Below are 227,508 nucleotides of genomic sequence, written 5' to 3'. Positions count from 1 at the left end.
CGTGATCGGCGCACGGTCGGCGACGACCTTGTCGATCATCGCCTTCAGATTTTCACGCGCTTCGGAATAACTGACGGTTTGCATCATCGGAACATGGACAATCTTTTGTCCAATGTCAACGATCGCGCCACTTTCAATGAAAACCCGGTTTCGTGAAAAGTGACCCGCGCAGTTTGTACATCCGTGCAATCTCCATCTGACCCAGTGGACTCCGCGCTCCCCACGCGTCACCCTCCACCCATCGCGCCCGCCGGAGCCCCATCATGCCCCTAGCCAACGCCACCCCCGTCACCTCCGTCATCACCCGCGACCGCGGCGCCGCGGAAGCATTCTACGCCGAGACGCTCGGCCTTCCCCGCCTGCCCGGCGACGATTTCGCCGCGGTGTTCGACCTCGCGGGCGTGCCGCTGCGCGTCACCGAAGTACCCGGACACACCCCCTCGGCACACCCGATCCTCGGCTGGCAGGTCGCCGATATCGCCGCCACCGTCCGCGCGCTCACCGGCCGCGGCGTCGCCTTCACGATCTACGACGGCATGGGGCAGGACGCCCTCGGCATCTGGACCGCGCCCGGCGGCGTCACGAAGGTCGCGTTCTTCCCCGACCCCGACGGCAACGTTCTCAGCCTGACGCAGGCGTAGCGCATGACAAAGTCCGCTATGCCGCGACGCCACAACTGAATGTCGTCGAAGTAACGCTGCTGCTTTAGAGCAACCCGGAAATCGCCCGTGCCCAGCGTACAACGCGGACAATATCGACGCTGCCCGGCCTAAGCCGATACTGCACGGGATAGTTCCCGGCCGACGCGCTGCGCGCTCCATAACCGATATCTGCGCCTCCTGATGGATGCCCCCACGCCACACCGCTCGCGCAAAGCATCCAACAAGGCCCGGCGAAACCTTCCAAAGTTGGAAAACCTTTGCTCCACACTGGTCGATGGCAAACAAACCGAACCGCAACCGCGCGCTCGCCGACACCGGCCAGCGCGACCCCGAAACCGCCCTGGAGCTGGACGATAACGGCGATCCCCCGCCCGAGCCGTTCGACATCACCAGCTTCGACCCGAACGATTACGAATGGCGTCCCGTCGTTCGCCGCCCGCGCGCCGATGGCTGGACGCCCGAGGTGCAGCGCACCTTCATCGAGGCGCTCGCCGACACGGGCCTCGTCTCCACGGCGTGCGAAGCGGTCGATATGTCGGTGCAGAGCGCCTATCGCCTGCGTCGCGCGCCGGGTGCGGAGGGCTTCGCACACGCATGGGAGGCGGCGACCGCGGCGGCGGCGACGCGGCTGATCGACGTCGCCTTCACCCGCGCGATCCAGGGCGTCGACGTGCCGGTGTTCGACCGCGACGGCTGCCGGATCGGTGCGAAATGGCAGTATAACGATCGCCTGTTGATGTTCCTGTTGCGCGCCTATCGCCCCGACCAGTTCCGCCACGCGCAGGACGATACGCGCCGTCCGAACGAACCTGCGCCGGCCGCGCTCCCGGTCGATGATGCGCTCGCCGCGCTCGGGCCGGCCACGCCCGCCGATCCGCACCGCCTGATGCCGCCGGACCGGCTCGCCGACGCAGTCGACATCGCCCACTCCATGGGCGAGCTTTACGAGGCTCATCCCGATCTCGACCGCGAACGCTACGTCCGCCCGCGCATCGAGGCGAACCATCCCCGCGCCAACGAACGCGCCCGCCTCCGCCACAAACGCGAGTATGAGAAATTGCGGCGCGAGGATGAAGAGGGGGAAGGCGAATGACGCGCCGATGCGTTCCAGAGCGGGTTGTGACCTTACGGAGGCGTCATTGATTGCCCGTGCGTGTTCGTCCGGCAAGGAACGTCGTGCCGCGGGTAGCAGCGCTACCCGCAAGCGGCGTGACGCAGCCGACGGGCGCGCCCGGGCAACCGCTGCGCGGCGGGCGGCTTTTGCCCCAGGGCGGCGTCGCTCGTCGGTCACGATGCAAAAGCATCGCTCCGCTCCTCACTTCTTGCCCTGAACCAAAAGCCGCTCCGTCACGATGCCTCCGTAAGGTCACAACCCGCTCTAGGCCTAACCTTAGCCTAACCTTCCGCGCCGCGCCGTCGGGCAATCCCGCGCCAGTGGACACGCTTCGCATTCCGGCACATCCCACCGGCAGACGGTCTGCCCCAGCCGCTTCATCGCAATGTGAAATCCCAAAAAAACATCGCCCGACCAGCGCGGCCTGGCCGCGGTGACGGCCTCGCTCGCTGCGCGATAATCGGCGCCCGGCCCGACGAAGCCCAGCCGCTGCAGGACGCGCAGCACGTGCGTGTCGACGATCAGCACCGGCCGCCCCAACGTGCTGGCGTTGAGCGTCGAGGCCGACACCTTGCGCGCCACGCCCGGCAGCCGTTCGAGCCATCCGAGCGCCTCCTCCAGTGGACGATCACCCAGATGCCCCAGCACGAAACCGCCATCCTCGTGGGCGATCCGGCGCAACGCGGCGACCAGATGGTCGGCCTTGGCCTCGGCGAAGGTCACGTCGTGGATCACCCCAGCCACTGCTTCCGGCGTCGCCTGCGCGAGCGTCGCAACACTGCCATACCGCGCGCCCAGCCGGCGATAGGCCGCTAGCGACACCGCATCACGCGTCCGCGCGCTGATCAGCGATTTGACGAGCTGGCCGATCGGCTTACGCCGCGTCGCAGGCAACGAAACCGGCGTGGCCGCGAACAGCCGGTCACGCCACGCGGACAGATCGGATGTGACGAAGGCGAACGCGTCCTGCACTCCGTGAGTATAGAACATATAAGGAACGAATGGAAGCGTTCAGGCGGGCTGGATCGGCAACGCCCAGTCGATCGGCGTCAGCCCCCTGCTCTCCAGAAAAGCGTTGGCCTTCGAAAAATGTCCGCTCCCGAACCACCCCGCGTGCGCCGACAGCGGCGACGGATGCGGCGCGGTCAGCACCAGATGCCGCCCCTCACTCCCGACGAACGCCGCCTTCTTCTGCGCATAGCTGCCCCACAGCATGAACACGACCGGCTCCTCACGCGCCGCAACCAATCGCACGATCGCGTCGGTAAACCGCTCCCACCCGCGCCCGCGATGCGACGCCGCCAGCCCGCTCTCGACCGTCAGCACGCTGTTCAGCAGCAGCACCCCCTGCCGCGCCCAGCTTTCCAGAAACCCGTGGTCCGGCGGCACGATGCCGAGGTCGGAACGCAGCTCCTTGTAGATGTTGACCAGGCTCGGCGGCGGTCGGACACCCGGCCGCACCGAAAAGCACAGGCCATGCGCCTGCCCTTCGCCATGATAAGGATCCTGCCCCAGGATCACGACGCGCACCTGCGGCAAAGGCGTCAGCTCCAGCGCCCGGAACCAGTCGCGCGAATGCGGAAAGATGCGCTTCCCCGCCGCCTTCTCCGCCACCAGAAACGCACGCAGATCGGCCATATAGCCGCTTGCGAACTCCGGTTGCAGCGGCTCCGCCCAGCTCGGGTCCAGCGACGCCTGCGGCATCAGCGCACGCCCGCATCGAACAGGAAGCTGTTGATGCTCAGCCGCCCGCTCACCGGATCGGCGGGCAGCGCGACCCCCGCCGGGATGTTCGCGCAGTGCAGCGCGTGACTGCGATAGATCAGCCCGCGATTGGGCGCCGCGTCATACGCCGCAATCTGTTCATACAGCGGCGTATCCCCCGCGATATACGCCGCGGGTGGCATCCCGTGTTCGGCCACCCCCGCCGACAGCGCTGCGTCGAACGCCGGAAAGCGCGCCACATCGACCGTCTCGAACCCCGTGCCGCGCTGGCGATAGAAGGCCGTGCCGCCCTGCTCGGCCCCCGACAGATAGATCAGGATCGCCAGCCGGTCCGGCTCCAGCCCGTCGACATGCGGCAACCGCTGGATCGGCGCGAGCGCGGCGGGCTGCGTCGTGACGATCGAAAAGAAGCATTCCAGCACCGGCGGCGCGACCCCGAACACCTCACCAATCACGTCCGCCAGATCGTCGCGCATCGCCCCCGCCGCGGCGGGCGGGACGGGCGCGCGCACGCCCGGATAATATTCGCCCATCCGCCCGTAATCGGCCCGCGCCGCCGCGGCGCGCCAAGAATCGGGCGCGGCGAGCATGTCGTCGATCACGATCACCGGCTGCTGTTCATGCCCCTGCCGCACGACGCGGATTCTGGCCGCAGGATTGAGCACGTTCAGCGTCATCGCGCCCGTCTGCCACCGCATCGCACTCTCGCGCAACCAATGCGCGGATCAGCGGACCTCGACGCCCCTCCAGAATGCGATCCGGTCCTTGATTTCGGCCGCGGCGGATTTCGGCTCGGGATAGTACCACGCCGCGTCGCGGTTCTCCGCGCCGTCGACGACGATCGAATGATAATGCGCGGTGCCCTTCCACGGGCACATGCTGGTCGTCACGCTCGGCCGCAGCAATTCCGCGTCGACCGCGTCGGCCGGGAAATAGTGATTGCCCTCGACCACGACGGTATCGTCGCTCGCCGCGATCCGCGCGCCGTTCCAATACGCCTCGACCATCCCGTCCTCCTATCGCTTGCGCAGCTTCACCGAGTTCGCGTCGCTCAACTCTTCAGCGTCACCATGTTGACCGCATTCTTGCTCGACGGGTTGGAGGCGTTGGCTTTGGGTGGCTTTTCCGCCTTGGGCTTGCGGATTTCCTTGCTCGACTTCTTCTGGCTCTTTGCCATCATCGCTTCCGATCGGGGCGGAAGGCCCCGCCGCCACCTTACGCCCCTCACACAGCGGTGGCGCGGCAAATCGTGTTCGGCGCGTCGAACTGCGCTACAGCCCCGTCATGGACTCCCGCTCGTTCCGCCGCCGCCTGCGCGCCTTTCAGGACATTCACGCAGGGACGCCCGATCCGGGCTTCGTCGCGGACCTCGAATTTCTCGAAAATCGCGACCTCGATCTCTCGGTGCGGCTGGGCGCGATGCTGGCGTTCAACGCGTTGCTCATCACGATCGGCACGCATCCCGTCTCCGCCTCGCCCGGCGCGCCGCTCAGCCTGGACGCCGCGACCCATCCGGCACAGACGATCGCCAGCCTGATCGGCGTCGCACCCTTCGTCGCGGCGAGCTACCTGTGCCTTCGCGCGTTGTTGATCGGCGAGGATTTCGATCCCGACCACAGCGACGCCGACGCGCTCCGCCGCAGCCTGCTCGCCGCCTTCGTCCGGTCGATCGACGCGCAGGGTCGGCTGCTCGGCCGAGCGATCTACGCGACGCTGACCGGCGGCGTCGCCACGCTCCTGGTCTGGGCGTGGATCATCGGGCAGAAGATCGCGGGCTGACGCCTCAGAACGATCCCGGCGCCTCGCGCTGCGGCGTCGTGGGCCGCGCTGGCGTCAACAACTCACGCGCATTGGCCGATGCTGCACGCGTCGCGCTGGTCGATGCGGCGCGCGCATTCGCCGCCACGCCCGAGATGCGCGTACATGGCACGCCCGCCAGGAAGTCGATCGCCGCCCGCGTCGACGCCTCTTCGGGATCGCCCATCTGCCGCGTGATGTCGTCATTCGCCTGACAGCTCGCCTCGACCTTCGTCGCCAGGCCATCGTAATAGTCGCCCTGCCGCGCCGCGTTCTGCGTCGCAAACGCCACCACGCGCAGCCGGTCGTCGCACGCCGCCCGGTCCAGCGCGATCTGCCCGACCGGCTTGCCGAACGTGTTGCCGCCGATCAGTCCCGCATTACTACGCAGATACGGAATGAAGGCGTTGATGACGAGTTCGCTCGCCGACGCCGTCCCCCCGGTGCCGATGAACGCGACCCGCATCGGCGCGATCGATTGCGGCTGCGGCGCGAACTGCCTGGTGTCGTTGTTCGACGATTTCTCCGGCCGGAACGTGGTGTAGCTGAACACGTCGCTGGTCGACCGTCCGCCGCCAAGCAGGTCGCCCATCAGCTCGGCGATCGACACCAGCCCGCCGCCGTTATAGCGAAAATCGACCACCACGTCGGTCACGCCCTGCGCGCGGAAATTGGCGAACGCGCTGCGCAGCGCGGGTTCCGCGGTGTCGATGAAGGTGCGCAGGTTGACGTACCCGTATTTCTTGCCGTTCCGCTCGATGATCTTCGCGCCGTACCGCGACGATACCGGGGTCAGCGTGTAATCGGTCTTGGTCAGCGTCACGTCTTTTACGCCCGATGCATCGGCGATGCGCAGCACCCGCGTCATCGACGCGCTCGATTCGCCCAGCGCGTTGCTCACCGCCTGCGGTCCGCCCGCCGCGATCAGCGAATCGACCGTCTGCAGCGTCGCGGCGCTGGTCCCGATCGCGACGATCTCGGTCCCGCGGTCGATCCCCGCGGAGAGCGCCGCGGTGCCCTCGAACGCCTCGATCACCACCACGCGCCGCGCCGCGGTGTCATATCCCAGCCGGAACCCGAACCCGGCGCTCGACCCCTGCTGGTAATAGGCGTTCTCTTCCGCGATCGAGGTCAGATAGGTGAAATACCGGTCCTTGCGCTGCGCCCGCGCGGTGGCGGTCAGCGCGTCGATATAATCGTCGACCGTCGTAAAGCCAGCCGGGCTCAGGCTGGTGGGCAAGGTGTCGGGAAACAGATACCATTCGCGCAACTGCGCTTCAGCCCATTGCTGCCGATTGAGCAACGAGCACGCGGATGTCGCGGTCGGCGTGGGGGTGGGCGCAGGCCCCGCCGTCGCTCCGGCCCCGGATGTAGACGCGCCACCGCCATCGCCGCCGCATCCGGCCAGCAACGCGCATGCCGCGATCGCCGCCGTCAGCCGATGTCCCACACCCATGATTCGCCCCAACGCTACAATGGCTTGCAGCAATCACACGCCCGGCGTCAACGCAATCGAAATCGCTTCGCGGCTGGTGCTTCAGACGACGATCTCGCCCTCGTCTTCGCCATCCCAATAATGCACGCGCTTCGCCTTGACGTGGATCATCACGACGCCCGGCGTATCGACGCCCTGCTTGAACCAGCGATCGAGATCCTTGGTCCAATGCTCGGCGAATTGCGCCTTGTCGCGCACTACGTCGGCGACGCCCTCCACCGCGACGAAGAACGGGCGCATCCCGAGCAGCCCCGACGATCCCTGCAGCGACAGTCCCACGTGCGGATCGCGCGCAATGTCGGCGACCATCAACGCATCCTCCCACGTGAAATACCAGCTGTCGCCGTCGTAATCGACCTCGCGGTTGTTGCTCATCGGCCGCGCGCCGATCGCCCCGCCCTCGGCGTGCGTCGACAGCATCGTGAAATCGATGTCCTTCATCTTCTCCGCAATGTCGGAAAGGGTGCGGGTCATGGGGAATCCTCCTGTGAAGCTGATGGCGACAACGCCGCGCGGCCACGTTCGGGCTCACAACAATCGCAGGGCTTCCGGATCGTCGTGACCGTCCCAGAACCGGTCCAACACCGCGCGGAACGGCGCTGGATCGTCGGCGACCGCGGCGAACAGCGTCATCGACGACCGCAGCTTCACCGCATCGATCGCGCCCATGATCGCCTCCGCCGTTCCGGCTGCGCCGCATACAGCCGCGCTCGCCTCCACCAGGCGCAGCCCCAGTACCGGATGCGCCAGATAGGCCCGCGCCTCATCCCGCCCCGATATCGCATAGGTCTGCGCCATCGCGCTGCGCCCAAGGCCCGCGATCTGCGGAAAGACGAACCACATCCAATGCGTCGCCTTGCGCCCGCGCCGCAGTTCGGCCAGCGCGGCCGGATACACGCCCTGTTGCGCCGCGACGAAGCGATCGAGGTCGAAGCCGGTCATCGCGGCGAAACGCGCCGGTGCGACGATCGTGCCGCCTTATGCGTTTTCCCATTTCGCGAAGGAGGACAAGGATGCTGGAACATATCCCCGCCTGGCTCGGCAAGGCATTGACCGGCGTCCGCGCCGGAGCCGACAAGCTGGCGATAGCGCATCCCGATCTCGGCGGCCGCTTCGATGCGGTTGACCTGAAAAGTCCCGCGTTCGCGCACGGCGCACGGTTGCCGGAACGCTTCACCGCGGACGGCGCGGGCGTATCGCCGCCGCTCGTGTGGGGCGTGGTGCCCGCCGGAGCGGCCCGGCTGGCGCTGCTGGTCGAGGACGCCGACGCGCCGACGCCGCAGCCGCTGGTTCATGCGGTCGTGTGGGATTTGCCGCCCGATGCGGGACGGCTGGAGGAGGGCGCGATCGTCGCCGACGGGTCTGGAAACGCCGAACGAGACGTCGGACGCAATTCCTATTTCGCCGAGGGCTGGCTGCCGCCCGATCCACCGACCGGGCATGGCGCGCATCGCTACGCGTTCCAGTTGTTCGTGTTGGGAGAGGGGGCGGGCGATCCGGGCGATACGCCCGGTCGCGCGGCATTGGTAAGGGCGATGGCGGGGCACGTGCTCGCCGCCGGACTCCTCATCGGCACCTACAGCCGGGGAGAGGAGGCTTTGGTGGGCACAGCTCAGATGACGGTGGCGGCAGCCTCGACATAGAGCAGCAGCGCCGTGGTCGCGAAGGCGGCGAAGCCGAGCATGGTGGAGCGGATCATCGGTCTGGTCCTTGGTAGAGGAAGGTGGCGGGTTCCGGTCAGACGACCGGAACCACGGGAACGGCGGCGCTGATCATCAGCGCGGCGAAGACGACGGCACCGACGAAGCTGACGGCGTAGCGTTGGACGTTTTCGAAACGAGCGGTCATTTCAGGTCTCCTGCGGTGGCGGCCGGACCATCCGGCGGCCGATGCCAAGAGCTTTGCAGAAGCCGTGCCAATTCTAGAAACGGCGCTTTTCAACGGATTTTCGTCAGCGCCCGTTCAGCATGGGGTTCAGCACTGGCGAAATTCGCCAATCGGCGACGGGATTATACGCCAACATCCGGCGCGCAGACCACGCGGTCGCGGCCATCGGCCTTCGCCCGGTACAAAGCGGCGTCGGCGCGCGTGATCAGATCGACCTTCGGCGCGCCTGCGACGCCGCTCGCCAAGCCCGCCGAAACGGTCACCGATCCGATCAGTTCGTTCGTGTCGCGCGACCGGAACCTGCGCGCGGCGACCGCGCGCAGCGCGACATCGAGGAACTCGGCGACCGCAGCGCAATCGCCGTTCTCGAACAGCAGCGCGAATTCCTCCCCGCCATAGCGGGTGACCAGATGCCCCTCGCACGCCTCCGCCAGCGTCTGGCCGATCGCCTTCAGCACACGATCGCCCACGGTATGCCCGAAGACGTCGTTGACGCGCTTGAAATGATCGATGTCGCAGATCGCGATCGTCACCGGCGTTCCGACGGGCAAGGCGTCGAACGTCTCGTCGAAGGCGCGACGGTTGGGCAGACCGGTCAAGGGATCCTGCCGCGCCGATCCGCGCGCCTCGTCCAGCGCGATGCGCAGGTCGTCGGCCTCACGCGTGGCGTTGGCCAGCCGCACCTCGGCCGAATGGACCCGCGCGATCATCGCCCCGGTCAGCCGTGCAATCTCGTCGATGCCCGCGGCCGGTCCGGCGCGGCGCATCGCCGCCGCGCTTTCCGCCAGATCGCGCCCGAACCCCGTCGCCTCGACCTGCATCGTCCGCATCGTGTCGACGAATCCTTCGACCTGCATCTGCGTGCGGGCGATCAGGCCGTCAGCGGTCGGGTCCGGGGTCGCGGTGATGGCGGCGCTCGATCGCACGACCGCGTCGAATGCGACCGGCGCACCCGCCACCGCCTCGCCGCCCATCGCTTCGATATCCATCCTCGACAGCCGGATGCCGCCGTCGGTGATCGACGTGACTGCCTGCGCAAGCGGCCCTTCCGGGTCGCTCAGCACCAGATACGCGAAACTATAGTGCGCCGGTTCGGGGCTCAGCCGGTGCTCGGCCAGGAACGCGCCGATGCGGCCGAACAGGTCGTCGACCTGCCCCCCGTCCATCACCATGCGCATCGCGCTCCCCGTCACCCGCCAGCCCTCGTCAACTTCGGAGCCGCGTTCTACGGGCCAACCGCTAAAATCTGGTGACCGGAGTCTAGACTTTAAGACGTTTCACCGCGTCCAGCGTCAGCTTGACGTGCTGCGCCGCGTCCAGGTCGCTGTGGACATAGGCGATCTTTCCGTCGCGCCCGATGACATAACTGGTGCGGTTCGTCACATCGCGGCCCTGCACCTGCCGCCCGAGCGCCACGTCATAGCCCTTGACCACCGCCGGACCGGCGCTCGCCACCGCGAATTTCCCTGCGCATTCCTTGGCGGAGAATTTTACCAACGCGTCGACCGGATCGGCCGACATCCCGACGACGGTCGCGCCCGCCTTGCGGAACGCGTCGACATTCTGCGCGAATGCTTGCGCCTCGGCGTTACAGCCCGGCGTGAACGCGGCCGGGAAGAAATACAGCACCACCGGTCCGCGCTTCAGCAACGCCGCCAGATTGACCGTCGTCACCTTCCCCGCAATCGCGCCGCGCGTCGTGAAGTCGGGGGCCTTCGCGCCCGGCGCGAGCGCCGCGCTGGCGGACCCGGCGAATGCGAAGGCGGCGGCGAGGGCGAGGATCGGGCGCATCGGGATTCTCCAGCGGATGTGGCGCGACCCTAGACCCGCTACAGCGCGACGCAAGCACTGGGTCAGACTTTGGCGAACGGATCGTAGCTGCCGAAACTCCAGACATTTCCTTCCGGATCGCGCGCCGAATAATGCCGCCCGCCATAATTGGCATCGTGCGGGGCCATGAAGATGTCCGCGCCCGCCGCCTTCGCGCGTCCGGCGTGCGCATCGACGTCGTCGATCGTGACGTACGGGGCCTGCGTGTTCCCGCGCGCGTCGGCCACCGTCACCATCGGCGCGGCGAGCGCATAATCGCTGCGCGCGACACTGCTCAGCATGATCATCTGCCCCTCGCGCACCAGCTGGGCGTGCTGGACGATGCTCGCGTCGTCGGCGTCGCGGTGATCGGCATGGACCGTGAACCCGAACGCCTCGCACAGAAACGCGATCGCGGCGGGCGCGTCGCGATAGCGCAGGCAGGGGATGATCGCGGGCTTGATCGGCATGATTCGTCTCCTTCGCGCGCGATCATGATCCTCAACCGGCGCAGCGGTCTTGAACATTTGCGCCTAGTCATGCCGCACCCCGCCCGCCGCGGGGATCAGCCGCGCGCGCAGGTCGGCCGGAGTCGTCGCCGCCAGCCGCCGCACGTCGCGCGTCAGATGCGCCTGATCGGCGTAACCAGCCGCCGCCGCATGTTCCGCCAGAGTCTCGTCAGGCTGCGTCGCTAGACCTTCAGCGAACCGCTCGAACCGCGCCAGCCGCACCACCGCGCGCGGCAGCAGACCGGTCGCGTCGCGCACCCGCCGCGCCAGCCGCTTGCGGCTCCACCCCAGCGCATCCGCCGCGCGTTCCACCGGCCGCGGCCCGGCGCGTCCCAGCATTCCCAACGCGGCGTGCACCCCGGCATCCACCGCCATCCCGCCCGCCCGCCCCGTCACGAACCGGTCGAGCAGACCGAACCGCGCGTCGTCGTCCGCCGCCTCGGCCAACCGCTCGCCCAGCACGCGCACCGCGCCCGGCAGGTCGCTCAGCCGCACGACGCGATCGCCAAGGTCGGCGATCGAGACGCCCAGCAAGGCCGCCAGCCGCGGGACCGGCAGGTGGATATGCACCCCCGCCATGTCGCCGGTCGATCGCGACAGCGACGTCGCCTCCGCCATCCCCCCGGCGAACCCCTCGCCCGCCGCGAACAGATGCGACTGCCCAAGCGCGTCGACGATCTCCAGCGGCGCGCCAAGGTTGACGATGAACACGCCCCCGGTCGACGCCAGCTCGCGCCGCGTGCTGAAGCTCTGCGTCCGCTCGGTCCACGCTGCATAACGATCGACGATTCCCGCCAGCGCGGGCGCAGGCCGGACCTCCGCGATCCGCCACCGGTCGCGCCCGTCGTCATGCGATCGCACACGGATCGGACGAATCGTCATGGACACGGATGGTAGCGCCGCGTGCCCACGCACGATAGGGCGTGCCCCATGCCGATCCGCCAGTCCGACATCGATCTCGCCCACCGCCTCGCCGACGCTGCGGGCGACGCGATCCGCCCGTATTTCCGCACCCCCCACGGCCTGGAGATGAAGGCCGACAGCTCTCCCGTCACGCTAGCCGACCGCGCCGCCGAATCCGCCATGCGCCGCATCCTCGACGCCGAACGCTCGGGCGACGGCATCGTGGGCGAGGAATTCGGCGTGAAGGACGGCGTCACCGGCCGGCAATGGGTGCTTGATCCGATCGACGGCACCCACAGCTTCATTGCGGGCCGCGCGATCTTCGGCACGCTGATCGCGCTGGTCGAGGACGGCTGGCCGATGCTCGGCGTGATCGACCAGCCGGTGCAGCGCGAACGCTGGATCGGCGCGGCGGGGCGACCCACGACGCTGAACGGCGCGCCCGTCCGGACCCGCGCATGCGCAGACCTGAGCGGCGCGGCGCTCGCCACCACCAGCCCGCACCTCTTCGCCGACGACGACGTGCAGCACTATATGGCGCTCGCCGCCGCGGTCACGCGCGGACGGCATGGCCCGCTCTACGGCGGCGATTGCTACAATTATGCCTTGCTCGCGAGCGGCCACCTCGATCTGGTCTGCGAATCCGGCCTGAAGCTCCACGACTTCGCGGCGCTCGTGCCCGTCGTCGAAGGCGCAGGCGGACGAATGTGCGACTGGGACGGCGAACCGCTGACCGCCACCAGCGCCGGCCATGTCCTCGCGATCGGCGACCCCGCCCGCACCGACGACGTGCTCGAGGCGCTGCGCAGCGTGCCGCACCCACACTGAGCCATTAAGTCGACCGCAGGATCAATCGTACCGTTTCCTCGGGCTGGTCCCACATCGGAAAATGCCCGCATCGATCGAACCAGTGCAGCGTCGCCGCCGGGAACGCGGCCATCGCGCGTTCGGCCTGACGCGGCAGGCACAACCGATCCTGGCGTCCCCAGCCGATCGTCACTCGTCCGGATGCGGATGCCGCGGGGCCGGTCTGTTCCGGTCCATCGCCCAGATCGCGCACCAGCGCATCGAGCGTCGGCGTCGTCGCAAAGCTCTGCAACTCGGTCGCGACCATCTTGCCATCAAGCGCCCACGGCCGCGCCGACAATTGCGCCAGCAATGCGGTACGGCCAACGCCGCTGGAGGCAATCGTCGGCAACGCGAGCCGCAACGCACGCAGCAGTTTCCCCGACGCGCCGATCGTCGTCTTGAAGAAATTGCGTTCCCACCCGCGCCAGAACCCGCCGGGATCGAGCGCGACGACATCGCCCGCCCGCCCGCGCCGCGCGAGTTCGAGCACGATCCGCGCGCCCATCGAGCTGCCGACCATATCGACGCCGTCCAGCCCGGCCGCGGTCAGATATTCCTCGACGCTGCGGACGAGGCCCGCGAACGTTCCGCTATCGCGCTCGGCCGCAACCCCGCCGTGCCCCGGAAGATCGATCACGATCACCTCGCGCTGCGCGGCCAGATCGCTACGGATCGTATCCCATCCGCGCGCGCTGCTGCCCAGACCGTGGATCAGCAGCAGTTTTTCGCCGCTTCCGCTGCGGGTGTCCTGAATCATTCTATCATCCTGATGGTGGCGAAGCCGCAACGCAGCGACGGCGCAAAGGCTGCGATCAGAAAATCCCGAGGAATTTTTTCTTCTGATCCTTCTTCTGCCCCTTTGGCCGCGATCCGTCCTCGCTCGTCGCGGTCGTGCCCTTCCCCACGTCGTCGCGCGCCGCGCCCTTCGTCGTGCGCTGCGCCTTCGCGGTCGCGCCCGCCAGCACCGGGCCGCACGCCGCCGATTTCGCATCCCCCACATCGACGAACGCCAGCACGCCTGCGACCGGCGTCGCCACCAGCATCAGGCCAAGCCCAGCCCCCGCCCGCGCGATCAGATCGGGGCTGATCACGTTCAGCCTGGGGCTGGCGAAATATCCCCCCACCCCGACCGGCGACTGGCCCGAGAACAGGCTGAACTTCTTCCCGTCCGCACGGAACGCCAGATCGACTGCCTCGGTGCGGAAGCTGAAACCGCCGCGTCCGACGATCACGTTTTTGGTCGTGTCGATCAGGATCGGATCGGCCGCCGCGACCCCGTTCCGCACCGTGAACCCGACCAGCCCGCAATTGAGCTGCACCGGTTTCTCCAGCTTGTTCTCGAACATCTTCTGCACGAACGTGCCGAGATCGAGCTCGGCCAACTGCACGTTGCGCGTCCACAGGCTGCCGGCCGGCATCACGAACGCGATCCGCCCGCGCGCGGTGCTGAGCGAATCATGGATCGTGTCGCCGCGCCCGTTCAGCTGGATGCGCCCGCGGATCGTGCCCGTCGTCCCCGATTCGGAGACGCCCCATCCGGCCAGTAACCGCCCCATCGGCGTCGGCGCCAGCCGAATGTCGTAACTCACCGCGCTCGGCCGCGGCCGCGTGTCGAAGATCACATCGCTCGCCACATTCCCACGCGCCATCGCAAACGTCAGCGGCGACAACGCCAGCCGACCGCGCTCCAGATCGAGCGTCAGGTCCACGTTGGAGATCGGCACCTTGCGCGATTTCACCAACCCGACCGTCCACTTCAAATCGGCGTCGAACCGCTGCATCGTCGCGACCGGCCATGCCGCATCGGGCATCAGCCGCATCGGCCCCGCGCCGGTCGCCGCCGCCGCCGCGACCGCGCCCTTCGCCTCCACGATGTCGGGGTTGAAACCGATGAACGGCGCAGCGTCGACGATATCCAGCGCCCTAGTCGCCATCACCGCATCCATGTGGATACGCGGGCCAACCGTCACCGTCAGCCGCCCCGCGAGATCGCTCGCGCCCGCCACGCCGGTTATCCGCGTGAAGCGATATTCGTCGCCCGACTTCACCATTTGACCACGCAGACGATAGTCGCGCGTCTGCGGGATGACGACGCCGATGATCTGCATCAGCTCCGCCATGTTCCGCCCGCGCGCCGCGGTGCGCAGCGGCGCGTCCTCTATATCGGCAATCGACGGCAACGTGCCCGCCACATCGATCACGTTGTTCGCCGCCCGCGCGCGCAGCACCAGTTCATTCTTCCCGCGATTGGCCGTCGCATCGGGCGATAGCAGCCGCGCGACCACGGTGAACGGCGTCGCGCGGATCGTCCCGCCGCCCGTCACCCCGACAGCTCGCCCGATCCGCGCATCGACCGACCGGATCGGATCGATCTTCAGGTCCGCCAGCACCTGCAATCGCGGATCGCGATACCGCACCGTCGTGCCCGTCACGTTCGCCACGTCGATACGTGGAAATTCCAGCGGCTTGCCGCCCTTCTTCTCGCTGAACGTCCACGTATTGCGGTCGTGCGCCCCATTCCACTCCAGATCCGCCGCGCCGTTCGTCAGGTCGAGCGCGTAGATACGCCGCTTCCCGAACAGCAACGACAAGGGCGCGATTCGCGCGTCGATCTTCTCCGCCGCGAAAAGATCCGGCCGCGTCGCCCACGCCGGATTCGAAAGCGTCAGTCCCTCGGCATAAAATTTGATCCTCAGCGGCGCGAAATAGAGCTGGAAATCGCCCTTCACCGTCACCGTTCTGTCGGTCATCCGCCCGACGATCGATTCGAACGGCCCCTTCAGGAATCGCCCCTTGGTGATATACAGCACCAGCCAGATCAGCGCGGGGATCGCGATAATGGCGATGACGGTATTACGGACGATCCGCCGCCGCCGGGCGTGCGGGTCTTGCGGGTCTTGCGGGGGCGTCGCGGGCGCCTCGATACGCTGGGCGGCCATTTCCATTCTCCCCAAGCGCATGAATGTCGTGACGGTTCCGCATCGGTTGCATTCCGCGCGACCCCTCGCTAAGGGGCGCGCTTCGCAAAAGCGATGCGTGAAAGGACTGCCCGGCCATCAAGGGCTGCCGCGGCTGTCCGTTGCATTGCGTACGTAAGGAGTGAAAATGCCCAAGCTGAAGACCAAGAGCGGCGTCAAGAAACGCTTCAAGCTCACCGCCACCGGCCTGCTCAAGCACGGCGTCGCCGGAAAGCGCCACCGTCTGGCGCACCATAATGGCAAATACATCCGTCAGAACCGCGGCACCAAGTTGCTGTCGAAGGCGGATACCGCGGCTGTAAAGTCGTGGGCGCCCTACGGCCTCGGTTGAGCGGAAGGAATTAGACAATGGCACGCGTCAAACGGGGTGTAACCACCCGCGCCAAGCACAAGAACATCCTGGAACTGGCCAAGGGCTACCGGGGTCGTCGCAAGAACACCATCCGCGTCGCGCGGCAGGCGGTCGAAAAGGCCGGCCAATACGCCTACCGCGACCGCAAGGTGAAGAAGCGCACCTTCCGCGGCCTGTGGATCCAGCGCATCAACGCCGGCGTCCGCGCCGAGGGTCTGACCTATTCGCAGTTCATGCACGGGCTGAAGCTCGCCGGCATCGAACTCGACCGGAAGGTCCTGGCCGACATCGCAATGCACGAGGAAGCGGCCTTCACCGCCATCATCGCGCAGGCGAAGGCGGCGCTTCCAGCCGCAGCCTGAATTAGCGCAGCTAATTCAGGACTCGGCCAAGCCGGGCAGCGGAGCCGCGAAGCGGTTCCGTCTGACGGGTTGGCCGGTTGTGAAATGCGGGGCGTCGGTGGCAACACCGGCGCCCTTTTCGTTTGCCATCGGCGTCGTTAGAGCGAAGCCACGCCAACTAGTCCTCCCCCGTTCGTCCTGAGTAGGGACTGAGCGAAGGCGAAGGCCCGTATCGAAGGACACGCCCGGACGACTGTCCTTCGATACGCCGCTTCGACTTCGCTCAGCGGCTACTCAGGACGAACGGGTTTTGAGAGAACCGCATGACCGACCTGAACGACCTCCGCCAGCATATGATCGCCTCGATCGACGCCTGTTCGGGTCTCGACGCGCTCGAAACCGCGCGGGTCGAGGCGCTCGGCAAGCAAGGCCGCATCACGCAATTGCTGAAGACGCTGGGCGGGATGACCCCCGACGAACGCCAGGCGCAAGGCCCGGCGATCCACGCTTTGCGCGAATCGGTCACCGCCGCGCTCGCTGCGCGCAAGGCGACGCTGGAACAGGCCGCCCTCGACGCGCGGCTCGCCGACGAACACATCGACATGACGCTCCCGGTCGACGCGCCGCTTGGCGGCACGATCCATCCCGTCTCGCAGGTGATGGACGAACTCGCCGAAATCTTCGCCGACCTGGGCTTCGCGGTCGCCACCGGCCCGGAGATCGAGGACGATTGGCATAACTTCACGGCATTGAATATCCCGGAGACGCACCCGGCGCGCGCGATGCACGACACCTTCTATCTCGCGGGCGAACATGAGCGGCCGATGGTGTTGCGTACGCACACCTCCCCCGTCCAGATCCGCGCCATGAAAGCGGCAGGCGGGAACCAGCCGATCCGCATCATCGCCCCCGGCCGCACATATCGCAGCGACAGCGACGCCACGCACACGCCGATGTTCCATCAGGTCGAAGGGTTGGTGATCGACAAGGGCATCACGCTCGGCCACCTCAAATGGACGCTGGAGACGTTCCTGCGCGCCTTCTTCGAACGCGACGACGTGGTCCTCCGCCTGCGCCCCAGCTACTTCCCGTTCACCGAACCCTCGGCCGAGGTCGACGTCGGTTATTCGGTGGTGAAGGGCAAACGCGTCATCGGCGGGTCCGAAGGCTGGATGGAGGTGCTCGGCAGCGGCATGGTCCACCGGACCGTGCTGGAGGCGGGCGGCTACGACCCCGCCGAATGGCAGGGCTTCGCGTTCGGCTGCGGGATCGACCGGCTCGCGATGCTGAAATACGGCATGGACGACCTGCGCGCCTTCTTCGACGGCGATATCCGCTGGCTGAAACACTATGGCTTCTCGTCGCTCGACGTGCCCACGCTGTCGGGGGGAGTCGGCGCATGAAATTCACCCTATCCTGGCTCCACGACCACCTCGACACGACTGCCTCGCTCGACGAGATCGTCACCGGCCTGACCCGCATCGGGCTGGAGGTCGAAGGCGTCGACAATCCCGGCGCAAAACTAGCCGCCTTCAAGGTCGCGCGCGTGCTGACCGCCGAACGCCACCCGCAGGCCGACAAGCTGCAGGTGCTGTCGGTCGACGCCGGCGACGGGCCGCTACAGGTCGTCTGCGGCGCACCCAACGCGCGCGCGGGGATGATCGGCGTCTTCGGCCCGCCCGGCGCCTATGTCCCCGGCAGCGGGTTCGAACTGAAGGTCGCCGCGATCCGCGGGGTCGAATCGAACGGCATGATGTGTTCGACGCGCGAGCTGGAGCTGGGCGACGAGCATGACGGCATCATCGAACTCCCCGCCGACGCGCCCGTTGGCACGCCCTATCCCGACTACGCCGGGCTGAACGACGCGGTCATCGACGTGGCGATCACGCCCAATCGCCAGGACTGCATGGGCGTCCGCGGCATCGCGCGCGACCTCGCCGCGGCGGGACTCGGCACGCTGAAGGCGTTGAACGTCGAACTGGTTTCGGGTGAAGGCCCCGGCCCCAACGTCCGCACCGACGACCCCGAAGGCTGCCCCGCCTTCTACGCCCAATCCGTCACCGGCGTCGCGAACGGCCCCGCGCCCGAACGGATGCGCCGCCGCCTCACCGCGATCGGGCAGAAGCCGATCTCGGCGCTGGTCGACATCACCAACTACGTCTCGGTCGACCTCGGCCGCCCGCTGCACGTCTATGACAGGGCCAAACTCGTCGGCGGGCTGGTAGCTCGGAAGGCGAAGCAAACTGACAATGAACCGCCGTTCACCGCGCTCAACAACAAAGACTACATCCTAAGTCCAGATATGACCGTCATCTCCGATGAAGTGCGAGTCCACGACATCGGCGGCATCATGGGCGGCGAGCATTCGGGCGTGTCCGACACGACCACCGAAGTCATCATCGAATGCGCGTATTTCGATCCAGAGAGCATCGCGCGGACGGGTCAGAAACTCATGCTGACCAGCGACGCGCGCCAGCGCTTCGAACGCGGCGTCGACCCCGCCTTCCTCGACGACGGGTTAGCGATCGCCACGCGCCTCGTCCTCGACCTGTGCGGCGGAACGCCCAGCGAAGTCACCCGCGCAGGCGAACCCCCGCTCGGCATGCGCAGCTACGCCTACGAGCCCACGCTCGCTGAAACGCTCGGCGGCCTCGCCATTTCTGCCAACCGGCAGCGGGCGATCCTCGAATCGCTCGGCTTCACGGTCACTGATGAATGGCAGGTCACGCCCCCCAGCTGGCGGCGCGACGTGGACGGCCCCGCCGACCTGGTCGAGGAAGTGATCCGCATCGAGGGGATCGACAACGTCCCCTCCGTGCCGCTGCCGCGCGTCCCCGGCGTCGCCAAGCCCACCGCCACGCCCGAACAAAAACTCGAACGCCGCGTCCGCCGCGCCGCTGCCGCCCGCGGCCTCGACGAGGCGGTGACGTGGAGCTTCCTGTCCGATGCTGACGCCGCACCGTTCGGCGGTGGCGCGTGGACCGTCGCGAACCCGATCAGCGAAGACCTGAAAGTCATGCGTCCGTCGTTGCTGCCAGGGCTTCTCTCGGCCGCCGCGCGCAATCAGAAGCGTGGCGCGGGAACCGCCCGCCTGCTCGAGATCGGCCGCCGCTACCTCGCCGACGCAGAACGCGCCACCCTCGGCCTCGTCCTGGCGGGCGACCGCCGCCACCGCGGCTGGCAATCCGGCAAGGCCCAACCCTTCGACGCGTTCGACGCCAAGGCCGAGGCGCTCGCCCTCCTCGCCGCCGCCGGCGCCCCGCTCGAAAACCTGCAGGTCATGGGGGACGCCGGCGACGCCTGGCACCCCGGCCAGTCAGGCACGCTCCGCCTCGGCCCGAAAACCATCCTCGCCGCCTTCGGCATGGTTCACCCCAACGTGCTGAAAACGTTCGACCTCGATGGCGCGGTAGCGGCAGTCGAACTTTACCTCGACGCCATCCCCCCGAAACGCGCCACAGGCTTCATGCGCCCGGCCTACAGCCCGCCAACGCTCCAGCCCGTCCGACGCGACTTCGCCTTCACCGTCCCCGCCGACCTCGCCGCCGACACCCTCTTCCGCGCGGTGAAGGGCGCTGACAAGGCGACGATCACCGCCGCCCGCGTCTTCGACGTGTTCGAACGAGACGGCGACAAATCCATGGCGATAGAGGTCATCCTCCAGCCCGGCGACAAGGCCTTCGTCGAGGCCGAACTGAAGGCGATCGCCGACCGGATCGTCGCCGCCGCCGCCAAGCAGGGAGCGACGTTACGTGGCTGAGTGGATCACCATCGCCTCAGATCACCTGTCCGCCGCGATCAACCCGGTCGGCGCGGAGCTGTCGTCGCTAAAGGACGCCGACGGCCGCGAACTGATGACCGACGCGAACCCGGCCTTCTGGGGCGGTCGTGCGCCGTTGCTGTTTCCCGTCGTCGGCCAGCCATCGCACGACACGATCCGCATCGACGGCCGCGAATACCCGATGAAGAAGCACGGTTTTGCCCGCCGCTCGCTCTTCGACCTGACCGACCACACGGCCGACAACGCAACCTTCACGCTGTCCGACAGCGACGAAACGCGCACGCACTATCCCTTCGCGTTCCAGTTAGAGGTCACGTTCCACATCGACGCCGCGACGCTCCACATCGACGTGACGATCCACAACCCCGGCAACGCCCCGCTCCCGGCCAGTTTCGGCTTCCACCCCGCCTTCGCCTGGCCCTTGCCCTATGGCCGCGCGCGGGAAGATCACCGCACCATCTTCGTCGCGGACGAACCCGACGCGCTGAAGATACTCGCTGCCGATGGCACGATATCCCCCGGCGACCGCCCCTCGCCGCTCGAAAACCGAACGCTGCGCCTGGCCGACGACCTGTTCGCCGACGATGCGCTGATCTGGAGCAACGTCCGTTCCGATCGCGTGACCTATGGCGCGAGCAGCGGCCCGCAACTCGACATCGCCTTCCCCGACACGCCCAAGCTGGGCATCTGGACGAAGCCCGGCGCACATTTCGTCTGCGTCGAGCCGTGGCACGGCATCGCCGACCCTGAAGGTTACACCGGCGAGTACCGCGACAAGCCCGGCGTGTTCGAGATCGCACCGGGCGGTGCGAAGCGAATCGGCATGAGCGTTATGTTGGTGCCGTAGCGATCCACCACAAATCCGCTCATCCTGAGGAGCGGCTGAGCCTGTCGAAGACGCGTCTCGAAGGACGGTGCTTCGAGACGGCATTTCGACAAGCTCAATGCCTCCTCAGCATGAGCGGTTCTGGATTACAGTCATGACCACCTTCCCCCGCCGCACCTTCGCGATCATCTCGCACCCCGACGCCGGCAAGACCACGCTCACCGAAAAGCTGCTCTACTTCGGCGGCGCGATCCATCTCGCGGGCGAAGTGAAAGCGCGCGGCCAGAACCGCCGCGCCCGGTCCGACTGGATGAAGATTGAACAGCAGCGCGGCATCTCGGTCACCTCATCGGTGATGACGTTCGAGCGCGAAGGGATCACCTTCAACCTGCTCGACACGCCGGGTCACGAGGACTTCTCCGAAGACACCTACCGCACCCTAACCGCAGTCGATTCTGCCGTGATGGTGATCGACGCCGCGAAGGGCATCGAGCCGCAGACGCGCAAATTGTTCGAGGTCTGCCGCCTACGCTCGGTCCCGATCATCACCTTCGTCAACAAGGTCGATCGCGAAGGCCGCCCGATCTTCGAACTGCTCGACGAAATCGCGGATATGCTCGCGCTCGACGTGTGCCCGATGAACTGGCCGATCGGCATGGGCGGCGAATTTGAAGGCGTAATGGACCTGAAGACGCGCCGCATCAGCCGCCCCGATGGCGACAGCCGCACGTTTCTGGGCACGACCGACGACGCGCCGCTGTCAGAGCGCTTCGCCGAGGAAGTGGAACTGGCCGAAATGGGCTATGCTGCGTTCGACGCAGAAGCGTACCGTCACGGCGACCTGACGCCGGTCTATTTCGGCTCCGCGCTGAAAGATTTCGGCGTCGCCGAATTGATCGGCGCGCTCGCCGACTACGCCCCGCCCCCGCGCCCGCAACCCGCCGAACCCGCCCCCGTCTCGCCCGACAATCCCGAAGTCACCGGTTTCGTGTTCAAGGTACAGGCGAACATGGACCCCAACCACCGCGACCGCATCGCCTTCATGCGACTGTGTTCGGGCGTGTTCAAACGTGGCATGAAGCTGACGCCATCGGGATCGGGCAAGCCACTAGCGGTGCATTCGCCGATCCTGTTCTTCGCGCAGAATCGCGAGGTCGCGGACGAGGCGTTGCCAGGCGACATCATCGGTATCCCCAACCACGGCACCTTGCGGGTCGGCGACACCCTGTCCGAACGCAACGACGTACGCTTCACCGGCCTGCCGAATTTCGCGCCTGAAATCCTGCGCCGCGTCCAGTTGAAAGATCCGACCAAGACCAAGCAACTCCGCAAGGCGCTCGACGACATGGCCGAGGAAGGCGTGACGCAAGTTTTTTATCCAGAGATCGGATCGAACTGGATCATCGGTGTCGTCGGCCAACTCCAGCTAGAAGTGTTGCTCTCGCGGCTCGACGCGGAATACAAGGTCGCCGCAGGGCTCGAACCCGCGCCGTTCGAAACCGCGCGCTGGGTCTCGGCAGCGGATGCGGCGGACCTGAAGGCGTTTACCGACCTCAACCGCTCCGCGATGGCCAAGGATCGCGACGGCAACCCGGTGTTCCTCGCCAAAAGCGCGTGGGAGGTCGGCTACATCGCCGATCGCTACCCCAAGGTGACCTTCGCGGCGACGCGCGAACGATAGGCGGTCCGCCAATCCCGTCGGCCCCACGACGGCTGGGCGGAGAGGCGCTGCAAATTAGTCCGCGTCGAGGGCAGTCTTCAGGCGGTCGCGGATCGTGCGCAACGGATCGCGGGCTGTCGGCGCAACAATTGGCTCGCTGCCGCCCCCGCCTTTGCCTTCGCTGGCCAGCAATTTCTGGACGCCCTTTACGGTATACCCGTCGCTATTCAGCAACCGGTCGATCCGCGCGATCAACGCGACATCCTCGGGCCGATAATATCGCCGGTTACCGGCCCGCGTCAGCGGCTTCAGCTGCGGAAATCGGGTTTCCCAGTAACGCAGGACGTGCTGCGGCAGCCCCGTCGATTTCGAGACCTCGCCGATGGTCCGGAACGCGCCGGCGGCTTTGGTCTCGGCGTCGGTCACTGCCCTGCGTTGACGATGCGTTCGCGCATCATCTGGCTGGCGCGGAACGTCAGCACGCGTCGCGGCGCGATCGGCACTTCGACACCCGTCTTGGGGTTGCGCCCGACGCGTTCGCCCTTGTCGCGCAGCACGAAGGTGCCGAACCCCGACACCTTGACGTTCTCGCCGTTGGCGAGCGCGTGACACAATTTCTCCAGGATTTGTTCGACGATCCGGCCCGAATCGGCGCGCGACAGCCCCACCTGACGGTGCAGCGCCTCGGCCAGATCGGCCCGCGTCAATGTTCCTGCCTCGCTCATCGATAAGCTCCCCCGAAGCGCGTTGAACTCATTGAAGTCTATCACTTCAATCGAGTCGTAAAAAGAGCCTTCGCCCCAAACTCGTTGCGTATCAGAAACGGATCACCGACGCACCCCAGGTGAAGCCGCCGCCCATCGCCTCCAGCACGACGATGTGCCCCGGCTTGATGCGGCCATCACGCACGGCGGTGTCGAGCGCCAGCGGTACCGATGCGGCGGACGTGTTGGCGTGCTGGTCGACCGTAACGACGACCTTTCCCGGCGCGAGACCCAGCTTGCGCGCCGTCGCATCCAGGATGCGCGCGTTCGCCTGATGCGGAACGACCCAGTCGACGTCATCCGACGTCAGACCTGCCAGCGCGAGCGATTCGCCCATCACCGCGGCCAGATTGACGACCGCATGGCGAAAGACCTCGCGCCCCTTCATCCGTAATTTCCCAACGGTACCCGTCGTGGAAGGCCCGCCGTCGACGTAAAGCAAATCGTTGTGCCGCCCGTCGGCGTGCAGCTTCGTAGCCAGAATCCCCCGCGCGCCGGGATCGGTCACGTCGTCGACGCTCTCGCGCGCCTCCAGCACGATCGCGCCCGCGCCATCGCCGAACAATACGCAGGTGGTGCGATCTTCCCAGTCGAGAATACGGCTGAAGGTTTCCGCACCGATCACCAGCGCGCGCTCCGCGGCGCCAGCGCGGATCATGCTGTCGGCGACCTGCACCGCATACAGGAACCCGGAACACACCGCCGCCACATCGAACGCGACGCAATCGTCGATGCCCAGCATCGCCTGCACCTTGGTCGCCGTGGCGGGAAAGGTCTGATCCGGCGTCGCCGTCGCCAGCACGATCAGGTCGATATCGGCCGGTGCCAGCGACGCCGCGGTCAGCGCCGCGCGGCACGCATCGACCGCCAACGTCGCGGTCGTCTCACCCTCGCCTGCAATGTGGCGAAAACGGATGCCGGTGCGCTCGACGATCCATTCGTCGGTGGTGTCGACCTGTTCCGCCAGTTCGGCGTTCGACACGCGACGCGCCGGCAGCGCCGAGCCTGTTCCCGTCAGGACCGCGCGGATCATGCCGCCTGCTTCTCGAAATTGCCGAGATCTTCAGCGATACGCCGCGCCAGATCGGCCTTCACCATCTTCGCCGCATTACCGATCGCGGTCGCCACCCCGCGCTCGTTCGCGCCGCCGTGGCTCTTCACCACAAGCCCGTTGAGCCCCAGGAAAACCGCGCCGTTGTGATTGTTGGGATCGAGGTGGTCGCGCAGCAATTCGGTGGCCGGACGCGAGATCAGAAATCCGATCTTGGACCGCACCGAACTGCGGAACGCGCGCTTCAGCAGATCGGCGACAAAGCGCGCGGTGCCCTCGGCCGTCTTCAGCGCAATATTGCCCGAAAAGCCGTCGCATACGATCACGTCATGTTCGCCGCGCGACAGCCGGTCGCCCTCGACGAAGCCCTCGAACCGCATCGGCAGGTGCGTCGCCAAACGCAGCGCCTGCGCCGCGTCGCGGATCACCTCGGTGCCCTTCTGATCCTCGCTGCCGATGTTCAGCAACGCGACGCGGGGGGAGGCGAGGTCCATCGTAGTGCGCGCATAGGCCGCGCCCATGACCGCGAACTGAACGAGGTTCTTCGCCTCGACCTCGGTATTCGCACCTAGGTCCAGCACGACGACATCGTTATCGCCCAGCGTCGGCAGCATCGCGGCGAGCGCAGGACGGTCGATTCCCGGCATCGTGCGCAGCGATAGTTTCGCCATCGCCATCAGCGCGCCGGTATTGCCCGCGGACACTGCGGCCCCGGCGCGACCCTTTTTCACGCAATCGATCGCGATGCCCATCGAGGTCGTTTTTGCGCGGCGCATCGCCTGACCGGCCTTCTCGCTCGATCCGACCACGCCGGGGGCATGGACGATCTCGCTGTTCTGCAGCAGGTTCGGATGCGCCTTCAGCCCCTCGCTGATCGCGGTTTCGTCGCCGACCAGCAGGAAATGCATTCCCTCATGCCGCCGCCGCGCCAGCGCAACGCCGGCGAGCATGACCGCAAGCCCGACATCGCCGCCCATCGCATCGACGGCGATCCAGGAACTGTCGGCCATTGCGGTACGCACTCCTGTCAGGCTTGAGGGTCTTAACCCTCGACCGAGACGACCTCACGGCCGTTATAATGGCCGCACGCCGAACACAGATTGTGCGGGCGCTTCAATTCGCCGCAGTTCGGGCACTCCTGAAACGCGTCGATCGACAGCGCATCGTGCGAGCGGCGCATGCCGCGGCGGGAGGGGGAAGTCTTTCGCTTGGGGACGGCCATTGCGGCACCTTGATATCTGTTCGCGGGTGCGATGGACCCTAATGACCGCGGACGCAACCGGCGGACACCGGCCGCGCCGGGCAGTCGGGCGCATCGCGAAGTGACGCGCCTATAGCGAGAATCGCCCGCGTTGCAACCCGCGCCAGCCAGTGCCACGTTCGCGGATCAACGCCAGGGGGATCAATACTCATGCTGCTGCCCGTCACGCTCGTCATCGCAGGCGCCTGCGCGATCATCAACCTGTGGCTCGCGATTCGACTGGTCCGCGGCCGCGTGACGGGAAAGGTCATGATGGGCGACGGCGGTGTGCCGACGATGGTGTCGGGGATGCGCGCGCACGCCAACTTCACCGAATATGCGCCGATCTTGCTGATCCTGATCGCGCTCATCGAACTGGCGCGCGGGCCCTCGCCGTATTTGTGGGCGCTGGGATTCGTCTTCGTGCTCGCGCGAATCGCCCACCCGTTCGGCATGGACCGTGAAGGCCCGAACCCGTTCCGCGCTGGCGGTGCGATGGGAACCTGGGCGGTGACGGCGATCCTCGCGGGCTGGGCGCTGGTGATCGCTTATCAGGCCGAGGTGAAACAGCCCACGATCGAGGAAGTGCCGGTCGAGGTCGTGCCGAGCGCGTAATTTGCGGTTCGGCTGAGGCCGAACCGAGACGATGCCAGCCCGCTGCCCCGCCCCGCCTCTCAAAACAGTATTTTGAATCGGAGGCGGGGCGGGGCAACGGGCTGGCGCCGCCTCACGCGTGAGCGCGTCAAGGAATTACGCCGACAATGCCTTGTCACTCACAAACATATTCCACTGCCGCTCATGCGCAAAAGTACTGGGCTTGCCATGACCGGGGATAAAGGCGGTTTCGTCGCCCAGCGGCCACAGCTTGGTCACGATCGATTCGATCAACTGCTTGTGGTTGCCCTGCGGCAGATCGGTCCGCCCGACGGAACCCTGGAACAGCACGTCGCCCACCTGCGCGAATTTCGACGGCGCATGATGGAAGATCACGTGCCCTGCGGTGTGCCCCGGCGTATGATAGACATTGAGCGTCAGGTCGCCGACCGTGACGGTATCGCCGTCGACCAGCCACCGATCGGGCTCGAACACCACCCCACGGATTCCCCAATTCTTGCCGTCCTCGTCCAGCCGCGCGAGCCAGAACCGGTCATCTTCATGCGGCCCCTCGATCTCTACGCCGAGCTCGTCGGCCAGCGGCTTCGCCTCCCCCGCATGATCGATATGCCCGTGCGTCAGCAGCACCTTCTCGACCGTAACCCCGGCCTGCGCGATCGCCGATTTGATCCGCGGGATGTCGCCGCCCGGATCGATCACCGCCGCCTTCATCGTGCGCGTACACCATAGCAAGGTGCAATTCTGCTCGATCGGGGTGACGGTTACGATCATTACGCCGATCGGCGACGGTGCGGCGCTCACTTCGTTTTCCCGCTGAGCAGATTGTTCTGCCAGAACGTCAACCCGACCAGCGTCGAATAATCCCGGTTTTCCTTCTTGGCATAGCCATGCCCCTCATCCGCCGCGACCAGATGCCAGGCCGCGCCGCCGTTCGCGCGCACCGCCGCGACCATCTGGTCCGCCTCCGATTTCGGCACGCGCGGATCGTTCGCGCCCGTCACGACCAGCAGCGGGATCTTCAGTTCCTTCACGCGCGTGATCGGCGAAATCTCGATCAGCTTCGCCTTTTGCTGCGCGTCGCGTTCATCGCCATATTCGACCCGCCGCAGGTCGCGGCGATAGCTTTGCGTATTCTCCAGGAACGTCACGAAATTGGAGATCGCGACAGTGCACAGCGCCCCCCTCAGCTCCGCCCCATAACGGATCGCCGACGCGTAGCACATATAGCCGCCGTAACTGCCGCCCTGCACCCCGATCTTCGCGGCATCGATCCCGCGATCCTTCTTCAGCGCCGTCAGATACGCGCCGATATCCTTCAACGAATCCTCGCGCTTGAACGGCCCGTTGTCGAGGCTGACGAAGCGCTTGCCGTAACCGGTCGACCCACGAACGTTCGGGTAAAACAGGGCGATGCCGAGTTCGTTGAGATAGTAATTGGCCGCCCCGCGGAAACTCGGCCGCGTCTGCCCCTCCGGCCCGCCGTGGATGTCGATCAGCAGCGGACGCTTGCCGCGAAACTTCTTCGGATCGGGCCGATAGAGGAATCCCGACACCATCTGCCCGTCGAAACTCTTCACCTGCACCAGTTCGGCGGCGACGTTGATCGCGGGGTCCAGTCCCCCGGTTTCGCTCTCGGTCCAGCGCGTCACGGCCAGCGTCGCGGGATCGACCGAATAGGCATCGCCCGGCACCGTTGCCGAGCTGACGCTCAGCCCGATCGCGCCCCACGGTGCGATCTCCAGCCCGCCCGCGACACCCACCGGCAATCCGGTCACATCGCGCGACTGCCCGTTCTTCGGATCAAGCAGCTTCAGCCGCCCGACGCCGTCTTCGTTCACGACATAGGCGATGAACCCGCCGTCCTCGGCGATCGCGAATTCATCGACATCCCATTTCGCCGCCGGCGTCACGGCGGTGAATTTCCGGGTCTTCGGATCTAGCGTCCCCAGTCGCTGCACGTCCGACCCCTCGTCCGACAGCACCCAGAGCGTGCCATCGGGCGCAAAATGTGCGTCGCCATACGCCACGTCCGCCGCCGGATCGGTGATCGGCGTCATCTTTCCCGACGCCAGATCGAGGTAGTACAGCACCGATTTCTGCACCGACAGATATTGCGCGACCACGGCGCGCTTCCCGTCCGGCGCAAAGTCCGCGATGCCCCAACCCCCACCCTTCACCTGTGCGACCAGCCGGTCGGTCTTGGGATTGCGTGGATCGACAACGTACAGGTCGCTGTCGGTACCGTTACGCCGCGTCGAACTGTAGCCGACCAGCTTCCCATCCTTGCTGAACGCGCCGAACTGATTGCGGCTCTTGCCGTCGGTGATCAGCGTCAGCCGTCCGTCCTTCAGCGTGTAGAGCTGAAAGAACTCGCCGCCGCCGACGTCCTTACTGACGACCAGCACGTCGCCCGTTTTCGAATAGCGCGCGCCGCCGATCCGGTCGGCCTCGAACGTGATCTGGCGGCGATCGGCCAGCGGCTGCCGCACGCTATGCAATTGCGCGACATTGGCGAAACGGGTCGAGATCAGGAGCGACCGGTCGACCGGATTCCACGCCACCGCGCTGGCGGATCGCGCCTCCAGATACGGGCGGACCTGCTCGGCGAGCGTCACGGGGATCGCAGGCACGCCGTCGGCAGTGATCGCGGCGGGCTTTGCAACCTGAGCGTGAGCGGGGAGCGCAGTGGCCGCGAGCAATGCGGCGGCAATCGGAAATCGCATGGTTTCTCCACAGATCGGGGGAATGCGGCGACGCTAGCTTGGGCAAGCGCCGCGGGCAACGCGCTTGCCGCACGCGGCGCGGGCGGGCATCAGGCGAGGCAATGCCGTTTCCCGCCCCCTTCGTCCTGCTCGACGACGCGCGCACCGATGGCGCGGCGGCACGGCTCTATCGCAACCCGCACGAGGTGATCGCGGCTGACGATCCAGGCGCAGTAGAGGACGTGCTGGCGCGTATTCGCGCGGCGACGCGTGACGGCCTGCACGCCGCGGGATTTCTGTCCTACGAAGCAGGCCTCGTACTCGAACCGACCGCGCGAGTCGCCGACAACCCGCCCACCCCGCTCGCATGGTTCGGCCTGTTCGACGGCTATGAGGAAATCGCCAGCGCCGACGTTGCGGCGCGGCTTCCCGATCCCGCGGGCGCGTGGGTCGGCGCGCCCAACCCGCTCGTCAGCCGCGACGACTATGACACGATGCTCGCGCGTGTCCTCGCGCTGATCGAGGCGGGCGATGTCTATCAGGCCAACCTCACCTTCCGCGCGTCCGTCCGCTTCGCGGCCGATCCGCTCACGCTCTACGCGGCGATCCGCGGGCGTGCGCAGGCCGGATGGGGCGCGGTGGTCGCGACCGGCGCGCAGACCCTTCTGTCGTTCTCGCCCGAACTGTTCTTCGCCATCGACGGGGGCACGATCACCTGCCGCCCGATGAAGGGTACCGCACGCCGCGAGACCGATCCGGCGCGCGACGCCGCCGCGGCGCTCGCACTGGCAGCCGACGAAAAGCAACGCGCCGAAAATCTCATGATCGTCGATCTGATGCGTAACGATCTGTCGCGCGTCGCTGCGGCGGGTAGCGTCGCGGTGCCCGAACTGTTCGCGGTCGAACATTACCCCACGGTTCATCAAATGACCTCGGTCGTCACAGCCACGCTTTTATTCGGCAAGGACGCGATCGACGCGATCAGTGCGCTGTTCCCCTGCGGCTCGATCACCGGCGCGCCGAAAGTCCGTGCGATGCAGGTGATCGCCGAGATCGAGGGCACGCCACGCGGGCTCTACACCGGCGCGATCGGCCGCTTCGATCCATCAGGCGATGCGCAATTCAACGTCGCGATCCGCACACTGACGATCCCCGCTGGAGCGACGCACGCGACGATCGGCCTCGGCGGCGGGATCGTCGCCGATTCGCAACCCGATTCGGAATGGGACGAAGCGCTGGCGAAGGGCGCGTTTCTGACCCACGGCCAGCGAGTTTTCGATCTGATCGAGACGATGGCGTTCGATCCCGAGGACGGCATCCTGCGGCTGGAACGCCATCTCGCGCGGATGAAGGCCAGCGCCGACACGTTCGGATTCATCTTCGATCGCCACGCCGCACGCAACGAATTGCAGGCGGCGACCTTCCGCTTGCGCGGCGCGGCGCGCGTGCGGTTGCTGCTCGCGCGATCGGGCGCGATCGCGATCCAGACCGCTCCTGCCCCCACCCCACGCACCGAACCGCTGCGCGTCGCGATCGTGCCGCTGCCGGTCGCGTCCGAAGACTTCCGCCTGCGCCACAAGACCAGCGACCGCGCCTTCTACGACGCCGCGCGGATCGCCGCCGGAACGGATGAGGCGCTGTTCGTCGACGCGCACGGATTCCTGACCGAAGGCAGCTTCACCAATATCTTCGTCGAGCGCGACGGCACGCTCGTCACGCCGCCGCTGACCCGCGGTCTGCTCCCCGGAATTCTGCGCAGCGAGTTGACCGACAGCGGCGGCGCGATCGAGGGCGACCTGACGCCCGCCGACCTGACGGATGGCTTCTTCGTCGGCAATGCGCTCCGCGGCCTGATCCCGGCGATTGTTGCGGTTGCGAAATCGGACGCGCCGCGCCTATAGCCGCCCCGCCTCCAAGGCCGAAGGGACACGTCCGATGAAGACCTCCGCCGCGCTCGACCGCATCAGCCCCTCGCCCACGCTGGCGATCACCACCAAGGTGCTGGAGCTGAAACGCGCGGGCGTCGACGTGATCGGTCTCGGCGCGGGCGAACCCGATTTCGACACCCCCGATTTCGTCAAGGATGCCGCGATCAAGGCGATCCTCGACGGCAAGACCAAATACACCAACGTCGACGGCACACCCGAGCTGAAGGCCGCGATCCAGGCCAAGTTCAAACGCGACAACGCGCTCGACTACACGCCCGCGCAGATCAGCGTGAACGTCGGCGGCAAGCATACCCTGTTCAACGCGCTGGTCGCGACGCTCGGGCCGGGCGACGAGGTCATCATCCCTGCGCCATATTGGGTAAGCTATCCCGATGTCGTGCAGTTCGCGGGCGCGACCCCGGTGATCGTCGCGGCGGGGCCGGAACACGGCTACAAGATCACGCCCGCGATGCTCGACGCCGCGATCACGCCGCAGACGAAATGGCTGATTCTCAACTCGCCGTCGAACCCCACGGGCGCGGCCTATACCGTCGCCGAGCTGAAGGCGCTGGGCGAGGTGCTGTTGCGCCACCCCCACGTCTGGGTCTTCGCCGACGATATGTACGAACACATCGTCTATGACGATTTCGAATTCGCGACGATCGCGCAGGTAGTGCCCGAACTCTACGATCGCACGCTGACCGTGAACGGCTGTTCGAAGGCCTATGCAATGACCGGCTGGCGGATCGGCTTCGCGGGCGGTGCGGAATGGCTGATCAAGGCGATGTCGAAACTGCAGTCGCAGTCGACCAGCAACCCGTGTTCGATCGCGCAGGCCGCTGCGGTCGCGGCCCTGAATGGCGACCAGTCGTTCCTCGCACAGCGCAACGAAGCCTTCAGATCGCGCCGCGACCTGGTCGTCGCGATGTTGAACGACACGCCCGGAATCACCTGCCCCAAGCCGGAAGGCGCGTTTTACGTCTATCCCGAGGTGTCGGGTCTGATCGGCAAATCCACGCCGACGGGCAGGAAGATCGAAACCGACAGCGATTTCGTCGGCTATCTGCTCGACGAAGCGAAGGTCGCCGCGGTGCAAGGTGTCGCATTCGGCCTCTCGCCGGCGATGCGAATCAGCTATGCGACATCGGAGGAGTTGCTCCGCGAAGCGTGCACCCGCATCCAGACCGCGAGCGCCGCGCTCACCTGACGGTTCGTTTTCCGAAACGATCGCTTTCGCTCTTCGATCTTTCGCCTAAGCGGCGGCGCGCCTAAATCCGTCTCCAGGATGAACGGGCAAACCAGCTTCGGTTCATTCGCCCCGCCTATAACTCATATTCATCGCAGGTCGGTCGCGCGCCGGTTTGTGCATCCGTCAACGCATCGCGCCCGTAACTGCGGGCGACACGAGAGATCCGAAAAGGACGATTTTATGCCCCGCATCCTCAAGTCCAGCTTTCTCTGGCAGTTCACCGGTGGTTTCGTGCTCGGCGCGCTCGGCCTGTTCGCGCTGAACCCCGCCGAAGCCGCGACGCTCATCGATCGCGCACCGATTCACGCGGCCCCAAATCTACGCTAACTGTAACCGAACGCTTCGCTCGCGCGTATAATGGCCATGAAGCATCTTCCCCTAATCGCCGCGGCGACCGGCATCGCCGCGCTGCTCGCGCTCCCGGCCAGCCTGGCGCAGGCCGAGCGCGCCGTACCGATCCCCGCGGTCGCGCGCGACGTCCCCGCTGCCCCGGGGATGCAGACTGCCGTGCTCGCGGGTGGCTGCTTCTGGGGCATGGAGGCGGTGTTCGAGCGCGTGAACGGCGTGAAGTCGGTCACCTCGGGCTATGCGGGCGGCGACGCCGCAAGCGCGAACTACGACAAGGTATCGACCGAAACGACACGCCATGCAGAGGCGATCAGGATCAGCTACGATCCCCGCCAGGTCAGCTACGGCACCCTCTTGCGCGTCTATTTCTCGATCGCGCACGATCCGACGCAATTGAACCGCCAAGGCCCCGACACCGGCCCCAGCTATCGTTCGGCGATCTTCCCTCAGACGCCCGCGCAGCGCGCGGTGGCGGCGGCCTATATCGCGCAACTCGGACAGGCGAAGGCGTACCCGCGCGCGATCGTGACGAAGCTGGAAAGCGGGCGGTTCTTTCCTGCCGAGGCCTATCACCAGGACTTCTTCGACCGGAACCCGACGCACCCCTATATCGTGCGCTTCGACAAGCCGAAGGTCGCGGCATTCCGCGCGGCTTTCCCGAAACTCGCCCGTCAGGGCTGAGGAGCGATCCGCCGCGCCTGATCGATCAGCAAGACGGGCACGCCGTCCCTGATCGGATAGGCGAGCCCCGCCGCATCCGACACCAACTCCCCGGCAGCTTCGTCGTGCCGTAATGGCGTGCGCGTCAGCGGACACACCAGGCGCTCCATCAGCCACGGGTCCAGCATCACTGAAGCGTCACCCGGTCCTCGCCGTCATGGCGTCCAAAGAACTGCAGCAACTGAACGATCAATTCGGCGCGATCGGCGATGTCGGGCGATTCGAGCAACGCCTGCTTCGCGGCGACGTCGAACGGCGCGATCTGCGCGATGCCGTTCACCAGGCTCTGGTCGTCGAGCCGCGTCACCGCCTCCCAATCGACCGCATAGCCCTGCGCGTCCGCAAACCGCCTCGACTCCATCTCCAGAGACGCACGCGCACCCAGCGACAGCGTTTCGTCTCCCGGCGTAGGCAGCAATTCGGCTTCGACCTGACGGAATTGCGTCGTCACATCCAATTCTTCGATCACGCGGAACAGCGAAACGCCCTCCAGGATCAAATTATAGCGCCCATCCTCCAGCGCCTCGACCTCCAATATCCGCCCCACGCATCCCACGTCAAACAGCGCCGGATTCTGCTCCTTCGGCGCATCCGGACGCGGCTGGATCATGCCGATCCGCCGGTCGCGCGCCATCGCATCGCTCACCATCGCGCGATATCGCGGCTCGAAGATGTGCAGCGGCAGATGCATTCCCGGAAAGAGCAGCGCGCCCGCCAGCGGAAAGATGGAGAGCCGGGTCATCCGAAGAGGATGGCCGAAAGCCTGCGGCGCTGCGCCGAAACCCACGGGTCTTCCAACCCAACCACCTCGAACAACTTCAGCAATTGCGCGCGCGCCGCGCCCTCGTTCCAGTCGCGCTCCTGCGCGATGATCGACAGGAACGCGTCCGCCGCGCCGTCGCGATCGGACGCCATCCGCGCATTGGCGAGGTCGTAACGCGCCTGCAGGTCGTGCGGGTCAGCCGCCACCGCCGCCTCGAACGGCGCCAGATCCTCGACCGGTGGGGCTGATTTCGCCAGATCGAGCGCCGCCTTCGCACGTTCGATATCGGGCATCTTAGCCACCTCCGGCGGCAATGCTGCAAGCGCAGCCTCTGCCTCCTCGATGGCACCCGTCGCGATCAGCGCACGCACCCGCCCCGACAGCACCGCGTGATGATCGGGGTCCATCTCGATAAGCTGGTCGAATACCGCCAGCGCGCGCGTCGCGTCGCCCTCTGCCAGTATCTGCTCGCCCATCGCGATCAGCGGCTCCAGCTCGGCCGCCGCCGTCTTCGCCTCGCTCTCGACCGGCAATTGCTTCAGCAGTTGGTCGAGCATCGTCTTCAGCTGCGATTCGGTGCGCGCGCTCGTCAGATCGGCGACCAGCTGCCCTTGGAACATCGCATAAACGGTCGGGATCGACTTTATCTGGAATTGCGCGGCGATGAACTGGTTCTTGTCGGTATCGACCTTCGCCAGCACGACGCCCTGATCGGCATATTCGGCGGCGACCTTTTCCAGCAGCGGGGTCAGCGCCTTGCACGGCCCGCACCATTCAGCCCAGAAATCGATGATGACGAGGTTCGTCATCGACGGTTCGACGACGTCCGTGCGGAACGCCTGGACGGCATCCTTTTCCGCGGCGGTCATTCCAAGCGTGGCCAAGGGCGGCTCCTAATTATCAGTCGCCCTTATGTGGGGGCGGGCCGGGGGAAGCAAACCCCCCGGCCCGTCGCCATAGCTATCAACCGGTCGATCAGAACGCGGCGGTCACCGAAAAGACGATCTGCGCATCGGCGATCGAACCCACGCCATCCTGCCCCTTGCTGAAGCTGGGCTGGAGATACGCCGATTCGTTGCTGTCGATGTCGGTGTCGACATACGCGACGCCAACCGTCAGCGGGGTGCCCGGGATGGTGTAGTCGGCCCCCACCAGCCAATCGAGATATTCGCCGGTAGGCGATACGCTGGTGGCGAACGGACCAAGTCCCTTGTTGCCGGTCGAATAACCGAGATGGCCCTTAAGGGTCAGGCCGGTATTCGGCACGCCACTGCTGATGTCGCCCCAGACGTAAAGGTTGTCATCCTTGGCGCCCGGATCGTCATAGACGCCGTTCGCCGCCGACGTGCCATTGAAATACCACGGGCCGAGCGCCTCCTGCTTCGGGGCATAAGCAACGCCTGCGGTCAGGTTCACCGGGCCAGCGGTGCCGGACAACTTCGCGTAAGGTTCGATGAAGTCGGTGTTGTCGAAGCCGCCCGGGTACATATACCACGTCGCGCCGACATCGAGCGTCCCGCCGCCGACCGGGAATTTCACTCCCGCGATCAGGTCGAGTTCCATATTGGCGCCGCCGAACGTACCCCAACCCGAAAGGTTCGAGCCCCACGTGCCGATGTAGACGCCGCTTTCGTGCGCGATCGTGAAGCCGCCCTGTACGGCGAGTTGCTCATCGGACTGCGATACGCCGCGAAAGCGATAGTCGGACACAAGGCCGACGCTGCCGGTGACCGTCACGGCCTTGGGCGGATCGGTGTCCTGCGCATACGCAGGGGCGGCAACCGATACCGCGGTGAAACCGAGCGCAAGCGCCGGGATGATACGGGACAATTTCATGGAACCTCCTTGTTGGCAGAGGCTCCTCCTGCGTCCGGCCGCCGCACTCTCACCCTGACGGGCGGGCGCGGGCTCACCGGACGCATTGTGCTACCGCAGCAATGCGTCCGGATTATTTCTAGTTCGCGTCAAAATGTGTCCGGCTGATCCGTCATGCGCCGAGTGTGGCTATACGGCCACGCTCGCCCTTCAGTTCCACCGGCGATCCCGCCTTCTTGCGGCGCTGGAACCAGTCACGCAACATCTCCGCACTGGTATGATCGACCGACGACAGGTTGGTGACGTCCAGCTTCACCTTCGTACCCATCGGCACCGCATCCAGCATGTCGGACAGCTTCGGCAAGGTGAAGAAGGTCGCCGTGCCGTCCAGTTTGATCGCGTGTGCGTCGCCATCCGTATGCTCGACCACCTTTAACCGCAGGCGGCGCAGGTTCGGGATCAACTCCAGCAGGGTCAGCGCGATGCCGACCAGCACGCCGGTCAACAGATCGGTCGCCACCACCATGATCAGCGTCGCGGCCCAGATCGCGACCGGCAGCACGCCATAATCACGATACAGATGCCGTGCATGCGTCAGGCTGACCAGCCGCCATCCGGTGATGACCAGGATCGCGCCCAGCGCCGCCATCGGAATCTCGCGCAGCAGCCACGGCAACAACGCGACGAAGCCGAGGATCCATGCGCCGTGCAGGATCGTCGACAGCCGGGTGATCGCACCCGCCTGCACGTTCGCCGAACTGCGCACGATGACGCCGGTCATCGGCAGCGCGCCGGCCGCGCCGCACAACAGATTGCCCACGCCCTGCGCGCGCAACTCCTTGTTGTAATCGGTGCGCACACCGTCGTGCATCTTGTCGACCGCGGCGGCCGACAGCAATGTCTCGGCCGAGGCGATGAACGCAATCGCAAGCGCCGCGGCGATCACCGACGGATCGAGCCATTTCATCCAGAACCCGCCCTCGGGCGGCGCGATCGCGGCGATGATCGACGCCGGAACCTCAACCTTTGCCACCGCCAGGCCGAAACCGACCGCGACGAACGTCCCCGCCAGCACGCCGACAAGCGCACCGGGAACCAGCTTCATCGACTGCGGACGCCATTTCTCCCACCCCAGCATCGCGCCGATCGTGGTCAGCGCAATCAGGAAGGCCAATTCGGCCGCCTGAATATTGCCCCACGACAGGCCGAGCAGACGCCCGGGCATCGCGGCCAGGTTTTCCGGCCCGCTCGATAACGGCTTTGCATCGAACAGGACGTGAAACTGGCCGACAACGATCAGCACGCCAATACCGGCAAGCATCCCGTGGACCACCGCAGGAGAGATCGCGCGGAACCAGCCGCCCAAGCGGAAGATGCCAGCCGCGACCTGAATCGCGCCGGCAAGGATCAGGATCGGCCCCAATGCCGACAGGCCTTGGTCGCGCACAAGTTCGAATACGATGACGGCAAGACCGGCGGCGGGGCCGCTGACCTGCAGCGGCGAACCCGCCAGGCTGCCGACGACGATGCCGCCGATGATGCCGGTGATCAGGCCTTTTTCGGGCGGTACGCCGGATGCGATCGCGATGCCCATGCAGAGTGGCATCGCGACCAGAAACACGACGATCGACGCGGTGAAATCCCGGCCGAAGAACTTCAGCGACGGCATCGAAATGCCGGGCCGCGCGATCACTTCATGTTTCATTCCGCAGCGTCCTGCATGATGAAGTCGGCCGCCAGCCGCTGCGCGGCGGGATGCGCGACGGGCACGGGCGCACCGTCATGGATCTGCATGAACCGGCCCGTTTCGCCGTCGAGACCAAGGACATGGCCCGAATGAATGTCGACGAACCAGCCGTGGAGCGAGATGTCGCCGCGCGCCATGCCCGCCGCAACCGACGGATGCGTGCGCAGATGCGCCAGCTGGACGACGACATTCTCCAGGCTGACCGCGCGCACTGCATCCGGTCCGTCCATCTCGGGATAGGAACCGTCGACGACGCACTTGGCGGCATGACTGTGCCGCAACCAGGCGACAACGTTGGGCATCTTCGCGGTCGACGCAGGGTTCATCAGCCCCTTCATCGCGCCGCAATCCGAATGGCCGCATACGATGATGTCGCGCACACCCAATGCTTCGACCGCATATTCGACCGTCGACGACACGCCGCCGTTCATGTTCGAATACGGCGGCACGATGTTGCCAGCGTTGCGGCACACGAACAGATCGCCCGCCTCGGCCTGCATGATATGTTCGGGGACGATGCGTGAATCAGCGCAGGAGATCATCAGCGCCTTCGGGCTTTGACCGTCGGTGGTCAGCTTGGCGTACAGCGCGCGCGCGTCCGGGAAGACCTGCTTCTCGAAGCTCACGACACGTCCGATCAGTTCGTTCACGGTTGCTGCTCCTGTGGATTAGAGCAGCGTAAATAGGTGCCTGTGTTTTCCGCGGTGCAGCGGATATGTTATGTTTTGTGTCCAGGCGTCGCCGGACTGTTGTGCCGCGGCGGTAGGACGATCTCGGCGCACAATCCACCCGCGGCGCGATTCGCCAGTGTCAGCGTGCCGCCTTCGGCCGCCACCGCCTGCACGACGATCGGCAGCCCCAGTCCGAATCCGATCGTGTCGCGCCGCCGCGCCGGATCGAGCCGCACGAAGGGCTGAAGCACCGCGGTCAGCTGATCGTCGGGAATGCCGGGGCCGTCGTCATCGATGCGAATCCCGATCGATCCGTCGCCACGCACCGCCAATGTCAGCACGACGCGCTCACCATAATGCAGCGCATTGTCGACCAGATTGGTCAGCGCGCGTTTCATCCCCGATCGCCGCAACCGCAACTCCAGATGATCCGGTCCGACATATTCCGCATCGCGCCCCAGATCGCTCGCATCGTCGATCAGGGTCGCGCACATCACCGCCAGATCGACCGGCACCGGCGTCTCGGGATCGGAGTCTCCGCCCAGGAACGCGAGCAGCGATGTGACCATCGCCTCCATCTCGGTCACGTCATGCGCGATCGCATCGCGCACCTCGGGGTCGGCCACTCCCTCCGACCGCAGTCGTAATCGCGCGAGCGGCGTGCGCAAATCATGCCCGACCGCGGCCAGCGCCTGCGTCCTGCCCTCAATCAGCGCTTGAATACGCGCCTGCATTCGATTGAACGCAGACACCACCCGCCGCACTTCGCCCGGCCCGTCCTCGGCCACCGGCGCTACGACATCGTGGCCCACGCGATCGGCGGCCACCGCCAGCCGTCGTAGCGGCAGCAACGCGCGCCGGATCATCATGCCGCCCAGGATCATCAGCGCGATGGCCGGGATCAGCGCCAGTGCGATCCGCTCATACGCCAGGTTCAGATTGGCGACCGGCTCCAGCGTCTTGAAATGCAGCCACGACCCGTCCTCCAGCCGCAACCCGCCATTCACCATCGAACTGCGCCCCGGCGAGGTTAGCCGGATGCGCAGATCGTCGGGCTGCAGCGTCGGTTCCCAATCGACGATCTGACGCTGCATCTCGGTCAATTCGGGCGCGATCGGCGGCGGCGGCGCGAGCTTCTTGTCCCAGTGGATCTCGTATCGATCGGTGGTCAGGTCGGTCGCCATCGCCGGCCGCGATCCCGCGGCGCGCTCCTCGACCAGCCGGCGGCTGATGACGAGATGCTCGGCCAGCCGCCGCGCCTCGTCGTCGCGCACCGAAAACTGGCTCGCGCGTTCGTACAGCACCGTGCTGACGCCGAATTCGATCAGCAGCGTCAGTAACAGGATCGCGACGACGCGGCCGAGCAGCCCGATCGACGGCGCGACCAGCCGCTTCACGTCCGTTCGACGGGCACGTTCAGCATATACCCTACGCCACGCACCGTCACGATCGGCGCGGCATGGCCCGCGCTCGACAGCTTACGCCTGAGCCGGCTGACCAGCACGTCGATGCTGCGGTCCGAACTGTCGCCCAGCCGCGTGCGCGATAGTTCGATCAGGCGTTCGCGCGCGATGACGCGCTGCGCGTGATCGCACAGCACGACCAGCAGGTCGAACTCCGCCCCCGTCAGATCGACCGACGCTCCGGTTGGCGAGGTCAACTCTCGCCGCGGCATATTCACGGTCCAGCCGTCGAACTTCAGCAACCCCGAATCGCCCTCGCCCGATCGACGATCGAGCGCGGGGCGGCGCAGCACCGCCCGCACCCGCGCGACCAGTTCACGCACGCCGAACGGCTTGGCGATGTAATCGTCCGCGCCCAACTCCAGCCCCACGACCCGGTCCGTCTCGCTGTTGCGCGCCGACATGAAGATGATCGGCACGTCGCTCTTCTGGCGCAGCGACCGGCACAGATCGATCCCGCTGGTGCCCGGCAGCATGATGTCGAGCAGCACCAGATCGACCGGCCCGGCATCGAGCGCCAGCCACATTTCGGGCGCGGCGGAGGCCGGGCGCACCGTGAAGCCGTTTTCCTGTAGCGCGCGCGCTGTCAGCATCCGGAGCGCAGGGTCGTCCTCGACGAGCAGGATGGTGGGTGCGGTCATTCCCCTTTCGGTTAGTCGCGAAACGCCCCGCTGGTCAACGCGGTCGCGCACGCCGAAGGATCGCGAATAGATGGGGCTTGGCAATGCCGGAACCCGGTGCTAGTGGCCGCGCCTCACCCAGCCCGGACCGTCCGGGCACAGGCGCCAGAGCGGGCGTAGCTCAGGGGTAGAGCACAACCTTGCCAAGGTTGGGGTCGAGGGTTCGAATCCCTTCGCCCGCTCCAGTTTTTCATAACACAGCACCCTTCGGGGTTACGGGCGGGGTTACGAGACGCCGTTCGTCTAATGGCGCGTCGGCGCGAGATTGCTTGGGCTAGCCCCGGTTTGTATCCCATTGCTTCCCAGCACCGCTAGCCCGTTGTATCAGAGCGCAATAACGATAACGGGGTTTTGCATGACAGCGCGATGGCTGGGGCTCACAGCCTCCAAGGAGGCGGTGGTCGTGGTCGATGCTACGATACCCGATGACGACGGACCGATTGTAATCAACGCCGACGACACTTGGCGAGTACAGAAGGGCGACCGCTCGGAGGCGTACAACGTGCTGCACCAGCAGTGCGCCGACTACGTCAAGGAGAACGGCATCGACGGGGTTGTGGTGAAGGCGAGCGCCGTGGCGGGCAAGGGGCCCGCCACCCTCGGTTTCTTGCTCAGCGCGGAGGTTCGCGGCGTGGTGATAGCAGCAGCGGCCTCCCATTGCCCGGTCAAGGCGCAGTCCAAGGCAGTCATCAGCCGCACTTATGGCGATCGGAAGGTGGACGAGTACTTGGCCGATGACGCTTTTTGGGCGGACAAGACGGAAGGCGGAGCGCTGCGGAAACTCAGCCGAGAGGCGGCGATGCTGCTGATTGCGGCCAGGAACGCCTGATGGCAGACTACGTTTCCGACCTGAAGCTGGGAGCGAAGCTAGGCAACGGGGCCTTTGGCGAGGTATACATTGGCGAAGACCCGGCGCACGGCGAAGTCGCGATCAAGGTCATCAAGAGAGAGCTGTACCACGATGACGCTCGATGGGCTGAATACAAGGCGGGATGCTCTAACGAGGCACGCAACTTAGCCAAGGCCACCCATCGTAACGTCGTTCAGGTCCATTATGTAGCTGAAGCCCCGGGCGGGGACAGCATCGTCATCTGCATGGCCTTTTGCCCGGGCGGGTCGCTGCAATCGGCCTTCGAGAACGGGCCAATGACCCTCTCGGCCGTGCGCAAGGTCGGCAATGACGTCCTGATGGGCCTTAGCGCCATGCATACACGCGGGATGGTCCACCGCGACATCAAGCCCGCCAACATCCTGCTGAACGGCAAAGGCGAGGCCCAGATCAGCGACTTTGGCCTCGTAACCGACGATCTTGTGCTCGGCTACGCCTCGCAGGCGGGGTATAGCGACCACATCGCCTACGAGGTGTGGAACGGTAAGGGGACCAGCGCCAAGTCGGACGTATGGGCGTTGGGCATGACGCTATGCCGGCTGCTGCACGGGCAGGTCTGGTACGAAGAGGGACCGGACCCCCGAGACATTGTCAGGCATGGCGGGTTTGCGGAGACGCTGCGATGGCTTCCGCACATTCCAAAGGCTTGGCGCCGCGCTATCCGCAAGATGCTCAACGATGACGATACGGCCCGCTACCAAAACGCAGCCCAAGCACTAAAGGCGCTCGCTAACGTCCCGACGCTGCCGTTGTGGGAGACGACGGTAGCGAAGGACTTGATCCGTTGGGAGCAGATTAAGGGCAAGCGCCGGATTGTGGCTGAGTGGAAGCGACTGTCTCCCCGCAAACATGAGTGGCAGGCCTGGAGTGAGCCGACCGGGGCAGGCCAGAACAAGACGCTGGCCAATTCGGGCGGAGTGGAGAGCCGCGCAGATGCGGTGAGGGGGCTGGAGGCGTTCTTCGGTGTCTAGCTCGCCCTGAGGCGTCTTGGCAGAAGGAAGCGGCCCGACAGGTCCGCTGGCGTGATCCGCTTGAGACCGAGGCTAGAAGCCGCGACCGACTGCCGATCGTCCGCGCACTTCTTGCAGTGTGATTGATCCGCGACGACTCCCTCAGCGGGCCGCCAGTGACGGCCGCAGTGGCAGCACTTGGGCAGACTCAGGGTCAGGTTGGGCGAATTGCGGCTCATTGGCTCGTCGCCTTCATGTGGACCAATCTGTGAACAAAAAGTGAATCATCGTCGTGCAAATGTCAAGGGTGCGGCCTTCACACCGCGTACGGGCTCGCGTCCGCCAGCTTCATCCGGCAGGGCGCGCACAGGCGGTTGCCGACGCCGTGGCTGTCGAAGGCGGAGCGGCAGCGTAGGCAGGAACGGCGCGTCAACTCGCCCTGCCCGCCGCCCGCGCCTAGAAAAATGCGGTAGGCACCGTGGGTCAAGCCCTGCCCTCGGTGTGAAACAGTTCGACGAATGCGCACTGGAAGCCGAACGCTTTCGCTTGCTCGCGCGTCGCGAGCTGATGGCGCCTTTTTCGGTGTTGGCTCGGTCGTAGCGGCCAGCCTGGCGCCGGCCGAGCGCCGCGCAGGCGCGGTGGCGGCGAGGTTCATGGGCCTGACAATCGCGAATGTGATCGGTGTGCCGATTGCGACCTGGGCGGGCGAACATCTCGGTTGGCGTGCGTCCTTCTGGGGCGTCTCCGCGCTGGCGTCGCGACGATGCTGGACGTCGGGAGCATCATATCGGCATCTCAACTTCGGACCCTTGTTCATCACTGCCTCGGCGTGAATGCCGACGTGCGCGGCGACTTCGGCGGGGCTCCCGAGAAACGGCCCCGGCGCCAAGCGCAGCGTTACGGCGTGTGCGCCGACATGGGTCTTATTCCCCTTGCGGACCTGATGGACGATTGCGAATTTCTCGACTGAGCCGCGCTGGACCGGCTCATGCACTACGGTGACTGGCGATCCAAGTTCTCCCAGCGCCGCGTTGGTGAAGCACCATCCGCGACGGGCCGGACCCGATCCACCCCCGCCCTCCGGGCAAAGCAGCCGCACTTTTCTGTCACCACGATGCCAATAATGGTCGCCGACCGAGAAGCCGAGCACGCCCAAGCTGATGAGGCCAGGAGCCGGACATTCTGAACGAGCAAGGCTGGCAGCTAGCCGTTCAACAATTCACGGGAACGATCTGCGCGCAGCTAGAGCAGGCTGTTTGTTTGTGTAGCAGCTTTCTCTTTAAATCGCGCCTTTTTTAGGCTACGCACATAATGAACGCGCATAGCTTTGCGTACGTCCAAGCCGACGAATCAATTTAGACCCACCTAAGTTCCTTGTCTCTTTCTCGGAGACGTCGTCATGGAAGCACTCGATCTGGTCGGGCTGCGCAATCTCATGCGGCGCGGTGTGGGAAGCCCGGTTGTCAAGATCGGGCTGATTGATGGACCCGTACATCAAGGGCATCCCGATCTTGCCGACGCTCAGCTAAGAGAATTGTCCGGTCCGACGGGGATGATTTGTGCACCGGGGAGCGGTGCGGCCTGTCTGCACGGAACCTTCATCGCCAGCATTTTATGCGCAAAGCGTGGATCGGTCGCGCCCGCAATTTGTCCGGGATGCACCGTCCTGACGCGACCGATATTCGCAACGTCACCAAGCAGCGGCAACAATGCGGCCGCTGGGACGCTGCTTGATCTCTCATTAGCGATCATCACTTGCGTCGATGCCGGTGCTCGCGTGCTGAATTTGAGCGCCAGCTTTGACAGGTCTTCCGTCGAGGGGGAGAATGCGTTGCGCGATGCGCTCGACTTCGCGGTCCGTCATGACGTGATCGTGGTCGCCGCCGCCGGCAATCGAATGACATTGGGCAGTACGGCTTTGACGCGCCATCTAGGCGTCATCCCTGTAGTCGCATGCGACAAGAACGGCCTTCCGACAATCGAGTCGAACTTTGGAAATTCGGTCGGCCGGAGAGGTTTGCGGGCACCGGGCGAAGGCGTCCTCGGTCTTGGGGTTGAGAAGTCCGCTATTGAGCTTCAAGGGACGAGCGTGGCGGTTCCATTCGTCGTCGGAACCATTGCATTGCTGTGGTCCGAATTCCCGATGGCGACTGCGACCGAAATCCGATCAGCTCTGCTCGGCGTGCCCCATGCACGGCGCTCTTCAGTCGTCCCCCCCTTACTCGACGCCTCGGCCGCATATCGCCGTCTGTCGGCGACTTTTTTGGAAGGGCGGACGGCATGACCAAGAATAGCGACGATCAGTCGGACCCTTTCGTGACGGCCGCGAAATCAGGCCGCGTTCGATTGCCGGGTTTTCTCATTGACGAAGAGGTTGGCCTTGGCGACGTTATTAAGCGCGCCAGTTCATACATCGGCGTGAAGCCTTGCGGGGGGTGCAGCCGCCGTGCGGAATCTCTCAATCGGTGGCTGTCTTTCTCTCCAAAACGGTAAAGCGTCAGTTCAAGCCCTTCGTGAAGAGGAACGGGATCATGAACGAGCAACTCGATGCTGGAACGCCCTTGGACGAACTATCCTTAGTTGGCAGCCAGACCATGCCGCCGCCTGGGATGTCGCAGGCATCCGGTACTGTCACCCCGCAGGCGGGCTGCGCGGCATGTGGCGACCCGGACGCTGCCGCGGAGCAATCCGCGACGCGGAGTTCCGCTCCCCACGTATATGCCATTGGACGGATCGAAGCGCGATTTCCGAATTTAGCTGTCGAGAAGGAATTCGCTCAGGCTGCGGGACGTGCTGAAACGGCAGGCAGATCCGATCACCAGGTTCTTCATGAAACGTTGAGCCGACGCGAAAACCGGTACCTGTTGCGTCAATTGTGTTGGGTGCTCGATATCCAGGGGCTCGAAAGCTATCTTGTGCTTCCCCGCGACCCGGTTGACCTCGAAGTTCTTATGGACGCCGTTCGTCCCGCCAAAAGTGCGAATGATATTGATGTTGTCATCGGCGTCCGCGGGCCAATCGCTCCCGTTTCTATTTGCAACGGATTAATGGTGCCTGTCCTGGTATTTGACCAGATTTATTCATTCGATCGGACCGCGCTTATAGCGGCAATTCCCAAGCCTGACCGAATGAATGAGAAGCAGTTCGGCCCGGCGGCTGATGAGCTCTTCACGCGCATCATGCAAATGACAGACAACATGGGCGCAACAGACGAACATCGTGCATTGAATTATCTGGCGATGCGCTATCCGGTGATCTATCACCGAGCAGCTGAGCAATTTGCGAACGACTATTCTTTATCATCAGTCGGAACGCGGCCGGTCGCAGCTAGCCAAATGCGCCATATGGTCGATGTCATTTTCAGCTACGCCAATCGGAAAACAGACTTCCGGGAGCAATTCTATGTGCGCGTGGATGTCACGGAGGAGTTTCCGTTTCTCGTCACTAAAATGGCGCCCTTTTACGAATATGGGGGCAGATCATGAGCACTCCCTCCTTCACGGCCGAAGCATCATTCTACAGGAGCCAGAGGACATACCGTGTGGCCGCTTCGACGTTGTCGATATCGACGGGAGTCGATGCCATCGTCCCCGCCTTTATCCCAAGCGAGGCGTCGCAAGACGCATGTCGCGGCTGTACCGACCGTTGCGACAATCTGCGCAACATCTGCCTGGGTAAGGTCGCGATCGAAGCTGCGGAAGCGTGCCTGTTCAGCTTTGGTACCGGGTGTGCGGGTGCTGCGGCTTGGGCGCTGATCGAGACTGGCGGCTGTTACGCAAATTATGCGGAATGCTTCGGCATTTGCCAGATTCCCGACAACCCGGTGTGGAAAAGCAAATGCTGCCCAAAGGTGTGCGGTATTCCTACACCCGGGGTTTCAGGCTCCGGCTGTTGCGATCATGGCGAGACGTGCAAAGGACTGGGCGCGCACGAAAACACCCGTGACGGATGCTGCCCGGTGGGACGGGATTGCGGCCAAGTTTGCTGTGCTGAAGGCGAAAAATGCTGCGGCGAAATCTGTTGTCCGGCCGACTATTACTGTCTGGACGGTCGCACGTGCAATCAGTTTCCGGGCACCTTCCAAAACACGCCTCCGCCTCCGAGCCCTGATAGCAACTGCTATTTCTTCGAAGGGGGTTCACCGTGCGGAAACAAATGTTGTTACGGAGGCCAGCAGTGTTGCGGCGTTGACAGCATGGGAGGGCCGATCTGCAAAGACAGTTGCTTGAGGTAGATACGGCGACGATGCCGGATTTTTTCATCTTGGACGGCTTCACGCCCACCCGCTAAACGTTTTTTGGTCGTTCATGGCGCGTGTAATCCGACATCGGATCAGCGCACGCGCAATTGGCATCGACGGACTAATATCGGCGTTTAGGAAGTGCCCGCGCGTTGCCAATCGGCAGGAACTAGGGTGCGTAGCTGCGGCTCCACGTCTGTTTTATGGAACGTCGGCGTCGATACGGTGAACTAGACCAGAATCAAACGCTCAAGTCCGGCCTTTCAATTTCTCAATCGCGGCCATTCATTCATGCTGTTGACGAGGCCATTTGGCTAACCGGGAATTACCGTGCTTCCGTAACGTGATGCTGTCGCCGTCTGCGCACGCAACGACCGATCCGATATGGTCCGGCCCGTGTCACGAGTTTCCGCCCCTTCCAGCTCAGCCGCACCAGTCCCTCGTCCACTAACTGGTCAACTGCGGCATGAACCGCCGGCATCGTGTTGCGCCACCCCCCCGGCCGATGACTTCCCGCTAGCCATGGTAGCCAATGACCGAGCTACCTCGCTCGGACAGATCGTTGCCTCGGCGGCGCGGTCGGCGAGTAGCGCCAGTATGGTCTCGCTCGCTTCCATGGTCGCCAGCGTTTGCTGCTAGCGCTTCTGGCGCTGTGCCGCTTGGTCGGCCGCTGCCACCTGTACCAGCTCCCGGAATGCGTCGGGGTCAACCGTCTCTCCCTTCCGCAAATCGATCGCGCGCATGGCGTTCCCGTTCAAGCCAGCATTGAATACGCCATCTGGATCGGACAGCATGGCGCCACGGCCGAAGGTGAACTTGACCTTGTCTTTGAAAGCGTCGCCGGTGCAGAGAATACCGCCTCCCGCACGTTCCCATACCGGAACGCCGGCCGGGTTGGACGGCTTCTTCCACTTCATCGTTTCAACTACGTCCGGCAGCGCCTCTCGAATCAACGCACGCATCCGCGCCAGCGTCTCACCGCGCCAATCACCTACGCCGGCGATCCGCGCGTCCATCGCCGCCACGTCCGCTGGTGCCGATCGCTCCGCCATCTTACCTATCCTCGAGCTTGCGCGATCAAGGTATGCCGAAAAACCAGAGTTGGAAATTGCGTTGCGTCCACGGCGGCCCACATAGGGTCACTCCGGCCACCTTGGCTCTTTGCTGCAACCAGACGCTCACTAAGTTTCTTTTTCAACTCGTATTTAGCGCTAAATTCCCGTTGGTTACGTCGATTTTTGCGAGGTCTCGGACCTGCCGCGAGAATGTCGAAGTCAGAGCGCCGCCGGTAAAGCATGCAAGTTTGTTAAGTATAATCTGCCAAGATGATCCTATGGCCAGTTCCGCAGTCCCCGCCTTGTTCGCTGCAATCGAGTCGATCGTTGGTTACGACGGCAACGGCACGCCCCCTGGAGCGATGAGCCGGGTGCAGCGTATCGCCGATTTGCTCAAATATGAGCATGCTCCGCTAGCGGCATTCGCGGAGCAGACGGCAATCGATCTCCACTTATTTCGTAACGCCACCTTGCAAGGCGACGCTCGAGTCCAAGGCATGAAAAGCAAATTAGCTTCCGCGTGGTGGCAGCACGTGAGCAGCACACCGATTACGATGGCGGGTTCGTCCTAAGCCCAACGCCGTCTACTTGCGTCAGCCTTGACCCACAACCAGACGTTCGCAGGCCCATCAGCCTTCCCCAACTTCGGACCTTCGTTCAGCTTGTTGCCACGCACATGACGAAGCCATCCACCGCCTGTTCCGTACTCACCGAATTCATTAAAATCGATGTAGCATCGCAAGGGATCGGCAAGTGGCGTCCTAGCTGCGGGTAAAGTCAAGAAAGGCGCGCAGCGGCGGCGGAACGAGGCGGCGTCCCGAATAGTAGAGGAAGGGGCCGGAGAAGGATTGCCACCAGTCCGGCAGCACCGCTTCCAGCGCGCCGCAGCCGAGCGCCGGCCTCAGCCAGTCCTCAAACAGCGAAACGATCCCGCCGCCCGCGATCGCTACGTCGACCAGCAGGTCCGCGGCCCCGGCGACGCTGGCGATCAGCGGCCCCTGCGGCTCGATCCGCACGACCTCGCCGTCGCGCTCGAACTCCCACGGGCTGGTCAGCGCGCCGCTGGTGAACCGACCGCGCAGGCACGCATGGTCCAGAAGGTCGCGCGGGTGGGTGGGTCGGCCTCGTGCGTCCAGATACGCGGGTGCCGCCGCCGTCGCGAACCGCTGGACGCGCGGGCCGATCGGCACGGCGATCATGTCCTGCTCCAGCCGCTCGTCGTAGCGGATACCGGCATCGCAGCCCGACGCCACCATGTCGACGAAGCCGTCCTCAGCGACGATCTCGACCTGGATGTCAGGATAGGCGGCGAGGAAGCCCGGCAGGATCGTCGGCAGCACTAGTCGCGCCGTGCTGACAGGTACATTGAGCCGCAGAGTGCCCGCAGGACGGTCGCGGAACAGGTTCACGACGTCGAGCGCTGCCTCCACCTCGCCGAGTGCCGGCGCCAGCCGCTCGATCAACCGCGTTCCCGCTTCGGTCGGCACGACGCTGCGAGTGGTGCGGTGGAGTAGGCGCACGCCCAGCCGCGCTTCCAGCCGCCTCACCGCCTCGCTGAGGGTCGAGGCGCTGGATCCCACCACGCGCGCCGCGTCGCGAAAGCCGCGCGCCCGCGCGACCGCGAGGAAGGCGTTGAGATCGGCGAGGTCGGCCTTCATCGTTCGGTTTTCCGCACAGCCCGTGCGGATCACTCCCGCTTATCGCAGTGATCCGCAAGCCGTATCTCCGCGCCAGCACAGGAGAATGACGATGACGATGACGATGACGATGACGATCGATCATGCAGGCACCTATTCCTTCGCGGGACGCACCGTAAAGCGGCTCGGCTATGGCGCGATGCAGCTCGCGGGGCCGGGCGTATTCGGCCCGCCGCACGACTACGATCAGGCGCTCGCCGTCCTCCGCGCCGCCGTGGAGGCTGGCGTCGATCATATCGACACCAGCGACTTCTACGGCCCGCACGTCACCAACCGTCTGATCCGCGAGGCGCTGTCCCCATATTGCGACGACCTTCTGATCGTCACCAAGATCGGCGCGCGGCGCGGCGAGGATGCTTCGTGGCTGCCCGCGTTCGCACCGGACGAACTGGCGCGCGCCGTCGAAGACAATCTGAAGAACCTGGGCCTGGAGGCGCTCGACGTCGTCAACCTGCGGCTGATGTTCGACGTCCACGGCCCGACGGAAGGATCGCTCGCCGCACCGCTCAAGGCGCTTGCTGACCTGCAGCGGCAGGGGCTGGTGCGCCACATCGGTCTCAGCAACGTGACGCCGACGCAATTCGAGGAAGCCCGCGACATCGCCCAGATCGCGTGCGTCCAGAACCAGTACAACCTCGCTCATCGCGACGACGACGCCTTCATCGACGCGCTGGCGGCGGAGGGCGTCGCCTACGTCCCATTCTTCCCGCTCGGGGGCTTCAGCCCGCTGCAATCGGCGGCGCTGTCGGACGTGGCGGCGCAGCTTGAGGCAACGCCGATGCAGGTGGCGCTCGCCTGGCTGCTCCAGCGATCGCCCAATATCTTGCTGATCCCCGGCACCTCGTCGGTGGCCCACCTCCGCGAGAACCTCGCCGCGGCATCGCTGACGCTGCCGAAGGACGCCGTAGCCGAACTCGACGCGATCGGCCGATAATCAGGCAGGCCGGTTGGCGAGCACCGCGTCGAGCAGGCCGGGAAAGCGCCGGTCGAAGTCGACGCGGCGCAGCGTGTTGATCATCTCGCGCCCGGCCTGCGTCGTCTCGATCAACCCCGCAGACCGCAGCAGCTTGAGGTGGTTCGACAGCGTACTCTTCGGAATCGTCTCGCACGGCGCCGCATCGGTGCAGCTCAGCCGCGCGGTCGCGGCCAGCCGCGCAACCATGCCCAGCCGGTTAGGATCGGCGAGCGCGTGGAGCGCCAGGTCGAGCGGCACGTCCTCCAGCCGGGGATGGGTGAAGCGGGGCATAGGCCGAAATATAGAACGCGGCTGCCAATTTAATAGTTCGGTAATATTGAACTATTAAAGCGAGGCTCCATCTTTCTGCCTGCCAACAGCGCACGCCACCGTGATCGCGGGCCACATTTTGGAGGAATCACATGTCACTTGCACACAAGAAGGCGCTCGTCACCGGTGGATCGCGCGGCATCGGTGCGGCCATCGCCAGGCGACTGGCGGCCGATGGCGCAACGGTGGCGATCACCTATGCCGGCAACAAGGCGGCGGCGGACGCGACCGTGGCGGCAATCGAGGGTGCGGGCGGCTCCGCCTTCGCCTTTCAGGCCGATGCCGCCGATCCCGCGTCGCAGCGGGCCGGCGTCGAACAGGCCGCCGCCGCCCTCGGCGGGATCGACATCCTGGTCCACAATGCCGGCGTCGCGGAGTTCGCCGCCATCGCCGATGACAGCGACGAAATCTACGACCGCCAGTTCGGCGTCAACGTGAAAGGCCTGCACGTCGGCACGCGCGCGGCCCTGCCGCACCTGAACGATGGTGGTCGCATTATCCTGATCGGCAGCGTCTCGGGCGAGATGGCCTTTCCTGCGACCGCGGCTTATAGCGCGACCAAAGCAGCCGTGGCGGCGCTGGGACGCGGGTGGGCGAAGGATCTCGCCCCACGCAACATCCTGGTCAACACCGTGCAGCCGGGACCGATCGACACCGACATGAACCCCGCCAACAGCGAGTTCGCCGGGCAAATGATCGGCTTCATCCCACTCGGCCGCTACGGCAAAGTCGAGGAGATTGCAGGCGCGGTATCGTTCCTCGCTGGACCGGATGCGAGCTACATAACCGGCACCACGCTCAACATCGATGGCGGAGCAGCCGCGTAAGACACGTGATCGGCTCCTCTATAATGTCTGGAGGAGCCGACGCATTTGGCCGCAGAAGGCGGAGAAGACATTCACGAAGCAATAAACGGTCCTGATATCAGACATTCATTCAGCAGCCGTTCTTGGCGAACCCGCGCTCCCTGGTCGGCGCTCCCTCGACGTTTGGGTGCAAGCAGCACTGGCCGAAGGTAATTACACCTAGCGCGCAATCACTCTGACGGATGCGGCTCCCTAAAGAATTGACTATTTGATTGCAGCGACGAAACTTACCGAAAAAGTGGAGCTGGCGGCCATCGTCCCGCTCGGCGCGATGCGGATGGCGTTGACTGCCGGATCGTAGCCGACGACCGGGGCGTAGCCGAAGGTCGATCCGCCAGTGTTGGAAAATACCCCTGATCCGTTGGTCATCGTCATGCCGCTGTTGCCCGGCGCGATGTCAAACGGAGCGCCCGTCCCCGGGTCCAATGGGATATTGCGGAAGGTGATCGCGGCCGGGAGGACGTCGGTCAGCACGATGGTCCCCGCATCGACCGGGCTGCCGCCGGTGTTGGTGACAGTAAAGGTGTAACGGACGTCGCCGCCGGGCAGCGCGTGAGTCCCGACCGGAGCAGACGTCTTTGTCACGCTCACCTGCGGCATGGGACAGAAACTGATGCCCTCTATCCCGATCGCCTGCTGCCCGGTTGCGGTTTCGCCCGACGTGAACGGCGCGTTGCCATAGCGGACGGTGATCGTCGTGACGGGCTGCGCGAAGGTGGCGGTGACGGTCCCAGTGTCCGAATTGTTGCCGGACGCGCCCGATCCGGCACCCTGCGCCGCGGTCAGCGCGATTGGCGTGGACGACGCGCCCACCGTCACGCTGGAACTGGCGTTTGTGCGCGCGCCCCCGGCCGCGTTGCTGTTTCCCCACGGCGTCGTCATCGCAGGCGTATAGGTCACCCCGGCGCCAACCCCCGTCACCATCAGCCAGTCGCGATACTGGTTCGCGGTGAAATCGACGTCATGCACCTTGATGGCGAAGTCTCGGATCGGCTGCGCGAAGGTGAACGTGACCGACACCACCCGCGTGCCGCTCGCGATATCGGCGGTTCGTCCCGCAAAAGTGCCGCCCAGCACCAGATCGCGCTTCGTCGCGTCCGGACCGGTGACCAGCGTGGTTATCGCCGGCATCTGCGCTCCACCCGCCTGCGTCGAACTCAGGCCGTTCTGTGTCGGTGTCATCGAGAATGCGCGGGTGGCGCCGCCCGTCGTGCTGGCGGTGTAATTGTAGGTCGAACCATAGGTCAACGTCGCCGCCGCCTGATTGGCGAAAAGGAAGCCGTAGCGGTTGGCCGCATCGCAATCCGCCGCCGCCGCAACCGGGGTCAGCGCCAACGCGATAGCCGAAATGAGAAAAGCCTTCTTCACTTGGTCAATCCCAGAAACGCGAGGCTGCCCTCGTCGAACTTCATTCGCGCGGTGACGTACGGTCCCTGCCGGGTCTGCCGAGCGGCGGCGAAATCGCGGTCGGCGAAACCGTGAACGTTCCACCCGCCTCCGATCAGCACGTCGCGCGCCGGACGAAACCCGACCGACGGACCGAAGGCGTATCCGAAGCTGCCGCGCGCCAGGTCGCCGCGCAGCGTGCCGGTCAGCCCGAACTCGAACCGGTCGCCGAGACCGACGCGCGCGTCACAGCCGATCAGCGTCGACAACCCCGCCACGTCCAGCCCGTCGATCCGGTCGAAAACGTAGCGCGTGCCGATGAACAGGCCGAATTCGTCACGTTGGTAAAGGCCGTCGGCGTCGCGACCATAGGGCGCCCAGTCGAGCGACATGCTCGCAACCAGGCGTCGCGACACAGCATCGCCGGTGATCGACAGCGGGATGCTGCCGATCGGTCCGGCCACGCCCGCAACCGCACCGGTCACGCTGTCCGCGATCCACGCAACCTTGCCGAGCGCGGCGAGCCGGCTGCTGGCGGGACGATATGCGCCGGACACTGCTATATCGAGCGTCGTCGACTGCGCGCCGCCGTCGCGGGCGGCCTGCGTCCAGGTCGCGAGCGCACCGAACACGCCTTCGCCCAATTGGCGGATCACGCCCAGCGTTGCGCCCGCGCGGTCCTCGTCCGCTGCAAACCGCCGCTCGACCCGCGCAGTCGCGCTCCACAATGTCGCGCGATACGTGCCGCCCAGCGTGATCGCGGTGAAATCCTCGGTCAGCGTCGATCCGCCGCCGACGAACCCGCCCGATGCGACCGGATGCGCAGGGTTGACGACATCCGCCACTGAAATTCCGTTTAGCGTGCGATTGCCGTCCAGCGTCGCGTCGACCGTCCAGTGCGCATCGAGCTGCAGAGACTGCGCGAGGCCATAGGCGGCAAAGGCGCGGCGACCGTATTCGGCGATCTGCTGATCGCCGACACTGCTGGTCAGCCGCGCACCGTTCCACGGCTTAACGTCGAACCCGATCCGCGCGGTGCGGGCGTCGACCGCGCCGCCGCTGGCGATCTCATATCCGCCGATCAGCGTGACGTCGGGGGTTACCGCGAAGCGTGCGCCGACGCGGTGCTGCGCGGGAAAATCGGCGCTGTCCGCGCTGCCCAGCGCGATGCTGGTCGATGCATCGAGCGTCACGCGGCCGTCGAGCACGGCGCGCGACGCGCCCGCCTCCAGCAAAGTGGAAGTGTTCGTGGCCTCCGTGGTGCGGTCCTCGGCATGGACCACGCCCAGCCGCAGGTTGGTCGATCCGTGGCGATACTCCGCCCGTGCGCGCACCGCCCGCCGCTGCGCATCGCCGCTCAGGTCGTCGTCGATCCACGCGCTGCCCGATGCCGACAATGCATCGGTAATGCGCACCCGCGCGTCCACGCCCATCTTGCGGCGACCGCGCTCCGCGGCGTTCTGTTGCGCCACGCCGTATGCCGCGTCCTGCTGTCGGGCATAAGCCAGCAAGTCGACGCGCGCATCGTGATGTTCGGCCTCGACCAGCCAGGCGGCATCGGTCGCGCCGCGCGCGCGGCTCGCGGCGATCTCGGCGCGGACCTCGGTTCCCGCACCGACGCGCAGCCGCACGTCGGCCGCGGCGATCGAGGTCCGGCGATCCTCGCCCGCGTCGCTCAGTACGGTCGCGCCGATGCGGAGCGCCCGATCCTTGCTGCTCCACGTCGCGCGCGCACCACCGCTGACCGCGCCGCCCGCCGCGGCATACAGTTCATAATCGACGATGATGAATTGCGGGTCGAGCGCGCTGGTGCGGGTCAGCACGGGCGCGGAGAAGCGGACCGTGCCCGCGGCATAATCCATGTCGTAGTCGACGAAGCGGGTCAGCGTGCGGCGCTCGACGATCCGTTCCGACCGCGTGCGATCACGCACCTCGATCGCCACCTGTTCGCTGTTCGCCGCCACGCCGCTGGCGGACAGCGCATACGGGCCGGACAACCCGTTGCCCTGGATTTCGTCACGGCGGTGGTGCGTCTCGAACCGCGCGCCGAACGCGCTGGCGGTGATCTGGCCGTGGCGCAGTTCGGTCTTCGCGCCGGTCCCAGCGCGGACGTACCGGCCGAGCACCGTGTCGCCGAAGCCGGTGACGAAATCGCCGAACAGCGCATAGAATTGCCGTTGCTCCAGCTTCAGGTACAGTTTGCGCGTGGAGGCGGCGTCGTAGCGGCGTTCGCTCCGATCGGCATAGACGGTGTAATAGGCGTTCGGGTCGATCGCGCCGGTCAGCCCTTGCTCCGCACGCCGCTTCGCGCTGTCATAGGCGAAGGTCAGCAGCCAGTCGCCGCGGACCCGCCCCTTGGCGTACAGCGCGACGCGACCAGACGCTTCCAGATCGCCGGCCGCGGCGGCGAGCGGTTCGACCTTGTCGGCCAGCGCATGATGTCCGATCCGCCCCTCGGCCAGGCCGACGATCGTCCACGGCTGGTTGCCCGGCGACAGCCAGGTGTCAATCGTCTGGACGCGCGTCTGATCGCCGTCGCGGAACTGCAATTGCAGCGTCAGCGCACCGCTGATCGTTGTCGGCGAAAGTGCGATCAGCGCGACGCCGTCGTCGCCATCGACCCGCCACGACGGCGCAGCGCGATCGACCCCCGACAACATCCGCGCCTGTTCGGCGTCGACCGCGACCGCGGCTTCATAGGGTGCGGGTAGCGCAAACTCACCCACGACGCCGTGATGCACCGGGCGACCCGCGCGATCCAGCATCCGCACCGCGATCACCGGCCGCTGCACGCCGTCGGCGACCAGCACCGACCGTGCGGCGACGAATTCCGCCCGTGCCGCCGAGGCGATGAACGCCACGCGCCGGGTGAGCGTCTCCACGATCTTGCCGTCCGCACCGACCACCTCGGCGATCAGCGTCGTCGCCGCGCCGGTCAGCGGCACGCCGCGCCACAGCGTCACCGCAAAGCTGTTGGTCGGATCGTTCCGCGTGCCGTCCAGCGTGATTGGATCGACCGCGCGACCGTTCGCCAACAGCCGAATCTTCTGGTTCGGCAGATGCCGGATCGCGACGCGGATCGCGGGCGACCGCGGGTTGTGATCGGCTTCCGGAAACAGCCAGGCGATGTTCGGCCCGCCGCCTGCGAACCAGTCGCGCTCGGCCCCCGCGGCGTCGCGGTCGGACAAGGCGACCGTGACCGCGTCCTGAATCACGGCCCTGCCGCTTGGCACGGCATGGAAGTCGGCTGCGGCCAGCGTGCCGCCCTGCCCCTCCACGAAGCGCGACGTCGCGCTGCCCGCCGACCGGGTGCTGCGCGCGCAATCGACGAAAGACCATGCCGGGCTGCCCGCGGCATCGATCTTGACCACATGCGTGCCCGGCACGACGCCTTCGAAATGATAGCGTCCGTCGCGGTCGGTGACTGCGTAGCTGCCATCCTCCAGCAGCACGCGCACACCCGCCACACCGCGCAGGAAAGGCGCGCGCGCCTCACAGGCGGCGTCGACGATGCGGCCGACGATGGTCATCCGCGCCGCGATCGTTTCGCGCGTGATCCGCACGGCCACGCTCGCCACGCTTTCGCGACCGCGCGCGTCCACTGCGGTCGCGCGATTCATCGCCTCGCCCTCGCGCGCGTCGGGACGGACCTCCAGCGCGTAGGTGACGGTGCGCGTGGCCGCCGGGGCGAGCGTGCCGAGCGCGATCGTGATCCGCCGCCCGTCGGTCGCAACCGTCACCGCCTGCGAATCGGGCTGCCCGTCGACGCGGATCGTGCCGCTGCGCAGCCGCATCGCGGGGGGCAGGATGTCGGTCAGCGTCACGCCGCGCTTTGCGTGCGCGCCGTCGGGATTGTGCGCGGTCACGGTGTAGAGCACGGCGTCGCCGGGCGACGCCGTCCCGCGCGACGCTGTCTTGCTGACGCTGACCGCCACCGCCGGGCGATCGAGCGGCACGTCGATCCGCACCGGGGCGGGATCGGACAGCAGGAAGCTGCCGCCATAGGACGCGGGATCGATCGTCAGCGGCTCGCCATCGGGACGCGTCAGGCCAACGAGCTGCGCCGCGGTCGCCTTCGACGGCGCGCTATAGGGCGCGGGCGGCGCGACCTGCAGCCGGTAGTTGCCACGCGCGGCCAGCGGGAAGCGGTACTCGCCCGGCGGCAACGGATATCGGTTACCCGCACCGTCGATCACGGTTTCGCCGGTGACGACGGTCGATGGCCAGGGCGTGGTCCCGTCGGGGGCGAAAACGCGCGCGGGTTGCCCGGTCGCCGCATCGATCATCGTCACGCGAGCGCCCGACACCGGCGTCCCGTCCTCGCTGTCGAACACTAGGCCGTAGGGATCGATCAGCACGTCGAGCGAGGTGCTGACGATCGGATGCTGGTCACCGGTCTTCTGGCATTCGATCGAAACCTGATCGTCGGGCAGCAGGCTTAGCGCGCAGTCGCCAGGAACGACCGCGGGCGGCACCGCGCGGGTTGGGATCGCACCGACGAATTCGCCGGTGTCGACGCCGGTCTCGAAGATCGTCAGCACCTCGCGGTCGCCGTGCGTCGTCACGATCACCGCGTTGAAGCTGTCTACGGCGGCGGCATCGCGATTGGCGAAGCGCGCCACCAGCTTGAACAGCAACGTCTCGCCCGCGCGGATGGCGGTGGCGGGGGCGGGATCGATCGGGGTCGTCCCCGGCGGGGCGGGGAGCAAAATCGGGAGGCTGCCGCCGTCCGCCCGGTGGCAGACCGGGGCACGCGGCGACGTAATGCCGCCGGGGTGATAGGCCGTCAGCGTCGCGGTCGGCGCTTGCTCGACCGGCAGCACGACAACGTTCGAGGGCAGGCTGGTCGTTCCACCCGCAACATCCCACGTCGCCTGCGCGACGTTCACCACCTGCGACGACGCCAGCGCCGGTTGCCCGACGGCAATGCACGACAGGATCAGCAGCGCCAGCAGGCGGTGAAGGATCGGGCGGATCATAAGGAGTTCCAGGTCTTCGCCGGTGCGTCCGTCGGGGATTTCACGGACGCGCTGGCGAAAGCTCAGTTGACGGTGACGCGGAAGACGAGCGTGCGCGCATCGCCTGCCGTCAGGCTGGGCAGCGTGCCGCTGACCGTGCCCGATCCGTAACTGCCGCCCGACGCGCCATCCAGGTTGCACGTCGATCCGGTCATCGTGCCGTTCAGCAAAATGCCGTACGCGGACGAATAGGTCGTCGTGGTGGGCAGGACGTCCGACAGCGCGACGTTCGTGGCGCTCGCACCGCCCGCGGCGTTCCTGACCGCGATGCAATATTCGACCACCGATCCGGGGATCATCTTGGGATTGGTGGTGCCGTTGAACGGATCGCTGACGATCCGGCTCACCTTCGTTAGCGTCAGCGCGGCGGCCAGCACGGTATAGTCGTCCTTGGCCGAATAGGATGCGTCGCGCGACGCGTCGGTCGATCCCGCCCCGTCGGCGAAGACGGTGTCCATGCCGCTGGTATTCGCGCCTGCGGTCTGCACCAGTGCGGCGCCGGTGGCCCCTGCCGCGCCACCTTCGCGCCCGGTTGCGGTCAGCGTCACCGCCGCCACGTCGCCGGTCGCACGGCCGAGCGGCACGTCGGCCAGCACGAACACGGTCCGCGTCGTGTCGGCGGCGATCTCGTCCAGGTACGTCACCTGCGTATCGGTGCCCGCGTCATAGACGCCGTTGCCGTTGGTATCGACGAAGATGCGCACGTTCGACACGTCGAACGTATCGGTGTTGGCGTGCGCGCCCGCGCCGCCCGCCTGCTGCGTGACGACGAGCGCGAAGTCGAGCGTAGCGTTCGAGGTGTTGGTGACCTGGAACGTGGTCACCACTGCGGTCTGCCCCGGCGACACCTGCGTCGTCGTGGTGCCGAGTTCGGCCACGGTCAGGTTGACCTTGCGATCGACCGTGAAGGTGTCGGACGCGGTCTGCGTGGTCTGCGTGACCCCGCCGACCTGATAGTTCATCGAAACGGTGTTAGTGATGCTGCTGCCCGCCGCGGTCTGCGTGGATTGGGCGGAAGCAGGCGTGGCGGCCAGCGCAGAGAGCGCGCACAGGCTCACCGCGCCCAGCCATATGCTGGTACGTGTCATCGTCATTTCCTTCGTCTGGTTGTTCGACGCGCTATCGGTCCGCCGCGCGCCGGGGCGGTCGAATGACTAGCGGACGATCCCGCGATAGCTGAGCGTGCCCGATGCGCCGGGCGCGATCGTCGCCACGGTCCAGCGGATCGTGGTGACGTCGGCGACGGTAGCGGCGCGGGTGGCGCCCAATACGTCGCGCACCTTCAGCGCGCCGAACGCCCCGAACGTGCGCCCGCCATCGACCGAGAAGTCGCTGCCAGGCGATGCCTGTCCGGCGAAGGCGACGCCTGCGGGCAGCGGGTTGGACACCACGACTTTCGTCGCCGGGGCCTTGCCCTCGTTACGATACCGCGTGCGGAACACCAGCTTGTCGCCCGGAAGAACGGTGCCCGGCGTCGTCAGCACGGTCTGCGGCTTGCCGTTCACGACGCCGAGCTGTTCGGAGAGCACGACGCTGTCGAGCAGCACCGACGGCGCGGCAGCGGCAACCAGCGCGGGGAGAAGGACGAGAAGGGGAAGGGTCGGTTTCATGGCAGGTTCCTTTCGAGCGATTAGTTGATCTTGACCTTGAAGGCGGTGACGCGCGCGGCGCCCGCGGCGACATCGCCCAGCACGACGTCGATGCGCGTGGCCGAGCCCGCGCCTTCGTCGGAATCGGCAGCGTCAGTCAGGCTGCGGCCGTCCAGCGACAGGCTGCCCGCGACGTAGCTGGTGCCGTCCGGGATCGTGTCGGCGATACGCAATCCGGGCGCCGTGCCGCTGCCGTCTACCGTGGCTGACAGGCGGTAGGTGACGATCGATCCCGGCACGACGCGCGTGCCGCCGAAGGGATCGAGCACGACCGCCGCCTTTTCGAACCGCACGCTCGCGCGCGAAACGATCAGCCCGCCGGTCGCCCGCGCGTCGGCGGTCGTGGCGCCGATCAGCGCATCACCGCCGTCTGCGCCCTGGCCCGCAAAGACGGTGCCCGCAGGTCCGCTGCCCGTTTCCGCCACTGCGCGCAGCAGCACCGCGCCGCGCTGGGCGTCGCTGGCCCCGGCCGGAATGGAGGACAGGACGAACACGGTGATGGAGGCGTCCGGGGCGATCGCAGCCGTGGCCGATCCCGCGACAAACGGCGCATCGACGCCCTCTTCGTACACGCCGTTGCCATTCGTATCGATCGCCAGCCCGGTGATCGTCGCATCGAACGCCGTCCCGTCGACGTGCCCGTCGGCGGTCAGGACATATGCCTCCATGCCGTTGCCTGGGTTGGATACGGTGAAGCTGCGCACATTGCCGCTCGATCCGGCGGCGACGCGAAGGTCGGCGGAATCGCGTGACGCGACCGCAACGTCCACGATCTCGTCGACCTTGAGCGTTACCGTGTTGGAGCTTACCGTCGCGGTCGTCGCGCCATCGTCATAGGTGGCGGTCGCGGTGTTCGCGATCAGCGATCCGGCGCGAACACCGGCTGCCTGAGCGGAGCTGGGCAACAGCGCCGCGAACGAGCTTGTGATGAAGAACGCGACCGCCGCGTGACGGCGTTGGCGTTGGCGAAGGGGTGGATGCTGCGTGTCCATGCCCACCATCCACGCCCGACACCGTTAACGATACCTTCCCGCCGGCGCGCACTCATTCAAAGGGATGAGCGGCCGTTTTCCGGGCATCATCCTTTCAGTGGAAACGCGCGTTTCACACGCTTAGATGTCTTACCTAATCCTTTGCGATCGGCCCCGATTGGGAGCGCGATTCGTCGAGATTCCTGACGGAGAGACAAGTCGTGCAGCGTATCCTGATCGCCGACGACCATCCGATGTTCGCGACCGCGCTGACCATGGCGGCGCATTCGGCCGATCCGACCATTCTGGTCGATGCTGCGGCGACGCTGGCCGATGCGGAGGCGACAGCGCGCGCGCATAGCCACGATCTGATCCTGCTCGATCTGATGCTGCCAGACGTTCAGGGTTTCGCGGGGCTGGCGATGCTGCGTGCTATGCGGCCCGCCACGCCGATCGCAATCGTCACCAGCCGCGACGAACCCGCTATCGTCCATCAGGCCGTTAAGCTGGGCGCGCGCGGGTTCCTGTCGAAGGCGACGCCGATCGAGGGTATGGTCGGCGCGATCCGCGTCCTGCTGGCCGGCGGACAATGGCTGCCCGACGGCGCGATGGCCGATCCCGTCGACAGCGATCCGCGCGCCGCCCGGATCGGCGAGCTGTCGGTGGCGCAACTGAAGGTGCTGCGCGCGATCGCCAGCGGGCGTCAGAACAAGCAGATCGCCTACGACCTGGGCATCGCCGAGCCGACCGTGAAGTCGCACCTGGCAGCGATCTTTCGCAAGATCGGGGTCAGCAACCGGACGCAGGCGGTGCTGCTGCTGAAAAGCTTCGATCCGGTGCCGACCGATCAGCCCGGTAGCGTCTGACGCAATTCGCTCGCCTGGACTGACACCGCGTCCGCCGCCGCCTCCACCGCGATGACCGCGGCGGCCTCGACCTGTTTCGTATCGATCGCCTGTTCCAGACGACGAAGCGTCCCGACCAGCGTCTCCGCGCCGACGATCGCCGCCGCACCGCGCAGGCTGTGCGCCTCCATCGCCATCTGGTCGTAACGGCCCTGTTCGAAACATGCCCGGATCGCGCGGGGCCGACGTTGTGCGTCGTCGATCAGCAATGCGAGCAATTTGTCACGTCCCGCGACGCCGACCGTCGCGGTCAATGCCGCCACCCGGTCGGCGTCGATCGCAGTCGCGGATTCGAGAAAGCGCGATTCGTCGGCGTCACGGGGCGGAGCGGCGCGATCGAAGGCGCCTAGCACGCGTTCCAGCGCGTCGCGCCTGATCGGTTTGGCCAGGACGTCGTTCAGCCCGGCCGCCAGCAGCTGCACCCGGCGCTGACGAATATCGTCCGCGGTAACGGCGCAGATCGGGGTCGATCCTGCGGGACCGGGCAGCGCGCGGATCGCCTGCGTCGCCGCGATCCCGTCCATCACCGGCATCTGCACATCCATCAGGATCAGATCGAACGGGCGCGCGCCCCGCGTGCGCGCCGCCTCGACCGCCAACGCGCCATTCTCGACCGTCGCGACCGAGTGGCCCAGGCGTTCGAGCAGCGCGACGATCAGATAGCGATTGGTGTCATTGTCTTCGGCGACCAGCACGTCCAGCGATCGACTAGACACGACCGGCTCCGAAACCGGCGCGGCTGCGGTGCTTGGCGCGGCATCCGGCAGCGGCAAGGTGAAGGCGAATTCCGATCCGGCGGCATCGCTGCGCACACAAATCTGTCCCCCCATCGCGTCGACCAGCATGCGGCATATCGCCAGGCCCAGCCCGGTGCCACCGCGACTGCGCGTGATCGACGCATCCGCCTGCACGAAAGGATCGAAGATGTCGTCGATACGCATAGGCGGTATGCCGATCCCGGTATCGGCGACGGTGAAGCGCCATATTTGCAGACCTTCATCAACAATATGCTCGACCCGCAGCACGATCCCGCCGCGGTCGGTGAACTTGACCGCGTTCGACAGCAAATTGGCCAGCACGCGCTGAATGCGCGTCGGATCGCCGACCACTCGGCGCGTCGGTATGTCGCCATCCACGACCAGTGAAATCTGCTTTTGCGCAGCGCTGGCGGTGAAGGCGACGACGACGACACGGCACAGCGCACCGAGATCAAAATCGATGTGTTCGGTTTCGAGTTGCCCTTCGTCCAGCTTGGAGAAAATCAGCACGTCGTCGATGATCGACGACAGCAGTTCGGCCGAGCGGTGCAGCGCATCGAGATGACGGCGCTGGTCGTCTGCTCCGCTACCGCTACGCAACAGTTCGGCCGCAGCCAGCAACCCGGTCAGCGGCGTACGGATTTCGTGCGTCAGCGTGGACGTAAAGACCGATCGCGCCTCCAGCGCCTCTTCGGCCGCCACCCGCGCGGCGATCAACTCCTGTTCTGCGACGACGCGCTCGGTAATGTCGCAGAACACGCCAAATACCCCGACGATCTCGCCATTCGGCGCGCTTTCTGTCTGGCCGCTCGCCGCGACCCAGCGGATTTCACCGCCGGGACGAACGATGCGTGCCTCGAAACTGAAAGGATCGCCTTGCCCGATCGCCACTTCCAGCAGCCCCGCGACGCGCGCGCGGTCACCCGGATGATAGGCATCGATCCCGCTTGCCAGTGTCGGAACGTGGTCCACCGACCGGCCGTGAATGGCATATACCTCGCTCGACCAGAACAATGCTTGTGTTACGGTATCCAGCCGCCAGTGGCCGACGTGCGCCATCTTCTCGGCCATCGTCAGGAGGCGGTTGCTCTCCTTCAACTGTCCTGCCGCAGTGGTCGCAGCACGTTCCGCCGCGCGTCTGCTGGTCACGTCGCGCACGCTGGCGACGAATTCCACAGGCGCGTCGGTCAGGGGATCGCGCACAAGCCGATACACCGCCTCCAGCCAGACGTAGTGGCCGTCGCGGTGGCGCTGGCGGTAGGTCGCGAGCGGATCGATCGCGCCGTCCAGCAGCGACCGGATCGTCTGCTCGACACGCGCACGGTCGTCGGCGTGGATCGCCGCAATCGGCGTTTCGCCGAGCAATTCGTCGGCGGTGTAGCCCAGCAACCGCTCGCAAGCCGGGGAGATATAGCGACGCACGCCGTCGATGCCGATCCGCACGACCATGTCGTGGCTGTTGTCCGCCAGCAGCCGATGCAGCCGCTCGCTCGCCTCGATCCGGCGCAGCGCGTCGCGCCGTTCGTCGATATCGAACAGCAGGACGATCCACTCGTTCGCATCGTCCTGATCGCCATGTTGCGGCGTCGCCGACAAGGCGACGTAGCGGCTCGTCCCATCGGCGCGCAGCAGCGGCACTTCATCGGCATGGACCGGTGCGCCGGGACGGCTCGTCCAGTCCAACGGCGGGGCGCCATCCGCCAGCATTTCGTCGAACGGCTTTTCGTTAACAGCCTCTACTGCACGGCCGGTAAGCGTCGCGAAGCCGGGGTTCGCGTAACTGATCCTGCCGTTGCGGACGGCGATCACGGCCGCGGGAATATTCTCGGCGAGCTGCCGCGCGCGTCGTTCGTTATCCCGCAGCGTCGCGGTCAGATAGCGGCTCTGCTTCAACAGCGCCGCCACCGGGAACGTGACCAGCGCGTTTATTGCCAGGAACAGCTGCAGCAACAATGTCCGCGCGTAAGGGTCGGCAAGCCGATATGCGATCGGCCCCTGACCCAGCGACGTCATCGCGACGGCCACCAGCACCGCGACCGTATTGGCCAACGCCGCCCCGAGATAGCCGAGCGTGAACGTGCTGAGGATCAGGCACGGCAGCACCAGGAACAGGAGCGGATAGGGTTGCTGTGAGAAGACAGCGAAGGTGATGAAGCCGGTTAACCCCGACAGCGTGGCGGCCAGCGCCATCTGCCGCAGCTCGTGCAGCCTATTCACGTCGCGCCAGCGCAGGCCGGCCAAGGGCGGCACGATGATCAAAAGGCCGAGTAGGTCGGAGGTGAGCCATATCTCCAAAACGGTGGCGAAGGCGGCCCCCGTAATGACGTGCAGCATCGCGGCCGCGATCAGCGCGCTAAGCAATGCCGCGACCACCGCCAGCGCGATGAAGCGCACGAGCCCGGCGGGCCGCCCGGTCGACACGCTCGACGAGCGCAGCATGGTAAGCAGGCCCGCGATCTCGGCGACGTTGATCGCGGTCATCGCAGCGGCGAGCGCCAGCGGCGTTCCGGTTGCAAGATTGGCTGCGAAGATTGCGACCGCACTGAGGCCGGACCATCTCACAAGCTGCGGCGATCGGCCGGCCAAGATGCCGACCACCAGTCCATTGGCCAACCAGATCGGCGAAACGCCGACCATGCGCGCAGACAGCGTCATGCTTAACCACGCCGCAGCAAAGACCGCACCGGTGAAGACAATCGCGATGAGCAGATTGCCACCGGGCCACGGATCACGAACTGGGCGCGTCTGGAGGTTCCGGGCGGTCATGATCGTCAAGTGTAGGTGATGCCTCGAGGGTGGGTATAGGGGCAAACTTCCACCCCCGAGGCATGCTGAGCGGGCGCGGCCTGAGGGAGTGGCGGCCGGTCGCTATAGTCCGATGCGTATTCGCTTTTCGGTCCGCGTCATCTGCCGATGAATCGAAACCGCGGCAATCATCCCTATGGATCACTGACTTAGCGCTCCGTTGACGATAGCGCTCGCTTCCGACCACGCGGCCGACGGACCATTGCGTCAGCGCGGCGGACGGCCTGGGATCGAAGAATGACGACGCCGCCGAACACCGTTCTCTATATCGACGCCGATGAAATGAACCGTCAGGTCGTCAGCGATATGCTCGCGGTCGATGGCGTGACCGTCAGGTGTGTTGCAACGCGCCGTGATGCGCTCGCGCTCGCGGAGCAACACCGGCCTGAAATCACGCTGGTCGACTATCGCGCTGGCGAGGGCGACGATCTGCGTTCCCTGATCGATTTCAGATCGCGATTGGCCGCGCTGCATTCGACGAAATTGGTGGTCATGATTGCGCTGTTCGACGATCACATAAACACCATTCTGGCGAGTCTCGGATTTGGCCACGTTCTACGCCGGCCGGTTGCTATGGATACTCTATTAGACACGGTGAGGCTTCTACAACCGCGGTAAGCGCTTAAGCTACGTTCGACAATGTGCGGAGCCCGCTTTGCCTCACAACAAATTTACCTAAAAGTTATCAATGATGAACTTCGGATCATTTTCCTATATTGGCCAAAGCACTGCATGCTTTGAACCAAAAGAAAATGAGGCCACTTTGGCCCAATTTCAGACGTTCGCATCTGGCTGAAGCATTTTAGGAGCGGACGTTCATTCAGATATCTTCGACTGTCAGGCGGCGTCGGCGATCGCCTTCGCCGCCAGTCCCGTAACGTCGACACGCGCCTTCAATCGCGCGCCGAGCAGCGCGGTGCCGCTGATCTTGCGCTGGACGAACAGCGTTTCGATGTCGGGGACGTGCCAGGTCGATCGGTCGCCCACCAGATTAGGCGCTTCTTCCCGCATTGTGGGGACGAACGCGCGGTCGCCGAAATCGAATAGTCCGGGTAGCGCCAGGGTGTCGTCGATCGCGGCGATCATCCGGTCGACCGTGGCGCGGTGCGCGGCGACAGCGTTGCCACCCAGAAAGCCGGTTTCCACCGCGATCTCGCGGATGCGGTCGCGATCATGGGCGAGACCCGCCGCCAGCAGCGTACGATACGATTGGGCGGTGCCTGTCGGCACTTCGCGGGTCGCGCCGAAGTCGAGCAGGACCAGCGTCCCCGTCGCTTCCTGCCAGCGATAGTTGGCGAAATTGGGATCGGTCTGCATCACGCCGAACTCGAACAACTCGCGTAACACCAGCTCGATCAGCGTCGTCATCGCACGGTCGCGCACCTCTTGGGGGGCGTCGACCAGAGCCTCGATCGGGCGACCCTCGACGAACGTCATCGCCAACACGTCCGTCGTGGTCAGTTCGCCGTGCAATGCAGGCACGACATAGCGTTCGTCATCCGCAAGGCGTTCGCCATAAGCGCGCATCTGCGCACCCTCGCGAAGATAGTCGGCCTCGTCGGCAAGTTGCCGTTTCGCCTCCGCCAACAGCGGCGCGAGATCCAGGGTCGGGGGGAGCAGATTGGAAAGACGGAGCAGCGTCGCGACATTGTCGACGTCGGCGCCGATGCTGGCCCGCACGCCCGGATACTGGACCTTTACCGCAAGGATCCGGCCATCAGGAAGGACCGCACGGTGGACTTGCCCGATCGAGGCGGCGGCGATCGGCGTGGCGTCGAAGCGCGAAAAACGTCGCCGCCAGTCCGCACCCCATTCGCGCTTCAGCACGCCGTCCAATTGCTGCGGCGGCATACGATATGCCTGATTGCGGACGGTGGCTAGGATCGTGGACAGTTCGGGCGGCAGCAAATCACCCGCATCCATCGAGATCATCTGGCCGAGCTTGAGCGCGGCGCCGCGCAAGTGCGAAAGCCGGTCGGCGATGCGCTTCGCATTGCCCGGGGTCAGGATCATGTCGCCAAGCCGCGGCCGCTCACCTGCGGCCAGTCTCCGCATGCCCTCAACCGCCATGCCGCCCGCCACCCCGCCGGCGAGCCGGCCGAAATGGCCGAACCGCGACAGTCGGCCGCGCGGGATCGACCGGTCGGGCCGGCGGGCGCCCTCGTCGCTCACCGCCTCACCAGCCCATGCTGCCGGGGACGCCCTTGAACGGACCGGCGAGGTTGGCGGTGATCCAGCCGCCATAGAAGCCGCCCGACTGCGGCGTCACCACCTCGCCATCGACCGTGCAACGGTCGAATGGGGCGGCATAGAAGGCGACGTGATCGCGCAGCGATACGAAGGACGGGGTTGGGCTTGAGTAGCTCCAGCCGACCCGCGGCAGCGTCACGTCGCCGATGACGACGTCCCAATAGGTCGCCGACCCCTTCCATTCGCAGAACGAGCCGCCGCCCGCGCATCGCAGGACGCCACCGCTGATGTCGTCGGGCGGAATGTAATAGCTCGGCGGGTGGCTCGTCTCGAGCGTTCGGATCGCGCGGATCGTGTCCGCGACGATCGCGCCGCGATGCTGAATAACGATGCGCGCGTCTGTCGACTCGGCGACGGCGGGACGCGGATACTTCCACACGCTTTCTTGGCCCGGGCCGATCTGGTCGGGACGCGGCCTCATATGGAAACTCTGCCGCCGGCAAGCCGCTTCAGACCGGGACGAACCCGCAAAAAGCCCAGGTAGAGCCGCTCGATCAACGCGAGCACGAGGCGCGATCGGGCCAGCAGCCCCAGCGGCCGCAGGACCGGGATCGCCCGCCACATCGCCGCGAACGCCGCGGCTCCGGACAGGAGTACGCCATCCTCGCTCGCGTGGAACCGGGCCAACAGCTGGCGCCGGTCGATCGGGCATGTCGCAGCGGCGTCGGCCACGTCGACAAACCGGATCGCGCCTCGAATATCGAGCCGGCGCATCAGCGCTATCTCGCGGCGACAAAGCGAGCAGCCGCCATCGTGCCAGACAATGAGCTTGGTCATGCCGTGAATATGGGGGCGGTCACTGGATTCAACCACTTGAAGCTGAAGACCCAATCTCAGCCGTTCAGGGCGCTTTACCTGTCGCTGAAACCTGCCATTCATTCACTGAAACCGAAAGTTAGGTATCAGCGCTGCTTCTTCGGAATCGTTGCGGTAAAGTCCGGATCCTTCTTGGCCACCCAATCCACAAATTTGCGTACGTTCGGATGATCCAGAAGGCCCGCCACCTCCGTGCCATGCCGCTGCAATTCGGAATTGGTGAAATTGGCGATCAGGGTCTGCTGGCAGATCGAATGCATCGGCACGACATCACGGCCACCGCGGCTCTTGGGCACGGGATGGTGCCAGACAATGATCTTGCCGGTCGGCCGGCCGCAGAGCCAGCATGGCGCCAGCGCGGACGGGGCGTCTTCTTCCTGCGGAAGATGATCGTAGGGATCATGTTTTGAACGTCTGGCCATAGCTCGATCCAACTGCTTTGATTGCCCTCGCCTGTAGCGAAGCGATCTGCTGCAGCATATGGAAAGCTGACGACAGGGTTCTATCGCGGTGGGCCGATCGAGAAGGAAGGATGACGGATCCGTTGAAATCTTGGAATGCGGCAGTGGTCCGCAAATGGCTGGAGCGCCGTTACGAAGCGTCGCGGCTGGACCAGGCTGCTGCGGACAGACGCGGCTATGACGCTCGGGATGATTTCGACAAGGCCGCGGCCGAGGAATGGGCTTGCGGCGCGCTGAAGAGCGCCGACTGCACGAACGACCAGGCTGCGCTCACCGCCCGCCTCAAAGAACTGATCGGCCAGGACGAGTATCCTGCGACCGGTCTCCATGACGATATTCGGTTCGAACGGCATGTTCGGACCTATCTGCGGAAGCTAGCCAAAATGACGAAGGCGAATGAAGGCTTCGAGAAGACCCTCCGCCATCAGTAAGGGCGGCGGTGCGCCAAACCACCTGACCCAGAGTCGGTCATTTGGCGTGGTCTGAGCCATTCCTGTAACCTGCCGTTCGTTCATACTCCCAAGAATCCGTTCTTGGACCGCGCAGTTGCGCGCGGATGTGGGCGACGGCGTGGGATGGCTATCGCCACCGTCGGAACCGCGCTCTCTTACATCGGCATCACGCTGGCGACATCATCTTCGACAATTATTCTGTCCGCGGTGATCTTCCAACTCGCGGTCAACGCGTTGCTTGCGCCGCTGCTGACGATCCTGGCGGACGAGATTCCCGATGAAGAAAAGGGCGTTGCGGGTGGCCTGCTGTCGCTCGGCGCGCCGAGCGCGTCGGGCGTGTCGGCGTTGTTGATCGGGGCGACGATGCTGGGCGACGGCGCGCGCTTCGCGATCGTGCCGCTCGCCATGGCGGCGTGTCTTGCGCCACTGCTGACACTCGGCGGCGGTATTTCGATCCTAGCAGTGCGCGGCCGACACTAACGCCTTTAGTAGCGGACGTAGTCAACCGTCCTACGTTGTTGAATCCGCGCTCATCGATCACTTCCTGACCGGCCCAGCCGCCACCGGCCCGCAATATGGAGAGTCAACTCATACGATCGCGTCAACAACTACACTGCGGGTCCGCCCGACTGATCGTTCGCCACGCGCATATGAGCGCGCCCGTGATGCCCACCGTAATCTCTTCGTGGCTGGCGCAGCTTGTTGTGGGATTTCGGTTTCCGAGTACGGCCAGCAAAAATTGTTGCAGCCCTGACCAGTTCTGCTACGCGTTGGAAGCGCTTCCGGTTTGGACGCCAGTGAATTTGATCGAGTATTTCGGACGCTAGTCGGATCGAACCGACCGCATCCGCGGGGAGGACGTATGGGGCTCTACAACACGCGCAACGTCGCGGTCGGATATACTGCTTCCAAGGCGTTGTACTTGACGGCGTCGGCGCTTGCGATCGCCGCTGCAATTCCCGCGACGGCGCAGGAGGCGAGCGCGCCCGCGCAACCGCCGGGGCAGGCCGCCGACGATCAGGCCGCCGACGGCGACATCGTCGTCACCGGCATCCGCCGCGGCATCGCGGATTCGATCGACCTGAAGAAGAACCAGACGTCGATAGTCGAGGCAATCTCGGCCGAGGATATCGGCAAGCTGCCCGACGTGTCGATCGCGGAATCGATCGCGCGCCTGCCGGGTCTGGCAGCGCAGCGCGTCAACGGCCGCGCGCAGGTGATCTCGATCCGCGGCCTCGCCCCCGATTTCACGACCACGCTGCTGAACGGCCGCCAGCAGGCGAGTTCGGGCGACAACCGCGCGGTCGAATTCGACCAATATCCCTCCGAACTGCTCTCCAGCGTCGTCATCTACAAGACGCCCGATGCACAGATCGCCGGTTTCGGCCTGTCGGGCACCGCCGACCTGCGCACCGTCCGTCCGCTCGAATTCGGCAAGCAGGCATTCGCGGTCAACGTCCGCGGGGAGAAGACCGAGGGAAAGCGCCTCAATCAGGATCTGCGCAACTGGGGCGGCCGCGCGAGCGTCAGCTATATCGACCAGTTCGCCGACGGCACGCTGGGCGTAGCGTTCGGCTATGCGCACCTCGATTCACCGTCGCAGACCAAGCATTACAAGGCCTATGGATACGAAGCGTTCGGCGACCAGACCGACGCCAACGGCAATCCGATCAACGTGGTTCAGCCCGACAGCGCCGACGGCGCGCTGCTGTTGAACGGCCAGGAAGCTTTCCTGACGTCGCGCCTCAACAAGCGCGACGCGTTCATCGGCATCCTCGAATGGCAGCCGAGCGACAATTTCCATTCGACGATCGACGCTTATTATTCGACGTTCGCCCAACGGGAGATCACGCGCGGCGCGCAGTGGTTCTCCAATCCGTTCAGCAGTGCGCCGGTCGGCCCCATTTCGATCTCGGATAATATGGTCTTCACGAACGTGCAGGCCGAGGATCGCGACGGTTCGAAGTTTGCAGCTTCGGGCACGCAGAACAACGTCGTGCCGATCATCCGCAACGATTATAACAAGCGGCAGGACAACCTGGTCTCGATCGGCTGGAACAACGAATTCAAGCTCGACGAGCGGACGAAGTTCTTCACCGACCTCTCCTATTCGCGCAATCATCGCACCGAACAGATTGCGGAGACCTATGCGGGCTACGGCTTGGGTGTGGGCGGCGTGTCCCCGGACAACGGCACGATCGGGCGGACGTTCGACAACATCGGCTTCGCCGCGCCGGCCGATAATTTCCCGACCTACGATCCAGGCCTGGACTATGCCGATGCGTCGAAGGTGTCGCTAGGTGACCGCGCGCCGTGGGGCGGCTGGGGTCATGACGGCGCGATCCGGTTCCCCGAGGTCACCGAGTCCGTATACGCGCTAGATCTGCGGCTGAACCACGATCTCGACGGGTTCTTCGACGGCATCGACGTTGGCGTGAACTATACGCATCGGTCGAAAGACAAGTTCGTCGACGACAACGACCTTTTCCTGAACAACGGGCGCCAGCAGACACTGGTCGACCCAAGCGATCTCGTGAGCTCGAGCGACCTCGGCTTCGTCGGTTTCGGCAAGGTGCTGAGCGTCGACCTGCGTTCGGCGCTCGACAAATATTACACGGTTTCGCCGATCCGTGACGCCAACTTCTTCGACAAGAACTGGGCGATCACGGAGGACGTCGTCACCTGGTACGGCAAGCTCAACATCGACTGGGGCCGGTTGAAGGGCAATGCCGGGGTGCAGATCATCAACCAGACCCAGCGATCGAGCGGCGTCATCATCAACGGCGCGAACCCGATCAATCGCACCGACGGCGCAAGCTATACCGACATCCTGCCCAGCCTGAACCTGATCTACGATTTCGGCGGCGGGTTCCGGCTGCGTCTCGCCGCGTCGAAGACGACCGCGCGTCCGCGGATGGACGATCTGCGCGCCAACGTCTCGCCCGGGTTCAACGGTAACGTCTGTAGCGGTCAGACGTGTTCGCCGGGACAGGTCGTCAACCCCTGGTCGGCCAGCGGCGGCAATCCACGTTTGAAGCCGTGGCGGGCGGACGCGCTCGACGCCTCCTTCGAATGGTACGTCAACCCGACGACTTATTTCGCTGTCGCAGGCTTCTACAAGAAACTGAACACCTATATCTATCAGCAGTCCGGCACGTTCGATTTCACCGGCATTCCGATTCCGGCGGGACCGGTGCCCCCGGCCGACGTCATCATCAGTCCGATCGGCCAGATCACGCTGCCCGCCAACGGCAAGGGAGGCACCATCAAGGGCCTTGAATTCTCCGGCTCGTTCAACTTCGGCACGGTCACGAGCTTCCTCGACGGGTTCGGCGTGCTCGGCAGCCTGTCGCTGACCAAATCGAACCTCAACCCGACATCCAACCCCGATCCGACGCAGGAGGTCCGCATTCCCGGCCTCTCGGGCACGATCTACAACGTCACGGCCTTCTACGAACGCGGCGGCTTCCAGGCGCGCGTCAGCCAGCGTTACCGGTCGGCGTTCAAGGGCGAGGTAGTCCAACTATTCGCGACGCGCGGCTTCACCGAAATCCTCGCCGACAAACAGGTCGATGCGCAGATCGGGTATACGATCCCCGGCGGCGCGCTGGAGGGGTTGGGCGTATTGTTCCAGGTCAACAACCTGACCGACTCGCCGTACCGCACGCGGCTCGGCCTCGACGGCGGCGGCACGACGACGGCGAACGGCGGCTCGCTGCTCGAAACCTATGAGAAATACGGCCGGCAATATCTGCTCGGCTTCAACTACCGCTTCTGATTCTCCCCCTGGAGGGCGGCGCATCCCCCCTTGCGCCGCCCTCGTCTTTTCGAAGCCGAGGTTTTAGGTTCGCGCGATGAAACAGCTCAAGCGCATCCTGATCGCGGGCGGCGGTTCCGCCGGCTGGATGACCGCCGCGATGATGAGCCGGCTGTTCCAGGGGCTGTACGAGATCATCCTGATCGAATCCGACGAGATCGGCACCGTCGGCGTCGGCGAGGCGACGATTCCTGCGATCAAGAAATTCAACGAACTGCTCGGGCTCGACGAGAACGAGTTCCTTCAGCGCACGCAGGGGACGTTCAAGCTCGGCATCCGCTTCATCGACTGGCTGCGGCCGGGGAGCAGCTACACCCACGGTTTCGGGGTCATCGGGCAGGATCTCGAATGGCTGCGCTGCCACCAGTACTGGCTGAAGATGCACGCGGCTGGCCGCGCCAGCCCGCTCGACCATTTCTCGATCAACACCGCCGCCGTCCACCAGAACAAGTTCATGCGCGCGCGTCCCGATCAGCCGCAGTCGCCGATCGGGCAGATCGCCAACGCCTTCCATTTCGATGCGGGCCTCTATGCCGCCTATCTCGCGGACTATGCGCAGGCGCGCGGCGTGCAGCGGCGCGAAGGCAAAATCGGTGAAGTGTCGCTCGACCCGGCGGACGGATTCGTCCGGTCGATCACGATGACCGACGGCGAGGTGATCGAAGCCGACCTTTTCATCGACTGCTCGGGCTTTCGCGGACTCATCATCGAACAGGCGCTGGAGGCGGGTTACGAGGACTGGAATCACTGGCTGCCGTGCGACCGCGCGATCGCGGTGCCGTCCGAACGCTCCGCAGATTTCACCCCCTACACCCGCTCCACCGCTCGGCCCGCCGGGTGGCAGTGGCGCATCCCGCTCCAGCACCGCACCGGCAACGGCCATGTCTACGCCAGCCGCTGGATGGACGACGCGGATGCCGAAACGATCCTGTTCGACACGCTCGACGCGCCCGCCGCGGGCGATCCGCGCCGCCTGCGCTTCGTCCCCGGCAAGCGCAATCGCGCGTGGGTGAAGAACTGCGTCGCGATCGGGCTGGCGGGCGGCTTCCTCGAACCGCTTGAATCGACCGGCCTTCACCTGATCCAGTCCGCCATCCTGCGCCTCGTCCGCCTGCTGCCCGACGCTGGGTTCGACGACGCGAATATCGCCGAGTTCAACCGCCAGACCGATTTCGAATACGAACGCATCCGCGACTTCATCATCCTCCACTATAAGGCGACCGAGCGCGGCGACACGCCGTTCTGGCGCCACGTCCGCGACATGCAGGTGCCCGCGACCCTCCAGCGCAAGATCGACCTGTTCGCCGCCAACGGCCGCATCTTCCGCGAGGACGACGAGCTGTTCGCGGAGGAGAGCTGGATTCAGGTCTTCATCGGCCAGGGGATCATCCCCACGGGCTACGACCCGCTGGTAGACATCAAGTCGGAGGACGAGATCGCCGCCTATCTCGGCAATATCGAACAGGTGATCGCCCGCTGCGTCGACGTGATGCCGAGCCATGCCGACTATGTTGCGAAGGTCTGCCCCGCGCCTCCGCTTCCGGTCAGCGCGGCGTCTCGCCCCGGCCAGCGCCTTGCAGCTTCGCGATAAGCTCGCGGCGCATCTGCGCCACGTCGCGCGGCTCGCTCGCGGAAAGGATACCGCGGGCGTGCGGCGGAATATGCGCCGCCGGATCGCCGCCCTCCAGAAAGACGTAATGCGCGAACATCGCCTGCCACTGGCGACGCTGGTCGGCGGGCAGATTGCGCAGCGTCATCATCCCGTGGAGCAACGCATCCCACGGCGACCCGACATCGCCGCGCGCCGGGTTCCACCAGTAATTGACCAGCAGGTTCGCGGCCTCCAGCGCCTCGACATGGTGATACCAGCCATACGGAATGTAGAGCGCATCGCCGGGGCCAAGCTCCGCCTCCTGCGCGCTCGCCAGGGCATCGGCGAACCGCGGATAGCGCGTCAGATCGGGGGCGGTCAGGTGGACCATGCTGACCGGCGTTCCCGCGGGCGTCAGATGGAACGGCCCCAGATAGAGGTTGGGAAGCTGTTCGGGCGCGAACAACGTAAAGCGGCGGCGACCGGCCGCAACGACCGCGATATTCTCCATCGGATCGTTATGGATCGCGACCCGTGCGCGATTTCCGATCCACAGCCGCGGCGCGACGTCGCCCGGCAACAGCGGCAACGGATGCGCGGCGGCGAAGCCCGGCAGCACCTCGGCCGCGGCGATCGCCTGAACCGCCAGCGTATCGGGATCGGGCTTCATCGCCTCGGCGGTCAGTGCGCTGAGGAAACCCGCCAGCGTGTCGGGTCCGCGCACGAAGTTCGTGCCGGTGAGGCCGGGGTTGTAATGCAGCCGCCCTTCCGCCTCGGGTGCTGCGCGGACGACCGGGACAGGAACCGTCGTGGCAGCGTCCGCCAGATAATCCGTCCAGCGATCGCCCGCACGAACGACAGGCCAGTCGGCGACAAGTCCCCGCAGCACGACGGGCTCGCTCGCAGCGCGAATCTCGGCGAAGATCGCGGGCGTGACGCCGTGCCGTTCGGATATCGCTCGCATCGCTTGTCATGGCTCGACGGTCGGGCGCGCGCTGTCAACCGCGGGTGCGCCGGGTGACCCCAAGCGTCGCGGTGGAGCGGGTCGGGCGCGAGGAGCAGCCGATCGTCGTCATCGACGGCTTCGCGCCCGATCCCGATGCGCTGGTCGATGCAGCCGCCGCCACGCACCTGACGCCAGCCGGCGAATATTACCCCGGCCCGCGCGCACCCGCCCCGACCGATTACTTCGCCAGCGTCGGTGGTCTTGTGGCGGCGGCCGTGCGCAAGGTGTTCGGCCATCACGAGCACCTCGCGGTTGATCGCGCGCTGTTCTCGCTCGCCACCACGCCGCCCGAGCAGCTGGTGCTCGCCCAGCGTATCCCGCACGTCGATTCGGTCGAACCGGGCCGCATCGCGATCGTCCACTATCTGTCGCGCGCGGACTTCGGCGGCACGCGCTTCTTCCGTCACCGTTCCACCGGATTCGAGACGATCGACGCCGCGCGCCACCGCGTCTGGCTCGACGCGCTCGCCGCCGATTTCGCGGGCGAAGGCGAGCCGCCGCCCGGCTATATCGATGAGAACGCGGTGCTGTTCGAAACGATCGCCACGATTAAGCCCGCCTGGAACCGCGCAATTCTCTATCGTTCCAGCCTGTTGCATTGCGCCGCGATCCCGAACGATATCGCGCTGCCCGGCGATCCGCGTACCGGGCGGTTGACCATCGCCAGCTTCCTCACCGCGCGCTGATCGTCCATGGCACGCGCGCGTTACTTTGCCGGAGACAGACGCTGACCAACCGCAAGCCGACGATCGACGATGTCGCCGCGCTGTCGGGGGTTGGCCGGACCACCGTGTCGCGCGTCCTGAACGACGGCCCCAACGTCAGCGCAAAGGTGCGCGAGCGGGTGCTGAGCGCGGTCGCGACGCTCGGTTATCAGGTCAACATCCAGGCGCGCTTCCTGGCCGGGGGCAGCAGCCGGACGCTGGCGTTGATCTGCGCGGCGGACGTCGAGAACGAACCCAATTCCTATTATCAGGCGGCGCTTGAGGTCGGCGCGCTGCGCGCCTGCGCCCCGCTCGGCTTCCATCTCGTCATCCACAGCGTCGTCCAGACGCGACCCGACCTTGCCGACGAGATCGTTCAGCTGGCGGAGGACAGCCGCGCAACGGGCGCGATGCTCACCCCGCCCTTTTCGGATGACCCGGCGCTCGTCCGGCGGCTGGAACGGGCCGGGTGTGCGGTGGTGTGCATCTCGCCCGGCCCGCTGTCGCATGGCGCTGCCCCTGCGGTGGGGATGGACGATGAGGCTGCGGGGCACGCGCTGACGCAGGCGCTGCTCGATCTCGGGCACCGGCGGTTCGGCTTCATCAAGGGGCTGGAGCATCACCTGTCCGCCGAGGAACGTTACCGCGGTACGCTGCGCGCGCTTGCCGATCATGGGCTGGACGAAACCGCGATCGTCGCGGTGCGCGGCAATTTCACCTTCAAATCGGGCAAGGACCGGCTGCCGGACCTGCTCGCAGCCACCCTACCGCCAACCGCGATCATCTGCGCCAACGATGACACCGCGGTCGGCGCATTGTTCGCCACGCACCAATTGGGCCTGAACGTCCCTGCCGACCTGTCGATCGCCAGCTTCGACGACACCCCCGTCTCCGCCCTCGTCTGGCCGCCGCTGACGACAATCCACCAGCCGATCCAGGAGCTGAGCCAGCGCGCCGTGCACATCCTGGTCGATCGGCTGAAGTCGAACGGCAAGACGGGGGCGGCCGCGCTGGAATATCTGCCGTTCACCCTGATGATCCGTCAATCGACCGCCGCCCCCGCGGCCTGACGCGGTTGACAATATCCGCGTCAGGCGGGATGGTTATTGGAAGCGCTTCCAAGCGCGCACTATCGGGAGGATATGGATGAACGGCACGGGTCGGCAGGCGTGTATCGCGGCCTCCATCGCGGCACTGGCGATGGCCATGCCCGCCCTCGCGCAGGGCGCGCCCGCGCCCATTCCGGCCTCCACCTCCACGGAGGCCAGCGTCAAGGCCCGCGCCGATGCGCTTGCCGAGAAGATGACGACGGCGGAAAAACTGCGCTACGTATTCGGCTATTTCCCGCCAATGTCGAAGGACAAGCCGGCCGACATGATCCCTTCGGCAGGGTATGTTCCCGGCGTGCCGCGGCTCGGCATCCCGACGCTTAGGGAAAGCGACGCGAGCCTCGGCGTCGCCAACCAGATCGAACAGCGCAAGGGCGACGTCGCGACCGCGCTCCCCGCCAGCCTCGCGCTCGCCGCCAGCTTCGATCCCGACCTCGCCTATCGCAGCGGGGCGATGATCGGCGCGGAGGCGCGCGCGAAGACCTTCAACGTGCTGCTCGCGGGCGGGGTCAATCTGACGCGCGATCCGTGGGGCGGGCGGACCTTCGAATATCTCGGCGAAGACCCGTTGCTCGCCGGGATCATGGCCGGGGAATCGATCCGCGGCGTGCAATCGAACCACATCGTGTCGACGGTGAAGCATTTCGCGCTCAACCCGCAGGAAACGCTGCGCACCATGACCGACGCGAAGATCGGCGAGGCTGATCTGCGCGAGAGCGACCTGCTCGCGTTCCAGATCGCGATCGAGCGCGGTCGGCCGGGGTCGGTGATGTGCGCGTACAACAAGGTCGACGGCGACTGGGCGTGCGAGAATGATTTCCTGTTGAACAAGGTGCTGAAGCGCGACTGGGGCTATCCCGGCTGGGTGATGTCGGACTGGGGCGCGGTTCATTCGACGGTAAAGGCCGCGAACGCCGGGCTCGACCAGCAATCGGGGCGCGAACTCGACAAGGCGATGTTCTTCGGCGCACCGCTGGCGAAGGCGGTGGCGGACGGCAGCGTCCCGGCCGCGCGGCTGATGGAGATGAACCGCAGGATCCTCTGGGGCGTAACCTCCACCGGCCTTATCGACCACCCCATCCCGACGACCGCGCAGACGATCGACTATGCGGCGAACGCCAAGGTTGCGCAGGAGGCCGCCGAAAAAGGCAGCGTCCTGCTGAAGAACGACGGCAACCTGCTCCCGCTCGCGAAGATCGCGAAGCGTATCGTCCTGATCGGCGCGCACGCCGATGTCGGCGTGCTGTCGGGCGGCGGATCGAGCCAGGTGCGGTCGGTCGGCGGTGCGCCGGTCGAAATCCCGTTGACCGAGGGCGCGGCGTCCTCCTTCGCACGCGTGACGTGGCACGCCTCCTCCCCGCTCGCCGCGATCAAGGCGATGGCGCCCGGTGCCGACGTGACCTACGTCGACGGCCGCGATCCCGCCGTCGCCGCGCGCGCCGCAAAGGCCGCCGACCTCGCGATCGTCTTCGCTTGGCAGTGGCGCACCGAGGCGCAGGACATCGAGACGCTTTCGCTTCCTGACAATCAGGACGCGCTGATCGAGGCGATCGCAGCCGCGAACAAGCGTTCCGTGGTCGTGCTGGAAACCGGCGGCCCGGTGCTGATGCCGTGGTTGTCGAAGGTGCCCGCGGTGCTACAGGCCTGGTATCCCGGCCAGCGCGGCGGTCAGGCGATCGCCAACATCCTGTTCGGCGCGGTCAATCCGTCGGGCAAGCTGCCGATGACCTTCCCGGCGAGCGAGGCGCAGGCCCCGCGGCCGAAAATCCCCGGTCTCGCCGAGATGAAGGCGGTCGATGCCAAGCGAAAGGGCGGCGGCACGTACGGCATGGTCGATCGCGATGCCGAGGTGACGATCCCCTACGCCGAAGGCGCGGCGGTCGGTTACCGCGGCTATCTGAAATCGGGCGCAAAGCCGCTGTTCCCGTTCGGCCACGGCCTGTCCTATACGAACTTCCGCTATTCGGCCCTGAAGGTCGAGGGTGGCGATACGATCCGCGTCAGCTTCACCGTCACCAACACCGGCAGGCGCGCGGGCGCGGATTCGCCGCAGGTCTATGCGGTCGCCGGGCGGCGCGGCGGCGCGACGACACGCCTCGTGGGCTTTCAGCGCGTCGAACTCGCCCCCGGAGAGACGAAGCCGGTCAGCGTCACTGTCGATCCGCGCCTGATCGCAGATTACGATCCCGCGCAACCGGGCTGGCATGTCGCCGCGGGCAGCTATCCTGTCACGGTCGGCCATTTCGCGGGCGACGCCGCGCTGAAGGGCAGCGCAACACTCGCCGAACGAAGGATGAAGCCGTGAGGATTGTCGTCGCCGCCGCGCTGCTGGCGGTCGGCGCGGCGCCAGCGCCGAAGCTTTCCGAAGCCTGGCTCACCACCGGCGACGGCAAACAGCGGCTCGCGCGCGTCGCGCTCACCCCACCCGCCCCCGACGCGCTCCGCATCGAGATCGACCCGTCGCAGCGTTTCCAGACGATGGTCGGCTTCGGCGCGGCGATCACCGATGCGTCGGGCATATTGATCGCGGGGATGAAGCCAGCGCCTCGCGCCGCTCTGATGCGCGACCTGTTCGGCACCGCGCCCGGCCAACTCGGCCTCGGCTTCACCCGCCTCACGATCGGCGCGTCCGATTTCTCGCCGACGCATTACAGCTTCGACGATATGCCGCCGGGTCAGCGGGATCCGGAATTGCGGCGGTTCTCGATCCAACCCAACCGCGCCGACGTCCTCCCCGTCGTCAAACAGGCGCTCGCCATCAACCCGCGGCTCGTCGTCATGGCCAGCCCGTGGAGCCCGCCCGCGTGGATGAAGACCGGCGATTCGCTGATCGGCGGCACACTCCGTCCCGACGCCTACACGCTCTACGCACGCTATTTCGTCCGCTACCTTCAAGCTTATGCCGCGGAGGGCGTGGCGATGCGCTACTTGACGATCCAGAACGAACCCGATTTCTCCCCCGACAGCTATCCCGGCATGAAATGGCCCGCCGCCGACCGCGCGCGCTTCGTCGGGGATCATCTCGGCCCCGCGCTCGCCGCCGCCCGGATCGACACCGGCATCCTCGAACGGGACCACAATTGGGACCAGCTGCAACAGCCGCTGACCGCGCTCGCCAACCCCGCCGCCGCGCGATTCATCACGGGGGTTGCGTGGCACTGCTACGGCGGCGACGTCTCCGCGCAGGCCAAGTTCCACGCCGCACATCCTGACAAGGAAACGTTTTTCACCGAATGTTCGGGCGGCGGGTGGCGGCCCGGCTGGCAGGCGGGCTTTTCCGACACGATCCGCAACCTGATGATTGGATCAACGCGCAACTGGGCTAAAGGAGTTCTGCTCTGGAACCTGGCGCTCGATCCAAAGGCGGGACCGCGCAAGGGCGGCTGCGACAATTGCCGCGGGGTGGTGACGATCGAGCCCAAGACCGGCGCGGTTACACGGAACCTGGAGTATTATGCGCTCGGGCACCTGAGCCGCTTCGTCCGGCCGGGGGCGGTGCGGATCGCCTCGACCACGGTGGAAGTGGACGTGGAGACGGTGGCGTTTCGCAATCCGGACAAATCGACAGTGGCGCTGCTGTACAACGTGTCGAGCAAGGCGGCGCGGAACTTGTCGGTGAGGCTAGATAACCGAGTGATCGGTTTGCGGTTGCCGGCCGGCGCGGCAATAACGCTCAGGATATAGAGTTTGATTTGAGTAACGTTTCACTTGCGCTTTTGCACGTGACGGCGTTGCGACCAGAACAAACGACCCCTTGGGAACGCATTTTGTAGTGCGAAGAATGGCGACGGTTGAAGCGTAGCTGTTGGCGTAGTCCAGATGAACAAGCGTCCGCCCACGCCGGCCATGAGCCCCAAAGCGGCCGGACCATAATCCACCAATCCGTTCGGGGGCAGCCGCATTAACGATGGATGGCTTTCGAGATCAGCGTCAGCGCAGCTGGATGACCAAGATGGGGCGCGTCCCTGTTTGTGCCTCAGTTCAGAAATGCCGGCAGTTGCGGCCGTCTTTCGAAAACATCTGAAGCGTGCTGAACGATCACTCGCGCGCGGTATTTCGCGGCCAAGCCTTTCAACCGGCCGATCGAGGCGATCGTTTCGGCGAGGCTCGCGTTGCCGAGCGGAACGAGGGCGCGATCGTAATTGATTTGGAAGTGCGCCACGTCGCCGCTCAGAATCACCCAGCCGGCCTTCCGCAGATGCACCATCAGCGAATGATGGCCGACAGTGTGACCGGGCGTGCTGATCATACGGACGCTCCGTCGCCAAACACGTCTTTGTCACCGCCTACGGCTTCGACATTGCTGCGGAGGACTGCGGCCACCCGGTCGCCATCTGGCGTCGGTGTGACGCTTGCCTATGCCAACTCGCTTGGCGAGACCAGGAATGTGGCGCGCGGGAACATCGCGGCCTTACCGCTATGGTCCGCGTGAAGATGCGACAGACCGACGTAGCGGATGTCATCGGGCTTGAGTTTCAGCTCGGCAAGCTGGAGGGCGAGCGTACGTGGTACGCGGAAATGCAGCCCCGCCATCACACTCCCCGCCGGCGTGGCTGCAATCTCGTCGCCGAGCCCCGCTCCAGCCGCCACCCGAGATTTAGCGAAGCTAAAACGAGACAAGGTGGCGGCCCGGTCGGCGGCGCTGAAGCGCCGACCGACGGCACGGCTTTGCCGTGACGCAGCCCTCCAGTCCGCGCACCCTGCCGACCTACGCGAAACTCAACGTCCCCCGTCGCTCGACGAAGCGCCACCCCTCGTCCGAAACGCGCCGCAATCGATCCACGAATCCTCCCACCAAGGGCGGCTTGTCCGGCGCGGTGAACAGCAACATCGCGCTGGTGGCCGTCGCGTTGTCCGCGTCGACCACGTCGACGACGATGTTCGCAGTCATATGCCGGGTGATGCGCGGCGGACGCGCGGTGAACGCCGCCAGGATCGCAGCGCGTCCGACGATCGGCGCGTCGGGCGCGGTCGGGCGGGTCATGCTGCCGTCCTCGGCATATAACGCGGCAACGTCCGTCCAGCGCGCTTCGTCGTTCAGCATCGCATAGAGATTGATCAACCGCGCGCAGTCCCATTCGATCGCGCGCCGCTCCTCCGCCGATATTACGTCCGCCACCACGCCCTCCTCGATCACACCGCCACGCTTTGGCTCTTGCCGCTCTTGGACACAATGCTATTGTATCCCAGTGATACAAATACCGGGAGAGGGAAGATGAGCGAATCCGATGTCGTGACGTACCGCGTCGAGGACCGCATCGCCTGGGTCTATTTCGCGCGGCCGGACAAGCGAAACGCGATGAGTCCGACGCTGAACCGCCGCATGATGGAAGTGCTCGACGAGCTCGAATATCGCGACGACGTCGGCGTGCTGGTGCTGGCCGGCGAAGGCACTGCGTGGTCCGCGGGCATGGACCTGAAGGAGTATTTCCGCGAAACCGAGGCGCAGGGCTTGCGCGGCGTGCGCAAATCGCAGCGCGAAAGCTACGGCTGGTTCCGCCGCCTGCGCTGGTTCCAGAAACCGACGATCGCCAGCGTCAACGGCTGGTGCTTCGGCGGCGGTTTCGGTCCGTTGTTCTCGTGCGACCTCGCGATCTGCGCGGACGAGGCGCAATTCGGGCTGTCCGAGATCAACTGGGGCATCCTTCCCGGCGGCGGCGTGACGAAGGTCGTCGTCGATCTGCTGGCGATGCGCGACGCGATGTGGATGACGCTGACTGGCGAGCTGATCGACGGGAAGAAGGCCGCGGAGTGGCGGCTGGTGAACGAAAGCGTGCCGCTCGGCCGATTGGAGTCACGCGTGCGCGAAGTCGCCGAAATGCTGCTGAAAAAGAACCCCGTCGCGCTGAAATTCGCCAAGGACGCGGTCCGCCGCGTCGGCACGATGACCTATGACGAAGCGGAGGATTATCTCGTCCGGATGCAGGAGGCCGCCAACTTCCACGACCCGTCCGAAGGCCGCAAGGAAGGCATCCGTCAGTTCATCGACGAGAAGAGCTACAAGCCGGGGCTGGGTTCGTACGATCTGACGAAGGCGTAAAGGAGCAAGGCGGGGATAGTGCCGGGCGAGCCGTCCCCGCGAGCGGCCCCGATGATCGTCTCGGACGAAGAACCGCGGCGGCGCTCCACCATGGTTGCGCCAGCACATCGTACATGTCGCGCTGAGCCGCTGCGACCAGGAACGACGACAACGACAATCGCCGAAATGCGAAAAGGCCGGCCGTGCTTCTGCACGACCGGCCTTTTTTGCGAATCAAGGCGTAGGATTACTCCGCCGCGTCGACCCCTGTTGCGCTTGCCTTGACCGTACGGCGGCGGCGCGGCTTGGGCGCATCCGTCTCCGGTTCCGCGTCGTTGGCGAACGAAATGCTCAGCGACGGCGGCAGCACGGCGGCGTCGAAACCGGTGTCCTGCGTTTCACCGGCCGGCGCAGCCGCTGGCTGCTTGCGCGGACGACCGCGACGCTTCGGCTCGGCCCCGGTCTCGACCGGAGCTTCGACGACCTGCGCCGCGCGCTGCTCGTCATTACCATTGGCGTAGCTTGCACGATCGTCGTCGCGCGGCTGTTCGTCACGGCGGCGCGGTTCATAGCGATTGCCGCTCTCGCGCTGGCCGCTTTCACGTTGACCGTTGTCGCGCTGACCCGCATCACGGTTGCCGTCACGCTGCCGGCCTTGCTCACGATTGCCGTCGCGCTGGCCATTGTCACGCTGGCCCGCATCGCGTTGCCCACCATCGCGCTGGCCGTCGCGCTGGTTATTCTCGCGCTGCCCATCACGCTGATAGCCTTCGCGCTGCCCGCCATCGCGGCGAGCACCTTCGCGCTGGTAATTGTCGTTGCGCTGATAGTTGTTGTCGCCGCGATTTTCGTCCCGGCGCCCGTCTTCGGCGACACGGGTCTGTTCATCGGCGCGGACGGGTTCGCCCTCGAAGCCGAAATCGTCGTCCTGGTCGAAATCGTCACGCCCACGACGCTGATGGCCCTGATCCTCGTTCCGTCCGCGCTGGTCGGCCAGCACGCGGAAATAATGGTCGGCGAACTGCAGATAATATTCGGTGTTCACGCGGTCGCCGGACATTTGCGCGTCGCGCGCCATGTTGCGGTACTTTTCGTGCAACTGGGTCGCGTTGCCGCGCGCGCGGCTGTCGATCCGGTTGCCGCTGTCACGCTGACCGCCGCCGCCACCACTGCGCGGCTGCTGCTGCCCACCACCACGACCACGACGGCGGCCGTTCTGACGATTGTTGATCAAGCTTTCTGTCCCTCGTCCTGTCAGCGGAGCGGCCTCAAACCAAAACCGGCCTTGCTCCCGGATATTGCGGTGCGACGAACCCCGGCCCGGTCGTCGCGAACGATTCGCGGCGATTCGAGCCTGTCCCGGCCGCCGGACTGCAGCGGCTGATGACGAAGGGTGGGCGCCTGCCCAATATCAACACCCCGAAATTAGGATCGTGTGTCGAGATTGCGTGCCCCGGCTGGTTCATTAGCGGGCGCAGGGCAATTCTCAAAGCAAAATATTGTCACGAGAATGTGTCATTTCAAGGCGTGACCACCAGGCAACGGTCGCGCGCCGCCAGATCGCGCCGCAAAACGACGTTCAACTTCTGCGCCTTGAAGAGTTCGGCAGCGGTTTCGCCTTGATCGAACCCGATCTCGATACACGCCACGCCGCCCGCCGCCAGTTGCGCGCGAAGCAACGGCGCGATGACACGATAATCGTCCAGCCCGTCCGGTCCCGCGAACAATGCGGATGCGGGCTCATACTGCGCCACCTCGTCCGACAGCGCCGCATCGCTCGACACATAGGGCGGGTTGCACAGGATCAGATCGAACGCTTCCCCGGTTCCGTCCCAGCCGCCACGCGCGATCGTCGCACGGCCCGGTGCGATCCGCTCGGCATTACCGCGCGCGATAACGAGCGCCGCGTCCGAAGCGTCGATCCCGACGCCAGTCGCGTCGGGCCACTGGTCGAGCGCAGCCAACAGCAACGCCCCCGATCCGGTGCCCAGATCGAGCACGCTTCCTGGTCCTGCAGTACCGGCAAAATGCGCGACCGCGGCCTCGATCAGCGTCTCGCTGTCGGCGCGCGGGATCAGCACGCCGGGCGCGACGTTCAGGTCGACCGTCCAGAACGCGCGCGTGCCGGTGATGTAGGCGACGGGTTCCTGGTTCACGCGGCGGTCGACAAGATCGGCGAAGGTGAAGGGGGTGGGTTGATCGTCGAGTGTCAGCAGCAACCGGTCCCGTTCGATGCCGAGCGCGTGGGCGAGCAGGAGTTCGGCGTCGAGGCGGGGCGTGTCGGAGAAACCGAAGCGCGCGGTGGCGGCCGCGAGGGCTGTGCGTGCCGACACTCAAATCCTCCCCGGCACGGGGAGGTGGCAGCGCGAAGCGCTGACGGAGGGGGCGGGCCGCAGACGGTTCGCTCGTGGAGACCCCCCTCCACCGCTTCGCGGTCCCCCTCCCCGTACCGGGGAGGATTTACGCATCCAACGTCGCCAACCGCTCCGCCTCATCCTCCGCGATCAGCGCGCCGACCAGCTCCCCCATATCCCCCTGCAAAATCTCCGGCAGCCGGTGCAGCGTCAAATTGATCCGGTGATCCGTCACGCGCCCTTGCGGAAAATTGTACGTCCTGATCCGCTCCGATCGATCCCCCGATCCGACCATCGATTTGCGCGCGCCCGCACGTTCGCTGTGCAGCCGCTCGCGCTCGGCCTCGTACAGCCGCGTCCGCAGCACGCGGAGCGCCTTCGCCTTGTTCTTGTGCTGCGATTTCTCGTCCTGCTGGATCACCACCAGCCCGGTCGGCAGATGCGTGATGCGCACCGCCGAATCGGTCGTGTTGACCGATTGCCCGCCCGGCCCCGACGACCGGTAAACGTCGATGCGCAGGTCGCGCGCCTCGTCGATCTGCACGTCGACGTCCTCCGCCTCGGGCAGCACCGCGACGGTCGCGGCGGAGGTGTGGATGCGCCCGCCGCTTTCGGTGACGGGCACGCGCTGCACACGGTGGACGCCGCTTTCGAACTTCAGCTTCGCGAACACGCCGCTGCCAGTGACGCTGGCGACGACTTCCTTGAAGCCGCCCGCGTCGCTGTCCGACGCGCTGATCAATTCGACCCGCCAGCCCTGTCCCTCCGCAAAGCGCTGGTACATGCGGAACAGGTCGCCCGCGAACAACGCCGCCTCGTCCCCGCCGGTGCCCGCGCGCACCTCCAGCATCGCCGACCGCTCATCCGCCGCATCGCTCGGCAGCAAAGCAAGCGCGAGTTTGCGATCGGCGACCTCCAGCGCGTCGCGGTTGGCGCGCAATTCCTCCTCGGCCATCGCGCGTAGTTCGGGGTCGGCATCCTCGGTCATATAGGCCAGGCTCCCCGCCTCGGCCCGCAACCGCCGCACCTCAGCGGCAGCCTGCGCGACCGGCTCCAGCTCGGCATATTCCTTCGACACCTGCACGAAGCGATCGCCAGAAAGGTCGCCGGTCGCCATCAATGCCGACAATTCATGAAGCCGCGCCTCGATCTGCGCGATGCGGTCTGCGGAGATGGAGGTCATCGGGCATCCCGAAGCGGAATATTAAATGTCTCGGCGAACGCTGTGATCGCATCGTCATGGATCGACTGGAGCGACGTTACTCTTTGGTCGCCTGTCTCCATCTCTTTTATGGACACCTCGCCTCGAGCGAGTTCGTCCCCACCGATGATGATAGTGAAGACCGCTCCAGACGAAGCTGCCTTTTGCATACGGCGCTTCATGTTGCCCTTGTAAGGCATATCGACGGGAAGCCCTTGCCGGCGGATGATCGCCTGTAGCTTTTCAGCCGCAGCTTCAGCCGCAACGTCCTTCGGGACAACGGCGAAGAAAACGCTTTCAGCCAGCGGCTCAGCCACCAACATCCCCAGCCGCTCGACGCCAGCCGCCCAGCCGACGCCCGCGGTCGGCGGGCCGCCGAGGCTCTCGATCAGCCCGTCGTACCGCCCGCCAGCCAGCACCGTCCCCTGCGCACCAAGCCGATCGGTGACGAACTCGAACGCGGTGTGGCGATAATAGTCCAAGCCGCGAACCAGTCGGGCATTACGCGTCCACGCGACGCCCGCAGCGTCCAGCCCGGCCGTCACCGCATCGAAGAACGCCCGGGCATCCGCCGTCAGATACGCGTCGATATCCGGCGCGCTGTCGGCAATCGGGCGATCCTTCGGGTCTTTGGAATCCAGAATCCGCATCGGATTCTTGTCCAGCCGCTTCAGCGAATCCTCGCTCAACGCGTCCCGATGCGCCTCGAAATGCGCCACCAGCGCCGCGCGCCACGCATCGCGCGTCTCCGCATCCCCCAGCGTGTTCAGCTGAAGGGTGACACCGTCGATTCCCAACTCCCGCAACAACTGGTCGGCCAGCACCAGCAACTCGACATCCGCCGCAGGCTCCGGCGCGCCGATCACCTCGGCGTCGATCTGGTGGAACTGGCGGTAGCGGCCCTTCTGCGGCCGCTCATACCGGAACACCGCTCCGCTCGTCGCCAGCTTCAGTGGCGCGTACTGCTGCCACCCCTCGGTCAGGTACGCACGCGCGATCCCCGCCGTAAACTCCGGGCGCAGCGTCAGCGAATCCCCGCCGCGATCGGGAAACGTGTACATCTCCTTCAACACCACGTCGGTGGTCTCGCCGATCGACCGCGCGAACACTTCGGTCGCCTCGAACATCGGAATCTCGATCCGCTCGAAGCAATACAGCTTCCGCACCCGGTCGAACGTTTCCAGCACGTGCGCGAAGCGGCGCTGTTCGTCGCGAAAGATGTCCTGCGTGCCGCGGACGCGGTGGGGGGTCTGGATACGGGCCATTTCGGGCCGGTATCTAGGCGACGTGTCCACCGCGCGCTAGGCTCCGCGTGATGGCACAGAAAGCGCGCTGGTTCGGGATCGGAAAGCGCCTCGCCCCGCCGCGCTTCGTGCTGTTCGCGCTGCTGTTCCTCGCGCTGCTGCCGATCGGCGTGACGCATCACGGCTGGGCGCACGGCGTCATGTTGTCGTTCGACGTCGCCGCCGCGGTATTCCTCGCCTCGCTCTGGCCGTTGTTGAAAAGCGACCCCGACGACATCCGCCACCACGCCGCCGCCAACGACGCGAATCGCACGTTGCTGCTGGGCGTTACCGGCATCGTGACGAGCGTGATCCTGGTCGCGGTCGCGTCCGAACTGATGGGCAAACCCGACCCGCTGGCGATCGCGCTGGTCATCGCCACGCTGGCGCTGGCATGGCTGTTCTCGAACAGCGTCTATGCCTTGCACTACGCGCATCTGTTCTACGGCGACGATGATGCCGACGGGAAGGATAACGGAGGCTTGGACGTGCCGGGGACCGAGGAACCCGATTACGGCGACTTCCTCTATTTCGCCTACACGCTCGGCATGACATTCCAGACCAGCGACGTGCAGGTCACCTCCCGCTCCATCCGCCGCGTCGCGCTCTTGCACAGCCTGGCGGCGTTCGTGTTCAACCTGGGCGTGGTCGCCTTCACGGTGAATGTGCTGGGGAATTAGGCGCATCCCACACCCTCCTCGTCATCCCCGCGAAGGCGGGGATCCATAGTCGCCGGATGATCGATCTTTCCCAGACCGCGGTGATTATGGATTCCCGCCTTCGCGGGAATGACGGAGGTTTTAACGCGCTGTTCGGAAAGCGTCTGGACGGCTGTCCTATCACTGGCCTAAGCCCCGCGCTTTCCCCGACAAAGGCCAGACGATGTATCGTATCGCGTTCGCCGCCCTGCTCCTCGCCTCCGCCGCAACAGCGCAGGTGCCCGCAGGCAACACCGCGCCGCAGCCGGTGCCGTTCGTCGACACGATTCCCGTCGCCGCCGACACGCCCTATCCCGGCACGATCACGCTGGACGTCGACGCGACCGACAATGCGCGCGGCATCTTTCGCGTGAAGGAGACGATCCCGGTCGCAAAGGCCGGGCGGATGACATTGCTCTACCCGAAATGGCTCCCCGGCGCGCACAGCCCGCGCGGCGAGATCGAGAAGCTAGCGGGCCTCATCATCACCGCGAGCGGCAAGCGGATCGACTGGACGCGCGACCCCATCGACGTCTTCGCCTTCCACATCGACGTGCCGGAAGGCGCGAAGACGATCGAGGCGAATTTCCAGTTCATCTCCGCGACCAAGGCCGACCAGGGCCGCATCGTCGCCACGCCCGCGATGATCAGCCTGCAGCCCAATTCGGTCAGCCTCTACCCCGCGGGTTACTTCACGCGGCAGATCCCGGTGCAGATGACGGTCCACTACCCCGCGGGCTGGACCGCGGCGGGCGCGCTGAAGGCGAAGGTCGCCGGGTCGACCTACGCCTATGAGCAGACCAACTACGAGATTCTGGTCGACTCACCGATCCTCGCGGGCCGCTACGGCAAGACGTGGGATCTATCGCCGCGCGTGAAACTGGCCACCTATGCCGACGATCCCGCGGAACTCGTCGCAACCCCGGCGCAGATCGATGCGCACAAGCGGCTGGTCGAGCAGTCGGTGAAGACCTTCGGCGCGCAGCATTACGACAATTACACCTTCCTCGTGTCGATCACCGATCGGCTCGGCGGGATCGGCCTCGAACATCATCGCAGTTCCGAAAACGGCGTGACGCCGGGCTATTTTACGAAATGGGATGAAGGCCCCGGCCGCCGCAATCTGCTCCCGCACGAATATACGCATAGCTGGGACGGCAAATTCCGCCGCGGCGCGGACCTATGGACGCCCGATTTCCGCACCCCGATGCGCGGGTCGTTGCTGTGGGTGTACGAAGGGCAGACGCAATTCTGGGGCTATGTGCTGCAGGCGCGCTCGGGGCTGGTCAGCAAGCAGGATACGCTCGATCAGTACGCCGCGATCATGGCGCTGTACGATTCGCAGCCAGCACGGAAATGGCGCGATCTGGTCGACACCACCAACGATCCGGTCATCAGCGCGCGCAAGCCGAAGGGCTGGACCAGCTGGCAGCGCAGCGAGGACTATTACAATGAGGGGCTGCTCGTCTGGATGGACGTCGATTCGCAGCTTCGCCAGATGTCGGGCGGGCGCAAATCGATCGATGATTTCGCGCGCGCGTTCTTCGGCGTGCGCGACGGCGACTGGGGTGAGCTGACATATACGATCGACGACGTGGCCAGCACACTGAACGCGGTCCAGCCCTACGACTGGCCGGGCTTCCTGACCAAGCGGCTGACCGAACACGCCAAGGGCGCGCCGCTCGCCGGGTTCGAGCGCAACGGCTACAGATTGATCTATACCGATCAGGCGACGCCGTCGTTCAAACAGGGTGAAAAGACCCGCAAAGTCATCGACCTGACCTGGTCGGGCGGGTTCATCGTCGGCAAGGACGCCGAAGTGACCGGCGTGACGTGGGATTCAGCCGCGTTCGAGGCGGGCCTGCGCGTCGGGACGACGATCGTGTCGGTGAACGGCATGACCTATACCGATGATCGAATGAAGGACGCGATCATTGCAGCAACAACCGCGAATACGCCGATCCAGTTAATCGTCAAATCGCAGGACGCCTATCGCACCGTCGCGCTCGACTGGCGCGACGGCTTGCGCTACCCGCGCCTCGAAAAGATCGGCAAGGGAGAGGGCGGCCTGGACAGGTTGCTGGCGCCTCGCTGACGCGGGCGCACCGGAACCATCCGCTAAGGGAAGACCATGCGTATTGACTTGATCCCGGTGGGCAAAGACCCGCCCGACGATTTGAACGTCATCATCGAGGTGCCGACCGGCGGCGAACCAGTGAAGTACGAATTCGACAAGGCGTCGGGCGCGCTGTTCGTCGATCGCATCCTGCACACGCCGATGCGCTATCCGGCGAATTACGGCTTCGTGCCGCACACGCTCAGCCCAGACGGCGATCCGCTCGACGCTTTGGTCGTCGCGCGGTCGCCGTTCATCCCGGGGTGCGTCGTCCGCGCGCGCCCGATCGCTGTGCTGAACCTGGAAGACGAAGCCGGCGGCGACGAAAAACTCGTCTGCGTCCCGGTCGATTCGACCTTTCCCTATTATTCGAACGTCAACGAACGCGGCGACATGCCCGAAATCGTGTTCGAACAGATCGAACATTTCTTCACCCATTACAAAGACCTGGAAAAGAAAAAGTGGGTGCGCGTCGGCACCTGGGGCGGCCGCGACGAGGCGCGCCGCATCACGATCGAAGCGATCGCGCGTTATGAGGAAGCGAAGAAAAAGGGCGAAGAACCGCACGACTACGAGGTCGCAGGGCGCGATTAACGTTCAGGCGCCGGTGCGTTTTTTCCGCACCGGCGCGCGCTGACCTGCCGCAATCCCCAGCCCCGCCCATTCGCGCATCGCGTCCGCATCATCGTACACGTCGTCGGGCGCGCGGCGGTAGTTCATCGTGCCGCTGCGCCCCTCGCCCATCGTATAGGTGAAGCGCGCGCAGCCCGCGTCGTCCCACAGCGCGTCGCTGGTCGCGTCAGCCTTGAACCACAAAACATCGTTGGCCAGAATCGCGAACACCGTTCCGTCGCAGTAGAGCGTTGCCCCGCCCATCATGCGCCGGTGCGTCACCGTGCCGACCGGCGCCAGCGCCTCCGCCACCCAGTCGATCAGGCCGGTGTCGAACGCCATCAGTGCGCGGTCAGTTTCAGCCCGGCGATACACGCGACAAGCCCCACGATCAGCAGCAACCGCACCGTCGTCGACGGCTCGCCGAACCACACCATCCCGATGACGACGGTGCCGAGCGCCCCAATTCCGGTCCAAACTGCATAAGCGGTCCCCAGCGGGATCGAGCGCGCCGCCACCTCCAGCATCCCCATCGACAGCGTGACGCTGGCGAGGAAACCCAGCGTCCAGCCGACGTTCCGAAACCCGTCGACAAACCGCAAACAGGTCGTGAAGCCGACCTCGAACAACCCGCCGACGATCAGCCAGACCCAGGCCATCAGTCGGCCGCCAGCCGCGCCAGCGCATCGCCAGTGACGCGCATCACGGTCCATTCGTCCTGCGCCTGCGCGCCCATCGCCCGGTAAAACCGGATCGCAGGCTCGTTCCAGTCAAGCACCGACCATTCGAACCGTGCGCATCCGCGCTCGACCGCAATCGCCGCCAGTCGCTTCAACAGCGCGGTCCCCGCCCCGCCGCCGCGCGCGTCGGGCGTGACGTACAGATCCTCCAGATACAGCCCGCGCCACCCGGTCCAGGTCGAGAAATTATGGAAGAACAGCGCCATCCCGACCGGCGTCCCATCAACTTCGGCGATCAGCGCCTCCGCCGCGGGGGGCGTCGCAAACAGCGCCTCGCTCAGCAATTCCTCGGTCGCGACGACCTTGTCGGCGGCGCGCTCATAGTCGGCCAGTTCGCGCACGAAGCGCAGGATCGTCGCCACATCGGCGCGTGTCGCAAAACGGATATCGGTCATGCAGCGGCCTCTATCGCACTCTGCGCGATATCGCGACGCCGCGCCGCATACAGGCACGCCGCAACGATCACCGCCGCCCCCGCCAGCGTGAACGGCGACACGCTCTCCCCGAACACCAGCCACCCCAAGACAGCGGCATAGACGAACGAGGTATATTCGGTCGTCGCCAGATACCCCGCCTCGCCATGCGCATAGGCCCAGGCGAGCAGATACAGCGATGCGGTGGCCAGAAACGCGCCGATCACGATCTTTGGCCATTCGCCGGGCGGCGGCAGCACCGCCAACCACGGCGCGGCGCAAGCAAGGATCAATGTCACGATGGTCGACTGGAAGAAGGCGATCTCGCCCGGCCGCGCCGCCTGGCTCTGCAACCGCGCGACGACCAGGTTGATGGCATAGAGCACCGCCGACGCCAGGATCGCGATCGCCCCCTCGAACGCCGCCGGTCCCAGCGCCGCGCGCGATTGCCCGACCATGATGATTCCGACACCCGCCAGCGCCGCGACCGACGCGACGACCACGCGCGGCCCCACCCGCTCGTGCAGAAATAGCGCCCCCAGCAGCAACGCGAGCAGCGGCGCGATGTACGACAGCGCGATCGCCTGCGCCATCGGCACGCGCCCCAGCCCCCAGAAAAACAGCAATGCCATCGCCGCCGTGATCGCGCCCCGCAGCAGGTGCAGCCTGATCGCCCGGGAACTCGGCCGCCCCGCCCCGCCAGCACGCCACGCCATCGCACCCAGCCCGGACGAAATCATCGTCCGCCAGAACAACGCATTATAGACGCCGACCGCCAGCACGAGCGACTTCATGAACGCGTCCATGATCGAAAACAGCCCGATCCCCGCCGCGGCCACGGCAAACGCGACCGCAGGCGAAAGATGGCGCGCGGTCATTCGGCTTCGATCGCGCGATGGCGCGCCAACTCCAGCAGTTCGGGCAAGGCGTTGCGAAGCGCGACGATCAGTTCGGCATTCTCCCGATGCTTCCCGTCGACAGGCACGACGTAATTGCGATCCTGAATATGCGTAGCGGCAACCACGCCGTGAAAGGTCGACTCGCACAGATCATCATTGTCGCCCGACGTATTCGGCTTCGTCGCAACCGCGACGGCCCCCATGCAGAGGTCGTCGTCCATGGAACGCGAATGCCACGGCCCCGGCGTTGCGGCAGCGTGCAGTTCGGCCAGCTTCGCTATGTCGGCTTCGGTCAGCATCGGGCAGGCATATACACAAGTGACGTCGACGACTACCGCTCCGCGGGCGGCGGCTCGCTGATAAAGCCGACACGACGATAACCGATCATTTGCAACTTGAAGATCAGCCCGCCGACGCATCTCCACGGTACGGCACTACCGTTTGTGATGGCTATACTCCTACCAAGATGGGGCAACGCGCGGCGCAGGGCTTTGTCGTCATCTTCCGTAGGGATAGGGATTTTCTGCCCAGCCACCTCAATAGTTTCGAGCGATCCCTTGGTCGAACAACCAACCGCAATATAAACTGGAGGCGGAGCCTTCGCGACTGCGGGCTGTGTCACCGAAATGATGGTCGTCACAAACAGCCCTAGACGCTTCACTCCGCCGCCACCTTCACCGCCTCATCGCTCGCCTCGATCTCGGCCGCCTTCGCCTCCACAAGTCGTACGATATGGTCGATCATGCCCTCGTCCTGCACGTGATGGTCGGTCACGCCCGACAGATACACCATGTGCTTGCCGTTGCCGCCGCCGGTGATGCCGATATCGGTTTCGCGCGCCTCACCGGGGCCGTTGACGACGCAACCGAGGACGGAGAGGCTCATCGGCGTGCGGATATGCTGGAGCCGTTCCTCGAGCGCCTGCACCGTGCGGATCACGTCGAAGCCCTGGCGCGCGCATGACGGGCACGACACCACCCGTACCCCGCGGTTGCGGATGCCGAGCGCCTTCAGGATTTCGAACCCGACGCGCACCTCTTCCTCGGGTTCGGCCGACAGCGACACGCGGATCGTGTCGCCGATCCCGTACCAGAGCAGCGACCCGATCCCGATCGCGGACTTGACCGTTCCGCCCACGAACCCGCCCGCTTCGGTGATGCCTAGGTGCAGCGGGCAATCGACCACCTCGGCCAGTTGCTGATACGCCGCGACCGCCAGAAACAGGTCGGACGCCTTCACCGCGACCTTGAATTCGTGGAAATCATGGTCCTGCAGCAACTTGATATGGTCTAGCGCGGATTCGACCAGCGCCTCCGGACACGGCTCGCCGTATTTCTCCAGCAGATCCTTCTCGAGGCTCCCGCCGTTCACCCCGATGCGGATCGCACAGCCGTTTGCCTTGGCCGCGTTCACCACTTCGCGGACGCGTTCGGCCGATCCGATATTGCCGGGATTGATCCGCAGACACGCCGCGCCCGCATCCGCCGCCTCCAGCGCGCGCTTGTAGTGGAAATGGATGTCGGCGACGATCGGCACCCGCGCCGCGCGGACGATCTGCTTCAGCGCCGCGGTCGATTCCACGTCGGGGCAGGAGACACGGATGATGTCGACCCCCGCCTCCTCGCAGCGCCTGATCTGGTCGATCGTCGCGCGCGGGTCGCTGGTCGGCGTGTTGGTCATTGTCTGTACGGTGACCGGCGCGCCGCCGCCGACGGGAACGTCTCCGACCATGATCTGACGGCTCGTGCGGCGCGTGATGTCGCGCCAGGGACGAAGGGACATGGAAAGCTTCCTATCGGGTTCGGACCCGATATAGCGGCTCATGCGGCGCAACTCCACGGTGCCGATCAGGAGCAGGATAGATGACGCTTTCGCTATACGACGCGACGATTCCGTCGAACCTCCAGATTCTCCGCGCGGTCGACGCGTTGCTCGACAAGGCCGAGGCGTTCTGCGCGGAGACGGGCCTCGCCCCCGCCGATCTGATCGACGCCCGGCTTGCGCCCGACATGCTGCCGTTCGGCTATCAGGTGAAATCGTGCGCCGAACATTCGGTCGGCGCGATCGCGGGCGTGCGCGGCGGCAGCTACTCGCCCGATCTGAAGCCGTGGCCGACCGATTTCGCCGGGCTTCACGCCAAACTGCACGGCGCGATGGCCGAACTGGAGGCGATCGATCGCGACGAGTTCGATTCGCTCGCCGAAACGGACACCGAATTCGCGTTCGGCGAAACACGAATGCCGTTCACCGGCGCGAACTTCCTGCTCTCCTTCTCGCAACCGAACTTCTATTTCCACGCCACCACCGTCTACGCCATCCTGCGCGCGAAGGGCGTGAAGATCGGCAAGCGCGACTTCATGGGGATGCCCAGAATGAAGCGGTAGGAGCTAGCGCGAGAACGCCGCTACCCGCCGCGCGGCGTTCCCGCGCAGGTTCATGTACGCGATGTTGACGTCGACATTGTGGAAATTGCCGAACGGAATCATGAACGCGGTATACGCCTTGCCCGGCGGCGAGATATAGAGCGCGCCGTCCTTCATCCGCCCCGTCACCAATCCGGGTTGCGCAACGTTCGGCTGAATACCGCCGCCATGCAGCCATGACCCGAGATTGGCTGATCTGGGCGAGACCACATCCGCCGTCGTCCAGGTGAACGGATTGATCCCGACATATGGCCGCCGGATCGATTCGGGCGTGTAATTGCTCTGTTTCGCGACGAACCGACGTTGCGCCGGACCATCGCGGCCTTGTGCAAAGGTCGACCACGTGACGACGCAACCCGTATCGTCCGCGCGGCGGCACGGCGTCACGCTATGCCCGCGGAACCAGTCGGCCTCGATCCAATGCCCGATCAGATAGGCGGCGACCATCCGCCGGCCGACCGGCTTGCGGTCGATCTCACGCTCGATCAGCAACCGGCCCAGTCGCGCGCCCTGGCTCTGCCCCGCGACGATGAACGGCCGCCCGCGGTTCCACGTCAGGAACTGCCGGAACGCGCGCGCGATGTCGCCATAGGCGAGCTCGGTCGCCCGCACGCTATTGTCGCTCCACTTGATGTACCCGCCCAGCGTCATCTGCCGATAGCGCGGGGCATAGATCGCGCAGCACTCGTTGAACGCGCTCGCCTGCCCACGGATCGTGGTCGCGTCGATCTTCGCGTTCAGCGCCGCGTCGCGCGGATCGGCGTTCCACATCGTCCGGCTCATCAGCACGGTCGGATAGATGAAGAACACGTCGGCGGGCGCGCGCGTCTGATCCACCCCGCGCACCCCCAGCGGCGTCACGTCCGCCTCGTCGCGCGTCGTCGGCAGCGCCGCCCATGACGATGGCCGTGCATAATCGACCGGCCCGGGCGCGCGGCCAGGGTCGAACGCGAAGGGCGGCGGCTGGTTGTTCCGCGATATCTTCAGCGCCTGCATGATCTGCGCATGCGCCGCGGCTGCGGCGACCGCCATGCCGATCGCGATCGATAACGTCACCACCCGCATGGCCAGCCCCGTAATCATTTGGTTATCGCACCCGCCGTATAGCGCACGCGGACGATGAAGGCGATTGCGGTGAGCGGGAGGCACTACGGACTGGACTGGCTGCGCATCGGCGCGTTCGCGCTGCTGATCGTCTATCATGTCGCAATGGTGTTTGCGCCGTGGGACTGGGTCGTGAAATGGCCCGAGACCTTTCCGGCGCTGATCGCGCCCATGGCGCTGCTGACGCCGTGGCGGCTGCCATTATTGTTCGTCGTCTCGGGCTTTGCGACGCGCCGTCTGCTCGATCGATCGCCCGGACTGATCGCCTTCGTGAAAGGTCGCAGCGCGCGATTGCTGATCCCGCTCGCCTTAGCGCTGGCGGTGCTGCTGCCGCCCGAACTGTGGGTGCGGGTGCGCGAACACGGCGACGGCGAAACGCTCATCAGCTATTGGCTCGGCCATTATTGGAGCCTGACGCCGGTGTACGGCTTCGCGTTCCCGAGTTGGGAGCATCTGTGGTTCGTCGTCTATCTGTGGGCGTACACGATGGTCCTGTCGGCCATGGTCGCAGCATTCGGCAGCGTCGCGATCCAGGAGCGGGTCGACACGCTCGCGCGCGGCCGGCGCGTCGTCTGGGTTCCCGTCGCCCTGCTCGTGCTGGCGAAGCTGGCGCTGCTCTTCGTGGTGCCGGAACGGCAGGGTCTGACGACCGACTGGGGCGGGCATGCGGAATATTTCCCGTTGCTGCTGTTCGGCTTCGCGCTCGGCGGGTCGCCTGCGCTGTGGAATGCGATCGCGCGCAACTGGCGCACCGGCGCGCTGGTTGCGGCGGTGGCCGCGATCGTCGTCGTGTGGGTCGAACTCGCCTATCGTTACCACGACATGCCGCCACACAGCGTCATGGCGGCCGATCGCGCCGCGCGGATCGCGATGGCGTGGGGCGTCATCCTGGTCCTGCTCCGCGCGGCGGACACGCTGTGGAACCACGATCATCCGGCCCGCGCCACGCTGGCGGAGGCGGTGTTCCCCGCCTATCTGATCCATCATCCCGTGCTGGTCATTTTGGCGTGGGAAGCGCCCGCGCTGGGCCTCGGCGCGTTGCAGGGCTTCTTCCTACTGCTGTCAGGAACTGCCGTCGCGTGCGCGCTGACCTATGTCATCGGGCGGGACATCGCGTGGCTGCGACCACTGATCGGCCTTTCGCCGATGCCGCCGCAAAGGTTGCGCACCGCCTGACGGTTTCGCTCACGCGCATCGCCTGCTACCCCCGCGCGCGATGAACAGCCCCCTGCCCCAACGCCATTACGGCCTCGACTGGCTGCGCATCGCCGCGTTCGCGATCCTGATCCTCTATCATATCGGCATGGTGTTCGTGCCGTGGGGCTTTCACGTCAAGCTGCCGGGTGCGGACTGGACGACGGTGCCGATGCTCGCGTCCGCGCCGTGGCGGCTGTCGTTGCTGTTCGTCGTGTCGGGCTATGCCAGCCGCGCGCTGCACCGGCGCGGCGGAAGGACGGCGGCGTTTGCGGCGAACCGCACCTCGCGGCTGATCGTGCCGCTGATCTTCGGCATCGCCGTGGTCGTACCGCCGCAGTCGTGGGTCGAACTGGTGACCAAGCATGCGTATGCCGGATCGTTCGCGACCTTCTGGACCCACGATTATTTCCGTTTCTCGACGCTGGCGGGGATCGTGCTGCCGACGTGGAATCACCTGTGGTTCGTGCTGTACCTCTGGCTCTACACCATGCTGCTGGTGGTGGTGCTGGCGATTGCGCCCGCCGGGCTCCGCAACGCCGCGCAAATGGCGTTTTCGCGCATCTTTACCGGAACCCGCGCGCTGCTGCTGCCGATGGCTTGGCTGATCGTCGTCAGCACATTGCTGTTCCCCGGCGTCGGAGAAACCCACGCGCTGTTCGGCGACTGGGTGGCGCACGCCATCTATCTTCCCGCCTTCCTGTTCGGGTTCGCGATGGCGGCGGCGCCCGGCACGCTGGCGACGTTCGCCAGGCTGTGGAAACCCGCCGCCGCGATGGCGCTGGTGGCTTATGCGATCGTCGCCGGGATCGAACTGAATTGGCCGGTGCAGACCATGCCGCAGCCGTGGGGCCGCATCTTCAGCATCGCCCGCGGCGTCGAGGGGTGGGCGGCGATCGCCGCGCTGATCGGCATCGCCGAAACCTTCCTCAACCGCGATCACCCGGCGCGCGCGATGCTGACCGAGGCGGTGTTCCCGTTCTACATCATCCACCAGACGATCATCGTGATGGTCGCCTATTGGCTGATTCCGGCCGCGCTGCCGCCGTTCGTGAACTTCGCCGTTCTGATCGTGGCGACCGTCGCCGGATGCTGGGCATTCTACCTGATCGGCCGCGCGATACCGTGGGCGCGCCCGCTGATCGGCCTGCGCCGGAAAGCGCGCCCTCGCATCGCCCCCACAAAGCCCGCCCTCGCCCACTAACCGAAAGGCCCGCTCATGCGCCTTCTGATCCTCGGAGCCCTCCTGATGTCCACCCCCGCAACTGCTGCGCCGCAATGGACGCTTGTCATCCACGGCGGGGCCGGCGTGATCGAGCGCGCACGGATGACTCCCGAAAAAGATCGTGAGACGCGCGCCGCATTGGAGCGCGCACTTGCCGCCGGTTCGGCGTTGCTGGACAAGGGCGGCAGCGCGGTCGACGCGGTCGAGGCCGCGGTGCAGGTGCTGGAGGACGATCCGAACTTCAACGCCGGGCGCGGCGCGGTGTTCACCTATGAGGGCACGAACGAGCTCGACGCCGCGATCATGTCGGGCAAGGACCGCGCGGCGGGTGCGGTCGCGGGCGTCACCCGCACGCGCCACCCGGTCAGCCTGGCGCGCAAGGTGATGGAGGACAGCCCGCACGTCTTCCTGGCGGGGAAGGGCGCGGACACCTTCTCCGCCGAACAGAAACTGGAACAGGTCGACCCGTCCTGGTTCGCCACGCCCGAACGCAAGCGGCAGCTCGAGGAACTGAAGTCGAAGCAGGTTGGCTGGTTCGACGTCGACATGAAATACGGCACCGTCGGCGCGGTGGCGCGCGATTCGGACGGCCATGTCGCGGCGGCGACCTCGACCGGGGGCATCACCGGCAAACGCTGGGGCCGGATCGGCGACGCGCCGGTGATCGGGGCGGGCACCTATGCCGACGATCGCGCCTGCGCGGTATCCGCGACCGGATCCGGCGAATTCTTCATTCGCGAAGGCGTCGCGCACGAAATCTGCACGCGCGTGCGGTTTGCGGGCGAACCGTTGCAAAAGGCCGCCGACACCGTGATGGCGGAGGTGAAGGCGCTGGGCGGGTCAGGCGGCGTCATCGTCACCGGGCCGAAGGGCGACATGGCCTGGAGCTTCAACACGCCGGGCATGTACCGCGGCGTGGTGACGGCGGGCGGCAAGCCGAAGGTCGCGATCTATGGTGATGAGGATTGAGGCTTTTTTGGTTCAGCTGCCGCTGAACGAGACGGTGCCAGCCCGCTCCCCGCCCCGCCTCCCATGCAAATATAATGACTTGGGAGGCGAGGCGAGGGAGCGGGCTGGCACCGTCTCATCCGAGTGAGCGGATCAAAAGGCCCGAGCCCCTACTCCCGGAAAGCCGTCTCCGACATCCGCGTTATCGGCGTCAGGATGTACTGCAAAACCGTCCGCGGATCACCCAGCAAGTTCACCTCGGCGGTCATGCCCGTGCCGATCGGCAGCAGCTTGTTCGTGCGGCGGTCGAGCAGCCCTTTCGTGTCGGTGCGGACGTTGACGATGTAATAGGTCGTCTGCGCGCGTTCGTCGACGATCGCGTCGGGGGAGATCGATTCGACCTTCCCGTCGATCCAGCCATAGACCGAACTGTCATAGGCGGTGATGTTGACCCGCGAATGCTGGTTGATCCGCACCCGCGCGATGTCCTCAGGACGGATGCGCGCCTCCACCAGCAATGTATCGCGGCTCGGTGAAATCTCGGCGATCGGCGCACCGGGGGATACCGCCGCGCCCACGGTGGTCACGATCACGCGGTTGATCCGGCCCGCCAGCGGTGCGCGCACGGTGGTGCGGTCGACCCGCGCCTCCAGCGCGGGCAACGATGTGGCGCGCGCGGCCAGATCGGCCTGCGCCTTCGCCAGTTCATCGGCCGCCTTCGCGCGCCAGTCCTGCCGCGCCTGCGCCATCGACGCGCGCGCCTCGGCGACGCTGGCATAGCTGCGCGATACCGTCGCCGCGGCCTGCGCCGCCTCGCTCGCCGCGACGCTCGCCGCGCTTTCGGCCTGCGACAGCATCAACCGCGGCTCGATACCCTTTGCGACCAGGGGCGCGATCGACTCCAGTTCGGTCTTCTTGGCCGCGCTCGCGCTCTGTCGCGCGGCCAGCGCCGATTGCGCTTCGGTCACCGACCGTTGCGCCTGCACGCTGCGGGCGGCGGTCGCGCCGTTGATCCCGGCGAGTTCCTGCATCCGCGCGCTGTGCAGCGCACGCTCTATCTCGATCTGCTCGGCGACGACCGGATTGGTCGCGGCTGGATAGACCGGCTCGCGTCCCAGCACCTCGGCCTTCAGCCGCGCGATCTTGACGCGCAGCGCCGCTGCCTGCGCCTCGCCCGATCCAAGCTCCGCGCCGGTCGCGGTCTTGTCGAGCCGGACCAGCGGCTGGCCCTGCTTCACGATCTGCCCGGTGCGCACCAGTATCTGTTCGACCACCCCGCCCTCAAGGTTGGAGACGGTCTGCAATTGCGAGGTTGCGATCACGCGTCCCGGCCCGCGCACCGTGCGGTCCAGCTTCGCCCACCACGCCCACACGATGAAGATCACGAAGAACGCGACGATCCCCCACAACAGCAGGTTCGACGCCTGCCGTGGTTTCACGCGATCGGTCAGATCCTCTAATCTGGTCATCTGGTTCATGTGCGTCATGCCACCTTGGGTCTGGTCAGCTGCTGCATCACGGTGTCGCGCGGCCCATCGCTGATCACCTTGCCGCGCTCCAGCACGATGATCCGCTGGACCAGTTGCAGGAGCGGCGGACGGTGCGTCACCAGCACCATCGTGCGGCCTTGCACTTCGCGCCCCAGCCGCTCGATCAGGCCGTTTTCGGTCTGCGTGTCCATGCTGGACGACGGTTCGTCGAAGATCAGCAGTTGCGGCTTGCCCGCCACCGCCCGCGCCAGCGCGATCGACTGGCGCTGCCCGCCCGACAGTCCGTCGCCGCGGTCGGCCAGCTTCAGGTCGTATCCGTTGGCGATCTGCCCCATGAACTGGTGCGTGCCCGACAGCTCCGACGCGCGCAGCATCTCGGCATCGTCGACGCCTTCGCGGCCGAGCGTGATATTCTCGCGCACCGTGCCGCTCATCAGCACGCTGTCCTGCATCGCCGCGCCGACGCGCGACCGCAGCGCCTGCGGATCGAGCTGCCGGATGTCGGTTCCGTCGATCATCACCAGCCCGTCTTCAGGCTCGTACAGTCCCAGGATCAACCGTGTGATGGTCGACTTGCCCGACCCCACACGCCCCAGCAGCGCGACGCGCTCGCCCGCCTCGATCGTGAACGACAGGTTGGATATCGCCGGTTCGGTCGCGCCGGGATAGCGGAAGGTGACGTTGCGGAATTCGATCTTGCCCGCGATCGAACGCAATTCCAGCGCCTGCCCGTCCGGCCCTTCGCTCCGCTGCATCATCATCGCGTTGATCTGGCGGTAGGCGGTGCGCGTCTGCGAAAGACGCGACAGCAATTGCGAAATCTGCGCGAGCGGCGCGATCGCGCGCCCCGCCAACAGCGAACAGGCGATCAACCCGCCAGAAGTCAGCTCGCGCGCGGCGATCAGGTTCACGCCGACGATGACGACCCCGGCATAGCTAACCGTGCTCGCCGACCCCGCAACGGTGATCGCGATCGTCGAGATCAACCGCTGCCGCAGCGACGAATCGGACTGCTGCCGCAGCGCCTCGGACCAGCGCGCGGACAGCAGCGGCCCAGCGCCCGCCGCCTTTACCGTCTCCAGCCCGCCGATCGTCTCGACCAGCACCGATTGCTTCGACAGCCCCTCGCGCATCGTCCGCGCCGACAGCCGTTCTAACGCGGGGTTGGTCAGCCAGCCGGTGATCAGCACCAGCGGGATCACCACCAGCAGCACGATCACCACCTTGCCGCCGATCGCCCAGATGACCAGGACGGTCAGCAGCAGGAACGGCACGTCGACGATCGCGGAAAGTGTGGCGGAGGCGAAGAAATCGCGCAGCGCCTCCAGCTCGCGCATCAATCCCGCCAGCGCGCCGGTCGACCCCTTTTTGAGGTCCAACCGGGTCGCCAACAGTTTCTTGAACACGCGCTCGCCGACCTGATGGTCGATGTCCGCGCCCGCGATGTCGACGAAATACGCGCGCAGCGTCTTCAGCACGAAATCGAAGATGATGACGACGCCGAACCCGATCGCCAACGCGGTCAGGCTGGACATCGCGTTGTTCGGGATGACCCGGTCGTACACCACCATCGAGAACAGCGACGTGACGAGCGCGAAGATGTTGATCAGCACCGCCGCCGAAGCGACCTTGAAATAGGTATGCTTGTTGTCGATCATCGGCTCGAGCAGCCACGGCGCGAAGCGCTTCTTCGGATCGGGGACGAGCGAATGGTCGCTCATGGCTGACGTCCTTGATTGGGGCCGTAGGCGGCGTCTGAATCGGTTGCGACGCCAAGCGATGGCAGCAGCAGGCCGGTCTTCGACAGCAACACATAGCGCGAGGCATCGAGTTCGGTCACCGCCTGAAGGTACCCGACCGCGGTCTCGAAATAACTGTCCTCGGCGCCGATCACGTCGAACAACGTGCCGCTGGCGACGCGGAACCGTTCGGCGATCGTGTCGCGCGACCGGCGGCTGGCGACATAGGTCGCCTCCAGCGCGCGCTGCTGCTCCTCCAGCGCCTGCACGTCGGACCAGGCGATCTCGGCGTCGCGCCCGGCCTCGATCGCGACGCGGTCGGCGCGCGCATCGGCGGCGCGGGCGCGCGCGTCGGCCTGCTTCTCCCGCTGTTCGATCCCTCCGAACAGCCGCTGGCGCAACGTCAGGCGCGCGCGCACGTCATAGTCGCGAGGCGTTTCGTAAATGCCGTAGCGTCCGGCATCCAGCCCGGCGGAAATCGTGGGCAGCCGATCCGCCCGCGCCGCCTTGGCATCACGCCGTGCGGCTTCCGCGACCAGCTTGGCGGATTGCACCGCAGGCACGTCGATCGCCTTCGCGACCGCCAGATCCTTGCTCATCGCGGCCGGTCCGGTGAACGGCGCACGGCCCAGCCCGATCGGTGCGGGCTGTCCGGTCAGCGCCTGGAACCGCGATTCGGCCTGCGCCTCCAGCCGCTTGAACCGCGCAAGCCGCGTCTCGGCCGATGCGGTATAGCTGTCGACGCGCGCCACATCGGCCTCGGCCGACACGCCGCGCTGGATGCGCTCCTGCACCATCAGGCGGAGTTCGCGCTGGCTGCCGACGAACGCATCCGCCAGCGCGACCAGGGATCGATAGGTGAAGACGTCGTACCACGCCGCCAGCGTCTCCAGCGCGATGCGGTCTTCCGCACCGGTGATGTCGTTCTCGGCCGCGCGCAGGCGGTCGCGCGATGCGCCGATCCGCGCGTTCGCACTGCCGCCGTCGAGCAGCAACTGGTCGACCGTCAGCAATTGATCGGTACGGCGGTTTGGCCGCGCCTGTTCGATCACGTTTTCGGGATTGTTGCCGAAATTGCGCGACAGCACGCGGTAACTGGTGATCGTCACATCGACCGTCGGGCGGCGCACCGATTTCGCCTCGCCCAGCGCGGCATCGGCCTGATCGCGCGTCGCGACCGCCTCCGCAGCCGCAGGCGCGCGCGCGATCGTCTCGGCGACGATGCGCTGGAGCAGTTCGACCGGCGCGGTCTGTCGCGCCAGCTTCAGCAACGGATCTTCGGTCGCGCGGATCGCCAGCGGATCGCGGCTGTGCAACGGCAGGACGGGCTTTCCCGCCGTTCCGGGCAGCTTCGCCGCGGGCGGCACCACCGGCGTGGGGGCAGGCGCCAGCCGCGAGCCCGACGGCAGCGACGCCTGCTCCGCGTGACCGGCGCGCGCGCCGACCAGCAGCGACGCCGCCAGTCCCACCGCGATCGCCACGCGCGTCACGCCACGCCCCGAACTATCGTCACCAAAACCTCGAAACCCCCCCGGGGACAAGTGTTCGCCCTTACATGGGGGTAGTGTTCGCGCCAAGTGGCAAGAAAGACGCAATTGGCGCGCGTCGCTGTCAGTTTATCCTGCTCCGACGGGGTTTTACCGGCCGAAAACGCCCGCGCGGTACAGCAGGGTGATGGCCACCCGACGGTTGCGCGGGTCGAACGGATCGTTGGTGACCAACGGTTCGCGGTCGGCGACCCCCTCGATCCGGTTGAAGCGCGCCTCGGGAATGCCGCCCAGCGCCAGGCGGCGGCGTGTCGCCTCGGCGCGGCCCGACGCCAGCATCCAGTTGTTCATCGCGCGCGGATCGCCGAACGGCACCGAATCGGTATGCCCGCGGATCATCAGCGGATTGCTGGTCCGCGCGATCCCCTCCGCCACCATGCCGATCAGCGAAGACGCGTCGCTCTGCAGCGTCGTCGTGCCGAGCGCGAACATCGAATAATCGGCGTCGTCGACCAGGTCGATCCGCATCCCGTCCTGCGTCATCACAAAGCGGATATGCTTGGCCAGCGCGGCGAGCGACTTGGTCGACGCGATCTTTTCCGCGACCTGCTTGCGCAGCGCCTGGAAATTCTTGCGGTCCTCCGCCGCCATCGCCTCGGCGCTGCGCAACGATCCCTTCTTGCCCGTGCCCATCAGGTCGCCGCCGGCCCCCTGGGACTTGGCGACGATCGTCGGCAGCCGCGAATTGCCCGATTGCTGGCCGGTCTTTTCCTTGCTCAGCACCGATTCGCCGCCGAACATTCCCGACCCGCCGATGCCGAGCGATTTCGTGTTCAGCACGGTCGGCGCGAAGTAATCGGCGATGCCCTTGCGCTGCTTCTCGGTCGTCGCGCCGAGCAGCCACATCAGCAGGAAGAACGCCATCATCGCGGTCACGAAATCGGCATAAGCGACCTTCCACGCGCCGCCATGATGGCCGCCGTGACCCTCGATATAGATCTTCTTGTAGATGATCTTCGGCGGCTGATTGCTGCCATGCGGCGCGCGCGCGGCGGCCATTATTTACCCCTGAGCCCGTCAAACACCTCGGCGAAACCGGGCTGGTTGGTATGCGCGATTCCCGAGCGTGCGGCTTCGATCACCAGCGGCTGCGGGTGGCCGTGGAGCGAGGCGATGATGATCTGCTTCACCACGTGATAGATTGCGGCATCGGCGTCGATCACCTGCTTCAATCGCGAAGCGAGCGGCGAGACGATACCGTAAGCCAGCAGCACGCCCAGGAACGTGCCGACCAGCGCCGACCCGATCATCCCGCCCAGGACCGCGGGCGGCTGGTCGATCGACCCCATCGTCTTCACCACGCCCAGCACCGCCGCGACGATGCCCAGCGCGGGCAGCGCGTCCGCCAGGCTGGCCAGCGTGGTGTGCGGTCCCTCGACCTCGTGGTGATGCGTCTTGATCGCATTATCCATCACGTCCTCGACCGCGTGCACGTCCAGCGTGCCCGACGACACGACGACCAGCCGCAGCGTATCGGCGATCAGGTTCACCAAGGTATGATCCGCGACCAGCTTAGGATATTCTGTGAAGACCGCCGACGACGTCGGATCCTCGACATGCGGCTCCAGCGCGATCGGCCCTTCCATCCGCAGCATCTTCATCAGCTTGCTGACCAGGAAGATGACGTCCAGATAATCCTGCTTCTTGTACTTCGGCCCCTTGAACACCTTGGCTAGGCCGCCGCCCATCGCCTTCAGTTCCTTGCCCGAATTGCCGATGATCAGCGCGCCCGCCGCCGCGCCGCCGATGATCAGCATCTCGTGCGGCAAGGCGTGCATCACGGGGCCGAGCGCGCCCCCGGTGATCGCGAAACCACCGAAGACCATGGCGATGAGTACGACTAGGCCGATGGCGGCGAACATGGGAATTCCCGGTTACTGAACGTGTCGGGGACCAGCGTTAACCGCAGTTGGTAGCGATCGGGTTAACCCTGAACGAAACTCAGCGCAGATAGTCGAACAGCGACAATTGCGAGAGCTTGGAGAAGCTCGCCTGCGTCGCCTGCAGGATCGTCATCGTCTTCTGCAATTCGGTGATCGCATCGGCGACGTTCACGTCCTCGATGCCCGACCGGGTGACCTCGCGGTCCTCCGTGGCGGTCTGGATCTGCGCATAGACCAGATCGACTCGCGCGGCGCGCGCGCCGAGCGAGGTCTGCGTCGCGGTGACGCTGTCCGACACCGCGTCCAGCGCATCGCTGGCACCGCCCGGAATTTCGTCGCCAGCGCGCAGCGCCGCGGTGATCGCGGCCAGCGCGCTGCCGATGTCGGTCCCGCCGCCGCTAAGGAAATTCGCGGCATTGCTGCCCGGCTGGACGCTCTGCCCGTCGCCGATCGGGATCGCCGACGCTTCGCCCGTCGCGAAAGAAAACGATCCGTTGGGGTTCTTCGTTACCGCGACATCGCCCGATGCGCCGCCGAACAACGGCTGGCCCCGCGCGTCCCTGGTATTGGCCAGCGCGGCGAGCGATTCGACGATGCCGTCCAGCTCGGTCGCGATCGCCGCGCGCCCCTCGGGCGACTGCGTGCCGCTCTTCGCCTGGATCGTCAGTTCGGACGCGCGCTGCAATTGTTCGGTGATCTGCTTCAGCGTCGTGTCGGCCTGTTGCAGCACCGACTGCGCCAGCTTGACGTTGGCCGTGTCGGTCTTTGCATCCGCGGTCAGCCGCGAAAGGCCCTGCAGCCGCTGGTACGCCACGCTGCCGTCGGAGGGGCTGAGCAACTGCTTGCCCGTCGAAATCTGCGTGCTGAGCGTTTCCGCGCGCGACGTCAGCGACTGCATCGCGGTCTTCGACCGATCGTAGAACAGCCCGGTGGAAAGATTGATGCTCATCAGTTTATCCCGATGATCGACTGGAACGTCTCGCGCGCGACCTGGATGATCCGGCTCGACGCCTGATACGCCTGCTGGAATCGCAACAGGTCGACCGCCTCGTCGTCCAGATCGACGCCCGACACCGCGTCGCGCGCCAGGATCGCACCGTCGTGGATCGCGCTCTGCGCCTCGGCGACGGTGCGGCGGCTTTCGATCCCGGCGGCGTTGGAGGCGACCGCGCTGGTCAGCCGCATCTCGAACCCGCCGCTCGCGCGCAGACTTTCCAGCCGCGCCAGATTGCTGTTGTCGCGCGTTCCGCCTCCGGCCGACGCCGCGGCGACGCCCGACGGATCGGTCAACATCACACGGATGTCGCTGGGCGTCGCGCCGACCGCGAACATCGCCGCGCCGCCCGCGCCGTTCAGGTCGCGGCCCTGCGCCTGCACGTCGTTCACGCCGTCGACGAACTGCGTCGCCAAGACGTCGAGCGACGCGCGCGCGTCCGCAATGCGTTGCGCGCCATCGGCCACGCCTGCCAGCGCGCCCCCGTTCGGCGACAGCACCGCGGCGGTGCCCGCACGCGAAACGGCGAACGACACAGCACCCTGCGCATTGCGCGAATAACTCACGCTGCCCGCCTCGGTCCCGGCGACCAGCACCGGACCGCCAGCGCCGCCAGCGCGCACCGTCGCGCGCCCGACCGGATCGATCGTCGCGCTGATATCGACCAGTGCGCTCATCTGTTCGAGGATCTGGTCGCGCCGATCTGACAGGTTCGCCGATGCCGCGGTGTTGGTGCCGGCGCGGCTCATCGCGTCGTTGATCTTGGCCAGCGCGGTGCCGAGCGAATTTAAGTTCGCCGCGGCCTGATCCGCCATGCCGTCGAGATCGGCGGTGACCTGCGCCAGCGCATCGCCGGTCGCGGCGAAGCCCGCGGCGACCGCAGCTGCATTCTCCAGCATCACCGCGCGCGGCGCGAGCGAGGAGGGATCGGCCGCGACCGACTTCGCGGCGTTGAAGAATGTGGTCAGGCTGGCCGACAGATCGGGGCCGGTCAGCGCGAACTGGATTCGCTCCAGCCAGACCGATCCGGTTTCGGTCTTGGCCAGATCGGTCGCGGCCTGCCGCACCGACGCCGCCTTGAACATATCGCTCGCACGGCTGACCCCGGTGACCACCACGCCATAGCCGCTGGTGTTCCCCGCGACCGCGACGCCGCCGCCGACCGCGCCGACTTCGCTCAGCGTCGCCGTGCGACGCGAAAAGCCCGCAACTCCGGAATTGGCGATGTTCTCCGACACCGTCGTCAGCGCGGACTGGTGCGCGCGCACGCCCGAAGCACCGATGGACAGCAGGTCGCTCATGGCGTGGCTTTGCCACCACCCTGGTTAACGATCGGTTGCGATGCCGCTTCGCTAGGCAGCGCGCGCGCCAGGAAATCGGTCATCGCCTTACCGATGCCGAGCGGTGAATGTTCCGCCATCTGCTGCACGACCTTCTGGTCCTGCATATCGCGGAACGTGTCGACCGCCTGGCTGTCGAACAATGGCTCGGCCAGCGTCGCCTGACGCATCGCCTTCATCATCATGCCGGTAAAGACCGCCTCGAACTGCTGCCCCGCCTTGGCGAGACTCTCTTTCGTCTGCGACCGGTCGAGGCCGGAGGCGATCCCGGTTACGCCACCGATAGTAGTCATAGCACGATCAACTCCGCCTTCAGCGCGCCGGCTTCCTTCAGCGCCTCGAGAATCGCGACCAGGTCGGCCGGCGATGCGCCGATCGCGTTCACCGCTTTCACCACGTCGGCCAGCTTCGGCGCGGATTCGATCAGGAACATCGGACGACGCTCCTCCTCCACCCCGACGCCGGATTTCTGTTCTACCGCGGTCTGGCCCTGACTGAACGGCGCGGGCTGGCTGATGCGCTGACTCTCGTCGATCTTGACGGTCAACTTGCCGTGCGTGACCGCGGCCTGCGTCACGCGCACCGCCGAATTGATCACGACCGTCCCGGTGCGCGCGTTCACGATTACCTTCGCGGACGGTTCGGCGGAGTCGACCGTAATGTTCTCGATCGTCGACATGATCGTCGCGCGCACATCCGCCCCGACCGGCGCACGCACCGCGACCGACACCGCGTCAACCGCTTGCGCGGTGCCCGCCCCGAGCCGCAGGTTGATCGCGCCCGCAACGTTCTGCGCGGTCGTGAAATCGGCGCGCGCCAGATTGTAGGTCAGGAACGGCGTGTCGGCGAACCCGGTCGACACCGCGCGTTCGACCGTCGCGCCGTCGGGGATGCGCCCGGCCGACGGGATGTTGACGACGATCTGCGACCCGTCCTTGCCCTCTGCGCCAAGCCCGCCGACCGCGAGGTTGCCCTGCGCCATCGCATAGACTTGACCGTCCGCGCCCAGCAGCGGCGCCAGGATCAGCGCACCGCCACGCAGCGACTTCGCCTTGCCCATCGACGCGACCGTGATGTCGATCTTCTGCCCGGGCTTCGCGAACGCCGGCAGGTCGGCGGTGATCATCACGACCGCCGCGTTCTTCAGCCCCGGATTGATGTTCGGCGGCAGTTGCAGCCCGAACCGCGACGCGACCGCCTTCACCGTCTGCACGGTATATTCCAGATTGTCGTCACCGGTGCCGGGCAACCCGACGACGATGCCGTAACCGGTCAGCTGGTTCGACCGGATGCCTTGGAACCCGCCCAGATCCTTGATCCGGTCGGCGGACGCAGGAGCGGCGAACAGCAGCGCAGTAACGGCGACGATCCACCCCAATCCTCCCCCGCCCGGGGGAGGTGGCGCGCGCAGCGCGACGGAGGGGGCGGAAGCACGACGGATATAATCGCTTACCTCCCCCTCCGACGCCTTCGGCGCCACTTGCCCCTGGCGGGGGAGGATTGAGCAGAACGAAGCCCTGAACAGCTTGAGGATACGGAACATCATGCTGATCCTCTAAAACGGACTGATGGTCTGGAAGAAGCGGCTGAACCAGCCCTGCCGTCCGGCGCGCGCAACGTCACCCTTGCCGATGTAGGCGATCTGCGCATCCGCCACGCGCGTCGACAGCACGCGATTGTCGCGGTCGACGTCGGCGGTGCGCACCAGCCCCTTGATCTGCAGGAATTCGTCGCCGCGATTGAGCGTGACGCGCTTCTGCCCCTGCACCAGCATCGTGCCGTTGGGATAGACCGCCGCGACCGTGACCGAGACCTCGCCCGACAGCGAATTGGCCTGATCCGCGGTGCCCACGCCGTTGAAATTGCGGTTGCCGCTGATGCTGGCGTCGGTCTTGTCGAACAGGTTCAGCGGCCCGGTGGTCGGCGGCGTGATCCCGAAGCCGCCGCCCGAATCAAGCTTCGACGACGACGATTTCGACGCCGCGGTGCGTTCCACCAGCACGATCGTCAGCGGATCGCCGACACGCCGCGCGCGCCATCCCTCGTGCAGCGCGGCATAGCCGTCCGCGGCCTGGAAGATCGCGCCATTGGCGATCGGCGGAGCGAGCGGCTGCGGCACCGGGACCGGCATCATGCGCACCGCGGTGAAATCCTCCGCCGGCTTCTTCTTGCCGAACAGCCCTGCTTCGGCGGGCGACGGCATGAACGCCGCCGCGACCAGCGCGGCAGCGACCGCGCCGAGCGACAGCTCGATCCAGTGACCACCAACCGGCGCAAGCCGGACACGAAAACGCTCAAATGGGTTGGGTGCGCGCGATGCCATGATCCGCCTCAGATGTTCTGGTTGACGTATTTGAGCATGTCGTCGGTCGCCGAAATCATCTTCGAATTGACCTCATACGCGCGCTGCGTCTCGATCATGTCGACCAGTTCCTGCACGACGTTGACGTTCGACGCCTCCAGCATGCCCTGCCGCACGCGCCCGCGGCCGTTCTCACCCGGCACGCCCAGATTGGCCGCACCGCTGGCGGCGGTCTCGACCAGGTAATTGTCGCCGGTATTCTGCAGGCCCGCGCCGTTCGCGAACGACGCGACCTGGATCTGCCCGATGTTCTGCGCCTCGGTCTGGCCTGGCACGGTCGCCGACACGGTGCCGTCGGTGCCGATCGTGATCGCGGTCGCGCCTTCGGGCACGGTGATGCCGGGCATAACCTGATAACCCTCGCTGGTCACCATCAGTCCCTCCGCCGAACGGCTGAAATTGCCCGCGCGGGTATAGCCCAGCTGCCCCCCCGGCAGCTGGACCTGGAAATATCCGTCGCCGTCGAGCGCGAGGTCGAGGCTGTTGCCGGTCGTATTGAGCGACCCCTGCGTATCGATCCGCGCCGTGCCCTGGACGCGAACCCCGGTGCCCAGCGAAAGGCCGGTCGCGTATTTCGTTTCCTGCGTCGACTGTGCGCCGGCTGCAGTGACGGTCTGATAGTTCAGCGTCTCGAACGCCGCGCGATCGCGCTTGAAGCCCGTCGTCGCGACGTTGGCCAGGTTGTTCGAGATGACGCGCATCCGCATGTCCTGGGCGTCCAGGCCGGTGCGGGCGATGTGCATGGCGGCGGTGGTCATGTTCTAATCCTTCTCAGCCGGGCATCCGCATCACGGATGCGGCGCCTTCGTCCATCGTCTTGGCTTCTTTGAGCAAATTGGCTTGCACTTCGTACGAACGCTGGTTCTCGATCATGTCGACCAGCACCTGTGTCATGTTGACGTTCGATCCTTCCAGCGCGCCGGTGGTGACCTTCGCGTCGAGATTGTCGGGCAGCACGCCGCCACCCTTCACGCGCAGCAGATTGTCCAGCCCCTTCGAAGTGTTGGTGCCATTGGTCGACACCAGCTTCAGCTTGCCGATAACCTGCTCGGCCCCGCTGGCGTCGCCTTGCGGCACGATCGAGATCGATCCGTCGCCGACGATGCTGATGCGGTCGTACGGCGGGACCGTCACCGGTCCGCCGTCGCCCATCACAATGAAGCCGTCGCCGGTCTGTAGCGTGCCCGCGGGCGAAACAGACAAATCGCCGCGCTTCGTATAAGCCTCGGTTCCGTCGACCGCCTGCACGGCCAGCCAGTCGTCGCGCCCGTTCAGCGCCAGGTCCAGGTTGCGCCCGGTCTGGATGATCGCGCCGGACGACCGGTCGATGTCGGTGATCTCTTCGCTGGCCGGCGCGCGCGCTTCGAACCGCGCGCCGCCACCCTTCATCTCGACCCGGTCGAACACCACGCGATCGGCCCGAAAGCCGGTCGTCGACACGTTCGCCATGTTGTTGGCGATCGCAGCCTGCGCCGCCATGTGCGCCTTCAGCCCCGTCGCCGCAGTGTAGACCAATTTGTCCATTCAGGCGCTCCCCGCTTGTTCGGTTACGAGCGGATGTTGAAGATGGTCTGCGAAACCTGGCTGGCGGTATCCAGCGCCTTGGCGTTCGCCTGGAAATTGCGCTGCGCCGCGATCAGCCCGACCAGTTCCTCGGTGATGTCCACGTTCGACCGCTCGATCGTGCCCGACATCAGATTGCCCAGGCCCCCCTCGCCCGCCGCGCCGGCCTGCGGCTGGCCCGACAGGCCGGTCGACGACCAGTAACTGTTGCCGGTCTGGCGCAGGCCCGACGGATTGGTGAAATTGACCAGCGCGACCTTGCCCAGATTCTGCACGTCGCCGTTCGAGAAGCTGGCCTTCACCAGCCCGTCCCCGTCGACCGTCACACCCTGCAACTGGCCGACCGCCGCGCCGTCCTGGCTGCGCGAGGCGATGTTGAAGGGGGAGGCGAGCTGCGTCGTCGCGGTGCCGAAATCCAGCGTGATCTGCTGCGGCGCGCCCGATCCGGCGGGCGTGAACGCGTCGAACTGCGTCGTCCCGCCGCCGGTCAGCGCCCCGTTGTCGAACGTCAGCGTCTGGTGATCGACGCCGCCAGTGCTGAGCGCCTGATCGCCGACGAAGCTGTAGACCGACCAGGTGCTGGTCGTAGCGCCGCCCGGAACCGGTGCCGTTTCACGCTTGAAATAGCTGGTCATGGTCAGCGCGTTGCCGCTGGCGTCGAACACGGTCGACTGGGTCGACTGGTTGTAGCTCGACGGATCGAAGCGATCGAACGTCGCGGTTGTCGGGATCGTCGCGGTCGCCGACAGGTTCGCGCCGTATTTGACGATCGAGGTCGGGGTCGCGACGCCGCTCGTCTCGGGCAGCCGCAGTGAGATCGCCTGATCGATGCCCGATGCGACGACCGCGCCCGACCCGTCCACCGGATACACCTGCAGATGCCCGCCGTTGCCGTCCACGACATAGCGGTTGGTGTCGACCATGAAGCCGCCGTTGCGGGTGTAGCTGATCCCCGACGCATCGACGTTCGGCTTCACCGCGAAGAACCCGTCGCCCGAAATGGCCAGGTCTAGCGCATTGGCCGACTGGACCAGATTGCCCTGCCCGAACTGCTGGCGGTTGGCTTTCACCACCGCGCCCGATCCGACCATCTGGGTCGGCGACAGCGATACCGACGATGCGATCACGTCGGCGAATTCAGTGCGGGACTTCTTGAAGCCGTTGGTCGAGACGTTCGCGAGGTTGTGCGAGATCGTCGACATGTCGGTCTGGGCGGCCTGGAGGCCCGAAAGCGAGGTGTAGAAGGACATTTCAGTTACTCCTGGAAATGGGGTTCAGCCGATCTGGCGGATGGCGCTGACGGGGATGTCGCCGATGCCGGGAAGCGAAAGGACGGGACTGCCGGTGGTGGTCGAAACGGACTGAACGGGCGCCCAGACCAGGTTGGTCGCGCTGACGGTCTTGCCGTCCTTCTGCGCGCCCACGCTGACCGTGAACGGTCCCGCGCCCGCATCCGCCCCGACCGCATCCTTGCCGTCCCAATCGTACGCGACGGTGCCCGCGGCCTGCTTGCCCAGGTCGATCGTCTTCAGCACCTGCCCGTTCGCATCGGCGATCGACACGGTGACCGCGCTCGCGTCGCCGCCCAGTTCGACCGCGCCGGCGATGCCGCCCGCGCTGCGTCCGTAAGCGGTGTTGCCCGCGGTCTGCACGGTGCGCCCGATATAGCTGACCGCATCCGACGTGGTCGTCGCGCCCAGCTTGTCCGAAATCGCCTTCAGCGTCGTCGACATCTCGGTGATGCCCGACAACTGCGAGAATTGCGCCATCTGCGCGACCATCTGCGTATTGTCGACCGGCTCGAACGGATCCTGGTTCTTCAACTGCGCGGTCATCAGCTTCAGGAAGTCGCTCTGCCCCAGCGTATCCGCGCCCGACGCCTTCACCGCGGTGGAGGACGTGCTGCGCGCGATGCCGAGATTGCCGAGCGTTGCGTCGAAGGAAGTGGCCATAGTCAGCGTCCCAGCTTGAGGGTGTCGATGATCAGCGTCTTGGCGGTGTTCATAACCTCGACGTTGTTCTGGTAGCTGCGCGCGGTCTCCAGCATGTCGACCATCTCGCGCGTCTCATCGACCGCGGCTTCGAAGACGTTGCCGTCCTTGTCGGCCATCGGATTGGCGGGGTCGTAACGCTTGGTCGGCGCTTCGCCCGCGTTCACGACGCGCTCCACGTCGACGGTCGCCATCCCGCTCGCCTGGTCGAAACTGGTGCGGAACACCGGCTTCATCGTGCGGTAGGCGGTCGCTTCGGAACCCGAGACGCCCTTGGCGTTGGCGAGGTTCGACGCGGTCGTGTTCATGCGGACGAGCTGAGCGCTCATCGCGCGGCCGGCGACCTGGAAGATGGTGAGCGGCTGGCCCATGGTTATTCTCCGCGCAGCGCACGCGTCAGCGTGCTGATGCGGCCGTTGAGGAAGGAAAGCGTCGTCTGATACTGGATCGCATTCTCGGCGAAGGCGGTCTGTTCCTGGCTCAGCTCGACGGTGTTGCCGTCCATCGACGTCTGGTTCGGCACGCGATACTTGATCGCGCTCGCCATCGCGGTCGACCCGTTGCGCTCGACAGCGGATAGCGCCTGGCGGAAGTCGACGTCCTGCGCCTTGAAGCCGGGCGTGGACGCATTGGCGATGTTCGACGCGAGCACCCCCATGCGCTGACCACGCACTTCGAGCGCCGCTCCGTGAACTCCGAAAAGACTGTCGCTGGCCATCGGCCGTCTCCTGCACGTCAGTGTGCGCGGGGAGATCAGCAAGGGGTGTGCCAGTTTGTGTTACGATGGTGGCGCGGGGTTTGCTGGCAGGCGAGGCGGCAAACCCTTGCCGGGTCGGCGGCAAGCGTTGCCGGGCCGACTTAATTCCTCCCCGGCACGGGGAGGGGGGACCGCCAGCCTTCTTTAGGCTGGTGGTGGAGGGGCAGCCACAAGCGACGGTCCTGCTTGGCTGCCCCTCCACCGTCTGCGACGGTCCCCCTCCCCGTGCCAGGGAGGAATAGTAGGTCAGCATTTGGCCCGCCCCTTGCAAATCACCCCCGCATGACACCCGGCACGTTCCTGGACCCCATCGCGCTATCCATCGTCGGCGGCGGCACGATCCTCGCCGCCATCCTCCGCACGCCCGCGCGCGATCTTGCCCGCGCGATCGCTGCGCTGGCCACGCTCCCGCGCCGCCGCTTCGCCGCCGAACCCTTGCTGCAGCAGATCGCCGCACTCGGCCGGATCGCGCGCCGCCACGGCGCGATCGCGCTCGACCGCTCGGTGATTGCCGACCTCGACGTCGCCGCCGCAGTAGCCGACATCGTGGACGGGGCTAGTCCGGAGGCGGTCGCCACCAAACTCCGGCACCTGCGCCGCGCGCGGATCGAACGCCACGTCGCCGCCGCCGACGCCTGGGCCGGCATGGCCGAGGCCGCACCCGCGATGGGCATGGTCGGCACGCTGATCGGCCTGGTCGCGATGTTCACGCAGATGACCGATCCGCAGGCGATCGGCAGCGCAATGGCGGTCGCCTTGCTCGCCACGCTCTACGGCGCGCTCCTGTCGAACCTGATCGCGTTGCCGATCGCAAACCGCCTGCGCGCCGCCGCGCGGCACGAGGCGTTCGAGCGCGCGCGGATCGAGGAACCGCTGGTAGCGCTCGCCACGCGTGAACAACCTCAGAATCGTCAAGCGCCGGTCACCTTCGCGCCGCTGGCGGAGGCCGCGGAATGACCGTCGACGACTTCCCCATCACCGCCCCCGCGCGACCCTTGTGGCTAATCACGCTCGCCGATCTGGCGCTGCTGCTGGTCGGCTTTTTCGTCCTGCTGCAGGCGAATCAGAACCTCGACAAACGCGCGCTGGCCAGCGGCTTCCGGCAAGGCTTCGGCGGCGCGGCCAAGGACACCGCGCCTGAACCCCAAAGTGAATCAATGCCCGTCGCCGCCGCCGCGATGCTCGATTTCGCGCCCGGCTCAGCCACCCTTCCCTCCACCCCCGACGCGATCGTCGCCTGGGCGCGCGAGGCGGCGAAAGACCCGCGCGTCCGCCTGACCGTCACCGGCGCGAGCGACGGCAGCGCCGCCGATGTCGACCCCGACACCGGCAGCGCCGCGGTCCTCGCCGCCGATCGCGCCCGCGCCGTCGCGGCCGCACTCGCTGCGGTAGCGCCGGGCCGCCTCGTCATCGTCAACGCCGCGCGGCCCGGCCGCCGCCACGTCGTCGTCACCCTGGATTTCGCCGGAGAGCCGAAATGATCGCCCTCATGCTGGCGCTCGCCGCCACCGTTCATCAGGACACGTCGTCGCTCGACCGCGCCGTCGCCGCCTTCACCGGCCGCCCGATGGGGGCGGAGGGCGGCGCACGCGCGCATGTCGATGCGCGCCTGCGGCTGGCGCAATGCCCGACCGTCTCGCTGTCGTGGCGCACCGACGCGCATGACGCGGTCGTCGTCGCCTGCGCCGGACCTGACTGGCGCATTTACGTCCCCGTCATCGCCCCGCCGCGCCAGACGATCGTCGCCGTCGCCAAGGCCGCGCCCGCCATCTCCGCCGAAAAGGTCATCAAGCGCGGCGACCCCCTGGTGATCGAGGCCGGCGCGGCAGGCTTTTCGATCACCCGCGAGGGCGTCGCCATGGCCGACGCCGCCGCGGGTCAGCGGCTGATGGTCCGCGTCGAGGGCGCAAAGGCCCCGGTCCAGGCCGTCGCGGTCGCCACCGGCCGCGCGACGCTGCCCGGCTGGTCCGAATGAAGAAAGTGCTAAAGTTCTTTTCCGAACGGCCGTTTGTCCCCGTGTCAGCAAGACGCGAAGGGTCTGGACATGGTGGAACCGCTGGGTGTGAAACCCGCAACGACAGGCGATCTGCGCATCGGCGCGGTGACGCGCGTGGCGCAAGCGGTCCCCACGCGGGTCGCGCCGCAGCTCGCCGAACCGGCGCAGACGCGGCTGGCCGCGCAGATGGCCGCAAAGCCGCCGGTGGATGCCGAGCGGGTGCGCGCGATCAAGGACGCGGTCGCGAACGGCAGATTCCCGATTTCCCCTGCGCGGATCGCCGACCGGCTGATCGCGGCGCGCTACGAATGGATGTCCGATGACCAGGCGTGACGCGCTGATCCAGGTGATCGAGACGCTCCACGCCGAGATCGCGGCGCTGAAGAGCAACGACGTCGCCGCGCTCGAACGCGCGACCGCGGCGAAACTGAAGCATATCGAACAATTGCAGGCGCTGGGCGATGGCCCCGCCAGTCCCGAGCTGAAGGAACTGGCGAGCGAAGCCGACCGCCTGAACGACACCTGCCGCATCTACGTGAACCTGATGGCGGCAAATGTCCGCCGCCGCCTGCAAATGCTGACCGGCGAAGGCGGCAACGCCTATCGCCGCGGGTCCGTGGCGGCCTACGCCTGACGATATCCGTCACCCCAGCGAAGGCTGGGGTCTCGTGCCGCACACCGTTCGCTTGCCGAATGAGACCCCAGCCTTCGCTGGGGTGACGGTTCCGGATTGGCACGCCCCTTGCTGAACACTCCTTCGAACAAGGGGCTCTTCAGCAACGATGACTATCAACGCCATCGCCAGTACCGGCCGGATCCAGTCCGCGATCGCGCGCGCCGCGCAGCGCACCGGAATCGATTTCGATTATCTGCTCGGCCAGGCGAAGGTCGAAAGCGGCCTGAACGCCTCCGCGCGCGCGGGCACCTCGTCCGCCACCGGCCTCTACCAGTTCATCGAACAGAGCTGGCTCGCGGTGGTGAAAGAGCACGGCGCGGAGCACGGTCTCGGCTGGGCCGCGAACAGCATCGGCCGCAATTCCTCGGGCCGTCTGACCGTCAGCGATCCCGCCGCGCGGCAGGCGATCCTCAACATGCGCACCGACCCCGAAGTCGCCTCGCTCATGGCGGCCGAACATGCCAGCGACAACAAGGCCGCGCTGGAAAACAGCCTCGGCCGCGACGCGACCGGCACCGATCTCTACATGGCGCATTTCCTAGGCCTTGGCGGCGCAAAGCAGTTCCTCGGCGCGATGCAGGCCAACCCCGATCGCACCGCCGCATCGATGTTCCCCGCCGCCGCCCGCGCCAACCGCAATGTGTTCTTCGAACGCGACGGCTCGGCCCGCTCACTCTCGGAAGTGTACCAGCGCTTTGGCGACAAGCTCGGCAACGGTTCCGGCAACACCGGGCCAAGCACCGGCAATTCCCTGCCGCAGATGCAGTTCGCCGCGCAGGCGCTGTCGATGGACGGGTCGACCGTCATCACCGGCGCGAACGAAACCGCGCGTGACGCGCTCGCCTGGGCCAACAGCACGCTGGGCCGCTTCACCGGCGCGAAGACGCAGACCCCGCAGATGCAGGCCGCGTCGCTACTCCGCCCGAGCCCCGACAACGCCCGGCTAGCGTACATGATGCTCGCAAGCATGGGCGGCTGATCCAATGAAAGCCCTCGCCTTCCTCCGCGGTTCCGCACTCCCGCTCGCGATCCTGCTGCTGATCGCGGTCATGGTCGTTCCGATCCCGGCATTCCTGCTCGACATCTTCTTCGTCGCCAACATCGCGATCAGCCTCGCGGTATTGATGGTCGCGCTGAACGCCCGGAAACCGCTCGACTTCTCCGCCTTCCCGACCGTCCTGCTGTTCGCCACCCTTTTCCGCCTCGGGCTGAACGTCGCCTCGACGCGCGTCGTGCTGGTCCACGGGCATGAGGGCGAGGCCGCCGCGGGGCACGTGATCGAAGCGTTCGGCACCTTCCTGATCGGCGGCGATTACGTCGTCGGCATCTTCGTCTTCGCGATCCTGATGATTATCAACCTGATCGTCGTCACGAAGGGCGCCGGCCGCGTCTCCGAAGTCAGCGCCCGCTTCACGCTCGACGCGCTGCCCGGCAAGCAGATGGCGATCGACGCCGATCTCAACGCCGGTCTCATCACCCCCGACGAAGCCAAGGCGCGCCGGGTCGAGGTGTCCACCGAAGCCGATTTCTACGGATCGATGGACGGTTCGTCGAAGTTCGTGAAGGGCGACGCGATCGCCGCGATCCTGATCCTGGCGGCGAACGTCATCGGCGGCCTGATCCTCGGCCCGGTCAGCCACGGCATGAGCCTCGGCGATGCGGCCAAGGGCTACACCCTGCTGGCGATCGGCGACGCGCTTGTCGCGCAGCTCCCGTCGCTGATGCTCTCGATCGCCGCCGCCGCGATCGTCACCCGCGTGTCCCATGAAAAGGATCTCGCCGGACAGATCGGGATGCAGTTCGGTTCCCCGCGCACCTGGACCCCGGTCGCGGGCATCCTCGCGCTGCTCGGCATCATGCCGGGGATGCCGCATCTCGTCATCCTGTCGTTCGCGGCACTCGCCGGGTTCGCTGCATGGAAGCTGCGCCAGATCGCCGCCCGCCCTGCGCCGGTCGAAGTCGTCACCGCCGAACCGCTCGACCAGAGCAAGATCGGCTGGGACGAAGTGACCGACACGATGCAGGTCAACCTCGACATCGGCTACGGCCTCGTCGGGCTGGTCGACGAACGCAAGGGCAGCCCGCTGATGGCGCGCATCACCGGCGTGCGGCGGCAATTGAGTAAGGAACTCGGTTTCGTCGTCCCGCAATGCCGCGTCCGCGACGACATCAACCTCGCGCCCTACACCTATCGCATCCTCGTCAACGGCGTGGTGGTGGGTGAGGATCAGGCCTCCGCCGACGAAATGCTCGCGCTCGACACCGGACAGGGCTTCGGCGAGCTGCAAGGCAAGAAAGCGAAAGACCCGACCTTCGGCCTCGACGCGACGTGGATCGCACCCGGCGACGCCGACGCCGCGACCGGCGCCGGCTTCCTCGTGGTCGATTCGGGCACCGTCATCGCCACGCACCTGAACCACGCGCTCGGCGCGAACGCCGCCGATTTGCTCGGCGCGGACGAGGTGCAGGCGCTGCTCGACGGCCTGAAGGAGCGCAACCCACAGCTCGCCGCCTCGCTCACCCCGCAACCGCTCGCGCTCACCACGCTGACCACGGTGCTGAAGCAATTGCTGGCCGAGGGCGTGCCGTTGAAGGAATTCCGCCGCATCGCCTCCTCGATCGCGGTCGCCGCACAACGCAGCCAGGACGCCGACGAAATTGTCGAACTGATCCGCCCCGATCTCGGCCCGCTCATCATCGGCAAGCTGTGCACAATGCGCGAACCGCTCCGTGTCATGACGCTGGAGGGCGGTCTCGAGGGCCTGCTCGGCCAGGCGATGCGCGCAGATCCGTCGCGCCGCCATGTCATCGAACCCGACCTCGGCCGCCGCATCGTCGATGCGCTGCAGCGCGCCGCGCAACCGTTGATCGCGGAGGCCAAACCCTTCGCGCTCGTCGTCCAGCCCGCGATCCGCGTTGCGATCCGCAAGCTGGTCCGTTCCGTCCTGCCGGATACCCCCGTCATGAGCTTCTTCGAAGTCCCCGAGGACAAGGCCGTCGAGGTCGTCGCCGTGATCGGCGCACCAGAGGCGCTTCCAGCATGAGCGCCGCCCTCACTTACTCGCCGCGCCGTCAGGATAACGCGCTGGTCGCCGAACATCTGCCGCTGGTCCGACGGCTGGCGTGGCATGTCCACGGCAGCGTCTCGACCGCGGTGGAGGTCGAGGATCTGGTCCAGGTCGGCCTCGTCGCGCTGATCGAATCGGCCTCCGCGTTCGAGGATCGCGGGCAAGTGACGTTCAAACAGTATCTCGTCACCCGCCTACGCGGCGCGATGATCGACGAACTTCGCCGCCACGCCGCGATGACCCGCGGCGCGATCCGCCGCCGCCGCGAATATGCGCGCGCCATCAGCACGCTCACCACACAAAACGGCCGCGCGCCGAGCGAAGCCGAAATCGCCGATCATCTGGGGGTGCCCGTCGTGAAATTACGCGCCGAATACGTCACCGCCGAAGCCGTCCGCTTCGAATCGATCGACGAGGTCTATGTCGACGACCAGCCGTGGTTCGCCAGCGAAGAACCCAGCGCCTTCGACCAGCTCGCCGAAAGCGAAGTGCGCGACACCCTGATCGCCGCAATCGCCGCGCTCCCCGAACGCGAGGCGATGGTGATCCAGCTGTACCACGTCGAGGAACTGAACCTGGAGGAGATCGGCGAGGTGCTGGGCGTCGGCGCCGCGCGCGTGTGCCAGATCAAGAGCGCCGCGCACGCGAAGCTGAAGAAAGCGATGACGCGGCGTTGATCCGTCGCCGGGCGCGGGTCCGCACGACCGGCATCGCGCCGGTGCTGCCCATCCGGTCGAGCCAGTGCCGGCCGCTCACCAGCAGCATCACGCCCGCCATCGCCAGGCAAAAGCTCAGCAGCGACAACCCCGTCCCGATCGCGCCGGATGCGCTGGCCGACGAAGGCAGTTGAGACACGCCGCACGCCGCGGCGAACAGCACGGCGCCGGTCGCGCGCCACGGCAGGTCACCGCGCATCGGCGTCGGTCCCGACCAGGATCGCGCGGCGATCCGGATGCGCCGCACCACGCGCACCGGGGTGGCGCAGCGCGTCCGCCAGCACATTGACGGTATGCGCCGCCGCCTCGGGCGGGGTCGTCACGACCAACGTGTCATCGGCCACGTCGAACAACGCGCGCGCCAGACGATCGCCATGCCCGTTCGCGTTCGTCAACGTCCGCGCCGACACCAATACGATGTCGGCCCCGTCCTCTTCCTCGGCCAGCGCAGGCTCGGCCGCGGTCACGTCGAAATGCCAGCCGATCGCGTGATCCTTGTGCAGCGCCGCCGCGCGCCGCGCCGCCTGCGCCGCCAGCCGCGACCGCGCGCATCCGCGCGCCTCGATCGACAGGAAGCCGAGCGCCCGCGCCCGCTCCGCCACGCGGATCAGGCGCTTGCCTGACCGGCTGTCGAGATCGACGATACGGATCGCACGCCGGCCGCGATCGCGCAGCGTCCGCAGCGCGGCATCGATCGCCGCCCCGAAGGAATCGGTCGCCAGCGCCGTACGATGGACGACCGCACTCGGCGACAGTGAAAGGCTGATGCTCATGTCCGCGCCCACATCCGATCGTTACCCGTCCGCATCACTGGTCTCCACTTGTCAGGAGCCGCGAATAGGCGATGAAAACATAGCGGTTCGAGGGCGATGGATCAGCCTGCGCATAGCATTTGCATAGCGCCGCCTTTAATCGATCCTTAACCACGCCGCGCCGATCCCTTGGATCATATCGCGGACCGCCATCGATCCGCACCCGACGAGGCGACGACGATGACGATCGGCGAAGAATCACCGCGAGCAGGACCGGCCCCACGCGCCAGCCTGGCCGCCGTGCTGATCGTGCGCGACGAAGCACGCGCAATCGTCCGCTGCCTCGATAGCGTTCGTCCGTGGGTCGACCGGATGATCGTCGTCGATACCGGATCGACGGACGATACGGTCGCCCATGCGCGCGACTGCGGCGCGGCGGTCCATCATTTTGCGTGGCGCGACGATTTCTCGGCCGCCCGCAACCACGCGCTCGCCATCGCCGACGCGGACTGGAACCTAGTCATCGACGCCGACGAACGGATCGACGCCGGCGGCCATCTGCTGCGCGAATGGTGCGACGGCGCGGCGCGATTGGGCGTCGTCCGCATCGACAGCGCCTATGACGTGCCGGGAGATGACGCCTCGGTCGCCGCGAACCGTAGCTGGATCACCCGCCTGCTGCCGCGCGGCGTCCGTTACGAACGGCGCGTCCACGAACAGGCCGTGTCGTCGCTGCCGCGCGAACGCCTGGCGCTGCACATCGCGCATGACGGATACCGCGATGCGCAACTGGCGCGCAAACCCGACCGCAACCGCCTGCTGCTGCTCGCCGATCTGCAGGATCGCCCCGACGACGCGTATATCCTGTTCCAGCTGGGCCGGGAATCATCGCGCCGCGGCGACGTTTCCAGCGCCTGCGACGAATACGCCCGGTCGCTCGCGCTGACCGCCCCGGCCGCGCCGTGGCGGCACGAACTGGTCATCTGCCTGCTCCAGGCGCTCGGGCAGGCCAACCAGACCAAAGATGCGCTCGCGCTAATCGAGGCGGAGATGCCGTGCTGGCCGCAATCGCCGGACTTCTTCTTCGTCGCCGGAGAAGCGCTGCTCGATCAGGCGATCGCCGACCCGGCCGGCGCGATCGGGCGCTGGCTTCCGCTGGCGGTCGCGGCGTGGGAACGCTGCCTGGAGATCGGCGAGCGTCCCGACCTGACCGGCAGCTTCGCCGGTCGCGGCAGCCATCTGGCGCAGCACAATCTGGCCGTCGTCCGCACGCAATTGTCGACGCTTTCGGGTTCCCGCGCGGCGGGTTGAAACCGAACCTTTCGAACCGCAAGTCACGCGCGCAAAAAAACCCCGGCGGCCGCGTGACCGCCGGGGCTTTTTTCCAGGCTCCGACCCCATTTTTGGGGGCGGGGCCGAAGCCGTGGGCTCTTAGCCGAGCAGCTTCAGCACGCCCTGCTGCGACTGGTTGGCCTGCGCCAGCATCGCGGTCGATGCCTGGCTCAGAATCTGCGCCTTGGCGAGATTGGTCGTTTCCGCCGAGAAGTCCGCATCCTCGATCCGGCTACGCGCATCCGACAGGTTCGTCGAATTGCTGGTCAGGTTGTTGACCGCGCTCTCCAGGCGGTTCTGCGTCGCGCCGAGACCCGCACGCGTGTTCGCCACCTTGGCGATCGCCGTATCGTACTGCGTCAGCGTCGCGGCGGGCACCGAAGCGCCACCAGTGACGATCGCGGCCAGATCGGCATCTGCGGTCAGATCGGTCAACGACAGCGAGATCGCGTCGCTGGCGTTTGCGCCCGCCTGGATCGAAACCGTCGCGTTCGTGCCGTCGAACAGGTTCTTGCCGTTGAACGTCGTGTTGGCGACGACGTTGGTGATCTGCGCCGCCAGCGCGTCCTGCTCGGCGGTGATGTTGGCGACGTCGCTGGTCGAGTAGGTGCCGTTGGTCGACTGGACCTTCAGCTCGCGCATCCGCTGCAGCATGTTGCCGACTTCGTCCAACGCGCCTTCGGCGGTCTGCGCCATCGAAATGCCGTCGTTGGCGTTGCGGATGCCCTGGTTCATCCCGCGGATCTGCGACGTCATCGAGCTGGCGATCGCCAGGCCGGCCGCATCGTCCTTCGCGCTGTTGATGCGCTTGCCGGTCGACAGGCGCTCCATCGCGGTCGACAGCATCTGGTTCGCCTTCGCCGACGCATTCGATGCGCGCAGCGACGAAATGTTGCTTCCGATAACACTCATGATCGTATCTCCTCAAGTCCTGCGTCCCCCACCGCCCCCAAAGCGAAGGTCAGGACACCGAACATGCAAACGACCGGCCGCGAACGACCTTAAGCATTTTCTTTTGGGGTAAGTCGGCGCCAACCCGCTCCCCCTCCCGACCACCCATCAGGATACCGTGTTGGTGGCCGGGAGGGGGAGCGGGCTGGCGCCGTCTCATGCGCGTGAGCGCGTCAGAAACAAGAAAACCCCGGCGCCATCGCTGCCGCCGGGGTTCCCTTCACGCCCATACTCCGGGCGGTACGTCGGAGCCGACACCCTCTCTTGGGGGGCGGCGCCGGCTCCGCCGGATTACTGCAGCAGGCGGAGCACGCCCTGCTGCGACTGGTTGGCCTGCGCTAACATCGCGGTCGACGCCTGGTTCAGGATCTGCGCCTTGGCGAGGTTCGTCGTCTCGGTGGAGAAGTCCGCATCCTCGATCCGGCTGCGCGCGTCCGACAGGTTCGTCGCGTTGCTGGTCAGGTTGTTGACTGCGCTCTCCAGGCGGTTCTGCACCGCGCCCAGGCCCGACCGCGTCGTCGCCACCTTGGCGATCGCCGTATCATAGGCGGTGAGCGCGGCACCGGCTACCGATGCGCCGCCGGTCACGACCGCAGCCAGATCGGTGTCGGTGCTGAGGTCGGACAGCGTCAGCGTGATCGCGTCGGTTGCGTTCGCGCCAGCCTGGATATCGACCGTCGCGTTCGATCCGTCGAACAGGTTCTTGCCGTTGAACGCGGTGTTGGCGATGACGCTGGTGATCTGCGCAGCCAGCGCATCCTGCTCGGCGGCGATGTTGGCGACGTCGCCGGTCGAATACGTGCCGTTCGACGACTGCACCGACAGCTCGCGCATCCGCTGCAGCATGTTGCTGACCTCGTCCAGCGCGCCTTCGGCGGTCTGCGCCAGGCTGATGCCGTCGTTGGCGTTGCGGATGCCCTGGTTCATGCCGCGGATCTGCGAGGTCATCGACGTGGAGATGGCGAGGCCGGCGGCGTCGTCCTTGGCCGAATTGATGCGCTTGCCGGTCGACAGGCGCTCCATCGACGCCGACAGCATCTTCGATGCGCTGGTCGACGCGTTCGACGCGCGGAGTGCCGAGGTGTTGCTTGCGATAACGCTCATGGTGATTCCCTTTCGGTTTGCTTCGGACGTTCCGCCTGCCCCCCAGAGAGCGAATGGCCGAGCCGTCAGCACACCAAACGGCCGCGCACCGGCAAGCTTTAGCCGGAATTTTCAGCCATCCCGGCAAAGCCCTGCCGCCGCCGGTTGCCGGGCCGGGCGGCGGCGACCCGCCCATATAGAGATCACACGCGCGCCCGGAAAAATATTGCCGCCCGGCTGCCGCTTATACCCCTCGTTAACCATTGGCGGTGCATTGGAAACATCGAGAGACAGGGGGAAAAATGCGCTCGATCGTTCCATCCGCGGCCATCGCCAACACCCATATCGCGCTCGTTTCGTCGCTGCGCGCACAGGGGTTCACGGTCGATCAGCCCGGCGCCCGGCCGCAACCGCACACCGCGTACCTCGTCGCCGAGGGAGAGGCCTCGCCCGTCCCGGCGCGCACGCTGGTGATTCGCGGCGGAGGCCGCCACGTCGCACCGCACCGCGACGGCGCCCCCGCGCAGATCGCCTTCGGCCACGCCGACGCCGCGGTCGGCAACGCATTCGCCCGCGCCTTGATCGCCGGCCCGGAAATGCCGACCGCCGCCGATCCCGAGAGCCTGGCGCTCCTCGCGCTCGCCGAACGCGTCGCGCAGGCCGACATCACCGTCCTCATCAACGGCCCCACCGGCACCGGCAAGGAAGTCCTCGCCCGCACGATCCACAACACGTCCGCGCGCAAGGACGGGCCGTTCATCGCGATCAACTGCGCCGCGCTCCCCGAAACCATGCTGGAGGCGATGCTGTTCGGGCATCAGAAGGGTTCGTTCACCGGCGCATCGTCGGGCGGCGAAGGCTTCTTCCGCGCTGCGCACGGCGGCACGATATTGCTGGACGAAATCGCCGAAATGCCGCTGTCGCTGCAAGCCAAATTGCTCCGCGTGCTGCAGGAGCGCGAGGTCGTGCCGATCGGCGCGACGCATCCGCAAGCGATCGATGTCCGCGTCATCGCCTGCGCCAACCGCGATCTTCAGAGCGAAGTCGCCGAGGGCCGCTTCCGCGCCGATCTCTATTACCGCCTGTCGGTGTTCCCGCTCGCGACCAAGCCGCTCGCTGACCGTCCGCAGGACATCCCCGCGCTCGCCGCGACGATGATCCTGCGCCACGCTGGCACGCGCGCTGTCGTGCCGTGGCCATCGCATGACGCGATCGCGACGCTCTGCGACCACGACTGGCCAGGCAACGTCCGCGAGCTGGAAAACGTCATCCAGCGCGCTTTGCTGTTCTGCGGCGGCGACACGATCGAGGCGCATCACATCGTCTTCGATCGCCCCGCCACCCCGCGCGCGGCCAACGACGGTCCCGCGACGCTCGGTCAGGTCGTCCAGTTCAGCGAATTCGCCGCGATCCGCGAAACCATGAAGGCGTGCGGCGGCAGCCGGATCGAAACCGCCAAGCGCCTCGGCATTTCGGAACGAACCTTGCGTTACCGTCTCGCGAAGGCGCGCGAGCAGGGTGAAGACATCGCCCAGCCGCACGATCGGAGGCTGATGGCATGAGCGCAATTGGGGGAATCGGCGGGGTCGACCGGGTGATGGCGCTGCGTGCGCAGATCCTGGAACGCAACCAGGCGCTCGCCCGCGCCAACACCGCGGCCAGCGCCACGCCCGTGGCGACGCAACCGACCAGCTTCGCCGACACGATGGAGGGCGCGTTGAAAAACGTGAACGCCGTCCAGCAAAAGGCGTCGGCGTTGTCGGAAAGCTACGAACGCGGCGAAACGATCGACATCGCCAAGGTGATGCTCGCCCGGCAGGAAGCCTCGGTCGGCTTCGAGGCCACGCTGCAGGTCCGCAACAAGATCCTGTCCGCCTACAAGGACATCATGAGCATGCCGGTCTGATATGGCGAACGCCCTCACCCCGTCGAACCCGGTCATCCCCGAACGGTTCGCCAACCCGCTGAAACAGGTCGAAGGCCTGCTGGCGCAACCCGCGGTGCGCCGCGCCGGTCCCGCCGTCCTGATGGTCGGTCTTGTCGGCGCCGCCGCGCTCGCGTGGTCCGCGCTCGCCGCGCCGCCGCAGAAGACGCTCTTCACCGGCCTGCCCGACAGCGACAAGGCCGCGGTCACCACCGCGCTGACCGCCGCGGCGATCGACAGCAAGATCGATGACGGCACCGGCGCGCTGACGGTCGCGGAGGAGGATTTTTCCCGTGCCCGCCTATTGCTCGCAGGCCAGGGCCTGCCAAAGGCCGCGCCCGGCGGCTATGCGATCCTCGACCAGCTCCCGATGGGCGTCAGCCGCGCGGTAGAGGGCGAACGCCTGCGCCAGGCGCGCGAAACCGAACTCGCGCGCTCGATCCAGGAGATCGATGCGGTGGTCGAGGCGCGGGTCCATCTCGCCATGCCCGAAACCACCGTGTTCGTGCGCGACAATGCCGCACCGTCGGCGTCGGTCGTCGTAAAGCTTGCTGGTGGCCGTGCGCTCAGCGACGCGCAGGTTAGCTCGATCGTCAATCTCGTCGCCTCGTCGGTCCCGGGCATGAAGCCGGAGGGCGTGACCGTCGTCGACCAGATGGGCGGACTGCTCTCCAAATCGGGGCAGGATGCGGGCAGCGGCAACGAGGAACGCATCCGCTTCCAACGCCAGCTGGAGGACAAATACCGCCAGCAGCTGATCCAGCTACTGACGCCGCTCGTCGGTGCGGGCAATTTCACCGCCGAGGTGCAGGCCGACGTCAACCTCGACGAAACCAGCGCCACGCGCGAAAGCTTCGAAAAGCAGGGCGCGCTGCGCGCCGAAACCGGCGCATGGACCGGCAATCCGGCGGCAGGTTCAACGCCGGGCGGCATCCCCGGCGCGCTCAGCAACACGCCCCCGCCTGCCAGCACGATCCAGCAGCCGCAGGCCGCGACCGGCGCATCGGGCGCGACGCCCGGCCAGACTCCGGGCGCGCCCACCAGCGACGCGCAGAAGCAGTCGGACCAGTTCCAGCGCGCCTATGATCTCGGCAAGGAAGTGTCGGTCACGCGCAATGCGCCGGGCAGCATCAAGCGGCTGTCGGTCGCGGTGCTGCTGCGCGATCCCGAAAAGGGCCGCCGCACCGCGATGGAGGTCAACCAGATCACCGAGCTCGTGCGCAGCGCAGTCGGCTTCGACCAGGCGCGCAACGACAACGTAACCGTCATCAGCCGCAAATTCGCCGACGGCACCACCGCCGCCGCCAACGACGGCCCGGCATGGTACGACAACAGCTGGCTGCCGATGCTGGCGCGCAACCTGACCGCCATCATTATCGCGATGCTCGTCCTGATGCTCGGCATCCGCCCCCTCGCAAAGGCGCTGATGAAGCGCCGCGACGACACGCCTGTCGCACCGATCGGCGGCCTAGCCGGCGCGTTCGGGGTCGGCGCCGCCGCACCCGGCGCGACCGGCGCGGACGGAATCGCCGTCGCCGCCCCGGTCGGGCTCGACCAGCTCGCCGGCGCGCGCAATTTCGACGATCGCGTCGGCGCGGTCCGCGGCTTCACCCGCGACAATCCGGCGCGCGCTGCACTGGCCGTCCGTGACATGATCAAGGCCGACGCCCGATGAGCGCTGAACTGCCGATCCGCAGCTACACCGGCGTCGAACGCGCCGCGGTGCTGATGATGCTCGTCGGTGAGGAAGAAGCCGCCGCGATCCTGCAGAAACTGGAGCCCGACGAAGTGCGTCAGCTTGGTGCTGCGATGTTCAACGTCGCCGACGTGAGCGAGACCGAGGTCGGCGACGTGCTCGACGATTTCGTCGGCCGGGCGCGCGAACGGACCGGCATCAATTTCGACCCGAAGCCAAAGATCACGGCGGTGATGCACCGCGCGCTCGGCACCGAAAAGGCCGACAGCGTGCTCGCGCGCATCACCCCTGCAGAGGCGGCGTGCGAGATCGACCTGCTCGACTGGCTCGATGCGCCCGAAATCGCTGGCATGCTGGAAAAAGAACACCCGCAGATCGCCGCCGTTCTGATCGCCAATCTCGATCCCGCGATCGGTGGCCAGGTGCTCGAACTGCTGCCCGACGCGGCGCAGCCCGACATCCTCCACCGCATCGCGAAACTGGGGCCGATCACGCCCGAAGCGGTCGAAACCTTGCGCACCATGCTCGCCAACCGCGCCGGCGGCGCGGGGCAGCAGCAGCAGGTCCAGCTGGGCGGCACGCGCGGTGCGGCGAAGATCCTGCAGGGCGCGCGCAAAGCGACCGAACAGCGTGTGATGCCGAAGCTGTTCAAGCTCGACAAGGAAACCGCCAAGGCGATCGAGGAGGCGATGTTCGTCTTCGACAACCTCCTCGACATGGACGACAAGAACCTCGGCACGCTGATCCGCAACATCGACGGCGACATCCTGACGCGCGCCCTAAAGGGCATCGACGAGGCGGCGCGGACGCGTTTCCTCGGCTGCATGTCCGCGCGCGCTGCCGACGGCATCCGCGACGAGATGGAGGCCCGCGGACCGATGAAACTGTCCGAAGTGCTCGAAGCGCAAAAGGTCATCATCCAGATCGCGCGCAATCTCGCCAAGGACGGCACGATCATGATGGGCGGGGGCGAAGACGATTATGTTTGAGGGTCGCATCGAAGCAGCACCTGCCATGCCGGGAAGTTTCACGCCCGGCCTGGCGTCGCGCCACGACGACGCCGCCTTCGCGCTGCGCCGCGCGTTCGCCGACCGCCCGATCGGCTTCGCGCCCGCCGATCTGCTGGCGCGCATCCGCGACGCCGCACCCGATCTCGCCCCAAAGCATTTTCACCCCGCCGACCGCGACAGCAATCCGACCGATGGCTGGGATCCGCTCGATGCGAACGCAGCCCCGTTCATCGATCCCGTAGAAGCCGCCCGCGCCGCAGGCTATGCCGAAGGTCTCGCCGCCGCCAACGCAGGCGCGGCGAAGGCGGTCGAGCGCGACCGCGCGCTGCTCGACGACCTGCTCGCCGCGCTGCGCGCCGACGACCGCATCGACCGCGATGCGATCGCGGGCAAATTGCGCCAGACCGTGACCTTCCTCGTCGGCAAGCTGGTCGGCGAAATCGGCATCTCCGCCGACATCCTCGCCGCCCGCATCGAAGCCGCCGCCAGCCTGCTCGCCGACGCCACTGAATCCGCCATGCTCCGCGTCCATCCCGACGACGTGGCGCTGCTCGACGGCCGCCTGCCCTCGACGATCTTCGCGGTCGGCGACGAAGCCGTCGCGCGCGGCAGCTTCGTGCTCGAAGCCGCGTCGACGATCGTCGAGGACGGCCCCGACCTCTGGCTCGAACAACTGACCCACGCGATCGACCGCGTCGCGGTGCCGAAGGCGTGACCCCAAATCCCCTTGCGCCCGTCTTTGCGAGCGGAGCGAAGCAATCCAGGGCGGCGTGGCGGACGCTGGATTGCTTCGCTCCGCTCGCAAAGACGAAGGACGCGACCGGACCAACCCCATGCTGAATCGCTTCACCGCCGACTATCTCGATCAGCTCGGCCACGCCGATTTCCGCCCGACGCCAAAGGTTTCGGGCCGCCTCGCCTCGTTCGACGGCCTGCTGATGGAGGCGATCGGCCTGACGCTGCCGGTCGGCACAGTCTGCCAGGTCGGCACGCGTCAGGTCGGGGTCGAAGCGGAGGTGATCGGCTTCCGCAACGGTCGAACCTTGCTGATGAACCTCGGCGGACCCGCCGCGCTCCTGCCGCAGATGCCGGTGCGCCCGATCGGCCCTCCCGGTGAAGCGGAAGTCGGCGCGGCGCTGCTCGGTCGCGTCGTCGACGGCGCGGGCAAGCCGATCGACGGGCTCGGCCCGATCCGCGGCGCAGGCCGCTGGCCGCTCGGCGGCAAGCTGCAATCCCCGCTCGATCGCGGTCGCGTGCTCGAACCGCTCGACGTCGGCGTGCGGGCGATCAACGGCCTGCTCACGATCGGCCAGGGCCAGCGCGTCGGCATCATGGCGGGTTCCGGCGTCGGCAAATCGGTGCTGCTCGGCATGATCGTCCGTGCCGCGCAAGCCGACGTCATCGTCATCGGCCTGATCGGCGAACGCAGCCGCGAAGTCGCCGACTTTCTCGAAACCAAGGTCGCGGGCGATGCGCGCAAACGCTCGGTCGTCGTCGCGGTCCCCGCCAACCATTCTCCCGTGCTCCGCATCCGCGGCGCCCTGCGCGCCACCGCCATCGCCGAAGGCTTCCGCGCCGAGGGCAAGAGCGTCCTCCTCATCATGGATTCGCTCACCCGCGTCGCCCACGCCGGGCGCGAGATCGGCCTGGCGCTCGGCGAACCCGCCAGCGCGCGCGGCTACCCGCCGTCGGCCATCGCGATGCTGCCGAACCTGATCGAGCGCGCCGGGACCGACGTCAACACCGGCGGATCGATCACCGCGATCTACACCGTGCTGGCCGACGGCGACGACGGCAACGACCCGGTCGTCGATTCGGCGCGCTCGATCCTCGACGGGCATATCGTGCTCAGCCGCGCGCTGGCCGAACACGGCGTCTACCCCGCGATCGACGTGTCGAAATCGGTCAGCCGCGTGATGACCGACATCGCCGATGCTCCGCATATCAGGGCCGCGCGCGTGCTGCGCCGCCACCTCGCCACCTATGAAGAGAACCGCGACCTCGTCCTGATGGGCGCGTATCGCCACGGCAGTGACGCGGACATCGACGCCGCCATCGCCTATCATCCCGCGGTCATGGAATTTGTCAAACAGGATGCCGACGCGCAGGTCTCGTTGCCCGATTCGGTCGCCGAATTGACCGGCGTGTTCGGCGATGGCTGACGCCAGAAAACTCGCCCGCATTCACCGCGTCCGCTCGCTGCAACTCGGCCTCGCACAAGCCGAGGAACTACGCGTCCGCGACATCGCCGCCAGCGAAGCGCAACTCTCGCACCGCATCGCCCAGCTCGCCGCCGCGGTCGCGCCAGCGCCCCGCGCCGATGGCGCGGTGACGCTCGCCGCCGCCGCGCATTACCGCGACCGCCTCCACCGCTCGGCCGAAAGCGCCACCAACCGCGTCCGCGCCGCCGAAGCCGAAGCCGCGCGCGCCGCCGAAGCGACCCGCTCGGCTAAGCGCGATCAGAGCGCGGTCGAGAAACTCCTCGCCCGCGCCGAGGCCGACGCCGCGCTCCGCGCGATCCGCGCATTGCAGGACGCCCCACCGGTCAGGAAAATCCGGCACGATCCTTGCTGATCGGGGCGCATGATGGCGCTCTCCCTGCTCAACATCACGACGGCTAGTCCCACCGCGCCCGCCGGGCCACCCGGCGTCGCGCCGGCGATCGGCGCGTTCGACCTTCTCATGCCGATCGCCGATGCCGCCGACCCGCGGCATGAACCTGCCCCGGACGGCAAGGAAATCGGCAAGTATGTGCCGGTCGACACCACCGAAACGCCGAACCCGCTCGCCTGGCTGACCCCGCCGCTCGCACCACCGGTATCGAAACCGCTAACCGAGCACCGCAGCGAGGACATGCCGCTCGCGAAACCGCTCGCACCGCCCGTATCGCCGCAATTGCCGTCGGCAATTCTCGACACCCCGGTCGCCGCACCCGCCACGCCTGCCGTGCCCGTCGTATCAACAGCGAACCCGGACGCCATCGCGCACAAGCCCTCGACGCCGCCGCTGATCGCGCCACGCGAACCGATGATCGCTCCCGCGGTTCTCCCGCAAGCGCCGCCCGTCCCCGCGGCGACACCCCAGTCGCTTGGCAAGTCGTCTGGCACAACTTCGCCACGTGAAGCGCGCGACCTGCCCAAACCGGTCAGCCGCCGCGAACCGGGCGTCGCGCTAGAGGTCCGGCCCCTCCAGACCGCACCGGCGCCGACGACGCCCCGCATCGCCCCCGCCGCGCTGGTGTTCGCCGACGCCATCCACCGCGCCGCGCGCGACGATCGCGCGCCCGCATCGCCCGAGGCCGCGATCCTCGCCGCCGCATCCGACATCAAGACCCACGCCGTCGCCGCCACCGCCGACGCGCAGCACGGCGCGCTCGACTTGCGGCAGGAGCAATGGCCCGCGCGCATGATCGAGCGGATCGACGCGTTGCGCGACGCCGCCAACGCGAACGACACTAGCATCCGCCTGATCCCCGATGCGCTCGGCAAGATCGACGTCTCGCTGAAGCGAGATGGCGACACCGTCGCGGTCCACTTCACCGCGCAACATGCCGAAACGCGCCAGTTGCTGGCCGACGCCGCGCCGAAACTCGCCGAACTCGCCGAAGCGCGCGGGCTGAAGCTCGCGCAGGGCGGTGCGGACACCGCTAGCCAACAGCAGCAGCGTCAGCAGCCCGCCGCGCCGGCCGCCGCCGCGCAGCGCCGCGCGCGCACCGACGATACCGAATCAACAGACACCCGAATCGCCTGAACCTGAGGGGGACTTATGAGCGACAACACCGAAACGGCGACGCCCGAGCCGAAGAAGAAAAAGGGCAAGATGGGCAAGATCATCGTGCTCGCGCTGGGCCTGCTGGTGCTGGTCGGCGGCGGCGTCGGCGCGGGCCTGTACGCCGCGGGTTCCGGCTTGGTCGGCGGCGGCGTGCACGCCGAGGAGGAGGACAAGCCGAAACTGGTCCCGAAAAGCGAACAGAAGCGCGCCGGCGAAGATGGCGAAGCGTCGGGCGGCGGCCACGAGGAAGCCGCGCCCGCCGAAGACCACGGCAAGCCCACGCCCAAAGGCGAAGGCGGCGAGAAATACGCCTCCAATTACTACGCCATGGAGAAGGAATTCACCGCCAATCTGCAGGATTCGGTGCATTACATCCAGGTCGGCGTCGCCATCGCGACGCCGTACGACGACACCGTCGTCCAGAACATCAAGACCAACGACATCGCGATTCGCTCGGCGATCCTGATGGCGCTCGGCGACACGACCGAGGATCAGGTCTTCACCTCCGACGGCAAGAAGGCGCTGCAGAAGCGCCTAGCGGTCGCGATCAACGAAACGCTGAAGGAAAAGGAAGGCTTTGGCGGCGTTGGTAACGTCTACTTTACCAATTTTGTTGTTCAGTGATCGGGCATGGTTAACACGCCCGCAACCCCGGCTTCAGCCACCACCCCGGACACGTCGGATCGGCGTGAGCGCGGCCGCGTCGATCTCGTCCAGCCGGGCGGGCTCGGGGTGGCGAAGCTCAACCCGTTCGGCGATCTGCACACGCTGCAGCATCTGTCCGCGCGGCTCGCGCGGGGGTTGCGCGCGGTGTTCGAACCGTTGGTGCGCGAAGAGGTCCGCGCCTGGGCCGAGCCGCTCGTCGTCCAGCGCTTCGCCGACTACCGCGCCGAACGCCCCGACAAGCTCACCGCCTGGCTGCCGCTCGGCATGGACGATCGCGCCGCGCTCTGCGTGATCGACGGGAAATTCGTGCTCGAACTGCTCGACCTGTTCTTCGGCGGCAACGGTGCCGCCCCGCACGACATGCCGACCGAATTCTCTCCCGCGGCAGAGGCGATGGTGACGCGGCTGGGCGCGATGATCGCCGACCCGCTGACCACCGCCTGGGAGCCGCTGGCGCGCGTCGCCTTCTCGGTCGGGCACGTCGAATCGAACCCGTCGATGCTGCAGTCGATCGATGGCGAGGACGCGATGATCGTCACGCGCTTCGGCATCGCACGCGGCGCGGCGAAGCCCGTCTTCCTCGATCTGGTCTATCCCGTCACCGCGCTGAAACCGCACGGCACCGCGCTGACCGGCAAGGTTGTCGCGAAAGCGGTCGAACAGGACGGCGCATGGCGCACCGCGCTGACCCGCGCCGCGATGGGCGTGAAGTTCCCGGTCCGCTCGGTGCTCGCCGAACCCGTTATCAGCCTCGCCGTGCTGATGAACCTGAAGCCCGGTGACGTGATCCCGGTCAGCTTCGGGGATGACATTCCGGTGATGGTCGGCGGCGACCGGCTCGGCACCGGCACCGTCGGCACTTCGAACGGCCACGCCGCGATCCGCCTTTCCAAACTCGCCTCGCTCGAAGGACTGAATCCATGAACGACATGACCGGCGCTTTCCCGGTCGATGGTGCTGTCGCGGCCAATTTCCGGCTACTGCAGGACGTCGATGTAAAGCTGACCGTAGAGATCGGCTCGACCCAGCTGACACTGCGCGAACTGCTCGCGCTCGGCGAATCGAGCGTGATCGAACTAGACCGTCAGGCCAACGAACTGCTCGACGTGTTCGTCAACGGCACGCTGATCGGCCGCGGCGAGGTGGTCACCGTCGGCGACCGTTTCGGGGTACGGATGACCGAGCTGGTCAATCCGGACAAAGCACCAGCAGCAGCGCGCGGCTGATCCCCCATGATGTGGTCCTACATCCTCAAGCTCATCGTCCTGCTCCCGCTCGTCTGCGGGCTGATGATCGGTTGCCTGTATCTGTGGCGGCGGCTGGAAAGCCGGATGCCGGGCAAGCCGACCTCGCGCATGATCGCGGTCAAGGAAACGATGATGATCTCGCCCGGCCTGCGCCTCGCGGTGATCGATTTCGAAGGCAAGCGCCTGCTCGTCTCGGTCGGGCGCGGCGGCGTGGCGCTGATCGACAAGAGTGACGCGCTGTGAGCGTCACCCGCACCGGCAACGGCCCTGCGCTGATCGCGGATCGTCATGACGTCGCAGCGCCCGCGCATGGCGGCGGGGGCAAGCTCCTTCTCGTCCTGCTCGCCCTTATCGTCGCGCTCTTTGTCGCAATGCCCGCGTTCGCGCAGGTAGCCCCCGCCGCCGTCCCGCCCGTCCCCGGCGCAGGCGACGCGGTCGATCGCGCGCTGGGGCAACTCGGCGGCGGCCAGAACGGCTCCGGCTCGCTGTCGCTCAGCTTGCAAGTCCTCATCATCATGGGGCTGCTGTCGATCCTGCCCGGAATCATCCTGATGATGACCAGCTTCACGCGGATCATCATCGTACTCGCGATCCTGCGTCAGGCGCTGGGCCTGCAGCAGACCCCGCCGAACCAGGTGCTGATCGGCCTGTCGCTGTTCCTGTCGTTCTTCGTGATGGCCCCGGTCATCACCCAGATCAACACGACCGCGATCCAGCCCTATTCGGCCGGGCAGATCGGCGGCACCGACATGATCAAGACCGCGGGCGCGCCGCTCCACGCCTTCATGACCAAACAGACCCGCGTGAAGGATCTGACGATGTTCGCGCAGATGGCGAAATCCGGGCCGTACACATCGCCCAAGGACGTGCCCTATTCGGTCCTCCTCCCCGCCTTCGTCACCAGCGAATTGAAGACCGCGTTCCAGATCGGTTTCCTCGTGTTCCTGCCGTTCATCGTCATCGACCTCGTCGTCGCGACCGTCCTCATGTCGCTCGGCATGATGATGATGTCGCCCACCATCATCTCGCTCCCGTTCAAGCTGCTGCTGTTCGTCCTCGTCGACGGCTGGGCGCTGACCATGGGCAGTTTGGCCAACAGTTTCGCAACCTGACTTCTCCCCTCCCCTTCAGGGGAGGGGCCGGGGGTGGGGTCTCTCCGCGAGCGAAGCGCTGGTGGAAACGACCCCACCCCAACCCCTCCCCTGAAGGGGAGGGGCTAAAGAAAGAAAGAACCAATGAACCCCGTCGTCGACGCCGATTATTTCCTGACCGTCGCCAATCAGACGATGTGGGTGCTGGCGCTCGCCGCGGCGCCGATCCTGATCCCGGCGCTCGTCTCCGGCCTGATCCTCGGCATGATCCAGGCCGCGACCTCGATCCAGGAACAGACCCTGTCGTTCGTTCCGAAGCTCGTCGTGGTCGCGGTATCGATCATGGTGTTCGGCGCGCTGATCCTGGGGCTGCTGAGCGACTTCACCGTCGACATATTCAGCCGCATCCCGGACTTGGTACGGTGACGCGCCGCGCAGGCGCGGCCACGTCCGCGCGCCTTGCGCAAGCGCGGCCGACCTCGGCCTCGCCGAGGTTCGACGACGCGGCTTTGCCGCGGCGCTGCACCGCTACGACAATCCCGTCGCGGCAAAGCCGCCCTTCGACTGCCTGCCAAGGCAGGCGCTCAGGACAGGCCGACCTGGGCGAAGCCCAGGTCGTCGGTCGGGCGCTCAGCGCCCGCCGGCCGGGCTTGCCCGCGTGGCGCGCAGCGTGCGCGCTCTCGCGGTCTTCGCCATGCTAGGCTTCGGCCTCTCGATCGAGCCCCAGATCTGGGCGCTGGTGTTCGTGATGATCCGCGTCGGCGCGGCGTTCGTCGCCGCGCCGGTGTTCGGCAACGTGTCGGTCCCGCTCCCCGTCCGCGTCACCTTGTCGGGGGCGATCGGCGTGCTGGTGCTGGGCAGCAACAATATCATGCCGCCGCCGCAGGTATTCGCGTTCGCCACCTTCCTCGCCATCGCCGCCGAAGCATTGGTCGGCCTCGCATTGGGCTTCATCCTCCAGATCGCGTTCGCCGCGCCGCTGATCGCGGGTGAGATCATCGGCGGATCGATGGGCCTCGGCTTCGCCAACATGATCGACCCCAACAGCGGTCGCGCGTCGCCCGCGATCGGCCAGTTCCTCTCGATCCTGATGACCTTGCTGTTCCTGTCGCTCGACGGCCATCTCGTCCTCGTCGACATGATCCTGAAAAGCTACGTCGCGCTCCCGCCGGGGGCCGCGTGGATGAGCGCGGGGCAGCTTCGCGACATCGCATTGTTCGGCGGCTACGCCTTCCTCGCCGGACTGCTGCTCGCGCTGCCGGTCGGGTTCCTGCTGCTCTGCCTCAACCTGATCGTCGGCATGATCTCGCGCTCGGCCCCAGCGCTAAACCTCTTCTCGATCGGCCTCCCCGCCAGCCTCGCGGTCGGCGTGATCGCCCTGGCGATCGCCTTCCCCGCGATGGGCGACTACATGCTCGTCATCGTCCGTGAGACGCTCGCCGCCACGCAAAGCCTGGTGCTCGGCTGATGGCGGACGAATTCGGCGAAAAGACAGAAGCCCCAACCTCCAAGCGTCGCAAGGACGCGACCGACAAGGGCGACGTCCTCAAATCCCGCGAATTCGCGACCGCGCTCGTCGTGCTCGCGGGCGTCTGCTGGCTCGCCTTCTTCGGCCCCGCCTTGGTCTCCGCGTGCAAAGGCGTGATGGCCGCCAGCTTCCAGTTCGGCCGCGGAGATGTCGAGGATTTCCAGCCGTGGCGTCCGCTCGCCGAGGCCGGATGGCGTCTGCTCCCCAGCCTCGCCACCTTGTTCGCCATCACCGTCTGCGCGGCGATCCTCAGCCAGGCCGGTCTCGGCTCGCTGCGCTTCAACGCCAAGCTGCTCGCGCCCAAGACCAATCGCGTGAACCCCGCCTCGGGCCTCAAACGCATCTTCGGCATGAACGGCTGGGTCGAACTCGGCAAATCGATCCTCAAGGTCGTCTTGCTCGGCTCGATCGGCACATGGCTGCTGTGGAAGGCGTCGGGCGCGACGCTCGCGCTCGCTTCCGCCGATCTCCCCGCCGCACTCGATTCATTGGGCGGCACGCTGACGCATATCCTGATCGTGATGGCTTTGGGCCTCGTCGCGATCGCCGGCTTCGACGTACCGATGCAGCTGTTCCAGCTGTTCAAGAAACTCCGCATGACGAAGCAGGAGGTGAAGGACGAGAACAAGGAGAGCGAAGGCAATCCCGAACTGAAGGGCCACATCCGCGCGAAGCAGCGCGCCGTCCTCAGCCGCGGTATGCGCAAATCGGTCGCCGAGGCGCACGTCGTCCTCACCAACCCGACACATTTCGCGGTGGCGCTCCGCTACGATCGCGGACGCGACCAGGTGCCCGTCGTCGTCGCCAAGGGCCGCGGCGCGACCGCGCTCGCCATTCGCGAAGCCGCGGGCGAGATGGCGGTCCCGATCCTCGAATATCCCACCCTCGCCCGCGCGGTCTATTACACTAGCCGCGAAGGGCAGGAGGTCCGCGACGACCTCTACCTCGCGATCGCCACCGTACTCGCTTTCGTCTTCGGCCTGAACGCCGCGGCGGGCGGCACCGCGCCCGCCCCGATCATCGACGTGCCGAAAACCGCACGCTTCGACGAACATGGTGTGAATCAGGGGTAAAGAAACGCCGGCCGCGGCCGTTTGAGAGAGTGATATGGTAACGACCACCGGCACCACCAGCACGACCTCCACCGCCAACGTGACGAGCGCGGCGGCGCAGTCGCTGCTGACCTCGCTCGACGCAGGCTCGGGCGTCGACACCGACTCGCTCGTCAAGGGACTGGTCGAGGCGCAGTTCGCGGCCAAGAACGCCGCGCTCACCGCCAGATCCGAAAAGCTGACCTCGCAGATCTCGGGCGTCTCGACGCTGAAGAACACCATCACCGATTTCGCCGCCGCGCTGGAAAACCTCGCGAAGGGCGGCACGCTCGCGTCGCAACCGGTCAGCTCCGCGCCCGGCGTGCTGTCGGTCAGCGCGCTCGGCGGCGCAAAACTGTCGGGCTTCACCGCCAGCGTCCGCGTCGACCGCCTCGCGACCGCACAGACCGCGGTTAGCCGCACCCCGGTCGCCAGTAAGGACGCCGCGATCGGCACCGGCACCTTCACGCTGCAACTCGGCACCGCGACCTACAATCCCGACGGCAGCATGGCCTCGCTCGCCGCCGGCAGCAGCGCCGCCATGACGATCGACATCACGTCCGCCAACAATTCGCTGACCGGCATGGCCGCCGCGATCAACGCCAGGAAAGCGGGCGTCACCGCCTCCGTCGTCACCGACGCCAACGGCGACGCCTATCTCTCGCTGAAGGGCGCGACCGGCACCGCCCAAGCGTTCACGCTGCAGGCGACCAGCGACCCCGGCGGCACGCTGTCCGCGTTCAACGTCGGCCCCGGCGGCGGACTCGCGATCACGTCGCAGTCGGGCAATGCCCAATTGGTCGTCGACGGCGTCGCGGTCGAACGCGCGTCAAACTCGATCAGCGACCTGGTCGACGGCGTGAAGCTCGAACTATCGGGCGTCTCCACCACGCCGGTTTCGCTCTCCTCGACCACGCCCACCGCCGCGCTCTCGTCGGCCGTGAATGATTTCGTCGCCACCTATAACGAGGTGATGGCGATCATCCAGGAACAGACCGATCCGATCACCGGCGTGCTGCGCGGCGATTCGGGCGCGCAGAATTTCCTGCGCCAGATGAAGGCGCTGACGCTGAAGCCGTTGCTGACGGGCGCAGCGGACGGCACGCCGAAGACGCTCGCCGACCTCGGCGTCGGCACGACCCGCACCGGCACGCTTAGCGTCAATGCGGATACGCTCGTCGCCGCGATCAAGAACAACCCCGCCTCGATCGAGGCGATGTTCGCCATCACCTCGGACGGAAACGGCCTGATCGGTGCGCTGAATTCGGTGAAGCTGAACGCCACCAGCACGCTCTACGGCCTCGGCGCATCGTCGGTCCGCTTCACCGCGGCGCAAAGCGAGCTGGCCGAACAGAAGGACAAGATCGCCGATCAATCGACCAACATGTCCGATCGCCTGACCCAGCAATTCGCCTCGATGAACGCGAAGGTCGCCGCCTACAAATCCACCCAGACCTTCCTGGAAAACCAGATCAAGGCCTGGAACAACTCGGACAATTGAAGTGGCGTATGCGTCCGCGCTGTTGCGCAACCCCGCCCAGACGTATCGCGAGATCGACCTCGCCGGCCGCACCGCGAATGCGGACGGCCCGGCGCTGGTGCAATTGCTGTACGAGGAACTGATCCAGGCGCTGCGCGTCGCCGCCTGGGCCGCCGAACGAAAGCAATTCGCCACCAAGAGCGAACGCGTCACCCGCGCCACCGCGATCCTGTTCGCGCTGGAGGCGGGGCTGGATTTCGAGAAAGGCGGCGACGTATCGACGACGCTGGCGCGGCTCTACGCAGGCGCACGGCGGCAGGTGATCGACGCGAGCCTCGGCCAGGATGGCGCGCCGTTCCGATCGGTCGCCGATACGTTCGAGGAAATCGGCGCAGCGTGGCGGACGGCGCGCGCGGCGTAGCAAAGCCCCTCCCCTTCAGGGGAGGGGTTGGGGTGGGGTCTATCCACGGGCGACAGTGCCTGAGGCACGACCCCACCCCCAACCCCTCCCCTGAAGGGGAGGGGCGAGCCAGGCCGCCTCGCGAATAGCTAAGAAACTTTTGATCGGCTCACGTCGATAGTCAGTGCTAGATCGGGCCAATCGACCACCCCCGCCCGAGGCCCCATGACCGTCGTAGCCGCCTATCTCTACCGCAACGGCGAACGCGTTCGCGAGGTGTCGATCGACGAAAAGGTCGATTGCCCGGCCGACAAATCGGAGTTCGTGTGGATCGGCATCTGCGATCCGACGCCCGAGGAGATGCAGACGCTGAAGGAGCAATATGGCCTGCATCCGCTCGCGATCGAGGATGCCGTCAACGCCAACCAATTGCCCAAGATCGACGTCTACGGCGACCAGTTGTTCGTCGTCGCGCGCACTGCGACGCTCGACGGCGACAGAATCGACTATGGCGAGACCGCGATCTTCGTCGGCCACAGCCATATCATCAGCGTGCGCCACGGCTCGGTCCGGTCGCACAAGGCGCTGCGCGACCAGCTTGAGGCTGCGCCGACGTTGCTCGTGCACGGCGTGGATTACGTGCTCCACGCGATCCTCGATTACATCGTCGACGGCTATCTGCCGATCGTCGACGCGATCGAGGATAACGTGTTGGCGATGGAGCAGCAGACGCTTGATGCGTTTCTGTCGCGCGACGACGTGACGCGCATCTTCACATTGCGTCGCCAACTCACCAAGTTCCAGCGCGTGCTGGGGCCGATGGCCGAGGTTGCGGGCAAGCTCGTCCGGCTCGACCTGCCCTGCGTCGATCCCGAAACGCGGCCGTATTTCAGCGACGTGCTGGATCACGTCCGCCGCGTGCAGACGATGGTCGACGGGCTGCTGCAGGTGCTGACGTCGGTGTTCGAATTCAGCAACCTGCTGGAACAGCAACGCACCGGCGCGATCACCCGTCAGCTTGCGGCGTGGGCGGCGATCCTCGCGGTCCCCACCGCGATTGCGGGCATCTACGGCATGAATTTCGAACACATGCCCGAACTACGGACGCGCTACGGATACTTCGTCGTGCTGGCGGTCATCGCGACCGTCTGCACCGCACTCTACGTCCGCTTCAAACGCGCGCGCTGGTTGTAGCCGCACTCATCTCCACATCCACGGTCAGGCCCGGCGATGGGTCGATCGGCGGCGCATCTGTCTCAAATCGATCGGCATCCGCCCGCGCCCGATCTAGGATCGCGCGCGGCACGTCGGCGCGGTGCGTCACCCGGTCCGCATTGGCCAGCGCCCGCGCCTGCCGCAGCGTCAGCTCGTCGGGGTCGGCGGAGTGAAGACTGATACGGACGACCTCCGACCCGCGAGCATCGCCCGCGGCCGCGATCCAGTCCTCCACCCTCTCTTGAGCTCCACCCCGGCGACGGCCGGGGCCCAGTTGCAAGGAGCCAGATTGGGGAGCGACACCCTCAGTTACCGACTTCGCCGAAATCGGGGCCCGGCTTTCGTCGGCGCGGGCCTCCGCCAACAAATCCAACGCTCCCCCCGCCCGCATCGCATCGGCCAAAGCCCGCCGCCGCGCCGCCGCATCGGGCCATTGCCCCTTGATCGCCCTGCGACTCGCAAATAGCGCCTCCGCCAACGCCCCCAGCCCCACCGGCAGCATCGCCTCCAGCCGCTGCCTGAGCGCCGCCGCCAGCCCCGCCGACACGCCCCCCGTCCCGATGGCCACCAGCACCGGATCGCGATCGACGATCGCCGGCAGCGTAAAGTCGCACAGATCGGGCCGATCCACCGCATTGACCAGCACGCCCCGCCCGCGCAGCCGCGCCACCGCCTCCTCCGGCGCATCCAGCGCCACGATCGCCAGCGCGGCCTGCGCGTCCTCTCCGACGATCACCGCCCCCGCGCGCTCCAGCAACCGCCGCTTCGCCTCCGCCGCACTCCCTTCGCCCAGCAGGATCACCGGCCGTCCCTCCAGCCGCACGAACAGGGGCAGGCTGTGGAGTGTCACAACGTCACAACCAGTCCGGCACCCGCTCGGCCGCCAGGATCGTCTCCGCCGGTATCCGGTCCGCCACCACCGCGAAACGGTCGCCATCGACCAGCACCTCGGGCACCAGCGCGCGCGAATTGTACGTTGACGCCATCGTCGCGCCATAGGCGCCCGCGGTGCGGAAGATGCCCAGGTCGCCGCGCTTCACCACGTCGATCTCGCGGTCCATCGCGAACGTGTCGCCCGTTTCGCACACCGGCCCGGCGATGTTGGCCAGCATCCGCTCGCCCGTCGGCAGCACCGCTCGGAAATCATGCCACGCATCGTACATCGCGGGCCGTGCCAGATCGTTCATCGCCGCATCGACGATCACGTACGGATTGGTGACCCCCGGCTTCACCCAGATCACCGCCGTCAGCAAAACGCCCGCATTGCCCGCGATCACGCGGCCGGGTTCGAACATCAATTCGACGTCCCAGCCCTTCGTCGTGCGCGCCACCATCGCGCCGAAATCGGCCGGTGAGGGAATGACGTCGCTGTCGCGGTACGGCACACCCAGCCCGCCGCCCAGATCGACGCGGCGGATGACATGCCCCGCCGCGCGCAGTTCCGCCACCAGTTCGCCGACCCTTTTGTACGCGGCCTCCAGCGGAGACAGGTCGGCCAGCTGACTCCCGATGTGGATCGCCACGCCCTTCAGGTCCAGACCGTCCAGTTTCGACAGCCGCGCGAACATCGCGGGCGCCTCGTGGATCGGCACACCGAACTTGTTGTCGCGCTTGCCGGTCGAAATTTTCGCGTGGGTTCCCGCGTCGACGTCCGGGTTGACCCGCAACACTGCAGGCGCGCGTAAACCCCGCGCCGCCGCCAGGGCGGCCAGCACGACGCCCTCTTCCTCCAGCTCCAGATTGAACTGCCCGATCCTCGCCTCCAGCGCGGCGACGAGCTCGGCATCGGTCTTGCCCACGCCGGAAAACACCACGTCCGCCGCCGCCATCCCCACCGCCAGCGCGCGCGACAGCTCGCCGCCCGACACCACGTCCGCGCCGTAACCCTCCCGCGCCAGCACGTTCAGCACGCCAATGTTGGGATTGGCCTTGATCGCATAGGCCAGATGCACCGGCCCGGCATCCGCCAGCCCTTCGCGAAACACCCGCGCGTGGCGCTGCAGCGTGGCGGTCGAATAGACATAGACCGGCGTGCCGACGTCGGCGGCGATCCGGGCCAGTGGCACGCGCTCGCAATGCAGCGCGCCGTCGATCAGCGTGAAATGATCCATCAGGGCGCCGTCAGTTGGGGGGCAGGTCGAATTCGTCGGTGCGACGCAGCTCGGACTGGCGGAGCAATTCGTCGTTGCGCTGCGGCCGCGCCTGCGACGACGGCGTCAACAGATCGGCCGGCGTCGGCGGCGCGGTCGCGCCGTACGGGGCGACGGGCAACGCGTCGCCCTCGGCCGGCTTCAATCCCGCAGCCGCGCCGCATCCTCCCAGCAGCAACACCGCGCCCAACAAAACCCGCTTCATGCCAATTCCTCCCGCGCCGCCGCGATCGCGGCGCGCACATTGCCGGGCGCGGTGCCGCCGAAACTCGTCCGGCTGGCAACCGACGCATCGACCGACAGCACGTCGTACACCCGCGCGTCGATCCGCGCATCCACCGCGGTCAATTCCTCCAGCGGCAATTGGTCCAGCGTCACGCCCAGCGTCTCTGCCCGCGCCACGACCCGCCCCGTGATATGATGCGCCTCGCGGAACGGCACGCCACCGACGCGCACCAGCCAGTCGGCCAGATCGGTTGCGGTCGAGTAACCGCTCTCCGCCAAGGCGCGCATCCGATCGGTGCGGAACGTCGCGCTCTCGACCATCCCGGTCATCGCCGCGATCGACAGCGCCAGCAGATCGTGCGCCTCGAACACCGGCGGCTTGTCGTCCTGCATATCCTTCGAATACGCCAGCGGCAGGCCCTTCATCGTCATCATCAGGCTGACCAGGCATCCCGTGATCCGCCCGCTATGCCCGCGCACCAGTTCGGCCGCGTCCGGGTTGCGTTTCTGCGGCATGATCGAGCTGCCGGTCGACCATTGATCGGACAGGCTGACAAACCCGAACGGCTGCGACGCCCATAACACGAACTCTTCCGCCAGCCGGGACAGATGCAAGGAACACTGCGCCGCCGCCGACAGATAATCTAACGCGAAGTCGCGGTCGCTCACCGCGTCCAGCGAATTGCGCGTCGGCCCGTCGAACCCCAGCGCCTTCGCGGTCGCCTCGCGGTCGATCGGGAAACCCGTCCCCGCCAGCGCCGCCGACCCAAGCGGACACAGGTTCATCCGCCGCCGCGCATCGGCGAACCGGCTGCGGTCGCGCGCGATCATCTCGAAATACGCCATCAAATGATGACCGAGCACGACCGGCTGCGCCGACTGTAAATGCGTGAAGCCCGGCAGCACACTTCCGGCATGCTCGGAGGCAACATCCAGCAACGTCCGCTGGAACTCGGTCAGCCCCGCATCGATCGCGTCGATCGCATCACGCACCCACAGCCGAAAGTCCGTCGCGACCTGATCGTTGCGGCTGCGCGCGGTATGCAGCCGCCCGGCCACCGCCCCGATCCGCTCGCTCAGCCGCGCCTCGGTCAGCATATGGATGTCCTCCAGCGTCAGCTCGTCCGGAACACCGTCCTGCGCGTATCCTTCGCCAACATCGGCCAACCCAGCCGCGATCGCCGCCGCATCCTCCGCCGACACGATGCCCTGCGCGCCCAGCATCGCGACGTGCGCCTGCGATCCCGCCACGTCCTGCCGCCACATCCGCTTGTCGAACGGAATCGACGCGTTTATCTCGCGCATCACGGCTGCCGGGCCCTCGGCGAACCGCCCGCCCCACATCTGGTTGGAACCGCTCATGCTGTCACGCTCGGCTATCGTCTGTCTCCTGGCCGCGCTGGCGACCGCTGCGTGCGATAGGCAAACCCCCGCGCCCACACAAGCGAACGCGACCACCCCCGACGAGGTCACGTCGGACGAAGTCGCGCCAGACGACTCTCCCATTGTTCCGGAATCAGGGGAGGCGGACCGCAGCCACAAGGGCGAGCCCGCCCCGGCGCTCGCCTTCAAATCCCCCGACGGCAAAACCACGACGCTCGCCGCCTTCAAGGGCAAACCCGTCCTGCTGAACCTGTGGGCGACCTGGTGCGCGCCCTGCGTCCGCGAAATGCCCAGCCTCACCGCCGCCGCCGCCGCATTGGACGGCAAGGTGCAGGTGCTCGCCGTCAGTCAGGACATGGACGTCGCCAAGGTCGCGCCGTTCTTCGCCGAAAAGAAACTCGCCCGCCTGACGCCTTATACCGACCCAGAACTGAGCCTCAGCCTCCACTTTAAGGCGAACCTGCCGACCACGATCCTGTACGACGCCCAAGGCCGCGAGGTGTGGCGCGTACTCGGCGCGCTCGACTGGACCGGGGAAAAGGCGCACGCGCTGATCGCGGAAGCCCAACGCTGACGACGCCGGCGGCGGCCCGATCCTGCAAGCGGCTTGACTCGTCGCGGGCTTTCGCTTTGATTGCGGGGCGGATTGCTCGTCAACGCGAACAATCGGAGTGAATGTGGAACGACCCCAGGGCCTTCCCGCAGTGTGGCAAGACGATGCCAGCAACGACGCCGCGCGATCGGTTGGATCGCCAGCGCAGACGGCGGGCGCGTCGCGCGATCACCAGCTGGACATGGAAATCGTGCTTCTGCTTGAGGAGCTCTGCAAATCGGCGTTGGATAATGACGCCCAGGGCGTGGCCGCGTGCAGCGACATACTCGCCGAAACAATGCGCCGCGGTATCTCTCGCGCGAACTAGGCTCTAACGCCGTCGTTTCCGCACCGGCTTCGCGGCGTCCTGCCGCGGCTCTTCCCCGGTGCTCAAGTCCGACAGCCGCAATCGTCGTCCGAACGGCATGATGTCCACGATCTGTCGCGCCAGATATCGCAAACGGATCAGGCCGCCTTTGTTGCCGACGCGCGCATAATCGATCGCCCGCCGCGCGATGGCGAAAAGCAGGCCCTCCCCGTCTTTCTGAAATCCGGGATCAGTCATGATGCCACGGCGCGACCATGCCTCAGCCTATCCCAACCTCACCCCGCGTCAATGGAACGTGGTGGTACACCGCAACACACCTGTCGATATCGAAGTTCGACCCGATTCGACTCTCGGATAGGGGCGGGATGTAAGTCTGCTACCTGATACCGGAACGCTGGATGCCCCGTGAGGATTCGAACCTCAATTAACGGAGTCAGAGTCCGTAGTCTTACCTTTAGACGACGGGGCAACAGCGGGCCGGGGCATTACGGGGGCGCGCCGCGAAGGTCAAGCGCCCGACGCCTCCGCCATCCTTGCCGTTCGCGCGATGTACCGCTAGCCTGTGGGCCAAGCACCGGACGGGCACGACCGCTCGTGACGGCAGAACAGACAAAGAGAGACGGCAATGGGGGAGCTTCCCACCGATTTGCCGTACCGGCAGGGGCCATCCCCCGCCCGTCCGGCCCCTACGGCCTCCGGCCGTCCCGATAGAGGCGTGGCCCCCGGCCGCCCAGATGCTGGCATTGCCCCTGGCCGACCTAGAGCCGGATTTGCACGCCACTATGCCGCGCTCGACCTCGGCACGAACAATTGCCGCCTGCTGATCGCACGGCCGCAGGGAGACGGCTTTGCGGTGGTCGACGCCTTTTCGCGCATCGTGCGGCTGGGCGAGGGACTCGCCGCGACCGGAAAGCTGTCCGACGCCGCGATCGAGCGCACCATCGCGGCGCTGCGCGTCTGTTCCGACAAGCTCCGCCGCCGCAACGTCGCGCTCGCGCGATCGGTCGCGACCGAGGCCTGCCGCCGCGCGTCGAACGGCGCCGATTTCATCGCCCGCGCCTATGACGAGACCGGCATCTACCTCGACGTGATCACCGCCGAACAGGAGGCGCGGCTGGCCGTGCTCGGCTGCCACGCGCTGCTCGAACCCGGCGAAGGCCCGGCTTTGGTGTTCGACATCGGCGGCGGATCGACCGAACTTGTGCTGATCGACACCTCCACCACCGTGCCGAGCGTCGTCGACTGGCACAGCGCGCCGTGGGGCGTCGTGTCGCTGACCGAGAGCGTCGCGCACGGCGAGGGCGCGGACGGCCGCGCCACCTCCTACGCCCGGATGCGCGCCCTGGTGGCGGAAAGCTTCGCCCCGTTCGCAGCACGTCTGCCAAAGGACGGTGGCTCGCGGCGGATGCTCGGCACCAGCGGCACCGTCACCACGCTCGCCAGCGTTCATCTCGGGCTGGACCGCTACGATCGTAGCGCGGTCGACGGCCTGATTGCCCCCGCCGACGCGATGCGCGCGATCAGCTCCGGCCTCGCGCACATGTCGTTCGACGAACGCGCCGCGCTGCCGTGCATCGGCCGCGAACGCGCCGACCTGGTCGTCGCAGGCTGCGCGATCCTGGAGGCGATCCTCGACATCTGGCCCGCCGACCGGCTCGGCATCGCCGACCGCGGCATCCGCGAAGGCATTCTCCGCCGCCTGATGGCTTCGCGAGCGTGAGCCGCGACGGCGGCGGCCTGCGCACCCGCGTCAAGTCCGCCCGTGGCCGCACCGCGCAATCGACCCGCTGGCTCGAACGCCAGTTGAACGACCCATATGTCCGCAAAGCCCGCGCGGAGGGCTATCGCAGCCGCGCGGCGTACAAACTGATCGAACTCGACGAACGCTTCGCGTTCCTGAAGGGCGCGAAACGCATCGTCGATCTGGGGCTGGCACCGGGCGGCTGGAGCCAGGTCATCAAACGCCGCCTGCCGACCAGCAGCGTCGTCGGGATCGACCTGCTGCCAGTCGACCCGATCGACGGCGTCACGATCCTGCAGATGGACTTCATGGACGATGTGGCGCCGGACCGCCTGATCGAAGCACTGGGCGGCGCGCCTGATCTTGTGGTGTCGGACATGGCGGCGAACACCGTCGGCCACCCGCAGACCGACGCCCTGCGCACGATGGCGCTGGTCGAGGCGGCGAGCGCCTTCGCGATCGACGTGCTGCGGCCGGGCGGCGCGTTCGTCGCGAAGGTGTTCGCGGGCGGCGCGGATTCGACGTTGGTGGCGGAGTTGAAGCGGAATTTTACGACGGTGAAGCACGCTAAGCCGCCTGCCAGTCGCAAGGGGAGCGTGGAGTGGTTTGTGGTGGCGCAAAACTTTAAGGGTCGGTCAGAAGATTAGCGCAGCTAATCCGCGGTGTCGGCGCAGCCGACAGACCGACCCGGCGGCCGGCGTCGCGTAGCGACGTACGATGACGCGGCTTTGCCGCGGCGGGGTGAAGCTACTTTGTAACGAATTTTCAAGAGTTTCGCTTGCTTGAACGGCATGATAATGCCGTACTCCTAACGGACAGTATTTAAAGCAATTTCCTGGAGGCGTCGCGCCCATACTCGGGATGCAGGGGTATTTGAATGAGCGAATGGATTATCAGTTTTCGTGGTCTAGACGCGGACCTTGGGCACATTGAAGCTTTAGCCGGTATTGAGAGTGCCGCCGGTATCGCGCGCGCGCTGACCTTGATTGGCCATTATGCTGCTACCGGCTCCGTCCGGCACCGGTTCCCGTTTGACGATACTGTGAAGTTTTATCTTGAGGGCACAGAGGAGGGCAGCTTCAATTGGAAGTTGGTAGCTACTGTAGGTGGCCCCTTGGCTCTTGGACTGGCCACCAACGCCCTTTATGACCTGTCGAAATTAACGATGAACAAGGCGATCGGAGAAGAGCCGACGTCGATAAGTAAGCCGGTAGAACAACTTAACGAAACGAAGAGCGGCGACATTGATGCGCTTGTCGAGGCGATTGAACCAGCCCTAAAAAAGGCTCACTACGGCATTGGCGAAACTGCTGCCGAGATCATAATCCAAGAAACTGCAACAAAAAGGGTCGTCGTCCGATTTAACAGCGTGTCGAAGAGCTATCTTATGGATAGCATCGAAGCTGACGACGGCATTCAGGACGTTTCCATTTCGGCGCTAAATGTGAATGATAAGACCGGGCGAGCCTATTTCCTTGACCTTAATCGGACTATACCGTTCCGTGTCTCAAAGGACGCTGATCCTAAAACGATGAGCGTTTTATCGGCAGGCATTGATCGCTACGCCAATCGGATACCGGCCCCGATCCGCATCACGTTCTCCCGCGTTGAGGCCATCGACGGTCGATTGAAGCGGATCGTGATCTTAAAGGCTGAGGATGTGTCAGACGAATTGTAGGCGTGGCGACCGGTGATGCGTGGCAACACGCATTTTCCTACACGGCGACGATCTGGTAACGAAGGTCGGTTGCCCAGCGCTCTTTCCCATTGTCGATCCGATCACGCACAAGCGCGCCAGTCGGGGCTCTAAGCATAGGCGACGAAAATAGTGCCAGCGTCTCAACATTCTCAACATTCGCGGGCACCGTCACCCGCGGCGCGCTTGCGGATGAACGATTTTCTCCAATCGCTGAATTGTGGGGCTACCCCAGGAAAGAGCGAGGTGCGGTCCTTGGGGCATCGTCGGTCAGCCACGTACGAACCACGCGTTTCGTGTGAACGTGTGTGAACTTCATCCGACATCGCAACGCGTCGTTAGTGTGACTTTAGTGTGACCTTTGCCCGCAAGCCGACGAAAAAAGGGCCGCAGCGTCACCGCCACGGCCCTCCCGTATCTCGTAACCCGCCGCGGCAAAGCCGCGTCGTCGGTCGCGCTATGCGCGCCGGCCGGGGTTTCGGCCGAGACGCGGATTAGCTTCGCTAATCCGCTTCCTCAACCCTCGTAATCAGCCCCCAGATTCTGATTCCTTGGCGGTGCAGCAGCGGTCAACCGCAAAGCCTCGGCCGAAGCCGCCAGCGAGCCCACGGCATCCGCCTCTTCCTCGTCGTCCACCTGCACGCGCTGCAGACTCTGGACGACCGATTCCTTCAGATCCTTCGGCTTGACGGTCTGCTCGGCGATTTCGCGCAGCGCGACGACCGGGTTCTTGTCGCGATCGCGATCGATCGTCAGTTCGGCCCCGCCCGACACCTGCCGCGCACGCTGCGCGGCGAACAGCACCAGATCGAACCGGTTGGGGATCTTGTCGACGCAATCCTCGACGGTGACGCGCGCCATGGACGCTTTCCTTCGCAAAATACCGCTAAATGAAGCGCGAGCCTCTAGGGCGCGCCCTGCCCCGAGTCAAGGAAACCGCAGCCCTTGCCGCGCGCCCGTGCGGGGCGCAAACCGATACCGATGACCGCACCCGCCGCCCACGCAACCAGCCACGAATATACCCACGTCGTCCAAGGCAACCGCCTGACCCTGTTGCCCGATGGCCCCGAGCGGCTCGATGCGCTGATCGCGCTGATCGACGGCGCGCGGCAGTCGCTGCGCATCCTCTATTACATCTACGCCCCCGACGCATCGGGCCGGCGCGTCAACGCCGCGCTGATCGCCGCGGCCGGGCGCGGGGTGAAGGTCGCGCTGATCGTCGACGGCTTCGGCAGCGACGAGGCGGAGGATTCGTTCTTCGCGCCCTTGGAGGCCGCGGGGGTCTCAGTCTGCCGCTTCCTGCCGCGCTTCGGGCGACGCTACCTGCTGCGCAACCACCAGAAGCTCGCGCTTGCCGACGCGGAAAGCGAATGTCCGCGCATCATCGTCGGCGGCTTCAATGTCGAGAACGACTATTTCGGATCGAGCGCGGACGATTGGCGCGACCTGGGGTTGCTGCTCGAAGGCCCCGATGCGCAGCGCATGGGCGGTTATTTCGACGCGCTTCACGCCTGGATACAGACCCCCAAGGGCCGCCTGCGCGACCTGAACCGTACGCTCGCCCAATGGAGCGAGACAAAGGGCGTGCTGCGCTGGCTGATCGGCGGCCCGACCAATCGCCTCTCGCCGTGGGCAAAGACGGTCCGCGACGACATGCGCCGCGCGACCCGCATCGACATCATCGCGGGCTATTTCACGCCCAGCCCGACGATGCTCCGCCGCCTCGATCGCGCGGGCAAGCGCGGTGAGACGGTCCGCGTGCTGACCGCCGCGAAATCGGACAACAATGCGACCATCGCCGCCGCGCGTTTCACTTACGCCGGGTTGCTGCGCAAGGACGTGCAGGTGTTCGAATATACCGCGTCGAAGCTGCACACGAAGCTCTACGTCGTCGACGATGCGGTCCATATCGGCAGCGCGAATTTCGACATGCGCAGTCTGTTCATCAACTTGGAGTTGATGCTGCGGATCGAGGATGCCGCGTTCGCGGATCATGTGCGGGGGTATTTCGACGGGGAACTGTCGCGGTCGGAGGCGATCACGCCGGAGGTTTACAAGGAGCGGACGACCTTGTGGCGGCGGGTTAAGCAGTTCGGGTCGTACTTGGCGGTGGGCGTGCTCGATCCACTGCTGTCGCGAGGGTTGAACGGGTAGCGGCCCGTTCCTTCGCCTGCTTCGTCCGCCGCTCGCCCTATTCCGTCACCCATCCCCATCCCGTCACCTAAGCGAAGGCTGGGGTCTCATGCGAAGGCACGATCCCGCCGCCACAAGCGCGCCGCCGGCAAAGCCGTCGGCCGGGTTCGGCTATTCGCCGACCCGCCGGCCGGACGAAGCGTTGCGCTTCGCGCACCGGCGCCGTCCGCTTCGCGCGACGCGCCTACGCTTCGTCTTTCCACCCCCAATACAGCTGCGCCGGGGGCACGTTCCACCACTCCATACCGTGGTCGATCCGCTCGAAGTGTGGTGCGATGAAGTCGCGGACCTTTGGGCTGAACTGATAGACCAGGAACGCGCCGCCGGTGCGCAGCACCGCGTGCGTCCCCGCCGCGATCGCCGGGCCGACGCCTGCGGGCAGCGTCGAGAACGGCAGGCCCGACAGCACGTAATCCGCCGCCGCATGCCCGTGATCGCTCACGATCTGTTCGACGTCCGCCGCCGACCCGTGCACCGCGACGAAGCGCGAATCGGTGATGATATGGTCCAGGTAACGGATGAAATCGGGGTTTGTGTCGATCGCGATCAGCGTCGCATCGGGCGCCATCCGCTCCAGGATCGGGCGGCAGAAGGTGCCGACGCCGGGACCGTATTCGACGAACAGCTTGCACTGCGCCCAGTCGACGGGTGCGAGCATCTTGTCGATCAGCCGGTCGGATGACGGAATGATCGATCCCACCATCACCGGATGCTTCAGGAACCCCTGAAAGAACATCTGCCAGGGGCCGGGCACGCCGGGGGCACGGGTACGCGCGCTACGGACGGCGCTGGTCGAGCTTGGCATCGGGATCCTGACACTCCGGGAAATTTCGGCGAGGGAAACCCCCGTTGCACACCTGCCGAACGCCGGACAAGTGCGAACGGTTGCTTTAGCGGGGTTGCGCGCCCGTCCCAAGCGCCTAATCGATCCTCATGCGCGACGACCGGTTCGACTTCGAGACACGCCGATGAAGCGGGTTAGAAGCGTCGATCGCACCTTCGCATTGATGTTCCTGGTCATGCTGACGATCGCCGCGGGCAACACCGCGCTGCAATCGGTCCTGCCCGCGCTCGGCCGGTCGCTGGGCGTCGCCGACAGCGCGGTCGCCGCCGCCTTTTCGGTTTCGGCGCTGCTGTGGGTGCTCGCCGCGCCGTTCTGGGCGAAGCGCTCCGACCAGCACGGGCGGCGCGCGATGATCCTGCTCGGCATGGGCGGTTTCTGCGTCAGCCTGGCGCTGTGCGGGGTGTTTCTGGCCGCCGGGATCAACGGCTGGATCGGCGGCACCGCGGCGTTCGTGCTCTTCATCCTTGGGCGGCTGATCTACGGCACGTTCGGCGCCGCCGCCCCGCCCGCGGTGCAGGCGCTGGTCGCGGGCAGCACGACGCGCGAGGAGCGGACTAAGGCGCTGACGTTGCTGGCCAGCGCCTTCGGCCTCGGCACGATCCTAGGCCCCGCGATCGCGCCCTATCTCATCCTCGGCAGCATCGGCGGCGTCGAACTCGGCCTCGCCGGTCCCGCGTTCGTGTTCGCCTTGTTCGGGATCGGCGTATTCATCACCGTCCGCCGCACGCTCACCGATGACCGCCACGCCGCCGAGGATCTGAACGCCGAGGTTCATGGCGCAGCGAACGCCTATCCCTCGATCGGCGGGCAATCGTCTGGCGCCAGCATCCGCGCCGCGACCGAGCCGCGCGGCCCAGACGTGCGCTACGGCGACCGGCGTATCCGGACGTGGATGATCGCCGGGCTGGTGATGGGCCATGCGCAGGCGATGACGGGGCAGGCGATCGGCTTCCTGGTGATGGACCGGCTGAACCTGCCGCCCAGCGCCGCGCTGGAGCCGACCGGCATCGTCCTGATGATGGGCGCGGGCGCGGCGCTGCTCGCGCAATGGGGGATCATTCCGAACCTGAACCTGAGCCCGCGGCGGCTGGTGTTGGTCGGGCTCGTGCTGGCCGCGGTCGGCACCGCACTGACCGGCCTCGCCTCGTCGCTCTACGGCATCGCCACGGCCTATGCGCTGGCCAGCCTTGGCTTCGGCTTCACCCGGCCGGGCTTCACCGCTGGTTCCTCACTCGCGGTCGGCCCCGAATCACAAGGATCGGTCGCGGGAAAGGTCACCAGCGTCAACGGCGCCAGCTTCGTGCTCGGCCCGTCGATCGGCGTCGGCTTGTACGAAGTGCAGCATTCTCTGCCGTATCTGGCCGCGGGCGTGGGATGCATCGCGCTGTTCGCTTATTGCTGGCGCGCGCTGAGCGAACAAGACGTCGACGCGAACGGGGATTGGCGGACACCGACCAGCCCCCCGCACCGCGCGACTAGTCCGTCCCCTTCTCCCCGCGTGGGGTAAGTTGCCCCGGCATTACGAACCCCAATGGCTGGATCGCATTGGCATCCTGTTTCAGCTTCGCCGCCATCTGCTGATACTCGCGCTCCACCTCCGGCGTGACGCTCGCGCGCGATTCCCCCAGCGCGGTCGTGAAATGCGCCATCGTCACCTGCGTCGATCCGAGCGATTCGCGCAGCGCCACCAGCCCCGCGCGCCGCACCACGTCCTCCAGGTCCGCTCCCGTGAACCGTTCGGTCCGCGCCGCCACCGCATCCAGGTCGACATCGTCCGCCAGCGGCATCTTCTGCGTCTGGATCGCCAGAATCCGCCGCCGCCCCTCGGCCGACGGCAATCCGACATAAATCAACTCATCGAACCGCCCCGGGCGCAGCAGCGCCGGATCGACCAGATTGGGGCGATTGGTGGCCCCGATCACGACGACCGACTGCAATTCCTCCAGCCCATCCATCTCGGCCAGAATCGTATTCACCACACGCTCGGTTACCTGCGGTTCACCCAGCCCACCGCCGCGCGCAGGCACCAGGGAATCGAGTTCGTCGATGAAGATCACGCAAGGGCTCACCTGACGCGCGCGCGCGAACAGCCGCGCGATCTGTTGCTCACTCTCGCCATACCATTTGCTCAGCAGGTCGGAGGATTTGGTGGCGATGAAGTTCGCCTGCGCCTCGCGCGCGACCGCCTTCGCCAGCAACGTCTTGCCCGTGCCCGGCGGGCCGTAGAGCAGGAACCCCTTGGCCGGACGGATACCCAAGCGCCGGAACGCGTCCGGGTCTTTCAGCGGCAGTTCGACGCCTTCCTTCAGCCGCATCTGCGCATCGTCCAGCCCGCCGACATCGGACCATTTGGTCGTCGGGGCCTGCACCATCACCTCGCGCATCGCGCTCGGCTGGACGCGCTTCAACGCATCGACGAAATCCTCGCGCGTCACCGCCAGCGTATCGAGCACTTCGGGCGGGATCGTCCGCTCCTCCAGGTTCAGCCGCGGCATGATCCGCCGCACCGCCTCGATCGCCGCCTCGCGCGTCAGCGCCGCCAGGTCCGCGCCGACGAAGCCGAACGTCGTCCGCGCCAGTTCGTCCAGGTCGACCCGGTCGCCCAGCGGCATCCCGCGCGTGTGAATGCCCAGAATCTCGCGCCGCCCCCGTTCGTCGGGCACGCCGACGACGATCTCGCGGTCGAACCGGCCCGGTCGCCGCAGCGCCTCGTCGATCGCCTCGGGCCGGTTGGTCGCGGCGATCACCACCAGATTGGCGCGCGCCTCCAGCCCGTCCATCAGCGTCAATAGCTGCGCGACGAGCCGCTTCTCCGCTTCGCCCGATACCTGCCCCCGCTTGGGCGCGATCGAATCGATCTCGTCGATGAACACGATCGACGGCGAGTTTTTCGACGCCTCCTCGAATACCTGCCGCAACCGGCCCTCGGATTCGCCATACGCCGATCCCATGATCTCGGGGCCATTGATCAGAAAGAATTGCGCGTCGCTCTCATTCGCCACCGCACGCGCCAGCCGCGTCTTGCCGGTGCCGGGCGGCCCATGAAGCAGCACGCCCTTGGGCGGATCGACGCCCAGCCGCTGGAACAGCTCCGGATAACGCAGCGGCAATTCGACCATCTCACGCAGCTGGTCGATCGTCGCCGACATGCCGCCGATATCGTCATAGGTGACGTCGGCGCGCCGCGCATCACTCGGCTCCTCATATTCGGGGCGCAACTCGACCTCGGTATTCTCGTCGATATGCACCACGCCCTTCGGCGTCGCCGACACGACGACCAGGCGAATTTCCTGCAAGGCATAAGCGGGCGCGTTGACGAATTGCTGCGCGCCCGGCGGCATGTTCGCGACGCGCTGATGCCCGGCCGTAGCGACCGTATCACCCGCGCACAGCGGTCGGTTGAAGAACGTGCGCTTCAGCGCGTTGGCCGATCCTTGCAACCGCAAATTCTGCTGGGCGGGCGCGAAGACGACGCGCGTCGCGGGCTTCGATTCGACCTTGCGCACCTCGACGTAATCGCCCGATCCGACCCCGGCGTTCGCACGCTGCAGCCCATCGACGCGAATGATCTCCAGCCCCTCGTCCTCGGCATAGGGGCCGACGGCGCGCGCGGGCGTGGTCTTCTTGCCGACGATCTCGACCGTATCGCCGTCGGTGATCCCGATCGACGCCATGAACGACCGCGGCAGATGCGCAATCCCCCGCCCCGCGTCCTCCGGCCGGGCGTTCGCCACCTGCAGCTTGCGCACCGTCACCTCCGTCTGCGCCTCGTCATCCGCCATTGCTTTGCGCCTTGCATGATCTTGCTGGGTGATGCGCTAGATAGGATAGCGGTTGCCGATTGCGAGGCGTCGTTGCCCTGCTTGCGCCGCGATCTGGCTTGCGTAAGTAAGCGCGATCATGGCGCGGATGGTTTCCGTTGGCGCTTGGCAGACACCTGCTGCGAATATCCGGTCGGGTCGAAGGAAATTTCATGCCGCTCATGCGATGCGAAGAGATAGTCGGCGAATATAATATAAGCGAGGCACCCGCAGCGGTTCACCGCTTGCAAGACGCACTTTTCGTGCCGATGGGCCATGCGCACAAGCCGGGTATTTACACTGCCGAAGGCCCCCTCTCGCGACCCGCAGCATATATGCGCGGGATGCCGAATATCCATTTGCCAATGGAAGCGGATCATCGGACGATCGATCTTTCCACGGTGCCTTGGGCGCCGGACGATCACCAATATGTCTTTCTGGGGCACCTGACGGGCCATTTCGGGCATTTTCTGTTTTCAATCGCATCCCGTTTGTGGGCGCTGCCGCGGCCATTACCGCCGAACACAAAGCTCTTATTGCTGAACGGGCACCATATCGCCGAAATCTTTGATCTTGATTTTGCAGGGTCAATACTCTCCTCGCTTGGCCTGAAAGTCAGCGATTTTGTAACGTTTCGGGATGCGTATCGCTTTCGTGAATTGCTGGTGCCGGATCCGGCGATTGAAGAATGCCTTTCCGGGCGGCCGGAATTTGCGACGATGTGCCATGGGATCGGCGCGCATCTGCTGCGGTCCGCCCCGATCCAGCGTCGCGACGAGATCATTTATCTCAGCAAGCAGCGCCTGGTTTCCGGCATCCATAAAGTTTCGAACGAAGACCAGTTCTGCGCTGCGCTGGAAGGGCATGGCATACGAATCATATCGCCTGAGACGCTGACGTTCGCCGAGCAGGTCAGGCTTTGGGCGGAACATGACATCGTCACCGGGATGTGCGGTTCGGCGCTTCACACCAGCATTTTTGTTCCAGAGCGGAGATATTTAGGAATGAATATCCGGTCTTGGATCAATTCGTGTCAGACAATCCTCGATCTATTGAATAACAATATTCAGCGTACGTTTTATCCGGCGGAGGGATATAGAGAACCGTCGAATACGTCTAATTTTACGCATTTGCTTGAATTTCATGATCCCAAACGAACTGCCGATGAATTTATTCAACAAATCTGTGAGGCAAGAAGTACCTCTGAGTTCCGGTATGTTTGAACACTATTCGCTTTGCAATACAGTTTCTACGTCGCGTATAGTTTCAGAATTTATTGAATCGTTTGTAAAGTTTGTGATTGATTTATTCAATAGCGGGGCTGAGAGGGCGCTATCATGAGCGATCTGATTTGGTTGTCGCAAGGGGGAGATGCGCCGGATCGACCCGTATTTTCTTTTGCCGCGGGTGGATGACCGGCGCATCGCGAGCGGTATCGTGTTGGTGATCCGGGCCGATTGAGTTGGCGGGATGCGCCATTTTGCCGCCATAAGGACGACGGCGACGACCAGACTGGTGGGAATTCGTTTCCGGCCAAGAAAAAAAGGCCAGCCCCGAAGGGCCGGCCTATGAAAGTTTTTAGGAGAGGATGCCTGAAAGGCCTGCTCTATGTGCTCCGGCATACAATCTTGTGCAAGTGCGAAATGATTTCCGTAGATTGCATAAATTGCAATCGTTGCAGGGCTAGCTTGCCTTTGCGCGTGCGATGATTGCATGATGCAGCGCACAAGATACCGTTTACAGTCCGGAGAGCGAGATGCGCAGGCTGCCGCCGTTGACCGCGATCGAGGCGTTCGTGGCGGTGGCGCGGCTCGGCTCGGTCAAGGCCGCCGCGCAGGAACTGGCGCTATCCCCGCCCGCGCTCAGCCGCCGCGTCCAGACGCTCGAACGCTTCCTTGGCCGCCCGTTGTTCGATCGCCGGCATCAGGCGATGGTCGCCAACGCCGACGGTGAACGCCTGCTCGCCCAGATCGCGCCGGTGCTCGACCAACTCTCCGACGCGGTCGAAACGATGACCAGCCCGGCGGAGGTCGTGCGGCTGCGGCTCGGCGTGCTGCCCCTGTTCGCATCGCAGCGGCTGTTTCCGCGCCTCGGCGACCTGCGCCAGCGCTATCCCGAACTGCATCTCGACATCGACACCGCGGGGCACGGCGTGTCGCGGCTCGGCGACGGACTGGACGCGGTGATCGCGCTCGCGCGGGAGGTCGATCCGGCGCTCTATGCGCGACGACTGGATCGCAACAAGGTGTATGTCATCGGCGCGCGATCGCTGATCGAGCGCAACGACCCGCTCGTTCGCCCCGAACAGCTTGGCGAGCAGACCGTGCTCCTCCATCGCGACATGCCCGACACCTTCACCGCTTGGCGCAACGCTGCGAACGTGGGCGATATCGAACCGCTGGCGATCGACCATTTCGATTCGGGCGCGTTGATGCTGGAGGCCGCGGCGCAGGGCTTGGGCGTCGCCTTCATGATGGAAAGCCACTTCGCCGACGCCAACGATCCGCGGCTGGTGCGGCTGTTCGATATCGATGTCGAAAGCCCGTACAGTTACTGGTTCGTCTGCCGCCCCCGCGCGCTACAGATGAAACCGGTGCGCGTCTTCCGCGACTGGCTGCTGGAAACGCTGGGCAGCGAGGGAGCTTAGTTGTTTGACGCCCTCACGGGCGCAAGTCGGTGCCAGCCCGTACCTTTTGTTTGACGCCCTCGCGGGCGTAAGACGGCACCGGCCCGCTCCCCCACCCCGCCTCCCACAACAGTATATTGAATGGGAGGCGGGGTGGGGGAGCGGGCCGGTGCCGTCTCATCGGCGTGAGCCGATCAAAGACTCAAGCCACCGTGGCCTTCACAATCTTCCCCGGTTCGCGCGGCGGCTCGCCCTTGGGCAGCGCGTCGATCAGGTCCATGCCGTCGGTCACTTCGCCCCACACGGTATATTGTCCGTCCAGGAACCGCGCGTCGTCGAAGCAGATGAAGAATTGCGAGTTCGCCGAATTCGGATCGTTGGTCCGCGCCATCGAACACACGCCGCGGACGTGCGGCTCCTTCGAGAATTCCTGCTTCAGGTTCGGCTTGTCCGACCCGTGCATCCCGGTGCCGGTGGGATCGCCGCCCTGCGCCATGAAACCGGGGATCACGCGGTGGAACACGACGCCGTCGTAGAAGCCCGCGCTCGCCAGCTCGCCGATCCGCGCGACGTGCGCCGGGGCGAGATCGTTGCGCAGCTTGATCGTCACGTCGCCGCTGTCCAGCGTCAGCGTCAGCGTCTCATAGGTTTCGGCCATTGATGATTCCTTCCTTGGTTGCGGGCGCAGGTAGGGAGGCAAACTCGCGCTGGCAACGGATGATCCACCACGGTAAGCGGCGGGCGAGCGACACCACGGAAGGGCGGCCGTGACCGAAACCGAACTTTCCAACGGCGAAACCGCGACGGTCGAGGCGCAGCTGGACGAGGACGACCGGCTGAAACCGGAGTTCGTCGCCGCGGTGCTGTCCGCGGTCGAAAACGGCGACGATGCTGCGGCGCACGCGCTCGTCGAACCGCTCCATCCCGCCGATATCGCCGATCTTTTCGAGCTGACGCCCGAGGACCGCCGACGGGGGCTTGCGCAGGCGGTCGCCGACCTGCTCGACGCCGACGTGTTCGCCGAAATGAACGATTACGTCCGCGAGGATCTGATCGATGCGCTCGACGCGCGGCAGGTCGCGGATCTGGCGTCCGAACTTGACACCGACGATGCGGTCGCAATCATCGAGGATCTCGACGCCGAGGATCAGCGCGAGGTGCTGCGCGCGATGGAGCCCGACGATCGCGCCGCGATCGAAGAGGCGCTGTCCTATCCAGAGGAATCCGCCGGCCGCCTGATGCAGCGCGAGCTGATCGCGGTGCCCGAACATTGGTCGGTCGGCGACGCGCTGGATTACCTGCGCGGGCATGAGGAACTGACCACCGATTTCTGGGAAATCTTCGTCGTCGATCCGGCGCACAAACCGATCGGTACATGCGCCCTGTCATGGATGCTCCGCACCCCGCGCGGCATCGCCATCGGCGACGTCATGCAGCGCGAACAGACGCTGATCCCCGTTGACATGGACCAGGAGGAGGTCGCGCTGCGCTTCCAGAAATACGCGCTGATCTCCGCCGCGGTGGTCGATGGCAGCGGGCGGCTGGTCGGCATGATCACGGTCGACGACATCGTCCACATCATCCAGGAAGAGGCAGGCGAGGACGCGCTGTTGCTGTCGGGCGCGGGCGAAGGCGACATCAACGAACCAATCGTCGACAGCTACAAGGCGCGCGTCCGCTGGCTGATCGCGAACCTGTTCACCGCGTTGCTGGCGTCGTTCATCATTTCGCGCTTCGAGGATACGATCGCGCGGATGGTCGCGCTCGCGACCCTGATGCCGATCGTCGCCGGAGTCGGCGGCAATGCAGGGACGCAGACGCTGGCGGTCACGGTCCGCGCGCTCGCCACCAATCAGTTGACACAATCGAACACCGCGCGCGCGATCCTGCGCGAGTTCCGCGTGGCGCTGCTGAATGGCCTGACGATCGCGGTGATCATCGGCATCGGTGTGGGGACGATCTTCGGCAATCCCGCGCTGGGTGGCGTCATTGCGGCGGCGATGATGGCGAACATCGTCATCGCCGGGCTGGCGGGCGTGTTCGTGCCGCTGATGCTCGAGCGCTTCGGGGCTGATCCCGCGGTCGCATCTTCGGTGTTCGTCACGATGACGACCGATTCGATGGGCTTCCTCGCGTTCCTCGGCCTCGCCACTGCCTTTGGCCTCGCGGGTTGATCTCACGCCGCTGCGCCCCAGATTCGATAATGTGCCGCTCCATCTGACCAAAGTCGCGTTCGGCGCGGCCAGCCTCGACATCCTCGCCGAACGGCTGCGCCTGCGCGGCGAGGACGGCCCGGTGTTCCTGACGACGCGTTATTTGCCCAAGCGCCACACCGACATCGCTGGTGAGGGCTCGCTGTTCTGGATCATCAAGCACCAACTCGTCGCGCGGTCCCCGATTCTGTCGTTCGGTGAAGCCGAGAGCGGCCGCATCGCGATCAACATCGATCCCGCACTGCGGCTGGTCCGCGCACAGCCCAAACGCGCGCATCAGGGCTGGCGCTATCTGGAGGGCGCAGACGCCCCGCCCGATTTGGGTGGCGATGCAACGGGCATGGCGGAAATGCCGCCCGCGCTAATGGGGAAGCTGGCCGAACTGGCGCTTATCTAGCGCCCCCACACACCACTGGCCCGTCCGCCACCGCTTTCACGGTGCATTTCGCGCCACCCGTCACCGTCACCTTGCCCAGCCCGGTCGAGTTGACTTGCGCGGTATAGCGCGCCGACGCCTTCGTCTCGCCCGCCCCTTCCATCCGCACGATCAGGTCGTTGACGGTCAGCGCGGAGGCGTCGATCGCGCCCGCCCCGTTGGTCAACAGCCGCGCCCGGCTCGCGCGCCCGCCAATATTGATCTGCCCGGTGCCGACCAGCGTCGCGTTGAGCTGATCGGTATCGGCGTTCTCCACGGACAGCAGGCCCGCGCCGGTCACCGACACGTCGATCCGCTGCGACACCATCTTCGCGATCGACACGCGCGCACCCGCGGAGACGGTCGCGGACACGAGCCGCGGGGTGGACAGCGTGATGACCGGCGGCGCGCCCGCGGCCTTGCCCGGCGTCTCACCCCATCCGCCATTGCCCATGCGGACGACCAATGTCGTCCCGTTCACATCGATGTCGACGCGTTCCAGCAGTTCCTTGCCCCCGCGCGCGCGCGCGCCGGGCGAACCGGTCGTCACGCGCACCTCAAACGGCCCGTCGACGCGCAGCCGTTCGAAGCTGCCGACCGAGAAGGTGCGATCCGCCGCGAAGGCGGGGGTCGCGAACAGGAAGAGCGCTAGCGCGCCAACGATACGGATCATGCGCGCGAACGTCGCACCGAAGCGTGTTCTCACGCAAGCGCGATCACCCGCCGCAGGTCACCGATCCAGATCCCATCTTCGACACCGAACATTTCGCGCGCGGTCCGAGATCGACGTCGCCAGACCCGACGATCGACACCTTCGCCGCGCCGTCGACCGCGGCGCGCACCCCGCCCGACCCCGCGATCGAGACGCTGGCAGACTGCGCCGTAAGCTTGGCTCCGTCGACGTCGCCCGATCCGGCAATGTCGACACCCAGCTTGCCAGCGCTGCCGGATACCGAAATGTCGCCCGACCCGGCGATCGACAGATCGGCGTTGGTCACCTCGATCGCGCCCAGCGCGAGCGATCCCGATCCCGCGATACTGCCGCTGAACGCCCCGCCTTCGACCCGGTCGACCGACAGGTCACCTGAACCGGCGAGGCTGGCGGCCGTCATCCGCGGCATCGTGATATAGACCTTTACGCCCTTGCCCGATCCCCAGCTGATTCCGTTCTGGCGGATACGCCCGACGCGTAACGTGTCGCCAACGCGCTCGATCTTCAGCTTGCCGAGCGTCGCCTCGTCGCCCTCGGCCCGGACCGAGAAGCCCGATCCGACGCGGACGTCGACATCGTCAGGACCGCGCAGTTCGACGCCGGTGAAATCCGCCACCTGATAGCTGCGCGTGTTTCCACTGCCGCTGCCCGGCACGCCAGGCGAATTGCTATCGCCGTCACCACCGGAATTGCCGCACGCGGCGAGCGGGATGAGAGCCGCGAGAATCATCGTGCGCATCGCTGAACCTCCAAACGTGTGTTGGAGTGCTAATACACTGTTGCGCGACGTGCAACGAAAAACGGGCGGCCCTCTCGGACCGCCCGTTTCATTTCAACACAGGGCCGCGTTTACGCGGGCACCTTGTCCTTGTTGTAGATCGCTGCCGCGGCGCGGAGGATCTCGAGGATCTTCTCCTGCGCGGTCGGCTCGTCGACCTGCTCCATCGCGGCGAGTTCGCGCGCCAGACGGCTCGTCGCGCCCTCGAAGATCTGCCGCTCGGAATAGCTCTGCTCGGGCTGGTCGTCGGCGCGGAACAGGTCGCGGACCACTTCGGCGATCGACACTAGGTCGCCCGAATTGATCTTCGCTTCATATTCCTGCGCGCGGCGCGACCACATCGTGCGCTTGACCTTAGGCTTGCCCTTCAGCGTCTCCATCGCTTCGCGCATCGTCTTGTCCGACGACAGCTTGCGCATTCCGACGCTTTCGGCCTTGTTGGTCGGTACGCGGAGCGTCATGCGCTCCTTTTCGAAGCGCAGGACATACAGCTCCAGCTGCATCCCGGCGATTTCCTGTTTCTGCAACTCGACGACGCGGCCGACCCCATGCTTGGGATAAACCACATAATCACCGACATCGAAGTGCAGAGCCTTGGCAACCATGAATGGGCCTTTCGCTTGACCATATCCGGTCACAACGGATGCGCGGCTGGACCGCGGCAGCTCCGTAGGCGGACATGGTGGGGGTTTTAGAACGTCTCCAGCAGGCGTTGCGACCAACGTACGCCCGTCACCGACGTACATAGCACGCCTGTAACATTATTGCCAGAAGCTTTCCGTCAGCACTCCTGCCGCTGTCCGAAAACCCCGCCCGGATTTCAGTCCCCCGTGCCGGGTTCGGCCGAGAAATACTTGTCGTATTTGCCCTCTTCGCCCTTGTGCTCGTCGGCGTCGGCGGGGGTCTGATCGTTCTTGCGCGTGACGTTGGGCCATTGCGCGCTGAAGCTGTTGTTGATCTCCAGCCACTGCTCCAGCCCGCTTTCGGTATCGGGCAGGATCGCCTCGGCCGGGCATTCGGGCTCGCACACGCCGCAATCGATGCATTCGCTGGGATTGATGACGAGCATATTCTCGCCCTCATAGAAACAGTCGACCGGGCATACCTCGACGCAGTCCATGTACTTGCACTTGATGCAGGCGTCGGTGACGACGTAGGTCATTGGTCAGGTTCCCGTGCGGTCGAACTAACGCCTGCTATGCTTGGCCGACCGCATCCGTCAATCGCCGCCGCCTTGCTGCGAGACGTTATCAGTCAGCAATTCCTGATAACAGGCCGCCGCTTCGGGTGCGGGACCACGCCGCACCGGCAGCGCTTCGACCCGCAATACGCGCACGCGGCCGCCGTGCGCGGCGAAGGTCAGGATGTTGCCTATCCGCACCGGACAATGCGCGCGCTCGATCTTGCGCCCGTCGATGCGGAAATGCCCGCTCTCCGCCATCGCCTGCGCCAGGGGCCGGGTCTTTACGATCCGCGCGAACCACAGAAACCGGTCGAGCCGGATGGTGTCAGCCATACAGATCCGCGAGCGCGGCAAAGGCATTGTCACGCGGCGGAGCAACGCGCTTGGCGGGCGGCCGGCCGCGCCACACCCAGCGCGCCGCGCCCTCGACCGATGGCGCAGGACGGAAGCCGAGTTCGGCCATCAGCCGCGCTATCGTTCCCGGCTCCAGGCCGATCGACACCGCCAGCGCGGGATCGGGCGCGAATGCGCCGCGCCCGGCGCGCGCATCATGCGCGGCCCGGGCGACGCGCTCGACCAGATCGATCCGCACCGCCTGCGCGCCGAGCGGGCGGAACCCGGTCGCGAGCGTCGCGCCCGGCACGCCGCGCGGCAGCGTCGTCGCGCCAGCGGGCGGGGCGACGGGCCGCTCATCTTTCAGCGCCAGCAATTCGCTGCGCCATTGCCACGCCTTCGGTTTCAGCAAACGCGGATCGAACAGATTGAGCGCGCCGATCGTCACCCCTGCCGCGCGCAACCGTTTTCGGTCGTCCGGCGTCAAGGCCTCGACCGCCGCGCGCACCGCGGCTCGCTCGACGAACCCAGCCCCCGCCTCCAACGCGCTCGCGACGCTGCGTAGTGCAGGGGTCGCCCCCGGATCGAGTGCCGCCGCAGCCAGCGACGCCAACGACGGCAAAGCGCGCCCCAGGCTTTCCTCCACCCACCGCCGCAACCGCGCTGAGACGCCCGCACGCAGCGCCGCGTCGAGGCATTCCAGGCTCGCATCCAGCGCCACCGCAGGCCGCGCCAGCGACGGCCCCGACGCCAGCCGAGCGACGGCCTGCCCGCGCCACACGATCGCGCCGCCCGCGCCCAGCACGAAATCCGCGTCGCCACCCGCGATCATCGCCTGCGCCCGGATGCGCCGTTCGTGCGCGAGATGCTTTTCCGCCGTCGCCAGCAACAGACGCTTGTCGCCCGCCCGCGCCTCCGGCGCGACGGTGAAGCGGAAGCCATCGAGCCGTCCGATCGGGTGGCTGTCGATCGTCACCTCGCCCTGCGCGTCGATCGTCACCGGCAATTGCCCCGCGCCAGCCCCGATCTGCTTGGCGAGCGCAGTGGTGCGCTTGTCGACGAAGCGCTGCGTCAGGCTTGCGTGGAGCGCATCGGACAGCCGCTCCTCGATCGCCAGCGTCCGCGCCGCCCAATGCGCCGGATCGGCCAGCCAGTCGCCACGCTGCGCGATATACGCCCAGGTCCGTATCGCCGCGACGCGCCCGGCGATCGTCTCGACATCCCCGTCGACCCGGTCCAGCCGCGCGACCTCGTCCGCAAACCACTGGTGCGGGATATGGCCGGCGCCCTCGGTCAGATGCCCGAACACCCGCCCAACGAAACGCGCGTGCGGATCGAGGCCGAGTTTCGCGAAATCCGGAATCCCGCACGCCGCCCACAGCCGCGCGATATTGCCTTTCGCGCGATCGCGGACCCAATGCTCGTCGCTCAACCGCCGCAATACCTGCAGGTCGATCGCTTCCGGGGCAGCGCGCAACGCGAGGTGGTCGGGATAGGTCGACAGCGAGTACGTCAGCGCCTCGATGCTTGACAGGTCGGGCTGCCCCTCGCGCCAGTACAGCCAGTCGAGTTTCGGAAAGCGATGCGCCTCGATCGCCAGCACCTCTTCGGGCAGGAACGCATCCGGCCCTTCTTCGGCCAGCGCACCGAACGTCCCGTCGCGCTGGTGCCGCCCCGCACGCCCGGCGATCTGCGCCATCTCCGCCACCGTCAGCCGCCGCCGCCGCTTGCCGTCGAACTTGTGCAGCCCGGCGAACGCGACGTGCGCCACGTCCATGTTCAGTCCCATGCCGATCGCATCGGTCGCGACGAGGTAGTCGACCTCGCCCGCCTGGAACATCGCGACCTGCGCGTTGCGCGTGCGCGGCGACAGCGCGCCCATCACCACCGCCGCCCCGCCGCGCAGCCGCCGCAGCATCTCGGCGACGGCGTAGACTTCCTCGGCGCTGAACGCGACGATCGCCGACCGCCGCGGCAGGCGGCTGATCTTTTTCGCCCCTGCGTAGGTCAACGTCGAGAAACGCGGTCGCTCGACGATCTCCGCCTTCGGGATCAGCGCGCGGATCACCGGGCGCAACGCCTCCGACCCCAGGATCATCGTCTCTTCACGCCCGCGCGCATGGAGCAGCCGGTCGGTAAAGACGTGCCCCCGCTCCGCATCTGCGCCAAGCTGCGCCTCGTCCAGCCCGACGAATGCCACGTCCCGGTCGGTCGGCATCGATTCGACCGTACACAGAAACCAGCGCGCGTCTTTCGGAACGATCCGCTCTTCCCCCGTGATCAGCGCGACCCGCCCGACGCCCTTCATCGCGACGACGCGGTCGTATACCTCGCGCGCCAGCAGTCGCAGCGGAAAGCCGATCATGCCGGACGAGTGCGCGGCCATCCGCTCTACCGCGAGGTGCGTCTTGCCGGTGTTGGTCGGCCCGAGCACCGCCGTGACCCGCGCCGTTTCTGGAAGGCCCATGACCCACACAACATCGGGGCCAACCGCCTGCGATGCAACCGTTCCCTTGGCATTCCCTCAGCATTCCGTTTCATCGCGCGCGACGAACGCTTCGGCGCAGGGCGGGCCAGCGCCGCGACGGGTTAATTTGACTTTAACACTTTGCCACCAGAAGGATTTCGCCTGCGCCGGGGGTGGATCGGCGATACGTAATTCGCGTTTGGGGGCGCCGTACTCGCCGTGTTTCTGCGCGAGCAACCTGGAATCGAGCTGGCCGGTGGCGCGGGAACGCGCTCGTTCGGCCGCGCCCTCGTTCCGGTCAAGGATCTCGGCGTCTATGACCGCCTGCGCGTCGGCGCGGCGCGGGTCGACTGGGTGCCCGATCTCGGCGCGCAGATCGGCAGCCTCACCTGGTGGCGCGGCCTGCTGACCTGCACCGCGCTCTGCGCCGGCGCGATCCTGACCGCGCCCGGCCTTCGCCCGGTGTCGGGCTATGTCACGCCCCCGCTGTCGGGCGGCGAATATGACGAGGCGCAGACGCTATCGATCGCGCCGATCGCCTATGGTGCGTCGACCGGGCGGCGGATGGCGGCGAACGATCTCGTCCGCCCGCTGACCGAAACGCCCGAACGCCCGGTGATCGATCTGACCGCGACGCTCGGCGACGGCGATTCGTTCGGCGCAGCGCTGCAGCGCGCGGGCGTCGGCCGCAACGACGCGGCGCAGGCCGCCAGTCTGGTCGCCGACGCGGTGTCGGTGGGCGATCTGAAGCCCGGCACGGTGCTGTCGCTGACGCTCGGCCGCCGCGCCGACCGCAGCATCGCGCGCCCGCTGGAGCATCTCGCCTTCCGCGCGCGCTTCGACCTGAACCTCGCGCTCAACCGCGAAGGCGACGCGCTGTCGCTCGATCGCCAACCGATCGCGATCGACCGCACGCCGCTGCGCATCCAGGGCCTCGTCGGCTCGAGCCTCTATCGCTCCGCGCGCGCGGCGGGTGCGCCAGCAAAACTGGTCGAGGCCTATATCAAGGCGATCGCCGCTCGCATCTCGATCGGCCGCGACGTCACCGCCGCCGACAGTTTTGACATCGTCGCCGACCAAGCCCGCGCCGCGACCGGCGAGGTGCAGATCGGCAAGCTCCAATTCGCCGGACTCGATCAGGGCGCGAAGAAGCTCCAGCTCGTCCGCTGGGGCGACGGCGACGGCACGTTCTGGGACGCGAAAGGCCAGAGCGAGCGCCGCGGCTTCATGGGAATGCCCGTCGCGGGCCGCGTCACGTCGAACTTCGGCGCACGGATGCACCCGCTGCTGGGCTTCCTCAGGATGCACAAGGGCATGGATATCGGCGCGCCCTATGGCACCCCGATCTACGCCGCGATCGACGGCGTGGTGGCGTTCGCCGGCCGCAACCGTGGCTATGGCAATTTCGTGAAGCTCAACCACGGCGGCGGCATCGCCACCGGTTACGGCCACATGAGCCGCATCGCCGTGTCGCCGGGCACGCGCGTCGGGCGCGGGCAAGTGATCGGCTATGTCGGATCGACCGGCATGTCGACCGGTCCACACCTCCACTGGGAAGTATGGAAGAACGGCGTCGCGGTGAACCCGCGCTCGATCTCGCTCTCCAGCGTCGCCGTCCTGTCAGGCGCAACGCTGCGCGCGTTCAAGGCAAAGGTCGCCAATCTACTGAGCGTGAAGCCGGGCTCCCACTGATTTTTTGACGCCTTCTCGGGCGTAAGACGGTGCCAGCCCGCTCCCCCGCCCGGCCACCCATTCAGGATATTCTGTGGGTGGCCGGGCGGGGGAGCGGGCTGGCACCGTCTTATCCGCGTAAGCGGATCAAGAGATTTCCCCCTACCGCCCCTGCGCGCGCCAGCGTTGCAGCGTGCGCGCGATGATCTCGTCCTCCTGCCCCACATCGCGCCATAGGTCGGAGAATACCGGATCGGCCGACGCCGGGCGTCGCGCCGATTCCAGCGCATCGAACGACACGCGGATCGGGATCGCGACGCCTTCGCCGCAGATGATGCACTCGCGGTTGCGCAGCGCCGGGATCGAATCGAGGAACCCCCGCGCGCCCTCGGGCATCGCAGCCCGAACGAAGGCCTGATCGCGGTCGTTGTTCAGCCGCATCGCGATGATCGTGCCGCACTGCGACAGCACGCCCTCCGCCAGATCGGACGGCCGCTGCGTGATCAACCCCAGCGACACGCCGTATTTGCGCCCCTCCTTCGCGATCCGGCCCAGGATGCGACCGACCGACGACGTGGCGTCCTGGCCCGCCGGAATGTAGCGATGCGCTTCCTCGCAAACCAATAGGATCGGCCGCTGTGGTTCGTTGCGCGACCAGATCGCGAAATCGAACACCATGCGAGACAGCACCGCGACCACCACCGAAGTGATCTCGCTCGGCACGCCCGACACGTCGATGATCGAGATCGGCTTCCCGTCGCCGGGCAGGCGGAAGATGCGTTCGATGAACCCAGCCATCGTATCCGCGACCAGCATCCCCGAAAACATGAAGCTGAACCGCGGGTCGGCCTTGATCTCCTCCACCTTGGATTTCAGCCGCAGATACGGGGCGGAATTGCTTGCCTTGTCCATCTTGCCCATCTCGAGCTGGATCAAATTGGTCAGGTCGCTCAGCAGATACGGCACCGGCGCATCGACCGTCAGCTTCGGGATTTCCTGCCCGACCCGGCTTTTCGCGCGCGCCGCCAGCAGGCACTTGGCGAGAATGTCGGCATCGACCTGTCGCTCCGAACCGGTCGTGGTCAGGAACACCTCGCAATGTTCCTCGAAGTTCATCAGCCAATACGGCATGGCCAGGTTCGATACGTCGAACAGCGCACCATTGTGCTTGAACGCGGCGGAATATTCGCCGTGCGGATCGATCATCACGATATGGCCCTGCGGCGCCAGTTCGCAGATGCGATGCAGGATCAGCGCGGCGCTGGTCGATTTGCCCGTGCCGGTCGACCCCAGCAGCGCAAAATGCTTGCCCAGCATCGCGTCCACGTAAAGCGCGGCGCGAATGTCCTTGGTCGGATAGACCATGCCGATCTCGATATTCGCGCGGTCGTCCGCCGCATACACCTGTTTCAGATCGTCAGTCGAAATCGGAAACACCTCCCCGCCCGGGCTGGGATAGCGGGTCACACCACGACGGAAATTGTACAGTTTGCCGGTCAGGCGTTCCTCATCGCCCTCGCCCAGAAAATCGATCAGCGCCGTGACGCGGCCCGCGACCATATCTTCCAGTTTCAGCGACCGGATGTTGGCGATCAGCCACGCCGCGCCCACACGCACCTTGATCTGTCCGCCGACCTGCCCGCCGGTCGCAATCACCGGATCGGGATGCTCGGCGAGCAGCGACAGCGCCGCCATGTCGAACATCACCTTGCTCGACGACCCCGAAACCTCGATCACGAACCCGATCGCCTCGATCGCCGGACGCACGGCGACGGGCGCGGCTCGAGCCACCCCATCGAATGCGCCTGGCGCCGGCATTTCGGTCATTCGGGTGGTCCCCCGTTATTCACAGACGGCCGGTTATGCGCAATCTTTGTAAATTAAGCATGAGGGGGTGCTTTGTCTGACGCGCGCACGCGCGTGAGGCGGGGCGGGGTAGTGAGCCTGGTACCGCCTCGAAGCTCGCTCTTTCGCGAGCCTCAATAGGGCTCAAATCCTCCGCGCCACCCACCCCGCGCCCCAGCCGAGCAGCACCGACAGCGCCACCACGACCGCACCGTAAAGGAATGCCGACCGATCCGCGGCGCGCGCCACGAAGCGCTCGAAACCCGATTTGCGCACGTCGATGTCGCGCACCGCCGCCGCCAGCACCTTGCCGTCGCGAATCAGGAACGTCTCCGCGGTGAAGCGCCCGACCGGCACGCGCGCCGGTATCGCGACGCGCGCGCGGTACAGCACGTCGTCGGTGATCTCGACCGCGCGCGGCGCTTCGTAATACAGCCCGGTCTTCTTGCGCAACGCGACCAGCCCGCGTGCAAACCGGTCCTGCACGCCCGACGGCGCGGACGACGCGGGCGACAATTGCAGGCTGTCGAGGCCGAGTTCGTAGATCGCGCGCGTACGTTCATCGACCAGATCGGGAATCGGCCGCGACGACGCGATCGCGTAGAACGACGGGGCCGACCGGTAGCGCAGTTCCTCGGCATTGACCCAGATGCCGGCGAGCTTTTCCTTCTCGCGAATCGTGATCGACTGCACCGGCCCCTTCACCACCACCACCACGTCGGTCGGGCGCCGCGCGTCGGGCAGGCGTCCGCCGGGATACAGGATCGCGCCGAACAGCAGCAATTCCGCCCCGGTAAAGCTGTACACGATCTCGATATCGCGCTGCGACACGTCGGGCACCAGCACCGGCTTTTCCTGCGCCATCAGGAGCGGCGCGAGCAATAAAAGTATTTTCTTCACGACAGCTCGATCGTGTAGATTTCATCCGGCCGCCACCCCAGACCCAACCCGATCCGGAACGCCACCAGCAGCACCAGGATCGCCAGCGCCAAGCGCAGATACTCGGGCTTCACCCGCGCCGCGAAACGCGCGCCGATCTGTGCGCCGACGACCGATCCGACCAGCAGCAGCGCGGCCAGCACGATATCGACCGCCTTGGTGGTCAGCGCATGGACCATCGTCGCCGCGGCGGTGACGAACAGGATCTGGAACAGGCTGGTCCCGACCACCACCGACGTCGCCATGCCGAGCAGATAGATCATCGCCGGCACCAGCACGAACCCGCCGCCGATGCCGAGCAGGATCGTCAGCACCCCCGTCGCCACCCCCAGCAACAGCGGCGCGAGCGGGGAAATATACAGCCCGGATTTATAGAATCGCATCCGGAACGGCAGCGCGGCGACCAGCGGATGATGCCGCCGCTTGCGCGGTTTCGCCACGCGCCGCCCTTTAGCCACCCCGATCGCCTCGACCGATTCCTTCAGCATCATCCCGCCGATCGTGCCGAGCAGAAGAACATAGGTGATCGCGATCGCGGTATCGATCTGCCCGCTTTGCTGCAGCAGCCGGAACAGCCACGCGCCGCCGATCGATCCGATGATCCCGCCCGCGACCAACACGCCGCCCATCTTCACGTCGACGCCGTCGCGCCGCCAATAAGCGCTGACCCCGGATACGCTCGCGCCCGTCACCTGGCTCGCAGCACTCGCCGCCGCGACGGTCGGCGGGATGCCATAGACGATCAGCAGCGGCGTGGTCAGGAACCCGCCGCCGACGCCGAACATGCCCGACAGCAATCCCACCCCGCCCCCCAGCGCGATGATGACGAGCGCGTTCACCGACAGGTTCGCGATCGGCAGGTAAAGGTCCATGCACCCGGTTATGCGATGCACGCGCCCGGCGGAAGGCGTCGCGGCTCAGAAATCGGTGCCGATCGAAAGCGCTGGCCCCGATCCCGGCCGCGCATCGCCCGCGACCCGTTGCCGCCAATCCACCGAAAGCCGCACGGTCTTGCCGCCGATCGGCACCGACGCGCTGGCCGTCGGCCCGATATCGAACCGCGCCGCGCCACGCTGCGCACCGCCCCAAGCACCCAGACCCAAATCGATCGACGCTGCGCCAACCGTCGCCATCGGCCGCGCAATGCGCAGCGCGCCATCCGCATAACCGTCGATGCCGCCGTCGCGCGCGATGGCGGCCGCCTGCCCATAAGCATCGAGCCGAAATCCCGCCGCTACCGGCGCCGGCCCCACGCCAGCGATCACGCCGATCGACGGCCCGCCCCGCGCGCCCTCGATCCCGATCCGCTGCTCCGCGATCAAGTGGATCGGAAGCGCAGTAGGCTGCCAGTCGACACCGATCGCCGCCTCGCGCTGGCGCGATCCAAGCGCGGTCGAGAGCCGTCCCGCCAGCGCGAATCGCCTTACATCATCCAGCGCATAGGTCGCCCGGACCCCCGCCTGGCTCCCGCCAAGCTGCGGCGCGAAGGGTGACGCCGCGCCGCTGCCGCGCACGATGGTCCACAGACTTGCCCGAAACCTGGGGAATGCGTCCGGAACCACCGACAGCAGGACCGGTGATCCGATCGGGCCGCGCGCCGTATACGCCGGGTCGGATCGGGCGATCTCAGCGGGTGCAAAGGCAAGCCGCGCCGGGCCGCTCGCTGGCGCAGGCGCGCTCGACAGCCGGACTTCCGGTCCGCTGAGCGCCGGAATAGCCCAAGCGCGCGCAATCTCCGGCAAATATGTCGGCGGCGCGGACCCCCTGCTTACGATCGGGCCGAGCAACTGCTCCGCCTCGGCCGGCGGCGCGACCACGTCGAGCAGCACGGGCACCATCGCGGCGATCGGGCTCGCCACCTGCGACAGCTGCACGACCCGCATCGTCACCCACGCGCCAAGCAGTAGCGCGACGAAGCGCAAAGGCCGGCTGGATGCGATCACCGCGCCACGGTTTCGGGCGGCCCGTCCGGAAAAACGTGGGCGGTCTTGTCCCACCGCGGCGGCGCGCCGGCCAGGATGCCGATATAGCGCACGATCGCGCGGCGCGCGGCGAGCAGCGAAATCCAATTAGCGACCAAGAGCCGTGGCACGGACCACACGGCTTCGCGCCAGCCGTAGCTGCGCCCCGTCGCCAGCGCACGCGCGGCGATCCGCCACAATAACAGCGCCAGCGTCACCGTCAGCAGCGTCCGAACATCGGGGGAGACCGCCGACGCTGCATCGCCGATGATCGCATGGCCGAGCATCCCCAAAGCCGACGCCAGCACCGCGACATAGGCCGCCGCCAGCACCAGCACCGCGACCGGCGCGCGGCGATCACGCATCCGCATCCAGTGATCCGCCAGATGCAAAGGCCGGCTCCAGCCGGTGCGGTCCCACCCGGCCAATGCGATTCCCGTCATCCAACGCGCCTTCTGGATGACGGCGGCTCGGATCGTGGCCGGGAAATAGGCGCGCACCGCAACCAACGGTCCGCCCGGATATTCACGCACCCGCGCGAAACATGCCCCACCAAACGCCCCGGCGCGCAACCCGAGCTCGTAATCCTCCGTCAGGCTGTCTTCATCGAACGGCGTGCCGTGACGCGCGGCGATCGCCTCCAGCGCCGCGACCGAAATCGCGCAGCCGACACCCGCCAATGGCAACCCTGCGCCGACAGCCGCACGCACCACCATCTGCTTGCCATGCGCTTCCGAAAACTCGTCCGCATAATGGCCCGATACCAGCCTCGCGCCGCGATCGATCAGCGGCAGCACCGGAATCTGCACGATCGCATGGTCGCCCAGCAGCGCGTCGTATACCCGCAATTCGGCCGGATGGACGACATCCTCGGCGTCGTGCAGCACCACCGCGCTGGTCCGGGCGCGCGCCACTGCGTCGTCGCGACCCAGCGCTCGCCACAAGGCGTTGAGACAATCGGCCTTAGTCGTCGGCCCATCCTTTACGCCGATCACCAGCCGAACGCGCCGGTCGGTTTGCGCGACCGCCGCAACCGCGTCGATCGTCGCCGGATCGTTCGGATAGCAGCCGACGAAGATCCGGTAGTCGGGGTGCGCGAACCGCGCGAGCGCGGTCCGCAGCATCGCGCCGATCACCGCCGATTCGTCCCACGCGGGCACGAACACCGCCAACCGCCCCGTTTTGGACGAAGCGGGCAGGTCGTCGAGCAACAGACTGCCCGCTGCGCCGCGTATGCGTCGCCACAAGTAAACAAGGTCGACCAGAAGGTCGTCGACGCCTCCAATCACGAAACCGACCGCGCCGAACAGCATCGCCTCACGCGCGAAAGCGTCGATCCACGCGACGATGATCGCCCCCATCGTCAGCGTCCAGCCCCCTGAAACATTGAGGAAACTTGTCCACGACTTTATAAAAGCGCGCAATCCCCGCTGGACTCGAACTTCTGTACAGCTACGCTCGGGTCGATTGGGAGGGATTGGCGATGCGGCTTGGCGTGCGGTTGGCGATCCTCGCCTTGGCGGTCGCGCCGGTCGCGGCGCTGGGCGACAACACGCCGCGCATCGTCCTCGCTCAGCCCGGCGTCGGTAACGGCGCGATCGAGCGCTTCACGATCCGGTTCGACCAGCCGATGGTGGCGCTGGGCGATCCACGCGCGCCCGCGCCTGCGGTGGTGCAATGCGCGACCGGGGGCGCGGGGCGCTGGGTCGATCAACAGACATGGGTACATGAATTCACCGCGCCCCTGCCCGGCGGCGCGACCTGCACGATCCGCACGCGTGACGGGCTGAAGAGCGCGGCGGGCTATGCGCTGGCGGGATCGCAGACTTTCACCGTCGACGCGGGCGGCCCGACCGCACGCGCCGTCCTGCCGTCGGGCAGCGGGAGCGAGATCGAGGAGGATCAGGTGTTCCTGGTCGCGGCGAATCTCGCCCCAACCCCGCAATCGGTCGCCGCCAACGCGTATTGTGCGGTCGACGGAATCGGCGAGAAGATTCCGGTCGACGTGCTCGCCGCCGATGTTCCCGCCCGCCTGCTCGGCGCGCTGGGGAAGGACCGCTGGGAGGTGCGCAGCTTCCTCGAAAACGCCGGCCTTCCGGCCGAACTCCCCGCCGCGGACGCCGACCGCCGTCGCGCCATCGCCAGCGTCACCGCGCTGAAATGCCGCCGCGCGCTGCCGCCGGGGCGCGACATGGCGCTGGTCTGGGGGGCCGACATCGCAGGCGGCGGCAAGCGCGCAGGGGCGGATCAACGCTTCGATTACACCGTGCGCAAACCCTTCGCCGCGCGCTTCGAATGCAGCCGCGTCAACCCGCAGGCCGGGTGCAGCCCGGTCGAAAAGGCCTATGTCCGCTTCACCGCGCCAGTGCCGATGTCGGCGGCGCAGGCGATCCGCATCGTCACCGCCGACGGCAAGACGATCGCACCCACCTTCAGCGACGATGAAAAGACCCGCGCGACGATATCCGACGTAACCTTTGCCGCGCCGTTGCCCGTCGCGACCGCCGCGCGGCTCGAACTGCCCGGCGGGGTGAAGGATGAAAGCGGTCGTGCGCTCTCCAATGCCGAGCGCTTCCCGCTCGACATAAAATTCGACCGCGCGCCGCCGCTGGTAAAGTTCGCCGCGCCGTTCGGCATATTGGAGGCTAAGGAAGGTGGCGTTCTCCCCGTCACCGTCCGCAACGTCGAACCCACGCTGCAGGGCCGCAACCTTGCGGTCGGAGGCGCGTCGATGCTCGTGGAGGGAGATGGCGCGGTCGCCGAATGGCTGCGCACCGTCGACAAGGCGGGACAGAACGACATCGAGGACGTCGAGCGCGGGCCAGAGAACAATCGAGAGACGGTCCGCATCAACCACACCGGCGAACGCTCGATCCTGACGGGCAAGGGATCGGCGCTGAACGTCGCGCTGCCGGCCAAGGGCCGCGATTTCGAGGTCGTCGGCATCCCGCTGACCAAGCCCGGCTTCTACGTCGTCGAACTCGCCAGCCCCGTCCTCGGCCGCGCGCTGCTCGGTCGCGACGTGCCGCGCTACGTCGCCTCCGCCGCGCTGGTCACCAACATGGCGGTGCATTTCAAATGGGGCCGCGAACGCAGCCTCGCCTGGGTCACGTCGCTCGACAGCGGAAAGCCCTTCCCCAACGCCGCGGTCGCGATCACCGATAGTTGCAATGGCCGTTTGCTGGCGCGTGGCGTCACCGATCGCACCGGCGGGCTGATGGTGCCCGCAGGTCTCCCGCAACCCGAAACCTACGGCAGCTGCGAGAACGCCTCGTCCCCGCATCCGCTGATGGTCTCCGCGCGCGCCGGCGACGATTTCAGCTTCACGCTGACCGATTGGGGCGAGGGCATCCGCCCGTACGACTTCGACCTGCCCTACGGTTACGACGCGCGCGGCGAGATCGTCCACACCGTCTTCGACCGCGCGCTCGTCCGCGCGCGCGAGACGATTCACATGAAGCATATCGTCCGCCAACCGGTCGGCAGCGGCTTCCGCGTGCCGCCGGGCTTCACCGGCACGCTGCGGCTGGCGCATCGCGGTTCGGACACGCAGTTCGACCTGCCGCTGACGATCGACGCGAACGGCATCGGCGAAACCGAATGGACCGCCCCGCAGGGCGCGCCGATGGGCGATTACGACCTGCGCATCGTGAAGGGCGATGATACGATCTACACCAGCCAGTCGTTCAAGCTGGACGAATACAAGCTCCCGACGATGCGCGCGACCGTGACGGGTCCGAAGGCCGCGGCGGTGCGCCCGAAATCGCTGCCGCTCGACCTGTTCGTCGGTTATCTCAGCGGCGGCGGCGCGTCCAACCTGCCGGTCGATCTGCGCGTCGGCTGGTTCGCACGCAGCGCCGCGCCCGATGGTTATGAGGGTTATACTTTCGGCGGGCGTGCGATCACCGAAGGAGTGAAGCCGCTCAACGGCGACGGCGAGGAGGACGGCCCGACGCTGCCACCGACCCAAACCCTCCCCGCGACTCTGACCGGCGACGGCACCGCGCGCCCGACGATCGAAGTCCCGCAGGGCCTCGACGGCAACACCGAAATGAATGTCGAGATGGATTATCAGGACGCGAACGGCGAAACGCTGACCGCGACCCGCACGATCCCGATCTTTGCGTCGGCGGTACAGCTCGGCGTGAAGACCGACGGCTGGCTGATGAAACAGGACGATCTGCGTCTGCGCTTCGTCGCGCTCGACACGTCGGGCAAGCCGATCAAGGGCCAGAAAATCTTGGTCGCGCTCTACAGCCGCCAGATTCTCACCGCGCGGCGGCGGCTGATCGGCGGCTTCTACGCCTATGACAATCAGATGCGCACGACGAAGCTGGACGCAACGTGCAGCGCCACCACCGATGCGCAGGGCTACGCCGGATGCACGGTCGACCCCGGCGTCTCGGACGAAATCTATGCCGTCGCCACCGCCACCGATGGCGACGGCAATGTCGCGCGCGCGACGCGCTCGGTATGGCTGGCGGGCGACGACGATTGGTGGTTCGGCGGCGACAATGGCGACCGGATGGACGTCGTCCCCGAACAACTCTCCTACAAGGCGGGCGAAACCGCGAAATTCCAGGTGCGGATGCCGTTTCGCGAAGCGACCGCACTGGTCACGGTCGAGCGTGAGGGCGTCCTCTCCAGCTTTGTCACCCAGCTATCCGGCACCGATCCGGTGGTCGAAGTGAAGATGCCCGGCGCCTACGCCCCCGACGTGTTCGTGTCGGTCATGGCGATCCGCGGCCGTATCGAGCCCGGCTGGTGGAGCTGGTTCAAAAGCCTGTTCGGCGCGCGCGAGGAGGCACCCGCCCCGACCGCGCTCGTCGATCTCTCCAAACCCGCCTACCGGCTCGGCATCGCCAAGGTGAAGGTCGGCTGGGAATCGCACACGCTCGGCGTCGCGGTGAAGGCCGACAAGGAGAGGTACGCCGCGCGCGATACCGCGCAGGTCATGGTGCAGGTGAAGCGCCCCGACGGCAGCCCGGCGCGCACCGCCGATGTCGCCTTCGCCGCAGTCGATCAGGCGTTGCTCCAGCTCGCGCCGAACGACAGCTGGGACGTGCTGACCGCGATGATGGGCGATCGGCCGTTGTCGGTCCTGACCGCGACCGCACAGATGCAGGTCGTCGGCAAGCGCCATTATGGTCGGAAAGCGGTCGAGGCGGGCGGCGGCGGGGGCGGCGACATGAGCGCGCTCAACCGCGAAAATTTCCAGCCCGTCCTGCTGTGGCGCGGCCGCGTCGCGCTCGATGCGCAGGGCCGCGCGCGCATCCCCGTCCCGCTCAACGACGCATTGTCCTCATTCAAGCTGGTCGCGATCGCCACCGACGGCGCCAGCGCCTTCGGCACCGGCAGCGCGGATATCCGCACCGCGCAGGATCTGTCGATCTACGCCGGAATGCCGCCGCTGGTGCGCACCGGCGACTGGTATTCGGCCGGCTTCACGCTGCGCAACGGCAGCGACAGGCCGATGACCGTCACCGCGACGGTCGACATCTTCCCGCGCATCGCCGCGGGCAAGCCGCTGACCGTCACCATCCCCGCCGGCCGCGCCGCGCCGATCGCGTGGAACCTGACCGCCCCCGCGGGCCTGTCAAATATCCGCTGGCAGGTCTCCGCGCGGACCGCCGACGGCCGCGCGATTGATCGGCTCAGCGTGACGCAAGACGTGATCCCCGCGGTCCCGGTCGAGACCTGGGCCGCGACCCTCGCACGCGTCGGCGACACATCGATCCCAATCGCCGCCCCCGCGGGCGCGCTCCCCGGCTTCGGCGGGGTCGAGGTGTCGCTGCTCGATACGCTCGCGCCGCCGCTGTCGGGCGTGCGCGATTATATGACCGTCTATCCGTACAATTGCTTCGAACAGCGCCTCAGCCGCATCGTGGCGCTGGGCGACGCGCGCGGCTGGGCGGCGCTGGCGGGCGAAATCCCGACCTATCAGGCGAGCGACGGCCTGCTGCGCTATTTCCCCAACGAAGCGCTCGACGGATCGGAGGCGCTGACCGCCTATGTCCTCGCGATCACCTCGGAAGCCGGTCTCGCGCTCCCCGAAACCGCGAAGACGCGCATGGTAGAGGGGCTGAAAGCGGTTCTCGACGGCCGCGTCCGGCACGAGGAATATGGCGACGTCCGGCTCCAGCGCCTCGCCGCGTACGCCGCACTCGCTCGCGCCGGGGCGGCGACCAGCGCGATGCCCGGCCAGCTTGGCCTCACGCCGGCCGAAATGCCGACCGCGAGTCTGGCCGATTACATCGTCGCGCTCGATCGCACCCCCGGCCTTGCCAACGCCCCCGCGCTGAAGGCGTCGGCCGAACAGGTGCTGCGCAGCCGCATCGTCTATGAAGGGTCGCGCTTCGACCTGACCGATAAGGCCAATGCGTCATGGTGGCTGATGTCATCTGCGGACGAGGGCGCGATCAAGGCGACCCTCGCCGCGCTTGGCCGACCCGGCTGGCAGGACGATGCGCCGCGCATGATGATCGGCGTGTCGCTGCGCCAGCGCCGCGGCCATTGGGATACGACCCCGGCGAACGCGTGGGGCAGCGTCGCAGCGCGCAAGTTCGCGGCGCTCTACCCGGCGGAAGCCATAAGTGGGACGACAACGCTGTCATTTGCCGGACGGACGCAGGCGAAGGCATGGCCGCTGTCGGTCGAGTTGCGCCGCGCGACTTTCGCGCTGCCCGCGGCGCAAACCCCGCTCACCTTACGCCAATCCGGCGGCGCGGGGCCGTGGGCGAGCGTGCGGGTGAAGGCCGCAGTCCCGCTCACCCAACCGCTCTCGGCAGGCTACCGGATGGAGCGCAAAATGGAGATCGTCCAGGCCCGCAACCCCGGTCGCCTAACCCGCGGCGACGTGGTGCGCGTGACGCTGACCGTCGACGCCACCGCCGAGCGCAACTGGGTGGTCGTCAGCGACCCCATCCCGCCCGGTGCGACGATCCTTGGCGGCCTCGGCGGACAATCCGCGATGCTGGGTCAAGGCGGGGCGAGCGAAGGTGTCTCCCCCGCCTATGTCGAGCGCGGGCGTGAGGCGTGGCGCGGCTATTTCGCCTGGGTGCCGCGCGGGCGTTTCGTCGCCAGCTATACGATGCGGCTGAACGGCGCGGGCCGCTTCACCCTGCCGCCATCCCGCGTCGAAGCGATGTACTCCCCCGACATCCGCGCCGCCGTGCCGATCGCACCGGTGACGGTCGGATTGCGATAGGCCATGCGCCCAGCGCATCACGACCACCCCGGCGAAGGCCGGGGCCCAGTTGCACCGGAAAAGGTTGGCGGGTTCGACGCTCTCCAACACAAACCGCTGCAACTGGGCCCCGGCCTTCGCCGGGGTGGAGCCTGGTTTAGCGGTGCGTGCGTGATGCGATGACCGCCGCCCAGCGCCTCCCCCTCATCCTCATCGCGCTGGCCGCCATCACGCTCGCCTCGCTCGACTGGCTCACCCGCCCCCCGCCGCTACCCGCCTACGCCCACGTCCGCAGCCAATGGCAGCCGTCCGAATCATGGCTCTACGACCGCCACGGCCGCTTGCTCGATTCCTCCCGCGTCGATTTCGCCGCGCGACGCCTCGCCTGGGTGCCGCTTACCCGAGTCGCGCCGGTCGTCCGCGAAACGATCCTGACCGCCGAAGACCACCGCTTCACCCATCACGGCGGGATCGACTGGCTCGCGCTCGCCGCCGCCACGCGCGATCGGATCGAAGGCGAACGCCCACGCGGCGCGAGCACGATCACGATGCAGCTCGCCGCCTATCTCGCGCCCGATCTCGCCCGCCCCGGCGCGCGCGGCTGGCGCGACAAGTTGCGCCAGATGCGCGCCGCCCGCGCGCTCGACGGCGCATGGTCGAAGGACCAAATCCTCGAAGCCTACCTCAACCTCGCCGGTTTCCGCGGCGAGGCGCAAGGTATCGGGGCCGCCGCGCTCGGCTTGTTCGGCAAGACCCCCGAAACGCTCAGCCGAGACGACGCGCTCCTGCTCGCCGCGCTCCTGCCCGATCCGCAAGCCGACGCGACCCGCATCGCACGCCGCGCCTGCGCCTTGTCCCGCGAGGATTGCGCACGTTTCCCCGCGCTCGCCGCGTCGATGCTCGGCCCCACCCGCAGCCTCGCGCTTGACCCCGGCTTCGCCCCGCATCTCGCCGATCGGCTGCTGACCAAACCGGGCCTGCGCGTCCGCACCACGCTCGACCTGCGCGTCCAGCGCCTCGCCGCGGCGGCATTGCGCCGACAGTTGCAGGGCCTCGGCGGTACCCGCGCGCGTGATGGCGCGGTAATCGTCGTCGATAACGAGAGCGGCGATGTCTTGGCCTATGTCGGCGGAATCGGCGGCGCGTCGACCTCCCCCGCGGTCGACGCCGCCGCCGCTTACCGGCAAGCCGGATCGACGCTGAAACCGTTCCTCTACGCCGCCGCAATCGAGAAGAAATATCTGACCGCCGCATCGATCCTCGACGATTCGCCGGTCCAGCTCGACACCGCCTCCGGCCTGTACGTCCCGCAGAATTACGATCGCGCGTTCAAAGGGCCGGTGTCGGCGCGGGTCGCGCTAGCGGGATCGCTCAACGTGCCCGCGGTGCGCACATTGCTGCTGGTTGGGGTCGATCCGTTTCGCGACCGGTTGTGGGACATGGGCTATCGCGGGCTGGTCGAGGACGGCAGCCACTACGGATTCAGCCTCGCCTTGGGGTCGGCGGAGGTGACGCTGGGCGAACAGGCCGCCGCCTATCGCGCGCTGGCCAATGGGGGACGCTGGTCGCCGCTAAACGTGACGCTCGACGAGACACCAGCGAAACCGCGCACGATCACCAGCCCGCAGGCGGCGTGGATCGTCTCCGACATCCTCGCCGACCCCGCCGCGCGCGCAGGCACGTTCGGGCTCGATTCGGCGCTCCGCCTGCCGTTCTGGGCGGCGGTGAAGACCGGAACGTCGAAGGCGATGCGCGACAATTGGTGCGTCGGATTCACGAAGCATTTCACAGTCGCGGTGTGGGTCGGTAACGTCGAGGGCGATCCGATGCGCGCGGTCTCCGGCACCAGCGGCGCGGCTCCAGTGTGGCGCGACGTCATGCAGGCGCTGGAAGACGATCGATCGGGCGCGCCACCGCCGCCGCCAGGGGTCCAGCAACGCCGCATCACCTTCGCCAATGCGCGCGAACAACCGCGGCGCGAATGGTTCCTGGCCGGCACCGCACTGACCCAAGTCGCCGCCGCGCCCGCCGAATCGCGCCGTCCGCGCATCACCTCGCCCGTGCCGGGCAGCGTCTATGCGCTCGATCCCGATATTCCGGCGGCGCGGCAACGGCTGGCGGTGATGGTCAGCGGATCGGCGGCTGCGCACCGGCTGCGGCTCGACACGCGCGATCTCGGCACCGCCGAAACCCCGCCGCCGATCGCGATCGGGCCGGGCCGTCATGTTCTGGCGCTGGTCGACACCGCCGGTCGAACGGTCGATCGTGTAGCGTTCACGATGCGGTGAGGAACGCGGCACCCGAACAAAAGCATCGCCCGCGCGTTTACGCCAACAGTCCCACCCCCCTTTCGGGACTAGTGCCTACCCAAGCAGGCGCCGGCCGCGTCGATGCGTAGCAGGCGACGCGGCTGTTGCTTCTTTTTGATCGCCTCTCGGCGATGAGACGGTACCGGCCCGCTCCCCCGCCCCTCCGCCCACTAGAGTAGCCTGAATGGGCGGAGGGGCGGGGGAGCGGGCTGGCACCGTCTTGCGCGCGTGAGCGTGCCGAACAAGAAACCGGGGCGGTGTTCCCACCGCCCCGATCCGTGACGAACTGCTTAGCGGTAGAAGCCGCGATAGGTGTCGATCACGATGCCGCGCCGATAGTCGATCAGCACCACGTCGTTATAATGCCGGATCCAGCGCTGGTTCGCGCGGGCGCGGGGCAGGCGATAGCGCCACGGATCGTTGATCCAATAGCTGCGACCGTAATAGTTCGGCGCGATCCGGCCGCCGGCGCGGAAGTTCTGGTAGCGGAACGGCGCGCGCCAGTTACCGCGAGCATACAGATTGCGGTTGCTGTCACGATAGCCGCGCCAGTCGTTGCGGCCCCAGTTGCGATTCCGGTCGCGCAGATCCTCGCGATATTCCTGTCGCGCCTCACGCACATCGCGACGTTCGTCACGGATGTCGCCGCGGTCGCCATAACGCCGCGCCTGGTTCAGCTCGCGCTGCTCCTCACGGATATCCTGCCGGTCGCGACGAAGCTCGCCGCGCGACTGCGCATTCGCCGCCGCCGGAATGGCGGTCGCCGCGATCAGCGCCAAAGTAATAAACTTACGCATGACAAAATGCCTTTCGTTCAACTCGGCGATGCGAACGATGGTCCGCGCCGCCTTGTTCCCGGATTGGCCGAGTCGCGATGAACGGTCAGCGAATGCGCTCGTCAGCGTAATGAAAGGTGGGAGTTTTTGTTTGACTCGGCGCGTGAGCGCATCAAGCCAACATCACGGCCGCCCGCCGCCGCCCGTTCCCGGCGCGCCCGCACCCGCCCCCGGCGCGCCGACCGCGCCGATGTTGCCGAACAGATCCTGGAAGAAGCCGCGCTTGCGGCCCAATGTCGGGGTCGCCTTATTCGACGGGTCGATCGACGCGACCTGCTCCGCGCCCGACTTGCGGATCGCGGTGACGTTCCCGGCCGCGTCGAAGCTGATCTGCATCGTCAATTGCTCGCGCACCTTGGGCGAATTGAACGCGTAATTGCGGCTGTCGCGCGACAGATAATACCAGTCGCCCTGATTGAACTGGCTGGCGAAGCTTGGATGGCCGAGCGTCGCAAGCACCGACTGGCGATTGTCGACGCCGGGCTGGATCGAATTCACCAGATCGGCGTCGACGATATAGCCCTGGTGCGATTTCAGCGGCGCACATCCTGCGGCAAAGGTCAGGCCGAGCGTCGCGGCGATCAGAAGGTGGCGCATGGAAACTCCGCAAAAGCTGGACCGGGCCGCATAAGCGTTGCGCCCGCGACCGAACGCCTCAATATGCGCTTGTCGGCTGCGAGACAACATGCGCGCGCCTTGAGGACATTTGTTTTGGGTTTCTTCGACCGTTTCCGCCGCCGCGATCCCGACGTGGCGCTGCCGCTGTACGACGCGATCGTCGCGCACGCGCGCCAGCCGCATTGGTATGTCGAGGGGCAGGTGCCCGACACGCTCGACGGCCGTTTCGACATGATCGCCGCGGTGCTGGCGATGCTGCTGCTGCGGCTGGAGGACGATTCCGACGGCACGATCCTGTCCGTCCAGCTGACCGAGCGGTTCGTCGACGACATGGACGCGCAGGTCCGCCAGATCGGCTTCGGCGACATGGTGGTCGGCAAGCATATCGGGCGGATGGTCTCGATGCTCGGCGGTCGGCTGGGCGCATATCGCGAGGGGCTGGCGAACGACGGCCTGGACGCGGCGCTGATCCGCAACCTCTACCGCGGCGACGCGCCAAACCCGGCGGCGGTCGCGTACGTCGCTACGACCCTCACCGATCTGCGCCGCGGGCTGGATGCGATACCGGTCGCCGCGCTGGCGGAAGGCGCGCTGCCGTGACGCCCGAATTCTCGCGCCCCGAACGGCTCGACACGATCGGCGACGTCGAGCGCACGGTCGAGATTGCGGCTAACGAAGCCGAACGCACTGCGCTCGCCCGCCGCTTCGCGCTGATCGCGATCGATCGCCTGACCGCCACCTTCGCAATCCGCCGCGAGGGTACCGGTGTCCGCGCCACGGGCCATGTCTCGGCTGCCGTGACGCAGGCGTGCTCGGTCACCGGCGATCCGATTGCGTCCACCGTCGACGAACCGGTAACGCTGCGCTTCGCCGAACCCACGCCGGTCGAGGAAGAGGTCGACCTGACCGACGAAGCGCTCGACACGATCGAGATCGAAGGCGGCGCGATCGATCTGGGCGAGGCCGCGGCGGAAACCATGGCGCTCGCGCTCGACCCCTTCCCGCGCAGCCTCGCTGCGGAACAGGCGCTGAAGGCCGCTGGGGTGAAGAGCGAGGAAGAGGCGGGCAGGTTCGGCGCGCTGGCCGGGCTGCGCGACCGGTTGAAGAACTAGAGTCCGTTATCCCCCACCCCCGCTCATCCTGAGGAGCCATTGAGCTTGTCGAAATGGCGTCTCGAAGGACGCGCTAGGAACGTCCTTCGAGACGAGCCTTCGACAAGCTCAGTCCCCCCTTCAGGATGAGCGGGTCAAGGTAGCATCGATGCCTGAAAGTTTAATCCGCGTCCGGCCCTAGCGCAGCGTCCAGATCGCGCGGGCGCGTGAAGCGGGTCAGCTTCGCCGCACCGGACGTCACCCCCGCCCAATCGGCCGCCTCGAAGGTTAGTTCGGCCAGCGTCGCGGTCGGGTATTTCTCCTCCATCGCCGCGCGCAGATCGGCCGCGCCGTCCGCCACCAGCAGCAGCACCAGGTCTTCAAGCCCCGGATTGTGCCCGACGATCAGCAGCCGTTCTGCATCGGCCGCCGTTTCATGCACGACATCCAGCAGCGTCGTGACCGACGCCAGATAGACACGCTTGTCCCATGCCGGTTCGATCGCGGCGCCGTACCCCGTGCCAACCTCGGCCAATGTCTCGACCACGCGCACCGCAGGCGACGCGACGATCACGTCAAACATCAGCCCCTCGGCCTTCAGATGCCGTCCCATCGCCTGCGCCGCACGGCGGCCCTTGGCGTTCAGCGGGCGGTCGAAATCGCGCGGAATCCGGTCGTCCCAGCCCGATTTGGCGTGGCGCAGCAGCGTCAGCGTCTTCACCGGGCAGTTCTCCGTCGGACATGGGATCAGGCGTCGAGGTTCGCTTCATGCCCGAGTCGAACGCGCGTGGAAAGCCGCGCCGCGACTCGCGCCACCGCTTCGTCCAGCGGCACGCGCGCCACCGCCACCCCCGGCGGAAACGCCGTCAGCAACCGCGACGGCATCGCCGCCGACAGCAGAACGAACGCGCCCGAATCGTCGGCGCGTCGGATCAGCCGCCCGAACGCCTGCGCCAGCCGCGCGCGCACGATCCGGTCGTCATAAGCGCTACCGCCCCCCGCCAGGCGTCTTGCGGCGTGAAGCACGGTCGGCTTTGGCCACGGCACGCCCTCCATCACCACCAGCCGGAGCGAGGTGCCCGGCACGTCGACCCCGTCGCGCAACGCATCGGTCCCGAGCAACGAACTGCGCGAATCGTCGCGGAAAATGTCGACCAGCGTCCCTGTATCGATCGGATCGACATGCTGCGCGTGCAGCGGCAGCCCGGTCCGCGCCAGCCGGTCGGCGATCCGCGCGTGCACCCCGCGCAAGCGCCGGATCGCGGTGAACAGACCCAATGTCCCGCCCCCCGCCGCCTCGATCAGCCGCGCATACGCGTTGGCCAGCCCCGGAGTATCGCCGCGCTTCACGTCGGTGACGATCAGCACCTCGGCATTGGCGGCATAATCGAACGGGCTTTCTACCTCGAACCGCGCGGGCGGACGCAGCAGATGCGGCGCGCCGACCCGCGCCTCCGCGGTTTCCCAATCACCCCCTGCGGTCAGCGTCGCAGAGGTGATCAGCGCGCCATGCGCGGGCTTCAGCACGATCTCCGCGAACGGCCGCGTCGGATCGAGCCAGCGGCGGTGCAGCCCGATATCGAACTCGCGCCCCTCGATCCGGTCGACCGCGAGCCAGTCGACGAAATCGCCATCCGCCGGACCACCGACGCGCGCGAGCAGCGCCAGCCAGCCCGCCACCATCTCCGCGCGCCAGCCGAGGGAGGCGATCGCCCCCTCGATCCGCGCGCGCGCCTGCCCGTCCATCCAGTCGGGCGCATCGGACAGCACCGCCTCCAGCCGCTTCCCCAGCGTCACCAGCGGCCGCACCAGCGCGTCAAGCGCCGCGGCAGCAGGCGCGGCGGCCTCGATCAATTCCGGCGTCGGCTCGGCCAGTTCGGTCTCCAGCCCGTACCCCGCATCGCCCGACTGCTCGGCGCGCGCATAGGCCAGCCCGCGCACCGCTGCGAGCAACGTCTCGATCGCGCCGAACGGCTGGCCCTCGCCCAGCCGTTGGAGCCATCCGTCCGACGCCAGCGCCTGCGCCGCGACCACCGCGTCGGCGATCGCGCGACCACCCGCTTCGTCATAACTGGCCACATCGGACAATCGCGCCGCAAGCCCCCGCCGCCGTCCGCGCCCGCCCGCCTCCGGCCCCAATATCCAGCGCCGCAGCTCGATCGTTTCGGCCCCGGTCAGCGCGCTGCCGAACATCGAATCAGCCGCATCGAACAAATGATGCCCCTCGTCGAACACATAGCGCGTCGGCCGCGTCGCGGTTTCACGCCCGCGCGCGGCGTTGACCATCACAAGCGCATGATTGGCGATGACGATGTCCGCCTCCGCGCTGGCCCGCGCGGCGCGTTCGATGAAGCATTTCCGGTAATGCGGGCATCCGGCATAGACGCATTCGCCGCGCCGGTCGGTCAGCGCCGCGGGGCCGTTGCGCTTGAACAAGGTCGTCAGCCATCCCGGCAGGTCGCCGCCGACCATATCGCCGTCCGCGCTATACGCCGCCCAGCGCGCGACCAGCTGCGCCAGCACCGCCGCGCGCCCCGCGAAGCCGCCCTGCAGCGCATCCTCCAGGTTCAGCAGGCACAGGTAATTCTCGCGCCCCTTACGCGTCACGACCTTCGCCTTGCGCACCGCATCGTCCGGATACACCCGCCGCGTCTCGTGGCCCAACTGGCGTTGCAGCGCCTTGGTATAGGTCGACACCCACACCGCCCCGCCCGCCGCCTCGGCCCACAACGATGTCGGCGCCAGATAGCCGAGCGTCTTGCCGATCCCCGTCCCCGCCTCGGCCAGCACCAGGTTGGGCGATTCGCGCGTCATCCGCGGCGCAAACGCCCCCGTCACCGCCTGCGCATAAGCGCGCTGCCCGGTGCGTATCTCCGCCCGGTCGCCAGTAAGACTCGCCAGCCGCGCCTGCGTCGCCTCAGCGTCCAGCGTCACCGTCCGCGGAGCAGGGCGCGGCGCGGTTTCGGACCATTCGGGCAGTTTCGAGAACAGCCAGCGTTCGTTTTCGGACGGCTTGCGCAGCCGATCCGCCAGCACCGGCCCCCACGGCCAGCGCAGCCGGAAAAGGCTCTGCGCCGCGGTCCACGCCCCTTCGCGCTCGAGCCACTCGCCATCTGGAATCGCCAGCAGCCGCGCGGCCGCCGCCAGCAGGAACGCCGCGACATCGGCATCCTCGGCCGGCACGTCCAGCCCGGCGACCGCCGCCAGCCCCTTCGGCGTCGGCACCATGAACTGCGCGGGCCGCAAAAACGCGTACAGCTCCAGCAGGTCGAGTCCCGACAGATCGCCGTAGCCCAGCCGCTGCCCGATCAACGGCGCGTTCAGCAGGATCACCGGCGTGTCCGCGGCGACGCGGATTGCCTCCCCCCGCCCGACCGCTCGCGTTTCGCCGCCCTGCGCAATCCAGATGCCCGAATGGCTAGCATGCAAGGCAGGATAGGGAAGCGGATTCACCGTCCCTCATTAGCGCGTGCGGAACAGGAGTGGAACGGGGAAACTAACCCTCCCCCGTCATTCCCGCGAAAGCGGGAACCATCGCGGGCGCTGCGGATCATAGCGGCCGTACTTGTGGAGGCAGCAGGAGATGGGTTCCCGCATGCGCGGGAATGACAATACGCTATCAGCGTAGTGTCGCCGCCAACCGCGCACGAAACGCCGCGATCGATTCCACATCGCCGCCGATCAGCCCGCGCGCATTCTCGGGTAGGTGCGAGACTGGATCACCACCGCTGCGAAAGACATAATGATCGAAGAACGCCTTCCACGCCGCGCGCTCGTTCGCGGGCAGGCCGCGCATCGTCATCGCGGCGTGCATCAGCGACAGCATCGGCGTCACCTCGTACGCGGGATCGTCGCGCCACCAGAAGTTAACCATTGCGCCAACCGAATCCTGCGACCGCACCGAATGCCACCACAGGCTTGGCATATACAGCGCGTCGCCCGGCCCTAGCTCGGCGACCTCCGCCGCCGCCAACGCCTCGCGAAAGCGCGGAAACCGCTCGAAATCGGGTGCGTCGACGTCGACTATGCTCGACGGCTGCCCCGCCAGCGTGCGATCGACCGGCCCGACATACAGGTTGGCCACCTGATCGGTCGGGAACAATGTAAACCGTCGCCGCCCCGCGACGACGCACGCCAGATTCTGCGGCAGATCCCAATGCGCCGCGGTGACGGTGCGATTGCCGAGCCACAGCGACACCAGCATCTCGCGCGCCGCATCGAGCAACGGCATGGGATTGTCGGCCAGCAACCCCGGCGCATGACGTGCCAGCGGCAATGCGCCCGCATAGATCGACCACGGCTTCGCGGAATCACGTTGCCGAAAGATCAGATCGAGCAACTGGTCGATCGTCGCCAGCTTGCGGTCGTGGTTGTAGCCGCGGAAATCGTCGACGAAATCGAATCGCCCGGCAATCTCGGGCGGTCCGAACCAGCTTTCCGCCGCCGCGTCGGTCGCGTGGCCACGCAGATAAGCGGCCAGCGATTCGGCCGATTCCCGCGCCGCCGCGACGATCGGCCAGTCCGCCACCAGCCCGCGCAGGATCGCCGGACGCCCGGCGGGCACGATCTCACGCTCGAACCGGGCGCGATCGACGCCGCGATGTTCCGCTACGCTTTCAACCATCAACGCACGCTAGTGGGCGGCTGCCAATGCAGCAATCTCGTGCGGGGGTGGATTCGCATCGGACGCTGTGCTTAAGGCCCGTGCAGATCGTCATGACTTTTGTTATCCCGTCGATACGGAAAGGCGCAGCCGCCCCATGAATATCCACGAGTATCAGGCCAAGGAATTGCTCGCCAAATACGGCGTCCCCGTCCCCGCGGGCTTTGCCGCGCTGAGCGTCGACGAGGCAGTCGAAGCGTCGAAAAAGCTCCCCGGACCGCTCTACGTCGTGAAGGCGCAGATCCACGCCGGCGGCCGCGGCAAGGGCAAGTTCAAGGAACTCGGCCCCGATGCGAAGGGCGGCGTCCGCCTCGCCAAGACCGAGGATGAGGTTCGCGCCGCGGCGACCGACATGCTCGGCAATACGCTCGTCACGATCCAGACCGGCGATGCGGGCAAGCAGGTCAACCGCCTGTACGTCACCGACGGCGTCGACATCGCGAAGGAATTCTACCTCGCCTTGCTCGTCAACCGCGCGAGCAGCCGCATCTCGATGGTCGTCTCGACCGAGGGCGGGATGGACATCGAAACCGTCGCGCACGACACGCCCGAAAAAATCCAATCGATCGACATCGACCCCGCAACGGGCTTCATGCCGCACCACGGCCGTGCGGTCTCGGGCGCGCTGGGCCTGTCGGGCGATCTCGCCAAGCAGGCGGCGAATGTCGCGTCGAAGCTGTACGACGCCTTCCTCGGCACCGACGCCGAGCAGATCGAGATCAACCCGCTGGCCGTCACCGACGACGGCAAGTTGCTGGTCCTCGACGCGAAGGTCGGCTTCGACGGCAATGCGATGTTCCGCCACAAGGATCTGATGGAACTGCGCGACGAGAGCGAGGAAGACCCCGCCGAGCTCGAAGCGTCGAAATACGACCTCGCCTACATCAAGCTCGACGGCGACATCGGTTGCATGGTCAACGGCGCGGGTCTCGCGATGGCGACGATGGACATCATCAAGCTGAACGGGATGTTCCCCGCAAACTTCCTCGACGTCGGCGGCGGCGCATCGAAGGAGAAGGTCACCGCGGCGTTCAAGATCATCCTCGCCGACCCGAACGTGAAGGGCATCCTGGTCAACATCTTCGGCGGCATCATGAAATGCGACATCATCGCAGACGGCATCGTCGCCGCGGCGAAGGAAGTGAACCTTTCAGTGCCGTTGGTGGTTCGTCTCGAGGGAACGAACGTGGAGAAGGGCAAGGAAATCCTGTCCAGCTCCGGCCTCGCGATCGTTCCGGCGAACGATCTCGGCGACGCGGCGAAAAAGATCGTCGCCGAGGTGCAGAAAGCGGCTTGATGGCACTCTCGCCCGCTTCGGCTGAGTGCGTCGAGTCGATTTACTCGACGCTGAGCCGCATCGAGCGGACGATGGATGAGTCGAAACGGCAACACACCGAGTTTAGAGTAAAGCTCGTTTCGGCGTTGGAACGGCTTGAAGACGCTAGGAAGAGGTAGAAGGATGAAGGTAATCGTCCCGGTCAAGCGCGTGCTTGATTACAATGTGAAGCCCCGCGTGAAGGCGGATGGATCGGGGGTCGACCTGGCCAACGTCAAGATGAGCATGAACCCGTTCGACGAGATCGCGGTCGAGGAAGCCATCCGCCTGAAAGAAAAGGGCGCGGTGACCGAGATCGTCGCGGTGTCGATCGGCGAACAGAAAAGCCAGGAAACGCTGCGCACCGCGCTGGCGATGGGTGCCGACCGCGCGATCCTCGTCGTGTCGGAGGAAAAGGCCGAACCGCTCGCGGTCGCCAAGATTCTCGCCAAGATCGTCGAGGAGGAACAGCCAAGCCTCGTGATCCTCGGCAAGCAGGCGATCGACGACGACAACAACCAGACCGGCCAGATGCTCGCCGGGCTGCTCGGCTGGGGCCAGGGCACGTTCGCGTCGAAGGTCGAGATTGCTGGCGACATCGCCAAGGTGACGCGCGAGATCGACGGCGGATCGGAGACCGACGACCTGAAACTGCCCGCGATCATCACCACCGATCTGCGCCTCAACGAGCCGCGCTACGCCAGCCTGCCCAACATCATGAAGGCGAAGAACAAGCCGATGGCGAGCAAGACGCCGGCCGATTACGGCGTCGACGTGACGCCGCGGCTGAAGACGCTGAAGGTCGTCGAACCACCCAAGCGCACCGCGGGGGTGAAGGTCGCCGACGTCGACGAACTGGTCGCAAAACTCAAAGCGATGGGAGTCACCAAGTGAAGACGCTCGTTTGGGTCGAACATGACGGCGCCACCGTCAAGGACGCCACGCTCGCGGTGGTCACCGCCGCCGCCAAACTCGGCGAAGTCCATCTGCTGGTCGCAGGTGAAGGCGTCGACGGCGTCGCTGCCGAAGCCGCGAAGATTGCGGGCGTCGGCAAGGTTCACGTCGCGGATGACGCGGCCTATGCGCACGCGCTGGCCGAAAACGTCGCGCCGTTGGTCGTCGAACTGATGGGCAGCCACGACGCGTTCCTCGCACCCGCCACCTCGACCGGCAAATCGATCGCACCGCGCGTCGCCGCGCTGCTCGACGTGATGCAGATCAGCGACATCCTGTCGGTCGAAAGCGAAGACACGTTCACGCGCCCGATCTACGCCGGGAACGCCATCGCCACCGTCCAGTCGTCGGATGCGAAAAAGATCATCACCGTCCGCGGCACCGCGTTCGAGAAGGCCCCAACCGAAGGCGGTTCGGGCACGATTGAGGCGGTCGCGTCGACCGGCGACAAGGGTCTCTCCACTTTCGCTGGCTCCGAAATCGCGAAGCTCGAACGCCCCGAACTGACCAGCGCGAAGATCATCGTTTCGGGCGGCCGCGCGCTGCAGAATGGCGAGAACTTCCATTCGATCATCGAACCGCTCGCCGACAAGCTGGGCGCAGGCGTCGGCGCCTCGCGCGCCGCGGTCGACGCGGGCTTCGTCCCCAACGACTATCAGGTCGGCCAGACCGGCAAGATCGTCGCCCCGCAAGTCTATATCGCGATCGGCATCTCCGGCGCGATCCAGCATCTCGCGGGCATGAAGGATTCGAAGACGATCATCGCGATCAACAAGGACGAAGACGCCCCGATCTTCCAGGTCGCGGACATCGGCCTGGTCGGCGATCTGTTCAAGGTGGTGCCGGAACTGACCGAAAAGTTGTGAGGCACGGAGCGTAGCGCCGTGCCGCTGGCCAAGCGCAGCGAGGCCACACAACCACGGCCGGCCGGCGCGGCTACAGCCGCGACCGACGACACGGGATTTACTCCCGTGTCGGCCCGCGATTTCAAAACCCACGGGGCGGCGCTGCACCACAGCGCCGCCCTTTCGTTTCTACCACAGATCGAAGCTGCGCTCGCCGACACGCCATCCGAGCGCGCCGGAACCCGCCTGCACGGCATCCCCGCACTCGCCGACCTGCTGACCAGCGGCCCGATCCACGCCATCGCCGCGCGCTATGTGAGCGCCGCCGCCCGCCCGTCCGCGCGATCCTGTTCGACAAGACGCCCGCGACGAACTGGGCACTCGGCTGGCATCAGGACCGCACGATCGTCGTGCGCAACCGCCGCGACACGTCCGGCTACGGTCCATGGACCGTGAAGGCCGGACTGCACCACGTCGGACCCCCGTTCGCCATCATCGACGCCATGCTCACCCTCCGCATCCATCTCGACGACGTTCCCGAAAACAACGCGCCGTTGCTCGTCGCCCCCGGTTCGCACCGTCTCGGCAGGCTTCCTGAACACGACATCGTCGCTACGGTCGAACGACTTGGAACATTAGCCTGTCTCGCCACCCGCGGCGACGTGTGGGCTTATGCGACGCCGATCCTCCACGCGTCGGCCGCCTCGACGACCAGCGCCCACCGACGCGTCCTTCAGGTGGATTATTCCGCTTCCACCCTGCCCGACGGCCTTTTGTGGCGCGGTATCTGAAATGGCCGCTCGCTGGCCGCGTATCCTTGACCCCCGCCGCGGCGCTGCCGCATAGCGTGGCGATGGACCAGCCTGCCGATACGCCGACCTTCGAAGCGTCGCTGCGCGAACTCGAAGCGATCGTCGCGAAGCTCGAATCGGGCGACACCCCGCTTGAGGAAGCGATCGCGCTGTACGAACGCGGCAACACCTTACGCGCACAATGCGCCGAGCGGCTCGACGCGGCGCAGGCGCGGATCGAGGCGATCCGGCTCGATGCCGAGGGCCGCGCCACCACGACACCGTTCGCCGCCGGATGAGCGCGGTCGTCGCCGCCTCGCCCGCGCTCCAGGCGGCGCTCGCGGATACCGCGCGCGAGATCGACGCGCGCTTCGACGTGCTGCTTTCGGTGCCTGACGATGCGCGCGCGAACTTGTACCGTGCGATGCGCCATGCGGCGATCGACGGCGGAAAACGGCTACGTCCCCTGCTCGTCTTCGCCACCGCAAAATTGTTCGGCTGCGACTATGATTGCGCGGGCCGGGTCGCGATGGCGCTGGAGGCGATCCACGTCTATTCGCTGATCCACGACGATCTGCCCGCGATGGACGACGACGATCTGCGCCACGGCCGCCCGACGCTGCACAAGGCGTTCGACGAGGCGACCGCGATCCTGGCGGGCGATTGCCTGCACGCGCTGGCGTTCGAAATCCTCGCCGATCCCGCGACGCACGGCGACCCGTTCGTCCGCGCCGAGCTGATCCTAGACTTGGCGCGCGCGACCGGCCCTACCGGGATGGCGGGCGGGCAGATGATGGATCTGGAGGCCGAAACGCGGACCTTCGACCTGGCCACCGTCACGCGCCTTCAGGCGATGAAGACCGGCGCGCTGATCGCCGCCGCGGTCGAGGCGGGCGCGATCCTAGGCAAGGTGCCGCCGGAGGGCCGCACGGGCTTGCGCGGTTATGCCCGAGACCTCGGTCTCGCGTTCCAGATCGTCGACGATTTGCTCGACGTGGAGGGCGACGAGGCGCTGGCGGGCAAGAAACTGCGCAAGGACGGCGAAGCGGGGAAGGAAACGTTCGTGTCGCTGCTGGGCGTCGAACCCGCGCGGCAACGCTGCCGGATGCTGGTCGACCAGGCGATCGAACATCTGCGCCATTATGGCCCCGAAGCCGATCTGCTCCGCGACATCGCCCGCTTCGTGCTGACGCGCGACCACTGACATTGGTCCCCAGAGGAAATACATGACTCGTATCGGCGTCTATCCCGGCACTTTCGATCCCATCACGCTCGGCCATATGGACATCATCCGGCGCGGCGCGAAGCTGGTCGACCGGCTGGTGATCGGGGTGACGACCAACCCGAGCAAGTCGCCGATGTTCTCGCTTCCCGAACGCATGGCGATCGTCGAGCGCGAGGTCGCGGGGGTCGACACCGAAATCCGCGTCGTCAGCTTCGATTCGCTGCTGATGGACTTCGCCGAGCGTGAAGGCGCGAGCATGATCGTCAGGGGCTTACGCGCCGTCGCCGACTTTGAATACGAATATCAGATGGCGGGGATGAACCAGCAGCTGAACGACCGGATCGAAACCGTCTTCCTCATGGCCGATGTCGCGCTGCAACCGATCGCGTCGCGATTGGTGAAGGAAATCGCGATCTTCGGCGGCGAGATCGGGAAGTTCGTCACACCCGCGGTGCGCGATGAAATGGTGGCGAGGGTGGCCGTGCTAGGTCGGCGGGGCACATAGCTCCCTGTTCATTGCCACGAAAGCGGATGACGGCTCTGAAAGGCGCGTTGCCCGTTCACGTTGGCGCAATCGGCATTTTGCTCTAGGAGCACGCGCTTGCAGGACTTGGTCGGGGTAAAAATGCGTTTCTTCGGATTTATCGCCATGCTGGGCGCGCTGTTCGCCGCTCCCGCCATCGCCAAGGAAAAGCAGGCTCCGACGCTCGCCCCCGCCGCGCGCGTGACCCCGCCGCCGACGACCGATCTCGCCAACCTCTGGCTGCTCGACCTGTCGACCGGCGGCCGCGTATCGATCTGGCTGCGGCCCGATGTCGCGCCGCTGATGGTCGAGCGCGTGAAGACGCTCACGCGCCAGAAATTCTATGACGGCCTGCTGTTCCACCGCGTCATCGACGGCTTCATGGCGCAGGGCGGCGATCCCAAGGGCGACGGCACCGGCGGATCGCAGCTTCCCGATCTGAAGGCGGAATTCAACTATCTGCCGCACGTCCGCGGCGCGGTCGCCGCCGCGCGCGCGGAGGGCAACGATACCGCCAACAGCCAGTTCTACATGATCTTCCAGCCGCGCCTCAGCCTCGACAACAAATACACGGTTTTCGGCCGCGTGCTGCAGGGGATGCAATACGTCGACGCGATCGAACGCGGCGAGCCGCCCGCCAACCCGACGCGCATCCTCCACGCCTATATCGCGAGCGACAATCCGCCCGCCTATACCGCCGCACCACCCGCGCCTCCTGTCGGTCTTCAGGCCCCCGCGACGCTGCCTGGCGCAACCTTGCCTGCGAAGAAGCCCGCACCAGCGCAGTGAACGTCGACCTCTTCGATTTCGAGCTTCCGACCGACCGTATTGCGCTCCGCCCCGCATCCCCGCGCGATGCGGCGCGGATGCTGGTGGTGGACGGCCTGGCGATGCGCGATCGCGGCGTCGGCGACCTGGCCGATGAACTGCGTAGCGGCGACCTGCTCGTCTTCAACGACACGCGCGTGATCCCGGCCCGGCTCGAGGGCCGCCGCGGAGACGCGAAGATCGGCGCGACGCTCCACAAGCGCGAAGGCCCGCGCCGCTGGCGTGCGTTCGTCCGCAACGCGCGCCGCATCCGCGAAGGCGACACGATCGATTTCGGCCATGACGTCATCGCCATAGCGAGCGAGCGCGCCGCCGACGGCAGCCTCGCGTTCGACTTCGCCGGGACCGAACCGGTCGAACTCCTGCTCGAACGCGCCGGCCACATGCCCCTGCCTCCCTATATCGCCGCGAAGCGCCCGACCGACGAACGCGACGCCCACGATTACCAGACGATGTTCGCTAATGAACCCGGCGCCGTCGCCGCCCCGACCGCGGCGCTGCACTTCACCCCCGCCCTGTTGGCGAAGCTCGCCGCCCGGGGCATCGATCACGCCACGCTGACGCTCCATGTCGGCGCGGGCACCTTCCTGCCGGTGAAGGCCGACGACACCGCAGATCACGTCATGCACGCCGAATGGGGCCGCATCGACGCCGCCACTTCCGACCGCCTCAACGCAGTGCGCGCAAACGGTGGCCGGGTGATCGCGGTCGGCACCACCTCGCTTCGTCTGATCGAGAGCGCCACCGGTGACGACGATATCGTCCGCCCGTTCGAAGGCGACACCGCGATCTTCATCACACCCGGCTACCGCTTCCGCGGCATCGACGGACTCGTCACCAATTTCCACCTGCCCCGCTCGACGCTGTTCATGCTGGTCAGCGCCTTGATGGACCGCGAGACGATGCTCGCCGCCTATGCGCACGCGATCGAGAACGGCTACCGCTTCTACAGCTACGGCGACGCGTCGCTCCTGTTGCCCGAAAGGCCCTGAGAATGCTGCTGTTCGCATTGCTGCTTCAGGCCGTCGATCCGCCACCCGGCGCGGATGTGGTGGTACGCGCGCCGCTGCCCGCCAGCCCGCAGACCCCCGCGACGATCGTGGTCGAGCCCGCCGCGATGCTGATCGCGACCTGCGACGCCGACGGCGACGGCATGGTCGACCGGATCGAACTGAACGACGGGCTGGAGAAGACCTTCAAGGCCAGCGATACGGCAAAGACCGGCGCGATGCGCTATCTCGCTTACTCCGACTGGGCGCTGCGTTGGCTCGGCGACCGCGCCGCGTTGCCCAGCCCGTATGAGGTCGATCGCAACAACGACGATCAGGTCACACTGGCCGAACTGCAGGACCATTTCTCGCGCCTGTTCGCGCGCTACGACGCCAACAACGACAAGACGATCAGCCGCGCCGAACTACTGACCTTCCGCACCGCCCCGCTCGGCAGCAGCGGCCCGCCCGGCAGCCTGTCGCGCACCCCAAAGGACAAGCCAAAGCAGAAATGACGCGCTTCGCCTTCACGATTCACGCCACCGACGGCCGCGCGCGCACCGGACAGATCGCGATGCAGCGCGGAGTCATCCGCACGCCCGCGTTCATGCCGGTCGGCACCGCCGCGACGGTGAAGGCGATGAAGCCCGCCGACGTGCAGGCGTCGGGCGCGGACATCATCCTTGGCAACACCTATCATCTCATGCTCCGCCCCGGCGCAGAGCGCGTCGCGCGGCTGGGCGGGCTGCACGATTTCATGGGCTGGTCGAAACCGATCCTGACCGATTCGGGCGGCTATCAGGTGATGAGCCTGTCCGATTTGACCAAGCGCAGCGAAGAGGGCGTCGCGTTCAAATCGCACCTCGACGGCTCGCGTCATTTGCTCACCCCCGAACGCTCGATCGAGATCCAGCGCCTGCTCGGCAGCAACATCGTCATGGCGTTCGACGAGCTGGTGCCGACCACCTCGACCCGCGAAGTGCAGGCCGCGGCGATGGAGCGGTCGATGCGCTGGGCGAGACGATCGCGCGACGCTTTCGACGGCGGCGAATACCATGCCGCGAACAACGCGATCTTCGGCATCCAGCAGGGCGCGCTCGACGAAGGCCTGCGCAGAGCATCCGCCGACGCGCTGATCCATATCGGCTTCGACGGTTATGCGGTCGGCGGACTGGCGGTCGGCGAAGGACAGGAGGCGATGTTCGGTTGCCTCGATTTCGCGCCGGGCCAGCTTCCCGCCGACAAGCCGCGCTATCTGATGGGCGTCGGCAAGCCCGACGACATCGTCGGCGCGGTCGAACGCGGGATCGACATGTTCGATTGCGTCATGCCGACCCGCTCGGGCCGCACCGGTCAGGCGTTCACTCAGCGAGGCGCGATCAACATCCGCAACGCGAAGTTCGCCGAGGATACCGGACCGCTCGACCCCGACTGCGCCTGCCCGGTCTGCGCCACCTGGAGCCGCGCCTATGTCCATCACCTCGTCCGCGCGGGCGAGATGCTCGGCGCGATGCTGATGACCGAACACAATATCTGGTTCTACGAGACGCTGATGGCCGATCTGCGCGCCGCGATCGCGGAAACGCGTTTGAAGGGGTTCGCAGATGCGTTCCGCGCGCGCTATCGTGGGGTCGAAGGAGAGTAAGCGTGTCCGACGACAGCCAACCCAACGAGATCCTCGCCGCCGCGGCCGCGGCCAAGGCGCACGAGATCGCCGCCGCGGACCGTGCGGAGAAGAAGGCGCGCGATCGCCGCTGGGACATCGGCAAGATCGGCCTGGGTGTCGGAATCGGTTCGGCCGCGGTCGCCGCCGCGGTACTGTTCGCCAATCGCGACAAGAAATAGAATTACCCGGCCCCCGCTCCGTCCCCGGATGGGACAGGCCTGAAACGGTGACGGAAATCGTCAACTCTTTACGCTAGGCGACAGGCTGGCCGGGATTTCCCTCGGCTCCAGGATTCGCCACGCCCGTGACCGCCGCCGCCCTTCACTCCAGCCAACGCGCCGCTGATCGCGCCCGCAGCGCGCGTGCGTGGCGGCAGGCGGCGGTGATCGCGGCCCCGATCGTTGCCTGCATCAGCGTCGCGGCGCTCGCCGGGCTGTCGCTGATCGCCCCGGAAACCGTGTCAGCCGCGACGGCTGGCAAACCGGGGGGGCGAACCGAAACGCTGGCCGCACGGACGAAAGCATCGCCCGCGATCGGCACCACCGGCACCGCCGAGCTTCCCCCCGAACCGGTGGGCGCTCCCGCGCCGGTCACCTTCGACGTCGGCGTGACCGCCGCGCAACCGTTCGCCGCCCGCATCGCCAGCAGCATCGACCGCGCCCGCGCGCTCGAATGTCTGACCGCGGCGATCTATTACGAGGCCGCATCCGAAAGCGACGACGGCCAGCGCGCGGTCGCGCAGGTCGTGCTCAACCGCGTCCGCCATCCCGCCTTCCCAGCGACGGTCTGCGGCGTGGTCTATCAGGGATCGGAACGTTCCAGCGGATGCCAGTTCAGCTTCGCCTGTGATGACGCGATGACGCGCGTGCCGTCGCGCAACGGCTGGTCGCGCGCGGCGCGCACCGCCGCGCTCGCGCTGTCCGGACAGGTCTTCGCCCCCGTCGGCCTCGCGACGCATTACCATACCTATGCCGTGACCCCGGCGTGGAACCGCACGCTGGTGATGACCGACGCGATCGGCGCGCATTTCTTCCACCGCTGGAAGGGCTATTGGGGAACGTCGTCCGCCTTCCACCAGACCTATCGCGGTGGTGAGCCACTCCCCGGCCCCCACCCGCAAACGACGCCTGCGCCGATACTCGCCCCGGTGGTGCTGGCCGCCACCGCGCCGGCCACGGTAATCCCGATGGTGCAGCCTGCGCACAGCGACGGTGGCGCGCCGCTAAGGCCGACGACCGACGAGGCTGCGCCGGAATCGCAGATTCTCGATCGCTGGAAGGACTCGGGCAAACCGCTCCAATAGCCGAATGACGCGCGTCCCGTTGAGGAACGCGCGCCATTCATTCAGACCGGTAAGCCGATCAACGGCAGCGAACGTCGCGGTCGCCGCTCTTGTCGATCGCCTGGCCGCCAGCCGCACCGGCAACGCCGCCGATCAGTGCACCCAGCAGACCCGAGCCACCAGGCGCGATCGCCGCGCCCAGCGCACCGCCGGCGATACCTCCGACGATCAGGCCGGTCGTTCCGTCGTTGCGGCGGCAGTAATAGCGGCCGTCGTTGCCGCGATACACGCGATCGTTCTGCGCCAGCCGGCGCTCGCGATAATTCGGTCCGTCGCGATAATAACGGTCGGCATAATAACCGCCGTAGGACGGATCGGGCCGGTCATAATCATATTGATTATAGCCGCCGCCGGCATAACGCGGTCCGCCGTCGCCAACGCAACCCGACACCAATACCGCCGCACTCACCGCGGCCAACACCACACTCCGCATCGCGACTTCTCCTCTGCCCTGTTGTTATGAGAGCGGAATGATCGAGCGCGCGATAAGTTGCGTGAGGTTACATTGCTATCGCGCGATGCCCCCGGCGGCGAGCACCGCCAGCGTAACCAGCTCGCTGGCGGTCGAGGTCATCGGCGCGATCTGCACCGCTTTTTCCATCCCGATCAGCATCGGCCCGATCATGTCGTCCCCGCCAAGCTCGCGCAGCAATTTCGCCGAGATGTTGGCCGATTGCAGCCCCGGCATGATCAGCACGTTGGCCGGACCCGAAAGCCGCGCGAACGGATAATTCGCCAACTGCTTCGGATTGAGCGCCACGTCGGGCGCCATCTCGCCCTCATATTCGAACCCGACCTGCCGCGCGTCGAGCGCCGCCACCGCACCACGGATATTCTCCAGCCATTTGCCCTCGGGATTGCCGAAGGTCGAATAGCTCAGGAACGCGACGCGTGGCTCATGCCCCATCCGCCGCGCAACCTGCGCGGTCTGTTCCGCGATGTCGGCCAGTTCCTCTGGGGACGGTCGCTCGTTGACCGTCGTGTCGGCGATGAACACGGTGTGGCTTTGCCCGACCAGGATGTGGATGCCGAACGGCGTGCGGCCGGGTTCAGGATCGATCACGCGCTTCACCTCGCGCATCGTATGCGCCCAGGTGCGCGTGACGCCGGTGATCATCGCATCCGCCTCGCCCAGCTGCAGCATGACGCTGGCGAAGATGTTGCGGTCCTGGTTGATCATCCGCTCGACGTCGCGACGCAGATACCCGCGCCGCTGCAGCCGCGCGTAGAGGAAATCGACCATCCGCGGCACCAATGGCGAGACGCGGCTGTTGTGCACTTCATACTCGGTCGGATCGGCGATCCCCAGCGCCTTCAACCGGTCATGCACGTCGTCGCGACCGACCAGCACCGGTATCCCGTAGCCGCCCTCCTTGAACGCGATCGCCGCGCGCAGCACGACCTCCTCCTCGCCCTCCGCGAACAACACGCGCTTGGGATGCGCGCGCGCGCCTTCATAAGCGAGCGTCAGGACCGACGTGGTCGGGTTCAGCCGCGCGCGAAGCTGTTGGCGATATGCCTCCATATCCAGGATCGGCTTGGTCGCGACGCCCGAATCCATCGCCGCCTTCGCGACCGCGACCGGCACCACCTCCATCAGCCGCGGATCGAACGGCGCGGGAATGATATATTCCGGCCCGAACGTGTGCCGCACGCCGTACGCGATCGCCACTTCCTCCGGCACGCGCTCGCGCGCCAGTTCGGCGATCGCGTGTGCGGCGGCGATCTTCATCGCATCGTTGATGCCGGTCGCGCGCACGTCGAGCGCCCCGCGGAAGATGAACGGGAAGCCCAGCACGTTGTTGACCTGGTTCGGATAGTCCGACCGGCCGGTAGCGATGATCGCATCGGGCCGCGCTTCCTTCGCCAGCTCGGGGCGGATTTCCGGCTCGGGGTTGGCCATCGCGAAGATGATCGGGGCCGGAGCCATGTCCTTCACCATCTCCGGCTGCAACGCGCCCGCCGCGGACAGCCCCAGGAACACGTCCGCCCCGTGCAGCGCTTCGGTCAGCGTGCGGCGATCGGTCTTCGCCGCATGCGCCGACTGCCACTGGTTGACGTCCTCGCGCCCCTGCCAGATCACGCCCTTGCGGTCGCACATGATGACGTTGTCGTGGCGCACGCCCATCGACTTGGCCAACTCAGTGCACGCGATCGCCGCCGCGCCCGCGCCGTTCACGACGATCTTGATGTCGGCCAGCGCACGGCCCGTCAGCAGGCACGCGTTGATGAGGCCCGCGGCGGTGATGATCGCGGTGCCATGCTGGTCGTCATGAAAGACCGGAATGTTCATCCGTTCGCGCAACGTCTGTTCGATGATGAAGCATTCGGGGGCCTTGATGTCCTCCAGGTTGATCCCCCCAAAGGTCGGCTCCATCAGCTCGACCGCGTCGATGAAGCGGTTCACGTCCTCGGTCTTCAGCTCGATATCGATCGAATCGACGTCGGCGAAGCGCTTGAACAGCACCGCCTTGCCCTCCATCACGGGCTTTGCCGCCAGCGCGCCGAGATTGCCCATGCCGAGGATCGCCGTCCCGTTGGAGATCACCGCGACCAGATTGCCCTTGGCGGTATAATCGTACGCGGTCGCGGGATCGTCGTAGATCGCCTTCACCGGCACCGCGACGCCCGGCGAATACGCCAGCGCCAGATCGCGCTGCGTCGCCATCGGCTTCGATGCGACGATCTCGATCTTTCCTGGGCGTCCCTCGGAATGGAACAGCAGCGCCTCGCGCTCGGAAAATTGCACGTTCGTAGGTTCGGACATGCCCGCACCTCGTAGGCGCGCGCGCCGTAGGGGCAAGCCCTTTCGTGCGTCCACGCGTCTAGGCAAGGGGAACGCTGCGGACTATGCTATCGGCGATGAAGCACGAGCCCGGCATCTCCCCGCGCCCGCGACGCGAGCCCGAAACCGGCGACTTCACGCGCGCAAAGGCCAGTTACGCCGCGGGCGACGGCGTGGAGCATATCGTCGTGGGCCAGTGGTTGCTGACATGGGGCAAGCCGGGTCAAAAACCTTTCGCGGAATGGCTCAACGAACAGAATGGCTGAAGTCATCTGGCGCAATCAGGCGCTCGATGATCTTGATCAGGTCATCCGCTATATAAGGCAGTTCGATCCGGGAGCCGCGGACGCGATCGGCGTGCGCTTGTTCGACCTCGGCGAAAGCCTCGCTGATTTTCCACGACGAGGACGTCCGGCGGCAAACGGCCTGCGCGAGATGGTCAATGTACAGCCTTACATCCTGACCTACGACGTCCAGGGAAATGAGGTCTTCATACTGTCGATCCGCCACAGCGCCCGCGACCTGACATGACCACCCCCGCCCCCACGCCGATGATGGCGCAATATCTGGCGCTCAAGGCGGAGTCCGCGGATTGCCTGTTGTTCTACCGCATGGGCGATTTCTTCGAACTGTTCTTCGACGATGCGAAGATCGCCAGCGCGGTGCTCGACATCGCACTGACCGCGCGCGGCGAGCATGAGGGGACGAAGATCCCGATGTGCGGCGTGCCGGTACACGCCGCCACCGTCTATCTCCAGCGGCTGATCAAGGCCGGGCACCGCGTCGCGATCGCCGAGCAGACCGAAAGCCCCGAGGCAGCCCGGAAAGCGCGCGGGTCGAAGGCTTTGGTCAACCGCGCGATCGTCCGCGTCGTCACTGCGGGCACGCTGACCGAGGAAGCCTTGCTCGATGCGCGCGTCGCAAACTGGTGCGTCGCGGTCGGCGAAGCAGGCGGCGAGGTGGCGATCGCCGCCGCCGACGTCTCGACCGGACGGTTCGAGGTGATCCTGACCGACACGCTCGGGCTCGATGCGGAACTCGCGCGGCTCGCCGCGGCGGAAGTGGTCGCGGCGGAGGGCAGCGACGCGCCCGCCACGGTCTCGCGGCCGCGCTCCGACTTCGACAGCGGTCAGGCCGAAGCGAGGCTGAAGCGGCTGTACGGCGTCGCGACGCTCGACGGTTTCGGCCAGTTCAGCCGCGCGGCGCTGTCCGCGGCGGGCGGGCTGGTCGCCTATCTCGACCACACCGCGAAGGGCGCGCTCCCGTTCCTCCGCCCGCCGCATATCTCCAGCGCCGCGGAAACGATGGCGATCGACGCCGCGACACGCGAAAGTCTCGAACTCACCGCCACCGCGAACGGCGCGCGCAAGGGCAGCCTGCTCGACACGATCGACCGCACCGTGACTGGCGCGGGCGCGCGATTGCTCTCCGCCGACATCGGTGCGCCGCTGATGAACCGCACCGCCGTCGACGCGCGGCTCGATCTGGTCACCTTGTTCCACGACGACCCCGCGCTCCGCGACCGCCTCCGCACATCGCTAAGGGCGCTCCCCGACATCGGCCGCGCGCTCGGACGGCTGGCGGCGGGGCGTGGCGGCCCACGCGATCTCGGCCAGCTCCGCGATGGCCTCGACGGGGCATGGATGCTCGGCGAACAGCTCGCCCGGATCGAGACGCCGCCCGCACTGCTCGCCCAAACCGCGCCACGCCTGCGCGGCCACGGCGCATTGATCGACCTGCTCAAGCGCGCACTCGTCCCCACCCCGCCGATCGACGCCGCGGCGGGCGGGTACATCGCCGAAGGCTATGACGCCGCGCTCGACGACCTGCGCGATGCGGGCGCGGGCGGGCGGCGCGCGATCGCCGCGCTGGAGGCGAAATACCGCGCCGGGACCGGCATCGCGGCGCTGAAAATCCGCCACAACGGCGTCCTCGGCTATCATATCGAGGTCGCGGCGAAGAACGCCGACGCGCTGATGCGCCCCGATTCCGGCTTCACCCACCGCCAGACTCTGGCCGGGGTCGTCCGCTTCAACGCGCCCGACCTGCACGAGGTCGCCGCGCGCGTGACGCAGGCGGGCGGCCACGCGCTGGCCGCCGAGGCCGCGCATCTCGAAGACCTGACCGCCGCCGCGCTCGACTCGCGCGAAACCATCGCCGCGACCGCCGACGCGCTCGCCCGGCTCGACGTGGCCTCGGCGCTCGCCGAATGCGCCGCAGAAGGCGGCTGGGCGCGCCCACGCCTGGTCGACGACGCGTGTTTCGAAATCGAAGGCGGACGTCACCCGGTCGTCGAGGCCGCGGCCGCGCGAAGCGGCGAGCGCTTCGTCGCCAACGACTGCCGTCTGTCCGAATCCTCGCGATTGTGGCTCGTCACCGGCCCCAACATGGGCGGCAAATCGACCTTCCTGCGCCAGAACGCGCTGATCGCGGTCGTGGCGCAGGCCGGCAGCTACGTCCCCGCTACGTCAGCCACGCTCGGACTGGTCGACCGCCTTTTCAGCCGCGTCGGCGCATCGGACAATCTCGCGCGCGGGCGATCGACCTTCATGGTCGAGATGGTCGAGACCGCCGCGATCCTCGCCCAGGCCACCCCCGCCAGCTTCGTCATCCTCGACGAGGTCGGGCGCGGCACCTCGACCTATGACGGCCTCGCCATCGCCTGGGCGGTGGTGGAGGCGATCCACGAGGACAATCGCTGCCGCTGCCTGTTCGCGACGCACTACCACGAACTGACCCGCCTTGCGGAACGGTGCGAGGCGCTGACCCTCCACCACGTCCGCGCGCGTGAATGGAAGGGCGAACTGGTCCTGCTCCACGAACTCGCCGACGGCCCCGCCGATCGCAGTTACGGCCTGGCCGTCGCACGGCTCGCCGGAATGCCGCCCGCGACCGTCGCGCGCGCGAAATCGGTGCTGGCGAAGCTGGAGGCGGGTCGGGCGAAGACCGGCGGGCTGGCCGCGGGTCTCGACGATCTGCCGTTGTTCGCCGCCGCGGCCGAGGCGGAAGTCGAACAGATCGACCGCATCCGCGCCGAGATCGAATCACTCGACATCGACGCGCTCACCCCGCGAGACGCGCTGGACACGCTGTATCGGCTGAAAGCGCTCGCCCGGGCGGACGGTTGACCCCGTACTTTAGTGTAGAACCCGCGGAAATCGTGACTTTTTTGGGTGATACGTCGCACCGGCAAAACTGCCCGTCGCAACCGTCTGTGTGCATTGACGCGCCTGTGAAAGAGGCGCGTCATTCATAGCAGAGGGCGGGCAATCAAGATGGCGACGATCAACGGGACGACGGCGAAGGACAATATCCGGGGCACGATCTACGACGACGTTATCAGCGCCTATGGCGGCGACGATACCGTCGATGGCGGCGCGGGCAACGACCGCATCTATGGCGGCGACGGCAACGATTATCTCCTCGGCGGCGACGGCGTCGACCGGCTGTACGGCGAACGCGGCAACGATCGGCTGGACGGCGGCATTGGCGACGATTTCCTGTATGGCGACATCGGCAACGACCTGCTGGTCGGCGGCGAGGGCGTCGACACGCTGGATGGCGGCGCCGGCTATGACCAGATCCTCGGCGATGGCGGGAACGACATCATCTACGGCGGGGCCGATCGCGACTATCTCGACGGCGGCTACGGCGACGACACGATCTACGCGGGCGCGGGCGACGACGGCTTCCTCAATGAAATCAACCCCGGCACCGGCCTTCTGACGACGCAGGCGGTCGGCGGCGGCGCGGGCAACGATCGCATCTATGGCGAGGACGGCAACGACAAGCTGAAGGGTCAGTCGGGCAACGATCTGGTCGACGGCGGCGCGGGCGACGACCGGGTCGACGGCGGCGACGGCGACAACACGCTGCTGGGCGGGCCGGGCAACGACATCCTGTCGTCCGAATATGGTCGTGACACGCTGTACGGCGGCGACGGTCAGGACAATCTCCAGGCCGGTGGCGGCGACGATCTGGCCGATGGCGGCGACGACAATGATTCGATCAACGGCGAGGCCGGGAACGACGTGCTCCGCGGCGGCAACGGCAACGACCTGATGCTCGGCGGCGATGGTCAGGATCAACTGTACGGCGGCGAAGGCTTTGACAAATTGTTCGGGGAAACCGGCGCGGACGATCTGACAGGTAACGGCGGCGCGGACTGGTTCGTGTTCAAGGGCTATGGCGCGCTGGACGGCGGCGACCGCATCTTGGATTTCGAAAACGGCATCGACCGCATCGTGCTCGAGAAACTGGGCGTCACGCGCTACGCCGCGGGCGGTGCGGCGGGCAGCGTGTTCGCCACTGATCTGGCCGACGGCAACGTCCAGCTCGACGTGGTCACCTCTGCAGGGGCGCATTTCGGGATCACTTTGGTCGATGCGAACGGTACGTTGAACGCGGCCGGCATCGCGGCGAACGACTTCCTGTTCGCCTGACGCGCGCATATCGAAAGGTTTCGCGCGCACGAAAGCGATTGCGTCCGGCCCGGCATCTTCGGCACAGTCACTCCTGACGAACAATGGAGAGACGCCGCGATGCTGGGCCTGATGCAGGATACCGAACTGACGGTCGACCGGATCCTGACGCACGCCGCGACGTGGCACGCAGACCGCGAGATCGTCACGCGCGAAGCGTCGGGAGAGATCACGCGCTCCAGCTTCGGCGCGGTCCACGCGCTCGCCAAACGCGTCTCCGCCGCCCTGCTGCGCGACGGCGTGCAGCAGGGCGACCGGATCGCAACGATGGGCTGGAACAGCGCGCGTCACCTCGCCGCCTGGTACGGCGTAACGAATATCGGCGCAGTGCTCCACACGCTCAACCCGCGGCTGTTCCTCGAACAGATCGCCTATATCGCCAACCACGCCGGCGACCGCCTGTTGTTCGCCGATCCGATGTGCGCCGCCACCGTCGCGCAGTTGCTACCGCACGCACCGGGAATCGAGAAAGTTGTCTTCCTGTGCGACGCCGCGACGCTGCCGAAGACCGACTATTCTGCGATCGCGTTCGACGATTGGATCGCAGACACCGGCGATGACGCCGCGTGGGGCGGGTTCGACGAACGCTCCGCCTGCGGTCTCTGCTATACCTCGGGCACCACCGGCAATCCGAAGGGCGTGCTGTATTCGCACCGTTCGAACTGGCTGCACGCGAACATGACGCTGCAGGCCGATGCGCTGGCGTTGTCGGCGCGCGACAACGTGCTGATGGTCGTGCCGATGTACCACGCGAACAGCTGGGGCATCGTCTATTCAGCCCCGATGGTCGGCGCGAAGCTGGTGCTGCCGGGGCCGAAGATGGACGGCGGATCGATCTATCGCCTGATCGAGGACGAAGGCGTCACCTATTCCGCCGCGGTGCCGACCGTGTGGCAGGGGCTGCTCCAGTACATCAAGTCGATCGGCGGCAAATTCTCCACGCTGCAGCGCGTGACGATCGGCGGATCGGCGGTGCCCGAATCTTTGGTCCGCACCTTCCGCGACGATTTCGGCGTCGACGTCGTGCAGGGCTGGGGCATGACCGAAACCTCGCCGCTCGCGACCATGTCCAGCCCCTCGGCCGAGGTCGCGGCGATGGATGCCGACGCGCAGGTGGCCTACAAGGTGAAACAGGGCCGCCTGATCTGCGGTCTCGAGTTCAAACTGATCGACGATGCGGGACAGCGGCTGCCGTTCGACGGCCGGACGCCGGGCCGGTTGATGATCAAGGGACCAACGATCGCATCGGCCTATTACGGCGGCGAAGGCGGCGACATCCTCGACGAAGAAGGCTATTTCGACACCGGCGACGTATCCACGATCGACGCGCGCGGCTATATGCAGATCACCGACCGCGCGAAGGACATCGTGAAGTCGGGCGGCGAATGGATTTCGTCGATCGAAATCGAGAATATCGCGGTCGCCCACCCCGCGGTTGCGATCGCCGCGGTCATCGGCATCGCGCACCCCAAATGGGATGAACGCCCGATCCTGCTGTGCCAGCTGACGCCGGGCGAAACCGCAGAGGGCAAGGAGGTGCTTGCATATCTCGACGGCAAGATCGCGAAATGGTGGATGCCCGACGACGTCCTGTTCGTCGACGAAATCCCGCTCGGCGCGACCGGCAAGATCGACAAGAAACTGATCCGCACCCGGCTGGAGGGATACTCGCTGCCGTTCGTGAGCTAACGGCCGTTTGCGCAATTGCCGTCACATCGACATTACATCGTGCCGCTACATCGACAGGGCCTTGTAATACCCTGTCAGCTCCAGATAGCCGCGCCCGCCCGGCGTCTTCACCGCCCCTTCCCAATAAACCGGCAACCCGCTCGATCGCGCATCCAGTTCCTGCGCGGCGAACATCGGCGTCAGCCGGCGCGTCATCACCTTTCCGTCGACCCGGATGCTGACGTCCTGCATGACCGGATAGGTCGCGCCGGTCGCCCGGCTTCGCCATATCGCGACCGGCCGGAACGCCACGTCGCCGGGTCCGAGCACCACCGTCCGCCCATCGGGCCGCCGCACCGATCCGCCCGCCCATAACGTGCCGCCCCCCTTGCGCCGGATTCGGAACGCCATCAGCGCCGAACCGTCGTCAAGATTCAGGCCGGTCCAGTCCCAGCCCTGCGCGGTCGGCGCAAGATAATTGGAGGACCATTCACGATCGAGCCAGGCCTCCCCGGTGACCGCGATCGGCCGGCCGCCGACACGCACATTTCCGGACACCTTCAGATGCGGCACCGAATAATAATGGCTCGCTTCGTCGGGACGCGGTCCCTTCCGGCTGTAGCCCCCCTGCCCCTGCGGCAATGGCGGCTGGGTGGGCCGGAACGCCAGCGCAAGCTGGAAACCGTCCGCGACCACGGTCGTCCGCCAGCGTCCGTCCGCCGCCCGCCGCAATCGCCAGTCGCGGATCGCCACGTCCGCGTCGCCGATCCGCGCCGATGCGAGCCCGAATCCCTGCCGCGCGGCCCGCTCGCCGTGCAACAGGCGCTTGGTTGACGGGTCCGACAAAGCGGCGTGCGCGAACAGAACCTGCCCGGCGGTGAAGCGGCTGGGATTGGTCGCATCCACCGGCGGCCTGGTGCGAAAGAACGTCACCTGGAAGCCGAGATCTTTCCCGTCTGCCGTCTTGAGCCAGCCGGTGACGTACCACCATTCGGTGCGGAACGATGGATGCGCGCCGTGATCGGCCGGGAAACGCAAGCCGATGCCGGGCCGCACCTGCGGGTAAGGCGTTGCGGCCGGCGCCGCCACGGCGACCGCCGCCAGCCAGCCGGTCATCATCGCCAACCGCTTCATCACCAATCCTCCCGAACCGACGTGATCGCGCTACGCGCCGTCGCGCTACGTCCGGCCAGCACCGCCGTTACCGCCGCCGCGCCCGTCAATGCCGCGGCGACCCCGATCAACGTGCCCGTCGGTACGCGTGTCGTCATGGTCCAGTTGAACGACTGCGGATTGATGACGTGGATCAGCACCTGCGCCAGGACCAGGCCGAGACCGATGCCCGCAAGCGCACCCGTTAATCCGACGATCGCGCCCTCGGTCGCCAGCATCGAGGTTAGCTGTCCCCGAGTAAACCCCAGATGACGGAGCATACCGAATTCACGTTCGCGGGCGATGGTCTGCGCCGACATCGTCGCCGCGACGCCCGCCAGTCCGACCAGGATCGCCACCGCCTCCAGCAGATAGGTGACCGCAAAGCTGCGGTCGAACAGCGTCAACGCCAAACGCCGCAACATCGTGGGCCGCGCGATTTCCATTTGCCCACGCAGCGCGGGCGGAAGCCGGGCGGTCAGGTCGCTGGCGACGCGCCCGGCGTCCTGACCGAACGCCAGTATCACCGACATCTCGTCGCGGCCCTCATCCCCGGTCAGGCGCTGATAGTCGCCTTCGTCGATCAGCACCGCGCCCGCCTGCCGGCCATAATCGCGCCAGACACCGGCGACGAAGAACCGGGTGCGACCGGCGATCGGCAGCTCGATCGTCTCGCCAGCGTCCCAGCCGTACAGCCGCTGGGCGGGTTCCGAGACCCACACAGGTAACGCATTGGCGGGCAGCGATGGCGCGCGCTCGATCAGTACCAGCAACGGATCGCGGCCGTTGCGCTCCGGCCGTGCGATCAGGCTGACCGGCGGCCGGTCGGCGGCGATCGTCAGCGGCAGTTGTCGGCTGAACGCCACAGTCGCAATGCCGGGTGTGGCGGCCAACCTCGCGCGTGTCGCGGGATCGAACGATGCCCCGGTGGTCGTGCGCGCGTACAGATCGGCGCCCAGCACGTCGCCCAGCCAGTCGTCGACCGCGCCGCGGAAGCTGGTCACCATCGTCGCCATCGCGATCATCAGCGCGGTGGAGGCGACGATGCCGCACAGCGCGGTCGCCGCCTCGTTTGGCGCGCCGTGGAGGTGGCGGACGGCCAAGAGGCGCGGAACGTTTGTCCCACCGCGACGCGCGATCGGTGACAGCAGCGTGCGGGCGAACCACGGCACGCCGGCCACGCCGCCCGCCAGCATCAGCGCCATGCCGGCAAAGCCGAACAGCGGCAGCCCGTCGATCGCCGGTAGCAGCGATGCGCCAGCGCCTGCCGTCAGCAACGCTACGGCCGGCCACCATTTGACCGCGCGGCGCGGATCGAGCACATCGCCCGCATTCTTCAGCGCAGCCGCCGGTGCGGCGCGGGCGGCGATGCGGGCTGGCAATATGCTCCCCAGACACGCCGCCAGCACGCCGAGCGCGAAAAACCCAGACGCCGCGACCGGCTGAAACACCACCCGCGCGCCGCCGCCACCGAAATAGCCCGCGCCAAGATCGCCTCCGAACCAGTGCAGCGCGGCCCAGGCAAGCCCGTAGCCCGCCACCAGGCCGACTGCGGAGCCGGCCAGACCGATCGCCGCGCCCTCCAGAACGACCGCGGTCACGACGCCGCCGCGCCGCATGCCGAGCGTCCTGAGCAGGGCGAACGCGCGCTGGCGGCGAACCACCGACAGCGATTGCGCCGAATAGACCAGGAAGCCGCCGGTGAGCAGCGCCACCAGCGCGAGCATATCCAGGTTCACCCGGTACGCGCGCGACAGCGCGTCGCCCTGCGCATTCTGTGCGGCGGGGGTGGACAGGACCGTGTCCGCAGGAAGCAGCGCCCGCAAGGCAGGCTCGGCCAGGGTCCGGTCGGACAGCGCCAGGTCCAGCCGATCGATGCGGCCCAGCCGCCCGAAGCGCCACTGCGCCGCGGCGATGTCGATGACGCCGACCGCCGCCTCTCCCGAAGCAGGCAGCGTGCCCGCGATCCGCAGCGGCGCGGTCCTCCCGTTCGCGACGACCTGTACGGTCGAACCCACGCGCGCGCCGCTCTGCGTCATGGCGCTCCGGGAAAGAAACAGCGCCGCCTCATCGAACACCGCGTCGTTCTGCGTGTCTTGACCGGTCGGGCGCATCCCGATCAGCGACGGCGTCACCGCCGCGGCCCGGATCACGTCGACACCCAACAGGACGATGCGCGCGCGGCCGATCCGCGCGTCGAGTCTGACGACCGGACTTGCGTCCGCGACCCCGCTCGCAGCCACGACGCGCGGGTAGATGCGCTCGTCGAAGCCGAGCGGGCTGGTCGCGCGGATCGAAAGCGCCGCGGCTCCGCTGACGCCGCGCATCGCGCCATCGAACGACGCCAGCGCCGACCCGTTGACGAGATGTACCGCAAAACCGAGCGCGACGCCGACGGCGATCGCGATCGCCGTGGTCAGAAAACGCGCCGGATGAGCGCGCCACTCGCCACCGATCAGCCAGCGCAGCGCCAGCCTTCCCGAGATCGCCCCAGAATGCTCAGTCACGCCGCTCGACCAGCCCGTCCGCGCCCAGCGTCAGCACCCGGTCGGCGATCGCCGCGCTGGTTTCGGAGTGCGTCACCATCACGCCGGCCGAGCCGTTACCGCGCACCGCTTCGGCGAACAGCGCCAGTACGCGCGCCGCCGTGGCGGGATCGAGGTTGCCGGTCGGTTCGTCCGCCAGGATCAGCGCGGGCCGATGCACCAGCGCGCGCGCAATGGCGACCCGCTGCAATTCGCCGCCCGACAGGTCACGCGCATAGCCGTCGCCTCGACCCTCCAGGCCGACGGCATCCAGCATCGCGTCCGCCCGGCGGTCGGCAGCCGCCGCATCCGGCGACACCAGCGCCAAGGGCAGTGCGACGTTCTGGCGGAGCGTAAGGTACGGCAGGATGTGAAAGGCCTGAAACACGAAGCCGATCCGTTCCCGGCGCACCCGTGTACGCGCGGTCTCGTCGAGCGACCCGAGTTCGACCCCGTCGATCACGACGCTGCCCCCGTCCGCGTCGTCGAGGCCCGCCAGGATGTTGAGAAGGGTGGATTTGCCGACCCCGGATTCGCCGACGATCGCGACGAGCTCGCCTGCGTTTATGGTAAGGTCGAGATGCCTGAAGAGCCGCCGTGGTCCGGGCACCGACTTGGACAGATCGCGTACGTCCAGAAGCGGCGGCGGCCCCGGCCTGCGCTCGGGCTTCTGCTCTCCGTTACAGCGACCTTCGGGCATGTTCATCGATCCGTTTGCTGTGCGCGGATCGCGGTCGCGCCGACGACACCTCCCTATAACCGGTCGGACAGCGAAGCGTCAGTAACAGTTTCACGGAGAATGCCGACGTCAGCCTTGTCCCGCCAACGCTTCGCGGACCCGTTTCAGCGCGGCGACCTCCGGCGCGGCTTCGCCCATCAGCGCCCACGCGCCGCTGATCGCGAAGGCGCAGTGGCCGTGGACGGTCGCGATGAGCGAGCGGGATAACGCTGCGACCGCTTCATCGGGAACGCGCCCCAATGCTCGCGCGACTTCCTGCACCACGATCTCCGTCAGAACGCCGCGCGCCGCCCGGTCCGCTTCGGGCAATGCCATCTCATCGGGCAGATGGTGGCCGTAGATCGCGCTCCAACGATGCACGTTGGCGCGCGCGAAGCTGAAATAGCCTTCGACCAGCACGGCAATGCGGTCATCGCTTGCTTGTTCGAAGTGCAAACGCAGGTGTTCGGCCCACAGCCCGAAGGTTTGCGTGTTGATCGCCATCACCAGCCGATCATAGCTGCCAAACACGTTGTGGATCGTGCCGATCGAATAGCCGATCCGTTTGGCGACCTCGCGCGCCGAAAAGCGCGCGAGTCCAACCTCCGCCATCAGCGCCGCGCCGGTGGCGAGGATCAGCGCCTCCAGTTCCTCGCGGCTGTGATCCGATCGCCTGCCCATATCTCCGCTTAACCATTAAAATGAGCAGTGTCTAATTTAGATATTGAACAGCGATCAGTTTATGCTATCTCCAATACGCTTTCCGTTAAGTTTTCGTCGCTAGCCAACCCGCTCAAGGGGAATTGTACTCATGTCGGCACCGGATTTTTCGCTGCTCGCGAAGCGCCGCTTCGGCCCGTTGTTCGTCGTCCAGTTCCTGGGCGCGTTCAACGATAACCTGTTGAAGTTCGCGCTGCTGTTCCTCGCCAATTTCGTCATCTACCGCGCAGCGCCGGAGAAAGCCGAGCTGCTCGCGCTGGTGTCGACCGGGCTGTTCATTCTGCCGTACTTCCTGCTGTCCGCGCTCGCCGGGCAGCTCGCCGACAAATGGGACAAGGCGTGGCTGGTCCGCGCGGTAAAGACGGCCGAGGTTGGCATCATGGCGCTCGCGCTGGCCGGGTTCTGGTTCGGATCGATCCCAATATTGCTCGGCTGCCTGTTTCTGATGGTGGTGCATTCGACGATCTTCGGACCGGTCAAATATTCGATCCTGCCGCAGCATCTCAGGACTCACGAGTTGATGGGCGGCACCGGGCTGATCGAGGCGGGCACGTTCATCGCGATCCTCGCCGGGCAATTGCTCGGCGGCCTGATCGCGCCGTGGGAGGCGGGGCTTGTCGCGACCGGCGTGGCATTGCTGGGGCTGGCCATGAGTTTCGCGGTTCCCGCCGCGCCGTCGGCGGATCCGGGGCTGCCGATCGAGCGCAACATCTTCAAGGGCACGTGGAAGATCCTGTCGGTCGCGCATGGCGGCCGCGGCGTGTGGCTCGCGATCCTCGGCATCAGCTGGTTTTTCTCGGTCGGCGCGATCCTGTTGTCCGAATTCGCGCCGTTGGTCAGCGGCACGCTGGGCGCGGGGGCGAGCGTCGTCACCTTGTTCCTGCTGGTGTTCTCGATCAGCGTCGCGATCGGATCCCTGGTGGTGAACAAGCTGCTGAAGGGCGAGGTTTCCGCACGCTACGTGCCCATCTCGGCGCTCGCGCTCGCCCTGTTCCTGATCGATCTGTGGATCGCGACGCGCACGTTCGTGGCCGTCACGCCGAATGCGAGCGTCGAAGCGTTTCTCGCCACCGCGGGAAGCTGGCACATATTGATCGCGCTGGCCGGCATCGCGTTCGCCGGCGGTATCTTCATCGTGCCGCTCTACGCGATCCTGCAGACCAAGAGCGCACCCGAACAACGCTCGCGAATCATCGCCGCCAACAACATCGTCAACGCCAGCGTCACCGTGCTGCTGGTGGCGATCGTCACCGCGTTGCTGGCGATGGGGACGAGCGTGCCGGGTGTCATCGGTGCGCTCGGCTTCGCCACGCTCGCGATTGCGCTGATCTCGTGCTGGCTGCTGCCAGAGACGCTGTTCAAGGCGCTGATCCGCGGCCTGCTCGTCGCGCTCTACCGCGTCGATGTCCACGGCGCTGAAAACATGCCGCAGCCGGGCCAGCGCGCGGTGGTGGTGGTCAATCACGTCTCGTTCCTCGACGGCCTGCTGCTCGCCGCGTTCCTGCCCGGCAAGCCGACCTTCGCGATCCACAGCCGGATCGCGCGCGCGTGGTGGGTGCGCCCGTTCCTCGGCATGTTCGACGCCTTCCCGGTCGATCCGCTGAACCCGATGGCGGCGAAAGCGATGGTGAAGGCGGTGCGAGAGGGGCGGACGCTGGTGATCTTCCCAGAAGGGCGCATCACCGTGACCGGCGCGCTGATGAAGGTGTTCGACGGCCCCGGCATGGTCGCGGACAAGGCCGATGCGCCGATCGTCCCGGTCCGCATCGCGGGCGCGCAATACAGCCCCTTCTCACGGTTGCGCGGCAAGGTGCGTCTCAAGACCTTCCCCAAGATCGATCTGACGATCCTGCCGCCGCGACACTTCGCGATCCCCGGCGAGATGAGCGCGCGCGAACGCCGCGCCGCCGCCGGGCGCAAGCTGTACGACGTGATGAGCGACATGATCTTCGCGACGTCGGACATCGACCGCACGCTGTATCAGGCGCTGATCGACGCCAAGGACATTCACGGCGGTCACGCGCCGATCGTCGAGGACGTGAAGCGTGATCCGCTGAGTTATGGCCGGTTGCTGACCGGCAGCCTGGCGCTGGCGCGGCCGTTCGCGGCGATGACGAAGCCGGGCGAGGCGGTCGGCGTGCTGCTGCCCAACGTGAATGCGGTCGTGGCGACGTTCTTCGCGCTGCAGGCGATCGGGCGCGTAACCGCGATGCTCAACTACACCGCGGGGCTGACCAATTTGAAGGCGGCGTGCACCGCGGCCGAAATCCGCACGATCCTGACCGCGCACGCCTTCGTCGATCAGGCGAAGCTGGGCGAGGTGATCGCCGGGCTGGAGGCGACCGGGATCGCCGTGCGCTATCTGGAGGATATCGGCGCGGACATCACGCCGCTGGCCAAGCTGCGTGCGCTGGTCGCGACGCGCTGGGCGGGGCGGCTCCACCGCCGCCACCGCGTGTCACCCGATGCGCCCGCGGTGATCCTGTTCACCAGCGGATCGGAGGGACTGCCGAAGGGCGTTGTCCTCACCCACCGCAATCTGCTCGCCAACTGTCAGCAATTGTCCGCGCGGATCGATTTCAACCGGTCCGACGTGGTGCTCAACGCGCTGCCGGTGTTCCACAGCTTCGGGCTGACCGGCGGCACCCTGCTGCCGATCCTGTCGGGGGTGAAGACATTGCTCTACCCCAGCCCGCTGCATTACCGGATCGTCCCCGCGCTCGCCTATGATGCGAATGCGACGATCCTGTTCGGCACCGACACGTTCCTGTCGGGCTATGCGCGGATGGCGCACGGCTACGATTTCTATTCGCTGCGCTACATATTTGCGGGGGCGGAACGCGTGCGCGACGAGACGCGGCGGACCTATGCCGAGAAATTCGGGCTGCGCATCCTCGAAGGCTATGGCGCGACCGAAGCCGCGCCGGTGATCGCGGTCAATACACCGATGCATTTCCAGGCCGGATCGGTCGGGCGTTTGCTGCCGGGCGTCGAGGCGAAGATAGATCCGGTGCCGGGGATAGAAGAGGGCGGTCGCCTGTCGATCCGCGGACCGAACATTATGGCGGGGTATCTGAAGGCCGATGCGCCGGGCGTGCTCCAGCCGCCGATCGACGGCTGGCACGACAGCGGCGACATCGTCACGATCGACGCGGCGGGCTTCGTCACCATCCGCGGCCGCGCGAAGCGCTTCGCCAAGATCGGCGGCGAGATGGTCTCGCTGCCCGCGGTCGAGGGTTATGCGGCGAAGCTGTGGCCCGCCGCCGAACACGCGGTCGTCACGCGGCCCGACGCGCGCAAGGGCGAACAACTCGTGATGTTCACCACGCAGGCCGGGGCGGTCGCGCCCGACCTGCAGGCGTGGGGCCGTACCAACGGCATCACCGAACTGGCGCTGCCGCGCGACATCCGCATCGTCGCGGCGCTGCCGGTGCTGGGTACGGGCAAGCTCGACTACGTCACGATGGGCGAGATGGCGGCGGTGCAGTCGGCAAAGCCGGAAATGGCGGAATGAACGGCCGCTCCGGGTCGCAGCGATGTTGCGACAAGTCGTTGACCGGCCTAGCATTCGTCGGGGGGTACTATGGCCATGTTCGCGGCGTTTCTGACACCTGAATACGCGCCGTTCGCGATCGCTTTCGTCGTGATGATCGGCATCGGCCTGATCGAGGGCGTCGGGCTGGGGCTTGGCCATCTCGATCTTGACGCTGAGGTCGGCGGCGATGCGGAGGGCGGCGGCTTGCTCGACTGGCTAGGGCTGGGTGGCGAGCTTCCGATCCTGATCTGGCTGACGTCTTTGCTCGGCTGCTTCACGCTGTCGGGACTCGCGATCCAGCAGGGCGCGACCGCGTTTTTCGGCGGGCCGCTGCACTGGGGCCTGGCCGTCGGCGGTGCGACCTTGATCGGCGTGATCCTCAACACCTTCACCGCGAACGGCCTCGCGCGGATCATGCCCGGCTATGAATCGACCGTCATCTCGTCCGACGATCTGCTGCGGCAGCGTGGGCGTATTCTCGACGGCGCGGCGCGGCGCGGTCATCCGGCGCGCGCGAAGGTCGTCGACCATCACGGGCAGGCGCATTTCATCATGGTCGAGCCGCACGACGATGGCGGTGTGATCGCGCACGGGCAGACGGCGCTGATCGTCCGGCGCGAGGGCAGTATTTTCTACGCGCTTCCGGATGCCGACGCCTTGCTGCAATCCATCTGAACTATCGCGACAAATGAACTCTGGGGGAGGCCATCCGTGCCCGCATCTTTGCTGACTATCCTGATCTACGCCGGCATCATCCTGTTCGCGCTCGTCGTGATCGGCATCATCCTGACCCGCCTCTACCGCCGCGCGACGAAGGACGTCGCGCTGATCCGCACCGGATTCGGCGGCGAGAAGGTAGTGCTCAACGGCGGGATCATGGTCATTCCGGTGCTGCACGAACTGATGCAGGTCCGCCTGACGACGGTGAAGCTGGAGGTGTCGCGCCTCAACAAGGACGCGCTGATCACGCTCGACAAATTGCGCGTCGATGTCGTCGGGCTGTTCCACATCAAGGTGAAGCCGGACGCCGAATCGATCGCCGCCGCGGCGCAGACATTGGGCGACGCGGTCAACAGCCCCGATGCGGTGAAGTCGCTGCTCGACGGCAAGCTCGTGTCCGCGCTGCGCTCGGTCGCCGCGACGATGACGATGGAGCATCTCCACGCCAACCGCGCCGACTTCATCCAGAAGGTGCAGGAGGCGCTGATGACCGATCTGGACATGAACGGCTTCCAGCTGGAATCGGTCAGCATCACGCATTTCGACCAGACCGCGTTCGAGCATTTCAACGAGAATAACGCGTTCGACGCCGAGGGGCTGACCGTGCTCACCCGCACGATCGAGGAGCGCAAGAAGATCCGCAACGACATCGTCGCGACCAACCGTGTCGAGATCGAACAGCGCAACCTGGACGCCAACAACCAGTCGCTCGAAATCGCGCAGGCCGCCGAACAGGCGCGGTTGCTGCAAGAGCAGACGCTCGCCGCACGCCGTGCCGAACAGGCGACCGCGATCGCTACCGCCGAGGCGGAGCAGACCCGTCTCGCCGAGATCGCGCGCATTACGGCCACGCAGGCGCAGACCGTCGCGCAGACCGAGGCCGACAAGATCATCCAGACCGCGACGATCGCACGTGACGGCGCAATCCAGACCGCGACGATCGAGCGCGACCGCACGATCGAGATCGCGCGCATCACGACTGCGGTGCAGACCGCGCAGAAGTCCGAGGAAGAATCGACCGCGGCCGCCGCGGCCAACGAAGCGCGCGCGCACGCCGTACGCGCGGAGGAAAGCGTCGCTACGGCCAAAGCGACCGAAATCGCCAACCGCAACAAGAACGTCGCCGTCATCGCCGCCACGCAGCGTGCGCAGGAAGAAGCGGTCGGCATCACCGTCGCCGCCTCGGCCGAGAAGGAAGCCGCCGAGGCGCGCGCCAGTGCGATGCGGACCGAGGCGACCGCGGAGGCCGATGCGGAAAAGGCGCGCGCGGAAGGCCGCGAGGCTGCGTTCAAGGTTGATGCGGCGGGTCAGGCCTCGCTGAACGAAGCGACCAACATCCTGAACGATGCGCAGACCGCGCTGCTGGTGCGCCGCGCAATGCTCGAAGCGCTGCCCGCCATCATCGCCGCGGCCAGCAAGCCGATGGAGAGCATCGACAAGATCCACATCCTCGACGCCCGCGGCCTCCATGGCGACGGCGGGGGCGATGCCGGTGCCGGGGTCGGTCTGGGAAATCTCGCCGATGCCGCTGTCGCCGCGGCGATGCGCTACCGGGTCGGCGGGCCGCTGATCGATGGGTTGATGGCCGAGCTGGGCATGGACGGAGGATCACTGAACGGTCTGCTCGCCGGGAGCGGCGCGTCTGCTAGCACGGTCCAGCCATCGGAACGATCGAGCGGAGCGACGACGTTTCGCCCATCGCGGGCTGCGCCGGTCAACGGGGGCGCGGTTCCCGCAAAAGACTGAACGAAACACGCGATCGACAGACTTGCTGCTCCACCCGGAAAGTACGCCATGCGTGTCTTCGGGTGTTGATCCGGTTACCTTCTGTTCGCCAAGACCGTCGCGATCTACGCTATGCGCAAGGAATACTGGCACATGAGCTTGCGACGGCCAGCAGGATCAGCACGGACAGCATGTGTATGAAATTCCACGCCAACCGGCTTGGTCCGCTATCGCTCGACGGCAATATACTGGCTCATGATCAGGGCCGAGGCATATATCCACCATGCGCTGAGGGCAGCTAGGCTGATAGCGGCGGCGTAGGTGGCAGCAAGTTTGCCGTAACGGGCGGCGACGCGGCGGAAATCCTTGATCCGGCAGAAGGCACGCTCGACGAGTTTGCGGCGTTTGCAGTCGATGCGATCGAAGGGATGCATGTGCTTGCGGCGGGGTTCATTGGGGATGACAGGGGTCGTGCCGCGGACGACCAGCAAATGACCAAGCGCGGCGCGGTCGACGGCGAACGTGCGAAATCGGGCAGCAGGCTGACGAGGCCGGAGCGACAGGCGCGTAGCGGTGCTCGCCCGGGGGTGATGGTAAGCCGAGAAGGCGTCCCAGCCAATCGACCAGCGCGTGCAGGTTAGTTGTTGGTTCACCACGCGAGTACCCTATGGCGTTGATATACCACTCCCTTTTCCGTCGGCCGTCGAACGGTGCATCGTGGCGCATGTGTTGTCGAGCATCAGCACGGCACGCGGACGTCCGGCGGCCGCCAGCGACTCGATCCTACGGCAGCCACGCGTTCTTCTTGGCATAGCGCACCCAGCGACTGTAACAGCGCCTTCCTCGGCTCGTAGCAGACCAGCGCAGTGGCCGACCGCCCGTCGCTAATCGGCACATGCACGATGCTCGAAATCACTTGCCGGTCACTAACCCGCGCGATGCCCCGCGTCTCCATCGACAGCAACGGCGCTACCGCCCAGGCGCTGATCTCGCGCTCATGGCTGCTTGGCTGCCATCCAAGCCCTAACGCAAGAAGGCCGCTCCCTTTCGGGAGCGGCCTTCTTTGCATGTGTGCTTACATTGGTTGCGGGGACAGGATTTGAACCTGTGACCTTCAGGTTATGAGCCTGACGAGCTACCGGGCTGCTCCACCCCGCGCCACCAATGAAGCCCGGCAAAGACGCAAACGCCTCCACAAATGCGGAGGCGCTGGCGCCCTCGCGGGCTAAGACAAGTGAATGAGTTCGTTTAATCCGTTTCCACATCGCTCACCAGCTACAATGCCTGGCGACGACCTACTCTTCCATCGCTTGAGCGATAGTACCATCGGCGCAATCGGGTTTCACGGCCGAGTTCGGGATGGGATCGGGTGGGACACCGACGCTATGATCACCAGGCAATGAAGCCGGTGAGCGTTGGGAAAACGGTTCTAAAATCGATGCACCTTGTCTGTCGACAAGCCGGAAAACCGGCCGTCGATTGCATTCGTAACATTATCTGGCGTCGAGCTGATCATCCGACATAGCGGACAGTGACTGAGCGTAAACCCAGAGCTGTCGCTGATGGCGGGACTCTCAAGCGCGAATAGGACAATTAGTATCGGTTAGCTCCATGGATTACTCCACTTCCACATCCGATCTATCAAGGTCGTGGTCTCCGACCGTCCTAAGAAATCTTATCTCGAGGGAGGCTTCCCGCTTAGATGCTTTCAGCGGTTATCCCGTCCATACATAGCTACCCAGCTGCGCTCTTGGCAGAACGACTGGTACACCAGAGGTATGTTCAACCCGGTCCTCTCGTACTAGGGTCAACTCCTCTCAAATTTCGACGCCCACGGCAGATAGGGACCAAACTGTCTCGCGACGTTCTGAACCCAGCTCACGTACCACTTTAATTGGCGAACAGCCAAACCCTTGGGACCTGCTCCAGCCCCAGGATGTGATGAGCCGACATCGAGGTGCCAAACAACCCCGTCGATATGAGCTCTTGGGGGTTATCAGCCTGTTATCCCCGGCGTACCTTTTATCCGTTGAGCGATGGCCCTTCCACGAGGGACCACCGGATCACTATGACCGACTTTCGTCTCTGCTCGACTTGTCAGTCTCGCAGTCAGGCGGGCTTATGCCATTGCACTCTAACAGACGGTTTCCAACCGTCCTGAGCCCACCATTGCGCGCCTCCGTTACTCTTTAGGAGGCGACCGCCCCAGTCAAACTACCCGCCACAGAGGGTCCCCGATCCAGTTTCATGGATCTGGGTTAGACATCAGAAAACAACAGGGTGGTATTTCACCTATGGCTCCACATCAGCTGGCGCCAATGCTTCAAAGCCTCCCACCTATGCTACACAGTTCTTTCCTAATGCCACTCTGAAGCTGCAGTAAAGGTGCACGGGGTCTTTCCGTCTAACCGCGGGTACTCCGCATCTTCACGGAGAATTCAATTTCGCTGAGCATGTCCTGGAGACAGTGGGGAAGTCGTTACGCCATTCGTGCAGGTCGGAACTTACCCGACAAGGAATTTCGCTACCTTAGGACCGTTATAGTTACGGCCGCCGTTTACCTGGGCTTCATTTCAGTGCTTGCACACCTCCACTTAACCTTCAGGCACCGGGCAGGCGTCAGGCCCTATACGTCGTCTTGAAGCCGACTTAGCAGAGCCCTGTGTTTTTGCTAAACAGTCGCTACCCCCTGGCCTGTGCCCCCTCAAAGTGCTTGCGCATAGTGAGGGCCTCCTTCTTCCGAAGGTACGGAGGCAATTTGCCGAGTTCCTTCAGGACACTTCTCTCAAGCGCCTTGGTATACTCTACCTGACCACCTGTGTCGGTTTCGGGTACGGTCTATACGGTGGGGCTATTTCCCGGGACAGCTTCGAAGCCAGCTCAATCCGATAAGAGCTGACAACACACACCATCCGTCACACACCACCAGGTCACGGAATATTAACCGTGTTCCCATCGACTACCCCCTTCGGGCTCGTCTTAGGGGCCGACTCACCCTGCGCGGATTAGCCTTGCGCAGGAACCCTTGGTCTTTCGGCGAGAGGGCATCTCACCCTCTTTATCGCTACTCATGTCTGCATTCGCACTTCCGATACCTCCACGACCCATTACCAGATCGCTTCAACGGCTTACGGAACGCTCCGCTACCGCGTGATCGTAAACGATCACACCCTAAGCTTCGGTGCATCACTTTAGCCCCGTTACATCTTCGCCGCAGAACCTCTTGATTAGACCAGTGAGCTGTTACGCTTTCTTTAAAGGATGGCTGCTTCTAAGCCAACCTCCTGGTTGTTTTGGAAGTTCCACATGCTTTCCCACTTAGTGATGACTTGGGGACCTTAGCTGTAGGTCAGGGCTGTTTCCCTTTTGACACCGGACCTTAGCACCCGATGTCTGTCTCCCGGATATCACTCGTTGGTATTCGGAGTTTGGTTAGAGTTGGTAGGTCTCGCGACCCCCGCATCCATCCAGTGCTCTACCCCCAACGGTGTCCATCCGAGGCACTACCTAAATAGTTTTCGCGGAGAACCAGCTATTTCCCGGCTTGATTGGCCTTTCACCCCTAAACACAGCTCATCCGATAACTTTTCAACGTTAATCGGTTCGGACCTCCAGTGCGTGTTACCGCACCTTCATCCTGGCCATGCCTAGATCGCCGGGTTTCGGGTCTAATACATCAAACTTAGTCGCCCTATTCAGACTCGCTTTCGCTGCGCCTACACCTACCGGCTTAAGCTTGCTTGATACATTAAGTCACAGACCCATTATACAAAAGGTACGCAGTCAGGGCACAAGACCCCTCCTACTGCTTGTAGGCAATCCGTTTCAGGTACTGTTTCACTCCCCTCATCGGGGTGCTTTTCACCTTTCCCTCACGGTACTAGTTCGCTATCGGTCATGTACGAGTATTTAGGCTTAGAGGGTGGTCCCCCTATGTTCAGACAGGATTACACGTGTCCCGCCCTACTCGAGTCCTGAATTCTCACTTTCGCATACGGGGCTGTCACCCGCTATGGCGCTACTTTCCAGAAGCTTCTGCTAGTTGAAATTCAGGCACTGGCCTGGTCCGCGTTCGCTCGCCACTACTAACGGAATCTCGGTTGATGTCTTTTCCTCCAGGTACTGAGATGTTTCAGTTCCCCGGGTTCGCTTCACCAAAGCCTATTTTATTCAGCTTAGTGATACCTGTCCCCATTTACCCCGCTCGTGATTACTCACGTTCGAGATAAATGGTGAAGGTGGGTTTCCCCATTCGGAAATCGTCGGGTCAATGCTTGCTCACAGCTCACCGACGCTTATCGCAGCGTGCCACGTCCTTCATCGCCTGTACATGCCAAGGCATCCACGAATTGCCCTTACCTCACGCTTGAGAGTCCGCACCACCAACGACAACGCTGGGTTGATCCCAAGAAGGAACCAACCAAAACTCGGCAGAGCAGCAAAGTCGCAGTATCTTGATGCGGATGATTGTAATCTCAGCCAGATTATTGT

General features: G+C 66.3%; 218 protein-coding genes, 3 tRNA genes, 2 rRNA genes and 1 pseudogene (1 of these 224 running past the window's edge). 108 read left to right on the top strand and 116 right to left on the bottom strand.

What is annotated here, in order from left to right:
* Positions 1 to 87, bottom strand: the 5' portion of a protein-coding gene (locus M0208_RS12830; protein ID WP_258892074.1) for a type II toxin-antitoxin system Phd/YefM family antitoxin. It extends 171 nt beyond the left edge of the window; 87 of the gene's 258 nt are visible here — the first part of the coding sequence; the start codon lies at positions 85 to 87; its stop codon lies beyond the left edge, outside the window.
* Between the two features lie 176 nt (positions 88 to 263).
* Here M0208_RS12830 and M0208_RS12825 point away from each other — a divergent pair, with 176 nt between their 5' ends.
* Both M0208_RS12825 and M0208_RS12820 read left to right on the top strand, forming a co-directional pair.
* Complete coding sequence (locus M0208_RS12825; protein WP_258892073.1) at positions 264 to 641, top strand: VOC family protein; 378 nt, start codon at positions 264 to 266, stop codon at positions 639 to 641.
* Between the two features lie 295 nt (positions 642 to 936).
* Positions 937 to 1,755, top strand: a complete 819-nt coding sequence (locus M0208_RS12820) for a hypothetical protein (RefSeq protein ID WP_258892072.1) — start codon at positions 937 to 939, stop codon at positions 1,753 to 1,755.
* Between the two features lie 297 nt (positions 1,756 to 2,052).
* On the opposite strand, the gene nth is transcribed toward M0208_RS12820, so the two are convergent.
* Genes nth through M0208_RS12795 form a run of 5 tightly spaced genes read right to left on the bottom strand, consistent with a single transcriptional unit; the run spans position 2,053 to position 4,678 of the window.
* A complete protein-coding gene (gene nth / locus M0208_RS12815) occupies positions 2,053 to 2,748 on the bottom strand; it encodes an endonuclease III (RefSeq protein WP_258892071.1) in 696 nt (231 codons plus the stop codon).
* Positions 2,749 to 2,787: 39 nt separating this feature from the next.
* Positions 2,788 to 3,480, bottom strand: coding sequence for a uracil-DNA glycosylase (gene ung / locus M0208_RS12810; protein WP_258892070.1), 693 nt, complete (start codon positions 3,478 to 3,480; stop codon positions 2,788 to 2,790).
* Complete coding sequence (locus M0208_RS12805; RefSeq protein WP_258892069.1) at positions 3,480 to 4,199, bottom strand: DUF6445 family protein; 720 nt, start codon at positions 4,197 to 4,199, stop codon at positions 3,480 to 3,482. Before M0208_RS12805 ends, ung begins: the two co-directional genes overlap by 1 nt.
* A 27-nt stretch (positions 4,200 to 4,226) precedes the next feature.
* Entirely contained in the window at positions 4,227 to 4,508 is a 282-nt protein-coding gene (locus tag M0208_RS12800) for a DUF427 domain-containing protein (protein ID WP_258892068.1), read from the bottom strand.
* Between the two features lie 44 nt (positions 4,509 to 4,552).
* Complete coding sequence (locus M0208_RS12795) at positions 4,553 to 4,678, bottom strand: hypothetical protein (protein ID WP_258892067.1); 126 nt, start codon at positions 4,676 to 4,678, stop codon at positions 4,553 to 4,555.
* Between the two features lie 107 nt (positions 4,679 to 4,785).
* Here M0208_RS12795 and M0208_RS12790 point away from each other — a divergent pair, with 107 nt between their 5' ends.
* A complete protein-coding gene (locus tag M0208_RS12790; RefSeq protein WP_258892066.1) occupies positions 4,786 to 5,280 on the top strand; it encodes a hypothetical protein in 495 nt (164 codons plus the stop codon).
* Positions 5,281 to 5,284: 4 nt separating this feature from the next.
* Here the strand turns inward: M0208_RS12790 and M0208_RS12785 are convergent, their stop codons facing one another.
* The 3 genes from M0208_RS12785 to M0208_RS12775 all read right to left on the bottom strand — a co-directional run bounded on the left by M0208_RS12785 (position 5,285) and on the right by M0208_RS12775 (position 7,735).
* On the bottom strand, positions 5,285 to 6,754 hold the full coding sequence (locus M0208_RS12785) for a S41 family peptidase (RefSeq protein ID WP_258892065.1): 1,470 nt from the start codon (positions 6,752 to 6,754) through the stop codon (positions 5,285 to 5,287).
* Positions 6,755 to 6,835: 81 nt separating this feature from the next.
* A complete protein-coding gene (locus M0208_RS12780; protein WP_258892064.1) occupies positions 6,836 to 7,267 on the bottom strand; it encodes a pyridoxamine 5'-phosphate oxidase family protein in 432 nt (143 codons plus the stop codon).
* 54 nt (positions 7,268 to 7,321) lie between these two features.
* Positions 7,322 to 7,735 (bottom strand): DUF1810 domain-containing protein, encoded by a 414-nt coding sequence (locus tag M0208_RS12775; protein WP_258892063.1) that lies wholly within the window; start codon positions 7,733 to 7,735, stop codon positions 7,322 to 7,324.
* Positions 7,736 to 7,806: 71 nt separating this feature from the next.
* On the opposite strand from M0208_RS12775, the gene M0208_RS12770 reads away from it, so the two are divergent.
* Positions 7,807 to 8,436 carry a YbhB/YbcL family Raf kinase inhibitor-like protein gene (locus M0208_RS12770; RefSeq protein ID WP_258892062.1) on the top strand — a complete coding sequence of 210 codons (630 nt, stop codon included), beginning with the start codon at positions 7,807 to 7,809 and terminating at the stop codon, positions 8,434 to 8,436.
* A gap of 366 nt (positions 8,437 to 8,802) precedes the next feature.
* Here the strand turns inward: M0208_RS12770 and M0208_RS12765 are convergent, their stop codons facing one another.
* The 4 genes from M0208_RS12765 to M0208_RS12750 all read right to left on the bottom strand — a co-directional run bounded on the left by M0208_RS12765 (position 8,803) and on the right by M0208_RS12750 (position 11,880).
* Positions 8,803 to 9,858 carry a GGDEF domain-containing protein gene (locus M0208_RS12765; protein ID WP_258892061.1) on the bottom strand — a complete coding sequence of 352 codons (1,056 nt, stop codon included), beginning with the start codon at positions 9,856 to 9,858 and terminating at the stop codon, positions 8,803 to 8,805.
* Positions 9,859 to 9,940: 82 nt separating this feature from the next.
* The gene (locus M0208_RS12760; protein WP_258892060.1) at positions 9,941 to 10,471 is read right to left on the bottom strand and encodes a peroxiredoxin; all 531 of its coding nucleotides are present in this window, start codon (positions 10,469 to 10,471) and stop codon (positions 9,941 to 9,943) included.
* 62 nt (positions 10,472 to 10,533) lie between these two features.
* On the bottom strand, positions 10,534 to 10,959 hold the full coding sequence (locus M0208_RS12755; RefSeq protein WP_258892059.1) for a VOC family protein: 426 nt from the start codon (positions 10,957 to 10,959) through the stop codon (positions 10,534 to 10,536).
* A gap of 63 nt (positions 10,960 to 11,022) precedes the next feature.
* Complete coding sequence (locus M0208_RS12750; RefSeq protein WP_258892058.1) at positions 11,023 to 11,880, bottom strand: helix-turn-helix domain-containing protein; 858 nt, start codon at positions 11,878 to 11,880, stop codon at positions 11,023 to 11,025.
* Between the two features lie 48 nt (positions 11,881 to 11,928).
* Here M0208_RS12750 and M0208_RS12745 point away from each other — a divergent pair, with 48 nt between their 5' ends.
* On the top strand, positions 11,929 to 12,729 hold the full coding sequence (locus tag M0208_RS12745) for an inositol monophosphatase family protein (protein WP_258892057.1): 801 nt from the start codon (positions 11,929 to 11,931) through the stop codon (positions 12,727 to 12,729).
* A 4-nt stretch (positions 12,730 to 12,733) separates the two neighbouring features.
* Here the strand turns inward: M0208_RS12745 and M0208_RS12740 are convergent, their stop codons facing one another.
* Both M0208_RS12740 and M0208_RS12735 read right to left on the bottom strand, forming a co-directional pair.
* Complete coding sequence (locus M0208_RS12740) at positions 12,734 to 13,507, bottom strand: alpha/beta fold hydrolase (protein WP_258892056.1); 774 nt, start codon at positions 13,505 to 13,507, stop codon at positions 12,734 to 12,736.
* Between the two features lie 55 nt (positions 13,508 to 13,562).
* Positions 13,563 to 15,689: an AsmA family protein gene (locus M0208_RS12735; RefSeq protein WP_258892055.1), complete on the bottom strand. Its 2,127-nt coding sequence runs from the start codon at positions 15,687 to 15,689 to the stop codon at positions 13,563 to 13,565.
* Positions 15,690 to 15,855: 166 nt separating this feature from the next.
* On the opposite strand from M0208_RS12735, the gene rpmI reads away from it, so the two are divergent.
* The 6 genes from rpmI to M0208_RS12705 all read left to right on the top strand — a co-directional run bounded on the left by rpmI (position 15,856) and on the right by M0208_RS12705 (position 22,709).
* Entirely contained in the window at positions 15,856 to 16,059 is a 204-nt protein-coding gene (gene rpmI, locus M0208_RS12730; protein WP_258892054.1) for a 50S ribosomal protein L35, read from the top strand.
* Positions 16,060 to 16,076: 17 nt separating this feature from the next.
* Positions 16,077 to 16,442 (top strand): 50S ribosomal protein L20, encoded by a 366-nt coding sequence (gene rplT, locus M0208_RS12725; protein ID WP_258892053.1) that lies wholly within the window; start codon positions 16,077 to 16,079, stop codon positions 16,440 to 16,442.
* A gap of 302 nt (positions 16,443 to 16,744) precedes the next feature.
* Positions 16,745 to 17,824 (top strand): phenylalanine--tRNA ligase subunit alpha, encoded by a 1,080-nt coding sequence (pheS, locus tag M0208_RS12720; protein ID WP_258892052.1) that lies wholly within the window; start codon positions 16,745 to 16,747, stop codon positions 17,822 to 17,824.
* A complete protein-coding gene (gene pheT / locus M0208_RS12715) occupies positions 17,821 to 20,181 on the top strand; it encodes a phenylalanine--tRNA ligase subunit beta (protein ID WP_258892051.1) in 2,361 nt (786 codons plus the stop codon). The genes pheS and pheT overlap by 4 nt, the downstream gene beginning before the upstream one ends.
* A complete protein-coding gene (locus M0208_RS12710) occupies positions 20,174 to 21,049 on the top strand; it encodes an aldose 1-epimerase family protein (RefSeq protein ID WP_258892050.1) in 876 nt (291 codons plus the stop codon). The genes pheT and M0208_RS12710 overlap by 8 nt, the downstream gene beginning before the upstream one ends.
* Positions 21,050 to 21,182: 133 nt before the next feature.
* Positions 21,183 to 22,709, top strand: coding sequence for a peptide chain release factor 3 (locus M0208_RS12705; RefSeq protein WP_258892049.1), 1,527 nt, complete (start codon positions 21,183 to 21,185; stop codon positions 22,707 to 22,709).
* A 54-nt stretch (positions 22,710 to 22,763) separates the two neighbouring features.
* On the opposite strand, the gene M0208_RS12700 is transcribed toward M0208_RS12705, so the two are convergent.
* The 5 genes from M0208_RS12700 to rpmF all read right to left on the bottom strand — a co-directional run bounded on the left by M0208_RS12700 (position 22,764) and on the right by rpmF (position 25,725).
* Positions 22,764 to 23,072 (bottom strand): MerR family transcriptional regulator, encoded by a 309-nt coding sequence (locus M0208_RS12700; RefSeq protein WP_408988151.1) that lies wholly within the window; start codon positions 23,070 to 23,072, stop codon positions 22,764 to 22,766.
* 38 nt (positions 23,073 to 23,110) lie between these two features.
* Entirely contained in the window at positions 23,111 to 23,413 is a 303-nt protein-coding gene (locus tag M0208_RS12695; protein ID WP_258892047.1) for an integration host factor subunit alpha, read from the bottom strand.
* Positions 23,414 to 23,504: 91 nt separating this feature from the next.
* Entirely contained in the window at positions 23,505 to 24,485 is a 981-nt protein-coding gene (locus M0208_RS12690) for a beta-ketoacyl-ACP synthase III (protein ID WP_258892046.1), read from the bottom strand.
* Positions 24,482 to 25,513, bottom strand: a complete 1,032-nt coding sequence (plsX, locus tag M0208_RS12685; RefSeq protein ID WP_258892045.1) for a phosphate acyltransferase PlsX — start codon at positions 25,511 to 25,513, stop codon at positions 24,482 to 24,484. The genes M0208_RS12690 and plsX overlap by 4 nt, the downstream gene beginning before the upstream one ends.
* 32 nt (positions 25,514 to 25,545) lie before the next feature.
* Positions 25,546 to 25,725 carry a 50S ribosomal protein L32 gene (rpmF, locus tag M0208_RS12680; protein ID WP_258892044.1) on the bottom strand — a complete coding sequence of 60 codons (180 nt, stop codon included), beginning with the start codon at positions 25,723 to 25,725 and terminating at the stop codon, positions 25,546 to 25,548.
* 189 nt (positions 25,726 to 25,914) lie between these two features.
* Between rpmF and M0208_RS12675 the strand changes: the two genes are divergently transcribed.
* A complete protein-coding gene (locus M0208_RS12675) occupies positions 25,915 to 26,358 on the top strand; it encodes an MAPEG family protein (protein WP_258892043.1) in 444 nt (147 codons plus the stop codon).
* Positions 26,359 to 26,493: 135 nt separating this feature from the next.
* Here M0208_RS12675 and M0208_RS12670 read toward each other — a convergent pair whose 3' ends face one another.
* Together M0208_RS12670 and M0208_RS12665 are read right to left on the bottom strand one after the other, a co-directional pair.
* On the bottom strand, positions 26,494 to 27,129 hold the full coding sequence (locus M0208_RS12670) for an MBL fold metallo-hydrolase (protein WP_258893246.1): 636 nt from the start codon (positions 27,127 to 27,129) through the stop codon (positions 26,494 to 26,496).
* A 26-nt stretch (positions 27,130 to 27,155) separates the two neighbouring features.
* A complete protein-coding gene (locus M0208_RS12665) occupies positions 27,156 to 29,081 on the bottom strand; it encodes a prolyl oligopeptidase family serine peptidase (RefSeq protein ID WP_258892042.1) in 1,926 nt (641 codons plus the stop codon).
* 101 nt (positions 29,082 to 29,182) lie between these two features.
* On the opposite strand from M0208_RS12665, the gene pabB reads away from it, so the two are divergent.
* The 4 genes from pabB (at position 29,183) to msrA (ending at position 33,266) form a co-directional block, all read left to right on the top strand.
* Positions 29,183 to 30,961 carry an aminodeoxychorismate synthase component I gene (gene pabB / locus M0208_RS12660; protein WP_258892041.1) on the top strand — a complete coding sequence of 593 codons (1,779 nt, stop codon included), beginning with the start codon at positions 29,183 to 29,185 and terminating at the stop codon, positions 30,959 to 30,961.
* A gap of 34 nt (positions 30,962 to 30,995) precedes the next feature.
* Positions 30,996 to 32,195 carry a pyridoxal phosphate-dependent aminotransferase gene (locus M0208_RS12655; RefSeq protein WP_258892040.1) on the top strand — a complete coding sequence of 400 codons (1,200 nt, stop codon included), beginning with the start codon at positions 30,996 to 30,998 and terminating at the stop codon, positions 32,193 to 32,195.
* Positions 32,196 to 32,417: 222 nt separating this feature from the next.
* Positions 32,418 to 32,564: a hypothetical protein gene (locus M0208_RS12650; protein WP_258892039.1), complete on the top strand. Its 147-nt coding sequence runs from the start codon at positions 32,418 to 32,420 to the stop codon at positions 32,562 to 32,564.
* 30 nt (positions 32,565 to 32,594) lie between these two features.
* On the top strand, positions 32,595 to 33,266 hold the full coding sequence (gene msrA, locus M0208_RS12645; protein WP_258892038.1) for a peptide-methionine (S)-S-oxide reductase MsrA: 672 nt from the start codon (positions 32,595 to 32,597) through the stop codon (positions 33,264 to 33,266).
* Here msrA and M0208_RS12640 read toward each other — a convergent pair.
* The 8 genes from M0208_RS12640 to M0208_RS12605 all read right to left on the bottom strand — a co-directional run bounded on the left by M0208_RS12640 (position 33,257) and on the right by M0208_RS12605 (position 40,405).
* Positions 33,257 to 33,433, bottom strand: a complete 177-nt coding sequence (locus tag M0208_RS12640) for a Trm112 family protein (RefSeq protein ID WP_258893245.1) — start codon at positions 33,431 to 33,433, stop codon at positions 33,257 to 33,259. The two genes, msrA and M0208_RS12640, sit on opposite strands and share 10 nt — an antisense overlap.
* The gene (locus tag M0208_RS12635) at positions 33,433 to 34,047 is read right to left on the bottom strand and encodes an LON peptidase substrate-binding domain-containing protein (RefSeq protein WP_258892037.1); all 615 of its coding nucleotides are present in this window, start codon (positions 34,045 to 34,047) and stop codon (positions 33,433 to 33,435) included. Before M0208_RS12635 ends, M0208_RS12640 begins: the two co-directional genes overlap by 1 nt.
* Entirely contained in the window at positions 34,044 to 34,937 is an 894-nt protein-coding gene (locus M0208_RS12630) for a tetratricopeptide repeat protein (RefSeq protein WP_258893244.1), read from the bottom strand. Before M0208_RS12630 ends, M0208_RS12635 begins: the two co-directional genes overlap by 4 nt.
* Positions 34,938 to 35,043: 106 nt before the next feature.
* A complete protein-coding gene (locus tag M0208_RS12625; RefSeq protein ID WP_258892036.1) occupies positions 35,044 to 35,904 on the bottom strand; it encodes a TorF family putative porin in 861 nt (286 codons plus the stop codon).
* A gap of 151 nt (positions 35,905 to 36,055) precedes the next feature.
* On the bottom strand, positions 36,056 to 37,588 hold the full coding sequence (locus M0208_RS12620; RefSeq protein WP_258892035.1) for a SulP family inorganic anion transporter: 1,533 nt from the start codon (positions 37,586 to 37,588) through the stop codon (positions 36,056 to 36,058).
* Positions 37,585 to 38,280: a carbonic anhydrase gene (locus M0208_RS12615; RefSeq protein ID WP_258892034.1), complete on the bottom strand. Its 696-nt coding sequence runs from the start codon at positions 38,278 to 38,280 to the stop codon at positions 37,585 to 37,587. Before M0208_RS12615 ends, M0208_RS12620 begins: the two co-directional genes overlap by 4 nt.
* A 68-nt stretch (positions 38,281 to 38,348) precedes the next feature.
* Positions 38,349 to 39,698 (bottom strand): ATP-binding protein, encoded by a 1,350-nt coding sequence (locus M0208_RS12610; RefSeq protein ID WP_258892033.1) that lies wholly within the window; start codon positions 39,696 to 39,698, stop codon positions 38,349 to 38,351.
* Entirely contained in the window at positions 39,695 to 40,405 is a 711-nt protein-coding gene (locus M0208_RS12605; RefSeq protein ID WP_258892032.1) for a response regulator transcription factor, read from the bottom strand. The genes M0208_RS12610 and M0208_RS12605 overlap by 4 nt, the downstream gene beginning before the upstream one ends.
* A 149-nt stretch (positions 40,406 to 40,554) precedes the next feature.
* Here M0208_RS12605 and M0208_RS12600 point away from each other — a divergent pair.
* The 7 genes and pseudogenes from M0208_RS12600 (at position 40,555) to M0208_RS12570 (ending at position 45,768) form a co-directional block, all read left to right on the top strand.
* Positions 40,555 to 40,629, top strand: a tRNA-Gly gene (locus tag M0208_RS12600).
* Between the two features lie 170 nt (positions 40,630 to 40,799).
* Positions 40,800 to 41,273, top strand: coding sequence for a hypothetical protein (locus tag M0208_RS12595; protein ID WP_258892031.1), 474 nt, complete (start codon positions 40,800 to 40,802; stop codon positions 41,271 to 41,273).
* Entirely contained in the window at positions 41,273 to 42,304 is a 1,032-nt protein-coding gene (locus tag M0208_RS12590) for a serine/threonine-protein kinase (protein ID WP_258892030.1), read from the top strand. The genes M0208_RS12595 and M0208_RS12590 overlap by 1 nt, the downstream gene beginning before the upstream one ends.
* 548 nt (positions 42,305 to 42,852) lie before the next feature.
* A pseudogene (locus M0208_RS12585) lies at positions 42,853 to 43,035 on the top strand (MFS transporter); the annotation flags it as partial.
* Between the two features lie 77 nt (positions 43,036 to 43,112).
* Entirely contained in the window at positions 43,113 to 43,253 is a 141-nt protein-coding gene (locus M0208_RS12580; RefSeq protein WP_258892029.1) for a hypothetical protein, read from the top strand.
* Between the two features lie 429 nt (positions 43,254 to 43,682).
* Complete coding sequence (locus tag M0208_RS12575) at positions 43,683 to 44,567, top strand: S8 family serine peptidase (protein ID WP_258892028.1); 885 nt, start codon at positions 43,683 to 43,685, stop codon at positions 44,565 to 44,567.
* A 247-nt stretch (positions 44,568 to 44,814) separates the two neighbouring features.
* Positions 44,815 to 45,768 carry a hypothetical protein gene (locus M0208_RS12570; protein ID WP_258892027.1) on the top strand — a complete coding sequence of 318 codons (954 nt, stop codon included), beginning with the start codon at positions 44,815 to 44,817 and terminating at the stop codon, positions 45,766 to 45,768.
* 1,080 nt (positions 45,769 to 46,848) lie between these two features.
* Here M0208_RS12570 and M0208_RS18510 read toward each other — a convergent pair.
* From M0208_RS18510 to M0208_RS12560, 3 genes are read right to left on the bottom strand one after another with little or no spacing between them, the layout of a single operon-like run.
* On the bottom strand, positions 46,849 to 47,004 hold the full coding sequence (locus tag M0208_RS18510) for a hypothetical protein (protein WP_309547008.1): 156 nt from the start codon (positions 47,002 to 47,004) through the stop codon (positions 46,849 to 46,851).
* Positions 46,979 to 47,140 carry a DUF3253 domain-containing protein gene (locus tag M0208_RS18505; protein ID WP_309547007.1) on the bottom strand — a complete coding sequence of 54 codons (162 nt, stop codon included), beginning with the start codon at positions 47,138 to 47,140 and terminating at the stop codon, positions 46,979 to 46,981. The genes M0208_RS18510 and M0208_RS18505 overlap by 26 nt, the downstream gene beginning before the upstream one ends.
* An 18-nt stretch (positions 47,141 to 47,158) precedes the next feature.
* Complete coding sequence (locus M0208_RS12560; RefSeq protein WP_258892026.1) at positions 47,159 to 47,575, bottom strand: DUF1801 domain-containing protein; 417 nt, start codon at positions 47,573 to 47,575, stop codon at positions 47,159 to 47,161.
* A 281-nt stretch (positions 47,576 to 47,856) separates the two neighbouring features.
* Between M0208_RS12560 and M0208_RS12555 the strand changes: the two genes are divergently transcribed.
* A complete protein-coding gene (locus M0208_RS12555) occupies positions 47,857 to 48,150 on the top strand; it encodes a hypothetical protein (RefSeq protein ID WP_258892025.1) in 294 nt (97 codons plus the stop codon).
* Between the two features lie 189 nt (positions 48,151 to 48,339).
* Here the strand turns inward: M0208_RS12555 and M0208_RS12550 are convergent, their stop codons facing one another.
* On the bottom strand, positions 48,340 to 49,236 hold the full coding sequence (locus M0208_RS12550; RefSeq protein WP_258892024.1) for a LysR family transcriptional regulator: 897 nt from the start codon (positions 49,234 to 49,236) through the stop codon (positions 48,340 to 48,342).
* Between the two features lie 97 nt (positions 49,237 to 49,333).
* On the opposite strand from M0208_RS12550, the gene M0208_RS12545 reads away from it, so the two are divergent.
* Positions 49,334 to 50,209, top strand: coding sequence for an aldo/keto reductase family oxidoreductase (locus M0208_RS12545; RefSeq protein WP_309547034.1), 876 nt, complete (start codon positions 49,334 to 49,336; stop codon positions 50,207 to 50,209).
* Here the strand turns inward: M0208_RS12545 and M0208_RS12540 are convergent, their stop codons facing one another.
* A complete protein-coding gene (locus tag M0208_RS12540) occupies positions 50,210 to 50,521 on the bottom strand; it encodes a helix-turn-helix transcriptional regulator (protein WP_258892023.1) in 312 nt (103 codons plus the stop codon).
* Between the two features lie 131 nt (positions 50,522 to 50,652).
* Between M0208_RS12540 and M0208_RS12535 the strand changes: the two genes are divergently transcribed.
* Complete coding sequence (locus tag M0208_RS12535; RefSeq protein ID WP_258892022.1) at positions 50,653 to 51,387, top strand: SDR family oxidoreductase; 735 nt, start codon at positions 50,653 to 50,655, stop codon at positions 51,385 to 51,387.
* Positions 51,388 to 51,630: 243 nt separating this feature from the next.
* Here the strand turns inward: M0208_RS12535 and M0208_RS12530 are convergent, their stop codons facing one another.
* The 5 genes from M0208_RS12530 to M0208_RS12510 all read right to left on the bottom strand — a co-directional run bounded on the left by M0208_RS12530 (position 51,631) and on the right by M0208_RS12510 (position 60,471).
* The gene (locus M0208_RS12530; RefSeq protein ID WP_258892021.1) at positions 51,631 to 52,794 is read right to left on the bottom strand and encodes a DUF11 domain-containing protein; all 1,164 of its coding nucleotides are present in this window, start codon (positions 52,792 to 52,794) and stop codon (positions 51,631 to 51,633) included.
* Positions 52,791 to 57,791: a hypothetical protein gene (locus tag M0208_RS12525; RefSeq protein ID WP_258892020.1), complete on the bottom strand. Its 5,001-nt coding sequence runs from the start codon at positions 57,789 to 57,791 to the stop codon at positions 52,791 to 52,793. The genes M0208_RS12530 and M0208_RS12525 overlap by 4 nt, the downstream gene beginning before the upstream one ends.
* A 62-nt stretch (positions 57,792 to 57,853) precedes the next feature.
* The gene (locus M0208_RS12520) at positions 57,854 to 58,918 is read right to left on the bottom strand and encodes a hypothetical protein (RefSeq protein WP_258892019.1); all 1,065 of its coding nucleotides are present in this window, start codon (positions 58,916 to 58,918) and stop codon (positions 57,854 to 57,856) included.
* 66 nt (positions 58,919 to 58,984) lie between these two features.
* Positions 58,985 to 59,440 carry a hypothetical protein gene (locus tag M0208_RS12515; RefSeq protein ID WP_258892018.1) on the bottom strand — a complete coding sequence of 152 codons (456 nt, stop codon included), beginning with the start codon at positions 59,438 to 59,440 and terminating at the stop codon, positions 58,985 to 58,987.
* 20 nt (positions 59,441 to 59,460) lie between these two features.
* Complete coding sequence (locus M0208_RS12510) at positions 59,461 to 60,471, bottom strand: hypothetical protein (RefSeq protein WP_258892017.1); 1,011 nt, start codon at positions 60,469 to 60,471, stop codon at positions 59,461 to 59,463.
* Between the two features lie 200 nt (positions 60,472 to 60,671).
* Here M0208_RS12510 and M0208_RS12505 point away from each other — a divergent pair, with 200 nt between their 5' ends.
* Positions 60,672 to 61,316 (top strand): response regulator transcription factor, encoded by a 645-nt coding sequence (locus M0208_RS12505; protein ID WP_258892016.1) that lies wholly within the window; start codon positions 60,672 to 60,674, stop codon positions 61,314 to 61,316.
* Here the strand turns inward: M0208_RS12505 and M0208_RS12500 are convergent.
* Positions 61,298 to 64,879 (bottom strand): PAS domain S-box protein, encoded by a 3,582-nt coding sequence (locus tag M0208_RS12500; RefSeq protein ID WP_258892015.1) that lies wholly within the window; start codon positions 64,877 to 64,879, stop codon positions 61,298 to 61,300. The genes M0208_RS12505 and M0208_RS12500 overlap by 19 nt on opposite strands.
* Before the next feature lie 276 nt (positions 64,880 to 65,155).
* Here M0208_RS12500 and M0208_RS12495 point away from each other — a divergent pair, with 276 nt between their 5' ends.
* Positions 65,156 to 65,536 carry a two-component system response regulator gene (locus M0208_RS12495; protein WP_258892014.1) on the top strand — a complete coding sequence of 127 codons (381 nt, stop codon included), beginning with the start codon at positions 65,156 to 65,158 and terminating at the stop codon, positions 65,534 to 65,536.
* Between the two features lie 219 nt (positions 65,537 to 65,755).
* Here the strand turns inward: M0208_RS12495 and M0208_RS12490 are convergent, their stop codons facing one another.
* The 4 genes from M0208_RS12490 to M0208_RS12475 all read right to left on the bottom strand — a co-directional run bounded on the left by M0208_RS12490 (position 65,756) and on the right by M0208_RS12475 (position 68,406).
* A complete protein-coding gene (locus M0208_RS12490; protein WP_258892013.1) occupies positions 65,756 to 67,090 on the bottom strand; it encodes an AarF/ABC1/UbiB kinase family protein in 1,335 nt (444 codons plus the stop codon).
* 4 nt (positions 67,091 to 67,094) lie between these two features.
* A complete protein-coding gene (locus tag M0208_RS12485; RefSeq protein ID WP_258892012.1) occupies positions 67,095 to 67,589 on the bottom strand; it encodes a DUF427 domain-containing protein in 495 nt (164 codons plus the stop codon).
* The gene (locus M0208_RS12480) at positions 67,586 to 67,945 is read right to left on the bottom strand and encodes a thiol-disulfide oxidoreductase DCC family protein (protein ID WP_258892011.1); all 360 of its coding nucleotides are present in this window, start codon (positions 67,943 to 67,945) and stop codon (positions 67,586 to 67,588) included. Before M0208_RS12480 ends, M0208_RS12485 begins: the two co-directional genes overlap by 4 nt.
* A gap of 125 nt (positions 67,946 to 68,070) precedes the next feature.
* Positions 68,071 to 68,406 carry a hypothetical protein gene (locus tag M0208_RS12475; RefSeq protein WP_258892010.1) on the bottom strand — a complete coding sequence of 112 codons (336 nt, stop codon included), beginning with the start codon at positions 68,404 to 68,406 and terminating at the stop codon, positions 68,071 to 68,073.
* 110 nt (positions 68,407 to 68,516) lie between these two features.
* Between M0208_RS12475 and M0208_RS12470 the strand changes: the two genes are divergently transcribed.
* From M0208_RS12470 to M0208_RS12455, 4 genes are all read left to right on the top strand, one after another.
* Positions 68,517 to 68,876 carry a hypothetical protein gene (locus tag M0208_RS12470; RefSeq protein ID WP_258892009.1) on the top strand — a complete coding sequence of 120 codons (360 nt, stop codon included), beginning with the start codon at positions 68,517 to 68,519 and terminating at the stop codon, positions 68,874 to 68,876.
* Between the two features lie 102 nt (positions 68,877 to 68,978).
* The gene (locus tag M0208_RS12465) at positions 68,979 to 69,377 is read left to right on the top strand and encodes a hypothetical protein (RefSeq protein WP_408988095.1); all 399 of its coding nucleotides are present in this window, start codon (positions 68,979 to 68,981) and stop codon (positions 69,375 to 69,377) included.
* A gap of 382 nt (positions 69,378 to 69,759) precedes the next feature.
* A complete protein-coding gene (locus M0208_RS12460) occupies positions 69,760 to 72,675 on the top strand; it encodes a TonB-dependent receptor (RefSeq protein ID WP_258892007.1) in 2,916 nt (971 codons plus the stop codon).
* 76 nt (positions 72,676 to 72,751) lie between these two features.
* Positions 72,752 to 74,305 carry a tryptophan halogenase family protein gene (locus tag M0208_RS12455; RefSeq protein WP_258892006.1) on the top strand — a complete coding sequence of 518 codons (1,554 nt, stop codon included), beginning with the start codon at positions 72,752 to 72,754 and terminating at the stop codon, positions 74,303 to 74,305.
* On the opposite strand, the gene M0208_RS12450 is transcribed toward M0208_RS12455, so the two are convergent.
* Positions 74,259 to 75,269 (bottom strand): cupin-like domain-containing protein, encoded by a 1,011-nt coding sequence (locus M0208_RS12450; protein WP_258892005.1) that lies wholly within the window; start codon positions 75,267 to 75,269, stop codon positions 74,259 to 74,261. The genes M0208_RS12455 and M0208_RS12450 overlap by 47 nt on opposite strands.
* 53 nt (positions 75,270 to 75,322) lie before the next feature.
* On the opposite strand from M0208_RS12450, the gene M0208_RS12445 reads away from it, so the two are divergent.
* From M0208_RS12445 to M0208_RS12430, 4 genes are all read left to right on the top strand, one after another.
* Positions 75,323 to 75,997, top strand: coding sequence for a DUF6445 family protein (locus M0208_RS12445; protein ID WP_258892004.1), 675 nt, complete (start codon positions 75,323 to 75,325; stop codon positions 75,995 to 75,997).
* Complete coding sequence (locus M0208_RS12440) at positions 75,910 to 77,085, top strand: LacI family DNA-binding transcriptional regulator (RefSeq protein WP_258892003.1); 1,176 nt, start codon at positions 75,910 to 75,912, stop codon at positions 77,083 to 77,085. Before M0208_RS12445 ends, M0208_RS12440 begins: the two co-directional genes overlap by 88 nt.
* A 76-nt stretch (positions 77,086 to 77,161) precedes the next feature.
* Positions 77,162 to 79,429: a glycoside hydrolase family 3 protein gene (locus M0208_RS12435; protein ID WP_258892002.1), complete on the top strand. Its 2,268-nt coding sequence runs from the start codon at positions 77,162 to 77,164 to the stop codon at positions 79,427 to 79,429.
* Positions 79,426 to 80,808: a glycoside hydrolase family 30 beta sandwich domain-containing protein gene (locus M0208_RS12430; protein ID WP_258892001.1), complete on the top strand. Its 1,383-nt coding sequence runs from the start codon at positions 79,426 to 79,428 to the stop codon at positions 80,806 to 80,808. Before M0208_RS12435 ends, M0208_RS12430 begins: the two co-directional genes overlap by 4 nt.
* 292 nt (positions 80,809 to 81,100) lie before the next feature.
* On the opposite strand, the gene M0208_RS12425 is transcribed toward M0208_RS12430, so the two are convergent.
* The 3 genes from M0208_RS12425 to M0208_RS12415 form a co-directional block, all read right to left on the bottom strand.
* Positions 81,101 to 81,373 carry a hypothetical protein gene (locus M0208_RS12425; RefSeq protein WP_258892000.1) on the bottom strand — a complete coding sequence of 91 codons (273 nt, stop codon included), beginning with the start codon at positions 81,371 to 81,373 and terminating at the stop codon, positions 81,101 to 81,103.
* A gap of 107 nt (positions 81,374 to 81,480) precedes the next feature.
* Positions 81,481 to 81,657, bottom strand: a complete 177-nt coding sequence (locus M0208_RS12420) for an MBL fold metallo-hydrolase (protein WP_258891999.1) — start codon at positions 81,655 to 81,657, stop codon at positions 81,481 to 81,483.
* 175 nt (positions 81,658 to 81,832) lie between these two features.
* Positions 81,833 to 82,261 (bottom strand): nuclear transport factor 2 family protein, encoded by a 429-nt coding sequence (locus M0208_RS12415; RefSeq protein ID WP_258891998.1) that lies wholly within the window; start codon positions 82,259 to 82,261, stop codon positions 81,833 to 81,835.
* A 78-nt stretch (positions 82,262 to 82,339) separates the two neighbouring features.
* On the opposite strand from M0208_RS12415, the gene M0208_RS12410 reads away from it, so the two are divergent.
* Complete coding sequence (locus tag M0208_RS12410; RefSeq protein ID WP_258891997.1) at positions 82,340 to 83,164, top strand: p-hydroxycinnamoyl CoA hydratase/lyase; 825 nt, start codon at positions 82,340 to 82,342, stop codon at positions 83,162 to 83,164.
* Between the two features lie 226 nt (positions 83,165 to 83,390).
* Here the strand turns inward: M0208_RS12410 and M0208_RS12405 are convergent, their stop codons facing one another.
* From M0208_RS12405 to hisS, 4 genes are all read right to left on the bottom strand, one after another.
* On the bottom strand, positions 83,391 to 84,377 hold the full coding sequence (locus tag M0208_RS12405) for a DUF4167 domain-containing protein (protein WP_258891996.1): 987 nt from the start codon (positions 84,375 to 84,377) through the stop codon (positions 83,391 to 83,393).
* A 286-nt stretch (positions 84,378 to 84,663) separates the two neighbouring features.
* Positions 84,664 to 85,476, bottom strand: a complete 813-nt coding sequence (prmC, locus tag M0208_RS12400; RefSeq protein ID WP_258891995.1) for a peptide chain release factor N(5)-glutamine methyltransferase — start codon at positions 85,474 to 85,476, stop codon at positions 84,664 to 84,666.
* Positions 85,477 to 85,603: 127 nt separating this feature from the next.
* Positions 85,604 to 86,680 (bottom strand): peptide chain release factor 1, encoded by a 1,077-nt coding sequence (gene prfA / locus M0208_RS12395; protein ID WP_258891994.1) that lies wholly within the window; start codon positions 86,678 to 86,680, stop codon positions 85,604 to 85,606.
* A complete protein-coding gene (gene hisS / locus M0208_RS12390) occupies positions 86,677 to 87,963 on the bottom strand; it encodes a histidine--tRNA ligase (RefSeq protein ID WP_258891993.1) in 1,287 nt (428 codons plus the stop codon). The genes prfA and hisS overlap by 4 nt, the downstream gene beginning before the upstream one ends.
* A 50-nt stretch (positions 87,964 to 88,013) precedes the next feature.
* Here hisS and M0208_RS12385 point away from each other — a divergent pair, with 50 nt between their 5' ends.
* The 3 genes from M0208_RS12385 to ppa all read left to right on the top strand — a co-directional run bounded on the left by M0208_RS12385 (position 88,014) and on the right by ppa (position 91,389).
* The gene (locus tag M0208_RS12385) at positions 88,014 to 88,661 is read left to right on the top strand and encodes a DUF1345 domain-containing protein (protein ID WP_258891992.1); all 648 of its coding nucleotides are present in this window, start codon (positions 88,014 to 88,016) and stop codon (positions 88,659 to 88,661) included.
* A 202-nt stretch (positions 88,662 to 88,863) separates the two neighbouring features.
* On the top strand, positions 88,864 to 90,774 hold the full coding sequence (locus tag M0208_RS12380; RefSeq protein WP_258891991.1) for a M61 family metallopeptidase: 1,911 nt from the start codon (positions 88,864 to 88,866) through the stop codon (positions 90,772 to 90,774).
* Positions 90,775 to 90,810: 36 nt separating this feature from the next.
* Positions 90,811 to 91,389: an inorganic diphosphatase gene (ppa, locus tag M0208_RS12375; protein ID WP_258891990.1), complete on the top strand. Its 579-nt coding sequence runs from the start codon at positions 90,811 to 90,813 to the stop codon at positions 91,387 to 91,389.
* Between the two features lie 3 nt (positions 91,390 to 91,392).
* Here ppa and M0208_RS12370 read toward each other — a convergent pair whose 3' ends face one another.
* The 6 genes from M0208_RS12370 to ispG form a co-directional block, all read right to left on the bottom strand.
* A complete protein-coding gene (locus M0208_RS12370) occupies positions 91,393 to 91,749 on the bottom strand; it encodes a TfoX/Sxy family protein (RefSeq protein WP_258891989.1) in 357 nt (118 codons plus the stop codon).
* Positions 91,749 to 92,066: a multidrug efflux SMR transporter gene (locus M0208_RS12365; protein WP_258891988.1), complete on the bottom strand. Its 318-nt coding sequence runs from the start codon at positions 92,064 to 92,066 to the stop codon at positions 91,749 to 91,751. Before M0208_RS12365 ends, M0208_RS12370 begins: the two co-directional genes overlap by 1 nt.
* On the bottom strand, positions 92,066 to 92,542 hold the full coding sequence (locus M0208_RS12360; RefSeq protein WP_258891987.1) for a GNAT family N-acetyltransferase: 477 nt from the start codon (positions 92,540 to 92,542) through the stop codon (positions 92,066 to 92,068). The genes M0208_RS12365 and M0208_RS12360 overlap by 1 nt, the downstream gene beginning before the upstream one ends.
* Entirely contained in the window at positions 92,539 to 93,438 is a 900-nt protein-coding gene (locus tag M0208_RS12355) for a DMT family transporter (protein ID WP_258891986.1), read from the bottom strand. Before M0208_RS12355 ends, M0208_RS12360 begins: the two co-directional genes overlap by 4 nt.
* Positions 93,435 to 93,758 (bottom strand): hypothetical protein, encoded by a 324-nt coding sequence (locus tag M0208_RS12350; RefSeq protein ID WP_258891985.1) that lies wholly within the window; start codon positions 93,756 to 93,758, stop codon positions 93,435 to 93,437. Before M0208_RS12350 ends, M0208_RS12355 begins: the two co-directional genes overlap by 4 nt.
* A 358-nt stretch (positions 93,759 to 94,116) precedes the next feature.
* Positions 94,117 to 95,241: a flavodoxin-dependent (E)-4-hydroxy-3-methylbut-2-enyl-diphosphate synthase gene (gene ispG / locus M0208_RS12345; RefSeq protein WP_258891984.1), complete on the bottom strand. Its 1,125-nt coding sequence runs from the start codon at positions 95,239 to 95,241 to the stop codon at positions 94,117 to 94,119.
* A gap of 80 nt (positions 95,242 to 95,321) precedes the next feature.
* Here ispG and M0208_RS12340 point away from each other — a divergent pair, with 80 nt between their 5' ends.
* A complete protein-coding gene (locus tag M0208_RS12340; protein WP_258891983.1) occupies positions 95,322 to 95,843 on the top strand; it encodes a DUF1993 family protein in 522 nt (173 codons plus the stop codon).
* A 3-nt stretch (positions 95,844 to 95,846) separates the two neighbouring features.
* Here M0208_RS12340 and M0208_RS12335 read toward each other — a convergent pair whose 3' ends face one another.
* The gene (locus M0208_RS12335) at positions 95,847 to 96,947 is read right to left on the bottom strand and encodes a DUF3089 domain-containing protein (protein ID WP_258891982.1); all 1,101 of its coding nucleotides are present in this window, start codon (positions 96,945 to 96,947) and stop codon (positions 95,847 to 95,849) included.
* A gap of 69 nt (positions 96,948 to 97,016) precedes the next feature.
* Here M0208_RS12335 and M0208_RS12330 point away from each other — a divergent pair, with 69 nt between their 5' ends.
* The 3 genes from M0208_RS12330 to M0208_RS12320 are packed head-to-tail and all read left to right on the top strand — an operon-like array spanning position 97,017 to position 100,374.
* Positions 97,017 to 98,162: an acyltransferase gene (locus M0208_RS12330; RefSeq protein WP_258891981.1), complete on the top strand. Its 1,146-nt coding sequence runs from the start codon at positions 97,017 to 97,019 to the stop codon at positions 98,160 to 98,162.
* Between the two features lie 40 nt (positions 98,163 to 98,202).
* Positions 98,203 to 99,384 (top strand): acyltransferase family protein, encoded by a 1,182-nt coding sequence (locus M0208_RS12325; protein WP_258891980.1) that lies wholly within the window; start codon positions 98,203 to 98,205, stop codon positions 99,382 to 99,384.
* Positions 99,385 to 99,429: 45 nt separating this feature from the next.
* Complete coding sequence (locus tag M0208_RS12320; protein WP_258891979.1) at positions 99,430 to 100,374, top strand: isoaspartyl peptidase/L-asparaginase family protein; 945 nt, start codon at positions 99,430 to 99,432, stop codon at positions 100,372 to 100,374.
* Positions 100,375 to 100,523: 149 nt separating this feature from the next.
* Here M0208_RS12320 and M0208_RS12315 read toward each other — a convergent pair whose 3' ends face one another.
* The 16 genes from M0208_RS12315 to M0208_RS12240 all read right to left on the bottom strand — a co-directional run bounded on the left by M0208_RS12315 (position 100,524) and on the right by M0208_RS12240 (position 115,980).
* On the bottom strand, positions 100,524 to 101,822 hold the full coding sequence (locus tag M0208_RS12315; RefSeq protein ID WP_258891978.1) for an HlyD family type I secretion periplasmic adaptor subunit: 1,299 nt from the start codon (positions 101,820 to 101,822) through the stop codon (positions 100,524 to 100,526).
* 14 nt (positions 101,823 to 101,836) lie between these two features.
* Entirely contained in the window at positions 101,837 to 103,564 is a 1,728-nt protein-coding gene (locus tag M0208_RS12310) for a type I secretion system permease/ATPase (protein WP_258891977.1), read from the bottom strand.
* Entirely contained in the window at positions 103,561 to 105,072 is a 1,512-nt protein-coding gene (locus tag M0208_RS12305) for a TolC family protein (protein WP_258891976.1), read from the bottom strand. The genes M0208_RS12310 and M0208_RS12305 overlap by 4 nt, the downstream gene beginning before the upstream one ends.
* A 147-nt stretch (positions 105,073 to 105,219) precedes the next feature.
* Positions 105,220 to 106,128, bottom strand: a complete 909-nt coding sequence (locus tag M0208_RS12300; RefSeq protein ID WP_258891975.1) for a flagellar motor protein MotB — start codon at positions 106,126 to 106,128, stop codon at positions 105,220 to 105,222.
* A complete protein-coding gene (gene motA / locus M0208_RS12295) occupies positions 106,128 to 106,991 on the bottom strand; it encodes a flagellar motor stator protein MotA (RefSeq protein ID WP_258891974.1) in 864 nt (287 codons plus the stop codon). The genes M0208_RS12300 and motA overlap by 1 nt, the downstream gene beginning before the upstream one ends.
* 79 nt (positions 106,992 to 107,070) lie before the next feature.
* On the bottom strand, positions 107,071 to 107,961 hold the full coding sequence (locus M0208_RS12290) for a flagellin (RefSeq protein WP_258891973.1): 891 nt from the start codon (positions 107,959 to 107,961) through the stop codon (positions 107,071 to 107,073).
* On the bottom strand, positions 107,961 to 109,307 hold the full coding sequence (gene flgK, locus M0208_RS12285) for a flagellar hook-associated protein FlgK (RefSeq protein ID WP_258891972.1): 1,347 nt from the start codon (positions 109,305 to 109,307) through the stop codon (positions 107,961 to 107,963). Before flgK ends, M0208_RS12290 begins: the two co-directional genes overlap by 1 nt.
* Positions 109,304 to 109,639, bottom strand: coding sequence for a rod-binding protein (locus M0208_RS12280; protein ID WP_258891971.1), 336 nt, complete (start codon positions 109,637 to 109,639; stop codon positions 109,304 to 109,306). The genes flgK and M0208_RS12280 overlap by 4 nt, the downstream gene beginning before the upstream one ends.
* On the bottom strand, positions 109,636 to 110,724 hold the full coding sequence (locus M0208_RS12275) for a flagellar basal body P-ring protein FlgI (RefSeq protein ID WP_258891970.1): 1,089 nt from the start codon (positions 110,722 to 110,724) through the stop codon (positions 109,636 to 109,638). The genes M0208_RS12280 and M0208_RS12275 overlap by 4 nt, the downstream gene beginning before the upstream one ends.
* A gap of 177 nt (positions 110,725 to 110,901) precedes the next feature.
* Positions 110,902 to 111,669: a flagellar basal body L-ring protein FlgH gene (locus M0208_RS12270; RefSeq protein ID WP_258891969.1), complete on the bottom strand. Its 768-nt coding sequence runs from the start codon at positions 111,667 to 111,669 to the stop codon at positions 110,902 to 110,904.
* Positions 111,670 to 111,677: 8 nt separating this feature from the next.
* Entirely contained in the window at positions 111,678 to 112,466 is a 789-nt protein-coding gene (flgG, locus tag M0208_RS12265) for a flagellar basal-body rod protein FlgG (RefSeq protein WP_258891968.1), read from the bottom strand.
* A 13-nt stretch (positions 112,467 to 112,479) separates the two neighbouring features.
* Positions 112,480 to 113,232, bottom strand: a complete 753-nt coding sequence (locus M0208_RS12260) for a flagellar basal body rod protein FlgF (RefSeq protein ID WP_258891967.1) — start codon at positions 113,230 to 113,232, stop codon at positions 112,480 to 112,482.
* Positions 113,233 to 113,255: 23 nt separating this feature from the next.
* Positions 113,256 to 114,521 carry a flagellar hook protein FlgE gene (locus M0208_RS12255; RefSeq protein ID WP_258891966.1) on the bottom strand — a complete coding sequence of 422 codons (1,266 nt, stop codon included), beginning with the start codon at positions 114,519 to 114,521 and terminating at the stop codon, positions 113,256 to 113,258.
* Between the two features lie 24 nt (positions 114,522 to 114,545).
* Entirely contained in the window at positions 114,546 to 115,223 is a 678-nt protein-coding gene (locus tag M0208_RS12250; protein WP_258891965.1) for a flagellar hook assembly protein FlgD, read from the bottom strand.
* A 2-nt stretch (positions 115,224 to 115,225) separates the two neighbouring features.
* Entirely contained in the window at positions 115,226 to 115,633 is a 408-nt protein-coding gene (flgC, locus tag M0208_RS12245; RefSeq protein WP_258891964.1) for a flagellar basal body rod protein FlgC, read from the bottom strand.
* 2 nt (positions 115,634 to 115,635) lie between these two features.
* Positions 115,636 to 115,980, bottom strand: a complete 345-nt coding sequence (locus M0208_RS12240) for a flagellar basal body protein (protein WP_258891963.1) — start codon at positions 115,978 to 115,980, stop codon at positions 115,636 to 115,638.
* Positions 115,981 to 116,301: 321 nt separating this feature from the next.
* Here M0208_RS12240 and M0208_RS12235 point away from each other — a divergent pair, with 321 nt between their 5' ends.
* The 8 genes from M0208_RS12235 to M0208_RS12200 all read left to right on the top strand — a co-directional run bounded on the left by M0208_RS12235 (position 116,302) and on the right by M0208_RS12200 (position 122,436).
* Positions 116,302 to 116,976, top strand: a complete 675-nt coding sequence (locus tag M0208_RS12235) for a motility protein A (protein ID WP_258891962.1) — start codon at positions 116,302 to 116,304, stop codon at positions 116,974 to 116,976.
* Positions 116,973 to 117,500, top strand: a complete 528-nt coding sequence (locus M0208_RS12230) for a flagellar motor protein MotB (protein WP_258891961.1) — start codon at positions 116,973 to 116,975, stop codon at positions 117,498 to 117,500. The genes M0208_RS12235 and M0208_RS12230 overlap by 4 nt, the downstream gene beginning before the upstream one ends.
* Positions 117,497 to 117,994 (top strand): flagella basal body P-ring formation protein FlgA, encoded by a 498-nt coding sequence (locus M0208_RS12225; protein WP_258891960.1) that lies wholly within the window; start codon positions 117,497 to 117,499, stop codon positions 117,992 to 117,994. Before M0208_RS12230 ends, M0208_RS12225 begins: the two co-directional genes overlap by 4 nt.
* Positions 117,995 to 118,063: 69 nt before the next feature.
* Entirely contained in the window at positions 118,064 to 118,348 is a 285-nt protein-coding gene (gene flgM / locus M0208_RS12220; protein ID WP_258891959.1) for a flagellar biosynthesis anti-sigma factor FlgM, read from the top strand.
* The gene (locus M0208_RS12215; RefSeq protein WP_258891958.1) at positions 118,335 to 118,649 is read left to right on the top strand and encodes a flagellar protein FlgN; all 315 of its coding nucleotides are present in this window, start codon (positions 118,335 to 118,337) and stop codon (positions 118,647 to 118,649) included. The genes flgM and M0208_RS12215 overlap by 14 nt, the downstream gene beginning before the upstream one ends.
* 148 nt (positions 118,650 to 118,797) lie before the next feature.
* Positions 118,798 to 119,670 (top strand): lytic transglycosylase domain-containing protein, encoded by an 873-nt coding sequence (locus M0208_RS12210; protein ID WP_258891957.1) that lies wholly within the window; start codon positions 118,798 to 118,800, stop codon positions 119,668 to 119,670.
* Between the two features lie 4 nt (positions 119,671 to 119,674).
* On the top strand, positions 119,675 to 121,735 hold the full coding sequence (gene flhA, locus M0208_RS12205) for a flagellar biosynthesis protein FlhA (RefSeq protein WP_258891956.1): 2,061 nt from the start codon (positions 119,675 to 119,677) through the stop codon (positions 121,733 to 121,735).
* Positions 121,732 to 122,436, top strand: coding sequence for a sigma-70 family RNA polymerase sigma factor (locus M0208_RS12200; RefSeq protein ID WP_258891955.1), 705 nt, complete (start codon positions 121,732 to 121,734; stop codon positions 122,434 to 122,436). Before flhA ends, M0208_RS12200 begins: the two co-directional genes overlap by 4 nt.
* Here the strand turns inward: M0208_RS12200 and M0208_RS12195 are convergent.
* Together M0208_RS12195 and M0208_RS12190 are read right to left on the bottom strand one after the other, a co-directional pair.
* Positions 122,387 to 122,674: a hypothetical protein gene (locus M0208_RS12195; protein WP_258891954.1), complete on the bottom strand. Its 288-nt coding sequence runs from the start codon at positions 122,672 to 122,674 to the stop codon at positions 122,387 to 122,389. The two genes, M0208_RS12200 and M0208_RS12195, sit on opposite strands and share 50 nt — an antisense overlap.
* Positions 122,664 to 123,248, bottom strand: a complete 585-nt coding sequence (locus tag M0208_RS12190; protein WP_258891953.1) for a hypothetical protein — start codon at positions 123,246 to 123,248, stop codon at positions 122,664 to 122,666. The genes M0208_RS12195 and M0208_RS12190 overlap by 11 nt, the downstream gene beginning before the upstream one ends.
* Before the next feature lie 219 nt (positions 123,249 to 123,467).
* Here M0208_RS12190 and M0208_RS12185 point away from each other — a divergent pair, with 219 nt between their 5' ends.
* Positions 123,468 to 124,538 carry a glycosyltransferase gene (locus tag M0208_RS12185; RefSeq protein ID WP_258891952.1) on the top strand — a complete coding sequence of 357 codons (1,071 nt, stop codon included), beginning with the start codon at positions 123,468 to 123,470 and terminating at the stop codon, positions 124,536 to 124,538.
* Positions 124,539 to 124,658: 120 nt separating this feature from the next.
* Here the strand turns inward: M0208_RS12185 and M0208_RS12180 are convergent, their stop codons facing one another.
* Both M0208_RS12180 and M0208_RS12175 read right to left on the bottom strand, forming a co-directional pair.
* The gene (locus M0208_RS12180) at positions 124,659 to 125,471 is read right to left on the bottom strand and encodes a flagellin (protein ID WP_258891951.1); all 813 of its coding nucleotides are present in this window, start codon (positions 125,469 to 125,471) and stop codon (positions 124,659 to 124,661) included.
* 330 nt (positions 125,472 to 125,801) lie between these two features.
* Entirely contained in the window at positions 125,802 to 126,614 is an 813-nt protein-coding gene (locus M0208_RS12175) for a flagellin (RefSeq protein ID WP_258891950.1), read from the bottom strand.
* Positions 126,615 to 126,895: 281 nt separating this feature from the next.
* On the opposite strand from M0208_RS12175, the gene M0208_RS12170 reads away from it, so the two are divergent.
* The 19 genes from M0208_RS12170 (at position 126,896) to M0208_RS12075 (ending at position 143,691) form a co-directional block, all read left to right on the top strand.
* Positions 126,896 to 128,155 carry a sigma-54-dependent Fis family transcriptional regulator gene (locus tag M0208_RS12170; protein ID WP_258891949.1) on the top strand — a complete coding sequence of 420 codons (1,260 nt, stop codon included), beginning with the start codon at positions 126,896 to 126,898 and terminating at the stop codon, positions 128,153 to 128,155.
* The gene (gene fliE, locus M0208_RS12165; RefSeq protein WP_258891948.1) at positions 128,152 to 128,499 is read left to right on the top strand and encodes a flagellar hook-basal body complex protein FliE; all 348 of its coding nucleotides are present in this window, start codon (positions 128,152 to 128,154) and stop codon (positions 128,497 to 128,499) included. Before M0208_RS12170 ends, fliE begins: the two co-directional genes overlap by 4 nt.
* A gap of 1 nt (position 128,500) precedes the next feature.
* Positions 128,501 to 130,192, top strand: a complete 1,692-nt coding sequence (gene fliF / locus M0208_RS12160) for a flagellar basal-body MS-ring/collar protein FliF (protein ID WP_258891947.1) — start codon at positions 128,501 to 128,503, stop codon at positions 130,190 to 130,192.
* Positions 130,189 to 131,202, top strand: coding sequence for a flagellar motor switch protein FliG (fliG, locus tag M0208_RS12155; protein ID WP_258891946.1), 1,014 nt, complete (start codon positions 130,189 to 130,191; stop codon positions 131,200 to 131,202). The genes fliF and fliG overlap by 4 nt, the downstream gene beginning before the upstream one ends.
* Positions 131,203 to 131,227: 25 nt before the next feature.
* Positions 131,228 to 131,938, top strand: a complete 711-nt coding sequence (locus M0208_RS12150) for a flagellar assembly protein FliH (RefSeq protein WP_258891945.1) — start codon at positions 131,228 to 131,230, stop codon at positions 131,936 to 131,938.
* Positions 131,939 to 132,056: 118 nt separating this feature from the next.
* Positions 132,057 to 133,385 carry a FliI/YscN family ATPase gene (locus tag M0208_RS12145; protein ID WP_258891944.1) on the top strand — a complete coding sequence of 443 codons (1,329 nt, stop codon included), beginning with the start codon at positions 132,057 to 132,059 and terminating at the stop codon, positions 133,383 to 133,385.
* Entirely contained in the window at positions 133,378 to 133,797 is a 420-nt protein-coding gene (locus M0208_RS12140) for a hypothetical protein (protein WP_258891943.1), read from the top strand. Before M0208_RS12145 ends, M0208_RS12140 begins: the two co-directional genes overlap by 8 nt.
* A 9-nt stretch (positions 133,798 to 133,806) precedes the next feature.
* A complete protein-coding gene (locus M0208_RS18500; protein ID WP_309547006.1) occupies positions 133,807 to 134,973 on the top strand; it encodes a flagellar hook-length control protein FliK in 1,167 nt (388 codons plus the stop codon).
* Between the two features lie 15 nt (positions 134,974 to 134,988).
* The gene (gene fliL / locus M0208_RS12125) at positions 134,989 to 135,618 is read left to right on the top strand and encodes a flagellar basal body-associated protein FliL (protein WP_258891942.1); all 630 of its coding nucleotides are present in this window, start codon (positions 134,989 to 134,991) and stop codon (positions 135,616 to 135,618) included.
* 6 nt (positions 135,619 to 135,624) lie between these two features.
* The gene (locus tag M0208_RS12120) at positions 135,625 to 136,584 is read left to right on the top strand and encodes a flagellar motor switch protein FliM (RefSeq protein ID WP_258891941.1); all 960 of its coding nucleotides are present in this window, start codon (positions 135,625 to 135,627) and stop codon (positions 136,582 to 136,584) included.
* Positions 136,581 to 136,886, top strand: coding sequence for a flagellar motor switch protein FliN (gene fliN / locus M0208_RS12115; protein WP_258891940.1), 306 nt, complete (start codon positions 136,581 to 136,583; stop codon positions 136,884 to 136,886). The genes M0208_RS12120 and fliN overlap by 4 nt, the downstream gene beginning before the upstream one ends.
* A gap of 6 nt (positions 136,887 to 136,892) precedes the next feature.
* Positions 136,893 to 137,150: a flagellar biosynthetic protein FliO gene (locus M0208_RS12110; RefSeq protein ID WP_258891939.1), complete on the top strand. Its 258-nt coding sequence runs from the start codon at positions 136,893 to 136,895 to the stop codon at positions 137,148 to 137,150.
* Entirely contained in the window at positions 137,147 to 138,019 is an 873-nt protein-coding gene (gene fliP, locus M0208_RS12105) for a flagellar type III secretion system pore protein FliP (RefSeq protein ID WP_408988094.1), read from the top strand. Before M0208_RS12110 ends, fliP begins: the two co-directional genes overlap by 4 nt.
* 123 nt (positions 138,020 to 138,142) lie before the next feature.
* Entirely contained in the window at positions 138,143 to 138,424 is a 282-nt protein-coding gene (fliQ, locus tag M0208_RS12100; protein WP_258891938.1) for a flagellar biosynthesis protein FliQ, read from the top strand.
* A 268-nt stretch (positions 138,425 to 138,692) separates the two neighbouring features.
* Positions 138,693 to 139,466 carry a flagellar biosynthetic protein FliR gene (gene fliR / locus M0208_RS12095; RefSeq protein WP_258893240.1) on the top strand — a complete coding sequence of 258 codons (774 nt, stop codon included), beginning with the start codon at positions 138,693 to 138,695 and terminating at the stop codon, positions 139,464 to 139,466.
* Positions 139,466 to 140,599, top strand: a complete 1,134-nt coding sequence (flhB, locus tag M0208_RS12090; protein ID WP_258891937.1) for a flagellar type III secretion system protein FlhB — start codon at positions 139,466 to 139,468, stop codon at positions 140,597 to 140,599. Before fliR ends, flhB begins: the two co-directional genes overlap by 1 nt.
* Before the next feature lie 34 nt (positions 140,600 to 140,633).
* A complete protein-coding gene (gene fliD / locus M0208_RS12085) occupies positions 140,634 to 142,118 on the top strand; it encodes a flagellar filament capping protein FliD (RefSeq protein ID WP_258891936.1) in 1,485 nt (494 codons plus the stop codon).
* Between the two features lies 1 nt (position 142,119).
* On the top strand, positions 142,120 to 142,518 hold the full coding sequence (locus M0208_RS12080; RefSeq protein WP_258891935.1) for a flagellar protein FliS: 399 nt from the start codon (positions 142,120 to 142,122) through the stop codon (positions 142,516 to 142,518).
* Positions 142,519 to 142,722: 204 nt separating this feature from the next.
* Entirely contained in the window at positions 142,723 to 143,691 is a 969-nt protein-coding gene (locus tag M0208_RS12075) for a magnesium and cobalt transport protein CorA (RefSeq protein ID WP_258891934.1), read from the top strand.
* Here the strand turns inward: M0208_RS12075 and M0208_RS12070 are convergent.
* Genes M0208_RS12070 through argH form a run of 4 tightly spaced genes read right to left on the bottom strand, consistent with a single transcriptional unit; the run spans position 143,669 to position 147,431 of the window.
* Positions 143,669 to 144,562 (bottom strand): bifunctional precorrin-2 dehydrogenase/sirohydrochlorin ferrochelatase, encoded by an 894-nt coding sequence (locus tag M0208_RS12070; protein ID WP_258891933.1) that lies wholly within the window; start codon positions 144,560 to 144,562, stop codon positions 143,669 to 143,671. The genes M0208_RS12075 and M0208_RS12070 overlap by 23 nt on opposite strands.
* A gap of 4 nt (positions 144,563 to 144,566) precedes the next feature.
* Entirely contained in the window at positions 144,567 to 145,823 is a 1,257-nt protein-coding gene (gene lysA / locus M0208_RS12065) for a diaminopimelate decarboxylase (RefSeq protein ID WP_258891932.1), read from the bottom strand.
* Positions 145,824 to 145,833: 10 nt separating this feature from the next.
* Positions 145,834 to 146,067 carry a hypothetical protein gene (locus M0208_RS12060; protein WP_258891931.1) on the bottom strand — a complete coding sequence of 78 codons (234 nt, stop codon included), beginning with the start codon at positions 146,065 to 146,067 and terminating at the stop codon, positions 145,834 to 145,836.
* A complete protein-coding gene (gene argH, locus M0208_RS12055; RefSeq protein ID WP_258893238.1) occupies positions 146,064 to 147,431 on the bottom strand; it encodes an argininosuccinate lyase in 1,368 nt (455 codons plus the stop codon). Before argH ends, M0208_RS12060 begins: the two co-directional genes overlap by 4 nt.
* A 16-nt stretch (positions 147,432 to 147,447) precedes the next feature.
* Here argH and M0208_RS12050 point away from each other — a divergent pair, with 16 nt between their 5' ends.
* Positions 147,448 to 148,044 carry a thioredoxin family protein gene (locus M0208_RS12050; protein ID WP_258891930.1) on the top strand — a complete coding sequence of 199 codons (597 nt, stop codon included), beginning with the start codon at positions 147,448 to 147,450 and terminating at the stop codon, positions 148,042 to 148,044.
* A gap of 349 nt (positions 148,045 to 148,393) precedes the next feature.
* Here the strand turns inward: M0208_RS12050 and M0208_RS12045 are convergent, their stop codons facing one another.
* Positions 148,394 to 148,627 carry a hypothetical protein gene (locus M0208_RS12045; RefSeq protein ID WP_258891929.1) on the bottom strand — a complete coding sequence of 78 codons (234 nt, stop codon included), beginning with the start codon at positions 148,625 to 148,627 and terminating at the stop codon, positions 148,394 to 148,396.
* 158 nt (positions 148,628 to 148,785) lie between these two features.
* Positions 148,786 to 148,859: transfer RNA gene (locus M0208_RS12040), tRNA-Gln, on the bottom strand.
* Between the two features lie 156 nt (positions 148,860 to 149,015).
* Between M0208_RS12040 and M0208_RS12035 the strand changes: the two genes are divergently transcribed.
* The 3 genes from M0208_RS12035 (at position 149,016) to M0208_RS12025 (ending at position 151,809) form a co-directional block, all read left to right on the top strand.
* A complete protein-coding gene (locus M0208_RS12035) occupies positions 149,016 to 150,110 on the top strand; it encodes a Ppx/GppA phosphatase family protein (RefSeq protein ID WP_258891928.1) in 1,095 nt (364 codons plus the stop codon).
* Entirely contained in the window at positions 150,107 to 150,778 is a 672-nt protein-coding gene (locus tag M0208_RS12030) for an RlmE family RNA methyltransferase (protein ID WP_258891927.1), read from the top strand. Before M0208_RS12035 ends, M0208_RS12030 begins: the two co-directional genes overlap by 4 nt.
* Before the next feature lie 230 nt (positions 150,779 to 151,008).
* A complete protein-coding gene (locus tag M0208_RS12025; RefSeq protein WP_258891926.1) occupies positions 151,009 to 151,809 on the top strand; it encodes a hypothetical protein in 801 nt (266 codons plus the stop codon).
* Positions 151,810 to 152,343: 534 nt separating this feature from the next.
* Here the strand turns inward: M0208_RS12025 and rpoZ are convergent.
* Entirely contained in the window at positions 152,344 to 152,688 is a 345-nt protein-coding gene (gene rpoZ, locus M0208_RS12020) for a DNA-directed RNA polymerase subunit omega (RefSeq protein WP_258891925.1), read from the bottom strand.
* 120 nt (positions 152,689 to 152,808) lie between these two features.
* Here rpoZ and M0208_RS12015 point away from each other — a divergent pair, with 120 nt between their 5' ends.
* Positions 152,809 to 153,981, top strand: coding sequence for a phosphatidylserine/phosphatidylglycerophosphate/cardiolipin synthase family protein (locus M0208_RS12015; protein ID WP_258891924.1), 1,173 nt, complete (start codon positions 152,809 to 152,811; stop codon positions 153,979 to 153,981).
* A 223-nt stretch (positions 153,982 to 154,204) separates the two neighbouring features.
* On the opposite strand, the gene M0208_RS12010 is transcribed toward M0208_RS12015, so the two are convergent.
* On the bottom strand, positions 154,205 to 154,825 hold the full coding sequence (locus tag M0208_RS12010) for a class I SAM-dependent methyltransferase (RefSeq protein WP_258891923.1): 621 nt from the start codon (positions 154,823 to 154,825) through the stop codon (positions 154,205 to 154,207).
* Positions 154,826 to 154,988: 163 nt separating this feature from the next.
* On the opposite strand from M0208_RS12010, the gene M0208_RS12005 reads away from it, so the two are divergent.
* Positions 154,989 to 156,371 (top strand): MFS transporter, encoded by a 1,383-nt coding sequence (locus M0208_RS12005; RefSeq protein ID WP_258891922.1) that lies wholly within the window; start codon positions 154,989 to 154,991, stop codon positions 156,369 to 156,371.
* Here the strand turns inward: M0208_RS12005 and M0208_RS12000 are convergent.
* The gene (locus tag M0208_RS12000) at positions 156,340 to 158,646 is read right to left on the bottom strand and encodes a CDC48 family AAA ATPase (protein WP_258891921.1); all 2,307 of its coding nucleotides are present in this window, start codon (positions 158,644 to 158,646) and stop codon (positions 156,340 to 156,342) included. The genes M0208_RS12005 and M0208_RS12000 overlap by 32 nt on opposite strands.
* Positions 158,647 to 158,837: 191 nt before the next feature.
* On the opposite strand from M0208_RS12000, the gene M0208_RS11995 reads away from it, so the two are divergent.
* Together M0208_RS11995 and M0208_RS11990 are read left to right on the top strand one after the other, a co-directional pair.
* Positions 158,838 to 159,887 carry a DUF563 domain-containing protein gene (locus tag M0208_RS11995; RefSeq protein ID WP_258891920.1) on the top strand — a complete coding sequence of 350 codons (1,050 nt, stop codon included), beginning with the start codon at positions 158,838 to 158,840 and terminating at the stop codon, positions 159,885 to 159,887.
* Positions 159,888 to 160,420: 533 nt separating this feature from the next.
* On the top strand, positions 160,421 to 161,311 hold the full coding sequence (locus tag M0208_RS11990; RefSeq protein WP_258891919.1) for a LysR substrate-binding domain-containing protein: 891 nt from the start codon (positions 160,421 to 160,423) through the stop codon (positions 161,309 to 161,311).
* A gap of 181 nt (positions 161,312 to 161,492) precedes the next feature.
* Here the strand turns inward: M0208_RS11990 and M0208_RS11985 are convergent, their stop codons facing one another.
* On the bottom strand, positions 161,493 to 161,948 hold the full coding sequence (locus tag M0208_RS11985) for a peptidylprolyl isomerase (RefSeq protein WP_258891918.1): 456 nt from the start codon (positions 161,946 to 161,948) through the stop codon (positions 161,493 to 161,495).
* 109 nt (positions 161,949 to 162,057) lie between these two features.
* Between M0208_RS11985 and mgtE the strand changes: the two genes are divergently transcribed.
* A complete protein-coding gene (gene mgtE, locus M0208_RS11980) occupies positions 162,058 to 163,464 on the top strand; it encodes a magnesium transporter (RefSeq protein ID WP_258891917.1) in 1,407 nt (468 codons plus the stop codon).
* A gap of 31 nt (positions 163,465 to 163,495) precedes the next feature.
* Positions 163,496 to 163,900: a DUF1489 family protein gene (locus tag M0208_RS11975; RefSeq protein WP_258891916.1), complete on the top strand. Its 405-nt coding sequence runs from the start codon at positions 163,496 to 163,498 to the stop codon at positions 163,898 to 163,900.
* Here the strand turns inward: M0208_RS11975 and M0208_RS11970 are convergent.
* From M0208_RS11970 to M0208_RS11945, 6 genes are all read right to left on the bottom strand, one after another.
* Positions 163,893 to 164,624, bottom strand: coding sequence for a DUF2807 domain-containing protein (locus tag M0208_RS11970; RefSeq protein WP_258891915.1), 732 nt, complete (start codon positions 164,622 to 164,624; stop codon positions 163,893 to 163,895). The genes M0208_RS11975 and M0208_RS11970 overlap by 8 nt on opposite strands.
* Positions 164,625 to 164,634: 10 nt before the next feature.
* Positions 164,635 to 165,369 carry a head GIN domain-containing protein gene (locus tag M0208_RS11965; protein ID WP_258891914.1) on the bottom strand — a complete coding sequence of 245 codons (735 nt, stop codon included), beginning with the start codon at positions 165,367 to 165,369 and terminating at the stop codon, positions 164,635 to 164,637.
* A 110-nt stretch (positions 165,370 to 165,479) separates the two neighbouring features.
* Positions 165,480 to 166,013 (bottom strand): CarD family transcriptional regulator, encoded by a 534-nt coding sequence (locus M0208_RS11960; RefSeq protein WP_258891913.1) that lies wholly within the window; start codon positions 166,011 to 166,013, stop codon positions 165,480 to 165,482.
* A 215-nt stretch (positions 166,014 to 166,228) separates the two neighbouring features.
* Positions 166,229 to 166,570, bottom strand: a complete 342-nt coding sequence (gene fdxA / locus M0208_RS11955; protein WP_258891912.1) for a ferredoxin FdxA — start codon at positions 166,568 to 166,570, stop codon at positions 166,229 to 166,231.
* 57 nt (positions 166,571 to 166,627) lie between these two features.
* Positions 166,628 to 166,924 (bottom strand): RNA-binding S4 domain-containing protein, encoded by a 297-nt coding sequence (locus M0208_RS11950; protein WP_258891911.1) that lies wholly within the window; start codon positions 166,922 to 166,924, stop codon positions 166,628 to 166,630.
* Positions 166,917 to 169,391 (bottom strand): helicase-related protein, encoded by a 2,475-nt coding sequence (locus tag M0208_RS11945; RefSeq protein ID WP_258891910.1) that lies wholly within the window; start codon positions 169,389 to 169,391, stop codon positions 166,917 to 166,919. The genes M0208_RS11950 and M0208_RS11945 overlap by 8 nt, the downstream gene beginning before the upstream one ends.
* Positions 169,392 to 169,610: 219 nt before the next feature.
* On the opposite strand from M0208_RS11945, the gene M0208_RS11940 reads away from it, so the two are divergent.
* Positions 169,611 to 171,083 carry a M23 family metallopeptidase gene (locus M0208_RS11940; RefSeq protein WP_258891909.1) on the top strand — a complete coding sequence of 491 codons (1,473 nt, stop codon included), beginning with the start codon at positions 169,611 to 169,613 and terminating at the stop codon, positions 171,081 to 171,083.
* Positions 171,084 to 171,224: 141 nt separating this feature from the next.
* Here M0208_RS11940 and M0208_RS11935 read toward each other — a convergent pair whose 3' ends face one another.
* The 5 genes from M0208_RS11935 to M0208_RS11915 all read right to left on the bottom strand — a co-directional run bounded on the left by M0208_RS11935 (position 171,225) and on the right by M0208_RS11915 (position 177,168).
* On the bottom strand, positions 171,225 to 172,889 hold the full coding sequence (locus M0208_RS11935; protein ID WP_408988093.1) for an ATP-binding protein: 1,665 nt from the start codon (positions 172,887 to 172,889) through the stop codon (positions 171,225 to 171,227).
* A gap of 162 nt (positions 172,890 to 173,051) precedes the next feature.
* Complete coding sequence (locus M0208_RS11930) at positions 173,052 to 173,771, bottom strand: TIGR02186 family protein (protein ID WP_408988150.1); 720 nt, start codon at positions 173,769 to 173,771, stop codon at positions 173,052 to 173,054.
* A 32-nt stretch (positions 173,772 to 173,803) separates the two neighbouring features.
* Entirely contained in the window at positions 173,804 to 174,718 is a 915-nt protein-coding gene (locus M0208_RS11925; RefSeq protein ID WP_258891907.1) for a sulfite exporter TauE/SafE family protein, read from the bottom strand.
* Between the two features lie 45 nt (positions 174,719 to 174,763).
* Entirely contained in the window at positions 174,764 to 175,789 is a 1,026-nt protein-coding gene (locus M0208_RS11920; protein ID WP_258891906.1) for a hypothetical protein, read from the bottom strand.
* The gene (locus M0208_RS11915) at positions 175,786 to 177,168 is read right to left on the bottom strand and encodes a glycosyl transferase family protein (protein ID WP_258891905.1); all 1,383 of its coding nucleotides are present in this window, start codon (positions 177,166 to 177,168) and stop codon (positions 175,786 to 175,788) included. Before M0208_RS11915 ends, M0208_RS11920 begins: the two co-directional genes overlap by 4 nt.
* A gap of 122 nt (positions 177,169 to 177,290) precedes the next feature.
* Between M0208_RS11915 and M0208_RS11910 the strand changes: the two genes are divergently transcribed.
* Positions 177,291 to 183,014 carry an alpha-2-macroglobulin gene (locus tag M0208_RS11910; protein WP_258891904.1) on the top strand — a complete coding sequence of 1,908 codons (5,724 nt, stop codon included), beginning with the start codon at positions 177,291 to 177,293 and terminating at the stop codon, positions 183,012 to 183,014.
* Between the two features lie 158 nt (positions 183,015 to 183,172).
* Positions 183,173 to 185,281 (top strand): penicillin-binding protein 1C, encoded by a 2,109-nt coding sequence (gene pbpC / locus M0208_RS11905; RefSeq protein ID WP_258891903.1) that lies wholly within the window; start codon positions 183,173 to 183,175, stop codon positions 185,279 to 185,281.
* A gap of 311 nt (positions 185,282 to 185,592) precedes the next feature.
* Here pbpC and M0208_RS11900 read toward each other — a convergent pair whose 3' ends face one another.
* Positions 185,593 to 186,099, bottom strand: a complete 507-nt coding sequence (locus tag M0208_RS11900) for an RcnB family protein (RefSeq protein WP_258891902.1) — start codon at positions 186,097 to 186,099, stop codon at positions 185,593 to 185,595.
* 162 nt (positions 186,100 to 186,261) lie between these two features.
* Positions 186,262 to 186,735, bottom strand: coding sequence for an outer membrane protein assembly factor BamE (locus M0208_RS11895; RefSeq protein WP_258891901.1), 474 nt, complete (start codon positions 186,733 to 186,735; stop codon positions 186,262 to 186,264).
* Between the two features lie 114 nt (positions 186,736 to 186,849).
* On the opposite strand from M0208_RS11895, the gene M0208_RS11890 reads away from it, so the two are divergent.
* On the top strand, positions 186,850 to 187,356 hold the full coding sequence (locus tag M0208_RS11890) for a ubiquinol-cytochrome C chaperone family protein (RefSeq protein ID WP_258891900.1): 507 nt from the start codon (positions 186,850 to 186,852) through the stop codon (positions 187,354 to 187,356).
* On the top strand, positions 187,353 to 187,868 hold the full coding sequence (locus M0208_RS11885) for a DUF177 domain-containing protein (RefSeq protein WP_258891899.1): 516 nt from the start codon (positions 187,353 to 187,355) through the stop codon (positions 187,866 to 187,868). The genes M0208_RS11890 and M0208_RS11885 overlap by 4 nt, the downstream gene beginning before the upstream one ends.
* A gap of 160 nt (positions 187,869 to 188,028) precedes the next feature.
* On the opposite strand, the gene M0208_RS11880 is transcribed toward M0208_RS11885, so the two are convergent.
* From M0208_RS11880 to M0208_RS11870, 3 genes are all read right to left on the bottom strand, one after another.
* Positions 188,029 to 188,568, bottom strand: a complete 540-nt coding sequence (locus M0208_RS11880) for a histidine phosphatase family protein (RefSeq protein ID WP_258891898.1) — start codon at positions 188,566 to 188,568, stop codon at positions 188,029 to 188,031.
* A gap of 26 nt (positions 188,569 to 188,594) precedes the next feature.
* Positions 188,595 to 191,300, bottom strand: coding sequence for an ATP-dependent DNA helicase (locus M0208_RS11875; protein ID WP_258891897.1), 2,706 nt, complete (start codon positions 191,298 to 191,300; stop codon positions 188,595 to 188,597).
* Between the two features lie 166 nt (positions 191,301 to 191,466).
* Entirely contained in the window at positions 191,467 to 192,471 is a 1,005-nt protein-coding gene (locus tag M0208_RS11870; protein ID WP_258891896.1) for a cupin-like domain-containing protein, read from the bottom strand.
* 136 nt (positions 192,472 to 192,607) lie between these two features.
* Here M0208_RS11870 and sucC point away from each other — a divergent pair, with 136 nt between their 5' ends.
* The 13 genes from sucC to M0208_RS11805 all read left to right on the top strand — a co-directional run bounded on the left by sucC (position 192,608) and on the right by M0208_RS11805 (position 202,949).
* Entirely contained in the window at positions 192,608 to 193,807 is a 1,200-nt protein-coding gene (sucC, locus tag M0208_RS11865) for an ADP-forming succinate--CoA ligase subunit beta (protein WP_258891895.1), read from the top strand.
* Between the two features lie 162 nt (positions 193,808 to 193,969).
* Entirely contained in the window at positions 193,970 to 194,719 is a 750-nt protein-coding gene (locus M0208_RS11860; RefSeq protein WP_258891894.1) for an electron transfer flavoprotein subunit beta/FixA family protein, read from the top strand.
* Complete coding sequence (locus M0208_RS11855) at positions 194,716 to 195,645, top strand: electron transfer flavoprotein subunit alpha/FixB family protein (protein WP_258891893.1); 930 nt, start codon at positions 194,716 to 194,718, stop codon at positions 195,643 to 195,645. Before M0208_RS11860 ends, M0208_RS11855 begins: the two co-directional genes overlap by 4 nt.
* A gap of 95 nt (positions 195,646 to 195,740) precedes the next feature.
* Positions 195,741 to 196,415, top strand: a complete 675-nt coding sequence (locus M0208_RS11850) for a phytanoyl-CoA dioxygenase family protein (protein WP_309547032.1) — start codon at positions 195,741 to 195,743, stop codon at positions 196,413 to 196,415.
* Between the two features lie 62 nt (positions 196,416 to 196,477).
* A complete protein-coding gene (locus M0208_RS11845; RefSeq protein ID WP_258893235.1) occupies positions 196,478 to 196,714 on the top strand; it encodes an exodeoxyribonuclease VII small subunit in 237 nt (78 codons plus the stop codon).
* Positions 196,711 to 197,619, top strand: coding sequence for a polyprenyl synthetase family protein (locus tag M0208_RS11840; RefSeq protein WP_258891892.1), 909 nt, complete (start codon positions 196,711 to 196,713; stop codon positions 197,617 to 197,619). Before M0208_RS11845 ends, M0208_RS11840 begins: the two co-directional genes overlap by 4 nt.
* 22 nt (positions 197,620 to 197,641) lie before the next feature.
* Entirely contained in the window at positions 197,642 to 198,145 is a 504-nt protein-coding gene (gene coaD / locus M0208_RS11835) for a pantetheine-phosphate adenylyltransferase (RefSeq protein WP_258891891.1), read from the top strand.
* Between the two features lie 120 nt (positions 198,146 to 198,265).
* Entirely contained in the window at positions 198,266 to 198,952 is a 687-nt protein-coding gene (locus tag M0208_RS11830) for a peptidylprolyl isomerase (RefSeq protein ID WP_408988149.1), read from the top strand.
* A complete protein-coding gene (queA, locus tag M0208_RS11825) occupies positions 198,949 to 199,983 on the top strand; it encodes a tRNA preQ1(34) S-adenosylmethionine ribosyltransferase-isomerase QueA (RefSeq protein ID WP_258891890.1) in 1,035 nt (344 codons plus the stop codon). The genes M0208_RS11830 and queA overlap by 4 nt, the downstream gene beginning before the upstream one ends.
* Before the next feature lie 2 nt (positions 199,984 to 199,985).
* Entirely contained in the window at positions 199,986 to 200,495 is a 510-nt protein-coding gene (locus tag M0208_RS11820) for an EF-hand domain-containing protein (protein ID WP_258891889.1), read from the top strand.
* Positions 200,492 to 201,625 (top strand): tRNA guanosine(34) transglycosylase Tgt, encoded by a 1,134-nt coding sequence (gene tgt / locus M0208_RS11815; protein WP_258891888.1) that lies wholly within the window; start codon positions 200,492 to 200,494, stop codon positions 201,623 to 201,625. The genes M0208_RS11820 and tgt overlap by 4 nt, the downstream gene beginning before the upstream one ends.
* 2 nt (positions 201,626 to 201,627) lie before the next feature.
* Positions 201,628 to 201,825: a hypothetical protein gene (locus M0208_RS11810; protein ID WP_258891887.1), complete on the top strand. Its 198-nt coding sequence runs from the start codon at positions 201,628 to 201,630 to the stop codon at positions 201,823 to 201,825.
* A 125-nt stretch (positions 201,826 to 201,950) separates the two neighbouring features.
* A complete protein-coding gene (locus M0208_RS11805) occupies positions 201,951 to 202,949 on the top strand; it encodes a cell wall hydrolase (RefSeq protein ID WP_258891886.1) in 999 nt (332 codons plus the stop codon).
* A gap of 58 nt (positions 202,950 to 203,007) precedes the next feature.
* On the opposite strand, the gene M0208_RS11800 is transcribed toward M0208_RS11805, so the two are convergent.
* Together M0208_RS11800 and M0208_RS11795 are read right to left on the bottom strand one after the other, a co-directional pair.
* A complete protein-coding gene (locus tag M0208_RS11800; protein WP_258891885.1) occupies positions 203,008 to 203,421 on the bottom strand; it encodes a hypothetical protein in 414 nt (137 codons plus the stop codon).
* A 75-nt stretch (positions 203,422 to 203,496) separates the two neighbouring features.
* Complete coding sequence (locus tag M0208_RS11795; RefSeq protein WP_258891884.1) at positions 203,497 to 205,755, bottom strand: NADP-dependent malic enzyme; 2,259 nt, start codon at positions 205,753 to 205,755, stop codon at positions 203,497 to 203,499.
* A 95-nt stretch (positions 205,756 to 205,850) separates the two neighbouring features.
* Between M0208_RS11795 and M0208_RS11790 the strand changes: the two genes are divergently transcribed.
* The 5 genes from M0208_RS11790 to M0208_RS11760 all read left to right on the top strand — a co-directional run bounded on the left by M0208_RS11790 (position 205,851) and on the right by M0208_RS11760 (position 211,943).
* Positions 205,851 to 206,039, top strand: coding sequence for a hypothetical protein (locus tag M0208_RS11790; protein WP_258891883.1), 189 nt, complete (start codon positions 205,851 to 205,853; stop codon positions 206,037 to 206,039).
* Positions 206,032 to 206,304, top strand: coding sequence for a type II toxin-antitoxin system RelE/ParE family toxin (locus tag M0208_RS11785; protein WP_258891882.1), 273 nt, complete (start codon positions 206,032 to 206,034; stop codon positions 206,302 to 206,304). Before M0208_RS11790 ends, M0208_RS11785 begins: the two co-directional genes overlap by 8 nt.
* Before the next feature lie 20 nt (positions 206,305 to 206,324).
* Positions 206,325 to 208,901, top strand: a complete 2,577-nt coding sequence (mutS, locus tag M0208_RS11780) for a DNA mismatch repair protein MutS (RefSeq protein WP_258893233.1) — start codon at positions 206,325 to 206,327, stop codon at positions 208,899 to 208,901.
* A 147-nt stretch (positions 208,902 to 209,048) separates the two neighbouring features.
* Positions 209,049 to 210,215 (top strand): calcium-binding protein, encoded by a 1,167-nt coding sequence (locus M0208_RS18495; protein ID WP_309547005.1) that lies wholly within the window; start codon positions 209,049 to 209,051, stop codon positions 210,213 to 210,215.
* A 99-nt stretch (positions 210,216 to 210,314) separates the two neighbouring features.
* Positions 210,315 to 211,943, top strand: coding sequence for a long-chain-fatty-acid--CoA ligase (locus M0208_RS11760; protein ID WP_258891881.1), 1,629 nt, complete (start codon positions 210,315 to 210,317; stop codon positions 211,941 to 211,943).
* 45 nt (positions 211,944 to 211,988) lie between these two features.
* Here the strand turns inward: M0208_RS11760 and M0208_RS11755 are convergent, their stop codons facing one another.
* The 4 genes from M0208_RS11755 to M0208_RS11740 all read right to left on the bottom strand — a co-directional run bounded on the left by M0208_RS11755 (position 211,989) and on the right by M0208_RS11740 (position 216,998).
* Positions 211,989 to 213,056, bottom strand: coding sequence for a carotenoid 1,2-hydratase (locus M0208_RS11755; protein ID WP_258891880.1), 1,068 nt, complete (start codon positions 213,054 to 213,056; stop codon positions 211,989 to 211,991).
* The gene (locus M0208_RS11750; protein WP_258891879.1) at positions 213,056 to 215,581 is read right to left on the bottom strand and encodes an ABC transporter permease; all 2,526 of its coding nucleotides are present in this window, start codon (positions 215,579 to 215,581) and stop codon (positions 213,056 to 213,058) included. The genes M0208_RS11755 and M0208_RS11750 overlap by 1 nt, the downstream gene beginning before the upstream one ends.
* On the bottom strand, positions 215,574 to 216,299 hold the full coding sequence (locus tag M0208_RS11745) for an ABC transporter ATP-binding protein (protein WP_258891878.1): 726 nt from the start codon (positions 216,297 to 216,299) through the stop codon (positions 215,574 to 215,576). Before M0208_RS11745 ends, M0208_RS11750 begins: the two co-directional genes overlap by 8 nt.
* Before the next feature lie 108 nt (positions 216,300 to 216,407).
* A complete protein-coding gene (locus tag M0208_RS11740; protein ID WP_258891877.1) occupies positions 216,408 to 216,998 on the bottom strand; it encodes a TetR/AcrR family transcriptional regulator in 591 nt (196 codons plus the stop codon).
* Between the two features lie 130 nt (positions 216,999 to 217,128).
* Here M0208_RS11740 and M0208_RS11735 point away from each other — a divergent pair, with 130 nt between their 5' ends.
* The 3 genes from M0208_RS11735 (at position 217,129) to M0208_RS11725 (ending at position 223,038) form a co-directional block, all read left to right on the top strand.
* Entirely contained in the window at positions 217,129 to 220,551 is a 3,423-nt protein-coding gene (locus M0208_RS11735; protein WP_258891876.1) for an acyl-[ACP]--phospholipid O-acyltransferase, read from the top strand.
* 69 nt (positions 220,552 to 220,620) lie between these two features.
* Positions 220,621 to 221,247, top strand: a complete 627-nt coding sequence (locus M0208_RS11730; RefSeq protein ID WP_309547004.1) for an OB-fold-containig protein — start codon at positions 220,621 to 220,623, stop codon at positions 221,245 to 221,247.
* A 36-nt stretch (positions 221,248 to 221,283) separates the two neighbouring features.
* Complete coding sequence (locus M0208_RS11725) at positions 221,284 to 223,038, top strand: flotillin family protein (RefSeq protein WP_258891875.1); 1,755 nt, start codon at positions 221,284 to 221,286, stop codon at positions 223,036 to 223,038.
* A gap of 206 nt (positions 223,039 to 223,244) precedes the next feature.
* Here M0208_RS11725 and M0208_RS18575 read toward each other — a convergent pair whose 3' ends face one another.
* The 4 genes from M0208_RS18575 to M0208_RS11705 all read right to left on the bottom strand — a co-directional run bounded on the left by M0208_RS18575 (position 223,245) and on the right by M0208_RS11705 (position 227,386).
* A complete protein-coding gene (locus tag M0208_RS18575; protein ID WP_408988092.1) occupies positions 223,245 to 223,673 on the bottom strand; it encodes a hypothetical protein in 429 nt (142 codons plus the stop codon).
* Between the two features lie 425 nt (positions 223,674 to 224,098).
* Positions 224,099 to 224,175: transfer RNA gene (locus M0208_RS11715), tRNA-Met, on the bottom strand.
* 124 nt (positions 224,176 to 224,299) lie between these two features.
* Positions 224,300 to 224,414, bottom strand: a 5S ribosomal RNA gene (gene rrf, locus M0208_RS11710).
* Between the two features lie 176 nt (positions 224,415 to 224,590).
* Positions 224,591 to 227,386, bottom strand: a 23S ribosomal RNA gene (locus M0208_RS11705).
* Positions 227,387 to 227,508: the final 122 nt, after the last annotated feature.

This window comes from Sphingomonas sp. SUN019 (genome assembly GCF_024758705.1).
Taxonomy (GTDB): Bacteria; Pseudomonadota; Alphaproteobacteria; order Sphingomonadales; family Sphingomonadaceae; genus Sphingomonas.
This window is presented reverse-complemented; position numbering and strand designations above follow the sequence as displayed.

Excerpts from the sequence above, each read along its gene's own strand:
- M0208_RS12825 (WP_258892073.1), top strand. The coding sequence starts at position 264 with ATGCCCCTAGCCAACGCCACCCCCGTCACCTCCGTCATCACCCGCGAC.
- M0208_RS12820 (WP_258892072.1), top strand. The coding sequence starts at position 937 with ATGGCAAACAAACCGAACCGCAACCGCGCGCTCGCCGACACCGGCCAG.
- ung (WP_258892070.1), bottom strand. The coding sequence starts at position 3,480 with ATGCCGCAGGCGTCGCTGGACCCGAGCTGGGCGGAGCCGCTGCAACCG.
- M0208_RS12805 (WP_258892069.1), bottom strand. The coding sequence starts at position 4,199 with ATGCGGTGGCAGACGGGCGCGATGACGCTGAACGTGCTCAATCCTGCG.
- M0208_RS12800 (WP_258892068.1), bottom strand. The coding sequence starts at position 4,508 with ATGGTCGAGGCGTATTGGAACGGCGCGCGGATCGCGGCGAGCGACGAT.
- M0208_RS12795 (WP_258892067.1), bottom strand. The coding sequence starts at position 4,678 with ATGGCAAAGAGCCAGAAGAAGTCGAGCAAGGAAATCCGCAAGCCCAAG.
- M0208_RS12790 (WP_258892066.1), top strand. The coding sequence starts at position 4,786 with ATGGACTCCCGCTCGTTCCGCCGCCGCCTGCGCGCCTTTCAGGACATT.
- M0208_RS12785 (WP_258892065.1), bottom strand. The coding sequence starts at position 6,754 with ATGGGTGTGGGACATCGGCTGACGGCGGCGATCGCGGCATGCGCGTTG.
- M0208_RS12780 (WP_258892064.1), bottom strand. The coding sequence starts at position 7,267 with ATGACCCGCACCCTTTCCGACATTGCGGAGAAGATGAAGGACATCGAT.
- M0208_RS12775 (WP_258892063.1), bottom strand. The coding sequence starts at position 7,735 with ATGACCGGCTTCGACCTCGATCGCTTCGTCGCGGCGCAACAGGGCGTG.
- M0208_RS12770 (WP_258892062.1), top strand. The coding sequence starts at position 7,807 with ATGCTGGAACATATCCCCGCCTGGCTCGGCAAGGCATTGACCGGCGTC.
- M0208_RS12765 (WP_258892061.1), bottom strand. The coding sequence starts at position 9,858 with ATGCGCATGGTGATGGACGGGGGGCAGGTCGACGACCTGTTCGGCCGC.
- M0208_RS12760 (WP_258892060.1), bottom strand. The coding sequence starts at position 10,471 with ATGCGCCCGATCCTCGCCCTCGCCGCCGCCTTCGCATTCGCCGGGTCC.
- M0208_RS12755 (WP_258892059.1), bottom strand. The coding sequence starts at position 10,959 with ATGCCGATCAAGCCCGCGATCATCCCCTGCCTGCGCTATCGCGACGCG.
- M0208_RS12750 (WP_258892058.1), bottom strand. The coding sequence starts at position 11,880 with ATGACGATTCGTCCGATCCGTGTGCGATCGCATGACGACGGGCGCGAC.
- M0208_RS12745 (WP_258892057.1), top strand. The coding sequence starts at position 11,929 with ATGCCGATCCGCCAGTCCGACATCGATCTCGCCCACCGCCTCGCCGAC.
- M0208_RS12740 (WP_258892056.1), bottom strand. The coding sequence starts at position 13,507 with ATGATTCAGGACACCCGCAGCGGAAGCGGCGAAAAACTGCTGCTGATC.
- M0208_RS12735 (WP_258892055.1), bottom strand. The coding sequence starts at position 15,689 with ATGGCCGCCCAGCGTATCGAGGCGCCCGCGACGCCCCCGCAAGACCCG.
- rpmI (WP_258892054.1), top strand. The coding sequence starts at position 15,856 with ATGCCCAAGCTGAAGACCAAGAGCGGCGTCAAGAAACGCTTCAAGCTC.
- rplT (WP_258892053.1), top strand. The coding sequence starts at position 16,077 with ATGGCACGCGTCAAACGGGGTGTAACCACCCGCGCCAAGCACAAGAAC.
- pheS (WP_258892052.1), top strand. The coding sequence starts at position 16,745 with ATGACCGACCTGAACGACCTCCGCCAGCATATGATCGCCTCGATCGAC.
- pheT (WP_258892051.1), top strand. The coding sequence starts at position 17,821 with ATGAAATTCACCCTATCCTGGCTCCACGACCACCTCGACACGACTGCC.
- M0208_RS12705 (WP_258892049.1), top strand. The coding sequence starts at position 21,183 with ATGACCACCTTCCCCCGCCGCACCTTCGCGATCATCTCGCACCCCGAC.
- M0208_RS12695 (WP_258892047.1), bottom strand. The coding sequence starts at position 23,413 with ATGAGCGAGGCAGGAACATTGACGCGGGCCGATCTGGCCGAGGCGCTG.
- M0208_RS12690 (WP_258892046.1), bottom strand. The coding sequence starts at position 24,485 with ATGATCCGCGCGGTCCTGACGGGAACAGGCTCGGCGCTGCCGGCGCGT.
- plsX (WP_258892045.1), bottom strand. The coding sequence starts at position 25,513 with ATGGCCGACAGTTCCTGGATCGCCGTCGATGCGATGGGCGGCGATGTC.
- rpmF (WP_258892044.1), bottom strand. The coding sequence starts at position 25,725 with ATGGCCGTCCCCAAGCGAAAGACTTCCCCCTCCCGCCGCGGCATGCGC.
- M0208_RS12675 (WP_258892043.1), top strand. The coding sequence starts at position 25,915 with ATGCTGCTGCCCGTCACGCTCGTCATCGCAGGCGCCTGCGCGATCATC.
- M0208_RS12670 (WP_258893246.1), bottom strand. The coding sequence starts at position 27,129 with ATGATCGTAACCGTCACCCCGATCGAGCAGAATTGCACCTTGCTATGG.
- M0208_RS12665 (WP_258892042.1), bottom strand. The coding sequence starts at position 29,081 with ATGCGATTTCCGATTGCCGCCGCATTGCTCGCGGCCACTGCGCTCCCC.
- pabB (WP_258892041.1), top strand. The coding sequence starts at position 29,183 with ATGCCGTTTCCCGCCCCCTTCGTCCTGCTCGACGACGCGCGCACCGAT.
- M0208_RS12655 (WP_258892040.1), top strand. The coding sequence starts at position 30,996 with ATGAAGACCTCCGCCGCGCTCGACCGCATCAGCCCCTCGCCCACGCTG.
- M0208_RS12650 (WP_258892039.1), top strand. The coding sequence starts at position 32,418 with ATGCCCCGCATCCTCAAGTCCAGCTTTCTCTGGCAGTTCACCGGTGGT.
- msrA (WP_258892038.1), top strand. The coding sequence starts at position 32,595 with ATGGCCATGAAGCATCTTCCCCTAATCGCCGCGGCGACCGGCATCGCC.
- M0208_RS12640 (WP_258893245.1), bottom strand. The coding sequence starts at position 33,433 with ATGCTGGACCCGTGGCTGATGGAGCGCCTGGTGTGTCCGCTGACGCGC.
- M0208_RS12635 (WP_258892037.1), bottom strand. The coding sequence starts at position 34,047 with ATGACCCGGCTCTCCATCTTTCCGCTGGCGGGCGCGCTGCTCTTTCCG.
- M0208_RS12630 (WP_258893244.1), bottom strand. The coding sequence starts at position 34,937 with ATGACCGCCGCGGAAAAGGATGCCGTCCAGGCGTTCCGCACGGACGTC.
- M0208_RS12625 (WP_258892036.1), bottom strand. The coding sequence starts at position 35,904 with ATGAAATTGTCCCGTATCATCCCGGCGCTTGCGCTCGGTTTCACCGCG.
- M0208_RS12620 (WP_258892035.1), bottom strand. The coding sequence starts at position 37,588 with ATGAAACATGAAGTGATCGCGCGGCCCGGCATTTCGATGCCGTCGCTG.
- M0208_RS12605 (WP_258892032.1), bottom strand. The coding sequence starts at position 40,405 with ATGACCGCACCCACCATCCTGCTCGTCGAGGACGACCCTGCGCTCCGG.
- M0208_RS12595 (WP_258892031.1), top strand. The coding sequence starts at position 40,800 with ATGACAGCGCGATGGCTGGGGCTCACAGCCTCCAAGGAGGCGGTGGTC.
- M0208_RS12590 (WP_258892030.1), top strand. The coding sequence starts at position 41,273 with ATGGCAGACTACGTTTCCGACCTGAAGCTGGGAGCGAAGCTAGGCAAC.
- M0208_RS12575 (WP_258892028.1), top strand. The coding sequence starts at position 43,683 with ATGGAAGCACTCGATCTGGTCGGGCTGCGCAATCTCATGCGGCGCGGT.
- M0208_RS12570 (WP_258892027.1), top strand. The coding sequence starts at position 44,815 with ATGAACGAGCAACTCGATGCTGGAACGCCCTTGGACGAACTATCCTTA.
- M0208_RS18510 (WP_309547008.1), bottom strand. The coding sequence starts at position 47,004 with ATGCCGGCGGTTCATGCCGCAGTTGACCAGTTAGTGGACGAGGGACTG.
- M0208_RS18505 (WP_309547007.1), bottom strand. The coding sequence starts at position 47,140 with ATGGAAGCGAGCGAGACCATACTGGCGCTACTCGCCGACCGCGCCGCC.
- M0208_RS12560 (WP_258892026.1), bottom strand. The coding sequence starts at position 47,575 with ATGGCGGAGCGATCGGCACCAGCGGACGTGGCGGCGATGGACGCGCGG.
- M0208_RS12555 (WP_258892025.1), top strand. The coding sequence starts at position 47,857 with ATGGCCAGTTCCGCAGTCCCCGCCTTGTTCGCTGCAATCGAGTCGATC.
- M0208_RS12550 (WP_258892024.1), bottom strand. The coding sequence starts at position 49,236 with ATGAAGGCCGACCTCGCCGATCTCAACGCCTTCCTCGCGGTCGCGCGG.
- M0208_RS12545 (WP_309547034.1), top strand. The coding sequence starts at position 49,334 with ATGACGATGACGATGACGATCGATCATGCAGGCACCTATTCCTTCGCG.
- M0208_RS12540 (WP_258892023.1), bottom strand. The coding sequence starts at position 50,521 with ATGCCCCGCTTCACCCATCCCCGGCTGGAGGACGTGCCGCTCGACCTG.
- M0208_RS12535 (WP_258892022.1), top strand. The coding sequence starts at position 50,653 with ATGTCACTTGCACACAAGAAGGCGCTCGTCACCGGTGGATCGCGCGGC.
- M0208_RS12525 (WP_258892020.1), bottom strand. The coding sequence starts at position 57,791 with ATGATCCGCCCGATCCTTCACCGCCTGCTGGCGCTGCTGATCCTGTCG.
- M0208_RS12520 (WP_258892019.1), bottom strand. The coding sequence starts at position 58,918 with ATGACACGTACCAGCATATGGCTGGGCGCGGTGAGCCTGTGCGCGCTC.
- M0208_RS12515 (WP_258892018.1), bottom strand. The coding sequence starts at position 59,440 with ATGAAACCGACCCTTCCCCTTCTCGTCCTTCTCCCCGCGCTGGTTGCC.
- M0208_RS12510 (WP_258892017.1), bottom strand. The coding sequence starts at position 60,471 with ATGGACACGCAGCATCCACCCCTTCGCCAACGCCAACGCCGTCACGCG.
- M0208_RS12500 (WP_258892015.1), bottom strand. The coding sequence starts at position 64,879 with ATGACCGCCCGGAACCTCCAGACGCGCCCAGTTCGTGATCCGTGGCCC.
- M0208_RS12495 (WP_258892014.1), top strand. The coding sequence starts at position 65,156 with ATGACGACGCCGCCGAACACCGTTCTCTATATCGACGCCGATGAAATG.
- M0208_RS12485 (WP_258892012.1), bottom strand. The coding sequence starts at position 67,589 with ATGAGGCCGCGTCCCGACCAGATCGGCCCGGGCCAAGAAAGCGTGTGG.
- M0208_RS12480 (WP_258892011.1), bottom strand. The coding sequence starts at position 67,945 with ATGACCAAGCTCATTGTCTGGCACGATGGCGGCTGCTCGCTTTGTCGC.
- M0208_RS12475 (WP_258892010.1), bottom strand. The coding sequence starts at position 68,406 with ATGGCCAGACGTTCAAAACATGATCCCTACGATCATCTTCCGCAGGAA.
- M0208_RS12470 (WP_258892009.1), top strand. The coding sequence starts at position 68,517 with ATGACGGATCCGTTGAAATCTTGGAATGCGGCAGTGGTCCGCAAATGG.
- M0208_RS12460 (WP_258892007.1), top strand. The coding sequence starts at position 69,760 with ATGGGGCTCTACAACACGCGCAACGTCGCGGTCGGATATACTGCTTCC.
- M0208_RS12455 (WP_258892006.1), top strand. The coding sequence starts at position 72,752 with ATGAAACAGCTCAAGCGCATCCTGATCGCGGGCGGCGGTTCCGCCGGC.
- M0208_RS12450 (WP_258892005.1), bottom strand. The coding sequence starts at position 75,269 with ATGCGAGCGATATCCGAACGGCACGGCGTCACGCCCGCGATCTTCGCC.
- M0208_RS12435 (WP_258892002.1), top strand. The coding sequence starts at position 77,162 with ATGAACGGCACGGGTCGGCAGGCGTGTATCGCGGCCTCCATCGCGGCA.
- M0208_RS12425 (WP_258892000.1), bottom strand. The coding sequence starts at position 81,373 with ATGATCAGCACGCCCGGTCACACTGTCGGCCATCATTCGCTGATGGTG.
- M0208_RS12420 (WP_258891999.1), bottom strand. The coding sequence starts at position 81,657 with ATGGCGGGGCTGCATTTCCGCGTACCACGTACGCTCGCCCTCCAGCTT.
- M0208_RS12410 (WP_258891997.1), top strand. The coding sequence starts at position 82,340 with ATGAGCGAATCCGATGTCGTGACGTACCGCGTCGAGGACCGCATCGCC.
- prfA (WP_258891994.1), bottom strand. The coding sequence starts at position 86,680 with ATGACCTCCATCTCCGCAGACCGCATCGCGCAGATCGAGGCGCGGCTT.
- hisS (WP_258891993.1), bottom strand. The coding sequence starts at position 87,963 with ATGGCCCGTATCCAGACCCCCCACCGCGTCCGCGGCACGCAGGACATC.
- M0208_RS12385 (WP_258891992.1), top strand. The coding sequence starts at position 88,014 with ATGGCACAGAAAGCGCGCTGGTTCGGGATCGGAAAGCGCCTCGCCCCG.
- M0208_RS12380 (WP_258891991.1), top strand. The coding sequence starts at position 88,864 with ATGTATCGTATCGCGTTCGCCGCCCTGCTCCTCGCCTCCGCCGCAACA.
- ppa (WP_258891990.1), top strand. The coding sequence starts at position 90,811 with ATGCGTATTGACTTGATCCCGGTGGGCAAAGACCCGCCCGACGATTTG.
- M0208_RS12370 (WP_258891989.1), bottom strand. The coding sequence starts at position 91,749 with ATGGCGTTCGACACCGGCCTGATCGACTGGGTGGCGGAGGCGCTGGCG.
- M0208_RS12365 (WP_258891988.1), bottom strand. The coding sequence starts at position 92,066 with ATGGCCTGGGTCTGGCTGATCGTCGGCGGGTTGTTCGAGGTCGGCTTC.
- M0208_RS12360 (WP_258891987.1), bottom strand. The coding sequence starts at position 92,542 with ATGACCGATATCCGTTTTGCGACACGCGCCGATGTGGCGACGATCCTG.
- M0208_RS12355 (WP_258891986.1), bottom strand. The coding sequence starts at position 93,438 with ATGACCGCGCGCCATCTTTCGCCTGCGGTCGCGTTTGCCGTGGCCGCG.
- M0208_RS12350 (WP_258891985.1), bottom strand. The coding sequence starts at position 93,758 with ATGCTGACCGAAGCCGACATAGCGAAGCTGGCCGAACTGCACGCTGCC.
- ispG (WP_258891984.1), bottom strand. The coding sequence starts at position 95,241 with ATGTCCCTTCGTCCCTGGCGCGACATCACGCGCCGCACGAGCCGTCAG.
- M0208_RS12340 (WP_258891983.1), top strand. The coding sequence starts at position 95,322 with ATGACGCTTTCGCTATACGACGCGACGATTCCGTCGAACCTCCAGATT.
- M0208_RS12335 (WP_258891982.1), bottom strand. The coding sequence starts at position 96,947 with ATGCGGGTGGTGACGTTATCGATCGCGATCGGCATGGCGGTCGCCGCA.
- M0208_RS12325 (WP_258891980.1), top strand. The coding sequence starts at position 98,203 with ATGAACAGCCCCCTGCCCCAACGCCATTACGGCCTCGACTGGCTGCGC.
- M0208_RS12320 (WP_258891979.1), top strand. The coding sequence starts at position 99,430 with ATGTCCACCCCCGCAACTGCTGCGCCGCAATGGACGCTTGTCATCCAC.
- M0208_RS12315 (WP_258891978.1), bottom strand. The coding sequence starts at position 101,822 with ATGACCAGATTAGAGGATCTGACCGATCGCGTGAAACCACGGCAGGCG.
- M0208_RS12310 (WP_258891977.1), bottom strand. The coding sequence starts at position 103,564 with ATGAGCGACCATTCGCTCGTCCCCGATCCGAAGAAGCGCTTCGCGCCG.
- M0208_RS12300 (WP_258891975.1), bottom strand. The coding sequence starts at position 106,128 with ATGGCCGCCGCGCGCGCGCCGCATGGCAGCAATCAGCCGCCGAAGATC.
- motA (WP_258891974.1), bottom strand. The coding sequence starts at position 106,991 with ATGTTCGCCGCCATCGGCCTAGTCGTACTCATCGCCATGGTCTTCGGT.
- M0208_RS12290 (WP_258891973.1), bottom strand. The coding sequence starts at position 107,961 with ATGAGCATCAATCTTTCCACCGGGCTGTTCTACGATCGGTCGAAGACC.
- flgK (WP_258891972.1), bottom strand. The coding sequence starts at position 109,307 with ATGAGCGACCTGCTGTCCATCGGTGCTTCGGGCGTGCGCGCGCACCAG.
- M0208_RS12280 (WP_258891971.1), bottom strand. The coding sequence starts at position 109,639 with ATGACTACTATCGGTGGCGTAACCGGGATCGCCTCCGGCCTCGACCGG.
- M0208_RS12270 (WP_258891969.1), bottom strand. The coding sequence starts at position 111,669 with ATGGCATCGCGCGCACCCAACCCATTTGAGCGTTTTCGTGTCCGGCTT.
- flgG (WP_258891968.1), bottom strand. The coding sequence starts at position 112,466 with ATGACCACCGCCGCCATGCACATCGCCCGCACCGGCCTGGACGCCCAG.
- M0208_RS12260 (WP_258891967.1), bottom strand. The coding sequence starts at position 113,232 with ATGGACAAATTGGTCTACACTGCGGCGACGGGGCTGAAGGCGCACATG.
- M0208_RS12255 (WP_258891966.1), bottom strand. The coding sequence starts at position 114,521 with ATGTCCTTCTACACCTCGCTTTCGGGCCTCCAGGCCGCCCAGACCGAC.
- M0208_RS12250 (WP_258891965.1), bottom strand. The coding sequence starts at position 115,223 with ATGGCCACTTCCTTCGACGCAACGCTCGGCAATCTCGGCATCGCGCGC.
- flgC (WP_258891964.1), bottom strand. The coding sequence starts at position 115,633 with ATGGGCCAGCCGCTCACCATCTTCCAGGTCGCCGGCCGCGCGATGAGC.
- M0208_RS12240 (WP_258891963.1), bottom strand. The coding sequence starts at position 115,980 with ATGGCCAGCGACAGTCTTTTCGGAGTTCACGGAGCGGCGCTCGAAGTG.
- M0208_RS12235 (WP_258891962.1), top strand. The coding sequence starts at position 116,302 with ATGACACCCGGCACGTTCCTGGACCCCATCGCGCTATCCATCGTCGGC.
- M0208_RS12230 (WP_258891961.1), top strand. The coding sequence starts at position 116,973 with ATGACCGTCGACGACTTCCCCATCACCGCCCCCGCGCGACCCTTGTGG.
- M0208_RS12225 (WP_258891960.1), top strand. The coding sequence starts at position 117,497 with ATGATCGCCCTCATGCTGGCGCTCGCCGCCACCGTTCATCAGGACACG.
- flgM (WP_258891959.1), top strand. The coding sequence starts at position 118,064 with ATGGTGGAACCGCTGGGTGTGAAACCCGCAACGACAGGCGATCTGCGC.
- M0208_RS12215 (WP_258891958.1), top strand. The coding sequence starts at position 118,335 with ATGACCAGGCGTGACGCGCTGATCCAGGTGATCGAGACGCTCCACGCC.
- M0208_RS12210 (WP_258891957.1), top strand. The coding sequence starts at position 118,798 with ATGACTATCAACGCCATCGCCAGTACCGGCCGGATCCAGTCCGCGATC.
- flhA (WP_258891956.1), top strand. The coding sequence starts at position 119,675 with ATGAAAGCCCTCGCCTTCCTCCGCGGTTCCGCACTCCCGCTCGCGATC.
- M0208_RS12200 (WP_258891955.1), top strand. The coding sequence starts at position 121,732 with ATGAGCGCCGCCCTCACTTACTCGCCGCGCCGTCAGGATAACGCGCTG.
- M0208_RS12195 (WP_258891954.1), bottom strand. The coding sequence starts at position 122,674 with ATGCGCGGTGACCTGCCGTGGCGCGCGACCGGCGCCGTGCTGTTCGCC.
- M0208_RS12190 (WP_258891953.1), bottom strand. The coding sequence starts at position 123,248 with ATGAGCATCAGCCTTTCACTGTCGCCGAGTGCGGTCGTCCATCGTACG.
- M0208_RS12185 (WP_258891952.1), top strand. The coding sequence starts at position 123,468 with ATGACGATCGGCGAAGAATCACCGCGAGCAGGACCGGCCCCACGCGCC.
- M0208_RS12180 (WP_258891951.1), bottom strand. The coding sequence starts at position 125,471 with ATGAGTGTTATCGGAAGCAACATTTCGTCGCTGCGCGCATCGAATGCG.
- M0208_RS12175 (WP_258891950.1), bottom strand. The coding sequence starts at position 126,614 with ATGAGCGTTATCGCAAGCAACACCTCGGCACTCCGCGCGTCGAACGCG.
- M0208_RS12170 (WP_258891949.1), top strand. The coding sequence starts at position 126,896 with ATGCGCTCGATCGTTCCATCCGCGGCCATCGCCAACACCCATATCGCG.
- fliE (WP_258891948.1), top strand. The coding sequence starts at position 128,152 with ATGAGCGCAATTGGGGGAATCGGCGGGGTCGACCGGGTGATGGCGCTG.
- fliF (WP_258891947.1), top strand. The coding sequence starts at position 128,501 with ATGGCGAACGCCCTCACCCCGTCGAACCCGGTCATCCCCGAACGGTTC.
- fliG (WP_258891946.1), top strand. The coding sequence starts at position 130,189 with ATGAGCGCTGAACTGCCGATCCGCAGCTACACCGGCGTCGAACGCGCC.
- M0208_RS12150 (WP_258891945.1), top strand. The coding sequence starts at position 131,228 with ATGCCGGGAAGTTTCACGCCCGGCCTGGCGTCGCGCCACGACGACGCC.
- M0208_RS12145 (WP_258891944.1), top strand. The coding sequence starts at position 132,057 with ATGCTGAATCGCTTCACCGCCGACTATCTCGATCAGCTCGGCCACGCC.
- M0208_RS12140 (WP_258891943.1), top strand. The coding sequence starts at position 133,378 with ATGGCTGACGCCAGAAAACTCGCCCGCATTCACCGCGTCCGCTCGCTG.
- M0208_RS18500 (WP_309547006.1), top strand. The coding sequence starts at position 133,807 with ATGATGGCGCTCTCCCTGCTCAACATCACGACGGCTAGTCCCACCGCG.
- fliL (WP_258891942.1), top strand. The coding sequence starts at position 134,989 with ATGAGCGACAACACCGAAACGGCGACGCCCGAGCCGAAGAAGAAAAAG.
- M0208_RS12120 (WP_258891941.1), top strand. The coding sequence starts at position 135,625 with ATGGTTAACACGCCCGCAACCCCGGCTTCAGCCACCACCCCGGACACG.
- fliN (WP_258891940.1), top strand. The coding sequence starts at position 136,581 with ATGAACGACATGACCGGCGCTTTCCCGGTCGATGGTGCTGTCGCGGCC.
- M0208_RS12110 (WP_258891939.1), top strand. The coding sequence starts at position 136,893 with ATGATGTGGTCCTACATCCTCAAGCTCATCGTCCTGCTCCCGCTCGTC.
- fliQ (WP_258891938.1), top strand. The coding sequence starts at position 138,143 with ATGAACCCCGTCGTCGACGCCGATTATTTCCTGACCGTCGCCAATCAG.
- fliR (WP_258893240.1), top strand. The coding sequence starts at position 138,693 with ATGCTAGGCTTCGGCCTCTCGATCGAGCCCCAGATCTGGGCGCTGGTG.
- flhB (WP_258891937.1), top strand. The coding sequence starts at position 139,466 with ATGGCGGACGAATTCGGCGAAAAGACAGAAGCCCCAACCTCCAAGCGT.
- fliD (WP_258891936.1), top strand. The coding sequence starts at position 140,634 with ATGGTAACGACCACCGGCACCACCAGCACGACCTCCACCGCCAACGTG.
- M0208_RS12075 (WP_258891934.1), top strand. The coding sequence starts at position 142,723 with ATGACCGTCGTAGCCGCCTATCTCTACCGCAACGGCGAACGCGTTCGC.
- lysA (WP_258891932.1), bottom strand. The coding sequence starts at position 145,823 with ATGGATCATTTCACGCTGATCGACGGCGCGCTGCATTGCGAGCGCGTG.
- M0208_RS12060 (WP_258891931.1), bottom strand. The coding sequence starts at position 146,067 with ATGAAGCGGGTTTTGTTGGGCGCGGTGTTGCTGCTGGGAGGATGCGGC.
- argH (WP_258893238.1), bottom strand. The coding sequence starts at position 147,431 with ATGTGGGGCGGGCGGTTCGCCGAGGGCCCGGCAGCCGTGATGCGCGAG.
- M0208_RS12050 (WP_258891930.1), top strand. The coding sequence starts at position 147,448 with ATGCTGTCACGCTCGGCTATCGTCTGTCTCCTGGCCGCGCTGGCGACC.
- M0208_RS12045 (WP_258891929.1), bottom strand. The coding sequence starts at position 148,627 with ATGACTGATCCCGGATTTCAGAAAGACGGGGAGGGCCTGCTTTTCGCC.
- M0208_RS12035 (WP_258891928.1), top strand. The coding sequence starts at position 149,016 with ATGGGGGAGCTTCCCACCGATTTGCCGTACCGGCAGGGGCCATCCCCC.
- M0208_RS12025 (WP_258891926.1), top strand. The coding sequence starts at position 151,009 with ATGAGCGAATGGATTATCAGTTTTCGTGGTCTAGACGCGGACCTTGGG.
- rpoZ (WP_258891925.1), bottom strand. The coding sequence starts at position 152,688 with ATGGCGCGCGTCACCGTCGAGGATTGCGTCGACAAGATCCCCAACCGG.
- M0208_RS12015 (WP_258891924.1), top strand. The coding sequence starts at position 152,809 with ATGACCGCACCCGCCGCCCACGCAACCAGCCACGAATATACCCACGTC.
- M0208_RS12010 (WP_258891923.1), bottom strand. The coding sequence starts at position 154,825 with ATGCCAAGCTCGACCAGCGCCGTCCGTAGCGCGCGTACCCGTGCCCCC.
- M0208_RS12005 (WP_258891922.1), top strand. The coding sequence starts at position 154,989 with ATGAAGCGGGTTAGAAGCGTCGATCGCACCTTCGCATTGATGTTCCTG.
- M0208_RS12000 (WP_258891921.1), bottom strand. The coding sequence starts at position 158,646 with ATGGCGGATGACGAGGCGCAGACGGAGGTGACGGTGCGCAAGCTGCAG.
- M0208_RS11995 (WP_258891920.1), top strand. The coding sequence starts at position 158,838 with ATGCCGCTCATGCGATGCGAAGAGATAGTCGGCGAATATAATATAAGC.
- M0208_RS11990 (WP_258891919.1), top strand. The coding sequence starts at position 160,421 with ATGCGCAGGCTGCCGCCGTTGACCGCGATCGAGGCGTTCGTGGCGGTG.
- M0208_RS11985 (WP_258891918.1), bottom strand. The coding sequence starts at position 161,948 with ATGGCCGAAACCTATGAGACGCTGACGCTGACGCTGGACAGCGGCGAC.
- M0208_RS11965 (WP_258891914.1), bottom strand. The coding sequence starts at position 165,369 with ATGCGCACGATGATTCTCGCGGCTCTCATCCCGCTCGCCGCGTGCGGC.
- M0208_RS11960 (WP_258891913.1), bottom strand. The coding sequence starts at position 166,013 with ATGGTTGCCAAGGCTCTGCACTTCGATGTCGGTGATTATGTGGTTTAT.
- fdxA (WP_258891912.1), bottom strand. The coding sequence starts at position 166,570 with ATGACCTACGTCGTCACCGACGCCTGCATCAAGTGCAAGTACATGGAC.
- M0208_RS11950 (WP_258891911.1), bottom strand. The coding sequence starts at position 166,924 with ATGGCTGACACCATCCGGCTCGACCGGTTTCTGTGGTTCGCGCGGATC.
- M0208_RS11945 (WP_258891910.1), bottom strand. The coding sequence starts at position 169,391 with ATGGGCCTTCCAGAAACGGCGCGGGTCACGGCGGTGCTCGGGCCGACC.
- M0208_RS11935 (WP_408988093.1), bottom strand. The coding sequence starts at position 172,889 with ATGACCGAAATGCCGGCGCCAGGCGCATTCGATGGGGTGGCTCGAGCC.
- M0208_RS11930 (WP_408988150.1), bottom strand. The coding sequence starts at position 173,771 with ATGGCGCAGGAAAAGCCGGTGCTGGTGCCCGACGTGTCGCAGCGCGAT.
- M0208_RS11925 (WP_258891907.1), bottom strand. The coding sequence starts at position 174,718 with ATGGACCTTTACCTGCCGATCGCGAACCTGTCGGTGAACGCGCTCGTC.
- M0208_RS11915 (WP_258891905.1), bottom strand. The coding sequence starts at position 177,168 with ATGGGGGCGATCATCGTCGCGTGGATCGACGCTTTCGCGCGTGAGGCG.
- M0208_RS11910 (WP_258891904.1), top strand. The coding sequence starts at position 177,291 with ATGCGGCTTGGCGTGCGGTTGGCGATCCTCGCCTTGGCGGTCGCGCCG.
- pbpC (WP_258891903.1), top strand. The coding sequence starts at position 183,173 with ATGACCGCCGCCCAGCGCCTCCCCCTCATCCTCATCGCGCTGGCCGCC.
- M0208_RS11900 (WP_258891902.1), bottom strand. The coding sequence starts at position 186,099 with ATGCGTAAGTTTATTACTTTGGCGCTGATCGCGGCGACCGCCATTCCG.
- M0208_RS11895 (WP_258891901.1), bottom strand. The coding sequence starts at position 186,735 with ATGCGCCACCTTCTGATCGCCGCGACGCTCGGCCTGACCTTTGCCGCA.
- M0208_RS11870 (WP_258891896.1), bottom strand. The coding sequence starts at position 192,471 with ATGGTTGAAAGCGTAGCGGAACATCGCGGCGTCGATCGCGCCCGGTTC.
- sucC (WP_258891895.1), top strand. The coding sequence starts at position 192,608 with ATGAATATCCACGAGTATCAGGCCAAGGAATTGCTCGCCAAATACGGC.
- M0208_RS11860 (WP_258891894.1), top strand. The coding sequence starts at position 193,970 with ATGAAGGTAATCGTCCCGGTCAAGCGCGTGCTTGATTACAATGTGAAG.
- M0208_RS11845 (WP_258893235.1), top strand. The coding sequence starts at position 196,478 with ATGGACCAGCCTGCCGATACGCCGACCTTCGAAGCGTCGCTGCGCGAA.
- M0208_RS11840 (WP_258891892.1), top strand. The coding sequence starts at position 196,711 with ATGAGCGCGGTCGTCGCCGCCTCGCCCGCGCTCCAGGCGGCGCTCGCG.
- coaD (WP_258891891.1), top strand. The coding sequence starts at position 197,642 with ATGACTCGTATCGGCGTCTATCCCGGCACTTTCGATCCCATCACGCTC.
- M0208_RS11830 (WP_408988149.1), top strand. The coding sequence starts at position 198,266 with ATGCGTTTCTTCGGATTTATCGCCATGCTGGGCGCGCTGTTCGCCGCT.
- M0208_RS11820 (WP_258891889.1), top strand. The coding sequence starts at position 199,986 with ATGCTGCTGTTCGCATTGCTGCTTCAGGCCGTCGATCCGCCACCCGGC.
- tgt (WP_258891888.1), top strand. The coding sequence starts at position 200,492 with ATGACGCGCTTCGCCTTCACGATTCACGCCACCGACGGCCGCGCGCGC.
- M0208_RS11800 (WP_258891885.1), bottom strand. The coding sequence starts at position 203,421 with ATGCGGAGTGTGGTGTTGGCCGCGGTGAGTGCGGCGGTATTGGTGTCG.
- M0208_RS11795 (WP_258891884.1), bottom strand. The coding sequence starts at position 205,755 with ATGTCCGAACCTACGAACGTGCAATTTTCCGAGCGCGAGGCGCTGCTG.
- M0208_RS11790 (WP_258891883.1), top strand. The coding sequence starts at position 205,851 with ATGAAGCACGAGCCCGGCATCTCCCCGCGCCCGCGACGCGAGCCCGAA.
- M0208_RS11785 (WP_258891882.1), top strand. The coding sequence starts at position 206,032 with ATGGCTGAAGTCATCTGGCGCAATCAGGCGCTCGATGATCTTGATCAG.
- mutS (WP_258893233.1), top strand. The coding sequence starts at position 206,325 with ATGATGGCGCAATATCTGGCGCTCAAGGCGGAGTCCGCGGATTGCCTG.
- M0208_RS18495 (WP_309547005.1), top strand. The coding sequence starts at position 209,049 with ATGGCGACGATCAACGGGACGACGGCGAAGGACAATATCCGGGGCACG.
- M0208_RS11760 (WP_258891881.1), top strand. The coding sequence starts at position 210,315 with ATGCTGGGCCTGATGCAGGATACCGAACTGACGGTCGACCGGATCCTG.
- M0208_RS11755 (WP_258891880.1), bottom strand. The coding sequence starts at position 213,056 with ATGAAGCGGTTGGCGATGATGACCGGCTGGCTGGCGGCGGTCGCCGTG.
- M0208_RS11745 (WP_258891878.1), bottom strand. The coding sequence starts at position 216,299 with ATGCCCGAAGGTCGCTGTAACGGAGAGCAGAAGCCCGAGCGCAGGCCG.
- M0208_RS11740 (WP_258891877.1), bottom strand. The coding sequence starts at position 216,998 with ATGGGCAGGCGATCGGATCACAGCCGCGAGGAACTGGAGGCGCTGATC.
- M0208_RS11735 (WP_258891876.1), top strand. The coding sequence starts at position 217,129 with ATGTCGGCACCGGATTTTTCGCTGCTCGCGAAGCGCCGCTTCGGCCCG.
- M0208_RS11730 (WP_309547004.1), top strand. The coding sequence starts at position 220,621 with ATGGCCATGTTCGCGGCGTTTCTGACACCTGAATACGCGCCGTTCGCG.